Origin of the sequence: Halorubrum vacuolatum (assembly GCF_900188065.1) — an archaeon.
GTDB classification, from domain to species: Archaea; Halobacteriota; Halobacteria; order Halobacteriales; family Haloferacaceae; genus Halorubrum; species Halorubrum vacuolatum.
Map to the genome: position 1 here is coordinate 54,475 of NZ_FZNQ01000001.1, position 229,506 is coordinate 283,980.

Here is a 229,506-nt window from a genome sequence, read left to right on the forward strand (position 1 = left end):
CGGACGCTACGTGGAGGCGACCCGTGCCATCAAAGCGCTCCCGGAGGTCGAGACCCTCTACACCTCCTCCGGGGATCATATGCTGATGGCCGAGGTGCGCGCGGCCGACGGCGACGAACTCGGCGACGTCATCTCCGAGAAGCTCCTCGCGATCGACGGCGTCACCGCCGCACATCCCTCCTTCCTGCAGGAACGGCTGAAGTGAGGCGGATCGTTGCTCACTCCTCAAACCGTGAGAGCGACGTCTGTGTCGCATCCGGCCCCGGCTCCTGAATGTCCGCCGACGAGTGACCTCGACCACGGCCCCGACGCGAGAGCGACGCGCGCCGCCGAACCTCCGGGTCGGCGAGCGCGCGTTTCGCGGCCGGTTCGATCGCATCGAACGCCTCCATTGCCCGCGTGCGAGCGGTCTCGTACGCGACGACCGGATACGGATAGTCCTCGCCGATTTCGATGCCACACGACTCCTGGACATGGATCGGCGTCCGCTCGGGTCGTTCGAGGTACCGGGTCGGAAGCGGAGTCAGCTCGGGGACCCACGTACGAACGAACGATCCGTCCGGGTCGTTCTCACGGACCTGTTTTCGGGGATTGTAGATCCGCCGCATATTGACGCCGACCATGCCCACCTGCGTCTGAAACTGGCTGTAGTTGATCGCCGGATCCGCATCGATGAGGTGATAATAGAACCAGTCGGCGCCGATCCGCCACGGCTGTCCGAGCAGGTCACAGAGGAACGAGGCACACATCGCCCGCATGCGGAAATTGAGCCAGCCGGTCTCGGCGAGACAGCGCATCGAGGCGTCGACCATCGGGTAGCCGGTCTCCCCACGCTTCCATGCCTCGATCAACGCGGCGTCCCGCTCCTCCTCCCGGAATCCCTCCATCGCTGGGTTGACCGCAGTGTCCATCCAGCCCGACCAGTCGGCGAGTTTCTGTGTGTAATGCCGGTTCCAGTAGAGCCGCGAGATGAACGCCTCCCGACCGCGACACGAGGGGGCATCCTCACGGACGGTCTGATATACCTCGCGGATGGAGAGGCAACCGAAGCGGAGGTATGGGGAGAGCCGGCTCGTCCCCTCCCACGCGTCCGTCGGCGAGGAGACGTTGCCGAGATACTCGGGAAGCCGATCGATGAACGCGTGGAGGCGTTCGAGGCCGGCCCGCCGCCCGCCGGCCGGAACCGACCGTTTCGTCGGGGTGAGGTCGTACCGGCCCTCCACCACCGCGATCGAGACGCCGGTGTCGATGTCGGTGACGTCGAAACCGTCCGGATCCACCCGTCGCACGTCGCGCTCGAACCACCGTTCGACCGTCTCGCTCCAGCCGTCCCGCGTGTCCGCAGCGTCACGGACGAGGCCATCGTCGGCGATGAACCGCACGTCAAGCCGATCGGCGGCCGCGTCGTCGCGACGGAGTCCGTAGCGGCCCGTGGGTTCCGCGCCGGCGACGATATCCCAGCCGAGTCCGCTGAACTGCGAGAGCAGGTCGATCGGGGACCCCGACAGAAACGTCAACGACCCATCATACGCGGTATATGCGCGATCGAGGTCCGCAAGCGATTCGTGGAGGAACCGACAGCGGGCATCACACGCCAGTCCATCGGTCCCGTAAAACCGGGGATCGAAGACGAACACCGGGCAGACGACATCGTACCGATCGGCGGCGAACGCCAGCGCGGGCGAATCGACCGTCCTGAGGTCGCGACGATGCCAGACGACACAGCCGTCATCGACCGTGGCGATCCGCTCCACCCACGACCCCGTGTCGTCGGTCACGTACGGATCTAGCGGCTGTGGCTCTTGAAGCCGTCGCCGGTGGCGAGACGGTGCGTATCGACCTGTCGTGTTTATCCCCTCAGCGCGCATCTATCCCTCATGACCGAGGAGATCAAGCTCTCGCGATTGGAAACGGAGTTGGAAACGCCGTCGTACCCGGCGGACCGCGAGGACCTCTCGAGGACCTACGCGGGGACGACGGTCTTGTATGCCGACGGCGAGGAGGACTTGGGCGAGTTGATCGATCGGGTCCCACAGTCGACGTTCGAGGACCCGGAGGATCTCTTTCTCGCCGTACAGAACGCGCTCCCGATCGAGGCGGTCGGTGAGCCGGGGCAGTCCGACGGCGACGCGTAACTCGATTGGAGGGGGCGTCGACCCGACGAACAGGATCCAGCCGTTTATATGTGATCCGCCGCTGGATTCGCCATGAAGTTCTGCGATGAGTGCGGCTCGATGATGAAGTCCGGCGAGGGTGCGGACCATTGGGTCTGTGGCTCCTGCGGCTATGAGGTCGGGAGGGAGGCCGATGAGACCGAGGACGCGTGGATCACCGACGCCCAGGAGGAGTCGGAGGTCATCGACGTCAGCGACGTGGAGGATACCGGCCTCCCAACGACGGACGCGCACTGCCCGAGCTGTGAGAACGATCGGGCCTACTGGTACATGCAACAGATCCGGTCGGCCGACGAGTCCGAGACCAGGTTCTTCGTCTGCACCGCGTGCGAACACAAGTGGCGCGAGGACGACCACTGAGGGAACCGGCTACGAGGAGAAGCGACCGTTTTTAAATACGAACCGTGAGAACGCGTGACTATGGAGCCCTCTCCACCTCGGGTACCGACGGACCGTCTACAGGGGTGGAAGATCGTCTCCGAGGCTGTCGAACGGCCGTTTTCGGCCGGGCCCGTCTCCGTGATCGCCGGGACGGTCAGATATGAACCGACGGACACCGCGGAGCCGAGGCCGTTCTTTTTCGCGAGCCGGCTGTACATCCGTCCCGAGACCGGTCCGAACCCGATGCTGACGCGGCTCGTCGAGCGGGGCGCACGCGACGGTTTTCGGGAGCGGCTGGCCGAAAACGACATCGACGGCGTCGATCACCGACACACCCGCGAGCTCCCGATCGACGAACCGCCGGACACGATGGCGACCGCCGACACGTTTCGGGGACGCTGCCTCGTCGATGGTGAGCCGGTTCCCGTGGAGGCGATGCTCGCTGTCTGGGAGGCCGAGGGGTACCTCCTTGCCGGCGGGGCCTATCCCCTCGTCGACGACGTGGACGGCGCACGCCGCAGGCTCCGGCGGATCGTTCGGGGTGTGCGATCCGAGTAGCGCGTCATCCATCCCTCCTCGGTCCGACGCGTGTCGGCACACTTCGCCGCCGTGCCCGCGTTTAAGAGGATGACCGTCATTGCAGCGATGTCATGCATCCACGCGCGGCGGAGTTCGCGGAACGGGTCGAAGAACGGTACGGGATCACGATCGACGTCTCGGAGTTCGACGAGGGGACGAAGACGGCCGCGGCGGCGGCGGAAGCCGTCGGCTGTGAGACGGCCGCAATCGCCTCAACGATCGTGGTTGCGCTCGCCGGCGGCGAGCGGGACGGCGAGTTAGTCGCCGGGATCACGAGCGGCGCGAACCGGCTCGATCTCGACGCGATCGCGACACACTTCGATGCCGACGCGGCCGAGATGGGTTCCCCGGAACGGATCCGTGAGACGGTCGGCTGGAGCATCGGCGGCGTTCCGCCCCTCTGTCATGAAACCACGATCCCGACCGTCTTCGACCCGACGCTTCTGGAATACGACGTGGTCTACGGCGCGGCGGGCACCCCGAGCGCGCTCTTTGCGATCGATCCGGAGACACTCGTCGACCTCGCGGACGCGAGCGTCGTCGACGTAACCGAGTCTTAACAACTCCATCAGTGAGATAATACACAAAATAATAAAATAGACTAAAGAGATAATAACATATATGTGGGTGGCGCTTTTACATGGGATAGATGCCACGGAACACCTCAGCACACGCCTCCCGCCGACGCGTGCTCTTCGGAACCGCCGGGCTCGCAACCGTCGCGCTCGCTGGCTGTGCCGACGAAGAGGACCCCGACCCGGAAGCGGATGACGATGGAGCCGAGGCCGATGATTCGGACGACGACGGCGCGTCGCCCACCGCGGCGAGCGTGACCCTGCTCGTTGAAGGAGTCGGCGGTCACGACCACGACGACGACCATCATGATGATCACGACCACGACGATCACAGCGACGACTATCATGATGATTATGGCGACGACCACCACGACGACTATCATGATGATCATGGCGACGACCACCACGACGACGACCACCATGATGATCATGGCGGCGACCACCACGACGACGACCACCATGATGATCATGGCGACGACCACCACGACGACCACGACGGGGAACTCTCGGAGGACGAGATCGACCACGCCTGTGGCCACCTTGAGTTCGACGACCCGGAGCCGTTAGCGGGCGGTTCCTCCGTGGACGATGCGCCGGTTATCTCCTCGACACACGAGCCGTATGACGTGAGCATCGAAGGCGACTCGACATTCGTCGTGTTCGAAGCCGATGACGACGACGGTGATGATCATCACGACGACCATAGCGATGATCACCATGACGACCACGGCGACGAACATCACGACGACCACGGCGACGAACATCACGACGACCACGGCGACGAACATCACGACGACCACGGCGACGAACATCACGACGACCACGATGATCACGACCACGATCATGGCGACGGGGACATCTTCGGCTTTTTCACGACCAACGGGACTGCCTCGATTCACGAGGGGCACGTCCTGCACGAGGAGGATGCCGTCGAAACCTGCGCCGAGATCGACCGCTATGTCGTCGCCGAAGCGGACCACGGTCGCGTCGTCGTCGAGTTGATCCCTGACGAGTAAATCGTCACGCCAGTCGCCGATCGCGTCGACTCAGGCGAACGGATCGGTTCCCTGATCCGCGATCCAGCCGGTGATCGCGTCGTTGACCGCCGCGGACGCCTCCACACCGACGAGATGGCCGGCGCCGTCGATCGGATGGAACTCGCCACGGGGGAGTCCGGAGGCGAGCCACTCGCCCGCCCTGATCGGGCAGACCGCGTCCTCGCTGCCGTGGATCACGAGCGTCGGCGTCGTAATCCCGAAGAGGTGATTCGAACGATCGAACCGCCGGACCGCATCCCGCTGTGCAACGAAGGCCGCTCCTCTGGCATCCTCAGCGAGACGCCACTCGACGATCTGATCGAGCACGCCCTGCCGCTCGGTATAAAACGACGACGAGAGGAGCCGTTTCGTCGACCCCCGGACAGCCCGGTCGGTCGGCGGATCGGTTCGGAACGGCTCGGGAGCGAACGTCTCGCCGGTGGCGGCGCTTCCGATCACCGTCAGGGTGTTCGCCCGCGAAAATCGCTCCGCGTACGCGAGCGCCACCATACCACCCAGACCGTATCCGATAAGATGGGCGCCTCGAACGTCGGCATCCGAGAGGACGGCATCGAGATCGGCGGCGAACGTCTCAACGGTGTAGGGTCCGGGCGGCGTATCCGACCGACCGATGCCACGGGATTCAGGCGTCACAACCGTGTACGGTCCCGCAAGCGCGCCGTGTTGCCAGCTGAACGACCAGGGCCCGAAGCCGACATCGCCACAGAAAACCACCGCCTCATCACGCCCGACCGTCCCGTGGGCGACCTCATAACGGATCGACACCCCGTTGTTGTCCGCGACTGGCACGGGAACGGATCAGGCCTCCAGCATTCGTCGAAGGACGTCCGGCGCCGCCGCAAGCGCCTCATCGAGTCGCTCGACGTCCGGGCCACCACCCTGTGCGAAATCCGGTGGGCCACCGCCACCGCCGCCGACCCGGCCGGCGAGGTCGGAGACGACCGCACCGGCGTTGATCGACACGTCCGCCGGAACGCCGACGACGAAGCTGGCCGAGCCGTTCGCACCGCTTCCGACGACCGCCACCGAACCGTCATCGACGTGGGCGTTCGCGGTCGCCCGTAGCTCGTCCGCGTCGCCGTCAAGCCGCTGGATCACGGCCGTCACATCCCCGAGAGCGACCTCGTCGACGTCCGCACCACCGGACGCTCTCGCCTCCGCGAGCTGTTCTTTCAACGAATCGATCTCCTTCCCGCGCGCCTTCCACTCCTCGAAGAACCGTTCGGCCGCCTCCGGCACATCGAGCGGGTCGACATCGAGTTCCGTCGCCGCATCGAAGAGTGCGTCCTCCGTGCGTTGGGTCGCCTCGATCGCGGCGTCGCCCGCAGCGAAGACGATCCGCTCGACGCCGTCCTGAACGGGCTCCGTCTTCAGGAGCTTGATCGATCCGATGTCGCCGGTCCGATCGACGTGCGTGCCGGCACACGCCTGCACGTCGACATCGCCGACGTGGATCAATCTGACGTTCGTTCCCGGCGGGACGCCACCCTGATACAGGTCGAAGCCGTGTTCGGCCTCCGCCTCGTGTCGATGTGGCCACTCCTGTGTGACCGCCACGTTGCGGCGAACCAGTTCGTTTGCGACCCGCTCGATCTCGCGAACGTCCTCCCTTGCGATCCGCTCGTAGTGTCTGACGTCGAGCCGGGAGGAGTTGAGCCCCTTCTGTGCGCCCGCCTGCCGGACGTGCCCGCCCAGCACCTCCCGTGCCGCGTGACCGATCAGGTGCGTGGCAGTGTGGTGGACGCGAAGCCGTTCACGACGACCGCCGTCGACCCGGCCACGGACGAACTCGCCCTTCCCGGGGTCGGCATCGGTGTGATGGAGCACGACGCCATCGACCTCCTCGACGTCGACGACCTCGACGGCCGTTTCGCCGGCGGAGAGCTGCCCCCGATCCGCGGGCTGACCGCCACCCTCGGGGTAGAACATCGTCTGATCGAGCACGACGTCGTAGCCCTCATCGCGCTCGAAGACGTCAAGGACGACCGCCTCGAACTCCGTTCTGCCCTGATCGTCGTAGTAGAGTTTCTCCGTCTCGGGGAGATCCGCGAGTCGCTCATCGCGATCCGGTTCGGCGTCGGTCCCGTCGGTGACCCGTTCGTGACGATCGGCGACGAGCGCGTAGAAATCGTCCGGCACGTCGACGACGGCCCCGCGCTCGGCGGCGATCTCGGCGACCATGTCCGGTTGGATCCCGTGGGAATCGTACAGCTCCAACAGCTCCTCGGTTGGGATCGGATCGTCGGTGGCGGCATACTCGTCGGCGAGCTGTTCCACCTTTCTGGAGCCGCGTTCGAGCGTCTTACGATACTTCCGCTCCTCGGTTCGAACGATCTCGCGGATCGTATCGCGGTTCCCGTAGCCGAGCCGTTCCGCCTGCATGTCGACGAGCTCATCGAGCGGTGCGTCGACGCCCACGTCGTCGACGAGCCGTTTGGTCCGTCGGAGGACCATCCGGGCGAGATAGCCGGTCGCGACGTTCGAGGGGACGATCCCGTCGCCGAACATGTACGCGAGGGTACGCGAGTGGTCGGCGATAGCGTAGATGGTCTCAAGCGGCTCGATCAGTTCACGGAGACGATCGACATCGACGCCGAGTTTTTCGGCGACCTCGCCGCGTGCGTCCTCCACGTCATCGACGTCGTCGATATCGAGCCGCCCGGAGAGCTTCGCGGCCCGGTGGATCAGCTCACGCTCCTCGTCGGTGTGTTCGATCCCGGCGTTCTCCTTTAAAAAGTCGATCGCGTCGGGATAGATGGCCTCGTACACGGTCGCGGTCCCCTGACTCATCCACGTCCATCGCTCCAAGCCGTAGCCGGTGTCGACGATGTAGGTGTCCATAAACGAGTACGTGTTGCCGTCTTTCATCTCGTACTCGCCGTCGGGGTCCTGTTCCATACACATGAAAACGAGCGTGGCGAGCTCGGCCCCTTTATAGATGACCTCGATCGCGGGGCCGGCGTTGCCGCCGCCGACCCACGGATCCTCGAGGTAGGTGATCTCCTCGATGTTCGCGCCCATCGACTCGAAAAAGGCATCGCAGTACGCGACGGTCTCGTCCTTCCAGTAGACCTCCCCTTCGTAGGCGTAGTCGGCCTCGGCGTCCTCACGCGTATTAAACGCGTGATGCGCCATCATCTCGAAGGCCATCGTGTGCCTCCCGGTCTTGCCGACGTTGTCGATATCCTGCATCCGGATACAGGGTTGAGAGATGGTGAGCGGGTTCGCCGGCGGCGGGGTCTCACCGGAGGTGACGAGCGGCTGGAAGTCGTAGATCGACGCCTGCGTCAACAGGACGTCATCACGCCAGCGGTTCGCGGCCACCGGATACGGTTCGATCCGCTCGTGACCGTTCTCCTCGAAGAACGAGAGAAACGCCTCCCGCATCTCGGTGAGGCTGTATGCCTCCGGAAAGCCCGGGTCGTCGATGAAGCTGTAATCCTCACACGGCGGCTCACCACACAGTTCACGGTCGGCATCCCGCGTCCAGAAATACACCCCACAGGAGGGACACTCCCGTCGAGTGAACCCTTCCTCCTCGAAGTAGTCGAGGCGGTACTCCGCTTCGAGATCGCTCATTACCGAGTACTGGCCCGTGTTCATCCAAAAGGGTTCCGGGGTCAACCGTCATCGTTCGGGGCCCGGGATCGTCCGAGTCGTCCGGATTCCTCCGCTATCGGATCCGCCCCACGGCAGCTCGGACACGGGAGGAGGGATCCGTCGGGTCCGTCCGTGGATCGGCTGGAGGGATCGATCACGTTTATCTGTCTGACAAGCGATAGGAACGGCGATGAGAGTCCGTCAAGAAAAGGCGAACAGAGTATGATAGCTCATCAACATTCGATGGACAGAAATATATTCGAGACGGCCCTCATGATGGCCATACGTGGATCGGGAGCAGTCGGACGACCGTGACATGGTCGTTCTCGCGGCCGAGTCCGAGGCGGCGGTGGGCGGGGAGCTTGAGTCGGACGTTCGGCACGCGGATCCCCGATCGATCGAAGAAGGGTCGCTTCCGGACGCGGACGTGCTGATCGTCCTCGATCGAACGGGGCTCGACCGGATCAAGGGCTCACATGCGGCGACGCCGATCGTGGCGTTCGTGGACGACCCGACCGATCCGATCGCGACCGATCCGATCGTCGACGCGGTGGCGACGAGCGCGCCCGAGCTGGCGGAGAGAACACGCTGGCTGGTTGCGAGATCGAATCGGGAGCAGCTGGTAAGCGATCCGGACACCGAGCCGTCGCGGATGGAGCGTCTCCAGGCCGGGGCCGCCAGGCTCGCGACGGCTCGGTCGCCGGAGGACGCCTACCGGATCGCCGTCGCCATCGCCGACGAGATCCTGTCGACACGCCACAGCATCGCCGGCGTCGTTACCGACGGATGGATAGAGCCCGTCGCGGTCTCGACCGATGAGGACCCGGCAGACCGGAACCGCGTTCGGGTCGGCGAGGGTCTCGCCGGGGCGGTGATCGAGCGGAACGAGGCGATCGTGGCCGGCTCGGTCGATCACGAGGCGTACGGGTCGGCGCTCACCGTGCCGGTCGGTGAGGAGGGCATCTTACAGGTGGTCGCGGCGATGCCCGACGCCTTCGATGCACAGGACCTCGAACTCGCCGAACTTCTCGCATCCCATCTCGAGGAGACGTTGAGCCGTCTCCGGGTCGACGAGCGGCTCCGGGCCGAACGCGACCGACTCCGCGCGCTCTTCGAGAACATTCCCGACGCGGCGGTCGAGTACGGCTATGAGGACGGCGTTCCGTTCGTCGTCCGGGTGAACTCGGCGTTCGAGGAGACGTTCGGTTATCCCGCCGAGGAGATCGTTGGCGAACCGATCGACGACTACATCCTCCCGTCGAATACCGAAGGCGTCCGTGAGGAGGCATACGAATTGAACGCACGGCTCCAACGCGGGGAGAACCTGCGTCGGGAGGTGACCCGCCGGACGGCATACGGGATCGGCCATTTTCTCCTTCAGATCGTGCCGATCCACCTCGGGACGGAGAACGCCTCGGGGTATGCCATCTACACCGACGTCACCGAGCGCCGCGAGCGTGAACAGATGTTACAACGCCAAAACGATCGCCTCGATCGGTTCACCTCCATCGTCACCCACGACCTCCGAAATCCGCTTTCGATCGCGAAGGGACACCTGGATCTGGCGCGTACGACCGGCGAAGAGGAACGGCTCGAGCGCGTCGAGGATGCGCTCGACCGGATGGACGAACTCATCACGGAGCTGCTGTCGCTGTCCAGAGACGGGCACGTCGTCGGGACGATCGACGACGTGCGTCTCTCGGAGGTGACACGCGAGGCGTGGGCACACGTCGACACCGGCGATGCCGAGCTCGTCATCGACGCCGACGCCACCTTTCAGGCCGACCCGACCCGGATCCGGGAGCTGTTCGAGAACCTCTTCGGAAACAGCATCGAACACGGGATGGGCGGGCAGGGATCCGGCCATGACGACGGGACGGATCCGCTCACCGTGAGCGTCGGACCGATCGACGCCCCGACCGAGGAGGAAGCCGATCGGGAAACGCGGGCGGAGTCGACCCGACCGATCGGCGTGTACGTACAGGACGACGGCGTCGGTTTCGATGAGGATCCAGACGGCATCTTCGAGAGCGGGTACACGACCGACGACGACGGAACGGGCCTGGGGCTGGCGATCAGCGAACACATCGCCGAGGCACACGGATGGGAGATCGTCGCGATTCCCGCGGAGCCCGAAGGGGCGCGGTTCGAACTCCGCTTCGACGGTGCCGATTCGACGAAGCCGTAGCGGGGGGTCGGTTACCGGCGACGCCTCTCAGATCAGGCTCGCCCCGTCGAAGGTTGTGCGGCCGTATTCGACGTCGAGAAGCGTCAAGAGCGTCGGGACGACGTCGAGGAGGTCGGCGTCCTCGACGATCGCGTCGGGATGGTCGATCAGGAGGGCCGCATCGTCGAAGGTGTGCATACCCGTCCGTGGCCCGCTCGCGTCGAACACGTGCTCGTGCGGCCTGAAGCCGGCCTTGAGGTCGAAGCCGTCGTTCGGGATCATCACGAGGTCCGGCGCGATGGCGTCGTGATCACCGCGGAAGGCGGTCTCCTGTTCTACCACCCGTTTCGCGACCGGGGTACCGTCCGGGCCGGTCATCGCTTCCAGTTCCGTTTTGAGCTCGGCGCGCACCGCGTCGTACTCGTCGGCGGGCACCGATCCACGCGGTTCACGTTCGTCGAGGTTGAGGTAAAATCGCCCGGAGACGAGCGAGTACGCCCGCGTCTCGTCGTCGATGTCGGCGAGCGAGCCGTGGTCGTCGCCGTCGTAGCTGAGCCATCCCTCCCGTTCGAGCCACTCGTTACAGTAGACGTCGTATGCGAGCGTCGTGAATCCGTGTGCGGAGCCGACAACGAGCGTGACGTCGTCGGGAAGCGCCTCGCGGATCTCCCCGACGTATCGATCGAGCGTCCGATAGAACTCCAGAAAGGCCTCACGGTCGGACCCACCCGTGGCGTACGCCTCCCAGAGGAAGTGGTTCACCCGATCGGGCGTCATGAACACGCCCATAAAGAGGTCCCAATCGTCGTGCGTCACGTAACGTTTGAACGCCTCCGCGCGTTTTTCGAGCGTCTCGTGGGCGTGTTCGAGGAAGGCCGTCTTATCCTGTTTGTGTCCGAGTTTCGCGTTGACACTGAGCATGTATCCCGACTCCGAGAGGTAGGTCCGAAGCTCGTCGGGATGTGCCGCCTTGTCGATGTCGGGAGAGAGAAATCCGGAGACCATCCGCTGGACGTTCCGCTGGGGTGGGAAGGTGACGGGGACGTTCATCACCGTCGCCTGTCGACCCGCGGTAGTCACACGGTCCCACACGCGATCCACCTGTACGTCCCGCCCCATCGGCACGTACGTGTCATAGCTCCCGATCTCGCGGTCCTGAAACCCGTATACGCCAGTCTCACCCGGGTTCATCCCGCTCGTGAGCGCCGGCCAGCAGGCGCTCGTTTCGGGCGGGAGGGTGCTGTCGATCGGCCCGCTGGAGCCCTCCTCGGCGAGCGCCGTCAGCGACGGGAAAACCTCCGGTTCGTCCTCGATGAGCCCGTGAGGCACGCCCTCAAGGCCGAGAAACGCGACGCGGGGCGAGTGTGTCCCCCGTAACCGATCGAATAGTCCCATGTATCCTCTATCCGTGGACATCCTCAAAAGGATTGACATCGATACGACCGGGGACGACGCCCCGCGTCGGTCGACGGCGGGTCACGGGAACCGCAAGGCGGCGGTACCTCCAAGTGTAGTCCACAAGTAGAACGGCTCATGAGTCACTATCGGCCGACCGTGCTCCATGCGGACCCCGATGATGGGGCCGCAGCGGACGTTGAAGACGCCCTGAACGGGACGGCGGATCGGGTCAAGGTGGTCCGCGCACGACGCTACGGGGAGGGAGTCGAACACGTCGAGGACGGTGGGATCGACTGCGTGATCGCGGAGCTGTCGTTCCCGGACGGTTCCGGGATGGAGTTGCTTGCGACCCTCCGAGCCCGGGAGCCGGATCTCCCGTTCATAATCTACACCGACGTCGGCGACGAGGCGACCGCGTCCGCGGCGATCGGCGCCGGCGTGAGCGACTACGTACGAAAGGACGACCCGGACGGGGGCGAGCGGCTCGCTCGTGGGGTAGAACGGGCCATCGCGGGCGCCGCGAACCCCGACCGATATACGGAGACGATACGCCGCCTCCATGACGTGATCGCCGACAGGGAGGCGACGTTCGAGGAGAAGGTGACTTCGTTGCTCAGGCTCGGAAAGGGGCTGCTCGACGTCGAAACCGCACTCTACACCCGCATCAAGGGCGACGCCCAACACGTGGAAGTCGCCGTGGACGACCGTGGATCGCTCGAGAAAGGCGATATCGTGCCCGCCGGGACGACGATCTGTGAGCACATTCTGGACGCGGAGCGGACGGTTCAGCTGCCGGATTCGACCGCCGTCGCGGATCACGACGAGGACGGCGAACTCGAGGAAACGGGGATCGGCTGTTACGTCGGGGCGCCGCTCCTCATCGAGGATCGGATCGACGGTGCGCTCTGTTTGTATGATCGTCGGCCGCGGGAGAAACCGTTCCGTGAGTGGGACACGATGCTCGTCGACCTCATGGCACAGTGGATTGGCTACGAGCTGGAGCGGCACCGCGCGGATGCCGAGGTGGCCCGCGAACGCGATCGGTTGGAGACGTTCGCCAGCATGGTCTCACACGACCTCAGAAACCCCCTCAACATCGCCTCGGGCCACATCGCGCTCGTGCAGGAGCGCTACGAGGACGATTCGCTCCATCGCGCCGCACGGGCCCTCGATCGAATGAACGAACTGATCGAGGACGCGCTCTCGTTCGCCCGCCTCGGGTCGGCCGTGGTCGATCGCGAATCGGTCGATCTCGCGGCGATCGCCCGGGAGGCTTGGAGTACCGTCGAGACCGCGGACGCGACGCTCGTGATCGAGGATCCCGGGGTCGTCGCGGCCGATAGCTCCCGCGTGCGAACGCTGCTTGAGAACCTCTTCCGCAACGCGGTCGAACACGGCGGTCCCGCGGTGACCGTCACGGTCGAGCGGACCGATCACGGCTTCGCCGTCGCCGACGACGGTCCCGGGATCGACGAAGGGCAGCGCGAGCGGGTCTTCGATCTCGGCTACTCGACGAGCGAGGCCGGAACGGGCTTCGGCTTGGGGATCGTCGCACAGGTAGCCGAGGCACACGGCTGGGAGGTCGGCGTGAACGAGTCGGTCGACGGCGGTGCTCGATTCGAGTTCGACGGCGTCTCACACGTGCTTGGGACTTCCACCCGGGCCTGAAGGGTGGCTTCTCGTGGCCGGGTGTTCGCTTTCACCTCCATGCGTTTTTATGTAGGCGTGCTGAGGGCGGGATATGGAGACGCGAACCACCCTGCTCGTCGACGCGTTCACCCGCGAGCCGCTGTCCGGCAACGTCGCCGGCGTCGTCCCCGACGCGACGGGGTTGAGCGAGGATCGGATGGCCCGTATCGCCGCCGAGCTTGGCGCGTCCGAGACGGCGTTTCTCACCGATCTCGACGATGACGCGGCCGCCGACAGGCGGGTTCGGTATTTCACCCCGACGACGGAGGTCGACCTCTGTGGCCACGCGACGATCGCGAGCTACGCCGCGCTCTCGGCCGACGGCGCGATCGAAGCGGGCGAGGAGGTCCTCCGGACGAACGTCGGCGATCTGGCCATCGAGGTAACCGACACGGGGCGTGTGTGGATGACACAGGACGCCCCGACCGTCGACCCGGTCACGATCGAGTACGATCGCCTCGGGAACGCGTTGGGGATCGATCCGGCGGCCCTTCGCGACGTCGGTGCCGACCTCCCGGTCGCGGTCGCCTCGACCGGGTTGCCGTTTCTCATCGTGCCGGTCAACTTCCTTGAGCGCCTCGGCGAGGCACGGCCGGACGAGCAAGCCGTCGAGGCGATCTCGGCGGAACACGACGTCGCCGGCGTCTACGCGTTCACCTTCGACGCCATCGATGCGGCGTCGACGCTGCACGGTCGGGCGTTCGCGCCCGCCGCCGGGATCCCGGAGGACCCGGTGACCGGGACCGCGAGCGGGGCGTGTGCGGCGTACCTCCGGGCCGTTGACGCCTTCGAGGGATCGTTGCCGTCGACGCTTCGGTTCGAACAGGGTCACTTCATCGACCGACCGGGGGTCGTCCACGTGCGGATCGAAGACGGGACGGTTCAAGTCGGCGGCGACGCGGTCGTCTCGCTCAGCGGGGAGCTATCGATACCCCCGGCGGCCGCGGACGACATCATCGAGGCGTGACGGACCGGGGTCGAACGATCGGAACCGAACCCTTAGGAACGTCGACCGCCTACCGGGAGCCGTATGCAGCTAGATCTGCCAAAAGCCGTCGGCCTGTTGCTGTTGGTGATCGCCGTCGGCGTCGCCGGGCTGGTCGGGAGCGGCATGATGATACTGGAGACGACCCTCATGATGGTCGCTCCATCGATGATCCTCTTCGGGGCGATCGCGTTCCTCATCGGCATGAAACACGGCGAGTTCCGCGCCACCCACGGATAACCGAAGGCGGGTCAGTTCCGGTCGACTTCGCTCTCGCCGCGTCGGTTCGGGTCACGCTCGTTGTCGGCGTCGATGACCTCCTCAAGCGCTTCCGAGCCGATGTCGCTCGTGAGTTTCACCCCAAGGACGGAGACGACGATCCCCGCGATAATAAACAACGCGAGCCGCTGCCCCGGCGAGACGGCGACGTCGCCGACGACGAGTGCGGCCAACACCGACTCCTGTTCGAGAAAGTAGCCCGCGAAGCCGCGAACGACGAGCCCGACCGCCAGGATCACGAAGGGGAGATTTAAATATGGCGTCCGGATCCCCTCATCGCGGATCAGTTCATCGAGCAGTCGGCCCGTCGCGGCGGTCAACCCCGCGACGGTGAGCCACGGGACCGCCGCGTGAACGAACTGCATCGACTCGACGAGGACGGGGACCCCCGCGTCGAGGTCGGCGGCGGCGAGCGCGCCGAAAAAGAGGCCGACGAGCGTGAGCCCGCCGGCGACGACGTAGGTGACGATGGATACCTGTCCCGCATACAGCGCCTCGCGGACGCGCTCGGGGACCCCCGCGACGAGGCGATCGATCGCGAGTCCTTTATATAACAGCGCCGCGCCGAGCAGGCCCGCCACGGCGGCGACGGCGGCTGCTGGCGAGAGCCAGTAGAAAAGCGGCGGCAACAACAGCAGGGCCACCCCGAACGGGACGAGCACGGTCGAGCGGAGCTGTTCGTCCGCGAGGAACTGTTTGAGCAGGTAGTACGTCGACTCGATGTCGTGTGCCTGTCGGACGACGACGCGGTCGACGGAGTCCACCGGCACGCGCGACTCGATGATGGGGAGAACGCGCTCGTCCTCGGCGGAGTCGACGACGACGATGGCGGCGGTCGGGTCATAGCGGGCCACGAGGTCATCGAGCTGGGAGGCGAGCGAGCGGTCGGCGCCGATCGGCGAATCGCTCTCGCCGGAGATGACCGCGACGACCGCGTCCTCACGGCCGTCACGGAGGTCGCGGGCGATCCGAAGCGCCTCCAGCAGACAGTTGACGCTGGCGTCCTCGGGATCGCCGAGGCCGACGTCCGTGACGAGCGACCTGACGGCCTCCCATCCGGCGACCGGCATCGGAACGTTCGTGGTCCGCCCGACGGTCCCCGAGCGGTCCACACAGATGACCAGCGTCGTCACGTCTCACCCCACACCGCCCGCGAGTAAAAACCCTCCCGGTCGTCAGGGCGGAAACGGTCGAACCAACCGATCATCACGGTGCGGTCACGACGTCACCGGAGCTCGATCTCGACGTCACCGCCGGACCCCGAAAAGACGCTCGCGACCCCGTTGCCGGCGGCGAATGCGAGCCGCTCCGCGCCGATCCCGAGACGCTCGGCGAACCCTCGCTGGGGTTGCAGCTCGCGGACCTCGACGTCGGCATCCAGCAGCGCCGAGAGCCGATCCTCGACGTCCTCGCGAGTACCGAGCGAGTCGACGAGACCGACCTCGGCGGCGTCGCTTCCGAGATAGATTCGCGCCTCCGTGTCCCTGACGTCCTCGGGGTCCATGTCACGCCCCTCGCTCACCGTCTCGACGAACCGTTCGTAGTAGCCGTCGATGATCCCCTGGAGATACTCGCGTTCGTCGTCTTCGATCTCCCGAAGCGGCACCCCCGCGTCCTTGTACTCCCCGGCGGTGAACTGTTCATAAGAGATCCCGAGCCTGTCGGCGAGCTCCGCGGCGTTCGGCCGCGAGCCGATGACGCCGATCGAGCCGACCAGGCTCGCATCGTGTGCCCACAGCTCGTCACAGCCGCTGGCGATCCAGTAACCGCCGGACGCACAGAGGTCGGTGGCGTAGGCGACGGTCGGGCCGTCGAAGTCGGCAGCTGCACGGCGAATGTCGTCGCTCGGAAGCACCTGCCCGCCGGGGGTGTTGATCCGGAGCAAAAGCGCGTCGACGGCCTCGTCCTCGTCGGCCTCCTCGATCAGTTCGACGACCTCGTCGGCCGTCGTCGCCGTGCCACCCGAAAGCGGCGACGGACGGCCTCGATCCCGGACGATCGGACCCGACACCGGCACTTCCGCGACGTTGTACTCATCCGCCCCTCCGAGACGGCCGCGGGTAAATCGAGCGACGATCCGACGACAGGCGAGCGCCGCCGCCGTCACCGCGACGGCCGTCGCGACGATCGGTACACGTCCCTTCGAGCGGGGAATTTCATCCATGCTGCCGGTTGGGCGCGCGCCGATTTAAGAGACAGGGACGGCTTAAGAAGAGACAGGGACGGCTTAAGAAGAGACAGGGACGGCTTGGGTGGAGTCGGATACGCGGTCGTTTGAGGCGGCCCGGATCGGTTCGCACGCAGTAGAACAGACATCCTTTTAAGAGCCCATAACAGCGGGAGAGACATAATGGCACGCGAAACCTGGGCGACACGGTTCGGGTTCATCCTCGCGGCGGTCGGCAGCGCGGTCGGACTCGGAAACATCTGGCGGTTTCCGTTCATCACCGGGCAGGAGGGTGGATCGGCGTTCCTGCTCGTTTACCTCCTGTTTATCGCGCTGATCGGCTTCCCGGCGATCCTCGTCGAGTTCGTGATCGGGAGACGAACGGAGCGCAACCCCGTCGGCGCGTTACGTGATCTCGGCAGCGGGATCTGGCAATACGTCGGTTGGCTCTTCGTGATCACGGGATTCGTGATCCTCGCGTACTACAGCGTCGTCGCCGGCTGGTTCCTCAGATACATGCTCATCGGTATCACCGACGGCTATGCCGCCGGTGCAGCCGATCCGGAGGCCGCGGAGTTGCTCTTCGGAAGCGTCTCGACAGGCCTCGACTCGCTGCTGTTCCACGCGATCTTCATGGCGTTCGTGATCGCCATCGTCGCCGCCGGGATCCGCAGCGGGATCGAGGTCGCGGTGAAGGTGATGGTGCCGGCGATCATCGTCCTGTTGCTCGGACTCGCCGCCTACGGGTTCACGCTTGACGCCTCCACGGAGGCATACGCGTACTACCTCTCGCCGGACTTCGGCGTCATCGCCGAGAACTGGACGAGCATCCTGCCCGCGGCGGCCGGACAGGCCTTCTTCACGCTCTCGCTCGGGATGGGCGTGATGATCACCTACGCCTCCTACCTCGGCGAGGACCGCAACCTCGCGGAGGACGCGGGGATCATCGCCGGGCTCGACACCCTCATCGCGGTGATCGTCGGCTTCGTCGTCTTCCCGTTCCTCTTCGCCGCGGGACTCTCGCCCGGCGACGGCGGCGCCGGAGAGATCTTCGTCAGCCTGACCGCCGCGTTCACCGAGATCCCGGCGGGACGGGTGATCGGGATCGTCTTCTTCGCGATGGTCGGCATCGCGGCGCTCTCGTCCGCGATCAGTATCCTCGAGGTCGTCACCTCCTATCTGGTGGACGAGTGGAACCTCAAACGGGTGCCCGCCGCGGCCGGCCTCGGCGTGGCGATCTTCCTGCTTGGCGTCCCGGTCACCGTCGACCTGATCTTCCTCGACCTGCTTGACCTGTTCGCCGACGGCGTGCTCCTCGTGCTCGGCGCGCTGTTGTTGGCGATCTTCGTCGGCTGGGTCATCCCCGAGGTCGCACGGGACGAACTCGAACAAGGGATCGGTGACCTCGGTGGCCTCGGAACCGCGTGGATCTGGGCCGTTCGGGTGCCGATCGTCGTCGTCGTGTTCGTCTCGCTGTACCTCGGGGTGCTCGATTACATCGGGTTCCTCACCGAGGACTTCGCCGGCTGGCTCGCCGAGCAGTAGCGCCGGAGCGTCCGCGTTTTTTGACGCTGTGACCCGTCGCTGACCGACCAATACGGGCGGTCGATCGATGGGTCGACGAAAAGACACAAGTTCTCGGGGTCGCTACCTCGTGACATGCAACCCTCCAAGGAGCGTGAGGCGGCCGACGGCGATCCGTTGGACGACCTCGATGACCTGCTCGACGACGATCTGTCGAGCGATGGAGGCTCCGTGAGCGGTCCCGACCGCGACGATGACACCCGCAAGGACACCCGCGATGACACACGTCGGGGCGCGGGTATCCGGGACCGCATCGGGCTGAATGGACGCTGGTTCTCCTTGAGGGGCTTCGCGATCGCGCTGGTCGCCATTGGACTCGGGGTCTTCCTCGGCGGGATGCTTCCGCTCATCGGCGGAACGATCGGCCACGCCGCCGGCGTCCTCCTCGGGGCGTTCCTCGTCGGACTCGTCTTTTCGAAGCGGCGCTACGTCGAGACGGGTATCGCCGGCGCCGGCGTCGGGGCCGGCAGCGCGCTCTTAAACGTCCTCGGGATCGGCTTTCTGCCGATCGGCCTGCGATACATTCAGGAGTGGGGGCTCGCGCTGCTCGCCGTCGGCGGCGGAATCGGACTCGTGCTGGCGCTTGTCGGCCATTATTTCGGACGCGACCTCCGTGCGGGCGTCACCGAACGCGTGGAGTGAACCGCTCCGTCGGTACGCTTTCTCACACATCGAACTCGTACACGACCGTCGAACAGTCCGCACAGGCCAACACCGGTCGGTGTGGCTTTCGATGGCTCGTACCCGGTCCGCCACAGCAGTTCCGCAGGGTGGTCTCGACGACGGGGCCGGCACAGACCGGGCAGGTCCCCACGAGGGTTCGAAGCGGTTCGGCCGCCGGCGCGCGGAGGTCCGTCGGCACGTCGAAGTCAGCGAGCGTCTCGGCGGCGGCGGTCTCCGCGATGGCGACCGCGCGCGAGAGCCAGATGTCTCTGCCGCCGGCGAGCAGGATGCGGTTGGCGTGGACCTCGGCGTCGGGGTCGCCGGCGGCGACGGCGGCCGCCCGCTCGGCGAGCGCCTGCTCCGAAAGCGTGCGGAGGTCGGCCATCCGATCCTCGAAGGTGACACGAAAGTCCTCCGTCAGGCGGAGTTCATCGCCGTCGTCGACGACCACGTCGGCATCGATGAGCGTCCCCAACAGCTCCTCGGGATCGACCGACCCGGCGATGGAGTCGCTCTCGACGTGTTTTTGTGGGCCGAATTCGACGGGAAGCAGATCGACGATCCGCGGCGCAAACCGTGGCGTTCCGGGGACGACGTACCCACGGAGGTAGATCAACCCGCCGCCACCGAGCAGGACGAGCGCGGCGAGCGGCGCGAAGAGCAGTCCAACGACCCCCGCAAGCAGCACGACGACGACGAGGTTGACCGCGGTACAGGGCCAACACCGGTTTTCACCCGTGTACTCGGGACGGCGGAGCCGATCGATGAGGGACACGTCCTCGCGTGGGCGGCCCGCTCTTAAGGACGTTGCGGGGTCGGATGGCCAGGAGACGTGCGTTCGCTCGAACCGCCAACCGCGCTCAGCTTCCGAACCCGTACCGCGTCGTCACGTACGCAGCGATCTCCCGCCGTTCAAGCGCGGCGAAGCCGGCGAGGATGGCGGCGAAGCCGAGGATCGCCTCCCCCTCGATGAGGTGCCCGAGGAGAACCCAACTCCCGATCGCGGCGATGATCGGCTCGACGTAGCCGACGAGGTGGAGCTGGGTCGGCCCGACCGCATCGAGCAGCGCGAAGTAGATCAGGAACGCGACGACCCCGGAAAGCACCGTGAGATAGGTGAGCGAGACGATCGACGTCGCGTTCCAGACGATGTCCCCCGGCGACTCCCGGAACGCCCCGGCCCCGACGAGAAGCATCGCGGCACCGATCAGCATCGCCCAGCCCTGCAACGCGGCGATCGGGAGGTCGGTCCGGAGCGGACGCAACAACACCGCGCCGATGGAGAACGCGACGGCGGCGAAGAAGGTCAAAATGACGCCGAGCAGTGCCGGTGGGAGGCCACCGATGGCCGCATCGTCGCCGCCGAGTGTGAGCCCGCCGGGGTCGGCGATGACGATCACGCCGAGAAGCCCGAGCGCGAACCCGGCGATCTCGAACGGTCCAAGCCGTTCGTTTGGGAGCAGGACCGCGGCGAAGGTGGCCGTCAGAACCGGTGCGAGGCTGACGACGACCGCGGCAACCGCCCCGGGAATGTAGAGCTCGCCGACGTAGAGGAACCCGTGATAGATCGCGATGACGAACGCGCCCGCGATGGCGACACCGAGCCACTCCTCGCGGCCGTTTGGGACCCAGCGATCGGCGACGAACACCGCATATCCGAGGACGACGATACCGGCGATCAGGTACCGAATACCCGCGAACAGCAGGGGCGGAAAGTACGCGAGACCGGCTTCGATGGCGACGAACGAGGTCCCCCACAGCGCCGCGAGCAGCAGGAACGCCCCAGCGACGCCGACGGGAGATGAGAGCAAACTTCGAGGATACATTTGGTACTCGTTCGGAATTCCCTAATCTACTTAAACTAATCTTTCAATATACGCGAGATCGTAGATGATGAATCACACATATGAATCCCATTCGATCTGGCTCTCGGAATCGATTAGCCGATTGGATATTTCTCCGACCATGTCGGGGGACATATATACGAGTCGTACACGAGTACGGATGAGATGGACGAGCGCGACGTGCGGCTGTTGAAGGCGATCTCGGATCTCGGCACCGGCAGCCCGGAGAAGCTCCACGACGAGACGGGGATCCCCGTCTCGACGATCCACTACCGGCTCAACAACCTGCGGGAGGCGGGCGTCATCGAAAACGACCTCTACGACTTCGACCACGAAGCCCTCGGACTCGGCGTCACGATCATCGTCGAGGTACACGCGGACTACGAGGGCCCATACGACGAGTTCGCCGACGAACTCCTCGCCGTCGAGGGCGTCACGGAAGCGTACTTCACGATGGGTGAGACCGACTTCGTCGTCCTCGCTCGGCTCTCCTCATCTGACACCGTCGAACGGCTGATAAGCGAGTTCGAAGGGATCGAAGGCGTCGAGCGGACCAACTCGACGTTCACCATCGCGACGTTACGGGACGAGTCGCGCGCGCCGGCGACGTACGACCTCGAGACGTTGATCGAGGAGCTGACGGACTGACTGAACTCCCTTAGGCCCGCTTGCCGATCTCCTCGCGCAGCACCTCGGAGACGACCTCGCCGTCGGCTTTCCCGCGAAGCGCCCCCATCGCTTCGCCCATGAGCCCGGAGAAGGCGGCCATCCCCTCCTCGGCGACCTGATCGGCGTTCCGCTCGACGACCTCGAGTACCGCCTCCCGGACCGCCTCCTCGCTCACCCCCGATAGCCCCGCCACCTCGACGGCCTCGGCGGGTGTCAACTCGGGGTTCTCCGCGAGCGTCGTCAACACCTCCGGGACGCCCTCCTTCGCGAGGTCGCCGTCCTCGACGAGCGAAAAGAGCCCGAGGAAATGCTCATCAGTGAGCGCCTCGACCGGCGCGCCCTCGCGTCGGATCTCCGTCGTCGTCGACTCCAGCGTGGTGGCCGCAAAGGTCGGATCGATCCCCCGCTCGACGGCCGCCTCGAACGTCGGGAAGCGTCGGCCGAACGCGACCTGTTCGGCGAGGCCGGGGTCGAGCCCGAACGACTCGGCGTAGCGCTCGGCCTTTTCATCGAGGAGTTCGGGAACGTCGACGTCGCTCGGGTCGGGCTCGACGGGCGGGACGTCGGTTTCGGGATACATCCGTGCAGCACCCGGGAGCGGACGGAGATACCGTGTCGTCCCGTCGTCGTTCGCGCCTCGCGTCTCCTCGGGGACGCCGTCGATAGCGGCCTCGGCCCGCTCTGCGACCGCCTCGATCGCGAGGGGGGCCGTCTCCGTCCCCGCCGCGACGATCGCGACCGCGTCGTCCCCACCGGCATCGACCGTCTCACGAAGCGTCGCGACCTCCGCCGGCGTCACGCCGTAGGCCGGCAGCTCGTCGGTGTGGAAGATCCCGCCCGCACCGTGACGTTTGGCGTGATCGGAGAACTCCGTCCCCAGCCGGCGATCCGGTTGGATCTCGTGGCCGACGAGCCCGTCGAAGCCGAAAAGCGGCACCGCCCACACCGCGCCGTCGTCGTCGAGCGCGCCGCGGATAACCCCGGACTCGGTGTCGGCGAACACGTCCGTGACGTCCCGTGGCTCCCCGACCCGCGCATTCCGCTCGCGGAGTCGATCGCGAACCGTGAGCAGTTCCGCCTGTCGACCGACCTCGCCGCGGACGATCGCTTCGATCCCTTCGAGGTCCTGTACCCCCTTCACCTCGACGCGGGCACCGTCAGCGATGGAGACGTTGACGTCCTGGCGGATCGTGCCGAGCCCGCGTTTTACTTTCCCGGTCGACCGCAGGAGGGTACCGATCCGCGCTGCGGCCTCGCGGGCCTGCTCCGGGCTCGAGATGTCCGGGCCCGTGCCGATCTCGACGAGCGGCACGCCCAATCGGTCGAGCGAGTAGACGACCCCCCCGTCGTGTTCCTCGACGCGCTTTGCGGACTCCTCTTCCAACATGAGGTCCTCGATGGAGACGGGACCCTCGCTCGTCTCGATCGACCCGCCCTGTGCGAGCAGCAGCGAACGCTGGAAGCCGGAGGTGTTCGAGCCGTCGATGACGAGTTTCCGCATGACGTGTGCCTGATCGACGACCGTCGCGTCGAGCATGGTCGCGATCTGTAACGCGACGTCGAGCGCCTCCGGATCGACCCGTCGCGGCGGCTCGTCGTCCTCCTCGACGAGGCAGGTCGTGTCGTAGGCGAGGTAGGTGAACTCGCGGTCGACACGGCTCTCCTCGACGGCGGCGGCATCGAGCTCGCCGAGTTCGCTTTTCGTCGGGTGGAGGTGCCGGACCAGCTTTCGTTCGGCCTCCTCGGGGTCGCGTTCGACGGTCGGGGAGTCACAGAAGAGCTTCGTCGCCGTATCGAGCTGTTGGTGGATCTCCAGCCCGGCGACGAGGCCCAACTCCTCGGAGTCGTACTCGGTCATTACGACTCACTCCGGCCGCCCGCGACTAAAAGGGTAGTCGTTCGCGCTTGCACTGTTCACATGGTGGGCGCGGGACGAACGCTCTCGTGGGCGCGGGACGAACGCTCTCGTGGGCGCGGGACGAACGCTCTCGTGGGCGCTGAGCGGCCGCTCGAAGCGTTGTGGTTTCGAAGGATTGTGCGTGGGTGCTGTCGTAGAGACAACACCGTGCATCGGTTGTGGGCTCCGTGGAGAGCCGTTGCGATGCGTGGGACCGGATTTGAACCGGCGGACCTCTACAGGACAGCGCCCTCAACGCTGCGCCGTTGGCCTGGCTTGGCTACCCACGCTCGCGGTGGTTTTGTCGCACTTTCGTGTATCCAGTGCCTAATTAAAAGCCCTTCCATTCTCACGTGACGTGCCGGTCGATGTCACCGCGCGGTCAACCGCTCTTCGGGGACCGCGACGGAGTCGATCGGGACGCCACGTACATTCACACGTATTTGAGGCGGAAGCCCACGACTGCAGTCGTGGCTCGATGACCTGCCGAAATCGACACCTGTTTTCCCCCCGCGACCGAGGACCCGGTTATGAGCAATTGGGCTCGCGACAACGTCCCGCTTTTGACCGCCGCCCTCTCGGTCGTCTCGCTCGGGCTCGTCTTCGGCGCCGTCGGCGGCGTCATTCCCGAGACCGTCCTTCCACGCGCAAGCGACGCCGTCCTCGACGCCATCCCCCACCTAAACGCCGTCATTTCGGCGACGGCCATCGCGACGATCATCCTCGGCTGGCGGGCGATCTCCCGTGGCGACGTCGAGCGCCATCGCGCGTTCATGCTCGCGTCGTTCGGACTCTTCACCGTCTTCCTCGTCGGCTACCTCTACCGGCTCATCGTGGTCGGCACGGCGACGTTTCCCGGCCCGGAGACGGTCTATACGTTCGTCTATCTCCCGTTCCTCGCGATCCATATCCTGCTCGCGATCGTCTGTATTCCGTTCGTGTTCTATGCGCTCCTGCTCGCATTGACCCGTCCGTATCCCGAACTCTACGACACGGCACACGCACGCGCCGGGTTCGTCGCGGCGATCCTCTGGTTGATCTCCTTTGCGATGGGGATCGGCGTCTACCTGTTGTTGCACCACATCTACTGAGTCGACTTCGGTGAGAGAGGCGGGACCGGGGTGTTCTGTACGCAGCGAGATTGCCACAATAGTTATCGTCTTGGATTGTGTAATTTAGCTCCATGAGTATTCAACCCGGCGGGGATGCGACCTTTCGTGTCCCCAGGGAGGGCCCGACCGCCGAGGAGTGTACGACGCTCTCCTGTGAGCTGTCGGGTGTCGTTACCGACCCCGGGTTCCTCACGCTCATCGTCGTCGTCGGGCTCCTCGCGTTCGTCGCCTTCGCCTATCTCAAGGACGCAGCGGAGTGTTGCCGTGAGGAACGACGCCGCGTGGTCGATGAACGGGACGCCTTCGAGGAGTTCTCGGAACGGGTCGAGTCGCTCGACCCCGTTCCGGCGAACACGACGTTCGCCTCCGATGGGCCGGTCGTGGGGGTCCACTCGGGTACCGGCTTTCACACGCCGAACGACGAGCACAGACGAGGTGTGTTTGACTCCTATGAATCCACCGTGATGGCGCTCCCGCACTATCAACAGGAGTACGATGAAACCGTTACCGAGAGCCTCGCGGCCGAACTCGGGGTCGACATGGTCACCGGCCTCTCAGACGGTGGGACGTTCTCGCCGGCGCTACAGTCCGCGATCGTCACGCGCAGCCGTCACGCGGCCGCATCGCGTGCGGAACTCGCCGACGCCATCGACGTCGAACTGGAGGAGCTCTCGGACACCGAGGCGGAGCTCGCCCGGATCGACCGAACGCGACGCCGACTACACGAACACCTCGAAGGGATCCCCGAACGAAGCCGGACCGATGCCCTGATCGACGTCTATGAGCGATTCGAGGGGCTCGAATCCGAGTGTAATGACCTCGCGAAGGCTCGCCAGCGCTCGCTTCGTGACCCGCCGATGACCGTCGATTTCGGCGGCGAGGACGCGCCCACGTTCTATCGATACCTCTACGGTCCGCTTGAGCGGACGAGCCATCCGGTTCTCTCGGAGCTTACGGCCCTCGCCGATCGGCTTCAGCGCGATCGCGATCGGATCGTGAAACGGATCGCCGACGCCCGGTAGCCGCCGGGACTCGATGACCCGTCTCGAGCGTGCGGGGAACAACATATATGTACCCAACACGGAATAAGGGGGTATGTCACGCGCCGTAGACGGCACCCGACGCCTCCGAGTCGATCTCGATATCGAACCCGGGAAGGAGTGGGACTGTCCCATTGTCGCGGAAGCGGACAGCGTCGAGGCGGTGAACGTCAATGCGGTCGGCGAGAAGTGCAACGTGGACCTACAGCCCGCTGGCGATGGAGGGATGATCCGTGCGACCGGCGAAGTCACTGACGACTGCCTCTGTTATGCGTTCCAACAGCACGATTGTGTCCCCCACATTCAGCGCGTCGAACAGGGAACCATGCTCGTCACCACCTATGTCGACGACCGGGCGGTCATTCGCGAGCTGATCGAAGACCTCCAGTCCATCCTCGGGCACGTCAGACTCGTCAGGCTCGCCGTCGTCGAGGGTCCCGATGCCGCGGAGCAGGTCACCTTCGACCTCTCCTCGCTCACCCCGAAACAGCGACAGGGACTCGAACTCGCCGTCGTCCGTGGATACTTCGACGGCGACAAACAGGTCGAACTCGGCGAGCTCGCCGAGGAGCTCGATATCAGCAAGTCCGCGCTCTCACAGCGTCTTCGGACGGCGCAGGCGAAGCTGATCAAGGACGTCTTCGACGAGTCTGATGCCTGAGTCCGTCCGATCGGGTCCGTATGCGGGACCCCACTAGTCGGTCCGGCTATCGATCCCGGAGGTCCTGGCGGACGGTCCCGCGGAGGGAGTCCCACCGCCCCCGTGTTCGTGCGTCCACTCGTCCGCTGTCTCCCGGGTCTCTGAGGGCTGGTCCTCACGGAGGCAGGCAGCCGCATGTGCATCATCGGTGAGTTCGGGATTCACCGCCTCACATACGGAGGCAAACCGTTCCGTCAGGATCCGTTCGGCCGTCTCGACGTCGCCGTCGGCGAGCGCCTCGAACGACTCATCCAAGACCACCCGATCCTCGCCCGCGAACTCGACGGTGAAAAGCTCCTCACGGATCGAGTCGGTGAACAGGGTGACGTCGTTTCCGTCGGGATCGTCGAGCTGCTCCCAGCGGGCATCGGGATCGAGCCGCCCGTTCGCAAGCAGCGTTCGGTAGCGAACGATCTCGAGATACGCGTCCCGTGAGATGTCGAGATCCGGTGGGCGGATCACGACCGGACACCGGGTCCGGAACGAACATCCCGAAGGCGGGTTTCGGGGAGACGGGACGTCACCGGAGATGGTCCGGCGCTCGCGTTCAGCCTCGTCCGTCGTCGCCCGCGGGACGCTCGCCAACAACGCCTTTGTGTACGGGTGTTTCGGATCGGCGAACAGCTCCGCTGCCGGCCCGATCTCGACCAATTCACCGAGATACATCACCGCGACCCGATCACAGACGTGGTTGATGACCGAGAGGTCGTGGCTGATGAGCAGATAGGTGAGATCGAACTCCTCTTGGAGGTCCTCGAGGAGGTTCAACACCTGCGCCTGTACGCTCACGTCGAGCGCACTCGTCGGCTCATCGAGCACGATGAACTCCGGCTCCAACGCCAGCGCGCGGGCGATACCGATCCGCTGTCGCTGCCCTCCCGAGAACTCGTGTGGATAGCGGTCGAGTTGATCCGCCGACAGTCCGACGCGCTCCAAGAGGTCACGAGCCCGCGCGACGCGTTCGGCGCGGGTGCCGACGTCGTGTATCTCGAGCGGTTGGATGATCACCTCCCCGATGGTCATCCGCGGGTCCAGACTGGAGAAGGGGTCCTGAAAGACGACCTGCGCCTCACGACGGAACGCGAGCAGGTCGTCGCCCGCCAGATCGTAGATGTTCCGCCCCTCGAACTCGACGCTGCCGTCCGTCGGTTCCTGTAACCGAAGCATCGTCTCGCCGGTCGTCGACTTCCCACACCCCGATTCGCCGACGAGTCCAAGCGTTTCACCGCGGTGGATATCGAAATCGATCCCATCGACCGCTTTCACCGCGGTTCGCCCATCGCCGAGGAACCGATCGAAAATCGTGTCGTTCTCGAAAAAGTGCTTTTCGAGCCCACGGACCCGAACCAGTGGCTCATCCGTCGGCCGTCTACTGCGTTCTGCTCGTCCCGTGTTCGTGCCATCGGCCATGTCGGTATCACGCGTCTCAGTCATTCAGCTCACCCCCGTCACCCGCGGGGACTCCGTCCTCGGAGACTCCCGTCGCCCTCGCAGCCGTTCCCGGGTCGTCGAAGTAGTCCGCCGGGAGCGCCGTCGCCTCGTCGAACGGCTCGGTGGCGAGATAACATGCGGCGGAGTGGCCGGGTTGATCGGGAACGTCCAACTCCGCCGGCTTCGTCAGACAGGCCTCCATCGCCTTCGGGCATCGCTCCGCGAAATAACACCGATCGGGCATTTCGTGATCGAGGAGGCTCGGGACGTTACCGGCGATCGGTTGGAGTCGGCCGCTTGCGCCCTCGATCTCGGGGACGCTTCCGAGCAACCCCTGCGTGTAGGGGTGGACCGGCGAGTCGAAGACGTCCGCGAGCGTCCCACGTTCGACGACCTCACCGGCGTACATGACCCCGACACGGTCACACATGCGGGCCACGACGCCGAGGTTGTGGGTGATGAGGAGGATCGTCATTCCCGTCTCCGATTGAATGCGTGAGAGGAGGTCGAGCACCTGTGCCTGAATGGTCACGTCGAGGGCGGTCGTCGGCTCATCCGCGATCAGGACGTCCGGTTCGCCCGCGAGCGCCTGTGCGACCATCGCCCGCTGGAGCATCCCGCCGGAGTACTCGTGGGGATGTTCTTCCGCCCGGAGGACCGGGTCGGGAATGCCGACCATCTCGAGGAGTTCGACCGCCCGCTCCCGGCTCTCCTGAGTCACGTACTTCCGCGACGACGAAACGAAGCTCATGAGGTACTTCCCGAGGCCGTACCCCTGCGTTCGTGACGCGACCGAGCGTGGGTTCGCCCGGGCACGCTGTTGTGCCTCGACCGCCTCCGCGATCTGCTCACCGACGGTCAGGCTCGGGTTGAAGCTGCTCATCGGGTCCTGAAACACCATGCTGAAGTGTGTCCCACGAAGGGTCCGTCGAACGCGGTCTGGCAGTTTCTGAAGGTTCACGTAGTCGCCATCGACGGCGTCGGGGACATCCCCGGCAATCCCGGCCGCGAGGTCGGCGTTCCGATACCAGATCTCCCCGGCCGTCACCCGACCCGGCGATTCGACCATCCCGAGCAACGAGAGCGCGGTGACGCTCTTTCCGGATCCCGACTCGCCGACGATGCCGAACACCTCGCCGTCCGCGATCTCGAGGTCGACCGATTCGACGGCGTTGACCTGTCCCTCTTCGGTGAAGAATCGCGTTTCGAGCCCCGAAATCTTGAGCAGCGGCTCGTCGGTCATCACATCCCACCTCCGTGTTCACCCTCGATACCCGGATCGAGTGCGTCCCGCAGCCAGTCGCCGAGGAGGTTGATCCCGATCACGGCAAGCACGATGGCGAGCCCGGGAATGCTCGAGATCCACCACGACGTGCCGAGGTAATCACGCCCCTGTGCGATGTCGAAGCCCCACGAGAGCGTCGTGCCGGAGAACCCGAGGAACGACAACGAGCTCTCGAGTAAGATGATCGCCGCCACTTGGATGGTCGCGAGGACGATGATCGGCGTCAGACTGTTCGGCAACACGTGTTGTCTGAGGATACGTCGATCGCTCGCGCCGAGGCTGCGCGCCGCCTTCACGTACTCCTGTTGGCGGATCGAGAGGGCCTCCCCGCGGGCGATCCGGGCGAACCACACCCAGTTGACCACCCCGACGACGATCGTCAGGGTGACCGGGAAGACGAACGAGTCGGGCATCCCCTCGACGAGTCCGAGCGCGACGAAGGGATCCGGTATGCGTATCGTTAACGGTCCTAACAGCCCGACCAACGCGATCGCGAGCACCAACGCGGGAAACGCGAGCATGATGTCCGCAAACCGCATCAAGCCGTCATCGATGCGGCCGCCGTAGTAGCCGGCGACGAGCCCGACGCTCACCCCCGTCCCGACCGCAAAGAGCGTCCCGAAGAGCCCGACCATGAGCGAGGTGCGGGCCCCGAAGAGCACCCGCGAGAACAGGTCACGGCCCAGCGAGTCGGTCCCCATCGGGTGATCCAACGTTCCCGTCGTGGTCGTCTCGACGGTCTGTCGCTCGCCGTCGACGAACTGAATATCAGAGGACGTCTGGGTGACGCCGGCTGGCGGCAGGTTGGACTCCTCAAGCCCCTGCTGGGTTGGGTTGTGTGGGGCGATGAACGGCGCGAAAAGCGCCATCGTCACCATCAACACCACCAACGCGAGCCCGATCTTCGCCATGAGGCTCTGACTGAACTCACGTGTTAAGCTCCGCCGGACGCGCTCCGAAAGGATGCTCATTCGAGACTCACCCGCGGGTTGAGTCGCGCATACAGCGCATCGACCACGATGTTGATCACGACGAAGCCGACGCCGATCACGATGAGCGCCCCCTGGATGATCGGCCAGTCGCGTACGTTGATCGCATCGATGATGAGCGTGCCGAGCCCCGGCCAGTTGAAGACGAACTCGGTGATGACCGCGCCCCCGATGAGCGTGCCCAGCTGTAACCCGAGCACGGTGATGATCGGGATCATCGTGTTCCGCAACGCGTGTTTATACGTGACCAGCGTCTCGGGCAGCCCCTTCGCGCGGGCGGCTTTCACGTACGGTTGGCCGAGCTGATCGAGCATGCCGCTCCGTGTGAGCCGGACGATCATCGCCGTGAAATACGTCCCGAGGGTGATCGCCGGGAGGATCATGTGTCTGATCCATGTCTGAATCCCGACCGTCTCGAATTGGAAGATCAACATCTCCATCGCCGGGACGAGCCCGATCGGTCGTCTACTGGTCGGGAGGATCCCGAGGCCGACGGAGACGAGGAGGATCAACATGATACCGAGCCAGAAGTTCGGCGTACTGATGCCGACGAGCGAGAAGCCCGTCGCGGCGTAGTCGGCGGGTTCGTGCCGACGAGTGGCGCTGATGACGCCCAACGGGATCGAGAAGATGATGGCGACGACGGTGGCGGCGACCGCCAACTCGATGGTCGCGGGCAGCCGCAGGAAGATGATCCCGCTTGCGGGTCGCCCCCGAATGTATGAAAAGCCCATATCTCCCTGTAGGAGGCTACCGAGGTACTGTGCGTACTGGACGTATATCGGCTGATCGAGACCGAGGTTGCGGGCGATCTGTGCCCGAAGCTCCGGGCTCGCATCGAGCGGTGCGACGAAGTCGACTGGACTGCCCGGTGTCATGAATCGAAGGAGAAACACCACCGTGATGACCCCCCAGATGACGAGGAGGCCCTGCAGGCCGCGACGGATAAGGAACTGATACGTTGACATGTGATAGCGTCGTGTGCGGGACGGCGTGAGATCGGTCGGACAAGCGGTTCAACGGCCGCCGGCCGCCGGCAGCGTGCCGACGGCGACGCGGGGTGATGTGTCGGCCCCTAAAGGAACGATCCGTGACCTATCGAAGCGACATCTCGTAGGCGCGGGTGTACTCGTCAGGCGTCGCATCCCAGTCGACCCGCTGATTCATGCCGTAGATCAGGTACTCACGGTTGAGGAACACGAACACTGCAAGCTCGTTGGCGCGTGCACACGCATCCATGAGGAGCTGCTCGCGTTCGTCCTCGTCGACCTCGGTCCGGGCGGAGAGGATGAGATCCTCGAGCTCCTCGTCGACGAAGGTGTACTGGGAGGTTCCCTCGGTGAGCCACGGGAGCAGGTTGTTCTCCGCGTCGAAGGTGGTGTTCCCCCAGCCGATGAGGAAAAACGGCGGCGTCGTCTCGATGTCGCCGTCGAGCAGAATGCCGGTCAGCTCGCCGAAGTCGGTAAGGTCGATGTCACAGCTGACGTTGTCCAGGTCGTCGATGTAGCCGACACACGCTTGGGCGATCTCGTCGCTCTGGAGGTAGCGGCCGGCCGGGACCACGAGTTCGATCTCCGCGCCAGCGAAGCCGCTTTCTTCAACCAGTTCCTCAGCGCGTTCGGGGTCATAGGGATAGGGGTCGAGATCGGGGTTGTGCCCGAAGTAGCCCTCAAGCGTCGGCTGCGCGGTCGCGTCACCGAATCCGGAGAGGACGTTCTCGATGATCGAATCGAAGTCGATCGCGTAGTTCATCGCCTGTCTGAACTCCTGGCTCGTGAACGGCTCCACGTCGTACCGCATCGGGAGCATCAAGATTCGGGTGCTCGGTGCGTCCGCGATGTAGGTGTCGTCGTCGCTCTCGATCGCACCGGCGTCGCTCGGCGGCACCGCGGTCGCAACGTCGATCTCACCCGCCCGGAGGCTGTTGATCCGCGTGCTCGACTCCGAGGAAGCGTCGATCCGAAGGCTCGCGATCTCCGCTTCGCCGTCCCAGTAATCGGGGAAACTGGTGAAGTCGGTATACTCACCGTCGACGAACTCCTCGAGCTGGTAGGGACCGGTTCCGTTCATGTCCTCGGCGATCGCTTCGGGATCGCGGTCCATGATCCAGTCCTCCTCGACGACCGGGCAGTACGAGCCGAGGTTCGCGAACGTCATCGGATTCGGGCCGTCCGTGTGAATGAGCACGTGCCCATCGTCGTCGACTTCGGCGGATTCAACACCGGCGAGCTGGTCACGCTGTGGGCTCTCCAAGTTCCCGACGTCGGCGTCGACGACCCGGTTGATGCTGAACGCGGAGTCCTCCGGCGTTAGCTCATCACCATTATGGAAGCTCACACCCTCGCGGATCTCGATCTGGTATCGATCGTCATCGACGATCTCCCAGTCGGTGACGAGCCCATCGACGAGGTTGCCGTCGAGGTCGCGTTTAAAATGGAACTCGTACGCCTGCAGGATGATGTTGTCAGTCGTCGTCTCCCTGTGGTCATGCGGGTCAAGCGTCGTTGGGTTTTGTGTCTGGGTGATGTGGAGGTGGTTCTCCTCGTCATCGATCCCATCGTCGTCCCCGGGATCGACGTCATCCCCATCTTCGAGGTCGTCGACGTCCTCGCCCGCACAGCCCGCGAGTCCAACGGCAGCGGCGGCGCCGGCGAACTGGAGGTAGTTCCGTCTGCTGATCCGATCTTCGGTAGCCTCTGGCATACACGGCAAGTGGAAACGGTTGCATATATACTCTCCGGAGATACTGACCGCGATCACTTCTTTTCAAATAATGTTTGATGGAATGGCAGAACGGACTCCTTCCACCACACCGAGCCGCGTCTTTCCCTCTCATCGAGCCGCGTCTTTCCCTCTCATCGAGCCGCGTCTTTCCCTCTCATCGAGCCGCGTCTTTCCCTCTCATCGAGCCGCGTCAGCAGATCACTCTGCCTGTGCGTCGACGACCGCGACACCAGCGAGGTTGACGATGTCTTTTACCTCATCGCCACGCTGGAGCACGTGTACCGGCTTGTTCATTCCGACGAGCATCGGTCCGATCGCCTCCGCACCGCCGAGCCGCTGGAGCAGCTTGTAACCGATGTTGCCCGATTCGAGGTTCGGGAAGATGAGGACGTTCGCCGCCTCGTCGAGTTCGGAGAACGCGTAGGTGCCGTTCATGATCTCCTCGACGACGGCCGTGTCCGCCTGCATCTCCCCGTCGACCGGGAAGTCGATCTCGGGATCCTCATGGAGCAGCTTCACGGCATCACGGGACTGGCGCGTACGCTCGTTGTCGACGCTTCCGAAGTTGGAGTACGACAGCATGGCGGCCCGTGGTTCGACGTTGAACCGACGGGCGAGCTCGGCGGTGTGGCGAGTGATCTCCGCGAGCGTCTCGGCGTCGGGAGCCTGATTGACCGTCGCGTCCGCACAGAAGATCACCCGGTTTTTGAACGTCAACATGTACACCCCAGCGACAGTATCCGTGTCGGCGGCGGAGCCGATCACCTGTAACGGCGGCCGCAACGCTGATGGATAGTGGTGGGTCAGCCCGGTCAACATCGCGTCCGCATCGCCGGTTTCGACCATCACGCTGCCGAGGTAGTTCGTGTCCCGGTGGACGAGATCGTCGGCCTCCCGTCGGGTGATCCCCTTGCGTTTTCGGAGCTCATGGAGTCGATCGCCGTAGGCGGAGACGTCGCGTTGATCCGGATCGATGACTTCCGGGGAAAACCGAAGCCCGAGCCGCTCGGCGGTGCGACGGATCGAGTCGGCGTCGCCGAGCAACACGGGTTCGGCGATCCCCTGTTCGGCGATCTGATAGGCCGCGCGGATCATCTTCTCGTCGGTCCCCTCCGCGAGCGCGATGCGTTTGGGGTCGCTTTTCGCCTTGTTCAACACGACGCGCATCATCTCACGCGACTTGCCGAGGCGTGCTTCCAGCCGTTCGCGGTAGCGTTCGATGTCGATCTCGGTGCGGGCGACACCGGAGTCCATCGCCGCTTCGGCGACCTTCGGGGCGATCTCGAAGAGCACTCGCGGATCGAGCGGTTTCGGGATCACGTAGTCCGGACCGAACTGGAGCGGGTCATCGCCGTAGGCTTTCACGACCGCGTCCGGAACGTCCTTGCGGGCGAGTTCGGCGAGCGCCGCGGCGGCAGCCGCCTTCATCTCCTCGTTGATCTCGCGGGCACGAACGTCGAGTGCGCCCCGGAAGAGGAACGGGAATCCGAGGACGTTGTTCACCATGTTCGGGTAATCCGACCGGCCCGTCGCCATGATCACCGTGTCGTCGCGGGCGGCCTTCGCGTCCGGATAGGTGATCTCGGGGTCGGGGTTCGCCATCGCGAAGATGATCGGGTTCTCGGCCATCGAGCGAACCATCTCCTGGGAGACGATGCCGCCGATGGAGAGCCCGACGAAGACGTCCGCCCCCTCCAAGGCGTCCGCGAGGTCCCCGCCGTCCACGTCACGGGCGAATTCGCGTTTGTACTCGTTTATCCCGTCGGTTTCGGCGCGCTTCTCGGTGATGATCCCCGAGGAGTCACACATCGTGATGTTGTCGCGTTTCGCGCCGAGCGAAACGTAAAATCGGGCGGTCGCGATCGCGGATGCGCCCGCGCCGGAAAAGACGATCTGCAGGTCGGAAAGCTCCTTGTCGACGATGTCAGCGGCGTTGATGAGCGCCGCGCCGGAGATGATCGCCGTCCCGTGCTGGTCGTCGTGGAAGACGGGAATGTCCATGCGCTCGCGCAGCTGTTCCTCGATCTCGAAACACGCCGGCGCGCTGATGTCCTCCAAGTTGATCCCGCCGAAGGTCGGCTCCATCGCGGCGACCGCATCACAGAACGGGTCGACCGCCTCGATGTCGAGTTCGATGTCGAAGACGTCGATGTCGGCGAACCGTTTAAAAAGGACGCCCTTCCCCTCCATGACTGGTTTGGAGGCCTGTGCGCCGATGTCGCCGAGTCCGAGCACCGCGGAGCCGTTTGAGACGACGGCGACGAGGTTTCCCTTCGCCGTGTACTCGAAGGCGGCCCCGGCGTCCTCGGCGATATCGCGACACGGCGCGGCGACGCCCGGCGAGTACGCGAGCGAGAGGTCCCGCTGGGTGTTCGTCGGCTTCGTGGTCTCGATCTCGATCTTCCCGGGAGGGTCAGCCCGGTGGTACTCCCTGGCGTCGTCGTCTAGTCCCATATACTCCGTCTTTTCGGAAGGGGATAAAAAATTACGTAAATGCGTCGATCCAAGCGATCGACGATCGTCGATCCTCCCACGACCGTCCCGTGGTCACACATCGACCACACCGAGCAACCGCTCGTGAGTTATCCCCCGAAGTCGTCCCCCGAGAACCGTCGACGCCGGCGAATCGTCAACCCCACCGGACCATCACGTCCTCGGAGAGTCGTGGAAACGCGAGAAATCCGAGAAGCGGCACGAGCGCGGCAACCGAAAGCCCCGCGAGTGGACCGATCGCGGACGACGATACCGCCCCCTGGAGCAGCCCGCCAACCCACAGGCCGCCGAAGATGGCGACACCGAAGACGGCGTTGAAATACGGCACCCGAAACATGAGAAGCACCGGCGAGAGCGACACCCAGCCACGGGTCTCAGTCCCCGCTGGGCGGACCCAGCCGCCGCGTATCAGCGTGCCGGCGAGGATCGCGACCGTCCACGCGAGCAGACCCGTCGCCTTCGCGTCGAACCAGCCGCCCGCGGGATAATCCATCACGAACAGCAAGACGGGGAGCGAAAACACCGTCACCTCACTGAAGATCCGGGTGGCGTCGTGTAAGAAGATCCCGACACCGCTCTTTTCGGTTCGCGTGAGATGGCCGTAGCCGTACCACGATCGACGCTCGTTCGACTCCGCGGCGGCGGTCTCACGCCCCGGCGGACCACGGCGACGACTCACGCGTCCTCACCGTCCCGTGCCGGCTCCGTGGGCGGCAACGCGTCATCCCCGTCGATCGACCCTTCGATCCGTACCGGGTCGCCGACCGCGATCGACCGCCCCCACGATTCCCGTGGGACGACGGTGTTCACCATCAGTCGAAAGTCGTGGTCGAACCGATCGCTTTCGAGCCACGCCGGTCGCGTCTCCCGGCGGCGGCGGATAAACGTTTCACGGAAGCCCGACACCTCCGTCCCGGTGTCTGGATCACGGGCGGGGACGACACAGCGCTGGCAGGGATTGACGCCGAGGAGGCTCACGGCCGAGCGTGTATCACCGGCGGCCGCGGCTTCCTCAGCCGTGTCCTCACCCTGGACCGCTTTAGCGACCGTGTCCTCGCCCTGCGCGCCGACGGTGAACCGTACCCCCGATCCGTGGTCGGCGACGAGGTGATCCTCCCAGAAGGCGGGGACGTCCGTGACGACGAGGTTCGGGCGAAGCCGGCGTCTCGCCTCCGTCGCGTCGGCCACCTCGTCGAACCACGAAGCGAACGTCTCCAACGTTGCCCGCGAGACGACCGTCGGCCCGGGGAGCGCCCGGTCGTCGGGCAATCCGCCAGCCGGCTCACGGACGAGGTCGACGTCGTAGCCGAGATACGCACCGACCCACGCCGCTGTCGCGTCCCGATCCGCCGGCAGCCGGAAGGTGCGCTCGTCCGCGGGGACCCCGTCCCGTTCGGGCCGTCGGAGAGTGATCGCCGTCGGCGTTGCGTCGGTCGGTCCCGCGAGTTCGTAGCTCGCTCGAAGGCGGTGAAGCGCCGGCTCGCTCTTTCCGTTGACGTACCCGCCGCCGCCGCTGACCGACGCCTCGTGCGGGTCGACCCCAGCCCGGACGAACGCGTATGTCCGGTCGCCGCGGAGGGCGCCGTTCGTGCCGACAGTCGCACGCTTGAGGGTGGTGCCGTCAAGCGATTTTACGGGGTAGGCGACCAGACTGCCGATACATGGCATATCCCACCGTTTGGCGGCACAATATAAAAGCGATCAGGCCACACTGGCAGGGTCAAACACGCCGCAGGTGGACGGGACGCCGCGGATATGTGGGTACGATCGATTCGAACCAGCGACATGGCAGCATCGCTGGTGACCGACACGGAATGATTAATAATTATATTTATTCCACGTGCCGACGTCCTTCCGGAGTGAAGACCGATGAAGATTCAAGCAGCGGTCGTACGCGAAAAGGGAGGTGCATTCGGCATCGAAGAGATCGAACTCGCGGAGCCACAGCCAAACGAGGTGTTGGTACGGATCGTCGGCGCGGGCGTCTGCCACACGGACATGATCGTCCGCGACCAGATGTATCCAACGCCCCTTCCGGCGGTGCTGGGTCACGAGGGGTCGGGGGTAGTCGAGGCGGTCGGTGCCGGAGTGAGTTCGGTCGAGCCCGGCGACAGGGTGGTCCTGAGCTTCGATTTCGACGACACCTGTCGGAGCTGCCGTGCAGGCCATCCAGCATACTGTGAGTCGTTTTTCGAGCACAACTTCGGCGGCGCACGACCGGAGGACGAGACCTCGCCGCTCTCAAAGGACGGCGATCGGATCAGCGGTCGATTCTTCGGTCAATCCTCCTTTGCCACCCACGCCATCGCGACCGAACGGAACGTCGTGCCCGTTGCGGATGACGTTCCGCTCGAACTCCTCGGACCGCTCGGATGTGGCGTGCAGACGGGTGCAGGCGGGGTGATAAACTCGCTGAACCCACAGGCCGGTGACTCGATCGCGGTGTTCGGTGCCGGATCGGTTGGTCTCTCGGCGGTAATGGCCGCAGATCTCAAGGGGTGTACGGAGATCGTGGCGATCGATGTACAACCGAACCGGCTGGAGAAGGCGGCAGCGCTCGGCGCGACGACCACGGTGAATCCCACGGCGGTCGATGACGTGGTGGAGGTGGTTCGTGAGCGTACCGGCTCCGGGCCGGACTATGCGCTCGAAACGACCGGGGTCCCCGAGGTAGCCGAACAGGCCGTCGCCTCGCTCACGTGGCGTGGCACCCTCGGGGTCATCGGCGCGCCCGCACTCGGTACACGTGCAAGTTACGACGTCAACGACCTCCTTTTGAATGGACGCACGATCACGGGCATCGTCGAGGGGAACGCCATCCCGCGTGATTTCATTCCGGACCTCATCGAGCTCTATCGACAGGGCAAGTTCCCGTTCGACGAACTCATCACGTACTATGAGTTCGAGGAGATCGAGCAGGCCGTCGAGGATTCCGAGTCGGGCGAGACGATCAAACCGGTACTACGGATGAGCGAGCCCTAGACACGCTATTTTTCGTCGGTTTCGTCGGCGTCGATCCCCGCTTCATCGTCGTCGGTGTCGTCGGCGTCGGCCTCCTCGCCGTTCACCGCGTCAAACGCCGCGGACACGTCCGCCTCCGGAACGGTCCGATAGTCGTTCGCCTCAGTGATCGTCGCCACGGCGACCTCTGCCGCGGTGAGCTCATCGTCGTGAGCGAGCAGCGCGCTGACGCCGAGTTCGATCCCCTCCGTCAGCGTCAACCTCTCCGTCCATGCCTCTTCAAGACGTTCCTGAATGGCCTTGCGTCCCCCGCCAATGACCGTCGCTTTCCACTCGTTCGGGGTCCCGGAGGGATCGGCCGCGAACAGCCGCGGCTCGCCGTTTTCGATCCCACCGATAAGGAGCGCGGCGCCGTACGGCCTGGTGCCGCCGCGCTGGGTGTTCTCCTGAACGTGGTCGGTGACGTATTTACTGAGGGTTTCGACGCCGACCGGTTCGCCGTAGCGAAGCCGGTTCACCTGGGCCTGCCGACGGGCGAAGTCGATGAGCTTGCGGGCGTCCGCGACGTGCCCCGCACTCGCGGTGCCGACGTGATCGTCCAGCTTGTGCAGCTTTTCGATGCTCTCGGCCTCCATCAGCGTGGAGGACGGCCGTGACATGGCGAGGAAGACGACGCCCTCGGCCGTCCGAACGCCGACGCTCGGCGCGCCGCGTGAGACCGCCTCACGCGCGTACTCGACCTGGTAGATACGGCCGTCCGGGGAGAACAGCGAGGTGCCGCGGTCGTACGCCTGCTGGTCGTTACCGCCCATCATCGTCGATCACCTGCTCGCGTGAGGACGCGGTCGTTCATCACCGATCGATAGCGCCGGCTGATTGAAAAACCCTCCTTCAGCCGGACGGTCGCCGCGTCCCGAAACGCTTTCACCCCGAGGCGCTCCCGATTCGTCCATGCCCGAACGCCTCCCGCTCGTGCCCGACGGGACGACGATCCCACCCACCCCCTATCTCGTCGTCACGCTGCTCGCGGCCGGCCTCGTCGCCGTGGCGCTCCGTCGTCGGTCACCCGCGGTGACTGGGGGGCACGTCCTCGGGTTAGCCCCGTGGATGGTGCTCGGCTCCGCGCTCCACGTCCTCTACGTGATCGACGCGCTCCCGGCGTCGGTAGCGCCCTTCGCGGGGTCACCGACGGTCTATGTCACCGTCGCAATAATTGCGGGCGCGACGTGGGGGGCCGCGGACGCCGTGGACGCCACGCGTGACCGGACGCCAGCCGTCCTCGCCGCGAGCGGAGGGGCGTTGCTCGTGCCGGTCGTAGCGGTCGCCCTTAGAGGTGGCGTGTCCACGACGGGGCTGTGGTGGTCCGGGATCGCGGTACTCACGACGATCCCGGTCGTTGTCCTGTTGTGGTGGGTGCTCCGCTCGGCGGTTCCGGAGGTCGGAGCGACGGGAGGGGTCGGCGTGCTCGTCGTCCTCGGGCACGCGCTCGACGGCATCTCGACGGCCGTCGGCGTGACACAGCTTGGATTCGGGGAGCGGACGCCCCTCTCGCGGTTGATCCTCGAACTGGGTGGGCTCCCGTCCGTGCCGCTGCTCGGGGAGGGCTGGCTCTTCGTGCTCGTCAAACTCGCCGTCGCGGGGCTCGTCGTCTGGCTGTTTATCCCCTACGTCCGCGAGAAACCGGGGGAAGGCTACCTGCTTTTGGGGTTCATCGCCGCCGTCGGGCTCGGTCCGGCCGCACATAACCTGCTGCTGTTCTCCGTCGGCGGTTGACATCCTCCGTGGGCGTGCACCGTGTCGCCCGCGGAGCGAGTCGCAGCGTCGCTATCGGAGCGAGTCGCAGCGTCGCCGTCGGAGCAGCCCGGGATCAGTCCTCCTCGACGACCTCGGGGTCATCGAGCGCCGTCTGGAGGGAGTCGAGGCCGTTGACCCACTCGGCGACGAGGCCGTATTCGATCTCCTCGATAAGTTCGATGTCGAGCGGTTCACCGTCGATGACGCGCGTGCCGGCCTGGACGACGTAGCCGAGCGCGGCGTCGAGGTCCTCGTCGGCCTCGGCGTCCGCAGCCGCCCGAATGAACTCGGAGATGTCGCCCTCAACGACGCCTCCGATGACGTACTCCTCGGCGGCATAAAAGACGGGAATGAGCGAGGTCTGGACCCCATCGATCATGATGAGTTTGTCCTCGTCCTCGAAGGCGACCTCCGCGAGCACGATGTCGCGGATCATCCGGATCTCCTCGACGGCGCGCTCCTCGCCGATCCGGTCCTCCATGAGCGCGGTGAGCACTTTTGCGATCGCGATGGCGGCGTCGTCCTGTAAATTTAAAAGCAGCCGCGCGGACTCCTCGTTTTCCGGGTCCAGTTCCTCCGCTTCGATCCGCGTGAGCCAGTTCTGCCATCGTTCCTCGGAGTAGAACGTCTCTACGGCCTCGTCCTCGGTCATACACGTATGTCTCCCGGCCGCTTCAAAGGCCTTTCTTATCGGTATGCCCCCGGGAACCCTCGACATGCCATAGCGACCCCGTCACAGTTCGCGTGTGGTCGGGTCGTCCCCGCTCGAGCGACAGCTCATGCGTCGAACGTCGCTTCGGTGTCGATCCCATAGACCGCCGCGGGGGTCTCCACATGTGCACGATGGACCGCCGCTTCGTATCCCTCCTCTAACAGCCACCGAACCCGTCGCGGGACGGTCTTCGGGCCGAGCACCGCGCCCGGACGGTCCGGGTCGTCGACGAAGTCGGTCTCCATCAGGAACGGTTCGCCCGACCGGGCCGCCCGCTCCAGACGATCCCGTTCGCTCATCACGCTCGGGACCGGTCCCGCGAGTTCGCCGGCGGCGTAGTGTTTGACGACGCGGCCACGGTCCAGTCCGACCGACTCGGCGAGCTCCGCGAGGTCGGTCAGCTCCTCGCTCGCCTCGGTGTGAAGTTGAACGGCACAGTCGAGGTCCGCGCCACGCGCGAAGGCGTGCCGGATCACCCCGTTCGAGGCGTCCCAGACCGCCGATGACACCTCGTAATGTGGCCGTCCCGATTTCAGCGCGAGCGCGCGACCCTCCTCGACGAACGACGCCGCGACGTCGATCCCACCACACATGAGGTCACGCGCGGCGTCGGGATCGAAACCACGCTCGTCGACCAGCCGGCTGATCAGTCCCGGGTGGACGCCGAGGACCGGCCACGCTCGTCCGGGAAGGAGATCGGTCGCCGCCGCGACCGTCTCCATCGTCTCCTCGAAGACCGGTCGGAAGGAGGCCGGCTCGTCGACCTCGACGCCGAGGAGCCACGACGGCTTGTTCACCACGAGGAGGTGGGTACCGCCGAGCCGGACGAAGTCCCGAACGGCCTCAAGCCCGCGGCCGTGGCGTGGGTCGAGATGCAGGTGGTTGTCGAGCACCGGCGTGTCGAGCTGATCGGTCATATCGAGGGCTGCGGCCCGGCGGCGGAAAGGCGTATCGTCCCGGGCGGTCGACCGGACGTGGCCGGAAGTGCATTGATGTCCCGGACGGTCGGCCGGATTCGACGGCGGATGGAGTAACCGACACCGACGTCAGCGATCCCCGGGAGGGAAGCAGGTACTTGTCGTCGGAGTCGGATCCGTCGCGTATGCAACTCACCGTGCTCGGCTCAGGCACCGCGATGCCCGTTCCCGAACGACGGCAGGCCGGCTATCTCATCGCCGGCGGGGAGAGGAATCTGCTCGTCGACTGCGGCGCCGGCGTGCTCTCACGGCTCGCGGAGACGGACGTCGGCTATGAGGACGTCTCGACCGTTCTCCTCACCCATCATCACCTCGATCACGTTGCGGATCTGTTCCCGCTTCTCAAGGCGCGCTGGCTTGCCGGCGAGGAGCACCTCGAGGTGATCGGTCCGACAGGAACCGCCGCGCTCGTCGACGGCCTCTTTTCGACCTTCGAGTATCTCGATGGCCGGGTCGACGTCGCCGTCCGGGGGGTCGCCGCCGGGACGTCGTTCACGGCCGCGGGATTCGACGTGACCGCGCGCGAGACCCGTCACTCGCTCCGATGTCTCGCGTATCGGCTCGCCGCACCCGAAAGCGACGTTCCGGCACGGGAGGGGCCGCTCACCCTCTCGGGGGATTCGGAGGCGTTCGCCGGACTCGCGCGGTTCGCCGACGGGACCGACGTGTTCGTTCACGACTGTTCGTTCCCCGACGACGTGGACGTCTCGGGACACCCGACGCCGACGTCGCTCGGGGAGGCGCTCGCGGGGACGGACGTCGGGACGCTCGTGCTCTCACATCTCTATCCGCACACCGCCGGCCGCGAGGAAGAACTCGTGCGGGGCGTACGTGCCGCCGGCTTCGAGGGCGACGTGGTGGTCGCTCACGACGGGATGCAACTGTCCCCCGGGGAGGGGTAAGCTCCGGACGATGCGGGGTTCCCACGCGGGCGAGAGCCGCTGAACCCACCGCCGGACGATTTCGGACGCTTCAAGGCAGTCATCGTGTAACCGGTGGTATGGATCCAGATCGCTCCCACGACCACGTCCTCCCCGGAAGCGACGAGGAACTGTCCACGCCGGACGTCCGCGGCTACGACTTCCGCGGGAAGTTCGACTTCGGGGAGTTCCTCGAATCGTACGCGACGACCGGCTTTCAGGCGACCCAGCTCGCGGAGGCCATCGACATCGCCGAACGGATGCAGGAGGCCGACGCCACCGTCTACTTAACGTTCACCTCGAACATCATCTCCTCGGGGCTGCGCGAGGTCGTCGCCTACCTCGTCGAGGAGGGGTACGTCGACGTGATCATCACGACGTCGGGATCGATCACCGAGGACGTGATCAAGACGGCCAAGCCGTTCAAGATGGGCAACTGGAACGCCGACGAGGCCGAACTCCGCGAGCGGGGGATCAACCGGCTCGGTAACCTCTACGTCCCCTCCGATCGGTACGTCTGGTTGGAGGAGTACCTCTACGACTTCTTCGACGACTTCTTCGCCGAGGAGAAGATCCGTACGCCGACCGCGTTCTCCCGCGAACTCGGCGAGACGCTCGATGACGAGCAGTCGGTGTTGAAACAGGCAGCAGACAACGACGTGCCCGTCTACTGTCCGGCGCTCACCGACGCCGAGGTCGGCAACTTCCTCTACTACTACCGGCAGGGACAGGACACCGAGGTCGGCATCGAGATCCTCGACGACTACGACGCACTCATCGAAGAGGGATTCGGCGCGGACACGACGGGGCTCATCGCCGTCGGCGGTGGCATCCCGAAACACCACGCCATCATGACGAACCTCTTCCGCGGCGGCGCGGACTACGTCGTCTACATCTCCACGGGGATGGAGGGGGACGGCTCGCTCTCGGGAGCCCCGCCCAACGAGGCCGTCTCGTGGGGGAAGATCAAGGACGGGCGATCGAACTACACCCAGATCGAGGCGGAGGCGACGCTCGTCTTCCCGCTGCTCGTCGCGGGCGCGTTCTGTCCGTCCGCGGAATAACGGGTACACGACCCGAATCCGTATCGGTGGATCCGTTGAAATCCCCGGTCGGTGGGCGGTTTTGGCTGGGGGGTGTGATCAATACAGTGGACGCAGCGAACGATCTCGAACTCGATCGGTCGCTAATATATCCCACTGACCGGATGACGAAGCAATATATAAATGACCGCTGGCGGTCGGCGCGCCCCGGTGAGCGCCCGGAGGGCGCGAAACCGAGCGCGAGGGAGGCACGGCGGGCAGCGAGCGATTTCCGCTCGCCGCCCGCCTGCCGAGGCTGGGGAGGCGTGAGGCTGCGGTGCGGGTGTGGATGCGGTGCGAATGAGGTGCGAGTGCGGTGCGAAGGCAGTGCGAGTGTGGTGCGAGTGCGGTGCGAATGCGGTGCGAGTGCGGTGCGAAGGCGACAGTCGATCCGCGCTCCCCGCTCGGTACTCCGCCGAACGCCCCGGATCACCGCCACGATTTATAAACAGTCGCACGGCCCTTCATGATCGCTTATAACCGATCCGAGCAACCAACCGATCACTTTGGACCCCTCACCGACCGACCCTTACAAATAAAGATCCGTCCGAAGAGGAGGAGTTCAACGGAGCCGTATCGGCCTGTGCGAACCGGGACACCGTATATAAAGAGACGATCCACCCGGGACCGGATCGAACCGCCTATGCGACATCCACGCCCATGCAGATCCATGCTCGAAGTCGGCACGGATGCCCCCACGTTCACGCTGCAAAATCAGGACAACGACCCGGTCTCCGTGCCGGACCCGGACGCCGCCTACACCGTCGTCTACTTTTACCCACGGGCGGACACGCCCGGCTGTACGACGGAGGCCTGCGGCTTCCGTGACGAATGGGACGCCTTCACGAACGCGGACGTGACCGTCGTCGGGGTGAGCGACGATCCCGTGAGCGATCTCTCCCCGTTCGCCGCCGAATACGACCTGCCGTTCGACCTGCTGTCGGACCCGGATGGTGCGGTCGCAAGCGACTACGACTCCTACGGCGAAAAGCGGATGTTCGGGAACGTCTTCGACGGCGTCTTCAGGAACACCTACGTCCTCGATTCGGACGGCACCGTCGTCCTCGCGTACGAGGGCGTCTCACCCGAGGGGCACGCGGAGACGATCCTCGCGGATCTCGCGTCGCGTGTCGGACACGGTGCATCGGGTGACTGAGCGGCCGTATCAGCGGATTCCTGAGCGGTCGACTATAACTCCCGCGTGTGTGCAACGGTCGCGACGTCGTCCTCGTCGATCCGAACCCGTAGTTCCGTGGCGGCCTCCGGCGAGAGCCGTGCAAGCAGTCGATCCGCGAAGACCGAGGAGAGCCGTTCGACGCTCGGATTCTTGCCCTCGAACGCCGGAAGGTCGTTCAGCGTCTCGTCACGAAGCCCGTCGACGACGGCGTCCATCGCCTCGCTGACCGCGTCGATGTCGACGAGGTAGCCATACGCGGCGAGTTCGGGTCCGCGGAACGTGGCCTCAACCGTGAAGTGATGTGAATGCAGCGTCGCCTCCGCAGGGTCGGGGTTGGGAACGGTGAGGTAGTGCTGTGCCACGAACGCCCGGGAGACGGAGACCGCGTACATATCGATCCGTATGCGGTGACGACCCTAAAATCCGCGCGGTGAACGATCCCCGGATGACGACGTGCATCGATCGTCGGATGACGACGGGTACCGATCGGTCGGTGGTACAACCCGTCATCGGATCGAGAGGGGTCTGGCTCGCGATCGGTCGGCGTGTTGTGAACGGAAAGACACTAAGTGTCGTGGTACGTATCCATTTCAATCGTGTCGTCGCTTCGATCGACTCCCGCAAGGACCGACACCGCCGAGTCACGGCCGAGGTCTGAATGAGCCTCCTCCTTAGCGTCGCGTTGGTCACGGTCGTCCTCGCCGTCACCGCCGTCTCGCTCGCCGTGTTGTGTCTCTTTTGTGTCGATCGGGAGCGGCTGTCGAGGCTCCGCGATGACCGCGTCTTCGTTCGTCGACGGCTGCGGGCGGTCGCCCCGTTCATCGCGGTCCTCGCGGCGATCTTGGCGATCAACAAGGGACTCCAGACCCACATCGTCGCCTTCTCGTACGCCTACGGAGTCGAGCCAACGGCGACGTTTCACGCCATCGAGGGCGACGTCGTCGCGACGATTCAGGCGGCGTTCCCGGAATGGGCGACGCTGTATTTCTCCGGCGTGTACGTCTTCGGATACGCGGTACTGTTGACCTTCCCGCTGGTCGCGTACGTGTTCGCGTCGTCGACGCGACCGCTCAAGACGCTGGTCGCCGCCTACGCGGTCAACTACGGCGTCGCCGTCGTCTGTTATGCGGCCGTCCGGGCCTACGGGCCGCGGACGTTCCACGCGGAGTCGGAGTCGGCGGCATCGGTGAGCCACGGGCTCGTCGAACTGTTTCCCGACATCGTCTACCTCACCTCGCTCGTCAACTCCCAGACGAACGTCTTTCCCTCGCTTCACACCTCGCTATCGGTGACGGTGCTGGCGATCGCGGTATTGACTCACGACGAGTTCCCACGATGGACCCCGATCGCGTTCGTACTGGCGACGAGCATCGTGGTCTCCACGATGGCGCTCGGCATTCACTGGCTCATCGACGTGATCGCCGGCGTCGGCCTGGCGACGGTGAGCGTCGTCGTCGCCCGCCAAGTCGTCAGCCGGGGCGGATCGTCGCCGCCGGAACCGACGGTCCATGGGCATCGTCGTGGAACCGAAACCGACTGATCGGCGGGATCGGAGGCTCGGTCGCCGGCCGGGATCGAACGGTCAGCCGCCCCGGCGCTACGCCGGCGTCGCCCGGAGCACCGGACGCGAGGAGAAAACCGGCTCGTACTCGTACCCGGAGGCAGTGAGGAATTCTCGGATCTCCTCGCCGTCGACGTGAATCTCACAGTAGATGACCCGCGGTTCGTAGGCGTCGATCGTCGCTTCAAGCCCACGGAGCACCGCGGCGTCGGCGCCTTCGGCGTCGATTTTGATGATGTCGGGCGGCTCGATCACGCTGTCATTCACGAGGTGGTCACCGGTGGCGGTTTCGACCTCAATGGTCGAGTGAAGGGCTTCGGGCTGGGCGGTCGAGAGGCGGGCTGCGGGCGTCGGCTCGGCGGTGAACTCGGCGGTCCCGTTCGTCTCATCGAGTGCGATCTCGTGCACGCGAATATCGTGACCGGTGGCCGCGACGACCTCTCGAAGGCCGGCCGCCGCCGCCGGATGGGGTTCGAACGCCTCGACGGTCACGTTCGGGACGACTGCGGCGGCGACGACGGCGTGCCAACCGAGGTGTGCGCCGATGTCGTAAAACACGTCGCCTGCGGCGAGTTCCTCGCTGAGTTCCTCGAAGAGTTCGTACTCGGGATGCATGAAACGAAAGCGCTCGTACTGCCACTTGGCGGTGGTCGGAAACTCGACGCGGTGGCCATCGATTTCGTGGACGATCGTCTCGCGCGGGGAGAGCCGATAGAGCACCGAGGGGACCTCAAGCGCCCAATAGAGGCGACGGAGTCGAGACCGGACGCCGAGACGATCCAGTCCCGATTCGAGATGCGTCCGCACGCGACGACCATCGAGATCCATGCCAAGATATTGGTCCACAGTCACCTAACGATCAGGGTGAGCGATCGAGGAGATCGGCGTACAACTCGGCGTCGATAGCTTCGAGCCCGAGTGCCCGAAGCGTCCCCGCATAGATGACGATCGCCGTGAGACCGCCGATGACGACCCCGACCCAGTCGCTCGGGGTGATCCACTGTGTGGAATAAAGCGCGAGCGCGGTGAGCGCCCCCGCGGACACCGGCTTATAATAGGCTCGGCTGTACGGCGTCATTCGTTCGAGATATCGGACTTCGAGCAGTTTAGTGAGATTGCGCACGGCGAGGACGCCGGCGGAAGCCATCGCCGCGCCAACGAGGCCGTAAAGCTGGATGAAGATGACGGTGAGCACGGCGTTGGCGATGCCGAATACCCACTCGTTGGCCATCACGACGTACTGATGGTCGGTCATCATCAACAGGTAGCCGCTCGGCCCGGTCGCGGCGTTACACAGTTGGCCGAAAAGCAGCAACAAAAGGACGGTCGTGCCGGCGGTGAACTGGGAACCGAACAGCCCCAACAGCTCGGTCCGAAACGTCGCGATGAAGAGCGTAAGGAGGAGACTGATCGTGAATATCCAGCGGGTGACGGCCGAGTAGACAGCTTCGAGGTCGGCTCGATGCTCCCGCGAGTACAGCCGGGAAGCGACCGGTGCGAACAGCTGATTGGCCGCGAGGAGAGGGATATAAAGGACGCCCGCAAGCAGCACGGCGATGTTATAAATCCCGACCGCGGTCGCCGAGAGGAACACGCCAACCAACAACACGTCAAGCCGGCCCTGAAGCAGGGTTCCCGCCTCCTTCGCGCTCAGTGGGAGCGAGTAGTTGTAGTAGCCTCGGACGGTTTCGCGGGTCGCTGCCGGGGACCGGAGTTGTGGTCGGATTTCGGTTCGCGTGGAGAACAGATAGCCGGCTAGTCCGAGTGTAAGGACGCTGGCGACGACCATCGCCGCGACCACACCGAACACCGAGACGCCGCCAAGGAGCGCGAGACCGACGCAGGTGACCCGCATGAGTGGTTTAAAAAGCCGCTTACTCAGGACTTCGTATTCGATGAGTTCGAGCGCCCTGAACGTCGCATACAGTAGGTTGGCGATCGTATCGAGAAAGAGGATAACGGCGAACAGTCGGAGGACGCCGACGAACGCCGACTCCTCAAGTGTCAGCGCGTTCACCGTGGGTGCGGCGACGAACAGCCCACCTGCGACGATACTTGCGCCGAGTATCGAGGTGAGCCATGCGAGCGCCAGCAGGAAGCGTCGACGTGGCGGGTCCCCCGCATATTGAGGGAGGTATCGGAGGATCGACTTGTCGCTCCCGAAGTTCGTCACCAACAGCGCGGTGAACGCGAGCGTCTTTCCGTACGCGAACAGCCCGTAGGGTCCCGCACCGAGCCACCGAGAGACGAGCAGATGCAACAGGAATTCGCCGATGTCGAAGGCGACCTTCCCGACCGTGTAAAGCGACCCACCACGGAGGATCGTCGCGAGCGACGAACGTCGCGCCGGTGAGTCGTCCCCGCCCATACGTCATCCACGGGATGGTCGCTCATGGCCCTTTGTATCTGGCCGTAGATTCAGTACGACTTTGCTTGTCGACCGAGTGGATTAAACGTGGGAAGCGAGCAATGAGCAACGACAACACGGAGCCGACCGACGGTCCCGCATCCCTGAGGAGGGCGATCACGCTCACGACGCTTCTGGCCGTTGGCTGGTTGGCATTCCGCTGGCTTCCGTTGTGGCGGGTCCGACGCTGGGCAGCCCGGTGGTCGGTTCGACTACCGGATCGACTGTTGCCGATGCATCTTCGAGTGTTGCCGCCGCCGGATCGCGAGTATCTCGGCGTTTGGGCCGTCCCGCCTGCTAAAGCCCGGAAACGGCTTACGGACTACGGATTTCGACCGCAGATCCGGGCCTATCTCCACGCTTATAAACGAAACGGAGCGATGCGATTTGAGGAAGGCAGCTACGCCTACCGACCCACGGGGATCGTGGGCCAGTGGCAGTTACATGTCCGACTGTTCCCGACACACACGGGCGAGACGGCGGTCTGGTGCCACTGGGAGCGTAACCCGACGGTCGCTCCACTCGCTCACCTCAGACAGGACGGCTACGATCCAAAGGAGGGGAAAGCGCGGTTCATGGCGCTCATGGATGAGCCGCTCCGAGTAGCTGATGGTGAACTCGCTGAATCGTCGCGTATGGGGGACGAAAGCCTCTCCTAATACACGGTCCCGATTCAATGGGGTCGACGACCAAACACCCGTCATTACGTGTCCCGACCCCACGAGTATGTCCACATCCCGCCTCAATGTGGAGATGCGGTCGGTGACGCCGCTGACTGGGGGCCATCGCGATGGTGTTGTACTCGCCCGCAGTAGACCGCTTCATCGCGGTCGTCGCCCTCCGGTTGATCGACAGGCGACGTACGTCTCGGCCTGACAGGCGACGAACGTCTCGGCCTGACAGGCGACGAACGTCTCGGCCCGACAGGTCGCTCGCTGGCCAACCGAGGCGTGCGGACGCGGCGGACGAGCCAAGCCGGTCGGGCCGTACGCAGCATGGCTCTCCGGACTGGTCGAACCCGGCGAACTCGTGACCATCCCCTGTGCGGACACCGCGCCGGCAGCGTACGGGGATTCAGGCAACGGTACACGGAACAAATCGGGCGAGAAAATACATCGCTCGTCATCGCCATCCTCATCCGAGGGTTCAAACCGGATCCGGACAGAGGGATCGGTATGTACGCCGTCGTCGGCTGTACCGACTGTGGGAACGTCTGGCTCCTCCGCGACCGGCGCGCCAACGAGACCGCTCGGTGTCCCCGCTGTGGCCGCACCCATCAAACGGCGAAACTGAACGCCTTTTATACCTCCGAGGACCGCGAGGAGGCGCGGGAGGCACGAGCGGCACTGCTCGCGCGGAAACGTGGCGAGAGCGAGACGTTCGCCGAGGTCGCACACGTCGCCGACCTCGAGGTCGCGATCGAGGACTCGGGCGTCGACGACCGCGAGTATCTGGAGGCGTCCGGGCTCGACGCCGACGCCGTCTTCGAGGCCGGGGCCGCCGCGACCGAAGGCGGGTCAACGTCGCGCTCGCGCGACGAGATCGTTCGTGACGCGGTCCGGGAGGCCGAGGAGCCGACCGAGGCCGGGATCGTCGGGTACGCGACCGACCACGGCGTCCCGGAGGAGGCCGCCCGCGATCTCCTCGCGAAACTGACCCGCCGTGGTGACCTCTCGGAGTCGGGCGGACGGTATCGCGTTCTCTAAGCCGGCAGAATCGATCCGCGACGCACACGCTCGTTTCGGACGGGACGTGCTGGCGGGTCCCCCGAAAACACATATATAACCACACTGGTGGGATGACATGGACATTCGAACTGCCCTCATCCTCGGCGCCGTGGTCCTCGTCGCCGGGGCGGTCGGCGTCGCTGCCGTGCCGGGCGCCCTCGATGATCCCCGCGTGGACGACCCTCCAGACCGGCCGAGCCACCTCAGCGTCGGTGACGTGGTCGTCGAACCGAACGAGGTCGGCGGCGCAACCGCCGACCTCGATATGAAACTCGACCTCGAACATCGCGGCGGCGCCGCGGAGAACGTCACGGTGCGGTACCGTGCCATCGATGACACGTCCGGCCTGCTGGTCGATGAGACCACCGTACCGGTCGGCGACATCGAACCCGAATCGACGGACCCGACGGATCGTGAGCGACCGACCGAACACACCGTTAACGGAAGCCTCGCGGTCGATCGCGAGGGTGGGTATCAGCTCGAAGCCGTCGTCTATGAGGACGGAACGCGACAGACAACCCAGTCGACCAGCGTCTCCGGCGTCTCGGCGCTGACGCCGTCGTATGCGGACTCACACGTCGGCTTCACCGACGGCGACATCTGGCCGACGGTGAGCGTCTCGGTGCGTGAGGCCGACGACGGGACGGCGACGCTTTCGACGTCGGCCGCGGTGACGAACGGCGGCGACGAACGCTCCGAGAACCTCGAACTCCGCGTGCTGGTTCGTCAGGCCGACTCGAACGTCGTCGCGGACGACGCGACGGAGACGGTCCAGGCGATCCGGCCGGGACGAACGGCGACCGTGGACACGACCGTCGACGTGCCGGACGGCTACAACTACTACATCGACGTCGCGCTGTGGGACGACGACGTGCTGATCGACGAGACCCAGAGCGTCGCGAACCTCGATCCACAGGAGACCATCGACGCGAACGAGACGGTCGAATCGGTCGAATTCGCCGTCGAGGACTTCGCGGAGGACGATGTCGCGGACGACGCGGCAGACGTCGTCGAGGACGAGCCGGTCGATGACGTCGAAGACGTCGAGGACGAGGACGCGCCCGGCTTCGGCGTGTTCGCGGCCGTCCTCGCGCTCGTCGTCGCCGCGCTGTATGCACGGAGGCTCGTATGACGGACCGACCCGATGACCGCTCCGAACCGCGTTCGCGATCACCGACACACGCCACAGACATGACCGACCCATCCACGACCGAACCCGAGACGGATCAACCACTGAACGACGCTGACGCATCCGACTCACGATCCGGCCGACTCTCGGCCTCGGAGATCCGTGCGCTCCTCGATCGGGTCCTGCTCGCGGCGCTCGTCGTGCTCGCGCTCATCGCCGGATGGAGCGCCTATGGACACGTGGGAACGGCGATACGGACGTGGCTCGATCCGGCATATCAACCGATCGTACTGGCTGCGTTCAACGTCGCGGTGCTGCTCGTTGCACTCGCCGGTGCCGCTCACCAGCTCCGGAGGCTGCGTGGGGAGGAATCACGGTCGCACACCCCCAACTCTTCGGAGTAATCCGTCGACTCCTCCGAGTGACGGCTACTCATCCGGCAGGTCGTCCGTGCTGCCCGGGATCCGCTCGACCTGTCCCGCGAGCGTCGCGGCATCCCCCGCGACCGTCGAGGCCGATACGCCCGCCTCCTCGGCGACGAGTTGGACGTGGGCGGCCAGCAGGGCGAGCGCCCGGAGCCCCTCGTTTTCGGGGTCGTCGCCGGTCCGCTGGGCGAACGTGGTGTCCACCTCCCCGTCGCGGACGACGCCGACGTGGATCGCGTCGATGTCGTCACCCGAGAGCAGCTCCCGGGCCGCCGCGACCTCCGTGGCGAAGGAATCGTCGGTGCCGGTCGCCTCGTCACCATCCACGTCGGCGCCTGTCGTCGTCTCCTCGTCTGAGGGCATGGACGCTCGTTGGGGACGGACGGCGAAAAAGCGCGGGGATCGGTCGGGAATCGTCCCGAGCCGGGACGAGCCGATGTGTCGTCGGACGGTGCGTCTTTCAGTCCGGTCGCGGCCGGGCGACGAACAGCGCCTCCTCGAGGGTGAACGGGTCGTACGTCGACTGATGACAGACACAGTACGCGCCGTCCTCGGCGTTGTACCGGGCGGACTCCTCGAGCTCCTTGTAGCCGGGGATACAACAGAAGTGGGTACAGACGTTGAGATACGCCATGAAGCCCTCGTCGGTGGAGGCTTCCAGCCACTCGTCCTCCGCCGCGGCCTCCTCGATCTGCGTCGAGCGGATGACCACGGCGTTCAGATCGGTGTCGGCGTCCTCGGAGCGCCACGTCACCGTCGCGGGCTTGCCGACGCCGTCCTGACCGATCCCGTTGCCCCACGTGTCGTAGTCGTCGAAGTCGTCGATGTGGATCTGGTCGCCGTCGTCGTACAACTCGTCCTGCCAATCGTAGGTGCCAGGGCTCGCACGGAAGATGTTGTCCGATTCGTGGTTCGGATCGACGTTCTCTTGCGATTCGATCCCGCAGTACTGGAACCATGCGCCGGAGTAGGTGCGACCGCCGAGCTCTTCTTGGGCGACCTCGACTTCCATTCCCTCCTCCTCGATGGTGTCGGTTTCGGGCCAGATGCCCTCGATGAATCCGTCGTCGTTCACCTGCACCGGGATCTGCGGGAGCCCGCGCGGGGCCGGCCCGCCGGTGTGGGCGATCGTCATCGCGACGGTCTGTCCGCCCCCGACGCCGCCGGCGGTCGTCAGGGAGTTCACGGTCGCCGATCCGGCGGCACCGACGCCCGCGAGGGCGGCACCCCCGACGACGCCCTTCACGAACCGCCGGCGGCCGGATTCAGCCGGATACTTGTCGGACTGGCTCATACAGGTTCTCCGGTCGGACGGGTAAAAAGCGTGACGAACCGAGGAACGCGTCGGTGCCGTCCGGAAGCCTCACCGGATCGACGACGGACGCGACGCCGGATACGTTCACTCGCAAGCGAGGCAACATTTCCATCGGACCGCGGATTTAACCGGCGTCGTGCGTGTCAGTATGTTATGTCGTTACACAACCGAGACGTGCGGACGGACGTCCGCGAGTTGGGAGCGCTGGTCGGGGACGTCCTCTCCGCACAGACCTCCACCGAGGCGTTCGAAACCGTCGAGACCCTCCGAAACGAGTCCATCGACTACCGACGGGGCGACACCGAGGATCGAACCGCGCTTCGGAACGCCGTTGACGACCTCTCGACGACGCGGGAGGGGATCGTCGCCCGGGCGTTCACCACCTACTTCGAGCTCATCAACCTCGCCGAGGAGCGCGAGCGGGTTCGTGCGGTCCGGGATGCGGACGCGAACGGCTCCCTCCACGACTCGTTCGAGTCCACCCTCGAGGAACTCTCGGATGCGGGCGTCACCGCCGATGAACTCCGGGAGGTGCTCGATGACGTGCTCATCGAGCCGACGTTCACCGCCCATCCGACCGAGGCCCGACGTGCGACCGTCAAATCGAAGCTTCGCTCCATCGCCAACCACTTGGAGGAACTCGACGAGCGAAACCTCACCGACCGGGAACGGGAGGCGATCTGGCGTGACGTCACCGCGGAGGTGACGAGCCTCTGGGGAACCCGGCAGGTGCGTCAGCGACGGCCGGAACCGGAGGACGAGGCGCGGAACGTCGGCTGGTATCTCGAAAACATTCTCTTCGACGTCGTCGGCGACGCCTACGAGGAGTTCGAGGGAACGATCGCCGGGGCCTACGAGGACGTCGACTGTCCGAAGCTCTTCGAGTTCCGCTCGTGGGCGGGCTCGGACCGCGACGGCAACCCCTTCGTCACCCCGGAGGTCACCGATGAGACGTTGGCACGACAGCGGTCGGTCGCACTGGAGAAGTATCGCGAGCGGCTCAAACGGCTCTCGGCGGTGGTGAGCCAGGACGGCGAGCGCTACGCCGTCACCGACGAGTTCACCGAGTCGCTCGCCGCGGACGCCGAGCGCTTCCCCGCGGTCGCCGCGGAGGCCCGCGAGCGATATCCCGACGAGCCGTATCGACAGAAGCTCAAGCTGATGCGCGAGCGGCTCGACCGCGTCGACGACGTCCGGCCCGGCGGCTATCCCGACGGTGAGGCGTTCCTCGCGGACCTCGAGGTTATCGCCGAGTCGCTCTCGACGGACCGCAACGATCAGGTACGGCGGTCGTTCGTCGAACCGCTTCGACGACAGGTCGACACCTTCGGGCTCACGCTCGCCTCGCTCGACCTCCGCGATCACCGCGAGAACCACACCGAGGCCGTCGCCGAGGCGGTCGCCGTCGAGGGGGTCGAGTATCGATCGATGGACGAGGACGAGCGTGTCGACTTCCTCACCGAGGCGATCCTGCAGGACAGTCCCGTGATCGATGTCGAGGACCCCGGCGACGTCTCGGAGACCGCCGCGCGCGTCATTCGCCGATTCCGCGAGTTCGCCGGCTGGCAGGAGGAGTACGGGGTCCAGGCGATAGACACCTACTGTATCTCGATGACCGAGGAGCCGAGCCACGTCCTGGAGGTCCTGTTCTTGGCCGATCAGGTTGGGGTATTGACCCTTCCGGATCACTGCGGCGTCGACATCGTCCCGCTGTTGGAGACCGAGTCGGCGCTCAACGGCGCCGAGCGGATCCTCGGGACGCTCTTCGACAACGAGGCGTACGCCGCCGCACTCGAAGCGCGTGGTGACCTTCAGGAGGTCCTTTTGGGATACTCGGATTCGAACAAGGAGAACGGCTTTCTCGCCGCCAACTGGTACCTCTATGAAAACCAGCGGCGGATCGCCCGGTTCTGCCGTGAACGGGACATAACGCTCCGGCTGTTTCACGGCCGCGGCGGCTCCATCTCGCGCGGCGGCGGCCCGATGAACGAGGCGCTCTTGGCGCTGCCGAACGAGACCGTCTCCGGGCAAGTGAAGTTCACCGAGCAGGGCGAGGCGATCGCCGAGAAGTACGCCAACCCCCGGATCGCCGAACGCGAGCTCGAACAGATGCTTGACGCACAGATCCGTGCGCGCCACGAGGCGAACGAGGAGCCGACCGAGGACGTCCCCGACGCGTGGGTCGAAGCGATGGAGACGATGGCGCCAGCCGCACGCGACACCTATCGCTCGCTTCTGGAGACCGACGGGTTCGTCCCCTACTTCGAGCAGGCGACGCCGATCACCGTCGTCGAGGACCTCAACCTCGGCTCGCGTCCGGCCTCGCGAAGCGACGAACGAACTGTCGAAGACCTGCGCGCGATCCCCTGGGTCTTCTCGTGGACGCAGAGCCGGCTCATCCTCCCGGGGTGGTACTCGATCGCCTCCGGGATCGACGCCTACCTCGATGCGGCCGGCGAGGAGGGAATGGAGACCCTCCAGGAGATGTACGAGGAGTGGCCCTTCTTCCGGACGACGCTCGACAACGCGGCGCTCGCGCTCGCCCGCACGGAGCCGGAGATCGCCGCCGAGTACGCCTCGTTGGCCGACGACGAGCTTCGTGAGCGGTTCTTCCCGGAGCTGATCGGCGAGTACGAACGTGCCTGCGAGCTGGTCCTCGCGATCAGCGACCGCGACACCCTCACGCAGCGTGAGTGGCTCGCCGAGAGCCTCAAACGACGCAATCCGTACGTCGACCCGCTCAACCTCCTGCAGGTCCATCTGCTCGGTCGATCCCACCGAACGGAGGAGGAGGAGCGGACGCTCCGGCTCACGGTGAACGGGATCGCCGCCGGGATGAAAAACACCGGGTGAGACGGGACGAAAGGGGTTCCGCTCAGAGCGTGTCGCGGGTGCCGGCTCGCCCAGGCGAGGCCCCCTCGGTGCGGCCGCCGAGCCGCTCGAAATCGAAGTTTTCGAATCCCCGCGGCACGGTCCCCTCGACCGCGTAGACGTAGAGTGCGGTTTTCGCGATCCCCCAGATGGTCTGGCTCAATACGTAGGTGGTGATGGCGACGCCGAGCAGCAACAGGACGGTGAGCACGATCCCCGGCCCGGGAAAGAGCGCCGCGAGCGGGAGCGAGATCGCCAGTGCCCCGAGCGCGAGGGCGATCCCGACGAGCGTGACGATCAGGGTGATCCCGAAGCCGGCCCCGATCGTCTCCCCCCAGGTGTCGCGGAAGGCGCTCGCGCTCCGCGAGAACATCGAGCGGACGGAGATCTCCTCGAAGACGATGACGGGGACGATAAAGAACGTCATCACCGTCCAGCCGAGCGCGAACAGCGAGCCGACAAGTCGCGCGATGCCGCTGTCGGAGTCCTCGAGCGAGCGGAGGACGACGCTCACGGTCGCGGAGATGATCGACCAGACGACGATCGGGCCGAGCCGATCGGAAACCGCCCGCAACGAGTCCATCACGCCGGGTTCGCGGTCGTGAAACGCCTCGTTCGAAGCGTACACCAGCGCGCAGGCGAAGTAGGTGCTCACGAACGTCGTCACGAAATACAGGACGAGGAGGACCGCGAACTCGACGCCGCTGCCGATGAGGTTCCCGATCCAGAGCGGCACGAGAAAGATGGTGAAAAAGACGAGCCCGGAGATCCCGGCGAGGAGCGGAAAGACCGCCAGCACCGGATACCGCCGAAGGACGTCGACGGAGTCCTTCGTGAGCGTCCAGCCGGTTCGTAACCGGTCGAAAAAGCCGATGCCACCGGTACCGATGCTTGTTGCCATGAGCGGAGCGTCCCGTTGGAGGAGCTTAAATATGAACGCCATAGACACCGATCAGGGGATCCAGTGACCGAGACGTCGCGAGAGCGTCAGTCCTTTCGGGACGATCCGCCGGCGTCGCCATCGACAGCACGCGAGGAGCCATCGGCGGATCTGCCGTCCGCGTTACCGTCGTGTTCGGATACGGGATTCGCTGGCGAGGGATCGCTCGGGACGGCCGTCCCGTCGCCAGCGCCGGCACCCATGCCGACCCGCGCGACGCCGGAGGTGTCATCGAAGACGAGGTGCCGATGTGGGTAGGCCATCTCGACGTCGGCGTCCGCGACGAGTTCGCGGATCCGGGTGTTGACCTCCGAACGTACCTTCCCGAGTTTGTAGGGCTTTTTCACCCAGTAGCGGAGCCGAAGGAGGACCCCGTCGTCGCCGAAATCCTCGATCCGGCAGTCCGGGCTGGCGTTGTATCGGGCGATCCCGACCCGAATGTCCGGGCCACCGTCGATGACGGCGTCACAGTCGCGGGCGGCCCGCTCCATGATCCGTCGCCCGGCGGCGATGTCGCACTCATACGTGACGAGCAGGTCCAGCGTCTGGCGGCTCCGCTCGTCCTCCGCCGAGTAGTTGATCACGTCCCGGTCGCGCATGTTCCCGTTCGGGATGACGAGGAAGGTGTTATCCAGGGTGAAGATCTTGGTGTAGCGGATCGTGATGTCGTCGACGAAGCCCTGCGTGCCGTCCTCCAACTCGATCATATCGCCGATCTCGAACGGCTGGTCGGCGAGAATGAAGACGCCGTTGATGAAGTTGCCGATGAGCGGCGCGAGGATGATACCGATGACCGCCGAGAGGACCGTCCCGATGAGGAGGACGTCGGTGAATCGGACGCCGACGGCCCAGAGCCCGAAGAGGATCGCCGAGACGATCGTCCCGACCCTGATCCCGCGGATGACCGTCTGTGCGACGCTCTGTCTGGAGAAGCGGCGTGCCACCGGGCGGCCGAGCAGCCGGACCAGATATCTGGCGATGACCGCCCCGATGATCGCCATGAGGACGACGAAGAGGACCCGGGTCCCAGGGATCCCCGCCAGCCGGGGGAACCACTCGGCGAACGGGACCGTCCCCGTGACTGTCGCCGTCTCCAGGGGGACGGTCGCCCCGGCAGGGGCCATCGCCGCCGTCTGTGCCATAGCGTATCCGCGTCCCCCACCTGAAAAAGCGTTTCCTCCGGCGACGGAGGATTTCGGTGACCGTAGGAGGCGGCGAGTGGCCGATCGATGGCAGCAAACGCTAACACCGACCCGGTCGAACCCGGCGTATGTTCGGGCTCTTCCGTCACGCACCCTCGTTCGACGTCACACACGATACCGCCCCGAGCGACACCCTCATCACCGGTTTCTCCGCGTATGGTCTCGCCGGGCTCACCGCCGTCGACTATCTCGTCGATCACCTCGAACTCGAGGAGACCGGCTACATCCGTGCCGACGGGCTCCCCTCGATCACGCCGTTCGAAAAGGGTCGGCCCCGTCATCCGACCCGGCTCTACTCGCGCGAGGACCTCGACGTGACCGTCCTCGTCGGCGAGCAGTTCGTCCCCTCCGTGCTCGGTGAGACGCTCGCGATGGCGATTTTGGAGTGGACCGAGGAGAACGACGTGACCGAGATCGCGGTGTTGGCCGGCGCACCCGTCCCACACGGACCGGAGGGACACCGGACGTTCTACATCGCGACCGAGGACTATCGGGAGCGCCGGCTCGCGGACGGGTCGATCCCCGCCATGGAGGCCGGGTTTCTCGACGGCCTCAACGCCGCGTTCCTCGAACGGGGGATGGACTCGACGCTCGGCGTCGGCCTGTTCGTCACCCCCGTCCACGCGCAAGCGCCCGACGTCGACGCCGCCCTGCGGTTGGTCGAAACCGTCGACGACGTCTACGATCTGGGTGTCGACGCCGGCCCGCTGAAGGCGTTTGCCGCAGAGATCCGCCAACACTACGAGGACCTCGCCGCACGGATAGAGGAGCGGGAACCGGACGGCTGGTCGGATCGGATGTATATGTAGTCCCCACCGAGATACGAAACGGCGTGCTACTCGGGATATAGTGAAAAGCTATACGGGAGGGGGTCGTTGGTTCGGGTATGCCAGACGATCTCCGCGCGACGCTCGATTACGTCGGCGACCGGTTCAACCTCGGGGAGTACGAGATCGACGCGTACCTCGCGGTGTTAGAACACGGCGAGTTGACCGCGAGCGGCATCGCGGACCGGACCGACATCCCGCAGCCGCGGGTGTACGATACGGTGCGGAGCCTCTCGGATCGGGGACTCGTCGAGCTTCGGGAGTCACGGCCGATGAAGATCGTCGCCGTCGATCCCTCCGAGGCGTTCGGCGAGTTGCAGTCCTCGTTCACGGAGATGGTCGACGAACTCGAGGCGCGCTACACCGCGCCGACCCGCGAGACCGAGGCGGTCTCGCTCGTGAAATCGCGTTCCACCATCCTTCGATATCTCGAGGAGGTGATCGCGGACGCGGAGTACGAACTCGCCGTCTCGCTCACGCCGGACCTCCTCCGTCGCTTCCGTGAGGAGCTCGCGCGGAAGGTCGCCGCGGGCGTCAGCGTGGAGTTACTGGTGACGCCGGCCTCCCGCGCACCCGATCCGGATCGATTCGACTATCTGGAGGTGGCGACCATCGCCCGGGCCCGCCGCGGGATCACGACGCCCGTGCTCGCGGTCGGCGACGGCGAATACTCCGTCTATGCGACACAGGACGCCCTCCGTGACGATCGCGAGCGCTACGGCGTGATCTTCAACCGCTCGGCGCTCGGCTTCCTCGTCTCGGGCTTTTTCGGCACCGTCCTCTGGACGACCGCGGAGACGCTCGCCGACGACGGAAAGGAGCGACCGTTCCCCCGCCGATACGCCTCGATCCGCCGCGCCGTGAAGGACGTTCGCGAGCTCGACGGGGAGTTCTACGCCGCCGTCGAAGGGCGTGACATCGAGACCGGCGCGCCCGTCACCGTCGAGGGCCGCGTCGTCGACGTGGCTTTTAAGGACACCGAGGAGGTGGCCTCCCTCGTCGTCGAGACCGACGACGGCCGGATCGAGATCGGCGGCCGCGTCGCCGCCTTGGAGGACGTCGAGGGCCAGAAGATCGTTCTCGGTCGCGACGCGATCCCGGAGATCTGAGTCGGTTATTACTCAACGACGGACGCCACAAAAGGGTATAAGAAAGCGTATAAAAAGGAACAGCAGCGAGCGCTACCGCACCGTGTAGGTCGTCAGCGTCGAGGACGACCCGCCGCCGGAGGCGGTCCAGATCACACGGAGCTGTTCGCCGCCCTCGAATCCATTACCGCTGTTCCAGTCACCCTCCGCCCAGTCCACGGAATCACCGGCGGTGATCCGGCCGTCGTCGCCGGCCCACTTCTCGCCGAGGGAGTCGTCACCGAACGTGATCGTCGCGCCGTTCACGGTCCCGCGCACGCGGTCGGCATCGATGCTCTGACCGCTCGTGTGTGTCAGCGTGAGGCTGCCACTGCCGCGCTGATCCCAGTCATAGCTCGCGCTCGGGGAGGTGTCACGAAGCGAGTCGCCGAGGCCGAGCACGAACGTGCCGACGACCGCCGCGAGGATGACCGTAATCGCGACCATCAGGATAACCCCGATAACGGGCGAAACGGCTCGTTTTTCCGTAATGAAGGTACGAAGGTTCATGATCGATCAGAATACGTCGCCATAGGAGATAAACAAGCCGCCATAAGGGGCGGACCGGTGAACGACCGATGTGCCGTTTGGCTGGGGCGGTTTTTTATACTGACCGGTCCTCCGACCCGATATGGTCGTTGTTGCCGCTGTCGATCGATCGGATCGCGCCGGACGGGTGATAACGGAGGCCGTCGCACTCGGGGGTGCCTTCGGGGAGCCCGTTCACGTCTTACACTCGATGAAACGCTCCACGTTCGTCGATCTCGGCGTGAGAACCGCCGAAGACGGCGATCCGGTCACGCTGGATGACGTCCGAGCGTACGGAAGGAAGGTCGCGAAGGATGCAATGGAGGCGGCCGGTATCGACGCCGATGACGCGGACGGCGAGGGGGACGATCTCCCGCCGATCGAACGGGTTGGTCTCGTCGGCGATCCCGAGGAGGAGATCGTCAAGTACGCCGAGCGTGAGGACGCGCGCTATATCATCGTGTTGGGTCGGAAGCAATCCCCGACGGCGAAGGCGATCTTCGGCAGCGTCGCGCAGTCGGTCCTCCTGAACGCGCCCTGCTCGGTCGTCGCGCCGCCGCGTGCACTGCCCGAGTAAGAATAGGTCAGGGGACACGACGGTTCACCCGGGCCGGACGTTTATAGGCTCACCGCCCAACCGGACTAGCGTGCTGCTCACCGTCTCGTTCGTGTTACACGTGCTGTCGGCGGCGCTATGGACCGGTGCGACGCTGTTCGTCGTCTACGCGGTGCTCCCGCGGGCGGTCGACGGGACGATGCGACCGGCGACGTTCGCCGACGGCGTACATCGCCTGCTACTCATCACTCGGTGGACCGGGGTCGTGCTTCCGGTCACGGGTGCATACATGATCTGGGTTCTATACACCCCGCTGGAGCTGCTGACGTCGACGACCCGCGGATGGCTCGTCCTTGTGATGCTCACGCTGTGGGGGATCATGAACGGGCTGATCGAAATGGGTGTGCTTCGAATGCGTCGCGAACTCGATCCGGACCTCGGCTGGGGCGCGTACATGGCGGAGGGCTTTCCCGCCGAGGGGATCACGGAGTCGGTCTCGACGACACGTCTCGCGGCGGCCGGTCGGCCATACCTCCTCGCGAGCGGTGGCTGTGCGGTGGTACTCCTCGTCGACGCCGCGTTGCTCGCAGGCGGGATGCCGTGGTGAGCGTCGGTATCATCCGTCTCCGGATGCCGATCTATTTATAAAGTGGTACGGGAGGAAATCGCATCCAAGCGACCGAATCAGAACCCTTAACCGTTCCACCGGATTTCGATCAGGTAGCGGGATGGGATAGCCAGGAGATTCCGCCGGGCTCATAACCCGGAGATCGGTAGTTCAAATCTACCTCCCGCTACTTTTTAACCCACTTACAGCCCGCAAGGAATCCCGACGCTTCACCGTGGCGTGAGTCACCGATACGGATACCGACCCGTTTCACCGCACTCCAGACAGCGGACGACGACGTGTCCCGGCTGGAGGCGAACCCGGCTCGTCGATCCCGGTCGAAGATAGACGTCACAGCCGTCGCAGGTCTTGCGTTCGAACTCACGCGGAACACCACAGCGGTTGCGTTCGGAGATACGCCGCGCGAGCCTGATATACTCGCGAGCCCGGTCGGGCTCCTCGTCGACGACGGCCTCGCGGGCGAGCCCGAGGAGCCGATCGATCCGTTCCCGCGGGATACCCATACCTCATCGGGCGAGACGCCGAATGAAAGGCGTTGCTATCGGGGTCGAAATGCAGGACGGGGTGCGAGACCTGGACGGGTGAAGCGCCCGGGACGTGATCGGATGAAGCGGCCGCCTGGACGACGCGTCTCCGGCCAAGGAGGGGGCAAGCGTTTTCACCCCACCCCTGATACAGCCTCACATGAGGTTCCCCTCCACGGACACCCTCCACCGTGTATGTCACCGATACGGCCCCGGCAGACTTCCCGGCGCGAACCGGCCGGATATCGGGGCCGGCTATGCGGCAGCAACCGCCGCACTTGCGGCGACGTTCAGCTTTGCGAGCGCCGCGATCCTCGGTGAACTCACCGGGATACTTCCCTCGAACGATGGACTCGTCTGGTTCGTCTTCGCCTCGTTGGCGCTCCCGGTCGTGGTGCCGGCCGCATTCGTCGTGGCCATCATCGTCTGGCGGCTGTTACCCACGGACCTTCCGCTGTTCGGGCCGATCGCGGGCCTGCTCGGGACGCTCGGGACATACGTTGCCAGCCTGCTTGCCCTCGGGCTCGTCTTGACCCTCTCGGCCGCACTCGGCTTTTCCGGGGCCGACCCGATGAATGCGGCCGCGTTCTCGTTCGGCGTCGTCGTGGTCGGGTTCACGGTCACGTGGTGGATCACGTTACCGGTGGGAGCCATCAGCGCAACCGTCTACACGGCCGTCGTTTCGGGGACGACGTGAGTCGGTCGACGGACGTCCCCGTTCGAGACGGACGCTTCTCGTGACACGCCCCCGTTCGAGACGGACGCCGCTCGCGGCAACGGTCGCCCGGGGAGGCGCTCTCGACGTCGCCGAGACGCTGCGTCGCTTCTTCGGTACCGTTCCCGAGTCGCTGTGGCCGCCAGCCTCGCTCATGGATGCGGGAAGCACGAAGGGACGAACGGGTGAGTGCCCGGCGGGTCTTTTTATAACGATGCGGCGGGATGTCACCGCGTATGTCCCCGAACGAAGCCGAGACCGAAGATCCCTCCGCAGCCTCGAACGAGCCCGCACCGACGGCCCCTGACGATCGGATCGTCGCGCTCGATGCGCTTCGCGGATTCGCCTTGCTCGGCATCCTCGTCATCAACATCTGGCTGTTCGCGCTGCCGACCATCGCGACGTACAACCCGACGCTCTACGGGGATTTCACCGGCCTCAACTACGGCGCGTGGCTGATCAGTCACGTCTTCTTCGAGCGGAAGTTCGTCACGTTGTTCACGATCATGTTCGGTGCCGGAATGGTCCTCTTTCTGGAGTCGAAAGCGTGGAAGGGACAGCCCGGACGGAAGCTCCATCTCTCGCGAACGTTCTGGCTGCTGGTCATCGGCTTGGGACACGCCTATTTGCTCTGGATCGGCGACATCCTCGTCGTCTACGCGCTCTGTGGGTTCATCGTGGTTTGGGCGTGGCGCTGGCGACCCACCCGGCAGTTCGTCCTCGGTGCAGTTCTGTATGCGATCCCCTCGCTGCTCTATCTGCTGTTGGCGGTGGGGTACTTCACGCTCCCGGCCGACGGGCAGGCACAACTCGAGGAGGAGCTGCTCGGCGCGTTCGGTGCGGACTTCGATCCCGCCCGGGAGATCGAGATCTACCAGAGCGGCTGGCTGGATCAGGTAGCCCATCGGATCCCGATCCTCCTCGAATACCACACGCTGGGGTTTCTCTCGGAACTCTTCTGGACGCTCGGCGGGATGATGCTGATGGGAATGGCCCTTTATAAATGGGGAGTCCTCTCGAACGCGCGAAGCGCCCGGTTTTATACCCGTCTCTTCGCCGGCGGCGTCGGAATCGGCCTGCCGCTCATCCTCGGTGGGGTGTGGCTCCGGGAGGTGTTCGCCTGGGAGACGATCCCGGTGCTCACGCTCGCGTTCCAGTTCAACTATTGGGGTGCGCCGGTGCTCGCGGCCGGCTACATCGGCGGGATCATGCTGCTCTGCCGGCGGGCGAAGGACGGACGGGTCGTCCACGCCTTGAGCGCCGTCGGTCGCACGGCGTTCACGAACTACCTGCTCCAGACGGTCATCGCGACGACGATCTTCTACGGATACGGGCTCGGCCTCTTCGGCCAGCTGAACCGTGTCGAGCTGCTCGGGGTGGTCGTGGCGATCTGGGCGATCCAGATCCCGCTTTCGGTGTGGTGGCTCGACCGGTTCCGGTTCGGCCCGGTCGAGTGGCTCTGGCGGACCCTGACGTACCGAAAGCGGCAGCCGATGCGCCGCTGAGGGATGCGATGAACCGGTGGCATAGCGAAGACTGGATACGTTTTTGGGATCGGACCTGAACCGATCGGTATGCCCTCCTCGGTCGTCCGCGGTCGCCCCCGCTCACGCCTCGGACCGGCGGCGGTCTTCGGGGCGAACCTGCTGCCGCTTTTCGGCGTGCTGTGGTTCGGCTGGGATCCGGCGACGCTCGTCGTCATCTACGCGCTCGAACTGCTGTTCACGCTTCCGCTCGCGGGGGTGAAAGCGCTCTTCGCGAAACGGCCGCCGCGGGCCGATCACGACGAGTCCGGGACGCTCAGCGTCTCACATCCCGTGACTGACCATCGGGGCTCGATCGACCTCGTCCGCTGGCTCCCACCCGTGTATCCACGAAACCTCCCGTTCGCAGCCGCCGTGATCAACGGCTCGGCGTGGTTTCTGATCGTGATCGGCGCCGTCCTCGCGGGCATCGTGTCCGCCGGTGACGCCCTCATGCGTCCGGAGGTGTTCGTGAGCGCCCTCGCGCTCGTGATCGGCCAGTCAGTCGAGACGTGGCGCGACTATCTACAGAAGGAGTACGAGACGTCGTCTCCGTACGCGGTCATCGAGACGCCCGCGAGACAGACGTTCTTCCTCGCGTTCGTGTTGATGGCCACCCCGGGGATCGAGGCGTTCGGCGTTGAGGGGGTGTTAGTCGTCCTCGTCATGGTCAAGCTGCTCATCGAGTGGTCGGCCTATCGTGCCGCGTCGGATGGCGGCGGTCGACTCACTGGCTGGCTCGCCGGCCCGGAGTCGGCGGCGGATGCGCGGGAGCCGATCGACATCCCGGAGGATCCGCCGGAAGCGACGATCCCGACCGATCGTCGTGCGGTGTACTATACCACGCTGTTCGACGTCGTCGGACGGTTCGCTCCCTTCGCCGTGGGGCCGTTCATCGTCCTCTGGTTCATCATGATCGCCGTGCTCGGCGGCGAAGGAACCACGGTCGCCGTGGCCGCCGTTAGCGTTCTCGTCGCCGCCGCATTTTTGTTGACGCTCGCGATGCGCGTCCTCATGGGTGTCCTCCAGTACGGCTGGCTGGAGTATCGCCGCTACGGGGACCGGCTCGTCGCCTACGACACCCTCGTCTCTGAGCCGCAGTGGGCGACGAAACGGTCCGTCATCCGTGACGTACAGGTCGTCCCGGATCGGTTCGCGGACCGGCTGTGTGATACCCGAACAGTCGCAGTGACGACCGGCTGGGGCGACGAGGAGCGACGGCGATATCTCGGGCCGACCGCTCACGGCGACGACCTGATCGAGCGATTCGAGTTACCCGCCGTGTCGACCGATCTCGACCCGATCGATCGACGACCGATCGCCGTCGTGATCGGGAGCCTCGCCGTGTTCGGTGTGGGGACCCTCCTCCTCGTGATCGGCCCATGGGTCACCGCCGGAGAGGTGCTCTTCGCCGGGCTCGTCTACGGCGTGTTCGGCATCCCGTTCGTCGGGTTGCTCCTCCGAGGTGTCTGGGTGCAAGCGTACCCCGAGCGGACGGCCGATCCGGCCGATCGGTGACCGTAGATCGATTTGGCTCTGCAGGGTACTCCCTGCCGAACGTCCCGCACCACTGAGAGTATCGGGGTATCGGATGCGACGTGCTCAGTCGTTCTCGCCGACGAACGCGAGCCCGACGAGTGCACACGTGAGACAAAAGAAACCGATGATGACCAAACCAAACGGCGGATCGTCACCCGGATGGACCGCGAGCGCGACGAACGAACCGACGCCGATGCTGCCGAATCCGAGGACGAGTACGAGGTCGGACCACGTGTTCCATCGCTCCTCAAGGAGCGAGGCCACGGCGGCAAGCCACCAGCCCCCAGCGTCCCGATCCGGTTCGTTCACCGACTCGTTCCCGTCCCCGCTGAACCGGTGGCCGAGGCTCATCGGCCCCAGTGAGACGACCGTCCCAACCACGCCCACGACGAGCAACAAAAGGAGCCATGTCGTCGACAAGACGCGCATCTGAAAGAGCAAAAAGGCAAGCACGAACGAGAGCATGGCCATGCCTGCAGCGATCCCACGGATGGCATAGACGAACCGACGGTGCATCTCGTAGAACCTACTGAGTCTTCGAGTCATAAAATCATATAACAAGACGCCCGTAGACGCTCGTGTGAGCGTCCCCGCGTTCCTCCCCGAGATGCCGGAGTCACTCCCCCGGTTCGAGGCGCTTACCGTCGGATTCGTGAACCTCCTCCCGCTCGTCGGCGTCGTCGGGTTCGGGTGGAACGTCGCCGCGCTGCTCACGTTGTACTGGCTCGAACTGGGAGTGGTGTGTGTCTGGGCACTGGTCCGTGCGACCGTCGCCGGACGGCCGTCGGAGTTCGAGAACGACCCGCTCATATTGGGTCCGCTCGGTCGGAAGCACGTCGCGATCCCACTCCCGTTCACCGCGTTGTCGATCCGGCTCTCGTCGCTCCCGGTCGTCGTGATCGCCATCCCCGTGCTCGCGGTGTTCTGGTTCTTCGCGGGCGTGATGACGGTCGGGTTCGTCGGGTTGGAGTCGGTCGATGACGGCATCTTTCTCGGGGTCGTCGTCTCCGCGGCCGGGATCTTCGTTAGTGAGGGGGTGAGAACCGGGGTGACGTATGTTCATCGTGGGGAGTATCGCAAGCACAGCGCACAGACGGCGATACAGGGGCCGTTCATTCGGGTTGGCACCTTGATCCTTGGGGCGATGGCGGCGTTGACCGTCGCGGCAATCGTGGATCCCGCCGTGGAAACTGACGAGCCGATACACGCCGTCGATCCGACCGTGACGGGCAGCCTCCTCCTCGTTGGGGTCATCATGTTGAAGCTGTCCATCGATCTCGTGAGCGTCTATCGCGATCGGCTCGAAGCGTTCGACGAGTCACAGGCGCTCGATCTCGGGTTTTTATATGAACCCCCGGAGGTCAAACGGATCGAGACGTCGCTGGCAACCGACCCCGTTCACCTCCGACCGACGCTTTCCGGACGGATCGCGGGGGGTGTCACCAATCTCCGACGACATCCTAGCGCGGTGTTCGTCGGGATGTTCTTCCTCGCTGTGGCGGCGTTGTTCGCGGTCGGCCGTGCCTGGAACATCGCGCTATCCATCGGGATTACGGGCGTATCGGTGATGATCGCCCTCGGCCAGATAGACTACTGGCTTCGATACGGATGGATCGAGTATCGAACCGATGGGGATGCCATCGTCGCATACGATCGCCGCTTTCGAACGCCGCTGTGGCGGGTCGAGTCGTGGGACGAACTCGACCTGCGCGTCGAACAGGGGTGGGTCGACGGATGGCTCGACACGGCCACCGTGATCATCATGTTGCAGGACCGGACCCTTCGACTACCCCACCTCGACGATCCGGATCCGGTTCTCGACACGTTCGATCGGAAGCCCTGAACGCAGGTGATCGTCGTCTGCTTACGACCGGGCAAGCGACCGGATATCACCACTTCCACGATCCCACTCGGGTCACCATCCGGTAGCCAAGTGCGTCGAGCGCAGCCGGGTAGTACCGACGGCCGATGAATCCCTGGATGACGTATCGAACGTCGACGCGGCGCTCCGTCCGCCACGCGATGTCGACGACGGTCCGATCGCCGGCGGTGCCGATCGTCACCGTATACGTCGCCCAGCGAGTGTCGCCGATGGTGACCAGAAGGTCCAGTTCATCGACATCGGTCGAGTCAGTCGATCCTGACACCGGTGCGGACGGCTCAGCGGTCTCGACCCGCATCGTCACCGATCGGAGTCCGAAGAGATACGCCACCTCATACCTGACGACGCCGTCCGCAACGGTCACGTCGTTGGCGTCGAGGAACCCCCACTGAAGAACGAGTGGTGGGGAAAGCGGGCCCTCGAACGCCGCACGCACACCGTCGGAGTCCGTTTCGGTTTCAAGCCTCGTGGTCCCTCGTCGACGGGCGATCGGAAGTCGCACGAGAAGAAAGACGCCGAGCGCGGCGGCGACGCCGACGAGAAACGGTAACGAGAGGATTGCGAGGATGGCGATGCCGGCAACCGAAAGCGCGAGAAGCCAGTTCGCGACGCGTTCGAGGCGATGGTATCGACGAACGATCGGACGGACGGCCAACCGTGGATCCGCCGCCGTCGTCGATTCACTCGTGGAGGGCATCACTCGTGCTTCTCGCCCCATCTTTTTAAACATCGGACCCGGACGCCCATAGTCCCGTCAGGCGGTTTGCCTCTCGACCATCCGCCACCGACCCACATAGACGGTCGCGGCGATCCACAATGCGGCGAGGAACACGTACATCGCGTCGCCCCCTGGATTGATCGAGTCGGTGAAGCTCCGGGAAAGCTCACGGCTGACGGCCGCGACGAGGATCGGAACACCGAGATACGCGATCACGTGCGGCTGCCAGTCGGCGGTCGGAGATCGATCCCGTTCACCGTGACGATAGATCGCGACGGCGGTTAGTGGCACGCCGACCAGGATCAGTCCGAGGAGCCCGAAGGTAATAAAAAAGAACCCGGGACCCCCGAAGGGGCCGAGGAACACGCCCGACATGACGACGGGGAACGCGAGGACGTACCCGATGATGACGAGTGGCCACCGATCGGTGCCATCGAGACGACCGCCGTAGCGATCGACGAGCGTCGGCGACAGGGGATAGCGCCACGCCGTGCCGAACGTCGCTTTCAGCATGGCGATGAAGCCGACGACGAACGTGAGGAAGGTGACGCCGAACCAAACGGTGAGCAGCACGGAAACGACAAGACCGGCAGCCGCCTCGACGGATGACTGAACGGAAACGATCGTCGGCAGGGCGTCGACATCGGTAGCACCCTGTCCCGTGAGTTCGCCATAGGTAAACACCGATCCGAACGTAACGACGGTCAGCGCCAACACCGTGAGGTGCCAGTCGAGCGCGTTGCGTGCGTTCCGTTTCGTGAACGCGTTCGTCGCGAGGAGATACACGAGTCCGGCCCCAACGACGCCGGTCGGGATCGCGATGAAGTGGACGAGGATCCCACCGATCGAGCGCTCTTCGAGGAGGGTCGGACCGTCCTCCGTCGTCATCCGGTCCGTGGGTTGTTCGTTACCCATGCTGTTGTCTCATCGGATCCGACCGAGCACGTCTATCGAGCCGGGATAGGTCCAGACCGATCCGAAGATCGCCTTCACCGTCGCGACGAGAACGTACACGAAGGTGAGGAGGATAGCGAGCATCAACAGGACCACGAGCAGGATGCCGACGGCCGCAAACACGGTATCGAGCGGCGCGGGAAGCAGGGACACCTCCGTCGGCTCCCCGCCGACGGTGAGCTCGTCAGCCCCTAAAAAGAACGTCCCGATAGCGACGATGGAGAGTCCGAAGAGGGTCAGATGCCAGTTCAGGGCATGTCGAGCGTTCTCGCGCGTGTACTCGTGGTCCGAGACGGCGTAGACGAGGATCGGTCCCAGGAAGCCGGTGAGCAGTCCAAGGAGGTGGACGAGGATGCCACCGAGCGAGCGTTCTGCAAGCAGTTCGGGTCCGGATGCGGGTGATGTGGAAGTCATGAATGGTGTGGAAGGCGTGGGTGTTTGCTTATCCGTCGTCAGTTCGGGTTCGATTACTCGACGGAAGGAGGTTCAGCGGGCCGTACTTTTCGCGAACCCAGCGGGCCGTCCGTTCGGCGAGCAGCAACAGCAGGCTCACGAGCAACAGGTCGAACGCGGTGTCCCAGAGCACGATGTCGCTGTGTGTACCCTGTATGTCGGCACCGGTGACCGTGAGGACGCCGCCGAGCGCGAACAGTACGAGGCTCGACTGGAAGCCAGCGAGCACGAGGGTGCGGATTCCGGCCGTGTCCGAGAGGGTGATGAATCCGCGGGTGGAGAGCCGATCCAGCGGGGTGTCAGCGTGCAGCGCACGCTTGCCCTCGGGTGAGAGCGGCCATTCCGACTCCGGGTGGTTGATGTAATACAGCGTGATCGAGTCGGGATACGTCTCCGTCGCGACGACGTCGATCTCCTGGAGCTCCCGAAGTCGGTTGCGAACCGTCGCCCGACTGACGTCGGGTTTGACGCGTGCGTGCAACTGCCGGATCGAGAAGAACGGGCGGTCGGATTCGAGCATCGTCTCGACGACGTGCTCCTGTGTGAGCGCGTGTTCGAGGTTCCGATCGATCCGTTCGTCGATCCATGACGGAATCGGGGACACGGTATCACCCCCTACTTTGCGGGGGTGAATAAAACACATCGGGGATTTCGCCGCCTCGAACCGCCGTTTCACGGCCGTGAAACGCGCGTTCGCCGTATTCATTCGCCGGGAAACCGACGGACACCGACGGGATCGGCCGGAGATGCCTGGGAATGATAATCGGTAACAGTTCGCGGCCGCGAACCGAAAGACGCCGATGTGACACGGACGATGATCGCGCGGCCACCGAGCGAACTGGCGGGGCCGATCGCGGTCGATGACGGAACGTCTATGCCCGACACGAACCGCAAAGAGGTATGGTCCCTCCAAGCGCGCTCCCGCTTTTTATCGACATCGGCGCGGCCCTCACGGATGCCGGCGGCCTACTCCAGTACGGGTTGGTCTTCCTGTTCGCCGCGTTCCCGTGGGTCGAGATTCTCGTCGTGATCCCGATCGCCATCGGCGTCGGGTTGGACCCCGTGGGCGTCGGGGTCGTCGCCTTCGTCGGCAACGCCGGGTCCGTCCTCGTGCTGTTGCTCGGCTACCGTCGGGTCAGCGGGTGGTGGGAGCGTCGACGGTCACGCGCCGAAGACGAGGAGGATGGCGAATCGACGAGTCGTCGCCGGAAGTGGGCGCGCCGGATCTGGGATCGATACGGCCTCCCCGGCCTGGCGCTCGCCGCGCCCGTCCTGACCGGCGTCCACCTCGCCGCGTTGCTCGCGCTCGCCGCCGGCAGCCGGGGTAGGGCGATCGCGGGGTGGATGACCGTTGGGATCGCCGCGTGGACGGTCGTGCTCGTGGCTGGATCGGCGTTTGGGGTGTCGTTGGTATAAAAACTACCTCGGGCGGTGGTCATCTTCGAGGGGAACGTCGCGATCCAGGAGGTGTTTCGATGTTCAATGGGCCAGCGAGCCTATTTATTCGGCTGATACAGCGACGACTTCGTGGATAATTCCAGAAATGGTCGACGAGGCTGCAACTACTGACGGTGATAACGTTATCAGCATTCTGAAAGCTGATGATGAATGTATTGTCTGGGTTTTCTCTGCGATTACGGCAAGGTAGTCCGTATTCAACTCTGAGTTTCCACACGCTATTTCCAATATCAGATATTTTGATATTAGGGACCATTATAATATTATCCCTCCCGATAATTGGGTGGGTAGGTTGATGCTATGGTTGTATATTTTTCACATATGGAGGGGTTATTCAACCGACTACTCATCGGCACAAGTAGTAATACTGAAGCGACAGCATCGAGCGATCAAAAAAATGCGTCCGTAGAGGAGACGCTCCAGCCGACTACCCCCGAGAGTCAGTCGGTTGAATGGAGTGATAGTTCCACGTCCGAACGGACACCGGACTCGCAACCACTCCAGCCAAGCTCAACCGACGGACTGGCCGACCAACCACCCGACAGTGGTCTACCATCGGAATACTTCGAGCTTGCTGAAGAGTACCGACAGTTGTCCGCCACCGAAGCACAGGTCGAACTTCAAGAACGAACCAAAGAGTTGAGGGCGATCACAAGAGCGAACGAACTGTTCGGGAAGCTCAATGAACCGGTTGAAAAACTGATCAAGACGTACGCTGCCGAACTCCCACAGTGGTTCCAGTACCCCAAAGTAACGGAGGCAAAGATTGTCGTTGGCGAGGCCGAAGCAACCTCCCATAGCTACGAGTCGACTGCCGATCCGATGCGACATTCGACGCGGACAGACAGCGGCACCGAAATTGTCATCGAGATCGTCTACACTGAGCCACGACCTGAAGAAGACGACGGGCCGTGGCTTAACGAAGAGCACGATCTGGTTGATACCCTCATGTCGTTCGTAACGAACTACTGCAACCAGTGGGAAAAACAAGAACAGATCGAAGCTGAACTCGAACGGCAAAAAGCAGTCGCTGTTGAAGTCGAATCAGGCGTCGAAGAAGCTCGGAAAACAGCCGATGACCTATCCCAGAGTGCCGAAGGAATCGCTGACCATGCTCACAACTCATCAGAATCAATGAAAGAGGTTGCTGCCGAGACTGAAGACATGTCGGCTACTGTCGAAGAGATCGCCTCGACAGCCGAGGAGGTCTCGATGATGAGTGAAAAAGCTGAAACGCTCGCCGAAGAAGGTGGCGAGGCTGCAACCGACGCGGTTGAGGGCATGGGTCGGATCGACTCATCGATCGAGGAGGTCACCGAAGATGTCGACGGCTTGCATAGTCGGCTGGAAAAGATCGATGCAATCGTTGAGGTAATCAACGATATCGCTGACCAGACAAACATTCTGGCGCTTAACGCCTCTATCGAGGCCGCTCGTGCTGGCGAAGCTGGCTCCGGTTTCGCGGTCGTTGCTGACGAAGTCAAATCGCTTGCCGGCGAGTCACAGGATCACGCGACCGAGATCGAGCGGCTGATCGAGGCGATCAAAGGCGAAGCCGATGAGACTGTCCATAGTCTTGCAGAGACAACTCGGGAGGTCGACGATGGAATCGAACAGGTTGAGGCCGCAATGAACACGCTCGAAGAGATAGAAACGGCGGTTCAGGAGGCTTCTGACGGGATTCGAGAGGTCTCGGACGCTACAGATGACCAGGCCGCATCGACCGAGGAGGTCGCTTCGATGATCAACGAGTTGGTTGAAGAATCAGAGTCGGTTGCTGCCGAAGTTCAGAGTGTGGCTGCCGCAAACGAACAACAGGTCAACTCGATTGAATCGATCGAGGAGACCGTCTCAGAACTCGTCGACGAGTAACGTTCGTCGAGGAGTCTATTTTTTATTACCTCAGTTGAGTTTTGACTAGAGTACAAAAAATACGCATCGTGTGTAAAGCTAAAGAATCTCATCGTTGCAACGAAATGCTTTTTCGAGCCGTTGCCTGCCTTGGCAGCTTTTCTCGCATATCGCGGCTTCATCAGCGTGCTTTCCGCGTTGGGCTCGGAGGTTAGTAGCGACTGTTGGCTTGTGGTCGCTTCGAAGGTTGTACAGATGTTGTCAGCGATCAATAACGGTCGCTGGCGCTCCCTGATTCAAATCCCTCCTCAGCACAGTTCCGTCGCTCGCGGGGTTGCTCGCGACGGAAAAATGGGGCCGGAGGGATTTGAACCCCCGATCGACTGATATCTCCGGTACGCCTCGGAACTCCAGAGGGTCGTCAACACGAGCGATGATCAGTCGCCCGCTCGGTATATCAGTCTGGAGTGTCGTCCCGGGCGTGGCCTCTGGAGTCAGTCGCCATGCCTGGCTTGGCCACAGCCCCGCTGTCTGCGGGCGAACCTAACGCAAACACCACTAAAGGGGTTTCGATCCGGGGCGATCGACGGACGTGAGCGCCACGACGGGGGCGCCCCCTCGTCCCCGCGACGAGGTCACTCCCGATCGTCGTCGCTCCAATCGCAGTCTTGGCATTTATATCCCGTCACGAACTCGGTCACGCTCGGCATGTAGCCGACTTCGATGACGTCGCCGTCACACTCCGGACACGGGCGATCCGCATCGGTGATGTCCTCCGTTTCGAGAACCGGGGATCCCTCGATCAGCTCCGCGAGCGTTCCCGGCGTCACCATCCGTCCCTGCACGACGCGATTTGACATACTTGCCGAAGGGGCGAGAGGGCCTAAAGCGACACGGCTCCACGGCCGCGCCGATCACAACCACGGCGCACGCGAGTCGCCGTCATCGAACGGGTCACGCCGGTCGTCGTCCGCCCCCTCGTCGTCGTCCGAGATCTCGCTTTCGCTTCCATCGGACGCCTCGTCCCCGCTCGCTGCAGCGGTCCCACCGTCACCCGCCGCCGTAGCCGACACGTCAGGACGTGCCGAAGCCGGCGTGTCCGCGGGCACATCGCGGGACTGGACGGCCGAAGCGGGCACATTCGATCCGGATTCGATGTCCTCGCGGATCTCGTCGGTCGCCACGTCGCCGGCGAGGTCGTCGTCGGAGTCATCGTCATCGTCGTCCGCGTCGCCGGGGGCGCCGATCCCCTCGGGATCGGGGTCATACGCGAACAGCGCGGTGACCGCGAGCACGGCGAGCGCGATGGGCGCTTCCGTCTGCATGACGCCGACGGGGCGCAGGAGGATCGGAAGCGCGAGGACGCCGAGCGCGACCGCCGAGCCGAACCGGAAGCGGTCGATGTCGACGCGGCCCTTCAGCTGCGGCGAGAACGCAGCCACGGCGAGCGCGAAGCCGACGCCGATGCTCGCGGCGGCGGTACCCGGGACGACGTACTCCGTCGAGGTCTGCAGCGAGAGACCCGAGGGATCGAAGCTCGCGATGAGTCCCAGACCGATGATGACCGCGGGGCTCGGAAGGTACTTGCCGAACTCCGAACTCGCCGTCTTCGCGGCGATGGCGAGGATGACGAGCCCGGCGAAGCGCTCGAAGATCTCGAGGTTCAAAAAGCCCTCAAGCGTCGGCGCGAGCGCGGCCTCGACGGCCGCCACCGGGATGATCACCGCCCCGATGAGCAACACGGAGGTCATCATCTCCTTTCGGGTGCCGTCCATCTCCGCGAGGATGACCGCCATCGTGGCGGAACCGCCGAAGATGAGGATCCCGGTCTCGACCACGCCGGTCGGCGTCGCGAGGACGCCGGCGACGACGAGCGCGGGGAAGATGCCGTCGATGAGCGGCAGCGCCATGACGGTCGCGAGGAGCTTCGTCGCGCCGCCGACGCGTTGCTCGAGGCGAAGCGCGATCGGATGTCGTGAGACGCTCATCTACCGTCTTTGACCCTGACCAACGGGTAAGCGGCGGGAGGCGGGCGACCCACGATAGCCGTGGAGGCGGCGTGCGGAGTCGGACCACCGAGTCCGACGAGCCCCTGTAAATTTGGACGTATTGCCGAATGTAAAGCGGGCGCCGAGCTGGATGGTCGGCTGACCGGCAATACGCACGTCAATGGAGCTGTCGGAGTCCATATGAGGAGTATATCACCGGCTTTGATTAAACTTTGTGTGAGGACTGCCCGCACACCACGAGCACATTGTATCCGACATTTATAAACACGGGTGTCGATCCCACGGTTAAGTCGGCTTTTGATCGAACACCCATCGAACCAACTCGATCGATAACCGTTTTTGACGGATGCATTACCAGGGGACGGTCTCCGGATCGGTCGTCCACGTGGTTCGGAAACGGCGTCACCACGACCCGGCCATCCTCGCCGCGAATCTCAAGGTTCAATGTGCCGGGGCCGTTCCACGGGGTATGAGCGACCAGCAACTCCGCAAGGAGGCACACGACCTCGACGTCACGGTCTGGGTCGGGAAAGGCGGCATCGAGGCGGTCACCGAGGAGCTCAAAGATCAACTACAGGACCGGAAGCTAGTCAAAGTGAAATTCCTCAGGGCGGCCCGTGGGGGGACCACGACCGACGAACTCGCCGCCGAACTGGGTGAGGCCGTCGGGGCGGACCTGATCGAGACGCGCGGGAACACGGCGGTGTTCCACTGATGCTCGGCGGTGGGGGTCCCGGACAGATCGCCGCGGCCGAGAACGTCCTCGCGCCGTTCCTCGGCGACGCCGCCGGGCTCGTCGTCTCGGCGGCGACGTTCATCGTCGTCTTAACTGCGGTGTATGTCCTCAACAAGAGCGTCTTCAACCCGCTCATCGAACGGCTGCTCGAACGACAGGGGTTGGAGGAGCACGCACGCCGCCCGCTCAACAAGATAGCCACGTTCCTCGTCCTCTTCGCCGGGCTGACCGTCGCGTTCGGGGCGGCCGGCTACGACGACTTCCTCCGCTCGCTCGCGACCATCGCGGCGGCCGCGACACTCGCGGTCGGTTTCGCGTTACAGGACGTGATCCGCAACTTCGTCGCGGGGATCTTCATTTACACCGACAAGCCGTTCAAAATTGGCGACTGGATCGAGTGGGACGACAACGTCGGCGTCGTTGAGGACATCTCGTTCCGGGTGACGCGCGTGCGCACCTTCGATAACGAACTGCTCACCGTCCCGAACCACACGCTCACGGCCGGCGTGGTGAAGAACCCGGTCGCGAAGGACACGCTCCGGCTACGCGTCGTCTTCGGGATCGATTACGAGGACGACGTCGACCACGCCACGGAGATCATCATCGATGAGGCTGAAAAACACGAGGCGATCCTCGAAGAGCCCGCCCCGTCGGTTCGGTTTAACGAGCTGGCCGACTCCTACGTCGGGCTCCAGTCGCGCGTGTGGATCGCGAACCCGTCACGCTCGGACTTCATGCGGACGCGTGCGGAGTACATCGCGGCCGTCAAGAAGCGGTTCGACGCGGAGGATATCACCATCCCGTTCCCCCAGCGCACCGTCTCCGGACGCGACTCCTGGGAGGAGCCGAGCGCCTTCGGCGGCGAACCCTAAACACGAGGGATCACCGACCGCATGTCCGACGAGACGATTCCCGTCCGTGTCCGCGACCAGGATGGACTGGAGACGACACTCACGGTTGCGCCCGGAACGGTCCTCCGCGACGCGCTGGTCGCGGGCGGCTTCGAGGTGTACGGCACGCTTTCGAGCCGGCTCAACTGCGGCGGCAACGGCCTCTGTGGAACCTGCGGGGTGCGCGTCGATCCGCCACCCGAGCCGACACGGTTTCACGACACCGCGGCGGCCCGGTTCGGCTATCCCCGGCTCTCATGTCAGATCGTCGTTGAGGAGCCGATCACGGTCGAGATCCCGTCGAAGATACTGTGGGGACAGCTGTTGCCGAGGCGATCGAAGGAAGAGTAGAGGGAGACAGCTCCCGCCGATCTCACCGGTTCGGCGTATATTCGCCGAACTCCTCCCGGAGGACGTCACAGATCTCCTGTACCGTCGCGTACGCCTTGACGGCCTCGATGATCGGTGGAAGGAGGTTCTCGTCGCCGGTCGCGGCCGAACGGATCGCCGCGAGGGCGGCGTCCACCGCCTCGCTATCCCGGTCGGCTTTGACGGCGGCTAGTCGGTCGCGCTGGGCGGCCTCCTGTGCGGGATCTACCTCCTCTATGTCCATCGCCGGTTCCTCATCGACGGTGTGCTCGTTGACGCCGACGATGATCCGCTCACCCGCTTCGATCTCGCGCTGGCGTTCGAAGGCGACGTCCTGTATCTGCCGTTGGACCCACTGACTCTCGACGGCCGCCAACGCCCCGTCGCGGCGGTCGATCTCCTCGATGATCTCGAACGCCTCCGCCTCGATGTCGTCCGTGAGGCTCTCGACGTAATACGAGCCCGCGAGCGGGTCCATCGTGTCCGCCGCACCCGACTCGTGGGCGAGGATCTGCTGGGTGCGCAACGCGGTACGAACGGACTGCTCGGTGGGTAACGCGAGCGCCTCGTCCTTGCCGTTGGTGTGGAGGCTCTGGGTGCCGCCGAGGACCGCCGCGAGCGCCTGATAGGCGACCCGAACGACGTTGTTTTCGATCTGTTGGGCCGTGAGCGTCGAGCCCCCGGTCTGGGTGTGGAACTTGAGCTGTTTCGATTTGGGGTTCCCGGCGTCGAACCGTTCGTCCATAATCTGTGCCCACATCCGCCGGGCCGCACGGAACTTCGCCGCCTCCTCCAGGATGTTGTTGTGTGCATTGAAAAAGAAGGAGAGCTGTGGAGCGAAGGCGTCGACGTCGAGGCCGGCGTCGAGGGCCGCTTCGACGTATTCGATCCCGTTCGCGAGCGTGAACGCGACCTCCTGAGCCGCCGTCGAACCCGCCTCACGGATGTGATACCCCGAGATGGAGATCGTGTTGAAGCTGGGTACCTCGGCCGCACAGAACGCGAAGATGTCGGTGATGAGCCGCATCGACGGCTCCGGCGGGTAGATGTAGAGGTTGCGGGCGATGTACTCTTTCATAATATCGTTCTGGATCGTCCCGCGCAACTCCTCGCGGTCGACGCCCTGTTCGTCGCCCATGGCGACGTACATCGCGAGCAACACGGCGGCGGGCGCGTTGATCGTCATCGACGTCGAGACGGAATCGAGCGGAATCCCGTCGAAGACCGTCTCGAAGTCGTCGAGCGTGTCGATGGCGACGCCCGAGCGTCCCACCTCGCCCTCGGCCATCGGGGCGTCGGAGTCATAGCCCATCTGGGTGGGGAGGTCGAACGCCATCGAGAGCCCCGAGGAGCCCTGATCGATCAGATACTGAAACCGCTCGTTCGTCTCCCTTGCGGTCCCCATCCCCGCGTACTGCCGCATCGTCCAGAGTCGCCCGCGGTGCATCGTCGAGTAGACGCCTCGCGTGTAGGGCTCCTCGCCCGGGAAGCCGACGTCCTCACGGTAGTCGTGATCGGCGAGGTCCGCCGGCGTATACAGGGGGGAAACGGTCCGGCCGCCGGTGTCCGTGGTGAACGTCTCGGCACGCTCCCCGAACCGATCGACGGTGGGGGCGTAGGTCTCCTCCTTCCACGACGCACGCGCCTCGCGGATCCGCGCCAGTTCCTCGGGATCGAACATCACTGATCCGGTTGGCCGAGCGAGGCTTAAGTGTGGAGGTCGCGGGGGGATACGGAAGCGACGGCCCAGGGTCGGTTCGACGGTTGCCCATAGAATTAAGTGGTTAGTCAATTAAATGAAAAAGTGTAAAGTAAACAACAATCGGTGTTCTCCGAACGGCAGGTGAGGTAATAGGTCCGCGGCGGTGAACCGGTGTCTGTCCACCGGAGATGCCGCCCATGGACCACCAATGTCACGGCTTGCGTTACAATCGATCGGCGTCGACGGCGAGGTACAGCCACGTTCCGAATATCCATCCCTGGCGAACGGCATTCACCTTCGATGGGCCTTCCCACCCCACCACGGGTTCCCACCCGGCGGATACTACCTGTTGAGACGGGGCCATCGAGAGCCCGGCGCCACCGACGCGTTGCTCTCGGCGGCGCTCGATCACGACCCGGAAGACCCGCTCGCGGCCGCCGAGACGTCCGAGGGACATCGGTTCGAGTTCGAAGATCACGCCCGCATCGAGACCGTCACCGACGACCAGAACGCCGTCGGGCTCTCGATAAGCGGCGTCGAGCCGTTTCGGATCGACGTTCCCGACCCGGCCTTCCGCGTCGATGTCTCGGTCGGGACCGAGGTGCTCCGCGATAGCGTCACCGTCCGGGCGTTCACCGACGGGCGGGTCGTCGACGAAGCGACGACGAAGGGCGGGACGGTCTCGCTCGCGGGGGATCGGATCGACGCGATCGACTGTGTCGGCGCCCATCCGAAAGTCGATCCCGTCTTCGTCTCCGAGATCGCGGCGTATCTGGTGACGGAGAACCTGCGGGGGAGATGGCAACTGCTCCACCGGACGCCGATCCGACTGCCGGTCGCACACGACGACTACGGCGACGACGACGCGCCCGCCACCATCGAGGCGGCACGCCGGCTCGCGACCGATCGGATCGCGTACGGTGACCCCGCACGGCTTACGGCGGACCCCGATCCGGAGCCGGGCCCCGGAACGGTGACCGTCACAGCGGGGTCGCCGTACGTCTTCGCGCCGGGTCTCCGGTCCGATGCAAACGTGGTCGGCAGGAACCTCCACGTTCACGGCGACGACACCGCCTACGGGATCGCAGCCATCGGCGCCGCCACAGCGGGGGGCGCACGCCTCGTCCTCAACCGGCCGTATCGCGGACAGAGCGGGGCCAACCGGGCATACGAGGTTCGCAACGACGAGTTCGCCGCGCTCCACGATACGCTGTCGGTCCTCGTGGACGGGAACGGCGGCGGCGGGAGCGGCGGTCCGCCGGTCGGGGGAATGGGCAGCCGGACGATGCCCGCATTCGAGGACCCGGGCGGGGTGGCCTATCGCAACGGTGACCCGTCGACCATCTACGGGGCGGGGGTGGACTGGGCGTCCGAAATGGCTGGCTCCCGGATCCGCTTCGCGACCGGGGCCGTTTCGGGGATGGCGGCCGTACACGGTCGACCACTCCTCTTCGGCGCCGAAACCGGGCTGGACGAGTCGTTCATCGGCGACCACGTCCGCATCGGGGCGGAACGGGAGCTGTATCGGATCGTGGATCTCACCCACTACGACATCCCGGAGGCATCCTTCGAGATCTGTCTGCTCGATCGACCGGTGAGCGGCCCGCACTACGGCGACACCGTCGCCTGTGTCACGTTCTCGTCGGTGACACACCGGATCGAGTCCGTCGACCCGGCTCAGAGCACCCTCCAACTCGAACACGACGCGCTGGGACTCCGTGACGGGCTCCCGCGAGGATATCTGGTCCATCCGGATGCGCCCGACGGCAGCCACGGATCGATCCCCCTTCAAAACCCGCTCGACACCGTGCTGACGGCGGCGACCGATCCCGCCGCGGCACAGGCGCTCGGGCTCTACTGGGTCGACGACGCCGTCGACCCGAACGGGAGCTATGATTACCTGATCGTCGCCGATCACGGCGAGGTGATCCCCTCGACCGGCGTCGGTGCGGGGATGGTGATCAACGAGCTCGTCTCCTCGATGACGACGCCGAGGCTCGACTGGTACGTGGCGTTCGACGTCGGCGGGGGTGACGAATCGGCGCTCCCGTCGCCGGCGGATCCACGGGTCTTTTCGCTACCGGCGACGGCGGAAACCGAGAACACCGTCGGCCTCCGCTGGGCGATGGCGGACGACTCCGAGGGCGCGAGGAGCGATGCGGCAGCGACACCCATCAAATACCACCTGTGGCGGTGGGAGGGAGATAACGGGGCGGACGTGCCGGCGGAACTCGACGCGTACGACCCGATCACGGCGGCGTCCGCCGACGAGTTCCTCGATGGGGCGATGCCGATCCTCGCGACGAACCCGGACGATTCCCCGGCCCTGACGCCCGAGGATTGGCCCGACGAGCGCATGCACGCAATCGAAACCGGGCTGGCCGACGGCTGGTACAGTTACCGAGTGGTCGGCGTCGACGTCTTCGGCCGGTTCAGCGAGCGGAGCGATCCCGCGACGTGGTCGACGAACGACCCGATCGAATCGGCCGATTCACCACACGCACAGCAGGCGATCGAGGTGGTGAGCGACCGTTCGCCGCCCCCGCCGACAGCGATCGAGGCGGCCGCGCTCGACCCGGCGGCTTACAGCGAGGACCTTCTGGGTCTCGACGCCGACGAGATCCCACCGAACCCGGACATCAGACAGGACGCGACCTACCGTTCGTGGCGGGCGGCGAACCCGTCGGAGACCGGACTCCGGGTTCGGTGGTGCTGGCCGGAGGAACACGCCGACATCGCGCCTGACGTCGCCGAGTTCGACGTGTACGTCGCGCCCGGACGGCGAAACACGCACGTCGGCGAGATCACCGGGGTGACCGCGACAACGACCGGCTTCGAAGTGACCGTCGACGTCGGCCTCGATGGCGCCGAGCCGGCGGTGTTCGCGGGGACGACACTCGTCGTCGCCACGGCGGCGTTCCCGGTCGAGTCGGCAGTCGCGGTCGATGACGGGATCGAACTGACGGTTCGACCACCTATCGAGCGGAACGGTGCGGCCACCGACGGCGGACAGAACATCACCGACGGCGGACAGAACATCACCGACGGCGGGCAGGCCGAATCCGTCGCGGATGCGCTCGTCACGGACGACGGGTTCGTGACGATGTTTCCGGCGGGTGATGTCGGCCCACTCGAGGTCTCGATCACGGAGCCCGAGGTGGGCGATCGGTGTTCGCTCGTCGTCCCGCCGGCGTACACCGAGGGAACCGTCACCGTCGACGCCGCCGAGACGACGGAGATCGATGGCACCACCGGAACCGTCGTGACGGGCCACCGCACCGAGTGGAACGAGTCGCTCGAGGGGCGGAACTTCAGAACCGTCGACGACGACGTGGCCTACGAGGTCGCAGGCGTCGAGGGACCGACGGAGCTCGTGCTCGATCGGCAGGTCGAGTCCACGACGCCCGGATCGTATCTCCCATATCGGATCGCGCATCCGCTCTGGACGGACGGGACCGACCCGGGCGCGTGGGGGGATCCGGTCGGGACGATCGGGTTCGACGACGCGGACGCGACGATCGGTACGGACGGGCTCGGAGGAATCGACCCGGGAACGACCGTCTATGAGACGATCGTTTCCGCGCCGGAGAGCGACGAGGGCGAGGCGTTCGCCCCGTCGCTTTCGGTCCCGACGGTGTATGCGGACGTGACCGTCACGGCATCCGACGGGTCGGGGAACGAGAGCCCGGTCGACGGCACCGCGACCGTCGCGCGCGTTCATCGCGAGACGCCGGATTCCCCGAGCGGGCCGACGATCGAGGTGGACTTCGAGCGGGCCACCCACCCGGATTACGACGGCGAGTCGGCGTACACCGTGAGGTGGGAGCCGCTGGACGGCGGCGACGCCTACGGCTATCACGTGTTCCGCGCGCTGGATGAGACGCTGTTCGCGACCGACCTGGAACGTCGGGTCGCCGCCGAGGATGAGGATGGTGATCTGGGCGACGGGCTTCCGCTCGACGCCGACGACGAGCGGTTCTTCCCGCCGGCGCTTCGCGGGTCGGACGGGTCGGACGAGCGTGACACGATCGTCGAAGCGTTGCAAACGTTCGATGCGCACGCCAAAACGATCGATAAAGCGGAGGACGACGAGGCGGCGGCCGACGCGAGGGCGGCCGCGATGGCGGACTACCGCGCCCTTCGCGAGGCGGTCGATCCGTCGACGGATGACGCAACCGAAAGCGAGGCGACCGAAGGCACCGACGCCGAGGCGTTACGGCCGGCGATCCTCGCGACGCTCGCGGCGCTGCCCGGCAACGAGACCGCCTTCTCCCAGCGAACCGACTCGGCGCTCGTCCCGAGCGAACACGACGACCGCGTCGGCCCCGACGGCGACGCGGCGTACGACCCCGACGACGACCTGTGTGCGTGGGTCGATCACTTCGACGGCGTCGCCCGGAACTGCTATCTCTACCGGGTCGGCACCGTCGACGACGCCGGCAACCGCAGCGACGCCCGCGAGGACGACGGGACCCCGATGAGCTACCCGACGATGCCGGTGAAATCGCCCGCGGTGGTCCCCCCGCCGACGCCGCGGATCGTCGACGTCGGCGCGGGCCACCCGGATGAGGACGTCGACGGCGACCGGATGATCACGCTCCGGATCGAGGGCGTGACCGGCCCCGCCGTCGATCACCTCCTCGTGTATCGCACGGAGGACGCGGCGGCGGCCGACGACCTCCGTTCGATGGCGGGGCCGGAGACGGTCGTCCCCGAGGAGGACGGGATCATCGCCGAGGACGACACGCATCTCCTGTGGGTCGAGACGGACGTGGAGCCGTTCACGACGACGTACTATCGGGTCGTCGCCGTGAGCGAGGCCGGCATCCACACGAAGCCGACGCCGCCCGTCTCGGGGCAGGCGTTCGACCGATCGCCGCCGGAGACGCCGTCGTGGGAGACCGAGGATCCAGCCGTCGACGACGATGGCGACGTGACCCTCGCGTGGACACCCGCGGGCGACGCGGGCGACCTGATGTATCAGGTGCAACGCCGCCCAGACGACTCGGATGACGACGAACCGGATGACGACGGCCCCGACTGGCGAGCGATCGGGCCGTGGACCCGGGACACGGCGGTCACGGATAGGGGACGGGACCCGGATGGAACGTACGACTATCGCCTGCGTGTCAAGGGGGCGACCGGCGGGATGAACGATGACCTTGAGCTGAAGGGGGTGTGATCATGGGAGCGACACAGACGACGGCCGAACCGGTGGACGAATGGATCGAAGATCAGCTGCAGGATATGACCGACGTGCCGGCGGACACGTTGCCGGAGTTTCTCGGAAACGTCGCCATCGACGACGCCGACGTCTCCGATGACGTCGCGAGCGCGACCCTCGTGATCGACGGCTACCCGAGCCTCTCGGTTCCGGGAAGCGCCGGCGTCGAGTTCTTCCTCGGCGAGCCGGAGGTTTCCACCGCCGAGATCGACGTCTCGCTCGTTCTCGAAACCGAGTGGGCACTCGCCATCGAGGGGATCGAACTCACCGCCCGCGTCGACAACGGGGTGTTGCGCCCCGCCCCGGCGGATGACGGCACCCGCGCCGATCACGTCGAGTTCACGACCGAAGTCGACATCACCCTCGATCACACCTGGGAGTTCGGGATCGAGGGGTTCGAGGGCGTGGACATGACGCCGGCCGAGATCGCCAAAACGGGGATCCTCATCGAGGCCAGCGACATCGTCCTCGACGTCTCGCCGACGGAGCTGTCCCCGGCGATCGCCGACCACGACGAGTTCGACGACGCATACGTCGACGAGGGATTTGTCGGCCTATTCATCGGCGACGCGAGCGTCTCGTTCCCGGAGTCGTGGCCGCTCCCGGCGGAGCTCACGCTACAGGGAGCCACTATCGGCTCCGGCGGCTTCTCCGGCGTCATCGCCTACGAGCCGGCCGATCTCACGTTCGACGACACGACCAACGAATACACCGGCGAGGCGGCCGCGACCCTCGGGGACTTCTCGTTCGGGATCGACGCCGTGCAGGTCGAGTTCGTCCAGACGGCGCTCTCGACGTGTTCCGTCTCGGGTGAACTCTTCTTGCCGTACGTCGACCAGCGCGTTGCCGTCGATCTCGGCTTCGATATGGAGGGCAGGCTCGCGGTCGAACTGACCGACCTCATCGACGCCGACGAGCCAACCGACGGGCCGTCCGGCGATCTCGTCACGATCGAAGTGGCGGAGGCGTTCGCGTTGGACGTCGACGGCTTCGGAATCGTCGTCAGTGCCGAGACGTTCGCACTCTCCGTCTCGGGGACGGTTCGTCCGCTCTTCGACGCGGTCGATCTCCCCGACGTCGAGGTGGACGACCTCACGATCAACGACGACGGAACGGTCGATTACGACGACAGCTGGATCGACGTGCCGGATCAGGGCGCGACGGAGCTCGAGGGGATCGAACTCGAGGTGTCGAAGTTCGCCGTCGGGACCCGCGACGACGGCTGGCGCTACCTCGCGTTCAGCGGGGCCATCAGCATCGTCGAGGGGATCCCCGCCGGCGCATCGGCCGACGGACTCCGCGTCGCGTGGGACCCGAGCGGCGAGAACGACCCGACGGTCAGCTTCGATGGGATCGGCATCGAGTTCACGATCCCGGACACCCTCGCGTTCAAGGGGACCGTCGCCTACGACGGCGAGAACGGGAAGTACTACGGCGACATCGACCTCGACCTGATCGCGTTGGACACCTCGATCTCGGCGACGCTCATCGTCGGCGAGGAAAAGGACGCGAGCGGACAATGGTTCACGTATCTCGGTGTCTCCATCGACGCCTCGCTGCCGGTCGGGATCCCGCTGTTCTCGACCGGACTCTCAATCTACGGGATGGGGGCGCTCTACGCGCACAACATGGAGCCGGACCGTGGAGATAAGGAGTGGTACGCGTTGAGCGGCGAGAAAGAGGAGAGCTGGTATCACGCGGGCAACGAGCCCGGCGTCGACGACCTCAACAATCAGTGGGCTGCCAAACGCGGCGGCTTCGGGTTCGGCGCCGGGGTCAATATCGGAACGAGCTCGGACAACGGCTTCGCGCTCACGAGCGACCTCCTCCTGGTGATCGCGTTCCCCGGCCCCGTGATCATGTTGGAGGGACGTGCCGATTTACTCTCACCCGGGGAGGAGATCGACTCGGAGGGGAGCCTGCGGACGCTCGCGGTGCTCGATGGCGACGCCGGCGATCTGACCTTCGGGATCGACGCCCAATACACCAAGGCGTCCGAGAACACCACCTTGATCGACATTCGGGCCGGAGTTGAGGCGTACTACGACTTCACGGACCCGAGCGCCTGGTATCTCAACCTCGGAAGACGCGACCCCGAGGACGACCGGGTTCGTGCGGAGCTGTTGGTCTTCTCCGCGGACGGCTACTTCATGCTCAACGCGGACCGCGTCGCGACCGGCGCGCGCGTCGGCTACGGGGAGGACTTCTCCTTCGGGCCGCTCGCGGTCGATTTCGAGGCGTTCATCGAGGGGCACGTGCTGGTGAGCTGGCAGCCGACCCACTTCTCCGGGGCGGTCGAGCTATACGGCGCCATCGAACTGTCGGCGTTCGGGATCGGCGCCTCGATCACCGCGAGCGCCGCGCTCGCCGCGGAGGCGATCGATCCGTTCCACGTCCACGGAGAGGTGAGCGTCGAGCTGGGCACGCCGTGGCCACTCCCGGATCCCGAAGCGACCGTCTCGCTCGAATGGGGCCCGACCCCGGAACCGCCGGAGGTGCCGGCACCGCTTTCGGGCGTCGCGCTGGGACACGAGCGGGTGACGACGCGCTGGCCGTTGCCGCGCGCCGGACAGGTCGATGAGGTCGGAGACGGCGCGTACACGGAGGCCCTGCTCGAACCGGACTACGCCACCGCGGACGCGGGAGGCGAGCGGCTGCTCGGGTACGACGGCGACCTCCCGTCGCCACCGGAAGATGACGACAAGGGTCCGGCTGATCCGCCGCGCGTCCCCCCGGACGTCCGGCCGGAGCTCACCTTCACCACGGGCGTCGTCGACGACGGCGACGTCGGCGTGAACGCCTCGACGAGCGACGCGTGGACGGTCATCGGCGACCCGGAGGACGGCGGCCCCGTCGAGGCCAGATATCTGCTTCAGGACGTGTCGCTGCAGCGATGGAGCGAGTCGGAAGATTCGTACGTCGACGAGGGACCGGTCTACGGGTCGTGGGCACCGTTGCCCGACACCCGGATCGGCGCTGGCGGCGCGCCGAGCGACGACGGCACCCCGCCGGTCGCGAACACGAAGCTCCGCCTCTGGTCGGTCAACCCGTACGACTACGGGCGTGATACGGGCGGCGCGTGGGAGGAAGGGATCGACCGGCTTCTCGGCTCCTATCCCTGCTACGGCGACGGGCGGTGTTTCCCGCTTGCGGGCACCGCCATCGGCGAGGAACTCACCCGCGAGCTGGAGGGCGAGGAGTTCGACGGCGAGCGGATCACCCACGAGGACGACGGATGGCCGCAGTTCCTCCGGGAGGTCGACGAACTCGACGCGCCCCCGGAGGTATCCCCGGCCGAAACCGAGGCGGGTTTCATCGAGGCGCTGCGCTATCTCGGGCCGAACAGGAAACACGATCCCGAGGACCTGACGGAAGTCGTCGTTGGCCTCGACGGATACAGGCGGTCGGTCGAGCTGACCCTCGTCGTCAGCCGAGGAAACACCCGCCTGTCGGCGACGGCGCTCGGGTATGAGGGCGAGAGAAAGGGAAGCACCCCGATCGATACCCGTGATATCCGGTCGGCCCCCGAATTTCTCACCGGCTCGGTGGAGGAGGAGGCCTTCCGGGAGGTCGAGGTCGATCCGCCGACGTCGGCTCCCTTCGAGCGACGGACGGTGACGTTCACCGCGGACGGGGGGATCAGCCACGTCCTGATCCGCTCGACCGGGGCGTTTGGCATCGTCGAGGTGTGTGAGGCGACGGTCCCGATCGATGCGCTGGGTGCCGACGGGGTAGAGGGTCCCGCTCACGTCCGCGATGAACTCGTGCGCTGGTCCGAGGAGCCGACCGTGCTCGAACCAAACGAGCGCTATCGGCTCGTGATCGACACCGTCGCCGAGGCCCGGGGGATCGACGGGGAGCCGCTTTCGGAGTTCGAACACCGCTGGCCCGACGGGGACGGGACGATGACCGAAATGGCGTACTTCGAGACCACCGGCCCGCCGGCGCTCGCCGACGTGAGCCCGCCGTTCGGGGCCGACGACCAGGAGGAGGGTGGCTCGGACGCGTTCGGGACGCTCGAACGATACGTCGAGTCCACGGTCCCGGAAAGCGTCGTCGCCGACGGCGAACGGCCGAGCGTCCCCCGGCCGGTGTATCGCGGCTACGACGTCGGCGTCCGGTTCGCCGAGGCATACGTGGAGTCGCTGTACGCCATGGCGCGGCGTGACCTCCGATTGCAGCTGTACGACGAGGACGACCGGCCGGTTCGGGACGTCGACGGACGGCTCGGAACGGCGCGAAACCCGTGGGCAAAGGCGGGGACACACGCGCTCGAACGCCACGATCGGACGTGGCTCTCGCGCGTCGCGGAGGCCTGCGGCGGCATCGAGGAGGAGACGCTCCCCTACGAGGACGTCCTCGCGGACGACGACCCTCGATGCGTGCTCGATCCGGACACGACCTACGAGGCGCGACTCGTCCCGGCGCTCATCCGGGAACCGTTCGATACCGACGGGGACCGCTGGAGCGGCGGCGACGGAGAAGCCATGGTGACACACGTCGGTCACGACGGTGCGTCGGGCGAAAGCGCCTCGGTCGTCTCCGAGGATACAGACGCCGACGAGGCCGTCGTGACGCTCGAAGCGCTTGAGGAGGGCGACCTCGACGACATCACCCCGGAAAGCGACACCGTTCGGTTCCGGGGCGACAAACGGCGTGCGGACGGGACGTACGTCATCACGGCCGTCGACGAGGACGACGATGCGACGGTGACGCTCGACGGCGTACCCGACCTCGCGGACGACGACCGGACGTGGCGGGTGGCTCCGACCGGCCACCTTCGGATCGACGACGGTGACGGAACCGTCGACGTGACCATATCCCTCGAGTCGGCTCCGGGATCGACGGCCCCCACTACATGGGACGACTACGTGCTTCGCACGAACGTCCGGTTCACGGACGCGGCCGAGGGGGTCGCCGGCGCGGTGGTACGGTATGACCCCGACGCTGGGACCGGCTATCGGTTCGAGATCGACGCGGACGACGACGAATACCGGCTGATTCGGATCGACGCGGACGCCTCGGAGACGTTGAAGACCGAGCCGTCCCCGTCGATCGAGGCGGGGATGGACGCCGATATCCGGATGCAGGTCATCGGCGGCACGATCGACGTCTTCGTCGACGACGAGCCGACGATGTCCGTCATCGAGGCGGAGCCGCTTCCCGCGGGCACGGTCGGGATCCATGCGATGGACGTCCCGAGGATCGACGTCGCCGAGGTGTTCGTCGAGGACTTCCGAACCGGCGGTGCGAGTCCCGTCGCCTACCGGTTCCCGTTCACCACGTCGCGGTTTTCGAACTTCGTCCACCAGCTCCACAGCTTTCCGGACACCGCGTGGACCGCCGATGGCGGGGCCCTCGCCGCGATGCTCGACGGGGACGACGACGTGCCGGACGTGACGGCGGCGGCAACGTCGCTGCCCGCGGACGATCCGGAGCCACCCGGGGGGATGGAGGCGCGGGCGTACGACGCCGTGGAGGAGGCGCTCGCGCCCGGGGTGACGCCACCCGTCGACGGCCTCGATGCGACGTGGCTGACGGCGGACGACGGGCCGGTCGGCCTGCTCGTCCGGTCCCCGGAGCCGATAGATTGGGACCGGACCACCGGAGAACTCGGCTGTGCGGCCGAGCCGCTGTCAGCGCCACAGCCGCCGGAGGTGACGAAGGTTACCGAGGTCCGGTTCGAGGGCGAAAACGACGGGGGGACGGGGTCGACCGACGGCTCCGTGGAGGTACTCTTGGACCGGCGGATAACGCCGGAGGGGTACGTCCTCGAACGCCGGCTGCCCGGTGGTCGGGGCTTTGCGCCCGACCCCATGGGTGACGGGTTCGAGGAGCGGTTCCCCGAGACGTTCGAGGGCGACGTCTATCGACAGATCCCCGGCCCCGAACCCGGCGAACTGCCCGATATCCCGTTCCCACAGGACCTGATCGAGTGGGACGGGGACGAGCCGCTCGTGCCGGGGCGCGAGGATCCGATACTCGAGGAGGAGGAAAGCGAAGAGCAGTTGACCGAGGTCGAACCGATCGACGACGACCGGATATCCGGGCTCGCGGCGCGCGTGTCCGAGACGTTCGACCGGTACGACATCGACGTGTCGGTTTCGGAGGACGATCCGCTGACGGCGCTGGAGGCCACCACCGTCGACGACGAGCTCGTGGCCGACCTCGATCTCAGCGGCGAGGAGTACGAGCTGCTCGAACGGCAGGCCGCCCGCATGGCCGACCGCACCACGATCGATGCCACGTCGGGGACGACGGTCAGGACGGTGGACGGCGCGGAGCGAACGGTGGACGGCGCGGAGCGAACCGTCGACCTTGAGCGCCTCGCGGCCGTCACGTCGGAGGGGGCCACAGCCGGCGATCCGGACGCGGAGTGGTTCATCGATGAGGACGGTCTGTCGGCGGAGACCGAGGGGTGGACCGGTTTCGTCCGCCCCGCGGGGACGACCCCGACCGTCTGGGAGACGACGGTCGCGCTCGGATCGTCGGCCACCGCCGGACTGCTGTTCCGCGTGCGCGATGAGACCCATTACCTCGCCGCGGTGCTCTCCACCGGCGACGAACGTGTGTCGCTGCGACGCCGAGACGGCGACGGCGCCGAGACGGTACGGGAGGTGCCGCTCCCGGATCGAGACGGTGCCGACGAGGCCGATGAGAACGGTGCCGACGAGGACGGGACACGCGCTTCCGAATACACCCTTCGCGTTCGTGCGGACAGCACGACCCTCTGGGTGAGCGTCGACGACGTCCCGCTTTTCGGCGTCGAAGACACGTTCCTCGAGGGCGACGCCGCGGGCGTGTTCACGGACGGGGACGACGCGACGTTCACGTCGCTGTCGGCCAACGACGACGCCGACGTCGGGCGGCTGTTGAAGGACGCCTTCACGGCGGACGACCCGGTCGATTCGGAGTACGTCTCCGGCGAGGAGACGGTCGGCGACTGGCGGGTGGTCGATGAACCGCCCTACACGATCCGGCACTCGATGTGGCGCACCCGCGATGGGACCTTGGAGCAGGTGAGCAACCTCTACGGCTTCGTCGGCAACCGGTATCGCGAGCCCGGAACCTACGCCGTGACCGGCGACGAGAACTGGAGCGATTACCGGGTCGCCGTTCGGCTTCGATCCGAGGACGACGACGCCATCGGCGTCATCGTCAGATACCGCGGCGACGGGGAGTACTACCGCTTCTCGATGGATCACGAGCGGAAATATCGCCGACTCGTCCGACGCTCCGGCGGGACGACCACGGTGCTCTGGGAGGACGACGAACGCTACGAGCTCGGCCGCGAGTACCTCCTCACGATCGACTGTGTCGGCGACCGGATCGTCGGCCATCTCGACGGCGAACGGCTGTTTTCGGTGACCGATCCCGTGATCGACACCGGGAAGATCGGCGTCTATTGCCGGGCGAACGTGGGCGCCCGGTTCGAGGACGTACGCGTCACCGCCCCCGGGGGCGGATGGGTCCCATACCACGTCTTCGAGGCCGACGTCGCGTTCCCCGCGGGATCCCGGATCCGGGTCGCCGACGATCCGCCGGCGGACGACGCGCTTCCGGTCGGCGTCTACGGCCGTGAACGAAACGGCGCCGACGCCGGTCAGCTCCCGGAGACGCCGACCGACTTCCGGATCCGCGACCCGACCGGTGCGATCGGCCATCGTCGCGTGTTCCTCCCGGAGGAGGCGTATGAGCCGTGTGCCGACGTGCCCGTCCTCCGCAACACGGACGGGACGGGACTGTTCCTCCTCACGGCGGGGCTCCCGAGCGACACGACGGCGACCCGGCTCTCGATGACCTATCGCAGGGCGCTCGAGGACGACGTGCTGACGCAGCACGGAAGCGACGAACCGGAGACGACCGGCGTCACCGTTCGTGTCCCAGCGGACGGCGACGAGGGGGAGTGAGTCGACGGCGGCGCAGGCCGTCCGCTTTCCTGTTGCATCAGTGCCCGAACACGACCGTTTGAAGCGTGTCGGAGCCGAGTGACCGCTCATGAACGTCCTTCCCGATCACACCGCACGGTTTCTGGCGGCCACGGCCCCGGACCACACCCCGGTTCAAGCGGAGATGGCCGACCTCGCCGAGGAGTGGGACTTTCCGATCATCGGCGCGGAGGCGGGGGCGGTGCTCCGTCTGCTTGCCCGACTGACCGACGCCGAGCGCGTCTTCGAGTTCGGCTCCGGGTTCGGCTACTCCGCGACGTGGTTCCTCCGCGGCGGGGCCGAATCCGTCGTCTGTACCGAGTTCGACGAGGAGGAGGCCGAACGGGGCGTCACGTTCGCGACCGAGTACGGCTACGACGACGCCGTCACCTTCGAGATCGGCGACGCGATGGGGACGATCGAGCGCTACGACGGTCCCTTCGACATCGCCCTGATCGATCACCAGAAGTCCCGATACGTCGACGCGTTCGAGGCCGTGAGGCCGAAGCTCCGATCCGGCGGTGTCGTCATCGCGGACAACATCGCTTCCGGTCCGATCGACTTCGACGCCCTCGTGCGCCACGTCACCGACGGCGACCCCCTCCCTTCGGTCGATGACGACGCCCAAACCCACGGGATCGGGAGCTACGTCGATCACGTGACCGATGACCCAGCCGTGGAGACGGCGATCCTGCCGGTCGGGTCCGGGATCGCGGTGTCGACGGTCCGCGGGTGACCCACGGGTGACCCGCAATCGACGGATGACCGCGCGTTCCGAAACCCTTACTCCCGGCCCGGAACACCCTCGGGTATGAGCGAAACGCCCGAATCCGACGCGGATACCGCGGACACCGCCGCCGCCGCGGCCGCCGCCGTCGACGCCGAGGAGGTCCGACACGTCGCCGAACTCGCCCGGGTGAACCTCGCTGACGACGAGGTCGACCGGTTCGCCGAGGAGTTCGCCGATATCCTCGACTCCTTTGCGGCCCTCGATGAGGTGCCGGAGACCGAGCGCGACGAGGATCTTATCAACGTGATGCGCGCCGATGAGGTCCGCGAGGGACTCACCCAGGAGGAGGCGCTCGCGAACGCCGCCGAGACCGAGGACGGCTTCTTCAAGGGACCGAAGGTGTCGTAGATGGCAGTCGATCACAACGTCTTCATCACGGAGGAGTCGATCGAGGGCGAGACGGCGGGCCCGCTCGCCGGGAGGACGATCGCCGTGAAGGACAACCTCTCGACGGCCGGCGTGCGGACGACCTGCGGATCGGAGATGCTCGCCGACTACGTGCCACCCTACGACGCGACCGCCGTGACGCGCGTGACGGACGCGGGTGCGACGATCGTCGGCAAGGCGAACATGGACGAGTTCGGGATGGGGACGACGACCGAGACCTCCGCGTTCGGCCCGACCCGAAACCCCGCCGATCCCGAACGGGTCCCCGGCGGCTCCTCCGGCGGCTCGGCGGCGGCGGTGGCCGCGGGCGAGGCCGACCTCGCGCTCGGCTCCGACACCGGCGGTTCCGTCCGCTGTCCGGCCGCGTTCTGTGGCGTCGTCGGGATCAAGCCGACCTACGGGCTCGTCTCCCGCTACGGGCTCGTCGCCTACGCGAACTCCCTCGAACAGATCGGCCCGATCGCGAACACCGTCGAGGACGCCGCGACCCTGCTCGACGTCATCGCCGGCCCGGACCCACACGACGGAACGACCCGCGAGGCGGGTGCGGACTCGGACTACGCCGCGGCCGCCGACGGCGACGTGGACGGCATGACGATCGGGGTCGTTACCGAGCTCTTCGACGGGGCCGACGAGCGTGTCGTCGAGACGGTCGAGGCCGCCATCGCCGACCTCGAAGCCCGTGGCGCGGAAACCGTCGAGGTCTCGTTGCCCTCGCTCGAATACGCGGTGCAGGCGTACTACGTGATCGCGATGAGCGAGGCCTCCTCGAACCTCGCACGGTTCGACGGGGTTCGATACGGCCACCGCGGCGAGAGCGACGGGAACTGGAACGAGTCGTTCGCGGAGACGCGCGAGGCGTTCGGCGCGGAGGTCAAACGGCGGATCCTGCTCGGGACCTACGCGCTTTCGGCGGGCTACCACGACGCCTACTACGCGAAGGCGCAGGACGCCCGCGCGTGGATCAAAGCCGACTTCGATGACGCCTTCGAGTCGGTCGACGCCATCGCCTCGCCGACGATGCCCGTCCTCCCGTTCGAACTCGGCGAGAGCCTCGATGACCCGCTTCGGATGTACCTCGCGGACGCGAACACGACGCCCGTGAACCTCGCGAACCTCCCCGCGATCTCCGTACCGGCCGGGACCGCCGACGGCCTCCCGGTCGGGCTGCAACTCGTCGGGCCGGCCTTCGGCGAGGAGACGATCGTCCGGGCGGCGAGCGCGGTCGAGGACGCCTTATAAACGGACGCCAACGACATTCGCAACGACCATACCGACCGACGTGAACGCGTACCTATGGGGCTGACCGAAGAGGAGTTGGATCGACTTGCCGACGTGGTTCGCCTTCAGCCGACGAAGAACGCGGAGTTGATCGAGGCGTGGGGCGTCGAGAGCGGGAGCGAGGTGCACTCGTATCTGGAGAACCACTTAAAAGAGTACTACTATCGCGACGACGACAGCCTGATCCGTGCGACGGCGGAGGCGAACGACCTCGTCGACGTCGAACCCGGGATCGAAGCCGACGAGGTCGCCCGCGGCGGCGTTCCGAGCGTGATCCGGGTCCCGGAACTCGAAGCACGGGTGTTCGAGGTCGTCGCGGGCCCCGAGGATCGCTCGGAGTCCGTCGTCAGCGTCCTCACGAAGCTCCGTGAGACGTACGGCGTCGACCCCGAGGCCGGTGAGGTCCGCCGCGCCCTGCAGAGCCTCCGTCGAAAGAACGTCGTCGAGGTCGTCTATCGCACGGTGCCGACCTTCCGGTTGGCCGTCGAGCGCGACGACGTCGAGGTGGAGATCGCGGAGTGAGCGGAAACGGATGACAGGGGGACGGATGACGGGAGGACGGACGACGGGAGGACGGATGACAGGGGGACGGATGACGGGAGGACGGATGACAAGGGGACGGACGACGGGAGATCGGACCGTCACCGGACCCCATCGGTTTTAAAAGGCTCCGGGCGATACGGAGTGTATATGCCAACGTTCGAGCTGAACCTGTCGGATGACGTCTACGCGGAGTTTCAACAGCTTGCCGACAGCGAGTTCGTCTCCGAGGAGCAGGCCGCGGAGGAGCTGATCTCATCGGGTATCGAGGCGTACAACATCACCGTCGTCGACGAGGACCCGCACGACGAGATGCTGGACGGCGCGGAGAACAACATGTTCGATACCGCACAGGACCCGGGCAGTATCGAGGACGACCGCTTATAAACACCGTCGGATTTTCCGCTTCGAGTCAACGATCGCAACCCGCCACCGATGCGCCGTCCCGCCGGAGCACGCCGACGGAAAGCCTTTGTCGAAGGCGATGAACGTGGCGGTAGATGTCAACCCGACCCGCACGAACACACCTGTTCGGGAACGGCTCGCGGGGAGCGCTGCCGTTCGTGGCGGTCGGGGCCCTCATCGGCGTCCTCTCCGCCGGCTTCGTCGTCGGGATCGTTGATCTCGGTGTCTCCCTGGCCGTAGGCGGGGTCGCCCTCGCTCTCGCCGTCGCGAGCGGCGCGGCGCGGGGCGGACTCCTTCCGACCGTCGGGGCGCTCTGGATCTTCGCCGTCTGGTGGTTCGTCTTTCCGCCGATGGTCGGCTTGCTCACCGGCAACTGGGAGACGGGGTCCCGATACACCTATCCCCGATTTCTCGATTACGGATACGCCTCCGCGGCCGCCGAGGTACGCGGCGGCATCGAACAGGGGGTCACGAACGGGGTCGTTCTCGCCGCGCTGCTCGGAACGGGCGGCTATCTCCTCGGCACGGTCGGCGCGTGGATCGCGGTTCGGCGCTGATCGTCGGGGCGGACGTCACTTCTCGCGGTTGGTCGGCTCCAACGGGAGATCAAGCGCCTCCGTGAGGTCGTGTTCATCGCCCGTGAGGATATAGAGGACGTCCTCCAGGACGACGACGAGCTCGGGCAGCTCGCGGGCGACGAGGTAGGTGATCCCGATCAGGGCGACGACGGCGAGCAGCTGGCTGATGATCCGATCGGAGACGAGAAACGACACCCGGTAGGGATTGGTCGCGCCGAACATCGCCAACACGAGGTCGGGCTGCCAGTGCATGTACTGGTTGCCGGTGACGATGGAGATGAACGCCGTCCGGATGATATTGAGCACGTAGATCAGCGGAAGCGAGACCGCGAGCGCGCGGAGCTTTCGGTTAAACGGAGCGCGAACCGCCGCGATCAGCCCGCCGAAGATCGCCATACTGCCGAGGCCCGTACACGCCAACACGACGTTCACCCGATAGGTGTGCCCGTCCTCGAGGGTCCACTGATACGCCGCGTCGTAGCCCTCGTGACTCGTGACCCGCTCGGGGGCGTAGCCGAGCAGGTCGATCAGGATCCCCGTGTGGGTGGCGACGATCTCGATGAGCACCTGTCGCGGTTCGGGGAGCGCGAGTCCCGCGACGGTGAGCGCGGGGATCGTCTCGAAGGGGAGGTAGATGAACAACATCAGCGCGACAGCCCGCGTGAGGACGAACAGCGATGCCCGGCCCCGATACAGGAGGTAGCCCGCGTACGCACAGGCGGGCGCTCCAAGGAGCGCGAGGATCGACTCCACGTAGCTCTGATGTTCGAACGCGAAGAACGGAACCATCGAGAGCCAGAAGAGCCCGAACAGGCCCCAGGTGCCCGCCGCGAGGGTCCGGCCGGCCGGATAGCCGTAGTGATCGAGCACCCACGCGGCCGCAAAGAGGATCGCGACGATCCACGCGAACGTGAACGTGTCGGGGAGGGCGCTCAAGACGGCGACCACGCCGACACCGGTCATGACTGAACAATCCGTGACGACCGGATAAATCCCTTGTCGTTGTGCACGAGTCGCACCCGAGCGCCCGGGTCGGGGTCACCCGGGTGTGACAGAGACGTCCCCTGGTCGAGGTCACGGTCGACCGAAAGGCGCTTTTCGGAGGGGGACGACCCTCGCGCATGATCACGGTCGCGCTGGCGGGCAAGCCGAACGCCGGCAAGTCCACCTTTTATACCGCCGCGACGATGGCCGACGTCGACGTCGCGAACTACCCGTTCACGACCATCGACCCGAACCGCGGGGTGACGTACGTGCGGACCGAGTGTCCGTGCCTTTCCCGCGAGGAACGCTGTGGCAACGAGAACTGCCGGGCGGGCAAACGCTACGTCCCCGTCGAACTGCTCGACGTCGCCGGGCTCGTCCCGGGCGCTCACGAGGGCAAGGGGCTCGGCAACCAGTTCCTCGACGCGTTGACGGACGCCGACGTCATCGTCAACGTCGTCGACGCCGCGGGCGCGACGAACGCCGAAGGCGAGCCCGTCGAACCCGGCACCCACGACCCGCTCGAGGACGTCGATTTCATCGAGGAGGAGATGGATCTCTGGCTCACCGGCATCGTCGGGGACAACTGGGAGGGGGTCGAGCGGAAGTCCCGTTCGCCCGATTTCGACATCGAGGAGGCGCTCACCGACCTGCTCACCGGGGTGGGCGCGACGGAGGCGGACGTCACCGCCGTCCTTCGCGATCTGGAGTATCCGGCGGACCCGATCCAGTGGACCGACGACCACCGGGAGGCGCTCGCGCGGGCGATCCGCCGCCGGACGAAACCGTTCGTCGTGGTCGCCAACAAGGCGGACGTCGCCGCCGACGGGACCATCGATCGGATCCGCGAGGGGACCGACAAGCCGGTTATCCCGACCACAGCGGACGGCGAGTTGGGGCTTCGCCGGGCCGCGGAGGCCGGGCTCGTCGCCTACGATCCCGGCGATGACGAGTTCGAGATCATCGGCGACGTCTCCACGGGACAGCGGGAGGGGCTCGATGCGATCCGAGCGGTGATGGCGGAGATCGGCGGCACAGGGGTCCAAACCGCACTCAACGTGGCGGTCTACGACGTGCTCGACCGCGTGACGGTCTATCCGGTCCAGGACGGCTCGAAGTGGACGGACGGGACGGGGACGGTGTTGCCGGACGCCTTCCTCCTCCCGACTGGCGCGACGCCGCCGGATCTCGCGTACGCCGTCCACACCGACATCGGCGAGGGGTACCTCCACGCCGTCGACGCCCGCTCGAATCGACGGATCGGCGAGGATCACGAGCTGACCGAGGGCGACGTGATCCGGATCGTGAGCACGAACTAACAGCAACATAATCCGGTATCCGGCAGCGGGGCCGAACCCGTTCGACCAGACGACGGAGACGGAGCGGATGGTGAAAACCGGCGGTAACGGGCGTCTCACCGGTGAAGAGCTTCGTGGTGATGCGTGACATGGGAACCGAATAATTACTATAGAGCATCATAGACTGGATTGAATATTCCTCCTAGCCATATCTGTTTATGAGTGGGGACGGTACGTTGAGTCGATAATGAAGCGAAGACAATTCCTGCGTGGGGCCGGCGCAGGTGTGGCCGGCACCGCCCTCGCCGGCTGTGTTGGCGGCGATGGTGGAACCCGAACCGTGACCGTCGATTACGCCTACTACAACCCAGTGAGCCTCGTTCTGCGCGAGCACGGCTGGTTGGAGGAGGCGTTTGAAGGGAGCGATGCGGAGATCGAATGGGTACTCAGTCTCGGCAGCAACGAGGCAAACGAGTACTCCCAGACGGGCGACGCACAGGTCGCCTCGACGGCCGGCGTCGCCGCCCTCATGGCCCGCTCGAACGGCGTGCCGATCACGACCCCGTACATCTACTCCGAACCGGAGTGGACGGCGCTCGTCACCCTCGGAGGCAACGGGATCGGGTCGGTCACCGACCTCGAAGGGGCGTCCGTCGCCGCCACACGTGGCACCGACCCGTACTTCTTCCTGCTGCAAGCGCTCGATGAGGAGGGGTTGAGCGAGGACGACGTGGAGGTCGTCGATCTCCAGCACCCGGAGGGACAGGACGCGCTCGTCCGCGGCGACGTGGACGCGTGGGCGGGGCTCGACCCACATATGGCCGAGTTGGAACTGGAGGAGGACGGCACGGAGCTGTTCTACCGCGAGACCGCGTTCAACACCTTCGGCTTCCTCAACTTCCTCGATGAGTTCCTCGCGGAGCATCCCGAGGACGCCCAGCGGGTCATCGAGGCGTACGAACGTGGTCGCGAGTGGGCACTCGAGAACCCCGAGGAGACCGCGGGCATCCTCGCGGCCGAATCCGACATGTCCGAACCGGTCGCCGAGCGGGTGTTCACCGAACGCAACGACCTCACCGAGCCCATACCCGGCGACGACCACCGCGAGCTACTCGACGACCTCGCGCCGATCCTCGAACGTGAGGGACTCGTCAGTGACGATGCTGACCCCGAGGCGGCCGCCGCCGAACTGCTCGATAGCTCGTTCGCGACGGAGGTGATCTGAGGTGGCGACGACGGGAAGGACCTACACGATCGGCGGGACGGGCCTCCCGAACGTCGAGCGCTTCCGCTGGCTGCTCGGGCTCGTCGTCCCGGCCGCCCTCGTCGTTATTTGGCACCTCTCGGTGACGGTCGGGATCTTCGCCCCGCATCAGCTCCCGGAGCCGCTTCGGGTCGTCACCACCTTCTACGGGATGGCCGTAAGCGGCGAGCTGTGGGGACACATCGCGATCACGATCCAGCGCGTCTTCCTCGGCGTCATCATCGGCGTCGCGGTCGGGATCGTCTTCGGGACGCTGACGGGGTATTATCGCCTCGCGAGCGATCTGTTCGACCCGTTGTTCCAGTCGATGAAGAACATCCCCTCGCTGGCGTGGGTGCCGCTTTTCCTCCTCTGGTTCGGGATCGGCGAGAGCGCGAAGGTGCTGCTTATCGCCGTCGGGGCCTTCTTCCCCGTCTATCTCAACCTCTCGACCGGTATTGCCGGGGTCAGCGAGGACCTGCTGGAGGTGGCAGCCGTCTACGATCTCGGCCGGATCGAGGAGCTCCGCCGGGTGATCCTCCCCGCCGCGCTTCCAAGCCTGCTCGTGGGGATCCGCGGCGGGGTCGGTCTCGCATGGATGTTCGTGGTCGCCGCGGAGCTGATCGCCGCGAGCCAGGGGATCGGCTTCCTGCTCTCCGATGGACGCACCCTCTCGCGACCCGACATCATCATCGGCTCCATTCTGCTGTTTGCCTTCCTCGGCAACCTGTCGGATCTCGGCGTCAAGGAGGTGGAAAAGCGTGTCGTCACTCAATAAAAAACAAGGGGACACGAGCAGCGATCAGCGGCCGAACGCGAGCGACGAAGACGCACTCGTCGTACGCGACCTCACGAAGCGCTACGGCGAGACGGTCGCGCTCGACGGCGTCGATCTCACGGTTTCCGACGGCGAGTTCGTCTCGGTCGTGGGTCCCTCCGGCTGTGGAAAATCGACCCTGCTCCGCGTGCTCAGCGGGCTCGAGGAGCGCTTCGATGGGCGCGCCGCGGTCGATGGTGAAGACGTCCGTGACGGCGGCAGCGACGGCGTCGGCATGGTGTTTCAGGAGCCGCGGCTGCTTCCATGGGCCGACGTCAGCGAGAACGTCGCGGTCGGCCTCCCGGCCGACGTTGACGCCGATGATCCGAAGGCAGCCACACGGATCGACGATCTGATCGAAACGGTCGGACTGTCGGGCTTCGAGGACCATCGGCCCGGTGGCCTCTCCGGCGGGATGGCCCAACGTGTCTCGCTCGCCCGCGGGCTCGCCTATGATCCCGCGGTACTGCTGCTCGACGAACCGTTCTCGGCGCTCGATCAGTTGACGAAGTACGAACAACAGGACAACCTCCTCGACGTCTGGGAGGCCCGCGAGACGACGATCGTCCTCGTCACCCACGACATCGAGGAGGCCGCTTATCTCTCCGATCGCGTCGTCGTCCTCGGCGGCCAACCCGGACGGGTGGTCGAGACGATCGACGTCGACGTGGCCCGTCCACGCGAACAAACGGACGACGAGTTGGTGGCGGTTCGTGAGCGAATAACGGACGCGCTTGGGGTGTGAGCGTCCAGACGGAGAGGAGGGAAAACGCGTTCAGGCCAGCCGTTCCCGTGCGTACTTCGCTAACATCGGGAGGTCCTCGATGTGGAGCAGCTTCCGCATCGCGAGCTTATTCCCCCGATTCGCCTCCGCGAGGATGTCGTCGTCGGTCCGTCGAAGGTCGCGCATGAACCGGTCGTATCGCTCGTTCGGCGCGAGATACAACAATTCGGTCAGCATCAGCCGTTGTTTCATTCGGGGTGCGACCTGTTCGTGCCAGAGCTCCTCATAGAGCGCGAGGCTGGCGGCGTCCGTGGGGCGCTCGGAGTCGGTGAGACAGCGGTCGACCGTCATCGCCGCGGCCCGCCCGGATTTCATACACTTGTGGATCCCTTCCCCCCACAGCGGGTCGATCGTCGGGACGGTGTCGCCGATGGCGATGAAGGAATCGGTGTGCATCCGCCCCGGCATCTGGATATGTGCGGAGCCGCGGTGAACTTTCCCCTCGAGCCGCTCGGCATCCGCGAATCGCGGGTCGTTCTCCAACCACTCCTCCAGATAGCCGTCGACGGTCTTCCCCTTCTCGGCGAACTCCCGATGGCGGTCGTTCTGGATGTAACAGATCCCCACTTTGGCCGTGTCCTCGCCCGTCGAGAAGATCCACGAGTAGCCGCCGGGCGCGATGTTGTGATCCAACCGGAGCATCATCGCACGGCGCAGGTCCGCATAGCCCGGGTGGTTCATCTCGACGCCCTCCAGCTCGTACTCGATGCCGATCGCCTGGTTCTCCCGTTCGAGGTCGACGACGCCGAGCGCGCTCGCGATGGGCGCGGCCGGCCCCGTCGCGTCGATGATCACGTCGGCGTAGACCTCCTCGTCGCCGGCGTATTTTACGCCCTCGATGGTGCCGTCGTCGCCGAGGATCGGGCGGGAGACGCGTGAATCAAACCGATACTCCGCACCCTCGTCGCGGCCGTCCTTTACAAGATAGCGTTTGAAATCGGCGAACTCCAACACCGCCCCGGGCTGGTAGGTCTGGTAGTAGTCGTTCGGCGACTCCAACACCACGTCGTCGGTGAATTGCATTACGACGTCATCGGGGATCCCGAAGGCGGCCATCATCGACGGGAACGTGCCCGCGGTCGATTTGTTGCTCTGTCGTGGGAACTCGTCTTCGGGCTCCGTCTCGAGGACGACGACGTCGTAGTCGCGCGCGGCGAGATCGCGGGCACATTGGGCCCCTGCCGGGCCCGCACCAGCGATCACGACGTCGTAGCGGTCAACCATATCCAGTATCAATACGTCCGTGTAATTAGTGTTGCTGAAATCCCTCGAAAACTGGCCCGAAACCCACGTACTCGACGGATTTCTGACGGTGGATGGAGGTCGGAATTCGGCCGGTCGAAAACGCCGACGACCGACCGGTCAGTAGAACTCGCGGACCAAGTCCGTCGCCCCTTCCGGGGCGCCGTCGGGAATGACGGACATGTCCTCGGTCACGTCGTGTTGTTCGTGATACGGGACGCTGTTTTCGTCCTGATAGATGACACCCTGATACTCCTTATCGGAGTCGAGGATGACGTCCTTGGCGTCGTCGTAATCGTGTCGGTCGTGATCGGTGTCCGCTAAGTCGACGAGCGAGTCGCGGAAGTAGTCGTAGGTGTCGACGTCGTTGAACGTCACACAGGGTGAGTAGACGTTGACGAAGCCGAAGCCGTCGTGTTCGATCGCCTCCTGGATGATCTCCTGATGGCGCAGCGCGTCCGAGGAGAACGACTGGGCGATGAACGTCGCGCCCGCCGCGAGCGCGAGGGCGTGCGGGTTGACCGGCGGCTGTTTCGGTCCCTCGGGCGTCGTCGACGTCTCGAAGTCGTCACGCGAGGTCGGGGAGGCCTGCCCCTTCGTGAGCCCGTAGATCCGGTTGTCCATCACGACGTAGCTCATGTCGACGTTCCGCCGCACGGCGTGGACGAAGTGTCCCGCGCCGATGGAGTAGCCGTCGCCGTCGCCGCCGGAGACCATCACTTCGATGTCGGGACGCGCCATCTTCACGCCGGTGCCGACCGGGAGCGCCCGGCCGTGCACGCCGTGAAGCGCGTAGCTGTGCATGTACGTGCCGATCTTTCCGGAACAGCCGATCCCGGCGACGACGAAGGTGTTGTCGGGGTCGTTGCCCGTCTCCGCGAGCGCCTTCATCATGCCGTTCATCGTCCCGAAGTCGCCGCAGCCGGGACACCACGTTGGCTGTTTGTCGGATTTGAAGTCGGTGAATCGAACGTCTGAGCTCATGGGTGTGCCTCCATTCCCTCCGTGAGGGCCGCTTCGATCTCCCGTGCGAGTTCGTCGGCCTTGAATCGTACGCCGTCGTATTTGTTGATCCGGTCGACCCGCTCCAGCACGTCGTGTTCGATCAGGTTCGCGAACTGGCCCGTCGCGTTACACTCGACGACGATCGTGTTCTCGGCCGCCGCGACCGCGTCGGTGAGGTCGGGCCGCGGGAAGACGTACGGGACCGAGATGACCCGCACGTCGATCCCGTCCGCCGCGAGGAGCTCGAGCGCCTCGACGATCGCCCCTTCGTTCGATCCCCACGAGATGACGAGGTTCTCCGCGTCGGCGTCCCCGAACTCACGGGGGCTCCAGTCCTCGCGCTCGATGGCCGTCTCGACCTTGCGGTTTCGCTTGTCGACCTGTTTGATCCGCATCTCGGTGTCCTCCGTCCGACGGCCGCGCTCGTCGTGTTCGAGCCCGGTGGACATGTGTGCGCCGCCGGCCGTGCCGGGAAACGTCCGCGGAGAGATGCCGTCCTCGGTGAGCTCGTGCGGCATAAATCCGCCCGACTCCGTCCGGTGCTCGTCGATCGTTGATTCGTCGACGACGAAGCCGCGGTCGACCTCGACGGCGTCCATATCGAAGGTGTCGGGCGTGAACGTCTCCTCGGTGACCGCGAGCGAGAGGTCGGCGGTGAGATACACGGGCGTCTGGTACTTCTCGGCGAGGTTGAACGCCTCGACGGTCTTCCAGAAGCACTCCGAGACCGTCGTGGGCGCGATGACGAACCGATGGATCTCGCCATGACCGCCGAAAAGCATCTGGTTGAGGTCGCCCTGTTCCTGTTTCGTCGGCATCCCCGTCGATGGACCCGAACGCATCACGTTACAGATGACGAGCGGGGTCTCGCTCGTCGCGACGAGGCCGAACGTCTCCGTCATCAAGTCGATCCCCGGCCCGGACGATGCCGTCATCGCACGTGCGCCGCCGCGGGCGGCCCCCAACGCCATGTTGACCGCGGACAGTTCGTCCTCCGCCTGCACCACGTGGCCGCCGTAGCGCTCGATGCGACCCGTGAGATAGGTCATCACGTCCGTCGCGGGCGTGATCGGGTAGCCGGCATAAAAGCGGCAGCCGGCAGCGATAGCGCCCATGCCGATCGCCTCGTCGCCGTTGAGCAGGACGTAATCCTCGTCGGTCGTCTCCAGCGAGTAGTCGAACTCGAGATCACCGTACTCCTCGGCGACGTGGTCACGGCCCGCACGGGCGGCTTCCTGGTTGTTTTCGACGAGCTTTCGGCCCTTATCCCCGAATCGCTTTTCGAGCGCGGAGTCGAGGTTCTCGATCGGGAAGTCCGCGACCGCGCAGGCGGCCCCGAGCGCGACGACGTTCCGCATGATGGCGCCGCCGGCCTCCTCGGCGAGCCGTTTGAGTGGAACGTCGAGGCCGACCATCTCGCCGGGGATCTCGACGTTCCGCATCGTCGTCCGCTCGCCGTCGTAGATGATCACGGAGTCATCGTGGAGTTCATCGAGGTTCTCCTCGATGGTTCGGGGGGTCAACGCGATGAGGACATCGAGTCGGTCAACGACGCTCTGTACCTTGTCGACGGACGTGCGAACCTTGTACGCGGTGTATCCACCACGGATCCGGGACGCGAAATCCTTCGACGTGAAGACGTGTCGACCCGATCGGGAGAGCGCTTGGGCGAAGATCTTGCCCGTCGAGTCGATGCCGTCGCCGGCCTCCCCGCCGACGGCCCAGTTGAAGTCCGCAGCCATGCTATGCCGTCGGTTTTACCGGACCAAGCAAAAGGCTTCTGGAAGGGGTGGTGCCATCGTTTCTGAACATTCGACCACTGCTTCGCGAATATTGCACGATCTACATCCGTATCGATCTATAAAACACGGGTAGAGTGGGAGATCGTTTACCAATAACGCGATTACGATACGTAGTTGTCGACCGGGAATTCGACGATCGTCGGAACCACTCGGTGGCCGTCCACGACGGTGGCGAGTGACGCCGAGACGGGAACACGTTAATGTGTCACCCCATTACCCGAGGTATGGACGCGACAGTCACCGTGACCGACGTCGAGGACGTCGGCCCAGATACGTACGCGATTCGCTTCGGGACGCCGGACGGTTTCGCCGCCGAGCCCGGACAGTTCGTCAAACTCGGCACCGAGATCGACGGCGAGTCCGTCGCTCGATTCTACACGCTCTCCTCGCCGACCGTGGACGAGACCTTCGAGGTCACCGTCGGCATCGATCCGGATGACGGCGGGGCGTTTTCGGCCTTCCTGACGTCGATCGAACCGGGCGTGGAGCTGTCGCTCTCGGGGCCCTTCGGCGACCAGCACTACGACGGCGAGCGGCGCGTCGTGATCCTCGCCGGCGGCCCCGGGGTCGGTCCCGCCGTCGCAATCGCCGAGCGGGCCGTCACGGAGGGCGGCGAGGCGGCGATCGTCTACCGCGACGACGAACCGGCACATGGGGGTCGGTTGAAACGGCTCCGCGATGCGGGCGCGAGTATCTACCTCCTTGACGGTGACGTCGAGTTGGACGCGGCCACCGCGGACGTGGTGACCGGTGCGGGCGATGAGGGCCTGTTCGTCTACGGGTTCGCCGATTTCGTCGCCGACGCCGAGGCCGCGATCGAGGCCACCATCGGCGATGCGGACGACGCGAAAGTCGAGAACTTCGGATAGTCGCGCTGGCGTGTCCGTGGGCGATCAGCCGTCGAAATAGTCGACCAGCCGCCCGGCCGCCTCCTCCACGCGCGGGGTGACGAGCGCGAACCGGAACCAGTCCTTCCGGGCGGTGCCGAAGGTGTCCCCGGGCATCCCCGCCACGCCGGCCTCGTCGATGAGTCGCTTCACGTTCGCCATCGTCCCGGGAACGCCCTCGAAGCGGGCGAGCACGTAGAACGCCCCGTCCGGACGCGTGTACTCCGCGCCGGCGGCATCGAGCGCCGAGCCGAAGGCGTCGATCCGTTCGTCGAGTAACTCCCGGGCCCGCTCGTAGTACGCCTCGTCGGTCTCGCGAAGGGCGGTGTTGACGGCGTGTTGTGACGGGCGGGCGCTCGCGACGTTCACGAGCATGTGTCGGGTCTTCGCGCTCGCGACGTGTTCGGGCGGAAGGATCGCGTAGCCGACGCGGAAGCCCGTGATCGCCATCGACTTCGAGAAGCCGCTCGTGACGATCACGTTCGGGGAGTCGATGGTGAGTGCCGACTCGAAGCGACCGGAGAGGTCGAAGGCGTCGTACACCTCGTCGACGACGACGAGCGCGTCGACCGCCTCGGCGATCGCGACGACCTCGCGGATCGCCTCGATGTCGTAGACCGCGCCGGTCGGGTTGTTCGGGGTGTTTAAGACGATCAGCGCGGTCTCCTCGCTCGCCGCGGCGCGGATCGCCTCCACGTCGAGCCCACCGCCGCGGTGGGTCGGGACGAGCGTCGGCGTGCCGCCGAGGAGGTCGGTCTTGCCCGGATAGTACGGATAGACCGGATCCATGAGCAGCGCCTCCGAGCCCGCGTCGCGCTCGAACGCCCGCGCCATCGCGAGGTAGTTCGCCTCCCCGGTGCCGTTCGTGACCACCACCCGATCGACGCCGACGCCGCGGCGCTCGGCGATCGCCTCGCGGAGTTCGAGGAGGCCCTCGCTCGGTGGATACTGGAACTCCTCGGGTGGGAACCGGGCGTAGGCTTCGAGCGCCTCCCGGAGGGCGTCGGGCGGCTCCCAGTCGGGATTGCCGCTCACCATGTCGATGACGTCGCCGTCGGCCACGCTCGCGTACTGCATCACGTGGAAGAACTTCGGCTCGTCGTACTCCATGCGGACCGGTCGGTCGCCGGCACCCTTGCTCTTTCGGGACCGAACGCGGTCGGATCAAAAGGCGAACGTCACGACGGAGGGTATCATCGGGCTGCCGATCGACGCGATGGTGATGAACTCGATCTCCGGACGGTCCCAACGGGCAAGGTCGTCTCGAAGACGATCACCCTCGAAGACGGCACCGACGAACTCGCGGCGATGACCGACTTCGGGTCGACCGGCATTCCGCTCATCGATTCGTTCCGCGAGGCCATCCCTGCCGACACGCAGCCATTGAGGACCACTCAAACGGGGGTTCCCGTTTTCGGGTGGTTCCCCGACAGACTCACCACGTATCGTGGAACGTGTCGAACTCGATCGAATCGAGCGGCTTCTCGCCGATCGCGGCCTTATACTCCCCGGGCGTCAACATCGGCTTGTGGAACCGGGGGCCGTCGTCGGTGGTGATCCGCGGACAGCCCGTGTTGACGAAGGCGTCGACGTTGAAGTTGCGAAGCCGGTCCGGGGTCACCTCGTCCATCGTGATCAGGTAGGCGTTCTCGTTGTTGTCGATGATCTCCTGGGCCTGCTCCCAGCGGCCCTGCCCGATCTTCGTACAGAAGATGACGCCCCACGTGTCGGCGCTCATCGCCTTATGAACGGCCGCATAGCGCTGTTTGAGGAAGGTGTCGTGTTCGGCGATCTTCACGACGTTGTTGACGGGGTCGGCGATGACGACCCGCTTTTCGGGGTGCTCCATCGCCAACCCGACCGGATGGAACTTGCCGCCACCGACGTAGAGCACCTGATCGGCGGGGATGTCCGCGGAGGCGTAGTTGCAGCCGAGGACCTGTCCCTCTTTCGTGAGACGGTTGTCGCCGCGGCGGGTGTGGACCTCGTAGCCGCGCGCCTCCAGCCAGTCGGTCATCTCCTCGAAGCGGTTCATGTGCTGGGCGGTCGTGACGAGCCCGACGTCGGGGTCCTCCTCGGGCTCGGCGAGCTCCGCGAGCGACTCCTCCATGATCGGGAAGGGGTCGACGTTCGAAAAGAGCGGGACGTAGATGATGCTGTCCGACTCCTTCATCGGGGTGTGCCCGAAGTGGACGAAGACGTCAGTTCGTCGCATCAGGTAGGTGTCCAGGTCGCACGCGCCGTAACAGGGCTGCCCGGAGATCATGAAGGTGACGTCGTCTGGGGCGGCCGCTCGGAGGTCGTCGGCGACCTTCGGACCGCGGCGTTTCAGCCCCTCCGGGAACTGGAGCCCGACCTTCGTCGCGTCCCGCTCTTCTATCGCCTCGACGATCCGGTCGAGTTCGTAATCCCACTCTCGGTCGTGTTTCAGGGCCATCCCCGTTCGTGTGAGGTCGCCCTCGCTTGACCCGCGGCTCATGTTGTCTACGGGTTGCGTGCGGGGAGGGATAAGCGGCGCGTTAGGCACGGAACCTCGATACACCCCATCCCCGCCCGTTAATAAACTTACTTACGATTGATCGTTGTTTGGGAACGAATAACACGACTCCCCGAGGACAGCCACCCATGGAGTTCGAACTCACCGACGAACAACGACAGCTCAAAGAGGAGGTACGACGGTTCGCCGACGAGGAGATCCGCCCGATCGCGACCGAACACGACGTTGAGGAGTCGTATCCGTACGACGTGATGGATGCGGCCGCCGACATGGGCCTGCTCGCGCCACACGTCCCCGTCGAATACGGCGGCGTCGGCTACACGGCGCTCGAAAACGCGATCCTCACCGAGGAGCTGTTCGCGGCGGATCCCGGGATCGGCCTCTGCATCTCCAGTGCTGGCTTCGGCGCGGAGGCGATCATGGGGTTCGGGACCGACGAACAGAAGGAGGAGGTCCTTCCGGCGGTCACGGCGGGCGAGGCGATCATGGGCTCCGCGATCAGCGAGCCGGGGGCGGGCTCCGACGTCACCGCCATCGCGACCCGGGCGGAACGCGACGGCGACGAGTGGGTGATAAACGGCTCGAAGACGTGGATCACGAACGGGACGGTCGCCGACTATCTCGTCGTCGTCTGTGAGACCGATCCGGAGATCGAGGACCGGTACTCGGGCTACTCACAGATCCTCGTGGAGACCGACCGCGACGGGGTGACCCGCGAGAATATCACGGGCAAACTCGGGATCCGCGCGAGCGACACCGCCGAGATCGTCCTCGATGACGTTCGCGTCCCCGAGTCGAACCTGATCGGCCAGCGCGGGATGGGCTTTCTCCAGCTCATGCAGTTCTTCGATGAGACCCGGACGGCCGTCGCCGCTCAGGGCGTCGGTATCGCCCGCGGCGCGGCCGAGCGGGCGCTGGAATACGCTCAGGAACGCGAGCAGTTCGGTCGCCCGATCTCGGAGTTTCAGGCGGTCACGCACAAGCTCGCGGAGATGCACACGAACACCGAGGCGGCCCGCTGGCTCACCTACCGCTCGGCGTGGGCGGTCGACAACGAGGGCGACGAGCTGACCGCGCTCGCGTCGATGGCCAAGGAGTTCGCCTCCCGCGTCGCCGTCGAGGTCGCCGACGAGGCGGTCCAGATCCACGGCGGGGCCGGCTACGTCAACGACTTCGACGTCGAGCGGCTCTACCGTGACGCGAAGATCACCCAGATCTACGAGGGGACGACGGAGATTCAAAAGAACATCATCGCGCGCGAACTGCTCGGGAAAGGGTTTTAAGAGCAAATTCAAGGTGTCCTCGGCGTCGTTGCAGCCGGTCGCCGGCTCCACCCCTGATCCCGACCTCACGCCGCCGTGTTTTTGCCCGTCGCCGTCGACTCCCGAGTATGAGCCTCGATGTCGACGTTCCCGAACCGCCCACGCTCGCCTCGGTCGACCCCAACGAGTACGAGGATGCGGAGGTGATCGGCGATACCGACTACCGCCGCGACGAGCTGGAGGCGTTCTTACGGGAGGGCGCGTGGGAGGAGGCGTTCGAGGAGTGGGCGGCGACGAGCGACATGGATCCCGAGGACTGGGCGATCGTCGTCGACCTCGATCTCATCTCGCGGTTCGACTTCTTCTGGGACGATTTCGCGGACCGGGTCGGCTACCACGCACCTGGACTGCCCGAGGACTGGAAGGAACGCGACCTCCATCCCGACCTCGACTCGTGGGGAACGGTCTCCGCGATCAATGCAGGACTGACCGAACTCGGGCAGGTCGTCTGTGAGGTCCTCAAAGAGGAGTACATCGACTGGGAGGCGAGCTACGAGGCCCCCGACGACCTGCCCGACTTCGACGACTGAACGCACGGGACGTGAGTGTCCCGCTCACCCTTTTATCGCTTATAACACGCCCATCTCCCCGAGTCGCTCGGGAAGATACGTGTCGGTGACGAAATCCAGTCCGCGAGCGGCGAGCGACTGCTGTTCGGACTTCTTACCGATCTCCAGTTGCAGCTCGATCTGCTCCTCCCAGTAGTCGGTCTGGAAGCGCGGATCGTCCAACTCGGACTCCAACGCGTTGATGTCGGAGTCCGAAAGCGGGTCGGCGGGGAGGTCGTACTCGACGATATCGGCCGGCTGGATCCCGATGAACTGCGCCTGTGGCGTCGCGAGGTACTCCGAGAGGTGTGCGGATTTGATCGAGCCGTACGCGACGGAGCCATAGATCCGATAGGACCACGGGTCGCCGTCGGCGAAGACGACGATCGGCACGCCCAGTTCGTCGTGGATCCGCTTCGTGATCCGCCGGGTCGCCCGCGCGGGCTGGCCTTTTAAATGGGTCACGAGACAGTTGTATGCCTCATCGAAGCCGTTCTCGATGAGCCGGTCGCGCATCCCGCCGGTCTCGACGGCGAGCGCGAAGTCGATGTCGTGATCGAGAAACTCGATCATGTCCGGGTTGTTCGGGATCTGATAGCCGCCCTCGCCGACGTCCTCCTGACAGTGGATCTCCCGTTCACCCCGGCGGGTCTGTTCGCGCAACAGAAGCGGGCCCATGAGCGTCGCGCCCGATTCCTCGGGGCGCATGTGGAAGTCCTCGCGCGTCACCCCCGTCACGACCTCGAGGTCCTCGACGAGGTCGTTCGACTCGTCCTGATCGCCGAACTGTGCCTCGGTGTTGTCCCACGACTCCGAGAGATAGTAGAGCTCACGCAGCGTCGAGGAGCGGTCCTCCGCCAACTGATCCGCGAGGAACTCGATCGTGTAGGCGGCTTTTAAGAGCTTTCGCGCACCCCGCACGGAGTTCGCGCTCCGCGTCGAGGTGCGGTCGCCGTACTTCCAGACGCCGCTTTCGGGGTCGTACTCGATGTTGCTTTTCGTCCGCGTCGGCAGCCGCAGCTCCGGAACCTGCCCGGCCGCGAACTGGTCGTAGAACTGCGCCGCCAGATCGATGAGCTCCTCGCGTGCCTGCGTCTCGTCCGTCATTATGCGTTCACCGTGAGTTTCTCCGTCTCGACGCCGCTCACGCTGACGTCGAACTCGGCGTCCTCGGACACCGTGTAGGTCAATTCGGCGTCACCGCCGGCCGACACCTCGGGTTTCCACTGCAGGAACCACTCGCCGTCCATCTCCACCACGCTCCCGGCGGACGGATCGACCGGCTCGACGGAGACGATGTCCGTGATCTCGACCCGCTCCGTCGTGCTCGAATGGTTCTCGACGTGCAGCGTCACCGTCTCCCCGTTCACCTCCCGTTCGATGCTGACGTTGTTCATGATGCGCGCCAACGCGCCGTCGATGTTCGGGCGCGACCGACCCGTCACCTCCGAAACCTTGTCAGCCATCTCCGGAAGGATGCGCCCCAGGACGTCCTGTTTCTCGCGACGCTGCTGCATCGAGCGTCGCCGTTTTAAATACGACTTCAGCTCGCGGGCGGCCTCCCGCACCGCCAACTCGATCTCGTCTTCGATCGCCGGGACGTTCGCGAGCGCGTCCTTCGACTCGCTGGTGAACGGGACGTTCGTCGACGCAACGTGTACGGAGATCACCGCGGGGCCGTTCGGCAGCCCCGATCCGCCCGGCTGGTCCAAGTTGTAGTTCCGCCAGCCGATCGATTTGAGCACGTCCGTGATCGCACATGCCCCACGCTGGTAGACGAGCGGGACGCGGTTCGCGAAGCGCAACACCTCGACGGAGCCCTCCGCGGGGATCGCACCGCCATAGGCGATCCCGGCCTCGACGATGAACGGGTCGCCGCCGTGGACTTTTGCATCCCGTGTCGCGGCCGCATAGAAGTCCGCCTCGTACTCCTTCCGGAGGCCCGCCTCGACCAACTCCGCGGTGATCGGCGCGAGACAGTCCGTCGGTGGCGCGAGGATATCCGTCACTCGCATCGCATCCAACAGATCCGCCGAGGCGTCGCGATCGGCTGCGACCACGTTCACTTTTGGCGGATCGTCGGGCACCGTCCGCGCCCGCGACCAGAACGCCTCGACGACGTTCCCGCGGGCGGTCTCGCCGAAGGTGACGTCGTGTTGTTCGGTGACGAACGCCGCCGCGTCGGCGACGAGTCGCTCGAGGTCATCATGGGTCACCCGAAACGCGTCGCCATCGAGGCCCACGAGCCGGCGGGCGACGGCGTCCGCCATCGCCTGGACCGTCTCGTCGTCCTTTCGTGTCGAGGTCGCCTCGTCGATGAGCGCGTACACCTGCGGGACGAGCGGTGTGCCGTCTTCGCTAGCCTCCGCGTCTTCGGCATCACCAGCTACGCCCGTTATTGCGCCCCACGCCGCCTCGACCGCGTTCTCGCGGACCGTCGAGCCGAAGGTCCGACCGGTGTCGTCCTCGACGGTTTCGGCGGCGTTGTTCACGATGGTCGCGACCTCCGAACGTGTGACGCGGGCGTTGCCGGCGACCGTCTCCGCGACGCTTGCGGCGAACGCGGCGGTCGCTTCGGCCCCCTTGTTCGCGACGGCCGCCTCCACCGCGGCCTCGACGTCACGATCGACGTGTGCGGCGGGCGGCTCCCAGGAAAGCTCGCGGCCGTAGTGGACGTCACGGAAGTTGTCGATGATAGAGTCAGCCGTCTTCTTACCGACGCGCGTGAACTCCTCCTGGAGGAACCCCGACACCGAGTACGACTCCGTCGCCTCCAGCATCTTGATGAGCGCGCCGAGTTCGACGCCGTGCGGGTGCGGCCGGATCTCCGAGGTCTCCGCCGGCAGCTCGTCGGTGGCCCGCTCGAACTTCAGCGGCTCCGAGAGGCCGGGCTCGCGCAACTCGATCCGGGCATGCGGGTTGACGACGGCGGTGTGTTTGATGTAGTCATGGAGCTGTGCCCGGGCCCGCATGTTCGCCTCCATCTCCAACTCGATCCGGGTCCCGTGTGGCCGGTCCCAGGCGGTCTCTTTCTCCGCTTTGATCTCCGGTTCGTTCGTATCCGTATCGATGATCAACTCGAAATACTGCGCGCGGGACTGCCCCTTCGGTCGCGAGGTGATCTTCGCCGGTTGCCCGGAGGTGAGCTGTGAGTACAGGACGGCCGCTGAGATTCCGATTCCCTGTTGCCCTCTCGATTGCTCCCGTGCGTGGAACCGCGAACCGTACAGCAGTTTCCCGAACACTTTCGGAAGCTGTGCTTTCGTGATGCCCGGCCCGTTATCCTCGATCACGAGTCGGTAGTAGTCGCCGGCCTCCTCGATCTCGACGTAGATGTCGGGAAGGATCGCGGCCTCCTCGGTCGCGTCGAGCGCGTTGTCGACCGCCTCCTTGACGGCGGTGACGAGCCCGCGGGCGCCCGAGTCGAACCCGAGCATGTGTTTGTTCTTCTCGAAGAATTCGGCGATGGAGATCTCGCGCTGGCCCGCAGCCAACTCCTCCGCGATCCCCTCCTCGTCGCCGATCGTCGACTGGAAGGACGTCATTCGGTGCCCGTACGTTTCACCGTGGGGGTCAAAAGGTCACCGGGGGCGCGGTGAAAGTGAATTGAGCGGTGTGAGACGTCACAACGCCCTCGGAACAGGGCCGTCGCTCGACGGGTGAATAACGAAAAGCCGTGTTTCGTGACGCCTCCGACGTGTCGCCGACGCGTCCGATCGGGTGGTCCGCTGCAGCCGCGCCTTACAACCGGGTGAGGTTCTTCGCGCGTGGACCTTTTTCGGCCTCCTCGATCTCGAACTCGACTTCCTGACCTTCCTCTAGGTCGGGGCCGCCGACGTCCTCCATGTGGAAGAAGACGTCCTCGTCCGCGTCGTCGGTCTCGATAAAGCCGTAGCCGCCAGTGTCGTTGAAGAATTCGACCTTGCCTGTCGCCATCGCAACCGTACCGACACACGACGAGGAAATAAGTGTTGGGTGTCCGGCTTGCGCTTGCTTCTCTGGACTACCGAGATCAAGGAGAGAGTCCCGCCCTTTAGCGCGGGCGTGAATCCGACACTCCACGTCACAAACTACGGTCGACGGTTACTCCGGGGTATCCTCTCTGACTTTCTTCTCTCCTTCGAGGAGTAAGCCCTTCCACGTCAATCCACGGTGCTTCTTCAGTTTTTTCAGTCGTTCGTACTGTTCATCATCGTCAAATTCGATCCGAATTGCGACCATATAATATCACACAAACAGCATATTTATGTGTGTTACGGTACAATACGTAGTTGATGAAGCGGGCCAACACGTTCGACGTGATTCCGCAGTCCTCAGAGGACGAGGAGTTGCTTCGACGCCTGTTGGACGCTTCTGCCGCTCTCTGGAACGAAATCAACTACGAGCGCCGCGAACACTACGAAGACCCAGACCAAGACGTATGGGAGATCAGCGAGTATCGCGGTCGCTATGGCGGAACACTCGGTGCATCCACGGTTCAGCAAATCGAACGCAAGAACCGGGAAGCGTGGAGGTCGTTCTTTAGCCTCAAAAAGAAGGGAGAAGCCAACGGCAAACCCGGATTCTGGGGGAACGCAGAGGAAGGGCGAGAACTCCGCACGTACATCCGCAACACGTCGTACTCTGTTAAGTGGGGCAAATACTCACGCCTCGAAATTCTCGTTGGTCAAGACCTGAAAGACGAGTACGGGTTGGGACACCGCGAACGGCTCCGGCTCGAAGTCTGGGGCGAACCTAACTGGAAAGAGTACGACAAGCAGGGACGGTTAGAGTTGTGCTGGGACGAGCAAGCACGATCATTCAGGGCCTTTCAGCCAGTCACAATCGACACTTCTCGGCTGGCACACCCACTGGCTTCGGAAGAAGCCGCTCTGGACCTCGGTGCAAACAATCTCGTCGCTTGCACAACCATAACCGGCCAGCAATACCTGTACGAAGGACGCGATATGTTCGAGCGATTCCGCGAAACGACGCGGGAGATCGCCCGGTTGCAGTCGCTCTTGGAGGACGGTCGGTACAGCAGCCACCGGATACGTTCACTATACCGACGCCGGACGCGCCGACGCGACCACGCCCAAGACGCGCTCGCCCGCGACCTCATCGAACGGTTGCACAGCGAGGGCATTTCTACGGTGTACGTGGGGGCGTTAACGGACGTACTCGACACGCACTGGTCGGTCGAATCGAACGCCAAAACGCACAACTTCTGGGCGTTCCGGCAGTTCATCGATCGACTCGCGTGTACCGCCGAGGAGTACGGAATCTCGGTAGAGGTTCGGTCGGAAGCGTGGACAAGCCAAGAGTGCCCGCAGTGTGGGTCCACGGAGCGAACAACGCGCCACCGCGACACGCTGACGTGTCCGTGTGGTTTCGAGGGACACGCGGATCTTACGGCATCCGAAACGTTCCTGAGACGGCAGACAGACGTAGCACGGTCGATGGCACGGCCTGTGCGCCTCAAGTGGAACGACCACGAGTGGTCAGAGTCACCACGCTCTTGTTCCAACGAGGAGCGCACGAACCCGCAAGTTGCCTCCGTGGGCCGGTAAGCGATACCCCCAGCGCGAGGAAACCCTGGCGTTTACGCCGGGGAGGATGTCATCTCAGGCGTCCCTGTGCTTGAAGCGAGTATCTATTTGCACATCGAAAATCGCAGACAGCAGGCCAGCAGCACTGATAGTTGACCGACGTGTCTTCCGGCAATCGACCCATACTATATCAATCCATGTGACGACAGGAACACAACGGGTAACCGAATGAACGAATCCGATCCAAACCGGAACACGGACAAGATCCTCGACGGTGTAACGGTGCTTGACCTCTCGACGTTCGTGACTGGTGGCTTCTGCTCGGCGATGTTGGCGAACCAGGGAGCGGACGTCGTGAAGATCGAACAGCCCGGCTACGGGGATGCGGTCCGTCACTCCGGACCGCCGTTCATGAATGGAGAGTCGCCATACTACTGGACGCTCAACTACGGAAAAAAGAGCCTCGAGCTGGATCTAAAAAACCCCGACGCACGGGAGGCGCTCTATGAGCTCGTCGAGGAAACCGACGTCTTCATCCAGAACTTCCGTCCCGGGACGGCCGATCGTCTCGACGTCGATCACGAGACGCTCTCGGCGTACAACGATGACCTGATCTATCTCGCCATTTCCGCGTTCGGTCAGACGGGACCATGGGCGAAGCGCTCCGGCTACGACCTGCTCATCCAGGGAATGAGTGGCATCATGAGCGTTACCGGCGAGGAAGGCAGACAGCCGGTGAAGGTCGGATTGCCGATGACGGACCTGATAACGGCCATGTGGGCGGCGTTCGGTGTTCTGACCGCGTTGTACCGGCGTGAACGGACGGGTGAGGGGGAGTATATCGACCTCGGCATGCTGGAGGCGACGTTACCGTGGCTCACGAAACAGGCCGGCATGGTGTTCGCCGACGAGGAAACGAAACGGATGGGGACGAAAGATCCAGTACTGGCGCCGTATCAGACCTTCGAGACGAAAGACGGCCACATCAACATCTGTATCCTGAACGAGAAGCTTTGGGGTGAGTTATGCACGGCGATCGACCGCGAAGACCTGACGACTGACCCCCGATTCGAGAGAAACGCCGATCGAGTGGAGCATCTCGACGAACTGGAAGCGGAGATCGAATCGACGCTCACCCAACGGTCGACCGAAACGTGGATCTCGGTGATCGCGGAGGACGCGGGCGTTCCGGCCGGACCGGTATATACGGTTGCCGAGGCGCTTTCCAATCCGCAGATCGATGCACGCGGCGCGATATCGGAGATCGACCATCCGGAACTCGGCTCGATCCCCGTCATCGAACATCCGCTGCGGTTCAAAAACGCCGATAGCGGCTTCGAGCTGGCTCCGCCGTTGCTCGGTGAACATAACCGGGACGTCTTTCGTGAACACGGCTACACCGAATCGGCGATCGACGAACTGGAGCGACGGGGCGTCTTCGGCGACGACGATGACTGAGACAAAACGTTTGCAGTCGTAAGCGAGCGCTCTCGTCTTCGACGATGGGATCGGTTTCCGGTCTGTTTTGAATCCGAACCCAGCGTGAATCTTCATTCGCTTTCAAAAGCTGAACCGCCAATTCAACCCACCCGATCACAAGCACAACCGCAATGAATGGGGGTCGCGTATATTTATGCAACATGCGTACACGCCGGGCACACCTCGAGATCGGCGGGATGTCCTGTTCGACCTGTTCGGGGACCGTTGCGGAGGCGGTCGAGGACCTCGCAGGGGTCGAGGAGGCGTCCATCTCGTTCGCGACCGACGAGGGAACGATCACCTACGACCACGAGCGCGTCGACCTCGCGACGATCTACGAAGCCATCGAGGAGGCGGGCTTCGAACCCGTCTCGGAGACGGCAACTGTCGGCATCATCGGGATGAGCTGTTCGAGCTGTGCGGCGTCGGTCTCGGACGCCGTCGGCGACGTTCCCGGCGTGATCCGCGTCTCGGTCAACGCCGCGACCGACGAGGCTCGCGTCGCGTACAACCCGGTCGACGCCTCACGTGTCGAGATCGACGCCGCGATCCGGGAGGCGGGCTTCGAACCGGCGTCCGCGGGCGGCTCAGGGGACGAGTCCGTGGATGGAGACGGGAGAACAAATGAGGGCGATACCGACGGCGACGCTGTCAGCCGATCGGACGCTGGCACGAACGTCAGGGAGACCGCGGTCGAGCGTGAACTCGCCCGTCAGCGACGGTTGGTGATCGGCGGCGGGATCCTCACCATCCCGTTCTGGTACATGATGGGCGCGATGTTCGGCCTCTATTCGATGCCCCATCAGGTCTTCGGCGTCGACTTCGGCTGGATCGAGTTCGTCTTCGCCAGCATCCTGATGGGAACGCTCGGCAAGGAGTTCATCGCCGGGGCATGGCGTGCGTGGTCGAAGACGCGGACGGCCAACATGGACACGCTCGTCGCGATCGGCACCTCCGCCGGCTACCTGTTCAGCACGGCCGTGCTCGTCGGTCCGCTGCTCGGCGTGCCGCTGGTCGGCGACCTCTACTTCGAGGCCGTCGCGTTCATCCTCTGGTTCATCACGGTCGGCAACTGGCTCGAAGTGCGCTCGAAGGCGCGTGCCAGCGACGCGCTCCGGAAGCTGCTCCGGATGAGCCCCGATCAGGCGACGCTCGTGGACGAGGACGGCACGGAACGCACCGTTCCCGTCGAGAACGTCGTGGTCGGCGACCGGCTCAAGGTCCGTCCCGGCGAAAAGATCCCGACCGACGGGATCGTTATCGAGGGCGACTCCGCGGTCGACGAGTCGATGCTGACCGGCGAATCGGTCCCGGTCGAAAAGGGCGTCGGCGACGAGGTCGTCGGCTCGACGGTGAACGAGAACGGCGTGTTGCTCGTCGAGGCGACCCGGGTCGGCGCGGACACCGCGATCCAACAGATCGTCGATCGCGTGAAGGAGGCACAGTCGCGACAACCGGATATCCAGCGACTCGTCGACAAGGTGTCGGGGATCTTCGTCCCGGTCGTCATCGCGAACGCGGCGTTCTGGGCGCTCATCTGGGCGCTGTTTCCCGAACAGCTCGCGGCGTTCGTCGCGTGGCTCCCGCTGTGGACGCCCGTCGGCGGCGGCCCCGTCGCCGGCGGCGTGAGCCTCCTCGAGTTCTCGATGGTCGTCTTCGCCTCGGCGGTGCTCATCGCCTGTCCCTGTGCGCTCGGGCTGGCGACGCCGGCGGCGACGATGGTCGGCTCGACCATCGCCGCGACCAACGGGGTCTTATTTAAAGGCGCGGACATCCTCGAACGCGTCCGCGACGTCGACGTCGTCGTCTTCGACAAGACGGGGACGCTCACCCACGGGGAGATGCGGCTGACGGACGTGGTCCCGTTCGAAGACGGCGAGCCGGTCGAATCGGAGTTCGCGGGATCGGCCGCCCCGGACGGGGGGACCGCAGTAGCCGGTGGGACGGTGGATTCGACCGACGAGGCGGACCCGGCTGCCCGGCTCCTCCGGGCGGCGGCGACCGCCGAATCCGGCAGCGAGCATCCACTCGGTCGCGCGATCGTCGAGGGCGCGCGCGACCGGGGGCTCACGGTCGAGGACGCGAGCGACTTCGAGAACGTCCCCGGACACGGCGTTCAAGCGAGCACGCCGCTGGGGGAGGTGCTCGTCGGCAACCGAAAGCTGCTCCGTGATCACGGCGTCGACCCCGCTCCGGCGGAGGCGACGATGGAGCGACTGGAGTCGAACGGCCGCACCGCCATGCTCGTCGCCTGCGACGGCGACCTCCTCGGGGTGGTCGCGACCGCGGACACGGTCCGTGAGAGCGCCCGTGAGACGGTCGCGGCCCTTCGGGAGCGGGGCCTCGCCGTCTCGATGCTGACCGGCGACAACGAGCGGACCGCGCGGGCGGTCGCCGAGGAGGTGGGGATCGACCCCGAGAACGTCCGGGCCGGCGTGCTCCCGGGCGACAAGGCGGACGCCATCGAGGCGATCCAGGCGGACGGCGGCCGCGCGGTGATGGTCGGCGACGGCGTCAACGACGCCCCGGCGCTCACCACCGCCCACGTCGGGATCGCCATCGGATCGGGGACGGACGTCGCCATCGAGTCGGCCGACGTCACGCTGATGCGCGATGACCCGCGCGACGTGTTGAAGGCGCTACGCATCTCGGAGGCGACCATCTCGAAGGTCCGACAGAACCTCTTCTGGGCGTTCGCGTACAACACGACGCTCATCCCCACCGCCTCGCTCGGCCTCTTGAACCCCGCGCTCGCCGGGTTCGCGATGGCCGGATCGTCGGTCTCGGTGATGTCGAACAGCCTCGCGTTCAGCCGCTGGGACCCGAAGACTGATTACCACCTCCTCATCACTCGCCCGTTCTACCGACTGTTCGGCTGACCGCCGGTTGCGTTTATCGGTGCGTTGGTTGCGTTTATATACTCCCGTCCGCCGTTCCCGCCGACAGGTACTTTCCCCGGGACGGGCTATCACGGATAGATGATCGTCGAACGGGCGGAGGCGTGGTCGACCCGGGTCAAGGAGGAACTCCAACGCTCCTTCGCCGAGGAGTACAGCTCCCGGGAGACCGCGGGCAGCTTCTCGCTTGGGGTCTTTATTACGATGCTCCCCACGCTCGGGACGGGGCTCATCGTCTTCGTGATCCTCGCGTGGCTCTTCGATCGGGTCAACAAGGTGGCGCTTTTCGCCTCCGTCGTCGTCTTCAATCCCGTCGTGAAATGGGGGGTGTATGCCGCGAGCTTCACCCTCGGCGTGGCGATCCTCGGCCCGGTGCCGGGCGCGACGCCCACGGACATCTCGCTGTCTGCGGGCCCGGAGATCGTGATCCGGCTGCTCGTCGGCAACCTGATCCTCGCGGTCGTCGCCGCCGTCCCGAGCTACTTCGTCTGTATGCGGCTTGTCGAGGCGTATAAAGGACGGCGCGTCGACCTCGTGGAGGTCATCGAGGACGTCGTCGACCCGGACGAGGACACGCTTGACGCGCTCGGCGTGGGCGACGCCGCCGCTGACGGTTCCGGGGACGGCACCGACACCGGCAGTTCCGGGAACTGTACCGACACCGGCGAGGATGCGACCGCCGCGGACGGCGGGCGGTGATCCGAGGTGTCGGATCCCATCGATTGGCTCCGCGAGCGACCCTCTTATGCCGGACAGATCGTCGACCATCGTCGTTTTGAGGCCCGCGAGCCACGCTTTTCGGATATCGAACTGGCCCCCCGACTGGCGGACGCGCTCGCCGAGCGCGGCGTCGATCGCTTATATACCCATCAGGCGACGGCGATCGAGGCGGCCCGCGACGGCGACGACGTCGTGCTCGCCACCGAGACGGCGAGCGGCAAATCGCTCGCGTATACCGTCCCCGCCTTCGAGGCCGCGATGGACCACGGGGGTCGGACCCTGTATATCGCCCCGCAGAACGCGCTGATCGCCGACCAGGAGGAGTCGCTCTCGGCGCTCTCCCGCGACCTCGGGTTCGCGAGCGGCGTCGCCGTCGATTCCTACACCGGCCGGCTCACGCGCGCCGAAAAGCGGGCCGTCAGGGACCGGCAACCGACGGTGGTGCTCTCGAACCCCGACATGCTCCACTACGGGCTTCTGCCCTACGCCGGGCGGCTCTGGGAGTGGTTCTTCTCCTCGCTCGAGTACGTCGTGATCGACGAGATACACGGCTATCGCGGCGTCTTCGGCTCGCAGGTCGCCATGACGCTTCGGCGGCTCGCGCGAACCTGCGAACGGTTCGGCTCGCGTCCACAGTTCATCTGCTGTTCGGCCACGATCGGCAATCCCGTCGAGCACGTCGCGACCGTCACGGGCCGCGATCCGGGCGCGATCACGCTCGTCGACGACGACACCTCCGGGCGCGGCCCGCGCGACTGGGTGCTCTGGAACCCTCCCGAGTACGACGACGACTGGGCCGACCGCGGGCAGGGCCGGCGACGGTCGAGCCACACCGAGAGCAAGCGGCTCTTCGCCGACCTCGTCGCGTCGGGCCGACAGACGCTCACCTTCACGCGCTCACGGCAGACCGCCGAGCGCTACGCGACCGAGAGCGCCGCGGAACTCCGACGACGGGGGGATCACGACCTCGCCGGCCGGGTCGGCGCGTATCAGGCTGCCCTCCGGGACGACCGCCGGCGCGAGATCGAATCGAAACTGCACGACGGCGAGTTACGGGGTGTGTGGTCGACGAACGCGCTCGAACTCGGCGTCGACGTCGGCGGGCTCGACGCCGTGATCCTCGACGGCTATCCAGGGACGCGGATGTCGACCTTCCAGCGGGCGGGCCGGGCCGGCCGCGGCGACGACCCGGCGCTTATCGTCCTCGTCGCGGGCGAGGACGGCCTCGATCAGTACCTGATGGAGCACCCGGACGACCTCTTCACCGCCCCGCCCGAGGACGCGATCTGTGACCCCGAAAACGACCGGCTCCTCCCGCGCCACGTCGCCTGCGCGGCCGACGAGTCCTGGCTCTCGACCGACGACGAGACGCACTTCGGCGAGTCTTTTCCGGGGATCGTCGCCGACCTGACGGAGACCGGGACGCTGACGCGACGGTCCACCGCCGAGGGCCCCCGCTGGATCCACAGCGACGGGGGGAACCCGCAACACGGGATGAACCTGCGTACCGCGGACGACCGCGAGGTCGATCTGATCGTCGAAGGGTCGAACGAGACCGTCGCCTCCCTCGGGCTCGCGGACGCCCTGCGGGACGCCCACCCGGGCGCGATCTATCACCAGCAGGGACGGACCTACGAGGTCGTCGAACTCGATCTCGACCGCGACGTGGCCAGGCTGCGCTCCTCGTGGGCGGACTACTACACGCAGGTGCTCACGGACAAGGACATCGTCGTCGAATCGGACCGTCGGGAGCGTGTTCTCGACGCCCGCCCCGACGTCCCGATCCGCTTCGCGGACGTGACGGTGACCGAACGGGTGACCGGATTCGTCCGCCGGGACCGCACGACGGGCGAGTCGCTCGGGGAGTCGACGCTCGCGCTGCCGCCCACGACGCTGCGGACGACGGCGCTGTATTTCCCGGTGCCCGCGGACATCGAATCGGAGATGCGGGCGATGGGGGCGGGCGAGGGCGACAACGAAGCCGGAGATATCGACGAAGACAACGACAACCACGGAGGCATCGGAACCCACGCGTTCAACGGCGGCATCCACGCCGCGGAACACGGCCTGATCTCGCTGTTTCCGTTTCACCTGCTCTGTGATCGCCGTGACGTGGGCGGGATCTCGACGCCCGCACACCCCCACACGGCCGGGCCGGCGATCTTCATCTACGACGGCTATCCGGGCGGCGTCGGACTGACGCGACGCGGCCATGACCGGTTCGAGGAACTCGCGGTCCGAACCGCCCGGCTCATCGACGGCTGTGGGTGTGCTGACGGCTGTCCGTCCTGTGTCCAGTCGCCACACTGTGGCAACGCCAACGAGCCGTTGGCGAAGGCGCCGGCGGTTCAGCTCCTTCGGTCGCTGGTTCCGGATCGACCGGGCGGGCCGGCGTAATTCGCCGACAGGATGACGACACTCGCTGGTGTGGTGGCGCCATACGTCGGTGGAATGGCGTCACGTGTCGGTGGAACGGCGTCACGTGTCGGTGGAATGGCGTCACTCGTCGGTGGAATGGCGCCACTCGCCGGTGGAATGGCGCCACTCGCCGGTGGAATGGCGCCACTCGCCGGTGGAATGGCGCCACTCGCCGGTGGAATGGCGCCACTCGTCGGTGGGATGGCGCCATTCGTCGGTTGAATGGCGTCATCCCGGCAGATCGCCGTCCGCCTACACCCGCCAAACGATCGCGTCGGCGGTTTCGAGCGTGACGGTATCGCCCGACTCGCCCGACTCAGGCTCAACTGCCGGCGGCGCGAGCACGACCCGCCACCCGTCGTCGGGCTCGGGAACGTCCGCTTCGGCCTCGACATCGACGCCCGCGAGGTCATCGCGCACCTCCGTGAGGAGGCCCTCTACATCGACCTCGACGGGCGTCCCTTCGACGTTACAGGCGACCAGTAGGTCCTCGTCGCCCTCGGGGTCCCGCCGGAGCGCGTAATAAAGGACCGTCCCCTCAGTGGGGTGTCGATAGCCGAACGTCTCCCCCCGCTCGGGGTCGACGTCCTCGCGCAGCCACGGGCGCTCCTGTCTGAACTCCCGCACCGCGCGGTCGAAGGCGGTCCGCTCGTCGTCCTGTGTCCCGTGCCAGCGGTCCAAGACGAAGTACTCGCTCACGTCCGCGCTCCAGGCGAACGAGAAGGTCTGCAGATCGGCGGCGGTGAGGTCATCGCCCATCGGCGTCCCCTGCACGGAGAGCAGCTCGGCGATGGTGTCCACGTCGTAGCCGGTGGCATCGACGAGCGAGGCGAGCGTCCGCGCGAACCAGCGCAACTCGCCGCGGTTCGAAAAGCCGAGCGCCTTCAGCCGTGCGAAGTCGTCGCCGTCGGCGAACGCCCCTTCGGGGATGTGCCAGTCGATCCACGGGGCCTCCTCGGCGACGACCTTCACGTTCCAGATCGGGTCCGTGTCGCGGACGAACCCCCACGGCGCTCGGTGGTTCGCGTGCAGGAAGTCCATCGGCACGCCGGGCATGGCGACGTGGAACCAGACGAGCGCCGCAGGGCTGTCGTACGCCTCTCGGATCGTCTCCGGCGGCGTGTCGGCCAGATACGGGTTGATAAGCGCGCCGCTCCAGTCGTCGGAGATCTGCACCTGTGATCCGCGCCGCAGCGTATCGTGATTCGCCACGCCGGTGATCCACTGGCTGCCGAACTCGCCGACCTCCTTCATTCGCCACCACTTCGTCGCCCAAAAGGTGAGCAGCGCCGGCTTGTTGTGGGCGAACGTGACCGGCGACCACTGGAACGCGTGCGGATGCTGCTCGATGAGCGTCCGATACGTCGAGGCCAACTCCCAGTCCTCGCGCGGCCACGGGCGGCCGTCCTCGTAGATCATCCACGGGCGGTACTCGGTTCCCGCCACGGTCTGGGTCACCTCGTCCATCCGCGCGAGGAACGCGTCGTCGTGGAACTCCTCGCCGGTCTCGGCGTCGTGATAGGTAAAATCCTGTGCGCCGTCGACGCGGATCCCGTCCGCCCCGAACGCCATCTTGCGCCGCTGGAGCTCCAGGAGGATCGCCCGGACGACCGGCTGCCGATAATCGAGGTGAAGCCCGTACATCCCCGGCCCCTCGAAAAACGGCGACGGGAGCAGTTCGTCGGCGGCATTATCGGCGTGACCCAGCGCAACGTCGAAGACGACCCGGATCGGGTCGGGCATGGCGTGACAGGCGGCGATGAACTCGACCAGCTCGTCGGGACGGCCGGTCTCCAGGATCGCCGGGTTCGCCGCCGAGAAGGCGCTCACGACCACGTCGTAGCCCCAGTTCGTCTGATCGGGCCGTTTCAGCCCCACGGTCACGCGTTCGGCGTCGGCGTCGCGGTCGAAGGCGTCGTGGATGGCGGGTTCGTCTGCGGACGTGTCATCGGTGTCGCCGTCGGCGGTACTGTCCCCGTCGCCGACAGCCGACCGGTCCACGTCCTCCGTCGCCCCCTCGTACGCGCCGCCGGGCCGCCAGTACCACTGCCGGTCATACGCCTGCGTGAGTGGCTCGACGGGCATCACCTGGACGGCGTCGTAGCCGGCGTAGTTGCGCTCGTGTGGGTCGAGTGGCTCGCCCGATCGCAGCTTCTCGCCGATGGTTTCGAACCGCTCGGCGAGCGCGCGAAGCGACCCCTCCGCGGTCGTGGTCCCCGGATGGATCTCGAGCATGCTCGTCGCGGGCTCAACCCGCGGGAGGCCGTCGTCCTCGGTCGTCGGCAGCGCCTCGTCGTCGGTGCCGAACGACCGGAAGTGCTCGCGGTCCGGTCGGGTCGCATCGAGGTGCGGCCAGTCGTACACCTCGGCGGGCGCGAACGTGCCGAACGGAACCGAGTACGCGAGCGGGTCGCGAACGACGCTCCAGCCGCCGTCGCTCGATCCCTCCCCGTCCGGACCCTCGTCACTCGGGGACGGATACACGAGCTGATAGAGCGCGCCGAGCCGGTCGCCGGTTCCGACGGGCACGTCCTCGACGGCGACCCAGTGGAACTCGCCGTCGCGCTCGACGGGGAGCCGGCGAACCGCGAATTCGGTCTCCCGGAGATCATCGCGTCCCGGGTCGACACTCCCATCCTGTCCGTCCTGCCCGTCTTGCCCATCCTCACCGAGCGGGACGAACAGCTCCAGACGGACGTTCTCCGTGGGGACGCCGTCGGCGACGAGGTCCGGTGTCCAGAAACCGAAGGCGACTCCCGCGGGCGGATCCTCGGCTGGGTCGGCGTCCGGTGGACGAATCGGCTGTGCGCCCAGCCGCTCAGCTATCCGTCTCGCGGCAGCGAACTCGTCCTCGGCTCGTTTCCGATCGTCCTTCGCCTGCGCGACGAGTTCGGCGGTGTGTTCGGGGAGGATCGAAGGCTCCGCGGGCCCGTCACCGCCGGCCTCGAACGGCGTCTGCGTCACGGTTCAGTCCTCCAGCGGCACGACGGCGACGTCGTCGGCGAGGATCCGCTCCTCCCCGTCGGCGTCGACCGTGACGCAGGACTCCCCGGTCACGACGTTGGTTTCACCGTGGGCGGCGTCGACCGCGACGGCCGCCTCGCCCAGCGAGAAGTTCAACACGACGACGAACGACTCCGTCTCGCCCTCCCGCTGGAAGGCGACGACGTCGTTCGGGTGGACGGTCTCGCCGTCGGCGATGAGCGGTCGCTCCGTCAGGTCGCCGCTGGCGACGTGGTAGCCGACGCGGGAGAGGTCGCCCGCGGGTCCGAGCGCCGGATGCTCGGCGTGGGTCGCGAGCAGCCGTTCGTATCGCTCCCGTACCTCATCGCGGGCGTGATCCCACGCGATGTCGTCGCGCCGACCGCGCTGGCCGATCTCCTGACCGGCATAGACCATCGGGACGCCGGGCAGCGTCACCGTCGCCGCACCCGCGGCGGCCGCGGCCGCGTCGCCACATTCGACGCGATAGCGCGTCTCGTCGTGGTTCTCGATGTACTGCAGGAAGCCGGCGTGATCGGGGAAGCCGACCCGTGCGCGCTGTTCGATCGCGTCGAGGAGGGATTCGGCGGGCTCCGCGCCGCGGCCGACCTGCCGAAGCTGGAAGTAGAGGGTCGCATCGAAGTGAACGTCGAACATCCCCTCGTGGAAGTCGGCGATATAGGGGATCGTCTCGTCCATCAACAGGAACTCCCGATCGATATCTTTCACCCGGTCGCGAAGCTCGCGCCAGAACGACTCCGGCACCGCCCACGCCATGTCACACCGGAAGCCGTCGACGAGCGGGGCCCACTCGTCTATCACGTCGAGGAGGAACCGCCTGACGTGGAGGTTCTCGTGGTTTAAGTTCGCGATCAGCTCCCAATCGAAGTAGGTGCCCGGCTCGCCGGACTCCTGCCACTCGTAGCGGTCGCGGTAGGGCGAATCCGGATCCTGATACGCATCCTCGAACCATCGGTGGTCGCGGGCGGTGTGGTTGGCGACGAAATCGAACAGCACACGGAGGCCGTGGTCGTGTGCGGTCTCGACGAGCGCCTCGTAGTCCGCACGTGTGCCGAGGTCGCCGGCGACGTCGAAGAAGTCGACGATGTTGTAGCCGTGCGGCTTTCCGTCGTGTTGGAGGACGGGCGTCAACCAGAGCGTGTCGACGCCGAGGTCGGCCAGTTCGGGGATCCGATCGGCGATGGCGTCGAACGTCTCGCCGGGGGCGTCGGTGTCGGTGAACGTCCGGACGTACACCTCGTACACACGGGCGTTTTCGGTCCATTCCGGGGGCTGGTTGAGCCGGATCGTCTCGAAGCCGTCGCGGGTCCGGTCGATCGCGACGGCGTCGGCGACGCTGAATCGGAGCTCCTGGCCGGGTTCACGGGCGACGGAGACGGCGTGGATCCGCAACCGGTCGGCGACGGTCGCCGCCGGCACCTCCAAGGTGGCTCCGTCGGTCGTCTCCGTCACCGATAGCGCGTCACGCGGGTTCGTCCGGCCCTCGACGACCGAGGCGGCGACGTCGCGGTCGTCGACGACGAAGGCCACGTCGAGATCGGACGCGTCGAGTTCGGAGTCGGGGTTCGGCTTCGCCGTCGCCTCCACGCGGACCGTTTCGCCCTCGGCATCCGCCGCGACCGCCGCGTCAAGTTGGACCCGCGGCGGCCCGGTCCCCTCGTGGGCCTGTTCGGCCGCGTAGTCGACCTCGGCGCGGTCGGCATCGCGATCGCGAAGCACGGTTCCGCTCCCGCCCGCGATGTCGACGTCCTCGTATGCGGCCGGGAACGCTCGGATCGTCAGCTGATGGTCGCCGTCGGGCCCTTTGAGCCCGAGCGTGAATCGCCCGGGTACGTCGGGGGTGAACTCGGTTACGGGGTTCTCGCCCACGGTCGCCTCGCTTCCGGGCGGCGATTCGATCACATGCCATTCGTACGTCGCTTCGGGGTCGGGATCGCGTGGTGCCAACTGTGTCGTCTCGCCTGTCGAGAGAAACCGCGGCGGGCCAGGATGGTGCATGCGGCAACACTCGTCACCCGGGGTCTTCGGTGTTACCATCTCCGGTATTTTTGACGATGCGATCCGCTCATCGCCCGATAGTGTACTCATACGGAGCTACAAACGGGATCGAGCCCTGTTGACCTCCTTCGTCAATGCTTTTGTCTCGGGGCACAGGAGGACGTGTATGCGACTGAGAACGGCTCTCACGGAACACAAACGCCGCCACGGGGAACGGTTCCCCGCGGAGCGTTCCACGACGACGGGCGCGTTCACCGGCGACGGGGAGCGGCTGGTCTATATCGGGCGTCACGGCACGATCCATGACTGTTCGTACCCGCTATCGGGAATCGGCGGGATCGACCGGCTTCGTCTCGGGATCCTCGCCGGCGGCAGCGTCCGGTGGTTCGACGGGCTCGCCGCGACGCGACAGCACTACGACGACGACACGCCGCTCGTCGAGACCGAGTACGACGCCGGCCGCTACACGGTCCATCAGTTCGATATCACGGTCGAGGGGACACATCTCACGCACGTCGAACTCCGTGGCGCCCCCCCGGCGGACGCGGAACTCGTCGTCGCGTGTTCGTTCGCGCCCGACCTCGCGGAGGGACGCGTCGGCAACATCGTTCACCGGGAGGCCGGCCCCGCGGACGGACACGTCATAGAGGTGTTCCACCGCGCGGAGCACGACTTCCTCACCGCCTCGACGGGCCTCTCGTCGGCGCATGGCCAGCGACAGGACTCGCTCTCCGACTTGCTCGGAAGGGACGACAATGGGTTCCCTCGACGGGGAGAGATCGACGACCACGAGGCGTCCCACCTGACGGGCGACGTCATCGCTCGCGCGCCGTTCGAACGCGAGGGACGCACGGAGCGCGTCACCGTCGCGACCGACACGGTGCTCGCCGATCCGGACGCCCGCGACGCCAATGGCCGTGCTCGCGAAGGGTGGATAGCCGACATCTCGGAAGCCGCTGCAACGTATTCGGCCGCTGACGATCTTCGGGAGGCGGCCGAGGCGAGGGGTCCGACGGTGCCGGAGGACGCCCCACGGCGGCCGCTCCTCGCGGCCGATCTGCGCACCCTCGATCTCCTCACCGCGTCCTCCGGCGCCCGGATCGCCGGGCCCGATTTCGATCCCTTCTATTCGAACTCCGGTGGGTACGGTTATACGTGGTTCCGCGACGACGCGGAGGTATCGAACGCCCTGCTCGCGGCCAGCGCGGAGCTCGATCTCCCTGCGGATGAGGAGCTGTCGACGACCGCGGACTTTTTCTGTGCGACCCAGGACGCCGACGGCAGCTGGCCCCACCGTGTCTGGGCCGACTCCGGCACGGTCGCGCCCGGCTGGGCGAACGCCCGTATCGAGGGCCCTGACGGCGACGTCGGCCCGGATGACCAGCTCGATCAGCCCGCGGCGGTCGTGGCGTTCCTCGCCCGTCTGCGGCGGACGACCGACCTCGATGAGCAACGACGCGACCGAGTCGATGCGGCCATCGCCGATGCGGTCGACTTCCTGATCGAAACCTGTGAGGAGGACGGGCTCCCACGCGCCTGTCAGAACTGCTGGGAGAACGCGATCGGTCGCTTCACCCATACCGGCGCGACGTACCTGCGTGCGTTCGCGGCGGTGGCGCGTGCGCCGGTCGATGACGACCTCCGTGCTCGCGCGGCGACGGCGGCGGATGCGGCCCTGCTCGGCCTCGACGGACGATGGATCCCCGAATCCGACCGCTTCCCGCAGCGGGCCTCCGAGGAGAGCCGGGATACCCGGGCCGATTCCAGCACGTTCGGACTGGTGGACGGGCTCATCGAGTACGCCGCGCTCGCGGAGGAGCGCGCGGACGGCGAGGACGGAGAGGACGGGACGGAGACGCTTCCCCCGATCGACGGCGACGTCGACCTCGAAACGTTCGTGGATCGAGTGCGGACGCACGTCCGGACGACGATCGATGCGCTCCGTCACGAGACGGCCGATGTCGAGGGGCTCGTGCGCTTCGTCGGCGACGACTGGCGGGTCGAAGAACAGGGACACGCGAAGGTGTGGTCCGTCGCGACCCTGTGGGGTGCGCTCGCGGCCGCCGAGCTCGGTGGCTTCCTGGTCGAGCGTGGCGAAAGCGGGGACTCGCTGTTCTCGGTCGCCCGCGAACTGTACACGCTCTGTGAGCCGAAGGGACCGCTTACGAACGAGGCGGGGCTGCTCGCCGAACAGGTGTTCGATAACGGCGACCTCGACAGCGCGACGCCGCTCGGCTGGTCACACGCCCTTCGGCTGCACGCCACGGTCACGCTCGCGCGGCATGGGAAGCTTCCGGTCCCATCCGAACGGCCGACGGGCCCGGAGGCCGCACCGCAGTGGACGACCGGCCGCAAGTTCGGGGTCGCCACGCCGGCGGATCACGGCGAGGAGGACCCCGTGCCCATCTGGTTCACGCTCACCGAGGGGGCGCTCACGGAGGCCCGATTCCCCCGGATCGACGTGATGAACCTCCGGACGTTCGACTTCCTGATCGCCGACCCCGAGACCGACTACACCGTCCGGACCTTCGATGAGACCCGCCACGTGACGATGACGGAGACGATAGAGCGGACGACGGAACCCGCCGACGACCAGGCGCTCGCGTACACTCAGACGATCACGGAGACCGGCGACGGCCACGGTCACGAATGGACGCTCACCGTCGAGTACGCCATCGATGTGGACGGGCAGGCGCTCCTTGCGGACGTCTCCTTCGAGGGATGCCGCGAGTACGACATCTACGCCGTGGCCGATACGACCCTCGGAAACGTCGGGGTCGACGACTACGGCCGGCGCGTCCCCGCGGTCGATCCGGAGGCGACGCCCGCGTCCGACGACATCGAGGCGATCACCGCCGCCGGTGACCTCACGGACGGTGGCACCGTCCCCGCCGCGCAGTCGGCGGAGCCGAACACGGACACCGGGGCATACCATCTCATCGCGCGCAACGCACATCCCGACCGCGAGCCCGGCAAGATCGTCGATGCGGACGGGGATCCCTTCGAGGTCGCGCTCGCGCTCGCGAGCGCCAGCCGGTTCGAGTGGGCGACCGCCGCGCACGCGGGTGACGAGTCGCTGAGGACGCTTTTCACCACCGGCGAGCGCGACGACGGGGCCGACGAGGCGACCGGCAACCTCGTCCTCGCGGGGCTCGTCGGAAGCGGCGAGCGGGTTTCGGACACGCTCGCGCTCGGCTTCGCGGAGCGGGCGGACACCGCGGCGGCGCTCGGCGAGGCGGAGGGGGCGCTCGCCCGGCCCTTCCGAGAGGTCGCCGACGATTACGCGGCGACGTGGCACGACTGGTTGGCCGGCCGGGAGTATCCCGACTCCGTCGCCGGCGACCCCGACCTCGAAGCGCAGTACCGGTTCGCGCTCATGACGCTCGCGGCCGTCGAGGACAAACGGCACGCCGGTGCGGGGATCGCCAGCCCCTCGGTGCCGTGGGGTGAGACCGAACACGCCGCCGAGGACCGCGGGTACGGCTACAACTTCGTCTGGTCGCGCGACCTCTATCAGGTCTTCACGGCGCTCGTCGAGGTTGGCGAGATCGAGCGTAGCGCGGACGCGCTCGCGTACCTGTATAACACCCAGCAGGACGACGACGGGTTCCTCCCACAGAACACCTACATCAACGGACGGACCCGCTGGGGCGGTGAGCAGATGGACAACATCGCCTTCCCGTCGGTGATGGCCTGGCAGCTGTACGAACACGGGGTGACGTTGACGGATGCCGACTACACCTACGATCAGGTGCGGCGGTCGCTCGGCTACGTCTCGCGAAACGGCCCCGAGACGGCACAGGAACGCTGGGAGGAGGAGGCCGGCTTCTCGCCCTCCAGCATCGCCGCGGAGATCGCGGGACTCGTCTGTGGGGCCGCGCTCGCGCTTGCTGAGGCCGAGCGAGTCGACGCGGACGGCTCGGCCGATCTCGATGCGGCCGGTCTCCCAGAGGATCCCGACTCGTTGCGTGCGGACGCGTTGGCGTGGCTCGCGCTCGCCGACGACTGGGCCGAGCGCGTCGAGGAGTGGTGTGCAACCGAGACCGGGACGGACCGTCACACGGAGACGCCATACTACCTCCGGATCACCGCCGACGGCGACCCGGAATCCGGCCGCCCGCGGACGATCGCCAACGACGGACCGACCTACGACGAGCGGGAGATCATCGACGGTGGCTTCCTCGAACTCGTCCGGCTCGGCGTCAAGCCGGCCGACGATCCGATCGTTCGCAACTCGGTTTCGGTCGTCGACGACTCGATCCGGGTGGATACGCCCTACGGCCCCGGCTGGTACCGATACGTCGGCGACGCCTACGGCGAGATATCCACGGGCGATCCGGGGGCCCCGTGGGCGGGTACCGGCGGCGGCAAGGGCCGTCTCTGGCCCATCTTCACCGGTGAGCGCGGTGAGTACGAGCTTCGCGCCCGCGCTGACGGCCCGGACGCCTTCGGCGGTACCGATGAGGAAGCGTTGGAGCCCGAGGCGCTCTTGGAGACGATGGCGGGCTTCGGCAACTCCGGACGGATGCTCCCCGAGCAGGTGTGGGACCGCGAGCATCCGACGGAGTACGGCTGGGAGTTCGGCGAAGGCACGGGTGGGGCTACCCCGCTCGCGTGGTCGATGGCCGGGTTCATCCGGCTCGCACACGGGATCGATGCGGGAGTGCCGGTGGAGACGCCCGCCGTCGCTCGCGAACGATACGTCGAGCGCGATCGGCCGGACGGACCCGAGCTGACGGCGACGGTTGAGCCGACCGAGGACGGTCACCGGATCGTCGGCGAGACGACGGGCGACCGGGTCGCGGTGCATGGCCGCGCCGGCGGTCTGCTCGTCGAACCCGACGCCGACGGAACCTACGAAGTCGCGCTCGGGACCGATTACGACGGCGACGTCGTCACGATCGCGGCCGTCGACGGCGACGTCGCGACCGGCGGCACAACCGTCGAACGCGAATACGTCTGAGTTGACGTCGGTCAGCTGTCGGTCGAATCCGGTCCGCTTTTCACCGATCTCGTGCGGACTGGCCGTGCTGTTCCTCCATTCCGCTCTTCGCTCGTGGGCGATCGCAAGGGATTTCCGATCGGTCATCGGTGTTGGAATATGAACCGCCGTGGCGTCATGACGGCCGTCGGCGCGCTCGCGATCACCGCGCTGGCGGGCTGTGCGGACGACGAGGCGGATGACCCCGATGAGGAGGATCCCGAAGATCTCGAGGAGCTCCTCGAGGAATCCGCCGAGTCGGACTCGGATCCGGAGAACGACGGGTCGGCCGTCGAGCGGAACCCACCAGAGGAGGCGGTCGCCGAGTTCCTCGACGCCGATGCGGAGGGCGACGGCGAACGGGCGAACGAGCTCTTTTACGACGAGGACCCGTTCCCTGCGGAGATGGATCCGATCCCGGAACCGGAGCTTCGGACGGTCGCGGAGTGGAATTCCGTAGAGGCGATCATGGAGTCCGGCGGCCTGCCCGAGTCGGAGGCGGAGGATCTCGTTGCGGAACTGGAGACGGAGCGTGAGGAGGTGACCGGAGCGGATCCCGACGTCGACGATCTCACCTACGTGTTCGCAGTTATGCAGTCCGCCGAGGCCGATGAGATCTACCAACTGCTGACCGTCGTGGAGGTCGACGGGGAGTGGCTCGTCTCGTCGTTCGAACAGATCCTTCCGGCGTGAACACGTCTCGCATGGCTCGACGGATGTCCGGGGATTTAGATACCGAGAACGACAACGCGGAGCTATGAACCGGAGGCGACTGCTCGTGGCGGCGGCGACAGGGATGTCGCTCTCGATGGCGGGCTGTGCCGACGACGAGGCGAACGACCCTGACGAGAGTGCTGAACGGGACGGCGAGGGATCCACGGCGAACGCCGACTCGAACGCCGGCTCGGAGGTCGACGCGTTTCACAACGCGATCACGGTCATCGATGAGGAGTTGGGCGTCGATGCGAGCGGGATCGAATCGGAGTTCGTCTGGGTCGACTTTTATACCACCGGCGAACTCGTCGACGACCTGCAGGTCGTCGGCGGGGCGTATGCGGCCGCGGTGGATCAGGGCGTCGATCGCCCGCTGAGTGCGATCGCCGTACAGGAGGACGCCCCGGTCGAGGAGTACGAAGTGACCATCGAGCCCGAGTGGGGACAGGCGTTCATCGACGAGGAGCTCTCCGGTCAGGAGTATTTAGAGCGGATCGAGGAAACGCTGGAGTAGCCGCGGATCGGCCACTGCACAGCCGACCAGTTAGCCGACCGGTCAGTCGTTTTCCAACAGTTCGAGATAGGACGTCCGCAACTGGTCGGCGGCGTCGAGCCCCAAGCGATCGAGGGTTGCGATGGCCCGCTCCCTGGCCTGTTCGATCCCGGCGGCGTCCACGACGGCCAGTTCGACCTCGACGAACTCGCCGAGGTCGGTCACGGTATCGAGGGTAACGGTCACGTCATCGATCGACCAGCGTTCCCGTCGTTTCTCGACGGTCGCGGCCGGCTCGAAGCCCAGCCCCTCGAGGATCCCCGCGGCGGCCGCCGGCTCCGACACCGCGGTCTCGTACTCCTCCCGCGTCTTCGAGGCCGCCTCCACCAGTGGCCCTTTATAAGTGATGGCGGCGCTCGTCTCGTCGGTCTCGCCGTCCCGTGCATCGCTCCCGCCCCGTCGATCCTCATCGTCGCTGCCCTCACGTTGCACATCGAGGACCGTTTCATGCCGAATTCGGAGCGCCTCGTCGGTTTCGGCGAACGTCCGATGCGGCGCATCGTAGTAGATATCACGCTGGTGTCTGGTGTCGCGTCGGATCGCGTCGAGGGCGATGAGGCGCTCGCGGACCGCCTCGGTCGACGCCGGAACCTTGAGTTCGACCTCGTACACGTTCGAGGCTGTGCCGGCGATGAATAAAAATGAGCGGATCGGTGTGCTCTGCCGCGTGTCACCGTGAACCACGCCCGGCGCGTCGAACCGTGCGCCTTAAGGGTGCAACAAGTGATGTTTCGTGCATGAGTGACCAGGAGCAGGCCGAGGCGGCCGAAGACGCCGAGGAGACCGAAACTGCGGGTGCCGAAGACGCCGAAGATGCCGGGGAGCAGGCGGAAGCCGAGGAGCCGACCGACGACGAGGCCGCCGGCCTGCAGGACGGCGATTTCATCCGCATCGCCTACACGATCCGGACCGACGACGGCCGCGTCATCGACACGACCGACGAGGAGGTCGCCGAGGAGTCGGAGATCGACGTCGAAGAGTACGAGTTCGAGCCGCGGATCATCGCGCTCGGCGCGGGACACGTCTTCCCCACCGTTGAGGAGGCGCTCATCGGCGGCGAGGTCGGCGACGCCGACACCGTCGACGTGCCCGCGGAGGACGCCTTCGGCGAGTACGACCCCGAGGAGGTCGAGACCGTCAAGACCGACAAGATCCCCGAGGACAGCCGCTATCCCGGCGCACAGGTCCAGATCGACAACCGACAGGGCCATCTCGAGACGATCATCGGCGGCCGCGCCCGTGTCGATTTCAACCACCCGCTCGCGGGCGAGGACCTCGAATACGAGTACGAGATCCTCGACGTGATCGACGATCGCGAGGAGAAGGCCGCCGGCCTGCTCGGGATGTACCTCCAGCAGGAGCCCGAGGTCCGCATCGAGACGGTCACCGAGGAGGAGGAGACGGTCACCGAGGACGACGACGGTGAGGAAGTGATCGAGACCGAGGAGGTCGAAAAGGAGGTCCTCTACATCACGGCCACGCCCGGCATGCAGATGAACCAGCAGTGGATGTTCCAGAAACAGCAGATCGCCCAGGACCTCATGTCCCGGCTCGACCTCGACCGCGTCATCGTCGAGGAGGTCATCGACGGCGGCGGCATGGGTGGCCTCGGCGGCATGATGGGCGGGCTCGGCGGTGCGGGCGCCGGCGACATCGAGGACGCCCTGGAGGACGTCGACATTGACGCCGACGAGATCGTCGACGAACTCGACGAGGAGTAGCGGGCCACCCGTACAGAACCTCGAACACCCGCTAGCAGACCCTGACACAGCATATCAGAGATGAAGATCGAACGCGCCCGTGAGGACCTCGTCGTTGCCGGCTCCGGTGCCGGCGCGACCGTTGTTCTGGCGATCCTCTCGTCCGTGGGCCTCGTCGGGGAGATCAGTTCGATCGCGATGCTCGCGCCGGTGTTCGTTTATTTCGCTTACCTCTTCTCACGGAAGGGCGGTCCGTACGGATCGTGGGATCTCGCCCGAAACTGGGCGATCCTCGCGATCCTCGTCGCTCTCGGCGTCCTTGTTGGGTCGCTCGTTTAAGCCTCGACTGGGCTTCGGGGATGCACCCACGGGAGGGCACTTCCAGTCGCCGCTCGTTCGCCGGCTGTCGCCCCTCTCAGGCGATGTCACGGCTCGTATCGACCGTTACCGACTCCCCGAGTTTCAACTTCAGCGGCTTCTCGGGGATGACCCCGCCGCGGAACTTCGGGACGATGAGGCGGTGTTCGACGTCGGTTCCGGTCACGCGGCTTCGTAGGTCGAAGACGAGGTCCGCCATCTGTTCGGTGAGTACGCGGTTTTCGGGATCGTGTTCGCTTCGCACCGCGTGGAGGATAGCTATCGCCTCGGCGTCGATGACACGCGTCATCAGGTCATCGATGAATCGTCGGTACGTTTCCGCATCGGTTCGCTCCAGCGGTTCGACGGAGTCAACGATCAGCGTCGATTCCGTGTCGAGCTCCGAGACCACCGCCGCCGTTCGTTCGATCGCTTCCTCGTCGTGTGCGGCATGAACGGTCACCGACTCGGTATCGACCGCGTCGGACCGTTCGATCCCACGCTCGACGGTCGTCGTCGAGCGGACCGTCGTCACGTACTGTGTCTCGCGGACGCCACAGAACGTGTTGATGAAGAGTTCGGACTGGCTTGCGGCGTCGGCTTTTAACACGACGACGCTTCCCGGCGGAAGCCCCCCGTCGAGGACGCGATCCAGGACGGGGATACCGGTCGCGAGCCGATCCATATACGTAGTGATACGTCCTGACCTTTGGGCTTGTCGGTCTCGGTTAGGTCACCGTTCCGTGGCCGCATTGCATCCGGGTAGCGATTCGGCGTGATCGGTTTCCATGAGCCGCTTAGCGATCCGGCGATATGCCGATTTGACCGGCGTCGACGCGAGCGGATCCGATGGACGGTCCGGGACGGTTCCGAGGATCGGACACTCCAGAAGATCTGACACCGCGTCCGGGGCCGATGCCGCCCGGGTGATGACCACCCCATGGATCCGACAGTCGAGCGCACGCGCCAACGCGGCGGTCTTCGTCGTATCCCGCAACGCAGGCGCCTGCAGCGGCGTCACGAGCACACACCCCTCGGCGACACGCAACGGTGCCACGGCGTCCGGCGAGGCACCGGCGGGACAGTCGAGAAGCACCCTCGATCCGTCGAATCGACGGCCGAGTTCAGCAAACACCGTCACGGGATCGTATTCATCGGGTCGGGTCGGCGCCCCGAGCACGAGCGGCTCACCGTCCCGGCCCGCGGGATCGGTCGGACGATCGGTTCGTTCGTCCGATCCGTCGACGAGTCGGGCTGTCTGACAGCGGCTACCGGCTGAGCGATGGTCGTGACCCCCGTCCCTTCCCGGCGCCGAGGGGACGATGGCGTCGACGGTCCGCGTTTCAACCCGTACACCCGCGGTCGCTGCGCCGAGGGTGGTGAGGTTCGGGAGGTCCCAGTCCGCGTCGACGGCCACGGTGTCCTGGTGTGTCCCTTGCGTGGCCGAACAGGTTGCGAGGGCCCGGGCGAGCCCGACCGTCGTGGTCGTCTTTCCGCTTCCACCCTTTCCACCGGCGACGGCTATCACGGGCGATCTGGCCGCGTCTTCGTATTTAACTGCCCGGACGAAAAGACGCCCTCGGGCGCCGACCGATCAGTCGAGCAAGTTGAGCCGAACCACACGTCACAACGCTGTTCACGTACCGACTGTGGGTTTACGCATGAGGACAACCGCGACGGGGAAACGTTCTGTTGTCTAAAATGTGGGTATGAAATGAACGCAGATTACAACGCCGCAAAAAAACGTCGGGATACGATACGCTCGAAAGCAGAAACACAGCCTCCGTTCGTCGCCCAAGTCGACGGGTGGAGACGCACCGGTAGACGTGCGTTTGAATGGTGGGACGTTGAACGGCGAGGGTGACCAGCCTATTGCTGGCGACTGATCGCCGGGAGTCTACATCAAAGCCCCATCTGCGCACGGGCGCGACGCGCCCGTTCGCATGGTCCGTGGGACCTTCGGTCCCACACTACCCTCAAGGACCGAGGCGCGTATGCGCCGAGGGAGTGGGGTGGGGTAGTTTACTCCTGACAACAGCCGCCGGCCTCGCCGCCGAAGTCGACCGCGAGCGGCTCGGAGATGGCTTCATTCACCGACTTGAGCGTCTCGTTGAGTTCGTCCTGCGCGTCGAGGAACGCCCGCATCGTCGGCATCGAGTGGAGGTCCGCCTGTGCGTTTTGCACCTCACGGAGCGCCGATTGGGTCGCCTGTCCGGTCTGTCGCGCCTGCATGAACTCCGCCCGGAGCTGTTCGAACTCGCCGATCCGCTCTTGGACCTCCGCATCCCGCTGGACGGCCTCACGAGCCTCCTCAAATCGCTTGTACTCCGGCGTCTGGGCGATCAACTCGCCGAGTTCGCGACCGAGGTCCTCGACGGACGCGTGTTCCACGCTCATACCCCCGATCAGGGCCGGACCGGTTTCAACCTGCCGGAGGGTCGCCGAAACGTTTGAAAACGTTCGGGGCCACATCCGCACGTGCCGCTGCTTTCACCCTCCGCGCTCGCCGTTCGGTTCCGGTCGCTGTCGATCACCGAGCGGTACGCGTTGCTCGCGGCCATCTGGCGTGAACGAGGCTCTCACACGCGGATCGTGGACGACTGCCTCGTCGCCGAAGGGGAAACTCGCACGGAGCGGATCGCCGTCGTCGGTCCCTTGACTCGGTCCGTTCCGGCGGACATCGATGTGGTCGTCGCTACCCACGATCGCTCCCGGATTCGGGAACTCGCGGGGACGGCGAACGCCGACGTTCTCGACCCGGACGCGCTTCGAGACCTCCTCGCGTACGGCATCGAGCGCGATCGAGGGGAGGCGATCGCCCGCGAACACCTCGGCACCTCGTTGACCGTTCCCGAACCCGATCCACCGCCGACTCCGCGGCAGGGGGCGGTCGCGGTGCTCGTGCTCATCGTTCTTCTCGCGGTTCCGCTGCTCGCGCTGTCGGGGGCCGGACTGCCGTCGGCCGTGGTTCCGTTCGCTGCCGATGATCCCGGCTCGGACGGTTTCGATTCGGACGATGCCGGTCCGGATGACTCGCTCGTGGGTTCCGCAGTCGATGGGGACGACGATCGCGTTGGGTCCGATCCGATCGATGAGAGCGTCGGTGACGATGGAAGCGTCGCTGGCGACGACGCGAGGGCGTCCGACTCCGCTTCGACTTCCCCGTATCCGCCCGGAACCGATGCCGATGGCGTCGTCGACGCCGCGAGGCTCATCGAGACGCATCGCGACCGGATCGAGGACGCGGAACGGGCATACTGGGTCGAGTACGACGGCCCGGAAACCGCCGCGTTCGGCGATCGACGGGCATTTCGACTGGACGCATCGATGCACGATCCCGAGCGGTTCCTCGTGGAAGGGGAGAGCCGCTGGCGAACGGAGCGGGAGACGGCTGCGGTGAACGACTCTGAGGGGGCGAACGCGACAGGGACTGACTCGATGGCAACGAACGCGGGCGAGGTGTTCGACGAGATCGATGGACCAACCGGGACGAATGTGGGGAACAGTTCCACGATCACCGAAGCGTACTGGGCGGACGGTGAGCGAACCCACACCCGACTTGTCGCGAACGACTCCGAACGGCTGTCGAACACGTCGATCGGAACCGACCCGGTCGCGCTCCGTCTCGAACGCCACGCACACCATCTCCTCTATACGACGGTTTCGACGGCGGAGACCGAGACGGAACGCGACGACTGGCGTGGGTGGCGGCTGGTGCAGGTCTCCGGCAGCGCGGATCGGGTCACGGTCGACGACGAGACGTACAGCGACGTCACGCTCACCTCCACGTTCACGAGCGACGGGGAGCTCGTCGGCTTCCGATTGACGTATCACCACGAACCGACCGGTGTGCCCGCGCAGCTGACGTTCCAGTATCACCCGGAGGACGATGTCCCGCCGCCGGATCCGCCCGCGTGGTATGAGGAACGGCGCTGAGTCCTGCGGTGGACGAACCGCTATGCCAGCCGTTCCTCGACGAACGCGACGACGGCAGCCAGTTCCTCCGGGTCGACGCCGTGGGCCGCTGCATACGTCTCATAGCGCACGTCCGCCCCGAGCGTCTCCAGCCGTTCGGCCGCTTCCCGAGAGCGGAATTCGGGGATCACCTGATCGGCCGACCCAGCGCCGACGAAGACCGGCTTCCCCTCGATCCCGTCCGGCTCACTATCCGCGTGGGCGGCCGCGAGATAGCCGTGTAACGCGACGACCCACGCGTAGCGATCGGGATCTTCAATCAGCAGCGAGAGGCTGGTGATCGCCCCTTGACTGAACCCGAGCAGGCCGATCCGGGAGGGATCGAGGTCGTACGCATCGACCGCCGCATCGACGCTCCCTCGGACGAGATCCAGGCTTCGCGCGAACTCCTCGGGATGTGGTTGGCTCGCATGCAACCCCCCGCCGGAGAGGTCGAGCTCGTACCACGTGTAGCCACCATGTAGCGGGTCGGGCGCTCGAAGGCTCACGACGGCCAGCTCGTCGGGCAGCTGGTTCGCGATGGGAAGCAGGTCCTGCTCGTTCGCGCCCCGCCCGTGAAGGACGAAAACTGCCGGCGCGTTCGCGGCGTCGGTCTCGGGTTCGACGTAGACGTGCTCCAGCGGGAGATCGGTCATATCTCGCCGTTCGACGGCGGCGGGGTTGTATCCGTCGACCGCGGCAGCGGCTTGGCGATGGTGATCGATGGTGATCGGTCGCGCGGAGCGTTCGACGGCCCTCCCGCTCAGCGGTCCGGCTCCCACGCCTCTTCGACGAAGGCGGCCATCCGATCGGTCGCCTCCTTCAGCTCCCGCATCGAGGTCGCATACGAAACCCGGAGATGGCCCTCGCCGCCGGAACCGAAGACGGATCCGGGGACGACCGCGACGCCCGTCGATTCGAGCAGCTCCTCGGCGAACCGGTCGTCGTCGCCGCCGCAGTCCGGAAATGCATAAAACGCGCCCTTCGGTTCAAAGGTGTCGAGCCCCATCCCGTTGAACCGCGAGACGACGAGCCGACGGCGACGGTTGTACTCGTCCACCATCTCCCGGACCTCCTCGTCGCAGCGGTCGAGCGCCGCCATCGCCGCGTGCTGGGCGGTCGTCGGCGCCGAAAGCATCGTGTACTGGTGGATCCGGTTCATCCCGTCGATGGCGTCCGCCGGCCCGAGCGCGTAGCCGAGCCGTAATCCGGTCATCGCGTACGCCTTCGAGAAGCCGTTGATCACGACGCTCCGCTCGCGCATCCCCGGCTGGGTCGCGATCGACGCGTGTTCGCCGCCGTAGGTGAGCGCCGCGTAGATCTCGTCGGCGACGACCCTGAGGTCGTGCTCGCGACAAAACGCCGCCACCTCCGCGAGCGTCCCTTCGTCCATGATCGCCCCCGTCGGGTTGTTCGGATAACAGAGGACGAGCAGGTCGGCGGCGTCCGCGCCGGCCGCTTCGAGTCGCTCGCGGGTGAGCCGGAAGTCATCGGCCGCGCGGGTGGGGACGGCAAGCGGCTTCCCGCCAGCCAGTTCGATCCCCGGCCGGTAGGAGATGTAGGTGGGCTCGTGGACGGCGACGACGTCACCCGGATCGACGAGCGCGCGAAACGCCAGATCGACCGCCTCGCTCGCGCCCGTCGTGACCACGACCTCCGTCTCGGGATCGTATCGCTGGCCGTACCGTTCGTGATGGGCCGCGATCCGTTCACGGAGCGCCGCGATACCTCGATTCGCGGTATAGGAGGTCCGCCCGCGCTCCAGCGAGTCGATCGCGGCGGTGCGGGCCGCCCACGGCGCCGAGAAGTCCGGCTCGCCGACCCCGAGCGAGATGACGTCGTCGCGTGCCTCCGTGAGTTCGAAGAACTTCCGAATACCCGACGGCGGAAGGGTGTGTGCGCGTTCGGCGAGCCTCATGGCGATACGGAGAGCCGATCGTCCTCGTCGCCGTCTACGAACCGGATCCCGCCGTCTTTGTAGGTCTCCATGATGTAGTGGGTGACGGTCTGGGTGACCTCCGGCAGCGGTGCGACCTGCTCGGAGATGAACTGTGAGACGTCCTGCATCGATTCGCCGAGCACCTCGACGGCGAAGTCGTAATCCCCGGAGACCAGGTGGAGGGCGTCGACGGCGGGGAACTTCGCTATCCGGTCCGCGACCTGCTCATATCCGGTCTCGCGGTCGAGCTCGACGTTGATCTCGACGATGGCGCGGATCTTGCCCTCCTCGGTGGCGTCCCAATCGATGACCGCCTGATAGCCGTGGACGACGCCGTTCCCCTCGAGCGTCGCGATCGCCTCCTCGACGGTCGCCGCGTCCAGTCCGGTCTGTGCGGCGATGTCGTCGATCCCTTCACGGGCGTTCCGTGCCAACACGTCGAGTACCTCGCGTTCGGCTTCCATACGTTATCACGGAGGCGGTGTGGTTTGAAAATGGCGACCCATCCGTGTGAGTCGTTCTCATCCAGATACGCCCTGTTTTTCCGTTCTGTCTCCCGGGCCGGCCCCGCTCGTGGTGGCGCTCATGCCGTCCAGTTCGCATCGCTGATATCTGCGGGAGAGTCTTATATATGCCTCTAAATATACCCATCCGTATGGAATCCCGTCGTGATGGGCAAACGCTGTTCGGTTCGACGCGCCCGCGTCGGCCCGCCAGTCCCCGCCGTACCTCCCGTGCGGCCCAGCCGTTCGGTCCATCACGGCGACGTTCGACCGTCGGGCGTGGGCAGTCCGAGTTGGTCGGCGCCGTATTGATCCTTGGGATGTCGCTGCTCGTTATTTCGACGGTCGTCGCCATCGGTGGGACGCAACTGGTCGATCAGCAGGCTGATGCGGACCTTCGAAGCGCAGAGACCTCGTTCACGAACTTCGCCTCGAAAGCGGTCCTCGTCGCGGCAGGGGAGTCGGACGGCCGGACCGTCACGCTCCCACGGGACAATCGTGCGGACACCGCCGTCGATCCCGATCAAGGCCGGCTCCTGATCGAACTGCGCGATGAGACGGGAACGACGGTGGAAAAGAAGCTCGAAGATCGCTCGCTCGGCGGGATCACCTATCAACATGGTGAGGATACCGTCGCCTACGAGGGGGGTGGTGTCTGGCGGATGGAGGACGGTCGGGCGCGAATGGTTTCGCCGCCACCGATTCACTATCGTGGAACGACGTTCACCATGCCGGTCCCGCTCATCGAGTCCGGGGACGCGAGCGGCGGGGCGGCACGTGTCTCTCCGGCGGGACCACGCGAGCGTATCTACCCGGACCCTACGGACGAAGACAGACAAAACCCACTCTCGAACGGGACCGTCCACATCACCGTCGAGAGCGACTACTACGAGGCGTGGGGGCGCTTTTTCGAGTCACGGACCGGCGGCTCGGTCTCATACGATCACGACGACGACAGCGTCACCCTTCGGCTTGCGACCGAGGACCCGGATCGACAGCTCCGGGATGCTGTCACCGGCACGTCACCAAGTCGATTCGAAATAAGGGGTGCCGGTGGATCGTCGTTCACGGACAGCTACAACTCCTCGGTGGGCCCCTACGATGATTCACAGAGCGGGGACGGCGATATCTCGACTACCGGCACCATCGAACTTGGCGGTGGCGCTGAGGTGTTCGGCGACGTCGAATCCGGCGGGTCCGTCGATATCGGCGGCGGCTCCACGATATTCGGTAACGCGTCCTACACCGACTCGCTCGGACTCACCGGCAACGCCGAAGTGACCGGTTGGACTGCCGATAACGCGAGCGTCACGCCGGCACGCCCGATCGACAGCCTCGTGGATGTGGAGCGCTCCTCGCTCGCGGACGACAACGATAACGACGACGCCGAGATCATCGATGAGAGCCGGTTTGTGGATACGACGGAGGAGTCCGGAACCCTCATCCTCACAGAGGGACGCTACTCGCTTGATGAGTTGAACCTCGATGGGCGAACCCTCCGGATCGACGTCTCCGACGGCGATGTGCGGCTGGGCGTGAACGGTGACCTCGCACTGGCTGGGGAGAACGTCGAGGTTGTCGGTGACGGTGGGGACGCCCGTCTGTATGTTTCCCGAAACGTTGAACTGACCAGTGGGACGGCGGTGGAGGTCGAAGACGACGTCTCCCCGCGTCTGTGGGTGTATGGGACCCGCGATGCGACCGTCGAGGTGAGGAGCGGTTCGACGTTCACCGGTGTCATTTATGCACCAACCGACTCCTCGGGCTCCGGCACGGTCGATATCAACTCCGCCACGGTGAAGGGGTCCGTCGTCGGCGGACGGACGACGCTACAAGCCGGCGGAACCGTCCACTTTGACACCGCGCTCGCCGGCACCGATCCGCTGCACGGCGCTGACGTTCCACGGGTCACGTTCCTTCACATCTCCGGGTCGCCGATCACGGTTGACCGCCGGTGAGGGTGGACGCCCCCGCGGTCTCCTTCCTGCCCGTTTCAGTACTCGATCGTTGCCGTGTGGCGGTCCAATAACAGGACGATGAGTGCGCCGCCAAGCGCCGCAGCCAAAAACCGCGGGGCGGCAGCACCCCACGTCTCGCCCCGTTCACCGAGTCGGATCGACACCTCGACGATCGGCGCCCGTAGCGCCCCGACGATCAGACTCACGAGGAACGCCAGCGTCGCCATCCGATAGGCCGCGAGCGCCCGCCGCACCGCGTGTGCGACGGTGAAGAGCCCGACGACGGCACCGGAGAGAAAGACAACGACCGGCGTCCCGAACTCCATAAGCGTGGGGACGTCAGCCGCGCCCGACGTGACCGTTCCGAACAGCGCTTCGAGAAACGAGCGCAACGTCCCCGACATGTAGTCATACTGCCCCAAGACGATGAGCAACAGCGACCCGGAGATGCCCGGAAGGATCATCGCGCTGACCGCGACGGCCCCGGCGAGAAACACCACGGGGAGCTCGTTGCCGAGGGCGGTAGAGGCGTATCCCGAGGTGAGGAACGCGGCGAGAAAGCCCGCCGCTGCTGCTCCCTTACGACCCGGTGTCGAGAGGTCGACTTCACCGAAGAGCACGACCGCTGAGGCCGCGATCAGCCCGAAGAAGAAGCCGAACGTCGCGACCGGGACCGTCTGTAACAGCAGGTCGACCGCGCTCAACACCGCAACGACGGCCGTGGCGATCCCCGCACCGAGCACCAATAAAAACCCTCCATCCATCTCGCGGAAGGCCGCCCGAGCATCCGGAACTCGAGCGCGTCGAACGCCGGCGAGCACCCGGCCTATTCGCTCAGGATCGATGGCGGTCAGCGCGGCGATCAGCCGCTCGTAGATCCCGGCGATGAGTGCGATGGTTCCACCGGAGACGCCGGGCACCGCGTCCGCGGATCCCATCGCCAGCCCCTTCAGATAGACGACGAGCCACGCCCGGACGGTCCCCATTCCTTACGCGATGGTGGTTGCGATCGGGGCGACGAGACCGAGCGCGTTCCCGGCGGTCACCGATCCCGGGTCGCTTTCTGTCTCATCCTCGCTTGGTCCTCCGTCGACCGATCCTGCGCCACCGGCCTCCTCTGCGGATTCAAGCTCGACGGTCGGCGTGGTGTCGTCCTCGCCGATGACTTGCGCCTCGCTCACGTCGAGTTCGGCGAGCTGCGTGCCGTCCTCCGAGACGACCTGATACGGACCGGTCGCCTGAACGTTCGTCTCCGTGTAGCCCTCCTCGGGGCCCCACTCGTCGTAGCCGGTCGTCGAGTACGGGAGGTGGAGTTCGAACTCGCCGTCCCCGTCGGCCTCCGCGTACTGGGTGTAGATGAACGTCTCACCCGTCGGCTTCTCCATCTCGACGGCCGCTTGAACTTCCGCACCCGGCTCCGCACCGGAGCCCTCAACGGTCGTGCCGGGGACGCGCTCGAACGTCTTCACGTAGTCATCGGAGAGCCCCTCCATCAGGCTCGTTCCGAGCGTCTCTTCCGTGTCGACGCCGAGGCCCTGAAGCTCCTGAAGCTGCTGGGCGCCCGGCGCCTGTCCCGGCGTTTCGTCGGCGTAAACCAACCGATAATGCTCCAGCGCGTCGACGCGCTCGCTCGGGATCCCGGCGACGCCGCCGATCTGTGCCTCGCCGGGTGCATCCTCGACGGCCTGTTCAGCTTCCTCCATGCTGTCGTACCGTTGGATGAACTCGTCCGGATCGGCCGGAAGGGTCACGATTTCGAGCTGCTCACCGGCCGGAGTCGGGATCTGTTCGATGTCGTAGGTCACCACGACCGGTTCGGGCTCCATCGCGCTCCCGTAGCCCTCATAGAGCTGCACCATCTGGCTCTCGTAGTACCGCTGGGTCTGTATCCGGGTGACCGGCTGGAGCGCACCTTCCTCGGTCACCTGATAGACCTGGCGGTTGAAATCCTCCTGTTCGACGTCCGCGTCGTCATACCACGTCACCGGGGCCGAGAACTTCGAGGTTGGGGCAACCATCTGCCAGTCGATCATGACGTAGCGGGCCTGCGCTTCGGCCTCGTTCGGCTCGTTGAGCCGTTCGAGGACGGTCTCGGCCTGCTCCTCATCGGGTGCGAGCAGGTAGTTCGCGGCGTCCCGTGCGTTGTTCTGGAACGGATTCGCATACGGGATCCGCTCGCCGAGGACGGTGATCCAGTGGCCGTAATCCCACCACGACATCACGCCGTACGCCCCCTCGGGATACTCGTAGCCGTCGTCGCCGGGATGTTCGACCGTTCCGTAGTAATCCAGCCGGTTATCATGCCCCTCTAATTCCCCCGGATACGGCGTGTTCTCGGACATCCACTCGAGCGAGTCGTCCCAGCCCTGCACCTCGCCGGGCCCCGCATTGGCGCCGATCTGCCACGCTGTTCCCGTCGCGCCGGCGGCCTCGACCGGGACGATGAGCCCGGGGACGAGGATCGCGATCAGGATCGCCGACACGGTCATCACCTGCCAGCCCTCGATCCCCTTCAGCTTCTCACCCGCCTCCGAGATCGTGTCCGCATCGAGGTTCGTGTACGCGATCACCTTCCCGATGACGATGGCGTTGAGCACGACGACCGGGATCACGAGGTAGTAGCTGAATCGAAGCTGTGTAAACGTCGCCGACAACAGGAACAGAGCCCAGATGACGAGCAGCTGCTCCTCGGCGGGATAGCGGACGAGATACATCGCGCCGACGAGCAGCAGGAAGCCGGTTACAAGCGCCCCCAATTCGCCGGGGACGCCGACGAGGCCGAACAGCACGTCTGGGACGGCAGGAAGCGCGATGAAGAGGGCGACGATCCCCAACGCGACGCCGGCATACAGCGTGTGGTTCGTCTCGCTGGAACGGACCAGCGGCGCGAGAAGGATCCCGAGTAGGGCGATGATCGCGACGAACAGCGTCAGGCCGTACTCGCGGATGATCGGCTCGACGCCCTGTCCCTGTGCAAGCAGCGGTTGTGCCTCGGCGATTGTTGCTTGGACATCGGTTGCTCCAAGACCGACGTATTGCACGAAGTTCCCGTACAGGTGACTCCAGATGTCCGGGAGCGCAACGATCATCACGGCCGCGACACCCGCGAGGATCCCGCCGACAGCGACTGGATAGCGCTCGGGAGCGATCTCGCGGCCTTCGAACCCTCGGGCGAGCGCGCCGAGGAACAGACAGCCAGCCGCAACGCCGAGCGGAAGGAAGATCTGGCTAAACGAGTACGCCGTGACGCTGAAGCTGAACTCTTCGAGTGGAATAACGAGCAGGAGCCCGGTGACGGTCATCGAGACCGCACCGACGAAGATCGCCGGTTCGGGGCTGTCGTCGTGAACGACATCCGAGGTGATCGTGACGAGGAAGAAGATGCCGAAGATCCCGATCAGGAGGAGGCCGGGCTGCCAGACGTACAGATAGAGCGCGGTGGCGAATCCCGCGAGCGCGCTGTAGATTGCGGGCGTTCGCATGGCCTCGAAGTCGCGGTCGACGACGAGCTCCCACACCGGCTTGTGGGTGCCCGCCACGCTCAGCGCAACGAGCATGGCGAGGACGGCCACCGTCATGAAGAACGTCTCGGCGGCGTGGTGCTGGTAGGAGCCGACGAGGCTTCGGTTGAGGAACTGGCCGGGGATGAGCGCCAAGAGCAGCACCCCGAACAGCGCGGGGACCCGTGGGACGAACCGGCGGGCGAGATAGTAGGTCGGGATCGCACAGAGCGTGGCCATGACGGCGGTGGCAACGAGCATCACCGCCCCGGCCTGTGCCTCCGTTGGACTGCCGAGCCCGACGATGAGGATGACGGTGGCAACCAGCTGATCCCAGAGCGTACCGAACTGACCGGCAAGCGTCCCCTCCGGATATCGCGTCCAGATGTCGTACGGCATCGTGAAGGGGTAGTTCATCACCGTGTAGGTGGTTTCACGATAGTGGTACCACGGATCGTTACCGGTGAAGTAGTACTCGCCGTCGATGACGAACTCGTCATACGACTGGAGGCGGACCCAGAGCATGAACGCCATCAGCGCGGCGATGACCGGGAGATGGTACAGACGGCCGAACACGTCGGCGATGGATGCGTCCTCGGGAAGCGAGAAGCGCGAGGACGACTCCTGTCTCGACGACCCTGTCGACTGGCTCATTGGATAGGAGGTATTGGAAAACGGTCATAAGCCTTGTTATCGCCCACGCCGGGCGCGGTCGGGTGAAACAGAAGGATGGCCATGCGACCCGGACAGAAACCGTTAATCGGTGGACGTTTCAAGGGGCAGTCGATGAAGGTCTCCGTCGTCGTTTGCACCTACACGATGGACCGTTATGACGTGTTTCGGGAGGCCGTCGAGAGCGCGCTGGCGCAGACGTACGATCCGATCGAGGTCGTCCTCGTCATCGACGGCAACCCCGAGGTCTACGATCGGGTGGTCGCAGAATTCGGTCAGCACGAGAACGTCGTGGTCCATAACAACGAGGAGAACCGTGGCATCTCCTATAGCCGGACGAAGGGCGCGGAGTTATCCTCCGGGGAGATCGTCGCGTTCATCGACGACGACGGGGTGGCCGAGGAGGACTGGATCGAAACGCACGTCGAGTCTTACAGGGAAACCGATGCGGTCGCGGTCGCCGGCTACGTCGCGCCGAACTGGGTGGCCGAGAAGCCCGCGTTCTTCCCCGAGGAGTTCTACTGGCTGGTCGGCTGCACGGAACGAGGCTTTGCGGCGGACGGCGAGGAGATCAGAAACGGGTACGGCTCCAACGTCTCCTACAGGCGCGACGTGTTCCTCGATGTCGGCGGCTACGACGTGAACACCGGACGGAAGGGCGATCGGCATATTCAGGCGCACGAGGCTCCCGTCGGGATCCGGATTCGGGAGGAGTACGGGAAAGGCGTGCTCTACGTCGAGGACGCGGTGGTGGATCACACGCTCTTCGAGTATCGCGGCGAGTTCCGGTGGCTGCTCTTCCGATCGTTCTGGCAGGGCTTTTCGAAGCGCGTGATGGAGGTGCTGTATCCCGGCGCACAGGGCAACGAGACTGCCTTCTTGAAGGATCTGTTCGTTCGAGCGTTGCCCGCGCGTGTGAAGCGAACGATCGGTGAGCGATCGACGGAACCAGCCAAGGAGGCGGTCGCGATCATCGCGTTCACCGGCGCGGTCGGGCTCGGCTATCTCTACGGACTCACGAAGCGGGACGTATTGCGTGAGGAAGTCGATCCCGAGACGGAGGCGACGTCGACGTAGCTGCGATGTGCGTCGTCCGCGAATCAGCGACCGAGCAGCGGGACCTCGAACGGCAGGTTGTCTGCGACCGTGGTGCGGAACCTTGCGGAGATACCGAGCAGGAGCGTGAAGTACACGGCTGCGCCGAGGCCGACGAGTCCAACGACGAAGACCGCGTTGTACGCGTCGATCCAGCCGAAGTTGGCCTCGCCGAGTTCGCGGGCGACGTAGACGATGACGCCCATACAGAGCGCGGCGATCCATTGCCGACCCATCTCGCCGTAGGGAACCGCGAACGCCACGTGCGTGCTGGCGTAGCGGTAGCCGACCACGAGCCCGATCCCGGCCGATGTCGCGGTCGCGATGGCCGCACCGATCCACCCGATGGTGTAGACGAGCGCGATATTCAACACGAGGTTCGCGCCGATGAAGACGGCGTTGGCCCGAAACGCGAGGTCGGGCCTGTCGATCCCGTTGAGCGTGTTGAGCAGTTGCTTGTTATATGAGTACGCGAGAATGCCGACGAGCAGGATGGTGAGGACCTGTGCGCCGATCGCGAAGCCGTCCCCATAGATCCGCATGAGTCGGTCGCCGATGACGGCCGATCCGACGATCCCCGGGATCAGGAAGAGCCCGGCGTACGTGATCGCGTCGTTGGTGAGCGTGCGAACCATCTCGTCGTCGCCGGCGGCCGACCGTTTGCTCAACTCCGGAAACAGCGTCGTTCGGATCGCGCTTCCGAAGATGTCGAGGAACTTCCCGAGCGTGTAGGCGATCGCATAGACCCCAGTCAGCCCCGCCGGGACGAACAGCCCGAGGACGATGATGTCCATGTCGCTGAACACCTTCTTTCGCATGCTGCCGAGCCACGAGTACTTCGCGAAGTCGAACAGCCCGCGGACGTGTCGCCATCGTGGGATCGCGAGCGACGGGCGGACGTAGGCGAACCCGATCACGGCGATCACGCCCGTCCCGATAGCGTACCCGAGGAGCATCCCGGACAGCTCCCAGCCGATGAAGACGAGCGCGACCATGGCGAGGTTCCTGGCGGCCTGCTTGCCCGTACCTAACGGAGCGTAGATGTGGACCCGATGGCTCCCCTTCAGCGCCGAGTTGACCAGCCCGCTGAAGATCGAGACCACGAGCAACAGGACGACGAACTCCGCGACTGGCCGGCCGACGTAGGCGTTTACCTGATCACGAAAGAGAATAACACCGAGGCCCACGAGAGCGGTGAGGACGGCTTTGACGGCCGTTCCGGCCGCGAGGTAGGCGTCCGACTCCTCGCTCTCGCTCATCCGTTTGACGATGGCCTGCCCGAACCCGATGCTTTTGACGATCCCCAGCCACGAGACGAGCGCGAGCGTGATCGCGTAGAAGCCGTACACCTCCTCACCCAGCGTGCGGGTGAAGTAGATCGTCGCGAGGAACCCGATCAGGGAGCCGGCGATCTTTGAGAACAGATAGACGATCGACGTTTGACCGAGACGCATGGGGACTTCGTAACCGAAAGTCGAAGCGACGGCTTAAGGGTATTCCCACTTCGGAACGTTATCCGTCCCCGAGGAGGTCGGCCAGATCGGGATGCGCCCGGAACTCCTCGGGGATGTCCTCGCCCCGCCGGACGCGGTCCCGTATTTTCTGCCACTCGGCGTGTCTGCGGAAGACCTGCACGGGGATCCGATCGAGATCGAGGACCCTCGCGAACGCCAGTCGGTGTTGTCCGCACATGTTCCAGCGCAGTTCGCCGTGTCGGCCGATGTCGACAGCGACCTCGTTAGCGAGCGGATGCATCGTGTCGTTGAGCCCGCTCCAGGCCGCCTCCGGGTCCGTTTCGAGCAACTGGCGCTGGGATCGATATCCCTCGGTCCGAATTCGGCTATAGAGGGCCTCCATCTTCACACCACGCTCCGCCACTTCCGCCGGGTCGTACTTGTCCGTGAGCGCAGTCACCTCCCAGGCCATTCCTTCGTTGACCCGTTGTGCTATGGCTCTCGGACGGGTTCGTTGCATGAATGGATCGCCACCGAGATCCCAGTCCCCGTCGACGACCCATCCACGGCGTTTCGAGGACCGTTCCCCGCTCGTGTACGCGATCGCGTCGGGATCGACGTGGATGATCTTGTACGGATCGGCGTCGGTGTACTTCTCCGGATAGATGGTTCTGAACGCCGAGATCGCCATTCGGACTAGCGTGCTGGTCACGAGGTATGCTGCTGCTGCCACCGGCCGCGGTAGCGATCGGATCCGTCGATGCAGCTGCAGCTTCCAGCTGAGATATCGAGAGGCATAAAGCACCAGCCTGTCCGGGCTCCAATCACGGTGCGTCAGGTTTTTCATTAGCTTTGAGCCCAGTACCTCTTTTTCGGATAAAAGTGTGATACCAACATTTCAGCCGAGTACGTCTTTGAGGTCGGCGTGGTTCGCTAGTTCCTTCCGATCTTCCGGCAGTCCGTCGTTACATACCTCATCTCGAAGGTTCTGCCACTGCTCGTGTCTCACAAGCACCTGTACCGGGACCGGTATCTGCAATATCTTTGCGATCGCAAGCCGATGGCTTCCCTTTCCCTGATGGTGAATCTTTCCGTTCCGATCGATGACGACGAGGACCTCAAGCTTCTGTCCGTATCCGCTTCTTTGCCTCGTGTTTTCACCATCTTTCGCTCGTCTGTAGCCGTTGTTTTTTATATCCTCATACAGTGACTCGACGTACTCACATCGTTCTTTCACCCGCTCCTCGTTACCATTATATTTTGATCTAAACTTTTCAAAATATATCGTTTCTTCCCAGTCCTTCTGCTCTTCAAAACGTTGCCGCAACCCCGCGATCGTCTTATCCTCCGAGGTTGGAACGAGGTTGGCCTCGGCATCCCAATTCCCCCCTTTGACCTTGCCCAAGCCGTTACGTGGTGTTGAAAACTTGTAATGTCTGTGTTCAACGTTTTGTGGATCAACGACTATCGGGCGAAACGGAGACGGCGGCGAGTCATATCTGACCCTGTTCGACAAACCATTTTTAAACGTATGTATTTTGAACAGCTTTTGATCTATTGAAAATTGTTGGTTGATGAAATTTCTCGACTGTTTAGAAAATGCTACTATGCCCTCCTCTCGAACTATTTCGGCGGCCCGCTTCGCATAGTAGCTGACCATGTATTCGTACTTGGGATATTTGTTCAGCTTATTTATACTCTCGCTCTGGGGTAAATCAATACTTGGGATCATTGGATAATCCACCTGATGTTAAACGTTTTGTTGGACCCAGACGCCGATAATTCGAGTATATTTCGAGGGTGGACGTACCGAACCCGGAGGTTAAAATCCGTTGCTGGAGTACCGGGGAGATATGTGGGGAACACGGGATTTCTCCTACCGAAAGCTTCGGAGGAAAATCACCCAAGACGGTGTGTTAGATGCGGTAAACGCCACCGCCGAATTGCCTTTTCGGAGCCTTGTTGCCCCGCCAATATTCGATTATCTGATTCGACACGATCATGTTCGTCCGATCCCACGTCACGAGCTTTTAAGCCTCGCGACGGAGGTTGCCCGCGTGGAGGATTCCGACGAGGAGCCGTTCGCAGCGGCCATCGGTCCCGGGTACGTGTGTCCCTCGACGGGTTTGGTCATCACCGGGGACGGGCGACCAGTCAGCGAGTCCGTCGGGCCGGCTGGAGACGAACATAACGGCGTGATCAAATCGGTCGTTCGACTCGCGTTCGTTGACGGCATCGATCTCTTTCGGACGGTCATGACCCACGATGTGGAGACGCTCGCGGATCAGGCAGTCCGGTTGGATACGATCTGTCCACTATCACATCGGTATATAAATTATTATCACTGGCTCGTTGAGACTGTCCCTCGAATCCGATATGCACGGGCATACGAGAACCGGACCGACGACGAAGTGACGTATCTCCTCCGGTCGGATGCTCCTCCATACGTCGATGAAACGCTCAACCTTCTTGGCATCCCGGAGAATAAAGTCGAACGAGCGACGGGGTCGATCTACCGAGGATCACGGGTGGTCGTCCCGGCGTTTCCGGCACGGACTGCGTCCGACTATCGCTGGATCCGTAACGCCATCCTTGAGAAGGTAGCAGCATCTGACACCGTTATGACTGGTGGCAAAAACGTGTATATTTCACGTGCTAACGCGATAGAACGGCGGATTGTTAACGAAGGGGCCGTTATAGATTCCCTTTCGACATTCGGTTTCGAACCGTATCTCCTTGAGGAGCGGTCCGTCGCGGAAAACGTCCGCCTGTTCCATGAGGCGGATGCCGTGATCGGCGTACACGGTGCCGGGTTGACCGACCTCATCTACTGTGATGATGCCACGGTGTTCGAGCTGTTCGGTGCGAAGGTTAAGGGACCGTATAGACGACTGGCGGACACGATTGGTGTGCAGTATCAACCGATTCAGTGCCGGCCCGCTTCGACCGATGTCTTCGTCGACATCGACCATCTAGAGCGAACCCTCACCAACGTTCTCGATCGGTGACTTCTCCACTCGTCTTTCGATGAATGTCCGAGAGATCTGGATGGGTGAGATAGTGGCGGATCTCATTTGGAACGGATCCCGGTGTCTCCGCTATGCGTTCCCGAACCTGCTGCCATCGATCGTGGCGGGCCGCGATCCGAACCGGAATCTCCTCAATTTCGAGTATCTTCGCGATTGCGAGTCGATGCCGTCCGTCAACGAACAGATACCGACCATCCCGACCGATATCGACCGCAACCTCATCGTGTCGATTGAATCCATCGCCACTGACATACATATCAGGAGGTATATAATCGCGCTCGACGAGTTCCCGCTTGCTGCGATAGCCTTGCTCACGGATACGTTGATACAGTCGATCGACGTCAGCACAGGCGTCCCATACTTCGCTCTCACTTGAACATCCCCGCCATCTGGTCACACCCCGATTAGCATGTGTGATCACCTGCTGAATGAACTCGATGTCACTCCACTCATCGCCGTGTTTGAATCGCCTGTGGAGCGCCTGCACCACCGGTAACTCCTCCACGGTCTCCTCGTTTCGATCCCATTCACCGGCTTGAACCGTTCCGAGATCCTGCCATTGAAACCGTCCTGGATTTGGTCCTCTCCCAGTAACTCGGGTGATCTCAGAGGGGTCAACGTGAACGATCTTAAACGGATCCGCAACGGCAGTGTGTGGATAGGAGTTCCACCAACAAAGCAATCTTTGATACCGCGGCCGACCGTATAGACCCTTTTTGCCAAGTTCATGTCGAAGATACCGGGGTACGAAGCGGGCTGATTTTCTCATCAGAGGGACGAATCCTTCGGAGCGCCACACCCGTCGCGCCCGAAAAACGAGGTTCTTCATCTATCCAAGAGGTCCTGTAGATCGGGATGCGCTTCGCTGATCTCCTCTGGCACGTCACTCGACCGTCGAACGGTACTGCGGATCCGTTGCCACGCGGCGTGCCGGGTCCTGACGAGCATCGGTACCTTCTCGATATCCAACACCCTCGCTATCGCCAATCGATGGGTTCCGGAATACTTCTTTCCAAGGCTTCCGTCCCTAAAGATGTTGACGGCGATCTCGTTGAGTGATGGATGGATCGCATCGTTGTTGCGCCGAACCGTGTCTTGAGGATTCATACGAAGCAGCTCTGTCTGTGATCTGTACCCGTTCTTTTTGATCGACTCATATACCGCCTCGATCCGTTCGACGGCGTCATGAAATTCCCCTTCCGGGAGATCGCGTTGCTGGTAGAGTTCCCACAGTTCCGTGTGTTTCCACTCAATATCCTGTCGGTAGTGCTCTTCGACCGCCACGAAGAATGGATGCTCCTCAAGCGGTGTTCGCTCAAGATCCCACGTCCCTCCGACGACCCGCCCCCATCCACGGGGAGGCCCGCTGTAATAATACTCGACGGCATTCGGATCGACATAAATGTACTTAAATGGATCCGCATCAGTATATCTCGCGAATCCCAGACCGCGATGAGCGCGTATTCCCGTCCGAAACATCGCTCGTCCGACCCGCTGGTTTCTGAAACAGTATGGACCGAGTGTTCGCCAGAGGAACCACCCCACTTCGTTTCTAAGGTGTGTTATTCCCCCCTCACGATACATCTCCCAAGCCCTTCGGATCATTTCGGTTGCGTCCTGTTATCCATGAAGAGGGCTATTCCTTTCTATCGGAGCCCGTGTTTGGTTGTCAATCGCTCTGAGTGGCTCAGAAGGGCTCAGCATTCGTAGCCGATCACGAACGCATCTCTCGAAAGCCCGTTGGCGGCAGTATGTCCTTTCGGGATATTTATATCGACGGTGTCTCGTACGTAGCGGCGTGACGGATGTCAGGTCCCCAGCCCGGTTCCCACAAGCGGACGATCACCGTCCACGAGCTGCTGGAACGGAGCGCCCGTGCCGCGCTCGATCTCCAGCGGGAGGATGGATCGTTTCCACCGGGTCAAAACGGGGTCTATGATGAGCCTGAGACGCCCGTGCGGACGACATCACACTGGTTAACAACGTTGTCGAAGGTTTATGCGCTCACCGGTGAGAGGGTATTCGCTGACGCAGCCAGTGACGCCGCCGATTATCTACTCGGTGATGACGCTCGACCTCACGGCAACACTTTTTATTCGCGAACCGTGGCCGATAAGGACGCCTGTGACGGAGTGATCGGACAGGCTGCACCGATCAGGGGCCTTTCGTTGGCGGGAAGAATACTCGATCGAGAGGAGTTGTACAAAACGGCGGAAGAAGTGTTTTTTCTACATCCATTCGACCGACGTCTCGGCCTATGGGAACGAGTTGAAATAGATGGTGAACGGCTGTCGTTTGATCGGACGGTAAATCACCAGTTGACCTTTGCCGCCGCCGGTGCTGAACTGCTCCGCTCGGTGGAGACGGTTAGGGATCCCCTTGAGACCTTTCTTGATCAACTGGAAAAAAACATGACGCAGCGGAAGAATGGCGTCATCAGACATTACATTAATCCCCCGGTGAGCAAGGTAATTCGGACGGTTCTCGGACAACCCCGGCATTGGCCGCTGTTATGGAATATCCTCGCTTTCGGCTATCACTCGTTCTCCGAGGAGAGACGTCGAAAGGAGATCGGTTATCTCCCCGTCGTCGTGTCCTCGTTAGCCAGGCTTCATCGGGAGTTTCCGGACCACGAACTGTGGCAGCGTGGCAGTATCGACACGGCAGTCGAGTATCTCACCTCACGCGATTCCGATGGTGCATATCGAATACGGACCGCTGCCTCTGGAAGCATGTTGCCGGGCATCGAGGCGGGATACGGACTGTTCGTCTTCGGATATATGGACCCGTGTCGGGATCTGATCGCCGCGGATATCTCGGAGCATTTCGATGCTGAACGTGGGTTATTGGATCGAAACGCGACCGATCCGATATCACAGTCCTCGAAGATATACAACCTCGCACTCTTTCCCGACCCACAGTTCACGATTAGGCTATAAAACGTCGTGCAGATCGGGGTGGGGCTCACCGTCCGCGGTTCCGTCCATCGCGACGGCCGCCCGATGCCGTTGCCACTCCTTGTGTCGGATTAACACATGCACTGGGATGGAATCGATATTCAATATGCGGGCGATCACCACCCGATGGTGTCCATCATGAAGCAAGAGTTCACCATCCCTTCCGATCAGCACAGATACCCCCGTCGGATCCCGGGTGCTCCAGGGGCGTCGTGGGTCCGTCACCGGATCCCGCTGATCGCTTTGATACCCGTTCTGTTTCATATCGAGATAGAGCTCGTCGACATACTCACACCGCTTTTGTAGAAACTCCTCACTCGTCGTATAGCCAAAGAACTCACCGTCGGACTCGATACGATCTCTTCCATGTCGGTAGTATGCGGTTTCGGTCCACGACTTGCCCTCATGGAAGCGCTCGACGAGCCCCTTGTATACCTCGGTCTCCGTGAGTTTCACTCGGTGGCTGTCCCAGTCTCCATCGAGGATCTTTCCGACGTATCTATCCTCCGGGATGAACCGCGATTCGGAACGATAGCTGATCGCGGACGGCGAGACCCGGATCGGATTCAATGGCTCCGGTATCGGGCCTGGATTCGTCACGCTCAGTAGCCGCTTACGGGCTGCCAGTCGATATTCAAGCGGTACCGTCCGTGCATACAGGGCGCCCGCTATTCGGCGGGTGTACCTAGATAGTCGATCCATATTCGCTTGTCTCCTCGATCGCGGTACGCTGTTCCCGACGGTTCATCCTCGTATTAGCGTTCATTGGCTCGTTTTATTTCATTTTGAAAGAGTTCGTCATACGACGCGATCGCGACGCTCACATCGAAGTCGGTCGCACGCTCATACAGCGTTTCCGCGTCGTGTGGATCCCTGAGTGTCTCCTCGATGGCGGTAGTCAATGCGCGATCATCGCCGACCGGTACGAGCCTTCCGTATGTTCCTCCACTGAGAATTTCGGAGGGGCCACTCCGACAGTCCGTCGACACCACCGGACAGCCGCAAGCCATTGCCTCTATCAACACGAGGCCGAATCCCTCGTGTGTCGATGAGAGAACAAACACGTCCGCGGCGCCCATGTAGCGGTACGGATCCTCGATGAATCCCGGGAAATAGACACGCTCTTGGATCCCGAGCGCCGCTGCTTGCTCCCGTAATGCCTCCGTCTCCGGCCCACTGCCAAACAGGACGAGACGTCTGTGATCCCCGTTCAGTCGTGCAAACGACGCAAGCAGGGTATTGAACCCTTTCTGTGGTTCATGACGCCCGCCCGCCAGTATAACCTCCGTCGACTCATCGAGAAACCACTCATGCTGTACCGGTTTGGATGCGTTCTCCCTGATCTGCTCTACCCGCACCGGATTATAAATCATCGAGACGGCTGTCTCCTTCAGCAACGTCCGGTCAAGGAGTTCACGGCGAACACCCTTCGAGACTGCAACCGCGTGGTCGGCGAGCGGATAGCCGATAGACGCACCGAAGCGCACGAGTCGATCCTTGTTATCGCTCAGTCGGTGCGACAACACGTTGTGTTCGCTAATTACGAGCCGTGTTCCAGTACGGGACAGTCGATGGGCTGCGATGGCGATCAGGTTCGGCTCTGTCATCATCGAGTACAGGACGTCCGGGTCGTGTGCGTTGAGGTACCGACGGAGCGGGAGGAGACTCGTGGCCACACGGTCCGCTCCGAGGTTGATGACTGTGACCTCGTCAGGTACGTCGGTGAGCAACTCACCCGACGCGTCGACGAGTACCAGATCGACGTCATACCCCCGGTGGGCCAATCCGCTGGATAGATCCAATGCGACACGTTCCGCCCCACCGATGGTCATCGACGTGAGAAAGATAGCGATCGAGTTTCGTTCCGCCATTGGGTTATCTCACAGGGAGTGTTCGAGCCGTTAAACCCCTTCTGGGTGCCTACTTCGATAGTTGTGGGATCCACATTCCCCAATCAATGTGATTTTTAAGTAACCGCTCGTTCGTGTCGGCAGGGATAGTTCCACCATGTCGGATCGAGGGCCGCCACGTGTGTCCATCATCGTCCCCGTCTACAACGATCCCGACGGCATCCGAACCACCCTTAAGTCCCTCCTCAGCCAATCCACCGATCCGGCACAGATCATCGTCGTCGACAACGGCTCAACCGATCGGACCCCCGAAACCGTCCGCTCTTATATGGACGATCACGCCAATCTCGCCCTCCTCTTCGAACACGAGATCCAGTCCTCCTATGCCGCACGGAACACGGGTATCCGCCACACCGACGCGGAGATCCTCGCCTTCGTCGACGCCGACATGACCGTCCCGGAGGACTGGCTCGAATCCGCGATCGAAACGTTCCGGATCACCGATGCCGGCTACATGGGCTGTCCCGTCGAACTCACGCTCCCGGAGAACCCGCCACTCCCGGCCCGCTACGACCACCACACCGGTTTTCCGGTTGAGGGGTACCTCGAGTCCCAACACTTCGCCCCGACCTGTTGTCTGTTCGTCCGTCGCGCGGTCTTCGAGGACGTCGGCCTCTTCGATCACCGCCTCGAATCCGGCGGGGACAAGGAGTTCGGCAACCGGGTCCATGCCGCCGGCTACGAGCTCCACTTCGCCGCGGACGTCACCATGTACCACCCGACGAGGAACACCCTCAGAGCGCACATGAAAAAGGACCGCCGCGTCGGCCGTGGCCTCTGTCAACTCCAGCGGTACCACCCGGAGCGCTACGGCACGCCCGGGGTTCCACCGCGACCGTCGGGGATCAAACGTCCCGAGCGCGACCTGTCGCCGCGGGACCGGGTGGCCTTCGGCGCGCTCGGAACCGGCCTCACCGGCGTGCGTGCGCTCGGCTATTACGAGGAGTTCCTTCGGGGCTCGTCCCCTGATCCCGCCGACGGGATCCCCGAACTCGGCCGGATGGACGGCTGACGACAAAGTATTTCAGACCCCGCAAACACCCTCCAGCCATGCAAGCGATCGTCCTCGCCGCCGGCAAGGGCACCCGACTCCAGCCGCTCACCGACGACCGGCCGAAGGTGCTCGTCGAGGTGAACGACAAGCCGCTCATCGAGGACGTCTTCGACAACCTGATCGGGATCGGCGCAAGCGAGCTGATCGTCGTCGTCGGCTACAAGGCCGAACAGATCATCGACCGCTACGGCGACAGCTACGAGGGCGTCCCGATCACCTACACCCACCAACGGGAGCAGCTCGGGCTCGCCCACGCCATCCTGCAGGCGGAGCCATACATCGACGGCCCGTTCATGCTCATGCTCGGCGACAACGTCTTCCGCGGCAACCTCGGCGACGTGGTCAACCGACAGGGAGAGGAGCGGGCGGACGCCGCGTTCCTCGTCGAGGAGGTCCCCTACGAGGAGGCGAGCCGCTACGGCGTCCTCGACACCAACGAGTACGGCGAAGTCGTCGAAGTCGTCGAGAAGCCCGACGATCCGCCGAGTAACCTCGTCATGACCGGCTTTTACACCTTCACGCCCGCCATCTTCCACGCCTGCCACCTCGTGCAGCCGTCCGACCGCGGCGAGTACGAACTCCCCGACGCGATCGACCTGCTTATCGAGTCGGGGCGAACCATCGATGCGATCCGCCTCGACGGTTGGCGCATCGACGTTGGCTATCCCGAGGACCGCGACCGGGCGGAAGAGTGGCTCGACGAACTGGCTGCGAATAGCGACGAAGCCACTGAGGAGAGCGAGAAACAGCCGACGGATGAAGACGTCGCCGCCGAGAACTGACCGACGGCTCACCCGACACGACGACACCTTTTCTTGATCCGGGAACAACCCTTGAAGAGACTCTCATGCAGGACCTTCCGCCGTATCCCCCGGTCGATGACGCTCCCGACGTGTTCGCGTCCGGCCACCTGTGGGTCGAGGAGCTGGTCGTCGGCGAGCCGCTTCGATTCCGGCTGACCGACGCCGGATTCCTCGTGTTCGGCGACGCCGAGCGGGTCTTCGAGCATGGATCGATCCCGCTGCGCTACCGCCACGCCGTCCGTGCGGTTCGTGAATCGTTCGCCCGCGATGCGTTTCGGGAGGCCGTCGATGACCCCGAATCGGTCACGTTCGGCTGCGTCGCGGTCCACCGTGTCGACCGAACCGATGCGCCGGCACCCGCATACGACTGGGCACGGACGCCCTCCGTGCTCGGCACTGATGTACACGACGCGACACAGGATCGATTCCTGCCGCGCGACGCGGTACAGTCGGTGTTCGAGCGGGTCGGCCTGCGTGCGGTCGACCCGATCGCGAAGGAACTGCGCGCCGCCGATGTCGATCCGGCGTCGTTCCCGATCCCCGACTCCGCGTGGTATGACGGTCCCGCCGCGGGGGTTGTGTTCCACAACAAGCGCGGCGGACGGGCGATCCGGGAGCGACGTCCCGACGGGGCGAGCGCCGAAGTCGGTATCGGGAACGACAACGGTCCTTCCGGGGATTCCATCGAGCGTCTCCTCGACGAGCGCGTGACCGATGCGTGGCTCGACCGCGTATGGACCGCCTGCGAAGCGGCCGAGGACCCGACGACCGTCGAGACGCTCACGGAGCGCGCCCTCGAACGGCTCGCCCGCGAGACGTTCGCGCTGTCCGGTCCCGATGCACCGACCGAGTCCGAGGTACGCTCCGCGCTCGCCGCTCGCGTCGATCGCTATTGCCGAACCCGGGCATGAGACGGCCCGAGAAAGCAGATGACGGCCGGGATCACCAGGTCAATCCCTCGTAGGTGATCCCTTCCCGACGCTCGATCACCCGCCGACCGTCGATCACGACGGGGGTGGCCATCGTGTCGAACGCATCGTCGAGCGCGGCGAACTCGTCCCAGTCGGTGACGACGAGCGCGCCGACGGCATCCGCCAACGCGTCGGCCGCGGTGTCCGCATACGCGATCTCGGGGAACCGCCCGCGCATCCTCTCGGTCGCGACCGGGTCGTAGCCCACGACCTCGGCGCCGCGCTCCAGCAGGCCCTCGATGACGGGGATCGCCCGGGAGTTCCGGATATCATCGGTCCCGGGTTTAAACGCGAGCCCGAGCACGGCGACGCGCTCGCCGGCGACGTCGACGTGCGCGTCGAGGAGTTCGAGGAGCCGCTCCGGCTGTCGGTCGTTCACCGCGACGGTCGCGTTCAACAGGGCGGGGTCGTAGCCGACCGCCCGCCCGGCCGCTCGCAGCGCGTCGACGTCCTTCGGAAAACAACTTCCCCCGTAGCCGACCCCCGACCGGAGGAAGCGCTCGCCGATCCGGTCGTCGAGCCCGACGGCGGCCATCACCTCGTAGGCGTCGACGCCGAACTCCTTACAGAGGTTTCCGAGGTCGTTCGCGAGCGAGATCTTCGTCGCGAGCGCGGCGTTGTTGGCGTATTTGATCATCATCGCGGTCTCCGGGTCCGTCCGCACGATGGGGATCTCCCGTCCGGCGACGATCGGTTCGTAGAGCCGTTCGAGCCGATCGAGGGCCCACTCGTCGTCGGTGCCGAGGACGATCTTATCGGGGCTCTGGAAGTCCGCAACCGCCGAGCCCTGCCGCAGGAACTCCGGGTTCGTGGCGAGTGAGAGACGATCCCGTAGACATCCTCCCGTCCCGTTGCCGTTCGATTCACCTCCCTCATCGCCCGCTCCGTCCGCCACACCGTCAAAGAGTGCCTCACGAACCGTCGCGATCGACGGCGGGGTGACCGTGCTTTTGATGACGACGAGTCCCCGCTCGTCGGGCTCCAGCCCCGCGAGCGTCGTTCCGACGTCACGAGCGGCCGCCGAGAGTGCGCTCACGTCGATGTCGCCGTCCTCGGTCGAGGGCGTCCCGATCGCGAGAAACGTCAGATCGGAATCGGCGACGTCGTCGGCGGACGTCGTCGCACGGAGTCGATCCCCCGCGTGTCGTTCGAGGAGCGCGTCGAGCCCCGGTTCGTGGATCGGTGCGTGTCCCTCGTTCAGCGCCGACACCACCTCGGGATCGATGTCGATGGCGACCACCTCGTGTCCCGCCTCCGCGAGACACGCCGCGAGCGTGGTTCCGACGTAGCCGCTTCCGACGACGGTGACTTTCATATTTGGGCCTTCCGCGCCGGGGTCAAAGAGGGTTCCGTGCGCGGCTCGCCGGTCGGTTGCCGGCGGTCAGACTCGGCGGCCACGCTCGGCGCTCACGTCCGATCCAGTCACCTGACCACTTTCACCGCCCTCGGCGACCCCTTAAATACGTTCACGGCGGATCCTCGATCGAATGCAGGTCTCGGATCTCCCGCTTGCGCCGACGTTCATCGATCACTTCGAGACGGCCGGTATCACGACGCTTTATCCGCCGCAGGCGGCGACGGTGGAGGCCGGGATCTGTGCGGGTGAAAACGTCGTCGCGGCGATGCCGACGGCCTCCGGCAAGACGTTCGTCGCGCAGTTGGCGTTGCTCACCGCCGACGGGCCCGGGCTCTACGTCTGCCCGCTGCGTGCGCTCGCCCGCGAGAAGTACGAGTCGTTCGCGGCGCTGCCGGGGATCGACGTCGGCGTCTCGACGGGCGATTTCGACGCGACCGGCGAGGAGCTCGCGGACAACGACATCGTGGTGGCGACGAGCGAGAAAGTGGATTCGGCGATCCGCAACGGCGCCTCGTGGGTGAGCGATCTGGCCTGCGTCGTCGTCGACGAGGTTCACCTGCTCGACGCCTCCCGTCGTGGCCCCACGCTTGAGGTGACCGTTGCCACCCTCCGGCGACGCGCCCCGGACGTGCAGGTGGTCGCGCTCTCGGCGACCGTCGACAACCCGGCGGCCATCGCGGAGTGGCTCGACGCCGCGTTGGTCGAATCGGACTGGCGACCGGTCGACCTCCGAACGGGGGTGTACGCCGACGGCGAGGTGACGTTTCCCTCGGGTCCGCCGCTATCGGTGCCGGATGCACCGACGCCCGATGGTGAGGAGACGGACGCCGCGATCAAGACGGCGGCGACGGCCGCGCTGGTCGGCGAGGCGATCGACGGGGGCGGACAGTGTCTCGCGTTCGTCCGGTCCCGGCGCGAGGCGGCCGCGCTCGCGGAGCGACTGGCCGAGGAGGGCCTCGCGGAGCGATTCGGCGTCGCCGAGGAGGCGGCGGCCGCCGCCGAGGAGGCTGCGGACGTCGATGGAACCGTGACCGGCGCGCGGTTGGCCGACTGCCTCCGCGCCGGCGTGGGCTTTCATCACGCGGGCCTGCGGGCGGGCCATCGGGCGGTCGTCGAGCGGACGTTCCGTGAGCGCTCGCTCGCATGCATCTGTGCGACGCCAACCCTCGCGGCCGGGGTGAACGTCCCCGCGCGTCGGGTCGTCGTCCGCGACCAGGAGCGGTACACCGGCACGGGCATGGAGCCCGTTCCCGTCCTCGAGGTCCACCAGATGTGCGGGCGTGCGGGTCGGCCGGGGTTGGACCCGCGTGGGGAGGCGGTGCTCGTGGGCGATACGGGATCGCGTGCGGCGCTGTTCGAACGCTACGTCGAGGGCGAGCCGGAGGCGGTCGAATCGAGGTTGGCGGACCCCGGTGCGCTCCGCACGCACGTCCTTTCGGTGGTGGCGACGGGATTCGCGTCGACGGAGGCGGAGATCCTCGACGTCTTCGAGGGGACCTTTTATGCCCGAGCGACGGGCGCCGGCGGGCTCGCCGACGCGGTCGCCGACGCGGTCGACGACCTCGTCGCGATGGGGATGATCGAACGGGACACCGCCGGCGGGGTTGAAGCGTATCGGCTCGTCGCGACCCCCGTCGGCGAGACGACCTCGAAACAGTACGTCCGCCCGGAAACCGGAGAACGGATCGTCGATGGGTTGCGGACCGCCGTGGCCATGGAACGACCGTCGACGCTCACCGTTCTGGAGGTCGTCTGTGACACGCCGGACATGGACGATACGTACCTCGGGAACCGCGAGCGAGCCGATATCTATCGGTTCGCGAGCACCCACGCGTCCGAGTTCACCACGGGCATGGGCGACGTGGATGACTTCGAGGGGTGGCTTGAGTCGGTGAAGACCGCACGCATCCTCTCGGAGTGGATCGACGGGGAAACGACGGAGGCGCTCGTCGAGCGCTACCGGATCGGTCCGGGGGACCTCGATTCACGGATCGAGCGGGCGGAGTGGCTGTTGAGCGCGGCGGACGCGCTCGCGGAAACGATCGACGTGGCCGTCCCCGAGGTCGGTCGAGCCCGTTCGCGATTGTAACACGCATCGAATCGAAACTCGGGCCACTGCGTGTCATTCGCTCCCACTCGCAATTGTTGCCGAAACCGATATCACCCACGGCCTTGACCGGCCGGACATGGCCGACGATCCGTTCGCGAACATGCTGGCACAGATGGACCGCGCGGAGGAGTATGCCGACGTCGACCACGGCGTCTTCGAGCGGCTCAAACATCCCGAGCGGACGCTGAAGGTGACGCTCCCGGTCGAACTCGATGCGGGCGACGTCGAGGTGTTCACGGGGTTCCGATGCCAGTATGACAGCGCGCGCGGTCCGTTCAAGGGTGGGGTGCGCTACCACCCGACGGTCACCCAGCGCGAGGTCGAGGCGCTCGCGGGCTGGATGACCTGGAAGACGGCGCTCGTCGACCTGCCATACGGGGGCGCGAAGGGCGGGGTGATCTGTGAGCCGAAGGATCTGACCGAAAACGACCTCGAACAGCTCACTCGACGCTACACGGAGGGAATTCGCCGGATGATCGGGCCCGAGATGGACGTTCCCGCGCCCGATATGAACACGAACCCCCAGACGATGGCGTGGATGATGGACACCTACTCGATGTACGAGGGCTACACCGTGCCGAAGGTGGTGACGGGCAAGCCGGTCGAGATCGGCGGGACGCCGGGACGTGTCGAGGCCACCGGCCGCGGGGTCGCCATCGTCACCGAGCGACTCTTCGAGTACCTCGGCCGTGACCTCTCGGAGGCGACCGTCGCGATCCAGGGGTTCGGCAACGTCGGGTCGAACGCGGCCCGGCTGCTCGACGAGCAGGGCGCACGGATCGTCGCCACCTCCGACGTGACCGGCGCGGCCTACGACCCCGAAGGGCTCGACGTTGAGTCGCTCGCCAGACACGTCGGCGCGGGCGGGCTCATCGAGGAGTACGTCGCGGGCGACCTTCGCGGTGACCATCCGGAGCGTCCCCGCTGGGATGATCCCGACCTTATCGACAACGCCTCGTTGCTGACGCTCGACGTCGACGTCCTCATCCCGGCGGCCGTCGAGGGCGTGATCACCGCCGAGAACGTCGACGACCTGCGGGCTGACGCGATCGTCGAGGCGGCGAACGGGCCGACGACGGTCGCCGCCGACGAGGTGTTAACCGAACGCCACGTGCAGGTCGTTCCCGACATCCTCGCGAACGCCGGCGGGGTGATCGTCTCGTATCTGGAGTGGGTTCAGAACGCTCAGGAGTTCTCCTGGCCGCTGGCGACGGTGAACGCGGAACTGGAACGGCGTATCGGCTCCGCGTTCGATCAGACGATCACCCGCTTCGACGAGCGGGACATTCCGGACCTCCGGACGGCCGCGTACTCGCTGGCGCTCGAACGAACGGCGAGCGCCCATGAGTACCGGGGCCTGTTCCCCTGACGCGAACCGCCGTTTTCCCGCTCGGACGGGTTCGATTGCCCCTGTCGCTATCCGCGAGACGGGTCATCTCGGTCGATACCGGCGGGTACGCGTCTCACGGACCCGCGTCGGAACTGAAGGGTAGGCCATATATGTGTACGGCTCCTAGGTGGGGTAGGTGCAGTTGCCACCGGTTCGACGCCCGGTCGACCCCACCATCCACCCTATCAACAATGTCAGGCCGCGTGTTCCGACTTCATTCGACGCTCGAACTGCCACTCGAAGACGTAGAGACGTACTTCGATGAAGACCCCGATCTCCCGCCCGAGATCGACGACATCGACATCACGCGTCGAAACAACACCCTGATCATTAAGGCCATCTCCGATGACGAAAGCATCAGCAAGTACACGCCGACGGCCCAGCTGAAGGCGTCGGTGACCGAGACACGGGTGTATGAGGAGGAGCCGCCGCGCGCCGGCGGCCCGCAGTGGATGGACGACGACGAGGAGCCGATCCCGTCCGAGCTCGTGGAGTTCGCCTGTTTTAAAGGCGACCGCGAGACGGTGCTTCAGAACACCGCGTTACAGTACCCGATGTTCCTCGTGCTTCGCGAGTTGGCGCTCCTCTCGGAGAAGGGAACGCTCACCGCGATCACCGAGCAGGGTGGCGAGCTGGAGGCGACCCGGATCGTCGAGGGCGAGCGCCGCCCCGCAAGCGTCGAGGTCGTCGAAAGCCCACAGGGTGCCGGCGAGGGCGACAGCGGGATCAACTGGCGGGACAACAAGTTCATCAGCTGAGGCGGGTCGTGTCCGCGGCGACGCTTCCTCCGTCGCCAGCGTCGTTCCGTTTTTTCACCTCATCGACCGTCCAGAAGCCGGGGAGGCGGGTTAGTGTTCGATCTTCTGTTCGAGCTCCGCCTCGAGTTCACGGGCGTCGATCGTGCCCGGCTCGTAGCTGAACAGCCAGCCCCGCGGGTCGAGGGTGATCGAGATTTCGTGGATCTCCGTGCTCGTCTGGTAGTAGTTCACGACCGTGACGAGGAGGACGCCACCGATGGTGTTGCCCAAAAGGACCGGAAGCACGAACTGTGTCGCCCCCGTGAGCAGGGCGATCTCCCCGAGGAAGACGAGGTACATGACCTCCGTGCTGGCGACGACGACGTGATACAGGTTGCCGAGGGGGATGGCGAGAAAGGCCATATATACGAGGAAAAAGCGGGTGACCGAGTCGGTGACGCTGAAGTCCATCCAGACGACGCCGGCGACGATGAGCCCGGCGAACATCGCTTTAAAGAACAGCGACCACCACTCGGTCTCGACCCCGGTCATCCCGATCTCGACGGCGGTCATGGCCGCCCCGGGCGAGAAGACGCCCCCGAACGCGAGCACGACCGCGCCGAGCGTGCCGCCGGCCAGGTTGCCGACCAGCACGAGCCCCCACATCCGTAACATCGCAGGGATGCTCGCGATGCGATCCAACACCAACGCGACCGGCGGGAGCGTGTTCTCGGTATAGAGCTGATAGTTCCCGAGGATGATGTATATAAAACCGATCGGATAGAGGAGCGCACTGGCGAGCACCGCGCCGTCCGTCGAGTGGGTCATCGAGACGTACAACAGGACGGTGATCGTAATGGCGAACCCACCTGCGAGGCCGCTCGCGAGAAGCTCGCGCGCCGGCCGATGCATCTCCTCGTCCGCTTCGATGACGATCCGTTCGTATATCTCGTCGGTGCTGAGTCCGTGACGGAGGATCCGATTCCGGGTGTCGTCTTCCATCATTAAATAAATTGTTTTCGAGTAATAAAGACCCGTCTATTCCAGCAACCATATGTGTTGAAAAATAGACCGTCGCGTTCGCAAAATGACCGAGATGATCCGTGGTATTCCCGGATTCACGCCGGCGTTATTAGGCTCCCTGCCCCTCCCGTTCCGGACCCGAGCCACCGTCGTCCTCGGTTTCGAACAGGCCGTCGGTGATCGCCGTCGCCGCGGGGTCGATCCCGACGTAGAGCCGCACCCCGATGATGACCACCGGCGGGACGGCCACGAGCAGGAACGCGAGGTCGTACAGCCACATCGATCCGCCGAGGATCGGTGCTGCAACCCCGGCGAACCCGCCGTGCGCGACGAGGACCGCGACGAGAACGACGAGCCAATGGACCACCGACGCAAGGTGCTCGACCACCGCCTCGGGTCCGGAGAGGGCGGAGCGAGTTACCGCCGCAAGCCGCGGAGCGGCGACCCAGAGGGCGGCGACCAGCACGGCGGTCGCGACGGTGCTCACGAGCGCGGCGAAGGAGACCGGTGTCGCCGGCACAAGCCGATCCGCTCCGGGCAAGAGCGTGAGCAGGTACGCCACGAACAGGACCGCGGTCGCGCCGAGCAGCAACTTCACGAGCGTGTGAACGGTTCGACGGTCGGCCGGTCGCGTGAGTCGTCTGGTCAATTACCTCGGGGTCAAGCCCCGAGGCTTGTCAGTGGACTCCCGCTCTAACTGCGTAGCGCAGTAGGTCGAAACCGACCATTCGCGTTCAGTGTCCCTGACTCAAGAGCCAGTTGACTTGTGGCTCGTTCAGCACCAGACTTGAGCCAGTGCTGAACGAGACGCCACCCAACGTTTCGGGCGGCGTTGTAATCGGCATGCAGCTGCTTTCCGCATTTTAGGCACTCAAATTCATCACCGTCGCGGTTCTTTTTGTGTGTGAACCCGCACTCGCCGTGACTGCATTGCTGAGAGGTGTACGCCGGTGAAACGTCATCCACGTCTATTCCGTATTCTTCGGCCTTGTATTCGACGTGACGTTGCAGCTCACGAAAGGCCCACTGTTGGAACTTTGAGGCGTTCGAGATCCGCTTGCGGATGTGTTTCAGGTTCTCGAACGCTATTGCCGTACAGTCGTTCTCAATAGCTTCACGTACAAGTGCTTTTGACACCCTATGGAGGTAATCAACACTCCATCGGGCGAACCGTGACCCAATTGACTTGATCGTGAGATGGGCAGACCGAGTACCTGTCTGTTGCAGGTTTCCGCGACGACGTTCATACTCGTCGCGCTTGTGATTGAGGTAGTCTGCGTTACCGAGAAACGCCCCCGTTGACGTGACGGCAAGGTAGCCATCCACGTTCAAATCGACACCAAGAACCACTCCGTTCTCGGATGTTTCGTCACTAGAATCAGGTTGGACTTCTTTCTTCACGGCGACATGGAGGTAGTACGTGCCATCGCGCTCATGGAGCGTTGCTTCGGCTTTCTCCCATTCATCAGTCCAGTAGTCCTCGAACGGCGTTCCGTCCTCGTTGACCGGTGTGACATATTCTGCGGTCACGCGCTTATCGGTTGTAGCGAGAGAAACGTGGTTATCGTTGTATGTAATGGTTCGACCGTTGTAGACAACGACTGTGCCTTTGAACACTGGTTTGCTCGCCGTTTCACCGTCTTCGATGATCCGGTCTTTACAGTTTCCGAGTGCGGTGGCCGCAAGATTTCGGGCGGACTGAACAAGACTGGATTGCAGGGAGAGTTTCTCACGGACATCAGAATAAGTTGCTTTGTGAAGCGTATTCTTGGTATCCGTGATATTGTAGGGGTTGTCATCCCATCCGTGGTCAGCAACGTGTTGGGCTGCCTGTCGGAACTGCTCGAACGTCTCATCGAGGAGTTCGTGATCCTCCTCAGAAACGTCGAGTTTGAGTTGGATGTTCCGAACAACCTCCATACTTCATCAGAATAGTTAGAAATACTTAAACAATTATAATAGATGTAGGGGGAGTTGGCCTTGCTGTCGTGTGTGGTTAGTGGAGTGTATTGTCGGCTTCCTCCTCGGGGTCAAGCCCCGAGGTATCCGCCTTGTGTCTTGATGAACATCGCTCGTGAGGAGGGCCCGGCCGTCCCTATATGATCGACACCGTTTACGCGGATTAAGCCCACTTAACGCGAGACGCTCACCGCGCTTATCTCCCCGTAGAGAGCCGCTCGGCCGTCTCTTTGGGTAACCCGGTCTCGGCGACCGCCTCGACGACGCGATCGACGTCGTAGGCGACCCGCCGGAGGTCGACGGTATCCCGTTCGGGATCGAGGACGGCGTAGGCCGCATCCGGGTCGCCGTCGCGGGGCTGGCCGACGCTTCCGGGGTTGATCACGAGCGCCTCGCCGCCTCCCTCGGTCCGTATCCGTTCGCTCGCCTGCACGTGGGTGTGGCCAAGGACGACCCCGTCGTATCCGTCGAGATACCTGTCGAGCGTCGAAAACGACTCGGGATAGACGTACATCCCGTCCCGCTCGGGGGCGGGATGTGAGTGGACGATGAGGTATCGTCCGTCGACGACCGTCACGGTTCGCGGGAGGTCGCGGAGCCACGCGAGCGCCTCGCTATCGAGGGTCGCTTTGGCGTACGCCAACCCGGCCTCGGCCATTCGGTTCGCCCGATATCTCTCCGGCGTCTCGACGGTCGCATCGTGGTTGCCCTGCACGGTGGCGTCGGCGACCTCCCGCACCCGCGAGACGCACTCGGCCGGCCAGGGGTTGTAGCCGACAACGTCGCCAGCACAGACGATCCGGTCGACCGGCGGCATGTCCGTAAGCACGGCTTCGAGCGCCGGAAGGTTCGCATGGATATCGGAGATGAGGCCGATCTGCATCGCTTATGAGCGGGTGGGCGCGCGCCACCTGAATAGATGGCGGTGTCGGTGGCGGCCCATTCAGAAACCCAGTCCCACGACCGACGCTACACTTATCGGCACGTACCGGCAGGGGATCGGTATGGCCCCGACACTCGTCAACGCGGCGCTCGGGGCGCTGCTCGCGGCCGCGCTGCTCGGGGCGGCCTTCGACCGCCGGTCCGTGGCGATCGTCGTCGGTGCCGCGATAGCTCCCGACCTCGATGCAGTCGTGAGCCTCGCGGTTCCCGGCGCGACGAACGCCCTGTTTCACAACGTCTGGATCCCGCTCGGCTTCGCCGCGCTGCTCTATTGGGACGTGACCCACAGGAAGCGTTCCTGGCTCCGGAGGCGATACGGTGCCTACGGGGTGCGTGTCGCGTGGGTCGCGCTCGCCGCCTTCGCCGTCGCCGGCATCGCACCGGAGCTGTTCGGCCTTGCGGGCGCGAATCTGCTCTATCCGGTTCACGACGCCTACTATCTCGTACAGGGCCGGCTGCTCTTTTCGACCCAGGAGGGGGTCGTCCAGACGTTCCTCGCGCTCGACTCGGAGGGCCCGGGGATCCTCCCGCTGTACAGTCCGGGAACGACGGAGACGTACTTCGTGCCGACGTGGGTGAATCCCGAGCCCGGACCCGGAACGACGCCCGATGCGGAACGGGAGCTGTATTTCGTTCGCACCGGCTGGCAGGCGGTCGTCGTCGCCGCCGCGACCTGTCTCCTCGCCGTTCGATTCCTTGAGGATGCGCTCCGCGGGGGCCGGCGAAGAAACGCCGACGATCACACCGCCGGGGGTGAACCGTAGATGCCCTCGACAGTCGTCCACGCCGGATTCGCGCTCCTCCTCGCGGCCGGTCTGCTCGCGAACGCGTATGACCGGAAAGCGCTCGCGGTCGTCCTCGTCATCATCGTCATTCCCGAAATCGACACCCTGCTCGGCCCGATCATGCCCGGCGCGCACCGAACGGTCGGTCACAACGTCGTCTTCCCCGTCGCCATCGCGCTCCTCCTGTTGTATGATACACGCCTGCGGGACCGCTCGGCGCTTCGCGACCGCTTCGACGACTGGGGCGTTCGCGTCGCGTGGGTCGGACTCTTCGCGCACGTTTTCGCCCACCTCTTTCTCGACTGGGCGCATCTGGAGGGGATCAACATGTTCTGGCCTATTCATGACGAGTTCTTCCGGCTGGAGGGTGAGCTGTACCTCTCGACGACGGAGGGCCTCACACAGACGTTCGTTGAGATCGCCGCCGACCCCGAATCGGGTGAGACCACCGTGGACGCCGGCGGCACGGGAACGACGGAGTCGGTACACGTTTCCAATCCGGTCGAGCCGGATGCTGCGACCGACACGCCGTCGGACGAACCCGTTGATCGCCGGTTCCCGATCGCCCAACGTGGCTGGCGGCTGTATCTGGTCCTCGTCGGCGTCTTCGTCGTCGTCGCGCGTCGGTTTCAAGCGGATCTGCCCGCGGAGGAGTGAGTCGGCCCTCGTCGTCCCGCTCGTGAGTTCCCTTCGACGCCCTCAGTCCCGAAGCGCCTCGACCGGTCGCTCGTTCGCCGCCTTCCACGCCGGATACGCCCCGCTCACGATACCGACCCCGACGCCGAAGCCCAGCGCGAGCAGGAGGTAGTAGCCGTTCGTGGGATCGAGGACGACCGCCGTCTCCGCCGGGGTCGCGAACAGGAAGGCGACGACGATGAGCGCCGTCAACACGGTTCCGAGAACCGCCCCCGCCGCACCGATGAGTCCGGCCTCCGCGAGGAGCACCCGGAGGACATCCCGTCGGCGGACGCCGACCGCACGCATCACGCCGATCTCCTGGCGACGTTCGACCGTGCTCATCAGCATGACGTTGAGGATCGAGACGCCGGCGACGACGAGCGAGATCCCGCCCAGCCCGAGCAGGAACGTCCCGAGGAGGTCGAAGAACTCGTCGATCTCGTCGACGAGCGCGGCCAACTCGAAGATGTCGACGCGGTCCTCGCGGGCGTTCACCGACTCCCGGATCGACTCGGCGGCCTCGCGGGCCTCCCCGCCGGATTCCGAGACGACGAGCACCTGATCGTAGCCGTCCGCGACGAACGCGGACTCGGGGAGGAACACAGCGTCGTCGGGGGCGACCGGGCTGAACGTCTGTGTCTCCGCCAGTACGGCGACGATACGGATCTGTGCCCCCTCGATCTCGACGGTGTCGCCCACGTCGACCCCGAGGTCCTCGGCCACCCCGGCACCGACGATCGCGCCCTGTCTGTGTCGCTCGGGGAGGCGACCCTCCTCGGCCTCGAACGCCAGCGCCGGTTCCTCGACGCCGTAGACCGTCGTGAACGTCTGTTCGGTCGGCCCGGAGACCAGCGCGCCGTCGGTATATAACGGAACGACCGCGGGCTCGCCCACCGCACGTCGTATCTCGGCGACGTCGGCATCCGAGATCGACTCGATGCCCGCGTCGGCGTTCGGCGAGAGGACGATCTGGGTTCCCACGTCGCCGATGGCGTCGTCGGCCCCGAGCGCGAGGACGTTGCCGAAGATCCCGAGCGTCGCCACCGCGAGCACGCCGATACAGACGCCGAGCACCGCGAGCACCGTGCGAACCCGGTTCCGTCGGAGGTTGCGCGCGGCCATCGCGATCGCCGGCCGCCAGGAGGGGGCGGGTCGCCAGGAGCCGTCGGAGCCGTTGGAGCCGTTAGAGCCGTTGGAGTCGCCGGAGCCACTGAAGCCGTCGGAGCCGCCGAAGCCCCGCCCGTCGGCGTCGCGTCCCGTCACGGCTCGCCCCCGTCGCCGGCGAGCCAGGGGGAATCGGGCTCGGTTGCTTCGGCGTCGTCCTCGGCGGCCCCATCGGTGTCATCAGTGCCGTCCGTCCGGACCCCACCCGAGAGCACGCCGTCGGTAAGCTCGACCACCCGATCCGCGTACTCCTCGACGAGTTCATCGTGAGTCACGGCGACGACGGCGACGCCGTCCGCACGCACCCGCTCGAACTCGCCCAGGATCGCCTCGCCCGTCTCGGTGTCGAGGTTGCCGGTCGGCTCGTCCGCGAGCAACACGTCGGGTTCGTTTATCAGCGACCGGGCGATCGCGACCCGTTGTTTCTGCCCGCCCGACAGCTCCGTCGGGTCGTGATCGAGCCGGTCGCCGAGGCCGAACCGGTCGAGGAGCGCGGCGGCCCGGTCGGTCGCGTCCCCGGGGTCGAACGCGGTCGGCAGCGCGACGTTTTCGACCGCCGAGAGCGTCGGAATCAGGTGGAAGTCCTGAAAGACGAAGCCGATCGACTCCTTTCGTGCCGCGGTTCGTTCCCGTTCGGAGAGGTCCGTCACGTCGGTTCCGTCGATCAGCCGCCGTCCGTCGGTTGGGTCATCGAGCAGCCCACAGACGTTCAAAAGCGTCGATTTCCCGGAGCCGCTCGGCCCGATGACCGCGACGAACTCGCCCGGCTCGACCGCGAAGTCGACGCCTGCGAGCGCCACCACCGGGTCGACACCCCCCGCGTACTGCTTATATACGTCCCGCAGTTCGAGGCTATACATCCCCGCTGTCCGGTCCCTTCGGACCGTCCGCACCATCCGGATCCTTCATGCTCTCGTCTCCCTCCGTCCCATTCGGTTCCCCCCGTCGACGAAGGACCGCGCCGGCGGCCGTTGCGCCGAGGACGCCGACGAGCGCGAGCGCGACCCCGCCGGTCGTTCCCACCGCCCCGAGAACGCCGGACCCGCCTGCGGTACCGAGCGTTCCGGTCATCCCGGCCCCCGTCCCGTCGCCCGTCGCGTCAGCGAGGTCGACCTCGACGGTTTCGACGTACCGCACGCCGCGGTCCGTATATTCGATCCGGATCGGAACCGTCTCCGTCGCGGTGACGTTCGCGCGCGTCTCCAACTCGAACGGGACGAACTCGCCGTCGCCCACGGGCCCGACGAAGTACTCCCCGCCGGCGGGCGTGGGCGTCACGATCCCGTCCCCGTCGTCGACGCTCACGACCACGCTTTCGATCGATCGGTCGCCGACGTTTCCGACGGTGGCGTCGATCCCGATGCTGGCCTCCTCGCCCGCGTCGTCGCCCTCGAGACGCGTCACCTCGGCGTCAGTCACCACGGGGTCGCCGTCCCGGGGCGGATACGCGAGCGTCGTCTCGACGGTCCGCTCGGTCGCCAGCGCGTCCGCGCGGTCCACGAGTGCGCCCTCGTCGATGGCGTCCCCGTCAGCCGGCCCCGCGGTGTCATACGTCGCCGTCAACGTGACGTTCGCCCGGCGATCGACCGGGCCGAGGTCGACGATGACTTGGCGCTCCTCGCCGGGGGCGACGTCCTCGACGACGAACGGCGTCGACTCGAGGTCGACGGGTCCGTCGACGAGCGACGCCTCGCCGAGCGGATCCCCGACGGCCGTCACGTGGACCCGCTCGGCGGGGACGCTTCCGACGTTGACGACGGTGACGGCGACCGGCGAGTCCATCGCCTCGCGCATCTCCTCGGCGTCGCCGGCGTCGAGGCCGCCGCCCCCGCCGCCGATGATCCCGTCGATGCCGCCGACGTCAACCCCCTCGTCCTCGTCGTCCGGCCGCAACTCGTCGTCCGCGAGCGCGCGCGCCCTGATGTCCACGTCGATGTCGGCCGGCTGGACGTCGACGACGATCTCGCGTTCGATCCGGACCGTCTCGTCCGCCTCCCCGTCCTCATCGGGCTCCTCGGCGATCACCTCCAGGGTTAGGCGTCGCTCGCCGGGCTCGCTGAACCGCGTCTGCACGGCGATATCGAGGTCGTCGCCGGGGGAGAGCGCGCCGGGCGAGGCGGCCGTATCCCGAACCACGCCGTCCTCATCGAGGAGGCGAACCTCGTCCACGTTCGCGGCGGCGGGGCTTCCCGCGGAGTTCGCCACCGTGGCGTTGACCGTCAGTCGCTCGCCGACGACCGGCTCACCCGGGCTCGCGTCGAGCTCGTCGATCGTGATCCGTGCATCGGGGACGCCCGTAACGGCACCGACCGCGACCGCGAGCATCAGACAGCCGATAAGCGCGATGGCCGTTCGCGCGGAGGGTTTCATTACTTGTTTCAGGGGGTCACCGGGGATATATCCGTCGCGGGTCGTGACGTTCCTCGACCGGAGCGGCTACGGATATGGTGTCGGCCGACCGGGGCGGGCGACGTTCGGCTTAAAAGGGCAGGGCGTCGCGGATCCCCCGGAAGAACCCGCCGGTCTGTTGTCGCGCCTCATCGAAGACTGGATAGAGCGCGTCGAGTAACTCGGTCTCGTTCTCGAAGCGTGACTTCTCGATCCGATCGAACGCGTCCGCGAGCGACATCGACCGACCCTTTGCGTCGTATGGGATCTTTGGGTCGCCGAGCGCCCGGACGATCTCCGCATCGGTCGCGGGAAACGACACGTCCGCCTCGTCCAATCGCGCATCGAGCGCGGCGATGCCGAACTCGATCGCCTCCGGCTCGGACGTGTCGTCGCCACCACCGGGTGGACGTGCTGCCATCACGCAGTCGTACTCCCCCGCCCGTATTTAAGCCCCGTGCTCGTCCTCGGGTCGGTTCTTTCCGATCACCCCAGGTGGAGCCCCCATCCAACTCGTTTCGGCCCCGCGAACTCACTCCGGAACGGACTCCTCCGGCGGGACGGCGTCCAGCACGACCAGTTCGATGCCCTCGCCGCTTCGATCGAAGGCCGCGACGTGGTCGTCGTCGTACGGTGGGACCGTAACCACCATCACCGCCGCGAGGTCGTCGGTCTCTGAGACGCCGAGGAACCCGTCCGGATGCGAGAGAAATCGGGCCCGGCCGCGGCCGGCTGGCGTCCCCAGATCGACGCCGAAGACCGCGTTCACCGAGCGGCCGACCTCCGAGAGGGTGAAATGCGTGATCACCGGCGTCTCCGGCGGGAGGCCCAGGTTCGCGTCGAACTCGCCGGCGGGCGTCGCGGAGAGCTGCAGGTTCACCGATGCCGGCGACCGCTCGGCGGCGTGATCGAGAAGGACCGTCAGCAGATCGCGAGTGATGTAGATCACGGACGGCCGTACGTGGCCACGGAATAAAAGGACGGGTAAGAAGCGCAAGCGGGTCCTGTGAGAAGCGTAAGCGGGCCGTGTGAGAAGCGTAAGCGGGCCCATCCGCTGGACTGCAGGCTGCGTCCCGACCGGTCAGTCAAGCGAGCGCCGGGCTGGTTCCCACGTCGTTTAAGCCGACGCCGGTCCAATGTCTCGATATATGCCCGCGACCAAGGAGATCAAATGTGAACGCTCCGATTGCGCCCTCGATATGTTCGAGAATCATTATACCTACGACGTGCCGGACGACCACTCCGTCGAGGACCTCTCCTGTCCGTACTGTGGCGACGATCAACTGTCACTGATCGAGGTGTGAGGTCGTGGTGAAATTCGTCGAGGCGGGCCGGTCGGCGTTCCGAAGCGCGCTCGAACGGGTCGGCCGCGGCTGGAGTCGGATGCAGGAGCGACGACCCCTGTCCTCGGACCTGCTCGAGGGCGAGGAGGCTTATCTCGTCGTCTTCGATGCGCCCGGCGTCCGCGGGGAGGACGTCCAGGTGAAGTTCCTCGATCACACCATCGAGGTGCGGCTCGACCGCTACCGGGAGTTCTACGACGGCTTCGAGATGATCTTCCCCGGTCGCGGGGTGACCCTCTCGGGGAGCGTGACCCTCCCACGCGACGCCGACGTCACCCCCCGTGGCGCGAACGCGACGCTCACCCGGAACGGCACCCTGGAGGTCGAGATCCCCAAAGACGAGACCGCAACCGACGTCAGCGTCGTCGAACAGGACGACGAGGACGACTGATCGTCCGCGATCGAGACGCGACGGGGCGAAGCCGTCATCACTACGGATAAAGCAGATAACGATCCCGTTCCGCCGTTTCGAATCGGCGGATTCGGCTCCGTCCTAGTTTTTATACCCGGCGGATTCGGATCCGTCCCGGTTTATATATCGGTCATGGAGTCACCCGGATCGCTACACCCCGAATCCGGCTGCCGCTCCGGAGATGTCGGCGTCGAGCTCGACGACGTAGGTGTGGACCGCCCAGAAGAGCGCGATCTCCACGGCCGTGATGATCACGGTTACGAGGTCGGCGTACTTGCTGCTCGTCGTCACGCCGAACGGGAGCGAGAACTCCTTATCCGTGAGCGGGTGGAACAGCGCGAGCCCCCGGCGGCTCCCGAGGAGGTCGAGGAGGTAGTGGGTGAGCACGCCGATCCAGACGAAATGGAGGTTATCGAAGAGGATCGGATAGGCGATGAAGATCGCCAGCACCGGCAGGCTGTGGAGCGTCTTCCGGTGCCGGCCGAAGGCGGTGTCCACGTCGGGAAAGAGCGCGCCGAGGACGATCGGGACCGTGATCTGGGCGATCTTCGTCGCGGTGTCGAGGTCGACGCCCGGTTCGAGGACGAACCCGATCCCGATCGCGAGCAGCAGCCCGTTGAGCACGTGTCCGCGTTTGTTCATGTGGACCCCTCGAACGCGATCGGCTCAAGTGATCCGGTTTCCACCGTCCCATCGCTTCGGAACCGATGCGCCGACATCCGAAATCAAGCCACTCACGCATCCGCGCGTCCGGTCGAACAGCGCGTACGTGACCGTTGTCCTGTTGTCACGGGTGGTCACTACGCTCGGATCGCTGAGTGAAGTCACACGACAAACGATAGAGGACCTTTTCGCGGAGGATCTGGCCTATCTTTCTTCGAGGAGAGAACCCCGTCGTTTACGATCACACGGGGTCGACGCTATCGATGCAGTGGCCGCGGCGGATCACGACGAACTGACGAGGGTCACAGGGATCGGGAAGGTGCGTGCTCAGGAGATACGACGGTCGGCAAGGTGACTCCTCGGAATCGCGTGTTGAGCATGCCCCCTGTATGCAGCATGGATCCCGTGTCGGAGATGAATCTCGCCACCGGAGCAGAAAGCGTTAGCTCTCGCGGCGCGCGAACGCGAGGTTGCCCGAGACGTTCTTGATATACGCCCGGACGGTCTCGCCCTCCTGTGCGCCCGGTACGAAGATGGTGTACTCGCCGCGTTCGGCGACGCCGTCACCTTTGCGGCCCGTGCCGACGATCTCGAGTTCGTAGGTCCGGCCGGACTCGATCGTGTCCGCCTGGCGGTGGCTGCTCGTCTGCTGTTGTTTCGCGACGGGACGGAACGCGCCACACGCCTCACAGCGCAGCATCGGCGTCCGGTTCTCCGTCTCCAGACGGGTGTCGGGCAGCCCACACTCCGAACAGGTGACGTAGGCGGCGATGTAGGAGTCGACGGCCGCCTGAAAGTCGCGCTCGCGGAAGTTCCCGTTGTAGCGGGCGCGACCGGACTCGTACTGGCCGGCCGTCCCGAGCTCCTGTTGGATCTTCGAGTGGACGTGTTCAGGGTCACGGCTCAACGCGTCGGCGATGGCCGCGAGGTTGGTCAGTCGGGTGAACGCCCCGTCCTTCTGTGCTTCGGGGTCCGGGACGGAGAGCCGCTCGTCGGAGCCAGCCAGGTCGGGCACCTCCTCCATCGCGCGGTCGAGACTCGCTTCGTAATCCATGTGCGTGGAAACGACCGGGCGACGGAAATCGCTTCCGGGTTCCGCCGTCGCGCGCCGGACGAACGATCACCGGGTTCGGTGGCCGCTACGGGAGCGCCGCGGCGAGCTTTTCCACCGGATGAGCGGGTTCGACGGCCGCACCGTGGCGGTCTTCGAGTTGGCTCCGGCAGGACGCCCCGGGCGCGACGACCGCGTCGCCGTCGCTCTCATCGACCTGATCGTACAACTCCCGACCGATCGCCTTGCTCATCGCGTAATGTTCGGCCTCGTAGCCGAAGGAGCCGGCCATCCCACAGCAGGTCGAATCGAGCGGGTCGACCCCGTAGCCGGCCCGTCGGAGGACGCCGACGGCGTGATGGTCCTTCTTCGTCGCCTTCTGATGACAGTGGCCGTGGTAGGTGAGCCGCTCGCCGGGGGCCCCGAACGCGAGCGATTCGTCCAGCCGGAAGGCGTCGACGTACTCCATCACGCCGTAGGTGTTGTTCGCGAGCGCCTCGACGTCCGCGTCGGGGACGTCGCTCGCGTCGCCAGCGAGCAGATCGAGGTAGTCCGACTGGAGCATGACGGCGTCGGAGGGTTCAACAACGACGACGTCCCAGCCCGTCTCGACATCGGGAACGAGCCGTTCGACCGTCTCCCGTGCCGTCGCCCGCGACACGTCAAGCAGGCCCTTCGAGTGCGGCGGGCGGCCGGTTCCCCGCACGTCGGGGACACGGACGTGACAGTTCGCCGCCTCCAGCACCCGGACGGCCGCCTTGCCGGCCCCGGGGTTCGTGTAGTTCGTGTAGACGTCCGGAAAGAGCATGACCGACCGGTCGGCGTCGATCCGCTCGATCGCGGGGCCGCCGCGGGCCGTGAACCAATCCTCGAAGCTCTCCGAGCGGAACTGCGGGAGCTTCCGCTCGCTCGCGATCCCGAGGGTTCGCTCCATGAGCGCCCGCGCGCCGGGGAGCTTCGGCGCGAGGTTCGAAAGCGGCGCGAGCCGCGATCCGATCGGTGCGAGCGACTCGAACCGCCCGAGGATCCTGGTCCGGAGGTCGACGCCGTGTTCGGCGTGATGGGCGTGTTCCACCTCGGCTTTGAGCTTCGCCATGTCGACCTCGCTCGGACAGTCCATCGCACAGCCCTTACAGCCGATACACAGGTCCATCACCTCCGTGACGAACTCGGGGTCCGTGGGATCCGCCGGCAGCTCGCCCGACATCGCTCCCCGTAGCAAGTTCGCCCGGCCGCGAGTCGCCTGAATCTCCTCCTCGGCGGCCCGGAACGTCGGACACATGACGCCGCCGGTCGTCTCCTGGGGACCACGGCAGCCACCACAGCCGTGACAGAGTTCGACCATACCCTCCATCCCGTTCTCGTTGTCCCACGAGAGGGCGGGATCGAAGCCGACGTCGAGGGTGTAGTCGGGATCGAATCGGAGGTGCTCGCGCATGTCGAACTCGCCACAGACGTTGCCGGGGTTGAGCAGCCAGTCCGGGTCGAAGGCGGATTTGAGCTCGCGGAACGCCCCCCAGAGGTCGTCGCCGTAGAGCTTGCGGTTCCACTGGGTGCGTGCGCGGCCGTCGCCGTGTTCGCCCGAGACCGACCCGCCGAGCCGGACGACCTCGTCGGTGACGCGGTCGGCGATGTCGACCATCGCGTCGACGTCGGCGACGTCCTTCGTGTTGATGAGCGGGCGGACGTGAAGCACCCCCGGGCCGGCGTGTGCGTAGAAGGTGGCGAAGGTGTCGTTGTCCGCGAGGATCTCCTGAAACGCACGGGTGTATTCCGGGAGGTGTTCCGGGGGGATCGCACAGTCCTCGATGAACGAGATGTGTTTCGCGTCCGAGGTGCGAGAGAGCAGGATCGGGAGGCCGGATTTCCGCATCTTCCAGAACCGGTCGCGTTCGGCCCGATCGTGTGCCTCCATCGCCGCGAACGCCCGACGTGGCTGGGTGGTCGTCCCCGCGGCACCCTCGCTTGGCTTCGCCGCGGGCGACGATCCGTCCGCGAGCACGTCGCCGACGCGGTCGGCGATGAGGTCCGCGACCTTCCGTTTGCCATCGGCGTCGCTCTCGGCGTAGAACTCGACGAGCAGCACGGAGTCGGTTCCCTCCGGAAGCGTCCCGACCAGTTCGCCGAACTCGGCGGTGTCGGCGGCGAGGTCCAACAACACGTCGTCCATCACCTCGACGGCCGCCGGATCGTGTTCGAGCGCTGGCGCGACGTCCTCCATCGCGTCGAGGAGGTCCTCGTAAGCCAACAGGGCGACCGCTTTGGTCTCCGGGATCTCCACGAGCGAGACGGTCGCTTCCGTCACCGTCGCGAGCGTCCCCTCGCTTCCGGCGATGAGCCGCGCGAGGTTGACGACGCCGGGCTCGCCGTACTCACCACGGGCCTCCGCGAGCAGCCGGTCGAAGTTGTATCCCGAGACGTTGCGTTTCAACGCCGGGAACCGTTCGTCGATGGCGTCAGCCTCCTCGTCGAGGACCCTGACGACCTCCGCATGGATACGGGGGAGCAGGTCGTCCGCGTCGGGATCGGCGGAGTCGCGGAGGTCCTCGACGGCGACCTCCCCGAACGTCGTCACGGTGCCGTCGGCGAGGACGACCTCGGCCTCCTCGATGTAGTGATCCGTCTTGCCGTATTTAAGCGAGTGAGAGCCAGTGGAGTTGTTGCCGATCGCCCCGCCGAGCGCCGACTTATCACGCCACGCGGGATCCGGCGCGAACTTCAGGCCGTCCGGTTCGACCGCCGCGTTGAGGTCCCCGATGTACGCGCCGGCCTGCACCCGGGCGGTCCGGGCGTCGGCGTCGAACGACACGATCGAGTCGAGATGGCGCGTGAGATCGAGCACGACCGCCTCGTTGACGGTCTGCCCGGCAAGTGAGGTCCCCCCACCGCGGGGCAACACCGGGATCCCTTCCGCGAAGCAGTACGCCTGAACAGCCGCGACATCGGCGGTCGACGCCGGGAAGACGACGCCGATGGGCGTGATCTCGTACGCCGAGGCGTCGGTCGCATAGAGCCGTCGTGAGTAGTCGTCAAACCGTACGTCGCCGTCGATGCGCGCCTCCAACGCCGAGACGAGATCGGGGTCCGCGATCGACCCGCCCGTATAATCGAAGTCGGCCCCGGTCCGCGGGTCGGACTCGGGGGTCTGGCTTGCCATGGGTGGCTCTCGTGACCCCATCATCAAAAGCTCCCGGAACGACCCGTGGGCTGCCGGATGTGTCCCGCTTGAGTCCACGCCGTCCGGCAAAAGAGTAATGTCGCGGCCGTCGAAGGTCCGACCATGCAAGCGAGCACCACCGCGACGTTTCTCGATCGGCTCGACTCGCTCGATGTGGCCGTGAGCGAGGGCACGCCCGATGCGTGCGCGTCGCTCATCGACGCGGCCGCCGGCGACCCCGCCGTCGGGACACCGCTCGATATTCCGGGCGCGACGATGCCGGATCGGGTCGAGATGAACCCCACCGTCGAGGAGTTGCGCGCGGCACACACGGGAGTCACCGCGGGAGCGCTCGGGATCGCGTCCTACGGAAGCGTCGCGATCGAATCCGATCGGGCGGGTACCGAGCCGGTGAGCCTCTTCGTCGACCGCAACGTGGTCGTGATGCGGGAGGCCGACATCGTCCCCGGCATGGCCGACGCGTTCGCGTGGCTCGGCCCGCGGGCCCGCGAGGAGGACATCGACGTGATCCTCGCGACCGGCCCGAGCGCGACCGCCGACATGGGTGGGCTGGTGCGGGGCGCACACGGGCCGAAGGAGGTGCACGTGGTGTTGCTTTCGGAGGAGGACAGCAATGCGGGCGATGTGCCGGAGGCCGACGATGAGTAGTGAAACCGCCGACTCGGCTGGAACGACCGAGAAGCGCGGGGCGAAGGCCGCACGCATCCGCGAACTGATGGCGACGGAGGGCGACGCGGTCGCGGAGAACACGCGCGGGTTCAACGCCGGGCGATACGAGTCGACCGGGCGACTTGACGACTACGAGGAGCTGAAAGCGGAGGCACGGGAGATAAAGGAGGACGCCATCGCCCGGCTGCCGGAACTCATCGAGGAAGTGAAAACGAGCGTCGAGGCCAACGGCGGAACCGTCTACGTCGCCGACGACGCCGACGATGCGAACCGCTACATTCGCGAGGTCGCCGCCGAGTGCGAGGTCGAGCGGGCGATCAAATCGAAGTCGATGACCTCCGAGGAGATCGAGGTCAACGAGGCGCTCGCGGCCGACGGGGTCGACGTCGTCGAGACCGACCTCGGCGAGTGGGTGTTGCAGATCGCCGACGAGGCCCCCTCACACATCGTCGCGCCCGCGATCCACAAATCCCGAGAGGGGATCGCCGAGCTGTTCAACGAGCGATTCGAGCCGGACGAGCCGCTCGAAACCGCCGAGGAGCTGACCCACTTCGCCCGCGAGGAGCTCGGGAAGCTGGTGGAGGACGCGGAGCTGGGGATGACGGGCGCGAACTTCATCGCCGCCGACTCCGGAACGATGTTGCTCGTCACGAGCGAGGGGAACGCGCGGAAAACCGTCGCCGCGACCGACACCCACGTCGCCGTCGCCGGGGTAGAGAAGCTCGTCCCGAGCGTCGAGGACTTCGCGCCCTTCGCGGAGCTCATCGGCCGCTCCGGGACCGGACAGGACGTCACCTCCTACCTCTCGGTGTTGACCCCGCCGGTAAACTCGCCGGTCCCCGATTTCGGGGACGGCGACGCGCCCCTCCGCGATACCGACAGCGACGACCGCGCGTTCCACCTCGTGTTGATCGACAACGGGCGGCTTGCGATGCGTGAGGACGCCGAATTAACGGAGACGCTCTACTGCATCCGCTGTTCGGCCTGTGCGAACTCGTGTGGCAACTTCCAGAGCGTCGGCGGCCACGCCTTCGGCGGCGAGACCTACTCCGGCGGCATCGCGACCGGCTGGGAGGCCGGCGTCGAGGGGCTCGACGTCGCCGCCGAGTTCAACGACCTCTGTACGGGCTGTTCACGATGTGTGCCCGCCTGTCCGGTCGGCATCGACATCCCGTGGATCAACACGGTCGTCCGCGACCGGGTGAACCGCGGCGAGGCGGATCGGAGCCAGCTCGACTGGGTTTTCGAGGAGTTGGTCCCCGACGAGGAGCCCGCCGGCCTCGACGTGGGCGCGCGGCTCGTCGGCAACTTCGCGACGCTTGCGAAATGGGGGAGCCGCACCGCGCCGGTCGCCAACCGCGTCGCGAGCTTCGGTCCGGCACGGGCCGCCTTGGAGCGGGTGACGGGGATCGACCGTCGTCGCGAGCTGCCGAGTTTCTCGCGGGAGTCGTTCGTCGACTGGTTCGAGCGACGCGGTGGGGCGCGGGTGCCGCCCGAGCGGGCGACCCGCGAGGCGATCGTCTACCCCGATACGGCGACGAACTACGCGAACGTCGGCCGCGGGAAGGCGACGGTGCGCGCGCTGGAGGCGCTCGACGTCCACGTCCGGGTTCCGGCCCTCCCCGATGCGGGCCGCGCCCCGCTCTCGCAGGGGATGATCACGACCGCCGAGGAGGCCGCCCACGACGTCTACGCCGCCCTCGCCGAGGAGATCGACGCCGGGCGCGACGTCGTCGTGATCGAGCCGAGCGACCTCGCGCTCTTCCGCCGGGAGTACGAGCGGTTCCTCGCCGACGCCGCACACGAGCGGCTGTCGGGCGCGAGCTACGACGTGATGGAGTACGTCTACGGCCTGCTGGAGAACGGCGGCGAGCCCGAGGCCCTCCGGGGGCCGTCCGGCTTCGACGCCGAGCGCGGGGTCGCGTACCACCCGCACTGTCAAGGGCGGACGATCGGCGTCGGCGAGTATTCGACGGCGGTGCTCGAACGGCTCGACTACGACGTGCTCGTCTCCGAGACGGAGTGTTGCGGGATGGCCGGCTCGTTCGGCTACAAGGCCGACTATTACGAATTGAGCATGGACGTCGGGGAGCCGCTCGTCGAGCAGTTCGGCGGGACGGGCCGGACCGTCGTCGCCGCGGGCACCTCCTGCGGCGAGCAGCTGGATGCGTTGCTCGGAAGTTCCGTCCGGCACCCGGTCGAGCTGATCGCGCCGCGGTAGCCGTCCGTTCATCGGCGGTCGGCCGGATACGCCATCGGCGGTCGGTCGGACGCGTCGGACGCACGTCTGCCGACAACGAACGCTTAATACGCGCGCTCGTGAGCGTATGGAGTATGAACGGTCCGCCCGAGGAGATCACGTCGCTGGTCGGTCGTGAGGTGTATTCGAACAACGGGGTGTTCGTCGGCGAGGTGGAGGACGTCCGCCTCGACCTCGACGCACGCGCCGTCACCGGGCTCGCGCTCGCGGAGCTCAACCCCGAACTGTTCGCGGGTCGTGTCGACCGCAACGTCGGCGTCATCGTCCCGTATCGCTGGGTCAGAGCGGTCGGTGACGTCGTGTTGATAAACGACATCATCGAGCGCCTCGACACCGGCGACGAGGAGTCCGAGCCGGTCGAACCGGAACAGGGCGTCTGAGGCGGTCGGCCGGCGGCGACGGTCGTCCCTCCGTACCGCGGCCCTCTGGCCCTTCTCGATATCCGTCCCGATCACTCCTCAAGATGGTCGGCGAGGACGAACCGAACCCGTTCCTCGTCGGCCCCCTTCGTCTCCCGTCCGGTCACCACGACCTCGCCGATCTCGGCGGTGTCGCCGACGTGTGTGCCCGCACAGGCCGTTTGGTCGTAGGGATCGTCGTCGGGGTCGCGACCGCCGATCTCGACGATCCGAAGCTCGGTGATCGAGTCGGGAAGGAGGTCCAATCGGGTGCGCTCGGTGTCGAGGGTCGCCTCGGCCGTCTCGCGGTCCATCGTATAGCTCGTCACCGGCCGTGCCTCCTCGACGAGTTCGTTCAAGCGGCGCGCTATCCGGTCGAGGTCGTCGGCCTCGAACCGATCGTAGGCGGCATCGAGGTGGGCGTGGTCGTCGTAGAGCTGGTTGCCGGTCGTCGGGGCGTCGAACTCGGAGAGCAGGAGCGCGGAGAGCAGGTGTTGGGCCGTGTGGTAGCGGGAGTGGTTTCGTCGTCGTTCGGCGTCGACCTCCCCGACGACGCGGGTGCCGGTAGCGGGGATGGGCGCGTCGCCGTCGAGGGTGTGGTAGACGGTGTCCTTCTTTTCGACGTCGACGACGCGCCACACGGGGTCCTCGGAGATCGGCTCGCCGTTGTCGCCCTCGGCGACGCGGAGCGTCCCCGTATCGTGCGGCTGTCCGCCGCCGGTCGCGTAGAACGCGGTTCGGTCGAGGACGACGCGGTCGTCGAGGACGCGCTCGACGGTCGCCTCGAAACGGAGCAGGGAGTCGTCCGCGAGGTGCAGTCGGTCGGTCATGATCGGAGGAGCGGTCGGCAGACGCTTACGTGTTGTCGGTCGCTCGCGGCCCCGTCGTAACGACTAAGAACGAAACGCCCGTCCGTTTCGATAATGAATTACGAGTTTTGCGCGTCCAGAGGTGGTCCCCATGGGCGTCGAGATTAAGGAAACGGAGGTGAGCGATCGGGATTTCGAGGAGATACAACGGTTCGTCCGCGATTACCTCGCCGCAAGCGTGGAGAACGAGGACGACGGCGGGCGAATGCGGTGGTACCCGTGGCACTCCGCGGAGTACCGGTTCAACCACATCCTGAACGTCGTCGCGCTGGCGACGAAGATCGCGGAGGCCGAGGGCGCCGACGTCGACGTGGTTCGGGTCGCCGCCGTGTTCCACGACGTCTCGAAACTGGAGGCCGACCAGGAGGTGCACGCGGAGGCGGGCGCGCGGGTCGCCCGCGAGTACCTCCGAAGCCGCACGAATTACCCCGAGTCGTTCATCGAGGAGGTGTGTGCGGCCATCGTCGATCACTCCTACACAGGCGAGCTGGACGATGTACCGCTCGAAAGCCGCTGTCTGATCGAGGCCGACATCCTCGACAAGGTCGGCGCGAACGGCGCGACGCTCATGCTGTTGCGGATGGGGTACGAGTCCCGGACGCACATGGACGCCGCCAAGATGGTCGATCGGGTGCTCCAGCGCGGCCGCGATCACACCGATCGGATCGTCTCCGATACCGCCGACAGCATCGCCCATCAGCGGATCAAGCGCGTGAAGTGGTTCCGTGAGTGGCTGGAGGAGGAGGTCGCGGAGATGACCACCGACGGGGTCGTGACGCGCGACGGTCGGTGAGCGGGATCGGTCGAAATCGTTGATAAACCAGCGCGAAAGAATATATAACCAACGGCGGCCGTTGGGTACGCGTCGGGAGCGACACGTCTGTGACGCCGCTCCGGTGACGATCGCGCCCCCCATCCCACGACTGGCGCGCCCGCTCGTGCCCGAAACGGGCACGAGCGGCCCGCGAGGGAGTTCGGGCGGGCCGCCGAGCGGTCCGGCGGCCCGCCCGAACGAGGCTGGGGAGGGCTGAGGCTGCGGCGCTGGATGGGCTAGCGTCAGTATCAGGCCTCCCCAACCGAGGACACGCCCGAAGTGGGTTTATAAACCATACGCATCGCTCCGGTTCTCGGTTATAAACCAGCGATCCCGACCGCCCCCGACCCTTTTAATCCCTGACCGACCGACCACGCGGTATGCAAAACGACACGGGCGGCGAGGAACCGAACCGCCGCGAGGAGGTCGCCGACCTCACCGAACGGCTCGTTTCGATCCCGAGCCACGCGGACGAGACTGCCGCCGGCGACGCCATCGAGGACTGGCTGCGCGAGGAGACCGAGCCTGCAGGAGCCACCGTCGAACGCGACGCCGTCGGCAACGTGATCGCTTATAAGGGAGCGATCGACGATCCCGAGGCGACCTCGCTCGCGCTCGTCGGCCACCACGATGTCGTTCCACCGGACGACGAACAGGTCGACACGAACGAAGCCGGCGAGGAGGCGTACGTCGTCGAGCGGCGCGACGGCCGGATCTACGGCCGCGGCGCGGCCGACATGAAGGGCGCGGTCGCCGCCGCGATGGTCGCCTTCCGCGACGCGACCCCGCCCGCGGGCCGCGAACTCGTCTTCGCCTCCTTCGTCGGCGAGGAGGTCGGCGGAACGGGCGCGCGCCACGCCATCGAGGCGGGCTTCGCCCCCGATTACGCCCTGATCGCGGAAGGGTCGACGAACTACTCGAAGCCGGACGTGACCGACGTCGTCATCGCCCATAAGGGCCGGCGCGCCTCGACGCTCGTCGCTGAAGGGGCCGCCGCACACGCCTCCGAACCCGAGGCGGGCGAGAACGCCGTCTATCGCGCCTGCGACGCCGTCGACGTCGTCCGATCGCTCGACGCGCCGGAGACGACCGTGTTCGGCGAGGACGTGCAGGGCTCCGTCGCCGTCACCGGGATGCACGGCGGCGAGACGTGGAACGTGATCCCCGACCGCTGTGAGATAACGATCGACGAGCGGACCGTCCCGGGCGAGCGCGCCGACCTCGCCCGCGCCGAGGAGGTCCCCGGCGTCGAGTGGACCGTCGAGCAGGACCTCCCGCCGATGGGCTGTACCGACGGGGCGTTTGCGGACGCCACGCTCGCGGCGGCCCGCGAGGCACACGCGACCCTCGGACTCGACGAGCCCGAACACGTCACGAAACCGCACGCGACCGACGCCGGCTGGCTCGCCGAGGCCGGCACGGCCTGTGTCGTCTGCGGGGCCTCCGAACCCGGCGAGGCGCATACCCGAACCGAGAGCGTCTCGATCGACGTCCTCGACCGGTGTTATCGGATCTACGCCGGGCTCGCCGAGCGGCGGTGGTGAGGGTCAGTGGGCGCCGAGGGGGTATATAAGCGACCTCACCACGTCGCCTCCGCGAGCACGTCCTCAACGGCCTTCGCCGCGTGTTCGGCGGCGACGTAGTTCGCGTACGCTTCGACCGTCTGGCGGACCCAAAACGGCGTCTCCGCCTGGTTGATGGTCGACCGCATATTGTCGACGGTTTGATCCCCAACCTCGATCAAGCTCGTCGCCTGCTGGATGATCTCGGTCGCGAGCGGATCGTCGGCGTGATCCGTCACGGCCGCCGCGACGGCATCGACGGCCGCGCGCTTCGCGTCGGGAAGCTGGTCGGTCCTCGTTTCGACTCGATCGAGGACGGCATCGCCGTCGCTGTCGAAGGGATACACGACTGTATCGAGCGCCGAGAGCGACGTGACCGTCGCCTGAAGTCGACAGACCTCCCGAAGCGCCGTCGCCGGCTCGTCGGTTTGTAAGTCGTCGGACAGTTCTCCCATATCCCAGAGCCGGTGGACGAGATCGACATAGAGTGCATATGCAGCCGTCTGCGACCCGTCCCGTTCGAAAGTCGTCGCTTCGAGGTCGCCTTCAGTATCCTCGATCAGCGTCGCGAGCGAATCGAAGAGCGGCTCCTCGATCGAGGGCCCGTCGAGTGGGTCCACAAATCGCTCGACATCTCGCAGATGGATATCGGCGGAGACGGCAGCCTGCACGTACTCCGACGGTTCGGTTGGACCCTCATCGCTCGCTCGTCGTCGTGCTCGATCGAGATTTCGTTCCGCGGCCGCGAGTTGGACGATCGCCTCGGACGGATCGGTTCCCCGGTGTTCGATCTCGAACGACTGGGCCCGATCGCGGGCATCGGAGAGCTGTGTGTCTGCCTCCTCGACCGTGAAGTCACCTCGTTCGGCGTCGATCGCGGCGGTCACCGCTCGAACGCGTTCGATCGAACCGTTGACCGCCGAAAGCGCTTCGTGGCGATCTTCGTCCGTCGGATCCGTCTCCGCGAGCGCACGCTCGCCCCGGGTGCGGTCCTCGCGCCCGCGCTCGGGCCAGTCGTCATGTATCGACTCGACCGGATCCGACTCACGCGCCTCGAAGGCGTCGAGCGCGTCATCGAGTTCCTCGATCGCCGCTTCGAGGTGGTCGTCGGTGATCCGCTCCGTTTGGGGGACGGTTGGAACGTCGATCGAGGACGTTCGGCGGAGGGCTGGCCAGTCCGGCGAGCGGGCGATCCGCCGTCGCTGAAGGTAGCCACCGCGACGGTCAGCGCGCCGCCGGCGATGAGGAGGTCGCGGCGTGTGGAGGGCATCGGCCGGGCATACTGGGCACGGACGTATAACGGTGTGGTCCTTCGGCGGTCAAGTCGGTCGGTCGGCGCGAGCGACGCCGACGCGGTATGGAAGGGGTTTTATGCGGTCCGTGGAAAGTACGGTCCACTATGGGAAAGAAATCGAAGGCGAAAAAGAAGCGGCTGGCGAAAAAGGAGCGCCAGAACACCCGCGTCCCCGCGTGGGTCATGCTCAAGACGGACATGAACGTCACGCGAAACCCCAAGCGGCGTAACTGGCGCCGGAACGACCTGGACGAGTAGATGAGCACGAGCGATTTCGAGGAGCGCGTCGTCACCGTCCCGCTCCGGAAGGTCAAGGACAAGCCGGTCCAGCAGCGCGCCGACTACGCGGTCAAAGCCGTGCGCGAACACCTCGCGAAACACTTCTCCGTCGACGAGGAGGACGTCCTGCTCGACGCCTCGATCAACGAGGCGCTCTGGGCGAAGGGTCGTCAGAACCCGCCGAGCAAGCTGCGCATCCGTGCGGCCCGGTTCGTCGAGGACGGCGACCCCATCGTCGAAGCCGAGACCGCGGAGTAACGTGTTACGGGCGACTTTCACCGGCTCGTCGTACGTGGGCGTCTTCGCCCGCGTCGCCGACGACCTCCTGTTGGTTCGACCGGACGTCGACGACGACCTCGCCGAGAAGCTCGGCGAGGAACTCGACGCCGAGGTCCTCCCGACCACCGTCGGCGGCTCCAACACCGTCGGCGCACTCGCGACCGGCAACGAGGCCGGGGTCCTCGTCTCCGATCGGGCGACCGAGCGGGAGAAGGCGCGGATCGCCGAGGCCGCGGACCGCGAGGTCCGTGAGCTACCCGGCACGATCAACGCCGCCGGCAACGTCGTCCTCGCGAACGATTACGGGGCCTACGTCCATCCCGACCTCCCCCGGAAAGCCGTGATGGCGGTCCGTGAGGTCCTCGAGGTGCCCGTCGAGCGCGGCGACCTCGCCGACGTCCGAACGGTCGGTGCGGCCGCCGTCGCCACCAACGCGGGCGTCCTCTGTCACCCGAAAGCGCGCGAGCCGGAGCTCCAAGCCATCGAGGAGGCGCTTGACGTCCGAGCTGACCTCGGAACGATCAACTACGGCGCCCCGCTCGTCGGGTCCGGGCTCGTCGCCAACGAGGCCGGCTACGTCGTCGGCGAGGACACCACCGGTCCGGAGCTCGGCCGCATCGAGGAAACGCTCGGATACATCGACTGACCCCGGATCGGGCCTGCAACGCGACACCCGCCTGGCGGCCGATCGGGCGCCCACGGTACCCACTTTTAGGAAGATACTTCCGTCTCCCTATCCGAATCCGGGACATGAGCACGTACACCGTGAGTGGTCGGTTCCAGAGCCGCGATGGGGATCAGGTATTCACCAAGGAGATCGAAGCCGAGAACGAGTCGCTCGCTCGTGAGCGGCTCTACACCCTCATCGGGAGCCAGCACAATCGAAAGCGAACGCAGATCGAGATCGACGAGGTCGTATCGGCATGATGGGCGGTGGCCAAGGGCAGCTCCAGCAGCTCTCCCAGGAGCTTCAGGCGCTCGACCAGGCGATCGGCTCGCTGGAGGAGGAGATCGACGCCCACCGCGAGGAGCAGGTCGAGATCGACGAAGCGGTGAAAGCGATCGAGACGCTGGAGTCGGATTCGACGGTACAGGTGCCGCTCGGCGGCGGCGCGTACGTCCGCGCGGAGATCGACGATATCGATGAGGTCATCGTCTCGCTCGGTGGAAACTATGCCGCTGAACAGGACCGTGAGGATGCGATCGAGGTCCTCAAACGGAAGCGCGAGGCGCTTGACGACCGGATTCAGGAAACCCGCGAGGAGATCGACGAACTCGAATCAGAAAGCGACCAGCTCGAACAGCAGGCACAGCGGATGCAACAGCAGATGCAACAACAGCAGATGCAGCAGCTCCAACAGCAAGCGGACGACGAGTGAGGTAATCGAACGTGTTTGACGGACTGAAAGACAAGCTCAGTAGCTTCCGGAAGGACGTCGAGGAGTCGGCGGAGGACGAGGCGACCGCCGAGGCCGAAGCGCCGACCGACACCGAGATCGAGGAAGCCGCGGACGCCGCGACTGGCGACGACGACCTCGCCGATGCGGAAGCCACCGGAAGCGAGACTGTGGGGGCTGGCTCGAACGAGACGGTGGAGACCGCCTCGAACGACGTGGAGGCTGCGGACACCGAAGATGCCGGAGCGGGGGTCACCGAGGACGACGACGCCGGTTCAAACGAACCGAGTACCTTCCAGCGCGCGAAGGCGTTCGCGACCGGTCGGATCATCATCGAGGAGGAGGACCTCGAACAGCCCCTCTGGGACCTCGAGATGGCGCTTTTGGGCAGCGACGTCGAGATGAGCGTCGCCGAACAGATCCTGGAGACGGTGCGGGAGAACATGCTCGGCGAATCACGCAAACAGGTCGAAACGACGGGCGAACTCGTCGAGTCGGCGCTGTATGACGCCCTGCTCGAGGTGATCGCGGTCGGACAGTTCGATTTCGAAGAGCGGATCGCCGAAGCCGACAAGCCAGTCACGCTCGTTTTTACCGGCGTCAACGGCGTCGGCAAGACCACCTCAATCGCGAAGCTCTCCGAGTGGCTCGCCGACCGCGGCTACTCGTCGGTGCTCGCGAACGGCGACACCTATCGAGCCGGCGCGAACGAACAGATCCGCGAGCACGCCGAGCGACTCGACCGCGAACTCATCGCCCACGATCAGGGCGGCGACCCCGCGGCGGTGATCTACGACGCCATCGAGTACGCCGCGGCCAACGACGTCGACGTCGTCCTCGGCGACACCGCCGGCCGGCTCCACACGAGCGACGATCTGATGAGCCAGTTGGAGAAGATCGCCCGCGTCGTCGACCCGGACATGACGATCTTCGTCGACGAGGCGGTCGCCGGCCAGGACGCCGTCAACCGCGCGAAGGAGTTCAATTCGGCCGCGAAGATCGACGGCGCGATCCTGACGAAAGCCGACGCCGACTCCTCCGGCGGGGCCGCCATCTCCATCGCGTACGTCACCGGCAAGCCGATCCTGTTTTTGGGAACCGGACAGGGCTACGACGACCTCACCCGGTTCGACCCGGAAGCGCTCGTGGAGAGCCTGCTCGGGGACTGATACGCGTCGTTTTCGGCTGTTTTGGATTAAAAAAACAGTCGCTCACTCGTAGGCGGCGATGCCGGTGAGGTCCTGTCCGAGGATCAGCGTGTGGATGTCGTGGGTACCCTCGTAGGTGTAGACCGTCTCCAAGTTCGCCATGTGACGCATCGGCGAGTAGTCGGCGGTGATCCCGTTGCCGCCGAGCATCTCGCGGGCGATCCGCGACTGGTCGCGAGCCATCCGGACGTTGTTGCGCTTGGCCATCGAGACGTGTTGGGGGCGGAGGTCACCGCGCTCTTTCAGCTCCGCGAGCCGATAGGCGAGCAGCTGGCTCGTCGTGATCTGTGTCGCCATCTCCGCGAGTTTGTCCTGTTGCAGCTGGAACCGCGCGATCGGCCCGCCGAACTGATCGCGTTCAAGCGCGTATTCGCGGGCCTCCTCGAAGCAGTCGCGTGCGGCACCGACCGCACCCCACGCGATCCCGTAGCGGGCCTGCGTGAGACACGAGAGCGGCCCCTTCATTCCGCTCACGCCCGGCAGGCGGTTCTCCTCGGGAACCCGGACGTTCTGGAGGCTTATCTCGCCGGTGATGGAGGCGCGAAGCGAGAGCTTCTCGTCGATCTTGTTCGTCGTCACCCCGTCGCGGTCGGTCTCGACGAGGAATCCGCGGACGGGGCTGTCCTCCGCGGACGTCTCACGGGCCCAGACGACCGCGACATCGGCGATGGGCGAGTTGGTGATCCACGTCTTCGAACCGTCGAGGACGTATTCGTCGCCGTCCTTTTCGGCGCGCGTCTCCATCGCGGAGGGGTTCGAGCCGTGTTCGGGTTCGGTCAGCCCGAAACAGCCGACCTTCTCGCCACGCCCCAGCGCGGGGAGCCACCGCTCCTTCTGTTCGTCGCTGCCGAAGGCGTGAATCGGATACATCACGAGCGCGCCCTGCACGCTCGCCATCGACCGAAGTCCGGAGTCGCACGCCTCAAGCTCCTGCATCAGGAGGCCGTAGGCGGTCTCGGAAACTCCGGGGAGGCCGTAGCCGTCGAGGTTGGGCGCATAGAAGCCGAGCTCGCCCATCTCGGGGATGATCTCGGTCGGGAACGTGCCGGCCTCGAAGTGTTCGGCGATGTCGGGTCGGACCTGTTCGTCCACGAACCGTCGGGCGGTGTCGCGGATCAGTCGCTCCTCGGAGTCGAGGTCGGCCTCGAGCCCCACGTAATCCAGCATGATCGAAGCTGAGCGTTCGGTCGACAAAAACCGTTCGGGATGGGCGTGTCATCGCCGGACACGAGGACCGTCGTCGGTGACGAACGTGGGCGGTCGCCATCGACGAACGTGGGCGGTCGCCATCGACGAACGTGGGCGGTCGCCATCGACGAACGTGGGCGGTCGAAACGATCGGCGATCAGCCGTCGGGCGATACGTCGGAAGCGGCACCGTCCGAGCGATAGCCGTCGTACAGCGCCCGCGCTTTCGGGACGATCCCCTGACGGAAGTATAAAAAGAGGACGACGAGGAGGACGCCGAGCGCCGCGGTCCGCCACTGGCCGATCTCCCCGAGGAACTCATCGAGGAGGACGATGGCCCCGGCCCCGACGACCGGTCCGAGAAGGGTGCGTGACCCGCCGAGCACGAGCATGACGAGCACCAGCACGTCGATCGCTTGGAACTCGAACATCGACGGCAACACGTACCGTTCAGCCTGCGCATAGAGGGGACCGACGACGCCGACCGTCCCGGCGGCGAGCGCGCCGGCGAACACCTTCGTCCGGACGACATCGATACCGGCAGCCTCCGCGGCGACCGGGTCCTGTCTGACGGCGTCGAAGGCCGCCCCCCAGCGGGAGTTGCGGAGCCACGCGTACCCGACGAGCGACGTGAGCAGCACGCCGAGGAGGACGTACGTGAAGAGGATTCGTTCATCGATACCGACCGCCGCCGCGAGCGGCGCGACCGAGAGGCCATCGAAGGGGAATCCAGTGCTCCCGCCGGTCACCTCGCGGGCACCGACGAACGTTTCGACGGCGGCGAGCTGCAGCGACAGCGTGAGGATGGCCAGAACGATCACCGTCATGCCGCGACGGGCGGCCACGTAGCTCACCGTCGCGCCGAGCGCGCCAGCAGCGAGCGCGCCGAGCGGAAGCGTCGCCCACGCGGAGATACCGGCGGCATCCGCGATCAGCGCGGTCGTGTACGTCCCGATCCCGGCCAACGCGCCGAGGAAGAGAAACAGCTGGTCGGTGTGTGCGAACGCCACGTTGAGCGCGACGGTGAGCGTGGCGAACACGAGGAAAAGCGAGACGATCCGGAGCTGGTAGGTCCCGCCGCCGGCCGTGACGAGCAGGGGGAGCGGGAGGAGCAGGAGCGCGAGCGCGCCGATCCGCGTCACGTCGCCGCGGGTGATCATGATATCTCCTCCGGTCGGGCGATGAGGACGGCGACGGCGACCGCGAACAACAGGACGTTTGCGAGGTACGCGCCGACGATGAAATTCGCTGCGGTGATCACGAGCCCGAGACCGAAGCCGGCGAGGACGGTTCCCCGCAGGTCGCGGACGCCGCCCACGATGGCGACGATGATCGCGAAAACGGTCAGCTCGAAGCCGGCCGAGACGGTCACATCGGAGCTCGCTGCCCGGAGCAGCCCCGCGATCCCCGCGAGGACGAGGCTGACCACGAAGATGATCGTGCGGATCCGACGCGGATTCACGCCGCAGAGCAGCGCGCCGGTCTCGTCGTGGACGACGGTCCGGGTGGCGGTGCCGAGTTGGGTGCGGTCGAGAAAGCCGAAGAGCCCGACGAGGACGGGTATCGCGACCGCGAAGGTGAGAAGCGTCGATCCCCGGATGCCGATGCCCGCGAGTTCGACGCCGGGAACGCCGTGTGCGAGCGAGTAGGTGAGCGGCACGTAGACGAACATGATCCCGTCGAGCGCGATGGCCAGCCCGAGCGTGACGAAGATCCCGAGCACGATCCGCTCTTCGCCCTCCGAACGATAGACGCTCGAGAGCAACGTCCGGTCGACGACCAACCCGAGGACGGCGACGACGACGAGGCCGGCGACCGCACCGACGGCGACGCTGCCGACCGCGCCGCCGACGGTAACTGCGACGACGACGGCGATGACGGCGAAGCTCCCGAGCGCGAGGTTGAGGACGTTGCCGAGCCCGAACACGAGCGTGATGGCCGCACCCAGAAGCGCGAACGAGAGTCCCCGGGCTAGCCCGTCGATCGCGAGTTCGATCCCCGTCGAGAGCGCCATTCGTTTCCGTCTGTCGGTCACCCCCCGATCGGTATGTCTCCTTCGATACGTTGCCACCGATGGTCGATCCCGATCATGGACGGTCGGATCCGTACAGCAACGAAAGGAATTTCACACCGGAACGAGGAATAACGGTATGCTTGAAGTCGACGGGATCACGCGGACCTACGGCGGGTTGACCGCCGTCGACGACGTCGGGTTCGTCGTCGAGCCCGGCGAGATCGTCGGTGTCATCGGCCCGAACGGCGCCGGCAAGACGACCCTTTTTAACGCCGTGACGGGCGTCGATGCACCGGATTCGGGGTCCGTGCGTCTCCACGGCGAGGAGCTCGTCGGCGCGCGTCCGAACGCGGTCTGCCGCGCGGGGCTCGCGCGGACCTTTCAGTCGGTACGGACGTTCGATGAGTCGACCGTTCGCGAGAACGTGCGCGCGGGCGCACTGTTCGGTGGCGGCCACGATCGCCCGACGGCAGAGACGGAGACCGAGGCGGCACTCGAACTCGTCGGCCTCACGGCGGACGCCGACAGACACGCCAGCGATCTCCCGATCGCGGCGCGAAAACGGGTCGAGCTCGCGCGGGCGCTCGCAAGCGACCCGGACGTGCTGTTGCTCGATGAGATCGGCAGTGGACTCACCCCCGTCGAGATCGACGCACTCACCGAGACGATCGTCCGGATCCGCGACGAGCGAGGCGTCGCCGTCGTCTGGATCGAACACGTCACCGACGCCCTCTTCGACGGCGCCGACCGCGTGCTCGTCCTCGATGACGGCGCGCTGATCGCCGCGGGAACCCCGGCAGAGATACGGGCGAACGATCGCGTGGCCGAGGCGTACCTCGGGGGCGGATCGCAGGGGACGGACGCCACGGCGTCAGGAACCATGGTGATGGAAGCCGACACCGCGGCTGCCAGCACGGCGGAGGCCGCGACCGACGGCGGGGGCGACGGGGCGGAGCCATCACCGTGATCCGGGTCGAGGACGTCGACGTCGCCTACGGCGACTTACAGGTATTGTGGGACGTCTCGATGGAGGTCCGCGAGTCGGACGGGGTCGTCGCGCTCGTCGGCCCGAACGGCGCCGGCAAGTCGACGCTGCTGAAGGCGATCTCCGGGCTCGTGCCGGTCGCCGACGGCCGGATCGAGCTCTTCGGCGAGGACGTCTCGGGACTGAGTCCCGAAGGGATCGTGAAACGCGGGTTCATCCAGGTTCCGGAGGCCAGACACCTCTTCGACGGGATGACCGTCGAGGAGAACCTCCGGATGGGCGCGTACACCCGCACGGACGACACGACGGAGACGCTCGCGGCGGTCTTCGAGCTGTTTCCCGTCCTCGAGGAGCGCCTCGATCAGCACGCCGGCACGCTTTCTGGCGGTGAACAGCAGATGCTCGCGATCGGTCGGGCGCTCATGGCCGATCCTGAGGTACTCGCGTTGGACGAGCTATCCGTCGGGCTCGCCCCACAGCTGGTACGCCGCACGTTCGAGGCGGTCGCCGAATTGAGCGAGGAGCTGACGGTCATCCTCGTCGAACAGCACGTCGACGAGGCGCTCAGGCTCGCCGACAGAGGATACGTGTTGGAGAAGGGCCGAATCGCGGCGACGGGAACCGGGAAGGAACTGCTCGAAAGCGACCGCGTCCGGACGGCGTATCTCGGCTGAGGCAACGGTCGAACGCGATTTTTCAGTTTTCGATGAAGTCGTACTCGTCGGGATCGAACCCGTCAAGCGGACTGGACCGGACGGTCTCTTCGAGCCGCCACTCGCCGTCGGGATAGTAGTCGGGCGCGTCCGCCTCGAAGGCGCTGAGCATATGTCTGAACCCGTCCAACTCACCCCACTCGGTGTATCGGATCGGCTCTGCGAGGAGCGTGTCGAACTCGATCCCACGGATCGCCGCTGCGATCTCCGCCGGGTCCGCCTCGTCCGCCTCCTCGATGGCGGCGGCGATGAGCTGTCCCGTCAGGTAGCCGTACGCCTCGTGGGTGTCGAAGCGGGCCTCCTCCGCCGCGACGAACCGCTCGGCGACGTCGGCGAACGCCTCGCCGAACGGGTCGCTGACGTGGAGGTGGAGAAAGCCCTCGGTGGCGTTCTCGCCGAGCCCGCTGGCGAGGACGTCCGGCGGGAGTCCGGCCCCGGTGGTAAGCTCGGGGTCGAGCCCGATCTCGAGCGCCTGATTGTGGATGGCGATGGACCCCGGTGGGTGACCCGTCGCGACGAGCAGATCGAGGTCCTCCGGGAGGTCGCGGAGGAACGGGGTGAAATCGTCCTCGCCGACCGGCGCGGTCGCGATCTCAAGGGTGACATCATCCGGGATCAGCGATTCGAGGCTCGCTTCGAGGGTCGTTCCCCATTCGTAGTCGCCGATGATCGCGCCGACGGTGTCGTAGCCACGCTCCTCGATCAGTTCGATCTGTGGCAGCACGTCCGAAACGGCCGGCTGTGAGCCGACGCGGAAGGTGTAACGGGTATCCTTCGGGAGGATCGTGTGTGAGCCGGCCATGTGTAACACCACCGGCACCGACAGCTCCTCGGCGGTCTCGCGGGTACGAAGCCCCACGTCGCTCGAAACCGGGCCGGTGATCGCGACCGCGTCGTCCCGCTCGACGAACCGTCTGAAGTCGGTGTCGGCCTCGCCGGCGTCGCTGCCGGTGTCGGCCGTCTCGACCACTAAATCCCGACCGAGGACGCCGCCGTCCTCGTTGATCTCCTCGACGGCGAACGCCAGTCCGGCCTCGTGGGCCTGTCCCCAAGCGGCGAAGTCGCCTGAGAGCGGCTGTAACGCGCCGATCGTGAGCACGTCGTCATCGCCATCATCACCCAGACAGCCCGCGAGGGCCGCCGGTCCGACCGCCGCCGCGGCCGCGGCCACCCCGCCGGAGCGTAGAAACGTTCGCCTGCTGGCCGGTCTTCGCTCGTGTGTCATGTCTTCCCGCTCGGGTATGTGTCCGTTAGTACCTTACGGATCCGTGCATCGATGTACGAACCTGTACGTGGGGGTGGATGCCGATACGGACGATCACGCCCCCTCGTCGACACGATCGGTCAAGCCCCCTCGTCGACACGATCGGTGCTCACGACGTAGATGCCGGCCGCCATCATCGCCCCGCCGAGCAGGAAGCCGGTGCCGAGCGGCTCCCCGAGGAAGGCCGCACCCAGCGCCGCGCCGACAACGGGCTGGGCGAAGAGGAACACCGCGACCGTGCCGGCATCGAGATACTCCAGGCCTTTATACCAGCAGTACCACGCGACCGCGGTGCCGGCGACGCCGAGGTAGACGATGGCCGCGAGCACCGGGAGCGTGAACGCATCGAGGCCGATCGAGGCGTCGGTGAAGTGGAGTTCGAGGGGGACGGCGAGCGCGAACAGCGGGACGACGAGGGCGGTGGAGTACGTCGCCGTCTCCAGCGCCGAGTACCGGCGGATCAGCGGCGCGCCCCAGACGGTGTATCCCGCCCAGGTGACGCTCGCGAGCACGAGCATCGCGATCCCGACGCCGGCACCTGCACCGAGCGTCGAGGGGTCGTGTCGGCCGGCGACCACCACGGCGGTGCCGACGAGCGCGGCGAGGACGCCGGCGGCACGGCGGAACGTTACCGATTCGCCCAGCACGAGCACGCCCATGAGGACGGTGAAAACCGGCGTCGTGACGGTGATCAGCGAGCCCTCGCCGGCGGTCGTGAGGTCCGTTCCGAGAAACTGCGTCGCCAGCGAGACGGCGAGCCAGATGGCGATCACGCCGAAGCCGTACCAGTCACGCCGCGAGAAGGAGCGGTCGGGATAGTAGCGCCGAACCACGACGAGTAACGTCGCCGCGCCGAGCGAGACGCGAATGAACGCGAGCGTGATCGGCGGGATGGCCGCGAAGGTCCACTTGCTCACGACGTAGAGGCCGCCCCAGAGAACGGCGGCGACGAGCGGAGCGAACGCCCACGGCGTCCGTCGCATCGAACGAGACCGACGCACGTCGGTCACGGATCCCCGTGGGCTCGCCGCGTGGAGGTCGATCGGTCGATGGAAGTCGGTCGATCGGCGGGGGTCGATCGATCGATGGAAGTCGGTCGATCAACAGGAGTCGGTCTATCAGTGGGAGACGACACGGCGATCAGTCGTCGCCGGCGGCCCGGACGGCGTGGCGATCGGTTTCATCGGCGCGGACAGCCCGTGCGTACGCGACGAAGTTGTCGAAGATCGATTTGACCGCACAGGCCGCCTCGTACTGCGCCGAGTCGATCCCGGCGAGCACGTCGTCGACGCGTGCGTCGCCGAGCCGTTCGCGTTTTCCCTCGGTCACGTTGCGGGCCGTCTCGATGTCGTACTCCGGATGGAACTGGACGCCGAAACAGTGGCCCTGCCGGAACGCATGGACGCCGTACTCGTTTTCCGCAAGCAGGCGTGCGCCCGGCGGCAGGTCGACGACGGTGTCGCCGTGGGTGGTGAAGACGGTGAACTCCTCGGGGACGTCCGTGAAGAGCTCGTCGCCGCGATGGCGGACCGTGTTGTAGCCGATCTCGAAATCGTCCATGCCGGCGACCCGTCCGCCGAGCGCCTCCGCAAGCACCTGATGGCCGTAACAGACCCCGAGGATCGGGACGCCGTCCGCGGCCGCCTCGGCGACGTACTCGATGAGCGGCGGGATCCATGGTTTATCCCAGTAGACCGAGGAGCGCGACCCCGTGATCACGACCCCGTCGAAGTCGGTGTGCTCCGGGAGGTGGCCGTCCGTTGCGTCGAACTCGGCGAGGTCCGCGTCGAGTTCCCGCCGGAAGTTCCGGCGCGTGTCCGCCCCGTCGTGGGCGGCGTTCAACAGCGCGAAGCGAAGCCGTGTCATTGTTCGCTGAAACGGTATGGCCGGTCAAAACCGTTGTGCCCACGCGAAACGCTACCGGGAGTTCGGACGGGATGGGCGGGGATGGAGCGGGCGAGGGGCGGAGACGGTGTGACGCAAGCGCTAAAACCAACCCCGCTCAATCGAAAACCGTCGAATGCTAGGGTACGAACTGGGTGTCGTCCTCGCCGTCGGGATCTTCACGGCCGTCGTCTGCGGCGTGGGAACCCTTCCGTTCTTCTTCGTCGATGAAATAAGCGACCGGCTGACGGTCCTCCTCTGGGGGTTCGCCGGCGGCGTCATGCTCTTCGCGTCGCTGTTCGGGTTCATTTTCGAGGGCCTAGCGGAGGGGACGCTCGCGGAGGTCGGCATCGGCCTCCTCATCGGCGTCGTGGTCGTCGTCGTCGCGGACCGACTGATCAGGGGTCACGAGTTCGCCCCGCGCGAGATGGCCGAGGCGGACTTCAAAAAACTCGTGCTGATCGTCGGCGTGTTGACCGTCCACAGCTTTCCCGAGGGGGTCGCGTTGGGGGTCGCGTTCGCGGACCTCGGGATCGAAGGCGATCTCGTGCTCGGCGGGCTCGCGATCCCTTCACTGGCGGTGTTTATTACCGTCGCCATTTCCCTCCAGAACATCCCCGAGGGCCTCGCCGTCGCGATCCCGTTAAAAACGTTCGGCGTGCCGAACTGGCAGATCTTCGGGTGGGCGGTCTTTACGAGCATTCCCCAGCCGCTCGGCGCGGGGATCGCGTACGTCTTCGTCGTGTTGGCACGGGAGTTCCTCCCTTACGGATTCGGCTTCGCCGCCGGGGCGATGATCTATCTCGTCCTCCACGACCTCTTCCCGGACGCGCTCGAACACGGCCGTGAGGCCGGCCTGGTAAACGGCGGCCGTCGACAGCTGCTCATCGGCATCGCCCTCGGCGTCGTGCTCATGGCGCCCATTCTGATACTCACCGAGTGAGCGAGACGGCGGTCCGACTGACGCCTGATGGTGTTGGCTGACGTCCGTCGGTGCCGGTCGGTGCCGGCAGAGGTCATCTTCGGCCGCCCGACGGTGGTTTTAGGACGCTGCCGTCCGTATCCCGATCATGAAGGTCACGGGGCCGTGGGACCGGCACCGAATCGACGAGTTCCTCGAAGGTGCCCGCATTCCCGTCCGGATCGGCTGTCGCACGCCCGCCGGCGACCCGTGGATCGTCTCGTTGTGGTTCGCGTGGGACGGCACTATCCACTGTGCGACCGGCGCGAATGCGGACCTCATCGGATTCCTCTCCCACGACGACCACGTCTCCTTCGAGATCTCGACGAACGATCCGCCCTATCGGGGCGTTCGTGGGCGCGGGACCGCAACGGTTGAGCCCGACATCGAGAAGACACAGCTTCGTGCCCTGTTCGACCGCTACCTCGGCGGCACCGATAGCGATCTCGGCAGGCGATTGCTCCGACCTGAACGGGAGGAGATACACATCCGCATCGAGCCCGAGCGGCTCCATACGTGGGATTTCACGGGCCGGATGCCGTCGTCGCCAACCCAGTAGACGCCGGGAGTTCGACCGTCCGAACGCGGAGGGAGTTCGACCGTCCGAACGCGGGAGGCGATCAATCGAAGCTGAGCGGCTTCGCCTCCGCCCACCGCGGCTCGAACTCCGCGGCCACGTTCGTCGCGAACTCGACGTCTTTTAAATCGATCATCGCGAACGGCTCCTCCTCGGAGAGCGGATGTGGCACCTCGATACAGACCTCGATGCCGTCGAAGACGTTGAACGTTCCCGTGACGTCCGGAGCGGTCCGCACCTGAAACCCCTCGGTTTCGGCCAGCGTCGCGGTGTACCGACGACCGACGCTTCGTGGAAGCTCGTCGACCGCCGTCGGCGAGAGCAGTACCCGAACCGTCACGCCGCGATCGAGTGCGTCCTCAAGCGCCGCCGTCACCCGATCGCCGACGGTTCCCAGATCGAGACCCGCCGCCGGCGCGCCCGCGACGACGATCACGTCGCGCTCGGCGGCCGCGATCCGTTCGAGCAGCAGGTCGATCGTCTCCTCCGCACCGAGCGCCGCGGTCCAGAACCCGCTGTCGACTGGTTCACCGGATTCGAGCTCCGTTTCGAGCTCGGAGACGACCTCCTCGTACTGTTCCACCTGCGCTTCGAGTTCGCGTTTCCGTTCCGAAAGGAGCCGATCGAGCGCGGCATCGGGCTCGACGGCGACGTATTTTTTCGGGCGGCTTGCGGCCTGACTGCGAACGAGGGTGTGACCCTCCAAGCTGTTGAGCACGTCATAGATCCGGCCCATCGGGACCTCGCTCGCCCGTGAAAGCTCTTTTGCGGTCGTCGGACCGGTCCGTAGCAACGCCCGATAGGCACGGGATTCGTACTCCGAGAGCCCGAGGTCACGTAGGGATGCCATGGGGTAGTATTTGCTGAGGAGGATAAAAACACACCGACAGTTTACACGTGGAGCGCGTGGTCGCAGTGGTCCTTCCCGTGCCGGTTCGACAACCACCCGCTACCACGTGTTTCAACCGTTGTTCGGACGCGACGATATCGTCTCCGTGACACGGCCCATCAACTCGTCCGGCGTTGTCGCCGCCGCTGAGACGGATCCATCGGCGAAAACCACGGCTTCCCCCTCATCGACGGGTTCGGGCGTCGGCGCGTCCGCACGATGGGCGTTCGGGACGACGACCTTCTCGTGATCGGCGACCCGCCAGGCGGCCCGGTGGAGATCACTCCCCGGTTCGGTGCCAACGACGACGACGGTCGTGCCACGGAGGAGGCGGCCGGCGAGGCTACCGTAGCCGGCCACCTGGACGCCGAGCCGTTCGGTCGCGCCCGCGAACGCCTCGGCGGTCTCGCGGGCGACCTCACGGTAGCGCTCCTCGCCGGTCAGCGCCGCGAGGTCACAGAGCGCGGTCGCCATCTCCACGTTGCCGTCGAGCGGACGGAACGGTCTGTCGAGCAGCCCCGCACCGGATCGGGGGCCGTCGACGAACGAGCCGTCGACGTGCAACTCCTCGATGGCCCGGTCGGCGACCGTGCGGGCGATCTCGGCACCCTCACCGAGCACGCCGGCGGCACGGGTGTAGGCGGCGACGACGCGCGCGGCGTCCTCCAAGAGGTCCGTCTCGCCGACCTCGTCGCCGGCGCGGTAGCGCGTGACGGCACCCGTCTCGGCGTCGATGAGGTCGCGTTCGAGGCCCGCGAGGATCCGTTCGGCGTACTCACGTGGGCGGTCCGCATCCGTGTACGCCGCGAACGTGAGCAGCGCGTCCGCCGCGAGCGCGTTGCCGCCGGCGTAGACGGTGAGGTCCCGGCGGGGGGGATCCAGTTCCGCCCGCTCGTCGGCCGGGGCCGCGTAGTAGGCGCGTCCGAGTCCCGGCCCGAGGCTGCCGCCGACGCCGTAGCCCGTCCAGAGGTCATCGGTGAGGAAGCCGATCGCGTCCGCCGCCGGGTCGCGATAGGCCGCCTCGCCCGTATAGAGGTAGGCGTTCGCGAAGGCGCGCGTCACGGCCGCGTTCGTATCTATCGGCTTCTCGTAGGCGACATCAGCCCATTCACGGGTGCCGGCGAAGCGGAAGAAGCCGCCGTCGACGTCATCCGCGAGGTGATCCCGGACGGCATCGAGCGTCCGGAGCGCCCGTTGTCGATCACGTTTGAGCGCGAACTCGACGGTCCGGGGGAGCGGAAACTTCGCGTCCGTCCCCCAGCCGGCGTGCTCATCGTCGTATTTGACCTCCAGTTGGCCCGCGAGGTGGCCCTCGATCGCCTCGCTCACCTCCCCACGTGGCGGCAGGTCGGCATCGAGCGCTCTGGGAACACGTCCGGCCCCCCGGCCCTTTTCGTTCCACATTTGACGGACCGATTCGAGCACCCCCCGCATCCCGTCGGGGGCGAGGTAGCCGGCACCGGTGAGCAGCTCGCCCGTCGGCGTCAGGAAGGCGGTCGTGGGAAACCCGCCCATGTTGTAGCGCTCGCGGACGCGGGGGTTGCGGTCGACGTCGACGCGGATGGGGACGAACCCCTCGTTGACGTTCGCGGCGATCCGTGGCTCCGCGTAGGTCGTCGCGTCCATCTCGTGACAGCCCGTACACCACGTCGCCGACAGCGAGAGCAACACGGGGCGGTTCGACGACGCCGCCTCGGCGAACGCCTCCGGTCCCCACTCGCGCCACTCGACGTACGTCCCGTCGGTCATGCCCTCGGGTCGGGGTCGCCCGCGGGTAAGCGCTTCGAGAGCGTTCCGGTTGACGACACACGATCCGGCAGGTGATCGATACGAGCCGAAGCCGGGGTCCTCCGGCAGGAAACACTTATGCCCGCTCCACGTACCGGCGCGTATGACACGGCTCACACGGCGGACGGGTATGCGGCGGCTGGCCGCGCTCGCGTTCCTCCCGCTTGCCGCCTGCATCGACGAGCCGGGTGACGGCGCGGACGACGGTGAACCGGACGATGAAAACGGCGACCCGGCCGCGTCGCTTACGACGGACGTACATCACGTGGACGCGTGGTCGGTCGGCCTCGACTGGGACTATCGGGAGCGCCCGGGGGTCTGTCTCCTCATTGAGGACCCGGACGATGCAGTCCCACTACTGGAGGACGTCGGTGAGGGGACCGAGGCGTTCGTGCGGGAGACCGACTTTTCGGAGTCGGCGCTTTTATACGTCGAATCGATCGGCCCCGACGCGTGTCACGACCGGCTGGCGTTCGAGGAGTTCTCGTTGGAGAAGGGCACCGTCGTCGGCGAGGCCGCCGTGGTCGGCACCGCCGATGACGACGAGGTCTGTAGCACCGTGCTCACCTACCCACGGGCGTTCGTCCGGGTGACCGCCGACCCGCTTCCGGCGGCCGCCGAGATCACGCTGACGGACGGCAACGGCGAGCAGGGAACCGTTCGATCCGACGACGACGCCGTCGAGCCCGACCCGGCCGATTGAGCCGGTCGCACCGAGCGCGCTCGTCGGAAACCACTTTACCGTCGCGCCGAATGGGTCGGGACATGACCGACCTGATGGCGCGTCCAGTAATCCCGGTCGCGAACGAGACCGACGCGGAGACGACGTATGCCGCGGCAGCACCCTATCTCGACCCGGATTCGCGGCCGCTGCTCGTCAACGTGATCGAGAAGGCGGGCGGCGCGCCCGACAAAGCGAGCGTCGAGCAACGCCGGGAGGTCGCCGAGGCGGCGTTCGCGGCGTTCGCCGAACTCGCCGCCGCCGACGGCGTCGCGGTCGACGAGGAGATCCGATACGACACGGATGTCGTCGACGCGATCGTCGGCGCCGCGACCGACTCCGACGGGACGGCGATCGCGTTCGTCTCGCGGGGTGGCGGCCGGATCGTTCAGTTCCTCTCGGGCGGCGTTCGCTCGAAACTTATCGCTGACCCAACCCTTCCGGTCGTCGTGCTCCCGACCGTCGAAGGGTAACGGGACGGTATCGATGCGACCGACGGCACTGGCGGCCCCGAGTTCACACCCCGTCGCTGCCACCCGCGGGACCGTCCTCGCGATGGAGGTAGAGGTAGATCAGGACGGGGATGATGGTGAACACGAGCGTCGCGAGGAACCACGCGATCGGCCACTTGCTCCCGCGCGCTTTCGCGTCCCGGTAGATCCAGATGGCAACCAGAAGGAGGATGCCGTACACCGCCACCGTCACGGGTAGCGACCAGATCACCCCAATTTCGACGGGAACCGGATTCATACGCGGGATCCGACGGCGGGTAAAAAGAGCGTAGCGATCATTGCTGCGAGGGTATGGGGGCCGGCCCGGCCCCTCACCGCCAGGGCTGTGACTCCGCGGTGAGCTCGCCCGCGAGGTCACGCCGCATCGCGTCGGCCGGGTCTGCGACGTTCGCAAGCGCCCACATGAGCTTCACCTTCGCCGTGCCGGGGAGCGTGTCGCCGGCCTCGATCACGCCCGCATCGAGCAGGTCGCGTCCGGTGTCATAGACGCGATCGCAGACCCGGCCCTCCAGGCACTGGCTCGTCATGACCACGACCGTCCCGTCCGCGACGAGCGACTCGATCCGTGGGATGAGGTCGGTGTGGACGTGGCCGAGGCCCGTCCCCTCGATCACGACCCCCGCCTTCCCATCGAGGTAGTCCCACGCCGCGGGGTCCATCCCGGGCGTGAACTTCACGAGTTCGACGTCGCGTTCGAGATCGAGTGCGGTCTCGACCGCGGTGTTTCCATCCTCCTCCGGTCGAGGTGTCGGCTCCCGATTCCAGGTGATCGTCTCGTCGGCGGGGTCGCCGTCTTTGCCCGCCTCGCTGGCGGCGTCATATGGGATGATCCCGAGCGGCTTCGCGCCGACGGTCTCGAAGGCGTCACGTCGGGAGGTGTGGTTCTTCCGAACGCGGGTGCCACGGTGAAGCGCACAGGCGTCGTCGTCGGAGCTCGCGTGCATACAGACGAGCGTCTCGACGTGATCGGCCTTGGCGGCCTCGACGGCACAGACCGCGTTCATGACGTTGTCGGAGGAGGGACGGTCCGCCGAGCGCTGGCTCCCGGTGAAGACGACGGGGACCGGCACGTCGAGGGTGAACGAGAGCGCGGCGGCGGAGTACTGCATCGTGTCGGTGCCGTGCATGATGACGACCCCGTCCGCGCCGGCTGCGACCTCCTCGGCGACGGCCGCGGCGAGGTCGCGCCAGATGGAAGGGTCCATGTTCTCCGAGAGGATGTTGGCGACGACCCGCCCGCGGTAGTTCGCACGGCCGGCGAGTTCGGGGACGGCCCGGAGGACGTCCTCGGCGTCGAACTGCGCGGTGACCGCGCCGGTTCGATAGTCGACGGTGGAGGCGATGGTGCCGCCGGTCGAGATGAGCGAGATCGTCGGCAGGTCGTCATCGAAGGTGATCTCGGAGGCGGCCGTCGCGGCGTCGCCCGGCTCGGCGGCCGCATCGTCGCCAGCGGTCTCATCGGCCGATCCGCCGCCGTCGACGTCGCGTGCGCCCGACTCCAGCACCTCGACGGCCGCCTCCTCGCGGTCGATACCGACGTTGTAGCCGCCGTCGAGTTTGATCACGAGGTGATCCCGCGTGCTGGAGGGCAAGAGCACGCCCTCGTTCGTGACGTCCCCGCGGTCGACGCGGACGCGATCTCCCGGATGCATGCCCCCGGATTTCGGTTCGGCGGACTTGAATCCAACCGTTCGCGGGCGGCGGTGGGCATCACCATCGTCATTTTCGGTATCGTTCACTCGCTCGCTCCAATACGCGACGACACAAGATTCTTAACCACTTTTTACGAACGGTCGCTGTGGAGCACAGTCTCTTCATCGCGTACGTAGCCGTCCATCTGCTTTCGGTCCTGTTTGCGGGCACCTTCGGCTACTGGGCGATAGCCCGCAGCGAAATGCGATCGAGGCGCTGGTTCGGCCTGCTCATGGCTGGTGTGGCCGTCTGGGCACTTCTGGCGACTGCGGGACTGTTGATCGTTGATTACTCGACGTTGGTCATTCTGCAGATCGCTTCGTTTGGCATCGGTCTCATGATGCCGATCCTCTGGTTGCTCTTCACCGCCGATTACACCCATCGACCGACCCGGTCCAACACCGTGATTCGGGGCTTCGTCGTCGTCTATCTTCTTCTGCTCATCACGGCACTTACGACGCCGTTTCACGGCTACTATGCATCGTTTACGCTCCATCGGGAACCGTTGGTGCATCTGGAGATCATCTCGGGGCCGGTGCGGTTCGTGGCGATCGCGTATATATTCGCAGGAATGGTTCTCGGGACCTACTATTTAGCAGGTCTTCTCGAACGGGGACGGTCCCAGATAACGACATCGACGCTCATCCTCGCGGGCTCCGTCCTCCTCGGGATCGTTCCGTTCATCGCATCGATACTCGGGATCGGCCCAGTCCCGACCTACGACCATACGCCGTTCGGGATCTCGGTATTCGTCCTCGGTGTCGGATACGTCGCGTTTCGATATGATTTCTACGCGCTCGATCCGATCGCCCGCGACATCGTTATCAACGACATCGCGGACGCAATCCTCGTTTTCGACGACCGTCTTCGGCTTCTCGATTACAACACAGCGGCGAGATCTATCGTGTCCGATCTGGACGACGGTCGTCTCGGCACCCCGTTGTCGCAGCTGCATCCGGATCTGGCGGCGTTGATCGGGGAGACATCGGACGGACAGGAAATGGAGCTGACGGTCCCGGACGTCGATGGGGATAGATACTACCTGGTCAAGACCTCCGAGATCATGCTCCGGGTGGAGCCGATCGGCACCGTCGTCGTCCTCCGTGACGTCACCGAGCTTCGGGAACGTGAACGGCAGCTCGCCCGGCAAAACGAGCGGCTCAACCAGTTCGCCAGCGTGGTCTCACACGACCTCCGTAACCCGTTGAACGTCGCGATGGGCCGTACGGCACTCGCCGCGGAGGAGTGTGACAGCGAGCACCTCCCGGACGTGAGCCGAGCGTTGTCACGGATGGAGACGATGATAGAAGACCTGTTGATCCTGGCCCGTGAGGGAAAAAGCGTCGGCGAGCGGGAACGGCTCGATCTCGAGGAGGTCGCCATCGCGAGTTGGCAGCACGTGGAGACGTCCGAGGCGACGATCACGATCGCTGATCCAGCGACGTTTCTCGGTGATCGGAGCCGGGTCATCCAAGCGTTCGAAAACCTGTTTCGCAACGCGATAGAGCACGGCGGCGACTCGGTGGCGGTCGTCGTCGGCATCACGGACGACGATCGAGGGGTATTCGTGGCCGATACCGGCCCGGGGATCCCCGAGGAACGTCGTGAGGAGGTGTTCGAGAGCGGATTCACGACGAACCGCGAGGGAACGGGGTTCGGGCTGGCGATCGTCAAGCAGATCTGTGATGCACACGGGTGGGATATCTCCGTGGCCGAGGTCGACGCCGGTGGTACGCGCTTCGAGATCACCGGCATCGACTCGATCGAGCGGTGATGCCCGTCGGTCGAGACCGACGATGGCACCGCCGTTCGATCGAGCCAGTACGCCTTTTAAACACGCCCGCGAGGGTCCGGTATGAACCGAAAGACGCTCGCGCCGATGATCGACCACACCACCTTGGGCCCTGAGACGACCTGGGACGACGTGAAACGCGTGTTGGACGAGGCGGCCGACCACGGGATGAACGCCTGCATCCCGCCCTGTTACGTCGCCGACGCGGCCAACTACGCGAACGCGCCGGACACGCTCGCGACCGTGATCGGCTTCCCGCACGGGCAGTCCTCGATGCGGAGCAAACACGACGAGGCCGAGAACGCGTGGAACGACGGGGCCGACGAGTTGGACCTCGTGATCAACGTGGGTCGCCTGCGCGCGGGCGAGGACGATGCGGTCGCCGCCGACATCGCCGAGGTCGTCGCCGCCGTCCCCATCCCGGTGAAGGTGATCATTGAGACCGCCCTCTTAAGTGAGGAGGAGAAACGCCGGGCGTGTGAAGCGGCCGTCGAGGCCGACGCCGACATGCTGAAGACTTCCACGGGCTTCGCCGACGGCGGCGCGACCGTCGCGGACGTCGAACTGCTCGCCGACCACCTCCCCGTGAAGGCCTCCGGCGGGATCGGATCCTACGAGACGGCCGTGGAGCTGATCGAGGCGGGTGCCGACCGGATCGGGGCCTCAAGCGGCGTCGACATCCTCGCGGGCGCACCGGAGTGATTCGGATGCGATAGCGGGTTTCACAAGCAAGCGCCGCCGCCGAGTATATAAACGACTACGACACCCACCCACTACGTTCGGCGCGCCCGCTCAGCGCCGATATCGGCGCTGAGCGGACCGCGAGGGAGGTGGGCGGACGCCGGACGCCTCTCGGCGTCCGCCCACCGAGGCTGGGGAGGTTCGAGGTCATCGCCGGGCGAACACGGCCGTCGTGATCGGTACGATTGATGAACGACAGGGCCTGTCGCTCCGCTCGCCCATCGTGCCGGTCATCAATCGTACCGATCACCCGTCATCCCGGTGCCCAAACTGCCTCTTTATCCCGTTTCATGGCATCCGAGACGTATGGCAACCGAGCAACAGTACGAATACAGGTGTGTCGCGATCGTCGGATTCGGCGGGAAGACGACCCGTATATTAAACGAGTATGCCCGGGACGGCTGGGAACTCGTCGAGGTCACGTGGATCTGGCACTACCTCAAGCGACCGGTCGACTGATGGCTCCGCTCTTTCGCGTCCATTAGTCGGTCGCGGCCGGTCCAGTACATACGCCCGTGGAACGCCTTCCGACGGGATTCAGTAGGAACGTCTCCCGACGGAGTTCGGCAGATGCGCTTTTATTTATATACCTCCTCCTCGCCGCCCCCGTGCGACACGCTTAAATCGATGTGCGGATTTGTACATTACAAGCCGAATATATACATCACTCCACACAATGACTACACATTCCATGACCATTCAAGACACCATCGAGCGGGTGACCGACGGCGGCGACCTGACCGTCGAGGAGGCGCGGACGACGGCGCGGCTGATCTTCGAGGAGGCGACGCCGGCACAGATCGGCGCGCTGCTCGCGGCGTTGCGCGCGAAAGGCGAGACGGAAGCGGAGATCGCGGGGCTCGCGAAGGGGATGCGCGACGCCGCGCGCACCATCGACCCCGACCGCGCCCCGCTCGTCGACACCTGCGGCACCGGTGGCGACGACTACGACACGATCAACGTCTCGACGACCGCGGCGATCGTCGCCGCGGGCGCGGGGGTCGCGATCGCGAAACACGGCAACTACTCCGTCTCCTCCTCCTCGGGCAGCGCCGACGTCCTCACGGCCGCCGGCGTCGAGGTCGACGCGGAGCCGGAAGCCGTCGAGGCCGCCATCGAGCGCGACGGGATCGGCTTCATGCTCGCGCCCGTCTTCCACCCCGCGATGAAGGCCGTGATCGGTCCGCGACAGGAGCTCGGGATGCGGACCGTCTTCAACGTCCTCGGCCCCCTCACGAATCCCGCCGGGGCCGACGCGCAGGTGCTCGGCGTCTACGACTCCGACCTTGTCCCCCGGATCGCCCGCTCGGTCGCCCATATGCCAGTTGAGCGCGCGCTCGTCGTCCACGGCTCGGGCATGGACGAGATCGCCCTCCACGACGAGACGGTCGTCGCGGAGGTCGACGGCGACGAGGTGACGGAGTACACGATCTCCCCGGCGGATCTGGGACTCGATCCCGCCCCGATCGAGGCGGTCGCGGGTGGCTCCCCGGAGGAGAACGCGACTGACCTCCGCGGGATCGTGACCGGCGAGGTGACCGGACCGAAACGCGACCTTATCCTCGCGAACGCCGGCGCGGCGGTCTACGTCGCCGGCGAGGCCGACACGCTCGCTGCCGGCGTCGAGGCCGCTGCCGCGGCGATCGATGACGGCGGCGCGGCGGCGAAACTCGCGGCGCTTCGTGGGGAACCGGAGGCGACGCCCGATGATGAACCGGAGGCGACGCCCGACGCCGAAGTCGACGGAGGCGACGACTGATGGCACGGGTGAAGATCTGCGGGATCACCCGCGGGGCGGACCTGCGCGCGGCGGTCGACGCCGGGGCCGACGCGATCGGCGTCATCACCGAGGTCCCGGTCGAGACGCCCCGCGAGGTCGACCCGGCCGCGGCCGCGGAGCTGATCGCGGACGTTCCGCCGTTCGTCACCGCCACGCTCGTCACGATGCCGGACTCCCCCGAGCGGGCCGTCGAACTCGCCCGGACGGTCGGACCGGACGCGATCCAGCTTCACGGCGAGTGGACCGCCGACGAGGTCGGCTACGTCCGCGCGGAAACGGAGACGAAGGTGATCCTGACCGTCGACGCGACCGACCACGGACTCGCCGAGCGACTCGACGACGCGGTGGACGCGTTCGTGGTCGACTCGACGACCGAGTCCGGTGCCGGCGGGACCGGCGAGACCCACGACTGGGCCGCGACCGGTCGGCTGGCCTCGCGGCTCACCTCGCCGGTCGTCCTCGCCGGTGGGTTGACCCCGGAGAACGTCGCGGAGGCCGTCCGTGTTGCCGACCCCTTCGCCGTCGACGTCGCCTCCGGCGTCGAACTCACCGGCGGTCGGAAGGATCACAACGCGGTCGCCCGCTTCGTCGCGAACGCCGGCCGCGAGATGGAGGTCGTCTAATGTTAGATCGCTCCCGTGAGGCGTTCATCGAACTCGTGAGCGACGCGGACCGGCCCGTCGTCGCCCGCGTCGCCGCGTCGCTCGATGCGGATGTCACCCCCCTGTCGACGTACGCGACGTTGGTCGGCGACGGGCCATACGGCTTCCTCCTCGAATCCGGCGAGAAGGTCGCCTCCAGCGACCCGGACGGCGCGTTCTCCGCCGGCGGCAAGGCGGACCGACACGCGCGCTACTCGTTCGTCGGCTACGACCCGGAGGCGATCGTCTCGATCCACCCGGATCGGACGGACGTCGAACGGCTTGGCCCCGCCGCCGATCGCATCGAGGCCGCGGGGCTCGGCCCGGAGGCGGGCGACGTTATCGACCGGATCCGTGCCGCGTTCCCCGAGGTGACCCGCCGAGGCTTCCCCGAAACCGATCGGCAGATCCTCTCGGGCGGGTTCGTCGGCTTTCTGGCCTACGAGGCCGTCTACGACCTCTGGTTGGAGGAGGTCGGCGTCGAACGTCCGGAGACGACGTTTCCGGACGCGGAGTTCGCGTTAACCACCCGAACGGTCGTCTTCGACGACGTGGAGGGATCCGTCGAGCTCGTCTTCACGCCGATCATCGATATCGACGACGACGCGGGCGCGGTCTACGACTCGCTGCTCGCGGAGGCCGAACGCGTGGCCGAGGCGCTTGCGGGAGCAACCGCTCCAGAGACGGGTGGCGTCCGCGAGACCGACTCGACGGCGGGCGCACAGGAGACCTACGAGGAGGCGGTCCGCCGAGCGAAGCGGCACGTCCTCGACGGCGACATCTATCAGGGCGTCATCTCCCGGTCGCGTGAGGTCCGCGGCGAGGTCGACCCGCTCGGGCTGTACGCTGCGCTGCGCGAGGTGAACCCCTCGCCGTACATGTACGTCCTGCGCCACGCCGACCGGACGATCGTCGGCGCGAGCCCGGAGACGCTCGTGTCGGTGACGGGCGACCGGATCGTCTCGAACCCCATCGCCGGCACCTGCCCACGCGGGGAGAGCCCGGTCGAGGACCGCCGGCTGGCGGGCGAGATGCTCGCGGACGGCAAGGAGCGTGCCGAACACACGATGCTCGTCGATCTCGCGCGCAACGACGTTCGACGGGTGAGCAAGCCGGGGTCGGTGCGCGTCGAGGAGTTCATGAACGTCTTAAAATACAGTCACGTCCAGCACATCGAGTCGACGGTGACGGGAACGGTCGCGACCGAGTACGACGCCTTCGACGCGACGCGCGCCGCCTTCCCCGCGGGGACGCTCACGGGCGCCCCGAAAGTGCGAGCGATGGAGATCATCAACGACCTCGAGGAGACCCCACGCGAGGCGTACGGCGGCGGCGTGGGCTACTACTCGTGGACCGGCGACGCCGACTTCGCCATCGTCATCCGGACGGCGACGATCCGGGGGTCCGAAAGCGATCCGGACGAGTCCGTCGTCACGGTGCGGGCAGGTGCCGGCCTCGTCGCCGATTCCGATCCGACCGCCGAGTACGAGGAGACCGAACAGAAGATGAACGGCGTGCTCGCGGCGATCGACGCGATCCGCGAGGGCGACGACCACGACCGCGAGGGCGACGACCACGACCGCGGGAGCGACATGGTCGATGACGGCGTCACCGCCGGCACGGAGGCCCCAAGATGAAGGTCGTCGTCGTCGACAACTTCGATTCGTTCACCTACAACCTCGTCGAGTACGTCTCCGATCGGCGGGTTGACGGCGAGCCGATCGAGGTGGTCGTCCACAAGAACACCGCGTCGCTCGCGACGGTCGAGGCCGAGGAGCCGGACGCGCTGATCATCAGCCCGGGGCCGGGACACCCGAAGAACGCCCGCGACGTGGGCGTGACGGCCGATGTGCTCTCGGGGCTCTCGACGGAGATCCCCACGCTCGGCGTCTGTCTCGGGTTGGAGGCGGCCGTCTACGAGTATGGCGGGACGGTCGGCCATGCCCCGGAGCCGATCCACGGCAAGGCGTTTCCCATCGATCACGACGGCGAGGGCGTCTTCGCGGGCCTCGATCAGGGCTTCCGCGCTGGGCGGTATCACTCGCTCATCGCCACCGAGGTGCCGGAGGTCTTCGACGTCTCCGCGACGACCGACCACGGCGGCGAGGAACTGGTTATGGGGATCCGTCACGTCGAGCATCCGATCGAGGCGGTGCAGTTCCATCCCGAGAGCGTCCTCACCGGCGTCGGTCACGACGTGATCCGAAACTTCATCGAGTGGGCGCGATAGGGGCTATCTGCCGGCGGCTCCGTCCCTGTCGCGGTCGGCGTCGCGGTTGCCGTCGCCGCCCCTGTCGTCGTCTCCGTCGTCAGTCTCCCCTCCAACCTGGTCCCGCTCATCCGTGACCTCCTCGCCCAGCCGGGCGACGGCCCGACGCAACTCGGTTCGACGGTTGGAGGTCGCAAACCAGTCTTTCACCCGGGCGAGCGGGCCGCCGAACGTGAACGTCGAGTTGAGCGTCACGCGGGTGAGATCGGGGGCGTCGATCTCGGCTCGCACCTCCGCGGGCGGGTCGGTGACGAGGATGGTCGTGTGTAGCTCCTCGAAGAAGCCGCCGTCGACGAGTTCGTACGCGTAGCCGTTCTCGACGGTGTCGACGGAGAGCGTCATCTCAACGATCTCGTCGCCGACGATCGTCGACGCCGTCACCAGCCACCCACCCTCCGCCTCGCGAACCGCGTCGACCTCGTAGGTCCCCTCCAATCGGATGAGCGCCTCGGGCCCGAGTGCATCGAGGACGTCCTGTCTCTGGGCGCGCAGATCGGCGGTCACCTCCACCTGTCGCATATGGCCTTTCGGGGCGGTGTCGGTTTATAACGTTGCCCCGATCACTCCCGGGTCGCGAGCCCGACGAGGTGGCCGATCTCCTGAAGGATGATCGCCTCGACGCCGAGACGCACGGCGTTCTCGGAACCGGGTAGACAGAACACGGGCACGCCGTTCACGATCCCGGCGGTCGCCCGGGAGCCGACCGTCCGCGTGCCGACCTCCTCATACGAGAGCGTTCGGAACAGCTCGCCGAACCCGGGGAGTTCGGTCTCGACGAGGTCGCCGACGGCCTCCGGGGTGACGTCGTCGGGGGTTACGCCCGTTCCACCCGTCGTCACGACCGCGTCGACGTCGGCACGTCCGACGAGCCCGTCGACGGTCTCACGGATCGTCCCGAAGTCGTCGGGGACCAACTCGCGGGCGACGACCTCGTGCCCGGCCCCCTCGAAGGCGTGTACGAGATGGTCCCCCGAGGGGTCCGCATCCAGCGTCCGCGAGCTCGACACCGTCACGACCGCAACCCCGACCGAGTCGGCGTCGTGGTGGTGGTGATCGGCGTGGGAGTGGTGGTCGTGGTCGTCGCGATGCTCGTGACGGTCATCGGAATGCTCGTGACCGCGGTGGTCGTCGCGTTCGTGTTCATCCTGATGGTCATGCTGGTGCTGCTCGCTCATAACGTTCGGTTCGATGGCCGGACTCAAAACAGTCGGTGATGCCGATGAGTCCACTCGGCCGAATACGGCGGTCTCGGGCTCGCCGGCCGCTCAGGGCCAGTCGTCGCGCGTGGGCTCCTCGGGAACCGCCTCCTCCTCATCGTCGGCGAGCGTCCATCCCGCGGCCTCGGCGGCGTCCTCGACGTGAAGGAACTCCCAGCCCGTCTCCTCGGCGAGCGCCTCGTCCGCCTCCGTGCGGCCGACGAAGACGTGTCGCTCGGTGTCGAACTGTCGTTTGATGTTCTCCAAGCTCTCCGTGACGCCACGGGGCCCGGAAAAGAAGTCTTGCCGGACGCGGTGTTTTCGCGTGTAGTTCGTGACGACGTAGGTGGGCTGGTCGCTCACGACGCCGACGTACTGGGTCCACTGTCTCGCGCCGTTAAAGACGGCGTTCGGATCGGCGAGCGCCTGCAGTGCCTCCAACTCGAACGCGAGCGTCATGTCGCTGGATCCGCCACTGTCCATGCCGACTTCTTTCACACCACGGCCGAAAACCACTTCGTTTCGCCCGTCGCGCTCGATGAGCGTGCGTGTTCGAGCACGATGGTTCCCGGATCGGATCGGCAGGTGTATACGGTCGAGCAGGTCGGTGACGACGGGTCAACTGGTTGGCCAAGCCGGACGCCCCGCGCCGTCGCCTCAGACCGACGGCGTACCGAGGTACTTCTCGTTGAACTCGTACTCGCCGTCGTCGTCCTTGATGAGATATTCGCCGTAGTAGGGCACCCGGTTCGCGACGACCGTCTCGAACGTCTCGGCGATCTCCTCGCGCGTCATCTCCCCCATCGACCGCAGGTCATCGTTCCGGTTGAGACAGCCTTTTAAATATCCCTCGTGGGTGACGCGGACGCGTCCGCAGTTGGCACAGAACGACTCGTTCTCGACGGGGTCGACGATCTCGACCATACCGCCCGGCCCGTCGCCGTCCGCGCCGATGTAGTACCGACGGCGGCTGTGCATCTCGCGGCGTTCGACCCGATCGGCGATCCCCTCGAGCCAATCGTGGACGCGTTCGATATCGATGTTCCACTCCGGCTTGCCGGTGAGTTCCGGCATGTACTCGATCAGTTGGAGCTGAAGCCCTTCGTTCTCGGCGACGTACTCGACCATCTCCTCGACGTAGCCCGCGGTATGGGTGAACACCACCATGTTGAGTTTCACCGGGGCAAGCCCGGCGTCGACGGCCGCTTTGACGCCCTCCATCACCTGATCGTAGGCGCCGGATTTCGTCACCGCCGCGAAGTCGTCGGGATCTAACGCGTCCTGTGAGACGTTCACGCGGTCCAAGCCGGCCTCCCGAAGGTCGGCTGCACGTCCGGGCAGGAAGGTTCCGTTCGTCGTCATCGAAACCTCCATCGAATCGGGCGTTCGGCGGATGATCTCCTCGAGGTCCTGACGCAACATCGGCTCGCCGCCGGTGAATTTCACCTTGCGGACGTCGTACTCCTCGACGACCTCCAGAAACCGAACGACATCGTCGGTGCTCATCTCGTTTTCACCGGGCTCCATCGGCCCGCGCGTGTCCCCGAGCCCCTCGTTGTGACAGTAGATGCAGTCGAAGTTACAACGGTCGGTCAACGAGACGCGCACTCCCGTCACCGCACGCCCGAAATCGTCCGTAAGTGGACCGCTCATGCTCGAAGGAAATGACCACGACCGCTTAAGCATCCGGGTTGATCACGAACGACCGTAACTACAGGTCATTACATCGGCGGTTGACATCCTCCCGTTCCGCGAGGATCCCCGCGGCGGCCACGTCCGCGACGAATACGGCGCGTGATTCCCATTGGCCGGCCCGCTCCTCGTCGATCGACGCCACGAAGGCGTAGTCGCGGTCGGTGAGCGAGATAATCGCCGGAGCGCCCCGGCCGAAAGCAGCGTCGTTGCGGGATCCGATCGGTGGCCATCATCCCCGGCGATGTCGTCGCTCGCCTCAGGGGTGAGACCGGTCGCGTGGACCGGACCCGTGTCGAACCAAGCCAGCACTCGATCCGAGAGGTATCGCTTCCTCGGCGTCGGCGTCCCCGGGACGAGAGCTCCATCGTACATTTATATGTAGTTCGGCTCACGGGAGCATTGACCTGATTGCGAGTAGTCGGTATCGGGGTTCAAATACCAGTAAGTAAACATATAGGAATGTTTAAAACATCTGACTGTCTCCGATTACCACGCGAAGTTTCCTGGGGGGGAATCCGCGGAGAGGAGCCAATGAATCAGATCCAACCATCAGACGATACGGACGACCCGATGGAGACGGCGGACGCATCGGCGAGCATCTCGACCGACGAGGTGTTCGCGCTGTTGAGCAACGAACGCCGTCGACACGTGCTCCAGCATCTCTCGGCGAACGGCGGCGAAGCACACCTCCGCGAGCTCGCGACCGAGATCGCAGCCGAAGAGCACGGCATCGCGCCCGTCGAAGTCAGCTACGCACAACGGAAGCGGCTGTACACGTCGCTGTACCAGTCACACCTTCCGCGGATGGAACGAAGCCGCGTTATTACCTACGATCGAAACACCGGCGCGGTGACCCTCGCGCCCGCGGCGGACACGTTCGATGCGTACCTCGAGATCGTCGGCGATGACGAGTTCACCTGGTCGGAGTTCTATCTCGGCTTGGGCGCGCTCTTCGGGGCAGTCACTATCGCGTACGCGACTGGGACCTCGCCGTTCGGTGCCGTGCCGGCGGCGGCGGTGATGGCCGCCTTCACCATGCTACTCGTTATCGCTGCACTCATACACCTCCGGTACACCCGACAGCGGCGTCTGTGACCATCCGACAGGGCGTCTTGAAGCAGGGAGCCGCGGTCGAACCACGCCGACGCGAGCAGTTAACTCATCGCCGACGAAATCACCGATGAATGCGACATGTCGAACCGCTCGCCGAGGCCGTGAGGGCACTCAGGACGGGGGCGAGGACGCCGACGGAGTACGTCGAGCGGGCGCTCGATCGCGCCGCCGAGATCGAACCGACCATCGAATCGCTGGTCCCCGAGCCGGATCGTCGGGAACGGGTTCTGGAGACGACCACGTCGCTCGCGGAGACGTCCCCCGATCCCGCATCCCGTCCACCGCTTTTCGGCGTCCCGGTCGGCGTGAAAGACATCGTTCACGTCGACGGGATGGAGACGCGGGCCGGATCCGCGCTCCCGCCGGAAGCGCTTTCCGGCCCGGAGGGTCCCGCGATCGAGCGACTTCGGGCGGCCGGGGCGATCGTCCTCGCGAAGACGGTCACCACCGAGTTCGCCTACTTTTCACCGGGGCCGACGCGAAATCCGCTCGACCCCGAACGGACCCCCGGCGGGTCGAGCAGCGGATCGGCCGCGGCGGTCGCCGCCGGCCTCTGTCCGGTCGCGCTCGGAACACAGACGGTCGGTTCCGTGATCCGCCCTGCCGCCTTCTGTGGCGTGGTCGGATTCAAACCGACCCGTGATCGGATCCCGACCGACGGCGTGATCCCGCTCTCGCGGTCGGTGGATCACGTCGGGGTCTTCACCCAAGACACCGCCGGGTTGCCGCTCGTCGCCGCCATTCTCTGTGACGGCTGGCGGACGCTCCCCGCGCCGTCCGGGAAACCGACCCTCGGCGTGCCGACGGGGCCGTACCTCGAACAGGCTTCCCGGGTCGCCCTCGACGCCTTCGACCGTCACCTCGACACGCTCGCCGCCGCCGGCTACGAGGTCGTCCGCGTCGACGCGTTCGAATCGATCGACGGGATCAACGCGCGACACAATCGGCTCGTCGCGGCCGACGCCGCGCTCGCTCACGATGCGTGGTATCGGGAGTATGGAGACCGTTACGCGCCGGAGACCCGCGAGTTGATCGAGACGGGACACTCGGTGTCGGCGGCGGATATTGCAGCCGGAAGGCGAGGGCGCGAGGACCTCCGGAGGCGGCTGACCGCGCTCATGGACGACCACGGGATCGACTGTTGGATCGCGCCGGCCGCGCCGGGTCCCGCCCCGCGGGGCATCGACTCGACCGGCGATCCGGTGATGAACCTCCCGTGGACCCATGCGGGTCTGCCCACCGTCACGGTCCCGGCGAGCCGAACCGACGAGGGGTTACCGCTCGGCGTGCAGTGTGCCGGCCGGTTCGGGACCGACGAGGACGTGATCGCGTGGAGCCACGGGATCGCCGCCGCGTTCGGATAGAATGGAGTCGACGGCGGACGGGATCGCCCGTCCGCAACCACTAAACACGGCTCCCGCCAACCCACGGTAATGGCCGACTGGACGGAGCGCTACCGCCCACGGACCCTCTCCGAGGTACGGGGCAACGACACGGCCCGAGACGCCGTCGCCGACTGGGCGCGGACGTGGGACGACCACCGGGAGGCGGTCGTGCTCCACGGCAGCCCGGGCGTCGGGAAGACGAGCGCGGCACACGCGCTCGCGAACGACATGGGATGGGAGACGGTCGAGCTCAACGCCTCCGACCAGCGGAAAAGCGACGACATCGAGCGGTTCGCGGGACGGGCGGCGCACAACGCGACGCTCAGCGGAAGCGCCGGCGGGGGCGGTGCGACCGGCGAGGACACCGCCTCCAGACAGCTCGTCATCCTCGATGAGGCCGACAACATCCACGGCACCTACGACCGCGGCGGGGCCGCCGCCATCACGAAGCTCGTGAAGAACGCCGAGCAACCGGTCGTCCTCATCGCAAACGAGTTCTACGACATGTCCCGCGGGTTACGGAACGCCTGCCAGGAGATCGAGTTTCGCGACATCTCGGCACGTTCTATCGTGCCCGTCCTGCGTGACATCTGCCGCAAGGAGGGGATCGAGTTCGAAGCGGACGCGCTCTCGCGGATCGCCGAGCGAAACCGCGGTGACCTTCGTGGGGCGGTAAACGACCTCCAGGCCGCCGCGCAGGGCCGGACATCGATCACCGTCGGCGACGTGGTGACCGCCGATCGCGACAAATCGATGGGGATCTTTCCGTTCCTCGACGCCGTATTAAAAGAGCAGTCGGCTGAAGAGGCGTTACAGTCGGCGTACGCCGTCGACGAAACGCCCGACGACCTGACCAAATGGATCGAGGACAACCTCCTCGACGTCTACGATCCCATGGAGGCGACACGGGCGTACGACGTCCTCGCGAACGCTGACCGTTGGCTCGGGCGGGTCCGTGCCACCCAGAACTACAGCTACTGGCGATACGTGACCGACAACGCCGCCGCCGGCGTCGCCGCCGCGCGTAACGGAACGAAAGGGGGCTGGACGCGGTACGGCCGCCCCCAATTCTGGGCCCGCTCGAACGAGACGGCCGACGAGGTGGTCCGCCAAATCGCCGAACGGAGCGGGTGTAGCATGACGACGGCACGCCGCGACGTGTTGCCGTTCCTCTCGACGATCACCCATCACTGCCGGCCCCGTGAACTCACCGTGACGATGGCGGCCGCCTACGACCTCGACGAGGCGGGCGTCGCGTTCGTTACGGGATCCGGGGAATCGACGAAGAAGGTGGCATCGATCGTCGAGGACGCGCGGGAGCGGCGCGAACAACTGATCACGGAGACCGCCACCGGCGATGGCGTCTCCGGGCTCGATGTGGCGGGCGAGGCTGGTCGATCGGATGCCGACGACGACGCCGACAGCGACGGGAAAGCCATCGACGGCGACAACGGCAACGACGGCGACAACGGCAACGACGGCGACGGTACCGCTAACGATGGGGATGGCGACGGCAGCGACGACAGCAAGGGGGACGATGACCGATCGACCGCCGATGTCGACGACGACGCCGACGACGATGGACAGGCCGGTCTCGGCGACTTCCTGTAAACCGGCGCCTGTTACGCACGCGCTTATTCCGCGTCCGTGACCGTCTCAACGTCTGTCACTTCGAACCGGGCACCGCCGAATCGGGACTCGGTGACCTCGATCTCCCAGCCATGTGCGGTCACGATCCGCTCGACGATGGCCAGCCCGAATCCCGTTCCGTCGGGACGTGTCGAGTGTCCCGGTTCGAGGATTTGCTCCCGTCGGTCGGGGGGAATACCGGGGCCGTCGTCGTCGATATAAAAACCGTCGGCGGTCGGTCCGACCACCACTCGAACGACATCCATGGAGCCACCGGACGCCTGGAGTTCGTCCGGCCCATCGACGGTCGATGAGTCACGATCGAGCGTCTCGGGGGTCGCGACGTGTTCGATCGGGTCATCGACATCGACGCCGTGTTCGATCGCGTTCCGAAAGAGGTTCTCGAAAACCCGTCGGAGCCGCCGATCGTCGCAGGGAACACGCGGGAGTGGGTCCTCGATGACGAGTCGGGCCGGTGCGCCGGTCCCGGTGGTGCTCCACGCCTGTCTGACGATCCGTTCGACGTCCGCTTCCGCCGTCTCCTCAACGATCCGCCCCTCGCGTGCAAGCGCCAGCATGTCGGCGATGAGCGTGTCCATCCGTTCGAGCGCCTCATGGACCCGATCGAGTCGCTCGGTCGCCTGCTCGCCCTCGAGATCGCGGGCGAGTTCGAGGTTGCCAACGGCGATCGAGAGGGGGTTCCGAAGGTCGTGGGAGACGACGCCGACGAACTCCTCCAAACGCTCCCGTTGGCGCTCCAACCGCCGCCGTCGTTCGACACGTTCGCCCGCCGGAAAGAGATAGCCGACGATCGTTTCGTCATCGCTCGCCTGGACGCCCCGCTCGGTGATCCACGTGTTCGATTCCTCGGTCCGGACTCGATAGGCGATGTCGACCTCCTCGTCGCTTAACGCGTCGCAGAGACGGTCACGGTCGTCCGGATGGACGCGCTCACGCCAGTCGTTGACCGACCGCTCGTCGATAGGCAATCGCTCCGTTGGCTCCGACTCGAGGACCAGCCGGTCGACCGTCCCCCCCGGCCGTCGATATGGGACCCCCGGTCGGATGCCGGTCCCATGGCTCACGTTCACACGTCCTCACCTATCACATATAAATGTTATTTATCTAATATCTATTGCTGTAGAGAATAACTACCGGGGCGGTTGAAAAAATCTAGAACGGGTGTCTGAACCAGCAGTGCGGCCGGTCGTGTCCGGCCTCGTCTCCCGCCGTACGACGGCGCGCGTCCGGATCCCGGCGAGGATCGGTTCACGTGCCGAGCGTCCCGCAGGCCGGAGATGGCGCACCCGCTGCGGCGATCCGCGACATCCCGCCGGACGACCACAGAGCTTTGGGACCACCGATAGATCGACGGATATGCACGCAGCAGTGCTCGACGCGTACGGCGAGCCCCTCGATCTCCGGGAGGTCCCGGACCCACAGCCCGACCGGAACGGCGTCGTGGTCCGTCTCGAGGCTTGTGGTGTCTGCCGCAGCGACTGGCACGCCTGGCGGGGCCACGGCGAGTGGGCCGACGATCGCGTCCCACGTGGACAGATACTCGGCCACGAACCCGCGGGCGAGGTCGTCGCCGTCGGCGACGGTGTGACTCGATTCGTCCCCGGCGACCGCGTGATCGTTCCCTTCTCGCTCGGGGATGGAACCTGTGACGCCTGTCGACGCGGACACGGAAACGTCTGTTCGGACGGCCGTGCGCTCGGTTTCGAACCCGACGCTCCCGGCGCGTTCGCCGAGCAGGTAGCCGTTCCGAACGCCGACTATAACCTCGTGCCCCGTCCCGCGTGGCTCTCCGCCCGCGACGCCGCCGCGCTCGGCTGTCGGTATATGACCGCCTATCACGCACTCGCCGGCCGCACCGGGCTCGAAGCGGGCGACTGGCTCGCCGTCCACGGCTGTGGCGGCGTTGGGCTCTCCGCGGTTCAACTGGGGGCGGCCCTCGGCGCGCGCGTCCTCGCCATCGACGTCGACGATTCCGCACTCGATCGGGCGGCCGACCTCGGCGCGACCGATCTGATAAACCCGACCGAAAGCGACGCCGCCGTGTCCGAACGGGTGCGGGAACGCTCGGGCGGCGGCGTCGACGTCTCCATGGACGCGCTCGGGATCGCCGAGACCTGCCGCAACTCCGTTCGATCGGTTCGGCCGCGAGGGACGCACGTCCAAGTCGGGTTGACCACGGATGCCGAACGCGGGGAGGTGTCGCTCCCGACGGACTATATGACCCGCTGGGAGGTCTCCTTCGTCGGCTCCCGTGGGATGCCGCCGACGAACTACGACGCGCTCTTCGATGTCATCGAGGCGACGGCGATCGACCCCGGCGCGCTGGTGAGCAACGAGATCTCGCTCCCGGCGGTCTCCGACCGCCTCGCTGCGATGGACGACTACGGGGTGAGCGGGATCGAGGTCATCACCGACTTTTCGGTGTGAGCACGTCCGATGTGAGGGGGGCCGACTCAGTCGCCCCCGATCGGTGCGGTCGTGCCCGTCCCGACGTCCCGGCGGCGGAGGAGCCACGCCGCCCCGGCCGCACAGACGAGCGTGCCGCCGAGCGCGAGCAGGTTGACCTGCTGCCAGAAGGCCGTGTAGAGGACGAGGTCCCGACCGAGAAGTAAGGTGGCGACCAGAAGCCCCATACTCGCAGCCGCGAGCCGCTGGATCGTCCGCGCCGTCCCCGTCGTGATCCCCTCGTAGCCGCCGCGGAGGGCCTCCCTCGCGTAGACGACGGTCGCAAGCAGCCCGAAGTGTGCGGTGAGGCCGGCGACGTAGAACCACGCCTGTGCGCCGGGCGAGTAGGTGAGGAACGGGACGGCCCGTGAGAGGACCGCGCTCGCGAGCAAGCCCCCGAGCGCAACGCCGACCGCGAGGGTGAGCAGACGGGGCGACCCACCACGTGCGCCGGGGTCGCGGCCCCAAAGCGTCACCAGCCCGAGCAGCGTGAAGATGATCAGCGCGACGATCAGGTGTGCGGCGTGGGTCTCGACGGTGTAGCCGCCGGGAACGAGGCCGCCGATCGTGACCGTGATCGCGCCGACGGTGATCTGCACCGGGAGGATGGCGACCGCGAGCGTCGCCGCGAGGCGGGGGCCGCGGCCGAAGGATCCCAGCCACGTCCAAGCGGCGACGCCGATGATGAGGAAGCCCGTGATCATCGCCCACACGCGGTGGAACCACTCGATGAAGTCCGGGTTGATCGTGAGCGCCGGGATCAGCTGGTCCGAACAGAGGGGCCACTGTGCCTCACAGGCCAGCCCCGAGCCTGTCGCAGCCGTGTAGACGCCGATGGCGAACAGCGACAGCGTCATCCCCGTCGTGAACGCCGCGTACCGTCGAAACGTCAGCCACGCGGGCCGAAGACTCATTGTTCCTACTGAGGCGTCAGCGTATTTAGACCGTTCGACCGCTCCTCGTCCATGGGAACCGGACCCTTCGTATCGGTCGGCCCGTCAACCGGTCGTCCGATCGCCTCACCCGGTTAACTCGCGTCGTGCGCGCCGTGCCCTGTCGGACATCTCCGCGTTGCCGTCGACGTCGGCGAGTGTCTCGACGGCGTCCAGCGACCGGACGGCGTCGTCGAGAAACGATCGGACGTCGCCCGTATAGGCGTACACCATGTACTCGTCGGTCATCACGTCGACGATGGCGTCCGGGTTGAATCCCTGTGCGCGGAGTTCGAGAACGTACTGGATGAACTTCTCCTCGGGGCAGCCGCAGTAGGGGTTCGCCTGACAGTCGCAGTCGAGGAAGTCCTCCACAAAATCGAGGATCCGATCGCGGGTCGTGGAGTCGAGCTTTGCGAGCCCGTCGCCCGTAAACAACATGTCGAGCGTCGCGCCCGCGAAGGCACCCTTCGGGACGTTCGTCTCGAGTTGGGAGGAGAGCTGCCGGTGATTTTTCACGTAGACCTTGTCGGTGAACGCCACGGTTATCCGAGATAGTCGAGCAGGAGATAAAAGGGACGTGATCGGTCCATCCCTTCCCCGGCCGGGAGTCGTAACCGTTATCTGTGAAAGCGGGGTACGTGACGATGCGTGTCCGGGTTAGGGTAGTGGACTATCCTTCAGCCTTGTGGAGGCTGAGACGCGGGTTCAATTCTCGCACCCGGACCTCCTGGGGCGAACATCCTCGTGAGCCGCAGGTGTCGAAGGAAATTGAACCCAACCAGTCGCAGCGACCGAACGGAGTGAGGTCGACCGTCTGGTCACGGTTCAATTCTCGCACCCGGACCTTTTCACGACGACCAACGGGAGGAGTGGAAACGCCGGAAGGCGAGAATTGAGGCAGGGAGTGAAGCGAGCGTTGCAAGCGGAACGACCGAGGTTCAATTCTCGCACCCGGACCTCCTGCGGCGAACAAGATCGTGAGCCGCAGGTGTCGAAGGAAATCGAACGCCCGGGATGATACCCCCTCCTGAAGGCTACGGATACGCCGGAGCCGTCGACTATTTCATTTCGGCGCGTGAGCGACCCA

At 65.6% G+C, this 229,506-nt stretch carries 210 protein-coding genes, 4 tRNA genes and 1 pseudogene (1 of these 215 only partly in view); 113 read left to right on the top strand and 102 right to left on the bottom strand.

Annotation, left to right across the window (positions count from 1 at the left end):
* A protein-coding gene (lrpA1, locus tag CHB65_RS00300) for an HTH-type transcriptional regulator LrpA1 (RefSeq protein ID WP_089383055.1) crosses the window boundary here: on the top strand, window positions 1-205 show its 3' portion. 224 nt of this gene lie to the left of the window's left edge; only the last 205 of its 429 coding nucleotides appear in the window; its start codon lies off the left edge, out of view; it ends in the stop codon at window positions 203-205.
* A 13-nt stretch (window positions 206-218) separates the two neighbouring features.
* Here the strand turns inward: lrpA1 and CHB65_RS00305 are convergent, their stop codons facing one another.
* Window positions 219-1,778, bottom strand: coding sequence for an FAD-binding domain-containing protein (locus CHB65_RS00305; RefSeq protein ID WP_245809876.1), 1,560 nt, complete (start codon window positions 1,776-1,778; stop codon window positions 219-221).
* A gap of 99 nt (window positions 1,779-1,877) precedes the next feature.
* On the opposite strand from CHB65_RS00305, the gene CHB65_RS00310 reads away from it, so the two are divergent.
* The 5 genes from CHB65_RS00310 (at window position 1,878) to CHB65_RS17215 (ending at window position 4,725) form a co-directional block, all read left to right on the top strand.
* Complete coding sequence (locus tag CHB65_RS00310) at window positions 1,878-2,135, top strand: DUF5789 family protein (RefSeq protein ID WP_089383057.1); 258 nt, start codon at window positions 1,878-1,880, stop codon at window positions 2,133-2,135.
* A 72-nt stretch (window positions 2,136-2,207) separates the two neighbouring features.
* Window positions 2,208-2,534, top strand: coding sequence for a transcription factor S (locus CHB65_RS00315; RefSeq protein ID WP_089383058.1), 327 nt, complete (start codon window positions 2,208-2,210; stop codon window positions 2,532-2,534).
* Between the two features lie 60 nt (window positions 2,535-2,594).
* Complete coding sequence (locus tag CHB65_RS00320) at window positions 2,595-3,113, top strand: hypothetical protein (protein WP_089383059.1); 519 nt, start codon at window positions 2,595-2,597, stop codon at window positions 3,111-3,113.
* A 92-nt stretch (window positions 3,114-3,205) separates the two neighbouring features.
* Complete coding sequence (locus CHB65_RS00325; RefSeq protein WP_089383060.1) at window positions 3,206-3,694, top strand: YbaK/EbsC family protein; 489 nt, start codon at window positions 3,206-3,208, stop codon at window positions 3,692-3,694.
* Window positions 3,695-3,783: 89 nt separating this feature from the next.
* Complete coding sequence (locus CHB65_RS17215; RefSeq protein ID WP_179213543.1) at window positions 3,784-4,725, top strand: hypothetical protein; 942 nt, start codon at window positions 3,784-3,786, stop codon at window positions 4,723-4,725.
* A gap of 30 nt (window positions 4,726-4,755) precedes the next feature.
* Here the strand turns inward: CHB65_RS17215 and CHB65_RS00340 are convergent, their stop codons facing one another.
* The gene (locus CHB65_RS00340; RefSeq protein ID WP_089383062.1) at window positions 4,756-5,556 is read right to left on the bottom strand and encodes an alpha/beta fold hydrolase; all 801 of its coding nucleotides are present in this window, start codon (window positions 5,554-5,556) and stop codon (window positions 4,756-4,758) included.
* Window positions 5,557-5,565: 9 nt separating this feature from the next.
* Window positions 5,566-8,346, bottom strand: a complete 2,781-nt coding sequence (gene alaS, locus CHB65_RS00345) for an alanine--tRNA ligase (RefSeq protein WP_089383063.1) — start codon at window positions 8,344-8,346, stop codon at window positions 5,566-5,568.
* A 307-nt stretch (window positions 8,347-8,653) separates the two neighbouring features.
* Here alaS and CHB65_RS00350 point away from each other — a divergent pair, with 307 nt between their 5' ends.
* Entirely contained in the window at window positions 8,654-10,555 is a 1,902-nt protein-coding gene (locus CHB65_RS00350) for an ATP-binding protein (protein ID WP_245809877.1), read from the top strand.
* Between the two features lie 27 nt (window positions 10,556-10,582).
* Here CHB65_RS00350 and CHB65_RS00355 read toward each other — a convergent pair whose 3' ends face one another.
* Window positions 10,583-11,929, bottom strand: coding sequence for an alkaline phosphatase family protein (locus tag CHB65_RS00355; RefSeq protein WP_089383064.1), 1,347 nt, complete (start codon window positions 11,927-11,929; stop codon window positions 10,583-10,585).
* A gap of 138 nt (window positions 11,930-12,067) precedes the next feature.
* Between CHB65_RS00355 and CHB65_RS00360 the strand changes: the two genes are divergently transcribed.
* From CHB65_RS00360 to CHB65_RS00370, 3 genes are all read left to right on the top strand, one after another.
* Window positions 12,068-13,600 (top strand): hybrid sensor histidine kinase/response regulator, encoded by a 1,533-nt coding sequence (locus CHB65_RS00360; RefSeq protein ID WP_089383065.1) that lies wholly within the window; start codon window positions 12,068-12,070, stop codon window positions 13,598-13,600.
* A 73-nt stretch (window positions 13,601-13,673) separates the two neighbouring features.
* On the top strand, window positions 13,674-14,588 hold the full coding sequence (locus tag CHB65_RS00365; RefSeq protein ID WP_089383066.1) for a PhzF family phenazine biosynthesis protein: 915 nt from the start codon (window positions 13,674-13,676) through the stop codon (window positions 14,586-14,588).
* Window positions 14,589-14,651: 63 nt separating this feature from the next.
* Window positions 14,652-14,846 carry a DUF7333 family protein gene (locus CHB65_RS00370; RefSeq protein ID WP_089383067.1) on the top strand — a complete coding sequence of 65 codons (195 nt, stop codon included), beginning with the start codon at window positions 14,652-14,654 and terminating at the stop codon, window positions 14,844-14,846.
* Window positions 14,847-14,857: 11 nt separating this feature from the next.
* Here CHB65_RS00370 and CHB65_RS00375 read toward each other — a convergent pair whose 3' ends face one another.
* Together CHB65_RS00375 and sppA are read right to left on the bottom strand one after the other, a co-directional pair.
* Complete coding sequence (locus CHB65_RS00375; RefSeq protein ID WP_089383068.1) at window positions 14,858-16,018, bottom strand: DUF373 family protein; 1,161 nt, start codon at window positions 16,016-16,018, stop codon at window positions 14,858-14,860.
* A 92-nt stretch (window positions 16,019-16,110) separates the two neighbouring features.
* A complete protein-coding gene (gene sppA, locus CHB65_RS00380) occupies window positions 16,111-17,049 on the bottom strand; it encodes a signal peptide peptidase SppA (protein WP_089383069.1) in 939 nt (312 codons plus the stop codon).
* Window positions 17,050-17,235: 186 nt separating this feature from the next.
* Here sppA and CHB65_RS00385 point away from each other — a divergent pair, with 186 nt between their 5' ends.
* Both CHB65_RS00385 and CHB65_RS00390 read left to right on the top strand, forming a co-directional pair.
* On the top strand, window positions 17,236-18,597 hold the full coding sequence (locus tag CHB65_RS00385) for a sodium-dependent transporter (protein WP_089383070.1): 1,362 nt from the start codon (window positions 17,236-17,238) through the stop codon (window positions 18,595-18,597).
* A 114-nt stretch (window positions 18,598-18,711) separates the two neighbouring features.
* Window positions 18,712-19,278, top strand: coding sequence for a hypothetical protein (locus CHB65_RS00390; protein ID WP_089383071.1), 567 nt, complete (start codon window positions 18,712-18,714; stop codon window positions 19,276-19,278).
* 22 nt (window positions 19,279-19,300) lie between these two features.
* On the opposite strand, the gene CHB65_RS00395 is transcribed toward CHB65_RS00390, so the two are convergent.
* A complete protein-coding gene (locus tag CHB65_RS00395) occupies window positions 19,301-20,074 on the bottom strand; it encodes a hypothetical protein (RefSeq protein ID WP_089383072.1) in 774 nt (257 codons plus the stop codon).
* 85 nt (window positions 20,075-20,159) lie between these two features.
* A complete protein-coding gene (locus CHB65_RS00400) occupies window positions 20,160-21,125 on the bottom strand; it encodes a DMT family transporter (protein ID WP_089383073.1) in 966 nt (321 codons plus the stop codon).
* Window positions 21,126-21,308: 183 nt separating this feature from the next.
* Between CHB65_RS00400 and CHB65_RS00405 the strand changes: the two genes are divergently transcribed.
* Entirely contained in the window at window positions 21,309-21,791 is a 483-nt protein-coding gene (locus CHB65_RS00405; RefSeq protein WP_089383074.1) for an Lrp/AsnC family transcriptional regulator, read from the top strand.
* Window positions 21,792-21,801: 10 nt separating this feature from the next.
* Here the strand turns inward: CHB65_RS00405 and gatE are convergent, their stop codons facing one another.
* Together gatE and CHB65_RS00415 are read right to left on the bottom strand one after the other, a co-directional pair.
* A complete protein-coding gene (gene gatE, locus CHB65_RS00410; protein WP_089383075.1) occupies window positions 21,802-23,670 on the bottom strand; it encodes a Glu-tRNA(Gln) amidotransferase subunit GatE in 1,869 nt (622 codons plus the stop codon).
* Between the two features lie 244 nt (window positions 23,671-23,914).
* A tRNA-Leu gene (locus CHB65_RS00415) sits at window positions 23,915-23,999 on the bottom strand.
* 240 nt (window positions 24,000-24,239) lie between these two features.
* On the opposite strand from CHB65_RS00415, the gene CHB65_RS00420 reads away from it, so the two are divergent.
* The 3 genes from CHB65_RS00420 (at window position 24,240) to CHB65_RS00430 (ending at window position 26,522) form a co-directional block, all read left to right on the top strand.
* A complete protein-coding gene (locus CHB65_RS00420) occupies window positions 24,240-24,800 on the top strand; it encodes a DUF420 domain-containing protein (RefSeq protein WP_089383076.1) in 561 nt (186 codons plus the stop codon).
* A gap of 92 nt (window positions 24,801-24,892) precedes the next feature.
* Entirely contained in the window at window positions 24,893-25,843 is a 951-nt protein-coding gene (locus CHB65_RS00425; protein WP_089383077.1) for a DUF7260 family protein, read from the top strand.
* 73 nt (window positions 25,844-25,916) lie between these two features.
* Window positions 25,917-26,522: a helix-turn-helix domain-containing protein gene (locus CHB65_RS00430; RefSeq protein WP_089383078.1), complete on the top strand. Its 606-nt coding sequence runs from the start codon at window positions 25,917-25,919 to the stop codon at window positions 26,520-26,522.
* 33 nt (window positions 26,523-26,555) lie between these two features.
* On the opposite strand, the gene CHB65_RS00435 is transcribed toward CHB65_RS00430, so the two are convergent.
* From CHB65_RS00435 to CHB65_RS00470, 8 genes are all read right to left on the bottom strand, one after another.
* Window positions 26,556-27,971: an ABC transporter ATP-binding protein gene (locus tag CHB65_RS00435; protein ID WP_089383079.1), complete on the bottom strand. Its 1,416-nt coding sequence runs from the start codon at window positions 27,969-27,971 to the stop codon at window positions 26,556-26,558.
* A 16-nt stretch (window positions 27,972-27,987) separates the two neighbouring features.
* Window positions 27,988-29,235, bottom strand: coding sequence for an ABC transporter ATP-binding protein (locus CHB65_RS00440; RefSeq protein WP_089383080.1), 1,248 nt, complete (start codon window positions 29,233-29,235; stop codon window positions 27,988-27,990).
* Window positions 29,235-30,242: an ABC transporter permease gene (locus tag CHB65_RS00445; protein WP_089383441.1), complete on the bottom strand. Its 1,008-nt coding sequence runs from the start codon at window positions 30,240-30,242 to the stop codon at window positions 29,235-29,237. Before CHB65_RS00445 ends, CHB65_RS00440 begins: the two co-directional genes overlap by 1 nt.
* Before the next feature lie 2 nt (window positions 30,243-30,244).
* Window positions 30,245-31,234, bottom strand: coding sequence for an ABC transporter permease (locus tag CHB65_RS00450; protein ID WP_089383081.1), 990 nt, complete (start codon window positions 31,232-31,234; stop codon window positions 30,245-30,247).
* A gap of 127 nt (window positions 31,235-31,361) precedes the next feature.
* Entirely contained in the window at window positions 31,362-32,969 is a 1,608-nt protein-coding gene (locus tag CHB65_RS00455; protein ID WP_089383082.1) for an ABC transporter substrate-binding protein, read from the bottom strand.
* A gap of 219 nt (window positions 32,970-33,188) precedes the next feature.
* Window positions 33,189-35,444 carry an NADP-dependent malic enzyme gene (locus CHB65_RS00460; RefSeq protein WP_089383083.1) on the bottom strand — a complete coding sequence of 752 codons (2,256 nt, stop codon included), beginning with the start codon at window positions 35,442-35,444 and terminating at the stop codon, window positions 33,189-33,191.
* A 175-nt stretch (window positions 35,445-35,619) separates the two neighbouring features.
* On the bottom strand, window positions 35,620-36,162 hold the full coding sequence (locus CHB65_RS00465) for a hypothetical protein (RefSeq protein WP_089383084.1): 543 nt from the start codon (window positions 36,160-36,162) through the stop codon (window positions 35,620-35,622).
* Complete coding sequence (locus tag CHB65_RS00470; RefSeq protein WP_089383085.1) at window positions 36,159-37,151, bottom strand: MOSC domain-containing protein; 993 nt, start codon at window positions 37,149-37,151, stop codon at window positions 36,159-36,161. The genes CHB65_RS00465 and CHB65_RS00470 overlap by 4 nt, the downstream gene beginning before the upstream one ends.
* Window positions 37,152-37,352: 201 nt before the next feature.
* Here CHB65_RS00470 and CHB65_RS00475 point away from each other — a divergent pair, with 201 nt between their 5' ends.
* Entirely contained in the window at window positions 37,353-38,465 is a 1,113-nt protein-coding gene (locus CHB65_RS00475; protein ID WP_089383086.1) for an NAD(P)-dependent alcohol dehydrogenase, read from the top strand.
* Between the two features lie 5 nt (window positions 38,466-38,470).
* Here the strand turns inward: CHB65_RS00475 and psmA are convergent, their stop codons facing one another.
* Window positions 38,471-39,259, bottom strand: a complete 789-nt coding sequence (gene psmA, locus CHB65_RS00480) for an archaeal proteasome endopeptidase complex subunit alpha (RefSeq protein ID WP_179213544.1) — start codon at window positions 39,257-39,259, stop codon at window positions 38,471-38,473.
* Between the two features lie 136 nt (window positions 39,260-39,395).
* On the opposite strand from psmA, the gene CHB65_RS00485 reads away from it, so the two are divergent.
* On the top strand, window positions 39,396-40,217 hold the full coding sequence (locus tag CHB65_RS00485) for a DUF63 family protein (protein WP_089383088.1): 822 nt from the start codon (window positions 39,396-39,398) through the stop codon (window positions 40,215-40,217).
* A gap of 94 nt (window positions 40,218-40,311) precedes the next feature.
* On the opposite strand, the gene CHB65_RS00490 is transcribed toward CHB65_RS00485, so the two are convergent.
* Window positions 40,312-40,890: a DUF2150 family protein gene (locus CHB65_RS00490; RefSeq protein WP_089383089.1), complete on the bottom strand. Its 579-nt coding sequence runs from the start codon at window positions 40,888-40,890 to the stop codon at window positions 40,312-40,314.
* A 125-nt stretch (window positions 40,891-41,015) separates the two neighbouring features.
* A complete protein-coding gene (locus tag CHB65_RS00495; protein WP_089383090.1) occupies window positions 41,016-41,867 on the bottom strand; it encodes a TatD family hydrolase in 852 nt (283 codons plus the stop codon).
* A gap of 185 nt (window positions 41,868-42,052) precedes the next feature.
* Between CHB65_RS00495 and CHB65_RS00500 the strand changes: the two genes are divergently transcribed.
* The 3 genes from CHB65_RS00500 (at window position 42,053) to CHB65_RS00510 (ending at window position 45,085) form a co-directional block, all read left to right on the top strand.
* Entirely contained in the window at window positions 42,053-42,829 is a 777-nt protein-coding gene (locus CHB65_RS00500) for an MBL fold metallo-hydrolase (RefSeq protein ID WP_089383091.1), read from the top strand.
* Between the two features lie 98 nt (window positions 42,830-42,927).
* Window positions 42,928-43,911: a deoxyhypusine synthase gene (locus CHB65_RS00505; RefSeq protein WP_089383092.1), complete on the top strand. Its 984-nt coding sequence runs from the start codon at window positions 42,928-42,930 to the stop codon at window positions 43,909-43,911.
* Window positions 43,912-44,599: 688 nt separating this feature from the next.
* The gene (locus tag CHB65_RS00510) at window positions 44,600-45,085 is read left to right on the top strand and encodes a peroxiredoxin (RefSeq protein ID WP_089383093.1); all 486 of its coding nucleotides are present in this window, start codon (window positions 44,600-44,602) and stop codon (window positions 45,083-45,085) included.
* A 32-nt stretch (window positions 45,086-45,117) separates the two neighbouring features.
* On the opposite strand, the gene CHB65_RS00515 is transcribed toward CHB65_RS00510, so the two are convergent.
* The gene (locus tag CHB65_RS00515; protein WP_089383094.1) at window positions 45,118-45,498 is read right to left on the bottom strand and encodes a 6-pyruvoyl trahydropterin synthase family protein; all 381 of its coding nucleotides are present in this window, start codon (window positions 45,496-45,498) and stop codon (window positions 45,118-45,120) included.
* A gap of 266 nt (window positions 45,499-45,764) precedes the next feature.
* Between CHB65_RS00515 and CHB65_RS00525 the strand changes: the two genes are divergently transcribed.
* Complete coding sequence (locus tag CHB65_RS00525) at window positions 45,765-46,646, top strand: phosphatase PAP2 family protein (protein ID WP_089383096.1); 882 nt, start codon at window positions 45,765-45,767, stop codon at window positions 46,644-46,646.
* 57 nt (window positions 46,647-46,703) lie between these two features.
* Here the strand turns inward: CHB65_RS00525 and CHB65_RS00530 are convergent, their stop codons facing one another.
* Window positions 46,704-47,495, bottom strand: a complete 792-nt coding sequence (locus CHB65_RS00530) for an FkbM family methyltransferase (protein WP_089383097.1) — start codon at window positions 47,493-47,495, stop codon at window positions 46,704-46,706.
* Between the two features lie 31 nt (window positions 47,496-47,526).
* Window positions 47,527-49,035 carry an oligosaccharide flippase family protein gene (locus CHB65_RS00535; RefSeq protein WP_089383098.1) on the bottom strand — a complete coding sequence of 503 codons (1,509 nt, stop codon included), beginning with the start codon at window positions 49,033-49,035 and terminating at the stop codon, window positions 47,527-47,529.
* A 101-nt stretch (window positions 49,036-49,136) separates the two neighbouring features.
* Between CHB65_RS00535 and CHB65_RS16695 the strand changes: the two genes are divergently transcribed.
* Window positions 49,137-49,733, top strand: coding sequence for a hypothetical protein (locus CHB65_RS16695; protein WP_143420325.1), 597 nt, complete (start codon window positions 49,137-49,139; stop codon window positions 49,731-49,733).
* A 162-nt stretch (window positions 49,734-49,895) separates the two neighbouring features.
* On the opposite strand, the gene CHB65_RS00545 is transcribed toward CHB65_RS16695, so the two are convergent.
* Entirely contained in the window at window positions 49,896-50,156 is a 261-nt protein-coding gene (locus CHB65_RS00545) for a hypothetical protein (protein WP_143420326.1), read from the bottom strand.
* Window positions 50,157-50,249: 93 nt separating this feature from the next.
* Here CHB65_RS00545 and CHB65_RS00550 point away from each other — a divergent pair, with 93 nt between their 5' ends.
* The 3 genes from CHB65_RS00550 (at window position 50,250) to CHB65_RS00560 (ending at window position 52,334) form a co-directional block, all read left to right on the top strand.
* Window positions 50,250-50,780: a DUF5817 domain-containing protein gene (locus CHB65_RS00550; protein ID WP_089383101.1), complete on the top strand. Its 531-nt coding sequence runs from the start codon at window positions 50,250-50,252 to the stop codon at window positions 50,778-50,780.
* A gap of 97 nt (window positions 50,781-50,877) precedes the next feature.
* Window positions 50,878-51,933 carry a DUF7490 domain-containing protein gene (locus CHB65_RS00555; RefSeq protein WP_089383102.1) on the top strand — a complete coding sequence of 352 codons (1,056 nt, stop codon included), beginning with the start codon at window positions 50,878-50,880 and terminating at the stop codon, window positions 51,931-51,933.
* A gap of 59 nt (window positions 51,934-51,992) precedes the next feature.
* The gene (locus CHB65_RS00560) at window positions 51,993-52,334 is read left to right on the top strand and encodes a hypothetical protein (protein WP_394335397.1); all 342 of its coding nucleotides are present in this window, start codon (window positions 51,993-51,995) and stop codon (window positions 52,332-52,334) included.
* A gap of 24 nt (window positions 52,335-52,358) precedes the next feature.
* Here CHB65_RS00560 and CHB65_RS00565 read toward each other — a convergent pair whose 3' ends face one another.
* A complete protein-coding gene (locus tag CHB65_RS00565) occupies window positions 52,359-52,718 on the bottom strand; it encodes a hypothetical protein (RefSeq protein WP_245809878.1) in 360 nt (119 codons plus the stop codon).
* Window positions 52,719-52,815: 97 nt separating this feature from the next.
* Window positions 52,816-53,649: a Rieske (2Fe-2S) protein gene (locus CHB65_RS00570; RefSeq protein WP_089383104.1), complete on the bottom strand. Its 834-nt coding sequence runs from the start codon at window positions 53,647-53,649 to the stop codon at window positions 52,816-52,818.
* Window positions 53,650-53,823: 174 nt separating this feature from the next.
* Between CHB65_RS00570 and ppc the strand changes: the two genes are divergently transcribed.
* On the top strand, window positions 53,824-56,523 hold the full coding sequence (gene ppc, locus CHB65_RS00575) for a phosphoenolpyruvate carboxylase (RefSeq protein WP_089383105.1): 2,700 nt from the start codon (window positions 53,824-53,826) through the stop codon (window positions 56,521-56,523).
* 22 nt (window positions 56,524-56,545) lie between these two features.
* Here the strand turns inward: ppc and CHB65_RS00580 are convergent, their stop codons facing one another.
* Together CHB65_RS00580 and CHB65_RS00585 are read right to left on the bottom strand one after the other, a co-directional pair.
* Window positions 56,546-57,442 carry a DUF6159 family protein gene (locus CHB65_RS00580; RefSeq protein ID WP_089383106.1) on the bottom strand — a complete coding sequence of 299 codons (897 nt, stop codon included), beginning with the start codon at window positions 57,440-57,442 and terminating at the stop codon, window positions 56,546-56,548.
* A gap of 86 nt (window positions 57,443-57,528) precedes the next feature.
* Window positions 57,529-58,623, bottom strand: coding sequence for a mechanosensitive ion channel family protein (locus tag CHB65_RS00585; RefSeq protein WP_245809879.1), 1,095 nt, complete (start codon window positions 58,621-58,623; stop codon window positions 57,529-57,531).
* Window positions 58,624-58,751: 128 nt separating this feature from the next.
* Between CHB65_RS00585 and CHB65_RS00590 the strand changes: the two genes are divergently transcribed.
* Both CHB65_RS00590 and trmB read left to right on the top strand, forming a co-directional pair.
* Window positions 58,752-59,492, top strand: a complete 741-nt coding sequence (locus CHB65_RS00590; RefSeq protein WP_089383107.1) for a proteasome assembly chaperone family protein — start codon at window positions 58,752-58,754, stop codon at window positions 59,490-59,492.
* 77 nt (window positions 59,493-59,569) lie between these two features.
* Entirely contained in the window at window positions 59,570-60,619 is a 1,050-nt protein-coding gene (trmB, locus tag CHB65_RS00595; protein ID WP_089383108.1) for an HTH-type sugar sensing transcriptional regulator TrmB, read from the top strand.
* A 72-nt stretch (window positions 60,620-60,691) separates the two neighbouring features.
* On the opposite strand, the gene CHB65_RS00600 is transcribed toward trmB, so the two are convergent.
* A complete protein-coding gene (locus CHB65_RS00600) occupies window positions 60,692-61,147 on the bottom strand; it encodes a type IV pilin (protein ID WP_089383109.1) in 456 nt (151 codons plus the stop codon).
* Window positions 61,148-61,268: 121 nt separating this feature from the next.
* Here CHB65_RS00600 and CHB65_RS00605 point away from each other — a divergent pair, with 121 nt between their 5' ends.
* The 3 genes from CHB65_RS00605 to CHB65_RS00615 all read left to right on the top strand — a co-directional run bounded on the left by CHB65_RS00605 (window position 61,269) and on the right by CHB65_RS00615 (window position 62,518).
* The gene (locus CHB65_RS00605; RefSeq protein WP_089383110.1) at window positions 61,269-61,742 is read left to right on the top strand and encodes a universal stress protein; all 474 of its coding nucleotides are present in this window, start codon (window positions 61,269-61,271) and stop codon (window positions 61,740-61,742) included.
* 70 nt (window positions 61,743-61,812) lie between these two features.
* Window positions 61,813-62,328 carry a copper resistance protein CopD gene (locus CHB65_RS00610; protein WP_089383111.1) on the top strand — a complete coding sequence of 172 codons (516 nt, stop codon included), beginning with the start codon at window positions 61,813-61,815 and terminating at the stop codon, window positions 62,326-62,328.
* A 115-nt stretch (window positions 62,329-62,443) separates the two neighbouring features.
* A tRNA-Met gene (locus CHB65_RS00615) sits at window positions 62,444-62,518 on the top strand.
* Between the two features lie 55 nt (window positions 62,519-62,573).
* Here the strand turns inward: CHB65_RS00615 and CHB65_RS00620 are convergent.
* Complete coding sequence (locus CHB65_RS00620) at window positions 62,574-62,852, bottom strand: ribonuclease P protein component 4 (protein WP_089383112.1); 279 nt, start codon at window positions 62,850-62,852, stop codon at window positions 62,574-62,576.
* A gap of 181 nt (window positions 62,853-63,033) precedes the next feature.
* On the opposite strand from CHB65_RS00620, the gene CHB65_RS00625 reads away from it, so the two are divergent.
* The 3 genes from CHB65_RS00625 to CHB65_RS00635 all read left to right on the top strand — a co-directional run bounded on the left by CHB65_RS00625 (window position 63,034) and on the right by CHB65_RS00635 (window position 66,629).
* Window positions 63,034-63,570, top strand: a complete 537-nt coding sequence (locus CHB65_RS00625) for a hypothetical protein (RefSeq protein WP_089383113.1) — start codon at window positions 63,034-63,036, stop codon at window positions 63,568-63,570.
* Between the two features lie 254 nt (window positions 63,571-63,824).
* On the top strand, window positions 63,825-65,093 hold the full coding sequence (locus tag CHB65_RS00630) for a DUF418 domain-containing protein (protein WP_179213545.1): 1,269 nt from the start codon (window positions 63,825-63,827) through the stop codon (window positions 65,091-65,093).
* Window positions 65,094-65,162: 69 nt separating this feature from the next.
* Entirely contained in the window at window positions 65,163-66,629 is a 1,467-nt protein-coding gene (locus CHB65_RS00635) for a DUF6498-containing protein (RefSeq protein ID WP_218818901.1), read from the top strand.
* An 84-nt stretch (window positions 66,630-66,713) separates the two neighbouring features.
* Here CHB65_RS00635 and CHB65_RS00640 read toward each other — a convergent pair whose 3' ends face one another.
* Window positions 66,714-67,166 (bottom strand): hypothetical protein, encoded by a 453-nt coding sequence (locus tag CHB65_RS00640; RefSeq protein ID WP_089383115.1) that lies wholly within the window; start codon window positions 67,164-67,166, stop codon window positions 66,714-66,716.
* 64 nt (window positions 67,167-67,230) lie between these two features.
* Here CHB65_RS00640 and CHB65_RS00645 point away from each other — a divergent pair, with 64 nt between their 5' ends.
* On the top strand, window positions 67,231-68,493 hold the full coding sequence (locus tag CHB65_RS00645) for a DUF6498-containing protein (RefSeq protein ID WP_089383116.1): 1,263 nt from the start codon (window positions 67,231-67,233) through the stop codon (window positions 68,491-68,493).
* A gap of 46 nt (window positions 68,494-68,539) precedes the next feature.
* Here CHB65_RS00645 and CHB65_RS00650 read toward each other — a convergent pair whose 3' ends face one another.
* Genes CHB65_RS00650 through CHB65_RS00665 form a run of 4 tightly spaced genes read right to left on the bottom strand, consistent with a single transcriptional unit; the run spans window position 68,540 to window position 71,261 of the window.
* Window positions 68,540-69,229 (bottom strand): hypothetical protein, encoded by a 690-nt coding sequence (locus CHB65_RS00650; protein ID WP_089383117.1) that lies wholly within the window; start codon window positions 69,227-69,229, stop codon window positions 68,540-68,542.
* A gap of 57 nt (window positions 69,230-69,286) precedes the next feature.
* Window positions 69,287-70,165: a DUF4870 domain-containing protein gene (locus CHB65_RS00655; RefSeq protein ID WP_245809880.1), complete on the bottom strand. Its 879-nt coding sequence runs from the start codon at window positions 70,163-70,165 to the stop codon at window positions 69,287-69,289.
* A 9-nt stretch (window positions 70,166-70,174) separates the two neighbouring features.
* Window positions 70,175-70,618 carry a DUF4870 domain-containing protein gene (locus tag CHB65_RS00660; RefSeq protein WP_089383118.1) on the bottom strand — a complete coding sequence of 148 codons (444 nt, stop codon included), beginning with the start codon at window positions 70,616-70,618 and terminating at the stop codon, window positions 70,175-70,177.
* Between the two features lie 28 nt (window positions 70,619-70,646).
* Complete coding sequence (locus CHB65_RS00665; protein ID WP_089383446.1) at window positions 70,647-71,261, bottom strand: helix-turn-helix domain-containing protein; 615 nt, start codon at window positions 71,259-71,261, stop codon at window positions 70,647-70,649.
* 296 nt (window positions 71,262-71,557) lie between these two features.
* Here CHB65_RS00665 and CHB65_RS00670 point away from each other — a divergent pair, with 296 nt between their 5' ends.
* The gene (locus CHB65_RS00670) at window positions 71,558-72,073 is read left to right on the top strand and encodes a small multi-drug export protein (protein WP_089383119.1); all 516 of its coding nucleotides are present in this window, start codon (window positions 71,558-71,560) and stop codon (window positions 72,071-72,073) included.
* Between the two features lie 363 nt (window positions 72,074-72,436).
* A complete protein-coding gene (locus CHB65_RS00675; RefSeq protein WP_089383120.1) occupies window positions 72,437-73,987 on the top strand; it encodes a methyl-accepting chemotaxis protein in 1,551 nt (516 codons plus the stop codon).
* 331 nt (window positions 73,988-74,318) lie between these two features.
* Here the strand turns inward: CHB65_RS00675 and CHB65_RS17220 are convergent.
* From CHB65_RS17220 to CHB65_RS00685, 3 genes are all read right to left on the bottom strand, one after another.
* A tRNA-Trp gene (locus CHB65_RS17220) sits at window positions 74,319-74,492 on the bottom strand.
* 109 nt (window positions 74,493-74,601) lie between these two features.
* A complete protein-coding gene (locus CHB65_RS00680; protein ID WP_089383121.1) occupies window positions 74,602-74,826 on the bottom strand; it encodes a DUF5795 family protein in 225 nt (74 codons plus the stop codon).
* A gap of 54 nt (window positions 74,827-74,880) precedes the next feature.
* Entirely contained in the window at window positions 74,881-75,954 is a 1,074-nt protein-coding gene (locus CHB65_RS00685) for a DUF5794 domain-containing protein (RefSeq protein WP_089383122.1), read from the bottom strand.
* Window positions 75,955-76,444: 490 nt separating this feature from the next.
* Between CHB65_RS00685 and CHB65_RS00695 the strand changes: the two genes are divergently transcribed.
* From CHB65_RS00695 to CHB65_RS00705, 3 genes are read left to right on the top strand one after another with little or no spacing between them, the layout of a single operon-like run.
* Complete coding sequence (locus CHB65_RS00695; RefSeq protein ID WP_089383447.1) at window positions 76,445-76,690, top strand: YhbY family RNA-binding protein; 246 nt, start codon at window positions 76,445-76,447, stop codon at window positions 76,688-76,690.
* Entirely contained in the window at window positions 76,690-77,583 is an 894-nt protein-coding gene (locus tag CHB65_RS00700) for a mechanosensitive ion channel family protein (protein ID WP_089383124.1), read from the top strand. The genes CHB65_RS00695 and CHB65_RS00700 overlap by 1 nt, the downstream gene beginning before the upstream one ends.
* A 21-nt stretch (window positions 77,584-77,604) precedes the next feature.
* A complete protein-coding gene (locus CHB65_RS00705) occupies window positions 77,605-77,952 on the top strand; it encodes a 2Fe-2S iron-sulfur cluster-binding protein (protein WP_089383125.1) in 348 nt (115 codons plus the stop codon).
* A gap of 22 nt (window positions 77,953-77,974) precedes the next feature.
* On the opposite strand, the gene CHB65_RS00710 is transcribed toward CHB65_RS00705, so the two are convergent.
* Complete coding sequence (locus CHB65_RS00710) at window positions 77,975-79,651, bottom strand: acyl-CoA mutase large subunit family protein (RefSeq protein WP_089383126.1); 1,677 nt, start codon at window positions 79,649-79,651, stop codon at window positions 77,975-77,977.
* Between the two features lie 229 nt (window positions 79,652-79,880).
* Between CHB65_RS00710 and CHB65_RS00715 the strand changes: the two genes are divergently transcribed.
* The 8 genes from CHB65_RS00715 (at window position 79,881) to CHB65_RS00750 (ending at window position 96,784) form a co-directional block, all read left to right on the top strand.
* Window positions 79,881-84,854: a hypothetical protein gene (locus CHB65_RS00715; protein WP_089383127.1), complete on the top strand. Its 4,974-nt coding sequence runs from the start codon at window positions 79,881-79,883 to the stop codon at window positions 84,852-84,854.
* Window positions 84,855-84,856: 2 nt separating this feature from the next.
* Window positions 84,857-92,806: a DUF6603 domain-containing protein gene (locus CHB65_RS00720; RefSeq protein WP_089383128.1), complete on the top strand. Its 7,950-nt coding sequence runs from the start codon at window positions 84,857-84,859 to the stop codon at window positions 92,804-92,806.
* Window positions 92,807-92,894: 88 nt separating this feature from the next.
* Window positions 92,895-93,560, top strand: a complete 666-nt coding sequence (locus tag CHB65_RS00725) for an O-methyltransferase (RefSeq protein WP_089383129.1) — start codon at window positions 92,895-92,897, stop codon at window positions 93,558-93,560.
* A gap of 75 nt (window positions 93,561-93,635) precedes the next feature.
* Window positions 93,636-93,962, top strand: coding sequence for an Asp-tRNA(Asn)/Glu-tRNA(Gln) amidotransferase subunit GatC (gene gatC / locus CHB65_RS00730; protein WP_089383130.1), 327 nt, complete (start codon window positions 93,636-93,638; stop codon window positions 93,960-93,962).
* Entirely contained in the window at window positions 93,963-95,243 is a 1,281-nt protein-coding gene (gatA, locus tag CHB65_RS00735; RefSeq protein WP_089383131.1) for an Asp-tRNA(Asn)/Glu-tRNA(Gln) amidotransferase subunit GatA, read from the top strand.
* Window positions 95,244-95,297: 54 nt separating this feature from the next.
* The gene (locus CHB65_RS00740) at window positions 95,298-95,804 is read left to right on the top strand and encodes a DUF5797 family protein (protein ID WP_089383132.1); all 507 of its coding nucleotides are present in this window, start codon (window positions 95,298-95,300) and stop codon (window positions 95,802-95,804) included.
* A 168-nt stretch (window positions 95,805-95,972) separates the two neighbouring features.
* Window positions 95,973-96,209: a hypothetical protein gene (locus tag CHB65_RS00745; protein ID WP_089383133.1), complete on the top strand. Its 237-nt coding sequence runs from the start codon at window positions 95,973-95,975 to the stop codon at window positions 96,207-96,209.
* A gap of 113 nt (window positions 96,210-96,322) precedes the next feature.
* Window positions 96,323-96,784, top strand: a complete 462-nt coding sequence (locus CHB65_RS00750) for a hypothetical protein (protein WP_089383134.1) — start codon at window positions 96,323-96,325, stop codon at window positions 96,782-96,784.
* Between the two features lie 15 nt (window positions 96,785-96,799).
* Here CHB65_RS00750 and artA read toward each other — a convergent pair whose 3' ends face one another.
* Entirely contained in the window at window positions 96,800-97,768 is a 969-nt protein-coding gene (gene artA / locus CHB65_RS00755; protein ID WP_089383135.1) for an archaeosortase A, read from the bottom strand.
* Window positions 97,769-97,926: 158 nt separating this feature from the next.
* On the opposite strand from artA, the gene CHB65_RS00760 reads away from it, so the two are divergent.
* From CHB65_RS00760 to CHB65_RS00775, 4 genes are all read left to right on the top strand, one after another.
* Entirely contained in the window at window positions 97,927-99,108 is a 1,182-nt protein-coding gene (locus tag CHB65_RS00760; protein WP_089383136.1) for a redox-regulated ATPase YchF, read from the top strand.
* A gap of 226 nt (window positions 99,109-99,334) precedes the next feature.
* The gene (locus tag CHB65_RS00765; protein ID WP_089383137.1) at window positions 99,335-100,312 is read left to right on the top strand and encodes an aliphatic sulfonate ABC transporter substrate-binding protein; all 978 of its coding nucleotides are present in this window, start codon (window positions 99,335-99,337) and stop codon (window positions 100,310-100,312) included.
* 1 nt (window position 100,313) lies between these two features.
* A complete protein-coding gene (locus tag CHB65_RS00770) occupies window positions 100,314-101,108 on the top strand; it encodes an ABC transporter permease (RefSeq protein ID WP_089383138.1) in 795 nt (264 codons plus the stop codon).
* A complete protein-coding gene (locus tag CHB65_RS00775; protein ID WP_089383139.1) occupies window positions 101,092-101,892 on the top strand; it encodes an ABC transporter ATP-binding protein in 801 nt (266 codons plus the stop codon). The genes CHB65_RS00770 and CHB65_RS00775 overlap by 17 nt, the downstream gene beginning before the upstream one ends.
* 30 nt (window positions 101,893-101,922) lie before the next feature.
* Here CHB65_RS00775 and CHB65_RS00780 read toward each other — a convergent pair whose 3' ends face one another.
* The 3 genes from CHB65_RS00780 to CHB65_RS00790 all read right to left on the bottom strand — a co-directional run bounded on the left by CHB65_RS00780 (window position 101,923) and on the right by CHB65_RS00790 (window position 105,920).
* Window positions 101,923-103,155 (bottom strand): digeranylgeranylglycerophospholipid reductase, encoded by a 1,233-nt coding sequence (locus CHB65_RS00780; RefSeq protein ID WP_089383140.1) that lies wholly within the window; start codon window positions 103,153-103,155, stop codon window positions 101,923-101,925.
* 138 nt (window positions 103,156-103,293) lie between these two features.
* Window positions 103,294-104,157 (bottom strand): 2-oxoacid:ferredoxin oxidoreductase subunit beta, encoded by an 864-nt coding sequence (locus tag CHB65_RS00785; protein WP_089383141.1) that lies wholly within the window; start codon window positions 104,155-104,157, stop codon window positions 103,294-103,296.
* Window positions 104,154-105,920, bottom strand: a complete 1,767-nt coding sequence (locus CHB65_RS00790; RefSeq protein ID WP_089383142.1) for a 2-oxoacid:acceptor oxidoreductase subunit alpha — start codon at window positions 105,918-105,920, stop codon at window positions 104,154-104,156. The genes CHB65_RS00785 and CHB65_RS00790 overlap by 4 nt, the downstream gene beginning before the upstream one ends.
* A 284-nt stretch (window positions 105,921-106,204) precedes the next feature.
* Between CHB65_RS00790 and CHB65_RS00795 the strand changes: the two genes are divergently transcribed.
* Complete coding sequence (locus CHB65_RS00795; protein ID WP_089383143.1) at window positions 106,205-106,849, top strand: FAD-dependent oxidoreductase; 645 nt, start codon at window positions 106,205-106,207, stop codon at window positions 106,847-106,849.
* 24 nt (window positions 106,850-106,873) lie between these two features.
* On the opposite strand, the gene CHB65_RS00800 is transcribed toward CHB65_RS00795, so the two are convergent.
* Genes CHB65_RS00800 through dph2 form a run of 3 tightly spaced genes read right to left on the bottom strand, consistent with a single transcriptional unit; the run spans window position 106,874 to window position 109,346 of the window.
* Complete coding sequence (locus CHB65_RS00800; RefSeq protein WP_089383144.1) at window positions 106,874-107,977, bottom strand: pyridoxal phosphate-dependent aminotransferase; 1,104 nt, start codon at window positions 107,975-107,977, stop codon at window positions 106,874-106,876.
* A gap of 54 nt (window positions 107,978-108,031) precedes the next feature.
* Window positions 108,032-108,265 carry a hypothetical protein gene (locus CHB65_RS00805; protein ID WP_089383145.1) on the bottom strand — a complete coding sequence of 78 codons (234 nt, stop codon included), beginning with the start codon at window positions 108,263-108,265 and terminating at the stop codon, window positions 108,032-108,034.
* A 37-nt stretch (window positions 108,266-108,302) separates the two neighbouring features.
* Window positions 108,303-109,346 carry a diphthamide biosynthesis enzyme Dph2 gene (gene dph2, locus CHB65_RS00810; RefSeq protein ID WP_089383146.1) on the bottom strand — a complete coding sequence of 348 codons (1,044 nt, stop codon included), beginning with the start codon at window positions 109,344-109,346 and terminating at the stop codon, window positions 108,303-108,305.
* Window positions 109,347-109,492: 146 nt separating this feature from the next.
* On the opposite strand from dph2, the gene CHB65_RS00815 reads away from it, so the two are divergent.
* Both CHB65_RS00815 and CHB65_RS00820 read left to right on the top strand, forming a co-directional pair.
* Window positions 109,493-110,647 (top strand): acyl-CoA dehydrogenase family protein, encoded by a 1,155-nt coding sequence (locus tag CHB65_RS00815; protein WP_089383147.1) that lies wholly within the window; start codon window positions 109,493-109,495, stop codon window positions 110,645-110,647.
* Between the two features lie 107 nt (window positions 110,648-110,754).
* A complete protein-coding gene (locus CHB65_RS00820) occupies window positions 110,755-111,216 on the top strand; it encodes a hypothetical protein (protein WP_089383148.1) in 462 nt (153 codons plus the stop codon).
* Window positions 111,217-111,255: 39 nt separating this feature from the next.
* Here CHB65_RS00820 and CHB65_RS00825 read toward each other — a convergent pair whose 3' ends face one another.
* The 4 genes from CHB65_RS00825 to CHB65_RS17225 all read right to left on the bottom strand — a co-directional run bounded on the left by CHB65_RS00825 (window position 111,256) and on the right by CHB65_RS17225 (window position 115,455).
* Window positions 111,256-112,341 carry a DNA topoisomerase IV subunit A gene (locus CHB65_RS00825; RefSeq protein ID WP_089383149.1) on the bottom strand — a complete coding sequence of 362 codons (1,086 nt, stop codon included), beginning with the start codon at window positions 112,339-112,341 and terminating at the stop codon, window positions 111,256-111,258.
* Entirely contained in the window at window positions 112,341-114,779 is a 2,439-nt protein-coding gene (locus CHB65_RS00830) for a DNA topoisomerase VI subunit B (protein ID WP_089383150.1), read from the bottom strand. The genes CHB65_RS00825 and CHB65_RS00830 overlap by 1 nt, the downstream gene beginning before the upstream one ends.
* 196 nt (window positions 114,780-114,975) lie before the next feature.
* Window positions 114,976-115,170 (bottom strand): cold-shock protein, encoded by a 195-nt coding sequence (locus CHB65_RS00835; protein WP_089383151.1) that lies wholly within the window; start codon window positions 115,168-115,170, stop codon window positions 114,976-114,978.
* A gap of 147 nt (window positions 115,171-115,317) precedes the next feature.
* On the bottom strand, window positions 115,318-115,455 hold the full coding sequence (locus tag CHB65_RS17225; protein ID WP_179213546.1) for a hypothetical protein: 138 nt from the start codon (window positions 115,453-115,455) through the stop codon (window positions 115,318-115,320).
* A 53-nt stretch (window positions 115,456-115,508) separates the two neighbouring features.
* Here CHB65_RS17225 and CHB65_RS00840 point away from each other — a divergent pair, with 53 nt between their 5' ends.
* The 5 genes from CHB65_RS00840 (at window position 115,509) to CHB65_RS00860 (ending at window position 124,255) form a co-directional block, all read left to right on the top strand.
* Complete coding sequence (locus CHB65_RS00840; protein WP_089383152.1) at window positions 115,509-116,783, top strand: RNA-guided endonuclease InsQ/TnpB family protein; 1,275 nt, start codon at window positions 115,509-115,511, stop codon at window positions 116,781-116,783.
* Between the two features lie 207 nt (window positions 116,784-116,990).
* Entirely contained in the window at window positions 116,991-118,220 is a 1,230-nt protein-coding gene (locus CHB65_RS00845) for a CaiB/BaiF CoA transferase family protein (protein ID WP_089383153.1), read from the top strand.
* A gap of 182 nt (window positions 118,221-118,402) precedes the next feature.
* Window positions 118,403-121,120, top strand: a complete 2,718-nt coding sequence (locus CHB65_RS00850) for a heavy metal translocating P-type ATPase (protein WP_218818902.1) — start codon at window positions 118,403-118,405, stop codon at window positions 121,118-121,120.
* A 99-nt stretch (window positions 121,121-121,219) separates the two neighbouring features.
* Complete coding sequence (locus CHB65_RS00855) at window positions 121,220-121,837, top strand: DUF2062 domain-containing protein (RefSeq protein ID WP_089383154.1); 618 nt, start codon at window positions 121,220-121,222, stop codon at window positions 121,835-121,837.
* Window positions 121,838-121,843: 6 nt separating this feature from the next.
* Window positions 121,844-124,255, top strand: a complete 2,412-nt coding sequence (locus CHB65_RS00860; protein WP_089383155.1) for a DEAD/DEAH box helicase — start codon at window positions 121,844-121,846, stop codon at window positions 124,253-124,255.
* A gap of 273 nt (window positions 124,256-124,528) precedes the next feature.
* On the opposite strand, the gene gghA is transcribed toward CHB65_RS00860, so the two are convergent.
* Window positions 124,529-127,240: a glucosylglycerol hydrolase gene (gene gghA / locus CHB65_RS00870; RefSeq protein WP_179213547.1), complete on the bottom strand. Its 2,712-nt coding sequence runs from the start codon at window positions 127,238-127,240 to the stop codon at window positions 124,529-124,531.
* A gap of 3 nt (window positions 127,241-127,243) precedes the next feature.
* On the bottom strand, window positions 127,244-129,277 hold the full coding sequence (gene malA, locus CHB65_RS00875) for an alpha-amylase MalA (protein WP_089383156.1): 2,034 nt from the start codon (window positions 129,275-129,277) through the stop codon (window positions 127,244-127,246).
* Between the two features lie 166 nt (window positions 129,278-129,443).
* Between malA and CHB65_RS00880 the strand changes: the two genes are divergently transcribed.
* The 3 genes from CHB65_RS00880 (at window position 129,444) to CHB65_RS00890 (ending at window position 135,486) form a co-directional block, all read left to right on the top strand.
* Window positions 129,444-134,240 (top strand): glycoside hydrolase family 15 protein, encoded by a 4,797-nt coding sequence (locus tag CHB65_RS00880; protein WP_089383157.1) that lies wholly within the window; start codon window positions 129,444-129,446, stop codon window positions 134,238-134,240.
* 138 nt (window positions 134,241-134,378) lie between these two features.
* Complete coding sequence (locus CHB65_RS00885) at window positions 134,379-134,951, top strand: hypothetical protein (RefSeq protein WP_089383158.1); 573 nt, start codon at window positions 134,379-134,381, stop codon at window positions 134,949-134,951.
* Window positions 134,952-135,015: 64 nt separating this feature from the next.
* A complete protein-coding gene (locus CHB65_RS00890; RefSeq protein ID WP_089383159.1) occupies window positions 135,016-135,486 on the top strand; it encodes a hypothetical protein in 471 nt (156 codons plus the stop codon).
* A gap of 42 nt (window positions 135,487-135,528) precedes the next feature.
* Here the strand turns inward: CHB65_RS00890 and cyaB are convergent, their stop codons facing one another.
* Window positions 135,529-136,137: a class IV adenylate cyclase gene (cyaB, locus tag CHB65_RS00895; RefSeq protein ID WP_089383160.1), complete on the bottom strand. Its 609-nt coding sequence runs from the start codon at window positions 136,135-136,137 to the stop codon at window positions 135,529-135,531.
* Window positions 136,138-136,262: 125 nt separating this feature from the next.
* Here cyaB and CHB65_RS00900 point away from each other — a divergent pair, with 125 nt between their 5' ends.
* Together CHB65_RS00900 and CHB65_RS00905 are read left to right on the top strand one after the other, a co-directional pair.
* Complete coding sequence (locus CHB65_RS00900; RefSeq protein WP_089383161.1) at window positions 136,263-137,246, top strand: FKBP-type peptidyl-prolyl cis-trans isomerase; 984 nt, start codon at window positions 136,263-136,265, stop codon at window positions 137,244-137,246.
* Window positions 137,247-137,306: 60 nt separating this feature from the next.
* Window positions 137,307-137,564: a hypothetical protein gene (locus tag CHB65_RS00905; protein ID WP_089383162.1), complete on the top strand. Its 258-nt coding sequence runs from the start codon at window positions 137,307-137,309 to the stop codon at window positions 137,562-137,564.
* 76 nt (window positions 137,565-137,640) lie between these two features.
* Here CHB65_RS00905 and CHB65_RS00910 read toward each other — a convergent pair whose 3' ends face one another.
* Window positions 137,641-138,267, bottom strand: a complete 627-nt coding sequence (locus tag CHB65_RS00910; protein WP_089383163.1) for an RAD55 family ATPase — start codon at window positions 138,265-138,267, stop codon at window positions 137,641-137,643.
* A gap of 48 nt (window positions 138,268-138,315) precedes the next feature.
* A complete protein-coding gene (locus tag CHB65_RS00915; protein ID WP_089383164.1) occupies window positions 138,316-139,110 on the bottom strand; it encodes a MinD/ParA family ATP-binding protein in 795 nt (264 codons plus the stop codon).
* A 66-nt stretch (window positions 139,111-139,176) separates the two neighbouring features.
* Between CHB65_RS00915 and CHB65_RS00920 the strand changes: the two are divergent.
* Window positions 139,177-139,468: pseudogene (locus CHB65_RS00920) on the top strand (zinc ribbon domain-containing protein); the annotation flags it as partial.
* 136 nt (window positions 139,469-139,604) lie between these two features.
* Here the strand turns inward: CHB65_RS00920 and CHB65_RS00925 are convergent.
* Window positions 139,605-139,979: a YlbF family regulator gene (locus tag CHB65_RS00925; protein WP_089383165.1), complete on the bottom strand. Its 375-nt coding sequence runs from the start codon at window positions 139,977-139,979 to the stop codon at window positions 139,605-139,607.
* 81 nt (window positions 139,980-140,060) lie between these two features.
* Here CHB65_RS00925 and CHB65_RS00930 point away from each other — a divergent pair, with 81 nt between their 5' ends.
* Window positions 140,061-141,518, top strand: coding sequence for a hypothetical protein (locus CHB65_RS00930; RefSeq protein ID WP_089383166.1), 1,458 nt, complete (start codon window positions 140,061-140,063; stop codon window positions 141,516-141,518).
* A gap of 20 nt (window positions 141,519-141,538) precedes the next feature.
* Here CHB65_RS00930 and CHB65_RS00935 read toward each other — a convergent pair whose 3' ends face one another.
* The 3 genes from CHB65_RS00935 to CHB65_RS00945 form a co-directional block, all read right to left on the bottom strand.
* On the bottom strand, window positions 141,539-142,192 hold the full coding sequence (locus tag CHB65_RS00935) for an alpha/beta hydrolase (protein ID WP_089383450.1): 654 nt from the start codon (window positions 142,190-142,192) through the stop codon (window positions 141,539-141,541).
* Between the two features lie 107 nt (window positions 142,193-142,299).
* Entirely contained in the window at window positions 142,300-143,454 is a 1,155-nt protein-coding gene (locus CHB65_RS00940; protein WP_089383167.1) for a pyridoxal phosphate-dependent aminotransferase, read from the bottom strand.
* Window positions 143,451-143,939 (bottom strand): Lrp/AsnC family transcriptional regulator, encoded by a 489-nt coding sequence (locus CHB65_RS00945; protein ID WP_089383168.1) that lies wholly within the window; start codon window positions 143,937-143,939, stop codon window positions 143,451-143,453. Before CHB65_RS00945 ends, CHB65_RS00940 begins: the two co-directional genes overlap by 4 nt.
* A gap of 191 nt (window positions 143,940-144,130) precedes the next feature.
* Here CHB65_RS00945 and CHB65_RS00950 point away from each other — a divergent pair, with 191 nt between their 5' ends.
* Window positions 144,131-145,936 carry a polymer-forming cytoskeletal protein gene (locus CHB65_RS00950; protein ID WP_143420328.1) on the top strand — a complete coding sequence of 602 codons (1,806 nt, stop codon included), beginning with the start codon at window positions 144,131-144,133 and terminating at the stop codon, window positions 145,934-145,936.
* 35 nt (window positions 145,937-145,971) lie between these two features.
* Here the strand turns inward: CHB65_RS00950 and CHB65_RS00955 are convergent, their stop codons facing one another.
* Both CHB65_RS00955 and CHB65_RS00960 read right to left on the bottom strand, forming a co-directional pair.
* Complete coding sequence (locus CHB65_RS00955) at window positions 145,972-146,922, bottom strand: DUF368 domain-containing protein (protein ID WP_089383170.1); 951 nt, start codon at window positions 146,920-146,922, stop codon at window positions 145,972-145,974.
* A 3-nt stretch (window positions 146,923-146,925) separates the two neighbouring features.
* Window positions 146,926-150,090, bottom strand: a complete 3,165-nt coding sequence (locus CHB65_RS00960; RefSeq protein WP_089383171.1) for an oligosaccharyl transferase, archaeosortase A system-associated — start codon at window positions 150,088-150,090, stop codon at window positions 146,926-146,928.
* 132 nt (window positions 150,091-150,222) lie between these two features.
* On the opposite strand from CHB65_RS00960, the gene aglG reads away from it, so the two are divergent.
* Window positions 150,223-151,185, top strand: a complete 963-nt coding sequence (gene aglG, locus CHB65_RS00965; RefSeq protein WP_089383172.1) for a glucosyl-dolichyl phosphate glucuronosyltransferase — start codon at window positions 150,223-150,225, stop codon at window positions 151,183-151,185.
* Between the two features lie 23 nt (window positions 151,186-151,208).
* Here the strand turns inward: aglG and CHB65_RS00970 are convergent, their stop codons facing one another.
* From CHB65_RS00970 to CHB65_RS00980, 3 genes are all read right to left on the bottom strand, one after another.
* Entirely contained in the window at window positions 151,209-152,657 is a 1,449-nt protein-coding gene (locus tag CHB65_RS00970; protein WP_089383173.1) for a flippase, read from the bottom strand.
* A 58-nt stretch (window positions 152,658-152,715) separates the two neighbouring features.
* Entirely contained in the window at window positions 152,716-153,369 is a 654-nt protein-coding gene (locus tag CHB65_RS00975; protein WP_143420329.1) for a hypothetical protein, read from the bottom strand.
* Between the two features lie 186 nt (window positions 153,370-153,555).
* A complete protein-coding gene (locus tag CHB65_RS00980; RefSeq protein WP_089383175.1) occupies window positions 153,556-154,389 on the bottom strand; it encodes a hypothetical protein in 834 nt (277 codons plus the stop codon).
* A 325-nt stretch (window positions 154,390-154,714) separates the two neighbouring features.
* Between CHB65_RS00980 and CHB65_RS00985 the strand changes: the two genes are divergently transcribed.
* On the top strand, window positions 154,715-155,665 hold the full coding sequence (locus CHB65_RS00985) for a glycosyltransferase family 61 protein (RefSeq protein WP_179213548.1): 951 nt from the start codon (window positions 154,715-154,717) through the stop codon (window positions 155,663-155,665).
* 40 nt (window positions 155,666-155,705) lie between these two features.
* On the top strand, window positions 155,706-156,062 hold the full coding sequence (locus CHB65_RS00990; protein WP_143420330.1) for a hypothetical protein: 357 nt from the start codon (window positions 155,706-155,708) through the stop codon (window positions 156,060-156,062).
* Between the two features lie 449 nt (window positions 156,063-156,511).
* On the opposite strand, the gene CHB65_RS00995 is transcribed toward CHB65_RS00990, so the two are convergent.
* Window positions 156,512-157,165: a hypothetical protein gene (locus CHB65_RS00995; RefSeq protein WP_089383178.1), complete on the bottom strand. Its 654-nt coding sequence runs from the start codon at window positions 157,163-157,165 to the stop codon at window positions 156,512-156,514.
* 326 nt (window positions 157,166-157,491) lie between these two features.
* Here CHB65_RS00995 and CHB65_RS01000 point away from each other — a divergent pair, with 326 nt between their 5' ends.
* Entirely contained in the window at window positions 157,492-158,625 is a 1,134-nt protein-coding gene (locus CHB65_RS01000; protein WP_089383179.1) for a hypothetical protein, read from the top strand.
* On the opposite strand, the gene CHB65_RS01005 is transcribed toward CHB65_RS01000, so the two are convergent.
* Complete coding sequence (locus CHB65_RS01005) at window positions 158,620-159,213, bottom strand: ParB N-terminal domain-containing protein (protein WP_089383180.1); 594 nt, start codon at window positions 159,211-159,213, stop codon at window positions 158,620-158,622. The genes CHB65_RS01000 and CHB65_RS01005 overlap by 6 nt on opposite strands.
* A 185-nt stretch (window positions 159,214-159,398) precedes the next feature.
* Window positions 159,399-160,514 carry a glycosyltransferase gene (locus tag CHB65_RS01010; protein WP_089383181.1) on the bottom strand — a complete coding sequence of 372 codons (1,116 nt, stop codon included), beginning with the start codon at window positions 160,512-160,514 and terminating at the stop codon, window positions 159,399-159,401.
* 136 nt (window positions 160,515-160,650) lie between these two features.
* Between CHB65_RS01010 and CHB65_RS01015 the strand changes: the two genes are divergently transcribed.
* The 3 genes from CHB65_RS01015 (at window position 160,651) to CHB65_RS01025 (ending at window position 163,321) form a co-directional block, all read left to right on the top strand.
* A complete protein-coding gene (locus CHB65_RS01015; protein ID WP_089383182.1) occupies window positions 160,651-161,565 on the top strand; it encodes a glycosyltransferase in 915 nt (304 codons plus the stop codon).
* Between the two features lie 38 nt (window positions 161,566-161,603).
* Window positions 161,604-162,389 carry a UTP--glucose-1-phosphate uridylyltransferase AglF gene (gene aglF / locus CHB65_RS01020; protein WP_089383183.1) on the top strand — a complete coding sequence of 262 codons (786 nt, stop codon included), beginning with the start codon at window positions 161,604-161,606 and terminating at the stop codon, window positions 162,387-162,389.
* Window positions 162,390-162,454: 65 nt separating this feature from the next.
* On the top strand, window positions 162,455-163,321 hold the full coding sequence (locus CHB65_RS01025; protein WP_089383184.1) for a hypothetical protein: 867 nt from the start codon (window positions 162,455-162,457) through the stop codon (window positions 163,319-163,321).
* 31 nt (window positions 163,322-163,352) lie between these two features.
* Here CHB65_RS01025 and aglM read toward each other — a convergent pair whose 3' ends face one another.
* Window positions 163,353-164,696, bottom strand: a complete 1,344-nt coding sequence (gene aglM, locus CHB65_RS01030) for a UDP-glucose 6-dehydrogenase AglM (RefSeq protein ID WP_089383185.1) — start codon at window positions 164,694-164,696, stop codon at window positions 163,353-163,355.
* 172 nt (window positions 164,697-164,868) lie between these two features.
* Here aglM and CHB65_RS01035 point away from each other — a divergent pair, with 172 nt between their 5' ends.
* From CHB65_RS01035 to CHB65_RS01045, 3 genes are all read left to right on the top strand, one after another.
* Entirely contained in the window at window positions 164,869-166,827 is a 1,959-nt protein-coding gene (locus CHB65_RS01035) for a DEAD/DEAH box helicase (protein WP_089383186.1), read from the top strand.
* A gap of 97 nt (window positions 166,828-166,924) precedes the next feature.
* On the top strand, window positions 166,925-168,217 hold the full coding sequence (locus CHB65_RS01040) for a Glu/Leu/Phe/Val family dehydrogenase (protein WP_089383187.1): 1,293 nt from the start codon (window positions 166,925-166,927) through the stop codon (window positions 168,215-168,217).
* 212 nt (window positions 168,218-168,429) lie between these two features.
* Window positions 168,430-168,996, top strand: a complete 567-nt coding sequence (locus tag CHB65_RS01045; RefSeq protein WP_089383188.1) for a DUF7110 family protein — start codon at window positions 168,430-168,432, stop codon at window positions 168,994-168,996.
* Between the two features lie 90 nt (window positions 168,997-169,086).
* Here CHB65_RS01045 and CHB65_RS01050 read toward each other — a convergent pair whose 3' ends face one another.
* From CHB65_RS01050 to CHB65_RS01065, 4 genes are all read right to left on the bottom strand, one after another.
* A complete protein-coding gene (locus CHB65_RS01050) occupies window positions 169,087-169,977 on the bottom strand; it encodes a formate/nitrite transporter family protein (RefSeq protein WP_394335398.1) in 891 nt (296 codons plus the stop codon).
* Between the two features lie 130 nt (window positions 169,978-170,107).
* Window positions 170,108-170,647 carry a hypothetical protein gene (locus CHB65_RS01055; RefSeq protein ID WP_089383190.1) on the bottom strand — a complete coding sequence of 180 codons (540 nt, stop codon included), beginning with the start codon at window positions 170,645-170,647 and terminating at the stop codon, window positions 170,108-170,110.
* Between the two features lie 44 nt (window positions 170,648-170,691).
* Complete coding sequence (locus CHB65_RS01060; protein ID WP_089383191.1) at window positions 170,692-171,918, bottom strand: RNA-guided endonuclease InsQ/TnpB family protein; 1,227 nt, start codon at window positions 171,916-171,918, stop codon at window positions 170,692-170,694.
* A 235-nt stretch (window positions 171,919-172,153) separates the two neighbouring features.
* The gene (locus CHB65_RS01065) at window positions 172,154-172,840 is read right to left on the bottom strand and encodes a metallophosphoesterase family protein (protein WP_089383192.1); all 687 of its coding nucleotides are present in this window, start codon (window positions 172,838-172,840) and stop codon (window positions 172,154-172,156) included.
* A 121-nt stretch (window positions 172,841-172,961) separates the two neighbouring features.
* On the opposite strand from CHB65_RS01065, the gene CHB65_RS01070 reads away from it, so the two are divergent.
* Window positions 172,962-173,663 (top strand): hypothetical protein, encoded by a 702-nt coding sequence (locus CHB65_RS01070; RefSeq protein WP_089383193.1) that lies wholly within the window; start codon window positions 172,962-172,964, stop codon window positions 173,661-173,663.
* On the top strand, window positions 173,664-174,341 hold the full coding sequence (locus CHB65_RS01075; protein WP_089383194.1) for a metal-dependent hydrolase: 678 nt from the start codon (window positions 173,664-173,666) through the stop codon (window positions 174,339-174,341).
* 42 nt (window positions 174,342-174,383) lie between these two features.
* Here the strand turns inward: CHB65_RS01075 and CHB65_RS01080 are convergent, their stop codons facing one another.
* The 5 genes from CHB65_RS01080 to CHB65_RS01100 form a co-directional block, all read right to left on the bottom strand.
* On the bottom strand, window positions 174,384-175,484 hold the full coding sequence (locus tag CHB65_RS01080; protein WP_089383451.1) for an ABC transporter permease: 1,101 nt from the start codon (window positions 175,482-175,484) through the stop codon (window positions 174,384-174,386).
* 137 nt (window positions 175,485-175,621) lie between these two features.
* Window positions 175,622-176,386 (bottom strand): ABC transporter ATP-binding protein, encoded by a 765-nt coding sequence (locus tag CHB65_RS01085; protein ID WP_089383195.1) that lies wholly within the window; start codon window positions 176,384-176,386, stop codon window positions 175,622-175,624.
* Window positions 176,379-177,896: a COG1361 family protein gene (locus CHB65_RS01090; RefSeq protein ID WP_179213549.1), complete on the bottom strand. Its 1,518-nt coding sequence runs from the start codon at window positions 177,894-177,896 to the stop codon at window positions 176,379-176,381. Before CHB65_RS01090 ends, CHB65_RS01085 begins: the two co-directional genes overlap by 8 nt.
* 109 nt (window positions 177,897-178,005) lie before the next feature.
* A complete protein-coding gene (locus CHB65_RS01095) occupies window positions 178,006-178,335 on the bottom strand; it encodes a DUF5789 family protein (protein ID WP_089383196.1) in 330 nt (109 codons plus the stop codon).
* A 111-nt stretch (window positions 178,336-178,446) separates the two neighbouring features.
* A complete protein-coding gene (locus tag CHB65_RS01100; protein WP_089383197.1) occupies window positions 178,447-178,863 on the bottom strand; it encodes an MPN domain-containing protein in 417 nt (138 codons plus the stop codon).
* Window positions 178,864-179,062: 199 nt separating this feature from the next.
* Here CHB65_RS01100 and CHB65_RS18050 point away from each other — a divergent pair, with 199 nt between their 5' ends.
* Both CHB65_RS18050 and CHB65_RS01105 read left to right on the top strand, forming a co-directional pair.
* Window positions 179,063-179,218, top strand: coding sequence for a DUF7559 family protein (locus CHB65_RS18050; RefSeq protein ID WP_449404550.1), 156 nt, complete (start codon window positions 179,063-179,065; stop codon window positions 179,216-179,218).
* A 4-nt stretch (window positions 179,219-179,222) separates the two neighbouring features.
* Window positions 179,223-179,648, top strand: coding sequence for an Hsp20/alpha crystallin family protein (locus CHB65_RS01105; RefSeq protein WP_089383198.1), 426 nt, complete (start codon window positions 179,223-179,225; stop codon window positions 179,646-179,648).
* A gap of 171 nt (window positions 179,649-179,819) precedes the next feature.
* On the opposite strand, the gene CHB65_RS01110 is transcribed toward CHB65_RS01105, so the two are convergent.
* The gene (locus tag CHB65_RS01110; protein WP_089383199.1) at window positions 179,820-180,311 is read right to left on the bottom strand and encodes a metal-dependent hydrolase; all 492 of its coding nucleotides are present in this window, start codon (window positions 180,309-180,311) and stop codon (window positions 179,820-179,822) included.
* Between CHB65_RS01110 and CHB65_RS17980 the strand changes: the two genes are divergently transcribed.
* Window positions 180,310-180,687: a helix-hairpin-helix domain-containing protein gene (locus CHB65_RS17980; RefSeq protein WP_394335400.1), complete on the top strand. Its 378-nt coding sequence runs from the start codon at window positions 180,310-180,312 to the stop codon at window positions 180,685-180,687. The genes CHB65_RS01110 and CHB65_RS17980 overlap by 2 nt on opposite strands.
* An 87-nt stretch (window positions 180,688-180,774) precedes the next feature.
* Here CHB65_RS17980 and CHB65_RS01120 read toward each other — a convergent pair whose 3' ends face one another.
* Entirely contained in the window at window positions 180,775-181,386 is a 612-nt protein-coding gene (locus CHB65_RS01120; RefSeq protein ID WP_089383201.1) for a translation initiation factor IF-2 subunit beta, read from the bottom strand.
* Between the two features lie 85 nt (window positions 181,387-181,471).
* A complete protein-coding gene (locus CHB65_RS01125; RefSeq protein WP_089383202.1) occupies window positions 181,472-184,540 on the bottom strand; it encodes an FAD-binding and (Fe-S)-binding domain-containing protein in 3,069 nt (1,022 codons plus the stop codon).
* A gap of 123 nt (window positions 184,541-184,663) precedes the next feature.
* On the opposite strand from CHB65_RS01125, the gene CHB65_RS01130 reads away from it, so the two are divergent.
* From CHB65_RS01130 to CHB65_RS01140, 3 genes are all read left to right on the top strand, one after another.
* Entirely contained in the window at window positions 184,664-185,209 is a 546-nt protein-coding gene (locus CHB65_RS01130; RefSeq protein WP_089383203.1) for an LUD domain-containing protein, read from the top strand.
* Window positions 185,202-187,451: an LUD domain-containing protein gene (locus CHB65_RS01135; RefSeq protein WP_089383204.1), complete on the top strand. Its 2,250-nt coding sequence runs from the start codon at window positions 185,202-185,204 to the stop codon at window positions 187,449-187,451. The genes CHB65_RS01130 and CHB65_RS01135 overlap by 8 nt, the downstream gene beginning before the upstream one ends.
* A gap of 113 nt (window positions 187,452-187,564) precedes the next feature.
* Complete coding sequence (locus tag CHB65_RS01140) at window positions 187,565-187,870, top strand: PRC-barrel domain-containing protein (protein WP_089383205.1); 306 nt, start codon at window positions 187,565-187,567, stop codon at window positions 187,868-187,870.
* Between the two features lie 71 nt (window positions 187,871-187,941).
* On the opposite strand, the gene CHB65_RS01145 is transcribed toward CHB65_RS01140, so the two are convergent.
* Complete coding sequence (locus CHB65_RS01145) at window positions 187,942-188,718, bottom strand: alanyl-tRNA editing protein (RefSeq protein ID WP_089383206.1); 777 nt, start codon at window positions 188,716-188,718, stop codon at window positions 187,942-187,944.
* A gap of 130 nt (window positions 188,719-188,848) precedes the next feature.
* Here CHB65_RS01145 and CHB65_RS01150 point away from each other — a divergent pair, with 130 nt between their 5' ends.
* Together CHB65_RS01150 and CHB65_RS01155 are read left to right on the top strand one after the other, a co-directional pair.
* Window positions 188,849-189,550, top strand: coding sequence for an HD domain-containing protein (locus CHB65_RS01150; RefSeq protein ID WP_179213550.1), 702 nt, complete (start codon window positions 188,849-188,851; stop codon window positions 189,548-189,550).
* Between the two features lie 401 nt (window positions 189,551-189,951).
* The gene (locus CHB65_RS01155; RefSeq protein WP_089383208.1) at window positions 189,952-191,115 is read left to right on the top strand and encodes a M20 family metallopeptidase; all 1,164 of its coding nucleotides are present in this window, start codon (window positions 189,952-189,954) and stop codon (window positions 191,113-191,115) included.
* Window positions 191,116-191,150: 35 nt separating this feature from the next.
* Here CHB65_RS01155 and CHB65_RS01160 read toward each other — a convergent pair whose 3' ends face one another.
* The gene (locus CHB65_RS01160; RefSeq protein ID WP_089383209.1) at window positions 191,151-192,020 is read right to left on the bottom strand and encodes a hypothetical protein; all 870 of its coding nucleotides are present in this window, start codon (window positions 192,018-192,020) and stop codon (window positions 191,151-191,153) included.
* Window positions 192,017-192,403 (bottom strand): hypothetical protein, encoded by a 387-nt coding sequence (locus CHB65_RS01165; RefSeq protein WP_089383210.1) that lies wholly within the window; start codon window positions 192,401-192,403, stop codon window positions 192,017-192,019. The genes CHB65_RS01160 and CHB65_RS01165 overlap by 4 nt, the downstream gene beginning before the upstream one ends.
* Before the next feature lie 129 nt (window positions 192,404-192,532).
* On the opposite strand from CHB65_RS01165, the gene CHB65_RS01170 reads away from it, so the two are divergent.
* From CHB65_RS01170 to ftsY, 6 genes are all read left to right on the top strand, one after another.
* Complete coding sequence (locus tag CHB65_RS01170; RefSeq protein ID WP_089383211.1) at window positions 192,533-192,685, top strand: 50S ribosomal protein L39e; 153 nt, start codon at window positions 192,533-192,535, stop codon at window positions 192,683-192,685.
* Entirely contained in the window at window positions 192,686-192,964 is a 279-nt protein-coding gene (locus CHB65_RS01175; RefSeq protein WP_089383212.1) for a 50S ribosomal protein L31e, read from the top strand.
* 1 nt (window position 192,965) lies between these two features.
* Complete coding sequence (locus tag CHB65_RS01180) at window positions 192,966-193,631, top strand: translation initiation factor IF-6 (protein ID WP_089383213.1); 666 nt, start codon at window positions 192,966-192,968, stop codon at window positions 193,629-193,631.
* A 104-nt stretch (window positions 193,632-193,735) separates the two neighbouring features.
* Window positions 193,736-193,912: a 50S ribosomal protein L18Ae gene (gene rpl18a / locus CHB65_RS01185; protein ID WP_089383214.1), complete on the top strand. Its 177-nt coding sequence runs from the start codon at window positions 193,736-193,738 to the stop codon at window positions 193,910-193,912.
* Entirely contained in the window at window positions 193,912-194,364 is a 453-nt protein-coding gene (gene pfdA, locus CHB65_RS01190; RefSeq protein WP_089383215.1) for a prefoldin subunit alpha, read from the top strand. Before rpl18a ends, pfdA begins: the two co-directional genes overlap by 1 nt.
* An 11-nt stretch (window positions 194,365-194,375) precedes the next feature.
* A complete protein-coding gene (gene ftsY, locus CHB65_RS01195) occupies window positions 194,376-195,551 on the top strand; it encodes a signal recognition particle-docking protein FtsY (protein ID WP_089383216.1) in 1,176 nt (391 codons plus the stop codon).
* Between the two features lie 42 nt (window positions 195,552-195,593).
* On the opposite strand, the gene CHB65_RS01200 is transcribed toward ftsY, so the two are convergent.
* The 3 genes from CHB65_RS01200 to CHB65_RS01210 form a co-directional block, all read right to left on the bottom strand.
* The gene (locus CHB65_RS01200) at window positions 195,594-196,757 is read right to left on the bottom strand and encodes an acyl-CoA dehydrogenase family protein (RefSeq protein ID WP_089383217.1); all 1,164 of its coding nucleotides are present in this window, start codon (window positions 196,755-196,757) and stop codon (window positions 195,594-195,596) included.
* Window positions 196,758-196,935: 178 nt separating this feature from the next.
* Window positions 196,936-197,937, bottom strand: a complete 1,002-nt coding sequence (locus tag CHB65_RS01205; protein ID WP_089383218.1) for a branched-chain amino acid ABC transporter permease — start codon at window positions 197,935-197,937, stop codon at window positions 196,936-196,938.
* A complete protein-coding gene (locus CHB65_RS01210; protein WP_245809882.1) occupies window positions 197,934-198,812 on the bottom strand; it encodes a branched-chain amino acid ABC transporter permease in 879 nt (292 codons plus the stop codon). The genes CHB65_RS01205 and CHB65_RS01210 overlap by 4 nt, the downstream gene beginning before the upstream one ends.
* 115 nt (window positions 198,813-198,927) lie before the next feature.
* Between CHB65_RS01210 and CHB65_RS01215 the strand changes: the two genes are divergently transcribed.
* Both CHB65_RS01215 and CHB65_RS01220 read left to right on the top strand, forming a co-directional pair.
* Complete coding sequence (locus tag CHB65_RS01215) at window positions 198,928-199,758, top strand: ABC transporter ATP-binding protein (RefSeq protein WP_089383219.1); 831 nt, start codon at window positions 198,928-198,930, stop codon at window positions 199,756-199,758.
* Window positions 199,755-200,450 carry an ABC transporter ATP-binding protein gene (locus CHB65_RS01220; RefSeq protein ID WP_218818904.1) on the top strand — a complete coding sequence of 232 codons (696 nt, stop codon included), beginning with the start codon at window positions 199,755-199,757 and terminating at the stop codon, window positions 200,448-200,450. Before CHB65_RS01215 ends, CHB65_RS01220 begins: the two co-directional genes overlap by 4 nt.
* A 22-nt stretch (window positions 200,451-200,472) precedes the next feature.
* On the opposite strand, the gene CHB65_RS01225 is transcribed toward CHB65_RS01220, so the two are convergent.
* The 3 genes from CHB65_RS01225 to CHB65_RS01235 all read right to left on the bottom strand — a co-directional run bounded on the left by CHB65_RS01225 (window position 200,473) and on the right by CHB65_RS01235 (window position 203,619).
* Entirely contained in the window at window positions 200,473-201,714 is a 1,242-nt protein-coding gene (locus CHB65_RS01225; protein ID WP_089383221.1) for an ABC transporter substrate-binding protein, read from the bottom strand.
* Between the two features lie 119 nt (window positions 201,715-201,833).
* Window positions 201,834-202,736 carry a DMT family transporter gene (locus CHB65_RS01230; RefSeq protein WP_089383222.1) on the bottom strand — a complete coding sequence of 301 codons (903 nt, stop codon included), beginning with the start codon at window positions 202,734-202,736 and terminating at the stop codon, window positions 201,834-201,836.
* 157 nt (window positions 202,737-202,893) lie between these two features.
* On the bottom strand, window positions 202,894-203,619 hold the full coding sequence (locus CHB65_RS01235; protein ID WP_089383223.1) for a type 1 glutamine amidotransferase: 726 nt from the start codon (window positions 203,617-203,619) through the stop codon (window positions 202,894-202,896).
* Between the two features lie 154 nt (window positions 203,620-203,773).
* Here CHB65_RS01235 and CHB65_RS01240 point away from each other — a divergent pair, with 154 nt between their 5' ends.
* Window positions 203,774-204,580: a ZIP family metal transporter gene (locus CHB65_RS01240; protein WP_089383224.1), complete on the top strand. Its 807-nt coding sequence runs from the start codon at window positions 203,774-203,776 to the stop codon at window positions 204,578-204,580.
* Window positions 204,581-204,707: 127 nt separating this feature from the next.
* Complete coding sequence (locus tag CHB65_RS01245) at window positions 204,708-205,157, top strand: pyridoxamine 5'-phosphate oxidase family protein (protein WP_089383225.1); 450 nt, start codon at window positions 204,708-204,710, stop codon at window positions 205,155-205,157.
* A 61-nt stretch (window positions 205,158-205,218) separates the two neighbouring features.
* Here CHB65_RS01245 and CHB65_RS01250 read toward each other — a convergent pair whose 3' ends face one another.
* Together CHB65_RS01250 and CHB65_RS01255 are read right to left on the bottom strand one after the other, a co-directional pair.
* Entirely contained in the window at window positions 205,219-206,025 is an 807-nt protein-coding gene (locus CHB65_RS01250; RefSeq protein ID WP_089383226.1) for a TrmB family transcriptional regulator, read from the bottom strand.
* Window positions 206,026-206,136: 111 nt separating this feature from the next.
* The gene (locus tag CHB65_RS01255) at window positions 206,137-207,813 is read right to left on the bottom strand and encodes a DUF255 domain-containing protein (RefSeq protein ID WP_089383227.1); all 1,677 of its coding nucleotides are present in this window, start codon (window positions 207,811-207,813) and stop codon (window positions 206,137-206,139) included.
* 142 nt (window positions 207,814-207,955) lie between these two features.
* Between CHB65_RS01255 and CHB65_RS01260 the strand changes: the two genes are divergently transcribed.
* Window positions 207,956-208,555: a hypothetical protein gene (locus CHB65_RS01260; RefSeq protein WP_089383228.1), complete on the top strand. Its 600-nt coding sequence runs from the start codon at window positions 207,956-207,958 to the stop codon at window positions 208,553-208,555.
* Between the two features lie 62 nt (window positions 208,556-208,617).
* The gene (locus CHB65_RS01265; RefSeq protein WP_245809883.1) at window positions 208,618-209,046 is read left to right on the top strand and encodes a universal stress protein; all 429 of its coding nucleotides are present in this window, start codon (window positions 208,618-208,620) and stop codon (window positions 209,044-209,046) included.
* 43 nt (window positions 209,047-209,089) lie between these two features.
* On the opposite strand, the gene CHB65_RS01270 is transcribed toward CHB65_RS01265, so the two are convergent.
* Together CHB65_RS01270 and gatD are read right to left on the bottom strand one after the other, a co-directional pair.
* The gene (locus CHB65_RS01270; RefSeq protein WP_089383230.1) at window positions 209,090-209,323 is read right to left on the bottom strand and encodes a hypothetical protein; all 234 of its coding nucleotides are present in this window, start codon (window positions 209,321-209,323) and stop codon (window positions 209,090-209,092) included.
* A gap of 73 nt (window positions 209,324-209,396) precedes the next feature.
* The gene (gene gatD, locus CHB65_RS01275) at window positions 209,397-210,737 is read right to left on the bottom strand and encodes a Glu-tRNA(Gln) amidotransferase subunit GatD (protein WP_089383453.1); all 1,341 of its coding nucleotides are present in this window, start codon (window positions 210,735-210,737) and stop codon (window positions 209,397-209,399) included.
* Between the two features lie 146 nt (window positions 210,738-210,883).
* Here gatD and CHB65_RS01280 point away from each other — a divergent pair, with 146 nt between their 5' ends.
* From CHB65_RS01280 to trpG, 7 genes are all read left to right on the top strand, one after another.
* On the top strand, window positions 210,884-212,551 hold the full coding sequence (locus CHB65_RS01280; protein WP_089383231.1) for a sensor histidine kinase: 1,668 nt from the start codon (window positions 210,884-210,886) through the stop codon (window positions 212,549-212,551).
* A gap of 81 nt (window positions 212,552-212,632) precedes the next feature.
* Window positions 212,633-213,271, top strand: a complete 639-nt coding sequence (gene deoC / locus CHB65_RS01285) for a deoxyribose-phosphate aldolase (protein ID WP_089383232.1) — start codon at window positions 212,633-212,635, stop codon at window positions 213,269-213,271.
* A gap of 345 nt (window positions 213,272-213,616) precedes the next feature.
* Window positions 213,617-213,769, top strand: coding sequence for a DUF4177 domain-containing protein (locus CHB65_RS16700; protein WP_143420332.1), 153 nt, complete (start codon window positions 213,617-213,619; stop codon window positions 213,767-213,769).
* A 232-nt stretch (window positions 213,770-214,001) separates the two neighbouring features.
* Window positions 214,002-215,069, top strand: a complete 1,068-nt coding sequence (gene trpD / locus CHB65_RS01290; RefSeq protein WP_089383233.1) for an anthranilate phosphoribosyltransferase — start codon at window positions 214,002-214,004, stop codon at window positions 215,067-215,069.
* A complete protein-coding gene (locus CHB65_RS01295) occupies window positions 215,069-215,713 on the top strand; it encodes a phosphoribosylanthranilate isomerase (RefSeq protein WP_089383234.1) in 645 nt (214 codons plus the stop codon). The genes trpD and CHB65_RS01295 overlap by 1 nt, the downstream gene beginning before the upstream one ends.
* Window positions 215,713-217,368 carry an anthranilate synthase component I gene (gene trpE / locus CHB65_RS01300; RefSeq protein ID WP_089383235.1) on the top strand — a complete coding sequence of 552 codons (1,656 nt, stop codon included), beginning with the start codon at window positions 215,713-215,715 and terminating at the stop codon, window positions 217,366-217,368. Before CHB65_RS01295 ends, trpE begins: the two co-directional genes overlap by 1 nt.
* Window positions 217,365-217,961, top strand: a complete 597-nt coding sequence (gene trpG, locus CHB65_RS01305; protein ID WP_089383236.1) for an anthranilate synthase component II — start codon at window positions 217,365-217,367, stop codon at window positions 217,959-217,961. The genes trpE and trpG overlap by 4 nt, the downstream gene beginning before the upstream one ends.
* 3 nt (window positions 217,962-217,964) lie before the next feature.
* Here trpG and CHB65_RS01310 read toward each other — a convergent pair whose 3' ends face one another.
* From CHB65_RS01310 to CHB65_RS17855, 5 genes are all read right to left on the bottom strand, one after another.
* A complete protein-coding gene (locus tag CHB65_RS01310) occupies window positions 217,965-218,519 on the bottom strand; it encodes a hypothetical protein (RefSeq protein ID WP_089383237.1) in 555 nt (184 codons plus the stop codon).
* Between the two features lie 41 nt (window positions 218,520-218,560).
* Window positions 218,561-219,175 carry a MogA/MoaB family molybdenum cofactor biosynthesis protein gene (locus CHB65_RS01315; RefSeq protein WP_089383238.1) on the bottom strand — a complete coding sequence of 205 codons (615 nt, stop codon included), beginning with the start codon at window positions 219,173-219,175 and terminating at the stop codon, window positions 218,561-218,563.
* Window positions 219,176-219,265: 90 nt separating this feature from the next.
* Window positions 219,266-219,679 (bottom strand): DUF7124 domain-containing protein, encoded by a 414-nt coding sequence (locus tag CHB65_RS01320; protein WP_089383239.1) that lies wholly within the window; start codon window positions 219,677-219,679, stop codon window positions 219,266-219,268.
* 174 nt (window positions 219,680-219,853) lie between these two features.
* Window positions 219,854-220,849, bottom strand: coding sequence for a GTP 3',8-cyclase MoaA (gene moaA, locus CHB65_RS01325; protein ID WP_089383240.1), 996 nt, complete (start codon window positions 220,847-220,849; stop codon window positions 219,854-219,856).
* A gap of 58 nt (window positions 220,850-220,907) precedes the next feature.
* A complete protein-coding gene (locus CHB65_RS17855) occupies window positions 220,908-221,033 on the bottom strand; it encodes a hypothetical protein (RefSeq protein WP_281251541.1) in 126 nt (41 codons plus the stop codon).
* Between the two features lie 389 nt (window positions 221,034-221,422).
* On the opposite strand from CHB65_RS17855, the gene CHB65_RS01330 reads away from it, so the two are divergent.
* The 3 genes from CHB65_RS01330 (at window position 221,423) to CHB65_RS01340 (ending at window position 225,000) form a co-directional block, all read left to right on the top strand.
* The gene (locus CHB65_RS01330) at window positions 221,423-221,986 is read left to right on the top strand and encodes a DUF7344 domain-containing protein (RefSeq protein WP_089383241.1); all 564 of its coding nucleotides are present in this window, start codon (window positions 221,423-221,425) and stop codon (window positions 221,984-221,986) included.
* Between the two features lie 89 nt (window positions 221,987-222,075).
* Entirely contained in the window at window positions 222,076-223,368 is a 1,293-nt protein-coding gene (locus tag CHB65_RS01335) for an amidase (protein WP_089383242.1), read from the top strand.
* A gap of 69 nt (window positions 223,369-223,437) precedes the next feature.
* Window positions 223,438-225,000: a replication factor C large subunit gene (locus tag CHB65_RS01340; RefSeq protein WP_089383243.1), complete on the top strand. Its 1,563-nt coding sequence runs from the start codon at window positions 223,438-223,440 to the stop codon at window positions 224,998-225,000.
* A 23-nt stretch (window positions 225,001-225,023) separates the two neighbouring features.
* On the opposite strand, the gene CHB65_RS01345 is transcribed toward CHB65_RS01340, so the two are convergent.
* Window positions 225,024-226,103 carry a sensor histidine kinase gene (locus tag CHB65_RS01345; protein WP_245809884.1) on the bottom strand — a complete coding sequence of 360 codons (1,080 nt, stop codon included), beginning with the start codon at window positions 226,101-226,103 and terminating at the stop codon, window positions 225,024-225,026.
* Window positions 226,104-226,395: 292 nt separating this feature from the next.
* On the opposite strand from CHB65_RS01345, the gene CHB65_RS01350 reads away from it, so the two are divergent.
* Entirely contained in the window at window positions 226,396-227,466 is a 1,071-nt protein-coding gene (locus tag CHB65_RS01350; protein ID WP_089383244.1) for a zinc-dependent alcohol dehydrogenase family protein, read from the top strand.
* Window positions 227,467-227,492: 26 nt separating this feature from the next.
* Here CHB65_RS01350 and CHB65_RS01355 read toward each other — a convergent pair whose 3' ends face one another.
* Both CHB65_RS01355 and CHB65_RS01360 read right to left on the bottom strand, forming a co-directional pair.
* Window positions 227,493-228,398: a COX15/CtaA family protein gene (locus tag CHB65_RS01355; protein WP_321166734.1), complete on the bottom strand. Its 906-nt coding sequence runs from the start codon at window positions 228,396-228,398 to the stop codon at window positions 227,493-227,495.
* Window positions 228,399-228,503: 105 nt separating this feature from the next.
* The gene (locus CHB65_RS01360; RefSeq protein WP_089383245.1) at window positions 228,504-228,959 is read right to left on the bottom strand and encodes a DUF5814 domain-containing protein; all 456 of its coding nucleotides are present in this window, start codon (window positions 228,957-228,959) and stop codon (window positions 228,504-228,506) included.
* 111 nt (window positions 228,960-229,070) lie between these two features.
* On the opposite strand from CHB65_RS01360, the gene CHB65_RS01365 reads away from it, so the two are divergent.
* Window positions 229,071-229,143: transfer RNA gene (locus tag CHB65_RS01365), tRNA-His, on the top strand.
* The last annotated feature ends 363 nt before the right edge of the window (window positions 229,144-229,506 follow it).

Bases quoted from the DNA above. Each gene is read 5' to 3' on its own strand.
- CHB65_RS00310 (WP_089383057.1), top strand. From the start codon at position 1,878: ATGACCGAGGAGATCAAGCTCTCGCGATTGGAAACGGAGTTGGAAACG.
- CHB65_RS00315 (WP_089383058.1), top strand. From the start codon at position 2,208: ATGAAGTTCTGCGATGAGTGCGGCTCGATGATGAAGTCCGGCGAGGGT.
- CHB65_RS00320 (WP_089383059.1), top strand. From the start codon at position 2,595: ATGGAGCCCTCTCCACCTCGGGTACCGACGGACCGTCTACAGGGGTGG.
- CHB65_RS00325 (WP_089383060.1), top strand. From the start codon at position 3,206: ATGCATCCACGCGCGGCGGAGTTCGCGGAACGGGTCGAAGAACGGTAC.
- CHB65_RS17215 (WP_179213543.1), top strand. From the start codon at position 3,784: ATGCCACGGAACACCTCAGCACACGCCTCCCGCCGACGCGTGCTCTTC.
- alaS (WP_089383063.1), bottom strand. From the start codon at position 8,346: ATGAGCGATCTCGAAGCGGAGTACCGCCTCGACTACTTCGAGGAGGAA.
- CHB65_RS00355 (WP_089383064.1), bottom strand. From the start codon at position 11,929: ATGGGACTATTCGATCGGTTACGGGGGACACACTCGCCCCGCGTCGCG.
- CHB65_RS00360 (WP_089383065.1), top strand. From the start codon at position 12,068: ATGAGTCACTATCGGCCGACCGTGCTCCATGCGGACCCCGATGATGGG.
- CHB65_RS00365 (WP_089383066.1), top strand. From the start codon at position 13,674: ATGGAGACGCGAACCACCCTGCTCGTCGACGCGTTCACCCGCGAGCCG.
- CHB65_RS00370 (WP_089383067.1), top strand. From the start codon at position 14,652: ATGCAGCTAGATCTGCCAAAAGCCGTCGGCCTGTTGCTGTTGGTGATC.
- sppA (WP_089383069.1), bottom strand. From the start codon at position 17,049: ATGGATGAAATTCCCCGCTCGAAGGGACGTGTACCGATCGTCGCGACG.
- CHB65_RS00385 (WP_089383070.1), top strand. From the start codon at position 17,236: ATGGCACGCGAAACCTGGGCGACACGGTTCGGGTTCATCCTCGCGGCG.
- CHB65_RS00390 (WP_089383071.1), top strand. From the start codon at position 18,712: ATGCAACCCTCCAAGGAGCGTGAGGCGGCCGACGGCGATCCGTTGGAC.
- CHB65_RS00400 (WP_089383073.1), bottom strand. From the start codon at position 21,125: ATGTATCCTCGAAGTTTGCTCTCATCTCCCGTCGGCGTCGCTGGGGCG.
- CHB65_RS00405 (WP_089383074.1), top strand. From the start codon at position 21,309: ATGGACGAGCGCGACGTGCGGCTGTTGAAGGCGATCTCGGATCTCGGC.
- gatE (WP_089383075.1), bottom strand. From the start codon at position 23,670: ATGACCGAGTACGACTCCGAGGAGTTGGGCCTCGTCGCCGGGCTGGAG.
- CHB65_RS00420 (WP_089383076.1), top strand. From the start codon at position 24,240: ATGAGCAATTGGGCTCGCGACAACGTCCCGCTTTTGACCGCCGCCCTC.
- CHB65_RS00425 (WP_089383077.1), top strand. From the start codon at position 24,893: ATGAGTATTCAACCCGGCGGGGATGCGACCTTTCGTGTCCCCAGGGAG.
- CHB65_RS00430 (WP_089383078.1), top strand. From the start codon at position 25,917: ATGTCACGCGCCGTAGACGGCACCCGACGCCTCCGAGTCGATCTCGAT.
- CHB65_RS00435 (WP_089383079.1), bottom strand. From the start codon at position 27,971: ATGGCCGATGGCACGAACACGGGACGAGCAGAACGCAGTAGACGGCCG.
- CHB65_RS00440 (WP_089383080.1), bottom strand. From the start codon at position 29,235: ATGACCGACGAGCCGCTGCTCAAGATTTCGGGGCTCGAAACGCGATTC.
- CHB65_RS00450 (WP_089383081.1), bottom strand. From the start codon at position 31,234: ATGTCAACGTATCAGTTCCTTATCCGTCGCGGCCTGCAGGGCCTCCTC.
- CHB65_RS00455 (WP_089383082.1), bottom strand. From the start codon at position 32,969: ATGCCAGAGGCTACCGAAGATCGGATCAGCAGACGGAACTACCTCCAG.
- CHB65_RS00460 (WP_089383083.1), bottom strand. From the start codon at position 35,444: ATGGGACTAGACGACGACGCCAGGGAGTACCACCGGGCTGACCCTCCC.
- CHB65_RS00470 (WP_089383085.1), bottom strand. From the start codon at position 37,151: ATGCCATGTATCGGCAGTCTGGTCGCCTACCCCGTAAAATCGCTTGAC.
- CHB65_RS00475 (WP_089383086.1), top strand. From the start codon at position 37,353: ATGAAGATTCAAGCAGCGGTCGTACGCGAAAAGGGAGGTGCATTCGGC.
- psmA (WP_179213544.1), bottom strand. From the start codon at position 39,259: ATGATGGGCGGTAACGACCAGCAGGCGTACGACCGCGGCACCTCGCTG.
- CHB65_RS00485 (WP_089383088.1), top strand. From the start codon at position 39,396: ATGCCCGAACGCCTCCCGCTCGTGCCCGACGGGACGACGATCCCACCC.
- CHB65_RS00490 (WP_089383089.1), bottom strand. From the start codon at position 40,890: ATGACCGAGGACGAGGCCGTAGAGACGTTCTACTCCGAGGAACGATGG.
- CHB65_RS00495 (WP_089383090.1), bottom strand. From the start codon at position 41,867: ATGACCGATCAGCTCGACACGCCGGTGCTCGACAACCACCTGCATCTC.
- CHB65_RS00500 (WP_089383091.1), top strand. From the start codon at position 42,053: ATGCAACTCACCGTGCTCGGCTCAGGCACCGCGATGCCCGTTCCCGAA.
- CHB65_RS00505 (WP_089383092.1), top strand. From the start codon at position 42,928: ATGGATCCAGATCGCTCCCACGACCACGTCCTCCCCGGAAGCGACGAG.
- CHB65_RS00510 (WP_089383093.1), top strand. From the start codon at position 44,600: ATGCTCGAAGTCGGCACGGATGCCCCCACGTTCACGCTGCAAAATCAG.
- CHB65_RS00515 (WP_089383094.1), bottom strand. From the start codon at position 45,498: ATGTACGCGGTCTCCGTCTCCCGGGCGTTCGTGGCACAGCACTACCTC.
- CHB65_RS00525 (WP_089383096.1), top strand. From the start codon at position 45,765: ATGAGCCTCCTCCTTAGCGTCGCGTTGGTCACGGTCGTCCTCGCCGTC.
- CHB65_RS00530 (WP_089383097.1), bottom strand. From the start codon at position 47,495: ATGGATCTCGATGGTCGTCGCGTGCGGACGCATCTCGAATCGGGACTG.
- CHB65_RS00535 (WP_089383098.1), bottom strand. From the start codon at position 49,035: ATGGGCGGGGACGACTCACCGGCGCGACGTTCGTCGCTCGCGACGATC.
- CHB65_RS16695 (WP_143420325.1), top strand. From the start codon at position 49,137: ATGAGCAACGACAACACGGAGCCGACCGACGGTCCCGCATCCCTGAGG.
- CHB65_RS00550 (WP_089383101.1), top strand. From the start codon at position 50,250: ATGTACGCCGTCGTCGGCTGTACCGACTGTGGGAACGTCTGGCTCCTC.
- CHB65_RS00555 (WP_089383102.1), top strand. From the start codon at position 50,878: ATGGACATTCGAACTGCCCTCATCCTCGGCGCCGTGGTCCTCGTCGCC.
- CHB65_RS00560 (WP_394335397.1), top strand. From the start codon at position 51,993: ATGACCGACCCATCCACGACCGAACCCGAGACGGATCAACCACTGAAC.
- CHB65_RS00565 (WP_245809878.1), bottom strand. From the start codon at position 52,718: ATGCCCTCAGACGAGGAGACGACGACAGGCGCCGACGTGGATGGTGAC.
- CHB65_RS00570 (WP_089383104.1), bottom strand. From the start codon at position 53,649: ATGAGCCAGTCCGACAAGTATCCGGCTGAATCCGGCCGCCGGCGGTTC.
- ppc (WP_089383105.1), top strand. From the start codon at position 53,824: ATGTCGTTACACAACCGAGACGTGCGGACGGACGTCCGCGAGTTGGGA.
- CHB65_RS00580 (WP_089383106.1), bottom strand. From the start codon at position 57,442: ATGGCAACAAGCATCGGTACCGGTGGCATCGGCTTTTTCGACCGGTTA.
- CHB65_RS00585 (WP_245809879.1), bottom strand. From the start codon at position 58,623: ATGGCACAGACGGCGGCGATGGCCCCTGCCGGGGCGACCGTCCCCCTG.
- CHB65_RS00590 (WP_089383107.1), top strand. From the start codon at position 58,752: ATGTTCGGGCTCTTCCGTCACGCACCCTCGTTCGACGTCACACACGAT.
- trmB (WP_089383108.1), top strand. From the start codon at position 59,570: ATGCCAGACGATCTCCGCGCGACGCTCGATTACGTCGGCGACCGGTTC.
- CHB65_RS00600 (WP_089383109.1), bottom strand. From the start codon at position 61,147: ATGAACCTTCGTACCTTCATTACGGAAAAACGAGCCGTTTCGCCCGTT.
- CHB65_RS00605 (WP_089383110.1), top strand. From the start codon at position 61,269: ATGGTCGTTGTTGCCGCTGTCGATCGATCGGATCGCGCCGGACGGGTG.
- CHB65_RS00620 (WP_089383112.1), bottom strand. From the start codon at position 62,852: ATGGGTATCCCGCGGGAACGGATCGATCGGCTCCTCGGGCTCGCCCGC.
- CHB65_RS00625 (WP_089383113.1), top strand. From the start codon at position 63,034: ATGAGGTTCCCCTCCACGGACACCCTCCACCGTGTATGTCACCGATAC.
- CHB65_RS00630 (WP_179213545.1), top strand. From the start codon at position 63,825: ATGTCCCCGAACGAAGCCGAGACCGAAGATCCCTCCGCAGCCTCGAAC.
- CHB65_RS00635 (WP_218818901.1), top strand. From the start codon at position 65,163: ATGCCCTCCTCGGTCGTCCGCGGTCGCCCCCGCTCACGCCTCGGACCG.
- CHB65_RS00640 (WP_089383115.1), bottom strand. From the start codon at position 67,166: ATGCACCGTCGGTTCGTCTATGCCATCCGTGGGATCGCTGCAGGCATG.
- CHB65_RS00650 (WP_089383117.1), bottom strand. From the start codon at position 69,229: ATGCCCTCCACGAGTGAATCGACGACGGCGGCGGATCCACGGTTGGCC.
- CHB65_RS00655 (WP_245809880.1), bottom strand. From the start codon at position 70,165: ATGGGTAACGAACAACCCACGGACCGGATGACGACGGAGGACGGTCCG.
- CHB65_RS00660 (WP_089383118.1), bottom strand. From the start codon at position 70,618: ATGACTTCCACATCACCCGCATCCGGACCCGAACTGCTTGCAGAACGC.
- CHB65_RS00670 (WP_089383119.1), top strand. From the start codon at position 71,558: ATGGTCCCTCCAAGCGCGCTCCCGCTTTTTATCGACATCGGCGCGGCC.
- CHB65_RS00675 (WP_089383120.1), top strand. From the start codon at position 72,437: ATGGAGGGGTTATTCAACCGACTACTCATCGGCACAAGTAGTAATACT.
- CHB65_RS00680 (WP_089383121.1), bottom strand. From the start codon at position 74,826: ATGTCAAATCGCGTCGTGCAGGGACGGATGGTGACGCCGGGAACGCTC.
- CHB65_RS00685 (WP_089383122.1), bottom strand. From the start codon at position 75,954: ATGAGCGTCTCACGACATCCGATCGCGCTTCGCCTCGAGCAACGCGTC.
- CHB65_RS00695 (WP_089383447.1), top strand. From the start codon at position 76,445: ATGAGCGACCAGCAACTCCGCAAGGAGGCACACGACCTCGACGTCACG.
- CHB65_RS00700 (WP_089383124.1), top strand. From the start codon at position 76,690: ATGCTCGGCGGTGGGGGTCCCGGACAGATCGCCGCGGCCGAGAACGTC.
- CHB65_RS00705 (WP_089383125.1), top strand. From the start codon at position 77,605: ATGTCCGACGAGACGATTCCCGTCCGTGTCCGCGACCAGGATGGACTG.
- CHB65_RS00710 (WP_089383126.1), bottom strand. From the start codon at position 79,651: ATGTTCGATCCCGAGGAACTGGCGCGGATCCGCGAGGCGCGTGCGTCG.
- CHB65_RS00715 (WP_089383127.1), top strand. From the start codon at position 79,881: ATGTCACGGCTTGCGTTACAATCGATCGGCGTCGACGGCGAGGTACAG.
- CHB65_RS00720 (WP_089383128.1), top strand. From the start codon at position 84,857: ATGGGAGCGACACAGACGACGGCCGAACCGGTGGACGAATGGATCGAA.
- CHB65_RS00725 (WP_089383129.1), top strand. From the start codon at position 92,895: ATGAACGTCCTTCCCGATCACACCGCACGGTTTCTGGCGGCCACGGCC.
- gatC (WP_089383130.1), top strand. From the start codon at position 93,636: ATGAGCGAAACGCCCGAATCCGACGCGGATACCGCGGACACCGCCGCC.
- gatA (WP_089383131.1), top strand. From the start codon at position 93,963: ATGGCAGTCGATCACAACGTCTTCATCACGGAGGAGTCGATCGAGGGC.
- CHB65_RS00740 (WP_089383132.1), top strand. From the start codon at position 95,298: ATGGGGCTGACCGAAGAGGAGTTGGATCGACTTGCCGACGTGGTTCGC.
- CHB65_RS00745 (WP_089383133.1), top strand. From the start codon at position 95,973: ATGCCAACGTTCGAGCTGAACCTGTCGGATGACGTCTACGCGGAGTTT.
- CHB65_RS00750 (WP_089383134.1), top strand. From the start codon at position 96,323: ATGTCAACCCGACCCGCACGAACACACCTGTTCGGGAACGGCTCGCGG.
- artA (WP_089383135.1), bottom strand. From the start codon at position 97,768: ATGACCGGTGTCGGCGTGGTCGCCGTCTTGAGCGCCCTCCCCGACACG.
- CHB65_RS00760 (WP_089383136.1), top strand. From the start codon at position 97,927: ATGATCACGGTCGCGCTGGCGGGCAAGCCGAACGCCGGCAAGTCCACC.
- CHB65_RS00765 (WP_089383137.1), top strand. From the start codon at position 99,335: ATGAAGCGAAGACAATTCCTGCGTGGGGCCGGCGCAGGTGTGGCCGGC.
- CHB65_RS00780 (WP_089383140.1), bottom strand. From the start codon at position 103,155: ATGGTTGACCGCTACGACGTCGTGATCGCTGGTGCGGGCCCGGCAGGG.
- CHB65_RS00785 (WP_089383141.1), bottom strand. From the start codon at position 104,157: ATGAGCTCAGACGTTCGATTCACCGACTTCAAATCCGACAAACAGCCA.
- CHB65_RS00790 (WP_089383142.1), bottom strand. From the start codon at position 105,920: ATGGCTGCGGACTTCAACTGGGCCGTCGGCGGGGAGGCCGGCGACGGC.
- CHB65_RS00795 (WP_089383143.1), top strand. From the start codon at position 106,205: ATGGACGCGACAGTCACCGTGACCGACGTCGAGGACGTCGGCCCAGAT.
- CHB65_RS00800 (WP_089383144.1), bottom strand. From the start codon at position 107,977: ATGGAGTACGACGAGCCGAAGTTCTTCCACGTGATGCAGTACGCGAGC.
- dph2 (WP_089383146.1), bottom strand. From the start codon at position 109,346: ATGAGCCGCGGGTCAAGCGAGGGCGACCTCACACGAACGGGGATGGCC.
- CHB65_RS00815 (WP_089383147.1), top strand. From the start codon at position 109,493: ATGGAGTTCGAACTCACCGACGAACAACGACAGCTCAAAGAGGAGGTA.
- CHB65_RS00820 (WP_089383148.1), top strand. From the start codon at position 110,755: ATGAGCCTCGATGTCGACGTTCCCGAACCGCCCACGCTCGCCTCGGTC.
- CHB65_RS00825 (WP_089383149.1), bottom strand. From the start codon at position 112,341: ATGACGGACGAGACGCAGGCACGCGAGGAGCTCATCGATCTGGCGGCG.
- CHB65_RS00830 (WP_089383150.1), bottom strand. From the start codon at position 114,779: ATGACGTCCTTCCAGTCGACGATCGGCGACGAGGAGGGGATCGCGGAG.
- CHB65_RS00835 (WP_089383151.1), bottom strand. From the start codon at position 115,170: ATGGCGACAGGCAAGGTCGAATTCTTCAACGACACTGGCGGCTACGGC.
- CHB65_RS17225 (WP_179213546.1), bottom strand. From the start codon at position 115,455: ATGGTCGCAATTCGGATCGAATTTGACGATGATGAACAGTACGAACGA.
- CHB65_RS00840 (WP_089383152.1), top strand. From the start codon at position 115,509: ATGAAGCGGGCCAACACGTTCGACGTGATTCCGCAGTCCTCAGAGGAC.
- CHB65_RS00845 (WP_089383153.1), top strand. From the start codon at position 116,991: ATGAACGAATCCGATCCAAACCGGAACACGGACAAGATCCTCGACGGT.
- CHB65_RS00850 (WP_218818902.1), top strand. From the start codon at position 118,403: ATGCGTACACGCCGGGCACACCTCGAGATCGGCGGGATGTCCTGTTCG.
- CHB65_RS00855 (WP_089383154.1), top strand. From the start codon at position 121,220: ATGATCGTCGAACGGGCGGAGGCGTGGTCGACCCGGGTCAAGGAGGAA.
- malA (WP_089383156.1), bottom strand. From the start codon at position 129,277: ATGCACCATCCTGGCCCGCCGCGGTTTCTCTCGACAGGCGAGACGACA.
- CHB65_RS00880 (WP_089383157.1), top strand. From the start codon at position 129,444: ATGCGACTGAGAACGGCTCTCACGGAACACAAACGCCGCCACGGGGAA.
- CHB65_RS00885 (WP_089383158.1), top strand. From the start codon at position 134,379: ATGAACCGCCGTGGCGTCATGACGGCCGTCGGCGCGCTCGCGATCACC.
- CHB65_RS00890 (WP_089383159.1), top strand. From the start codon at position 135,016: ATGAACCGGAGGCGACTGCTCGTGGCGGCGGCGACAGGGATGTCGCTC.
- CHB65_RS00900 (WP_089383161.1), top strand. From the start codon at position 136,263: ATGAGTGACCAGGAGCAGGCCGAGGCGGCCGAAGACGCCGAGGAGACC.
- CHB65_RS00905 (WP_089383162.1), top strand. From the start codon at position 137,307: ATGAAGATCGAACGCGCCCGTGAGGACCTCGTCGTTGCCGGCTCCGGT.
- CHB65_RS00910 (WP_089383163.1), bottom strand. From the start codon at position 138,267: ATGGATCGGCTCGCGACCGGTATCCCCGTCCTGGATCGCGTCCTCGAC.
- CHB65_RS00925 (WP_089383165.1), bottom strand. From the start codon at position 139,979: ATGAGCGTGGAACACGCGTCCGTCGAGGACCTCGGTCGCGAACTCGGC.
- CHB65_RS00935 (WP_089383450.1), bottom strand. From the start codon at position 142,192: ATGACCGATCTCCCGCTGGAGCACGTCTACGTCGAACCCGAGACCGAC.
- CHB65_RS00940 (WP_089383167.1), bottom strand. From the start codon at position 143,454: ATGAGGCTCGCCGAACGCGCACACACCCTTCCGCCGTCGGGTATTCGG.
- CHB65_RS00945 (WP_089383168.1), bottom strand. From the start codon at position 143,939: ATGGAAGCCGAACGCGAGGTACTCGACGTGTTGGCACGGAACGCCCGT.
- CHB65_RS00950 (WP_143420328.1), top strand. From the start codon at position 144,131: ATGGAATCCCGTCGTGATGGGCAAACGCTGTTCGGTTCGACGCGCCCG.
- CHB65_RS00955 (WP_089383170.1), bottom strand. From the start codon at position 146,922: ATGGGGACCGTCCGGGCGTGGCTCGTCGTCTATCTGAAGGGGCTGGCG.
- CHB65_RS00960 (WP_089383171.1), bottom strand. From the start codon at position 150,090: ATGAGCCAGTCGACAGGGTCGTCGAGACAGGAGTCGTCCTCGCGCTTC.
- aglG (WP_089383172.1), top strand. From the start codon at position 150,223: ATGAAGGTCTCCGTCGTCGTTTGCACCTACACGATGGACCGTTATGAC.
- CHB65_RS00970 (WP_089383173.1), bottom strand. From the start codon at position 152,657: ATGCGTCTCGGTCAAACGTCGATCGTCTATCTGTTCTCAAAGATCGCC.
- CHB65_RS00980 (WP_089383175.1), bottom strand. From the start codon at position 154,389: ATGATCCCAAGTATTGATTTACCCCAGAGCGAGAGTATAAATAAGCTG.
- CHB65_RS00990 (WP_143420330.1), top strand. From the start codon at position 155,706: ATGGGTGAGATAGTGGCGGATCTCATTTGGAACGGATCCCGGTGTCTC.
- CHB65_RS00995 (WP_089383178.1), bottom strand. From the start codon at position 157,165: ATGTTTCGGACGGGAATACGCGCTCATCGCGGTCTGGGATTCGCGAGA.
- CHB65_RS01000 (WP_089383179.1), top strand. From the start codon at position 157,492: ATGTCAGGTCCCCAGCCCGGTTCCCACAAGCGGACGATCACCGTCCAC.
- CHB65_RS01010 (WP_089383181.1), bottom strand. From the start codon at position 160,514: ATGGCGGAACGAAACTCGATCGCTATCTTTCTCACGTCGATGACCATC.
- CHB65_RS01015 (WP_089383182.1), top strand. From the start codon at position 160,651: ATGTCGGATCGAGGGCCGCCACGTGTGTCCATCATCGTCCCCGTCTAC.
- aglF (WP_089383183.1), top strand. From the start codon at position 161,604: ATGCAAGCGATCGTCCTCGCCGCCGGCAAGGGCACCCGACTCCAGCCG.
- CHB65_RS01025 (WP_089383184.1), top strand. From the start codon at position 162,455: ATGCAGGACCTTCCGCCGTATCCCCCGGTCGATGACGCTCCCGACGTG.
- aglM (WP_089383185.1), bottom strand. From the start codon at position 164,696: ATGAAAGTCACCGTCGTCGGAAGCGGCTACGTCGGAACCACGCTCGCG.
- CHB65_RS01035 (WP_089383186.1), top strand. From the start codon at position 164,869: ATGCAGGTCTCGGATCTCCCGCTTGCGCCGACGTTCATCGATCACTTC.
- CHB65_RS01040 (WP_089383187.1), top strand. From the start codon at position 166,925: ATGGCCGACGATCCGTTCGCGAACATGCTGGCACAGATGGACCGCGCG.
- CHB65_RS01045 (WP_089383188.1), top strand. From the start codon at position 168,430: ATGTCAGGCCGCGTGTTCCGACTTCATTCGACGCTCGAACTGCCACTC.
- CHB65_RS01050 (WP_394335398.1), bottom strand. From the start codon at position 169,977: ATGGAAGACGACACCCGGAATCGGATCCTCCGTCACGGACTCAGCACC.
- CHB65_RS01060 (WP_089383191.1), bottom strand. From the start codon at position 171,918: ATGGAGGTTGTTCGGAACATCCAACTCAAACTCGACGTTTCTGAGGAG.
- CHB65_RS01065 (WP_089383192.1), bottom strand. From the start codon at position 172,840: ATGCAGATCGGCCTCATCTCCGATATCCATGCGAACCTTCCGGCGCTC.
- CHB65_RS01070 (WP_089383193.1), top strand. From the start codon at position 172,962: ATGGCCCCGACACTCGTCAACGCGGCGCTCGGGGCGCTGCTCGCGGCC.
- CHB65_RS01075 (WP_089383194.1), top strand. From the start codon at position 173,664: ATGCCCTCGACAGTCGTCCACGCCGGATTCGCGCTCCTCCTCGCGGCC.
- CHB65_RS01080 (WP_089383451.1), bottom strand. From the start codon at position 175,484: ATGGCCGCGCGCAACCTCCGACGGAACCGGGTTCGCACGGTGCTCGCG.
- CHB65_RS01085 (WP_089383195.1), bottom strand. From the start codon at position 176,386: ATGTATAGCCTCGAACTGCGGGACGTATATAAGCAGTACGCGGGGGGT.
- CHB65_RS01090 (WP_179213549.1), bottom strand. From the start codon at position 177,896: ATGAAACCCTCCGCGCGAACGGCCATCGCGCTTATCGGCTGTCTGATG.
- CHB65_RS01095 (WP_089383196.1), bottom strand. From the start codon at position 178,335: ATGGCAGCACGTCCACCCGGTGGTGGCGACGACACGTCCGAGCCGGAG.
- CHB65_RS18050 (WP_449404550.1), top strand. From the start codon at position 179,063: ATGCCCGCGACCAAGGAGATCAAATGTGAACGCTCCGATTGCGCCCTC.
- CHB65_RS17980 (WP_394335400.1), top strand. From the start codon at position 180,310: ATGTGGACCCCTCGAACGCGATCGGCTCAAGTGATCCGGTTTCCACCG.
- CHB65_RS01110 (WP_089383199.1), bottom strand. From the start codon at position 180,311: ATGAACAAACGCGGACACGTGCTCAACGGGCTGCTGCTCGCGATCGGG.
- CHB65_RS01120 (WP_089383201.1), bottom strand. From the start codon at position 181,386: ATGGATTACGAAGCGAGTCTCGACCGCGCGATGGAGGAGGTGCCCGAC.
- CHB65_RS01125 (WP_089383202.1), bottom strand. From the start codon at position 184,540: ATGGCAAGCCAGACCCCCGAGTCCGACCCGCGGACCGGGGCCGACTTC.
- CHB65_RS01130 (WP_089383203.1), top strand. From the start codon at position 184,664: ATGCAAGCGAGCACCACCGCGACGTTTCTCGATCGGCTCGACTCGCTC.
- CHB65_RS01135 (WP_089383204.1), top strand. From the start codon at position 185,202: ATGAGTAGTGAAACCGCCGACTCGGCTGGAACGACCGAGAAGCGCGGG.
- CHB65_RS01140 (WP_089383205.1), top strand. From the start codon at position 187,565: ATGAACGGTCCGCCCGAGGAGATCACGTCGCTGGTCGGTCGTGAGGTG.
- CHB65_RS01145 (WP_089383206.1), bottom strand. From the start codon at position 188,718: ATGACCGACCGACTGCACCTCGCGGACGACTCCCTGCTCCGTTTCGAG.
- CHB65_RS01150 (WP_179213550.1), top strand. From the start codon at position 188,849: ATGGGCGTCGAGATTAAGGAAACGGAGGTGAGCGATCGGGATTTCGAG.
- CHB65_RS01155 (WP_089383208.1), top strand. From the start codon at position 189,952: ATGCAAAACGACACGGGCGGCGAGGAACCGAACCGCCGCGAGGAGGTC.
- CHB65_RS01165 (WP_089383210.1), bottom strand. From the start codon at position 192,403: ATGCCCTCCACACGCCGCGACCTCCTCATCGCCGGCGGCGCGCTGACC.
- CHB65_RS01170 (WP_089383211.1), top strand. From the start codon at position 192,533: ATGGGAAAGAAATCGAAGGCGAAAAAGAAGCGGCTGGCGAAAAAGGAG.
- CHB65_RS01175 (WP_089383212.1), top strand. From the start codon at position 192,686: ATGAGCACGAGCGATTTCGAGGAGCGCGTCGTCACCGTCCCGCTCCGG.
- rpl18a (WP_089383214.1), top strand. From the start codon at position 193,736: ATGAGCACGTACACCGTGAGTGGTCGGTTCCAGAGCCGCGATGGGGAT.
- pfdA (WP_089383215.1), top strand. From the start codon at position 193,912: ATGGGCGGTGGCCAAGGGCAGCTCCAGCAGCTCTCCCAGGAGCTTCAG.
- CHB65_RS01200 (WP_089383217.1), bottom strand. From the start codon at position 196,757: ATGCTGGATTACGTGGGGCTCGAGGCCGACCTCGACTCCGAGGAGCGA.
- CHB65_RS01205 (WP_089383218.1), bottom strand. From the start codon at position 197,937: ATGATCACCCGCGGCGACGTGACGCGGATCGGCGCGCTCGCGCTCCTG.
- CHB65_RS01215 (WP_089383219.1), top strand. From the start codon at position 198,928: ATGCTTGAAGTCGACGGGATCACGCGGACCTACGGCGGGTTGACCGCC.
- CHB65_RS01225 (WP_089383221.1), bottom strand. From the start codon at position 201,714: ATGACACACGAGCGAAGACCGGCCAGCAGGCGAACGTTTCTACGCTCC.
- CHB65_RS01230 (WP_089383222.1), bottom strand. From the start codon at position 202,736: ATGCGACGGACGCCGTGGGCGTTCGCTCCGCTCGTCGCCGCCGTTCTC.
- CHB65_RS01235 (WP_089383223.1), bottom strand. From the start codon at position 203,619: ATGACACGGCTTCGCTTCGCGCTGTTGAACGCCGCCCACGACGGGGCG.
- CHB65_RS01240 (WP_089383224.1), top strand. From the start codon at position 203,774: ATGCTAGGGTACGAACTGGGTGTCGTCCTCGCCGTCGGGATCTTCACG.
- CHB65_RS01245 (WP_089383225.1), top strand. From the start codon at position 204,708: ATGAAGGTCACGGGGCCGTGGGACCGGCACCGAATCGACGAGTTCCTC.
- CHB65_RS01250 (WP_089383226.1), bottom strand. From the start codon at position 206,025: ATGGCATCCCTACGTGACCTCGGGCTCTCGGAGTACGAATCCCGTGCC.
- CHB65_RS01255 (WP_089383227.1), bottom strand. From the start codon at position 207,813: ATGACCGACGGGACGTACGTCGAGTGGCGCGAGTGGGGACCGGAGGCG.
- CHB65_RS01260 (WP_089383228.1), top strand. From the start codon at position 207,956: ATGACACGGCTCACACGGCGGACGGGTATGCGGCGGCTGGCCGCGCTC.
- CHB65_RS01265 (WP_245809883.1), top strand. From the start codon at position 208,618: ATGACCGACCTGATGGCGCGTCCAGTAATCCCGGTCGCGAACGAGACC.
- CHB65_RS01270 (WP_089383230.1), bottom strand. From the start codon at position 209,323: ATGAATCCGGTTCCCGTCGAAATTGGGGTGATCTGGTCGCTACCCGTG.
- gatD (WP_089383453.1), bottom strand. From the start codon at position 210,737: ATGCATCCGGGAGATCGCGTCCGCGTCGACCGCGGGGACGTCACGAAC.
- deoC (WP_089383232.1), top strand. From the start codon at position 212,633: ATGAACCGAAAGACGCTCGCGCCGATGATCGACCACACCACCTTGGGC.
- CHB65_RS16700 (WP_143420332.1), top strand. From the start codon at position 213,617: ATGGCAACCGAGCAACAGTACGAATACAGGTGTGTCGCGATCGTCGGA.
- trpD (WP_089383233.1), top strand. From the start codon at position 214,002: ATGACCATTCAAGACACCATCGAGCGGGTGACCGACGGCGGCGACCTG.
- CHB65_RS01295 (WP_089383234.1), top strand. From the start codon at position 215,069: ATGGCACGGGTGAAGATCTGCGGGATCACCCGCGGGGCGGACCTGCGC.
- trpE (WP_089383235.1), top strand. From the start codon at position 215,713: ATGTTAGATCGCTCCCGTGAGGCGTTCATCGAACTCGTGAGCGACGCG.
- trpG (WP_089383236.1), top strand. From the start codon at position 217,365: ATGAAGGTCGTCGTCGTCGACAACTTCGATTCGTTCACCTACAACCTC.
- CHB65_RS01310 (WP_089383237.1), bottom strand. From the start codon at position 218,519: ATGCGACAGGTGGAGGTGACCGCCGATCTGCGCGCCCAGAGACAGGAC.
- CHB65_RS01315 (WP_089383238.1), bottom strand. From the start codon at position 219,175: ATGAGCGAGCAGCACCAGCATGACCATCAGGATGAACACGAACGCGAC.
- CHB65_RS01320 (WP_089383239.1), bottom strand. From the start codon at position 219,679: ATGGACAGTGGCGGATCCAGCGACATGACGCTCGCGTTCGAGTTGGAG.
- moaA (WP_089383240.1), bottom strand. From the start codon at position 220,849: ATGAGCGGTCCACTTACGGACGATTTCGGGCGTGCGGTGACGGGAGTG.
- CHB65_RS01330 (WP_089383241.1), top strand. From the start codon at position 221,423: ATGAATCAGATCCAACCATCAGACGATACGGACGACCCGATGGAGACG.
- CHB65_RS01335 (WP_089383242.1), top strand. From the start codon at position 222,076: ATGCGACATGTCGAACCGCTCGCCGAGGCCGTGAGGGCACTCAGGACG.
- CHB65_RS01340 (WP_089383243.1), top strand. From the start codon at position 223,438: ATGGCCGACTGGACGGAGCGCTACCGCCCACGGACCCTCTCCGAGGTA.
- CHB65_RS01350 (WP_089383244.1), top strand. From the start codon at position 226,396: ATGCACGCAGCAGTGCTCGACGCGTACGGCGAGCCCCTCGATCTCCGG.
- CHB65_RS01355 (WP_321166734.1), bottom strand. From the start codon at position 228,398: ATGAGTCTTCGGCCCGCGTGGCTGACGTTTCGACGGTACGCGGCGTTC.